The 229,461-nt window shown below is 64.4% G+C and carries 202 protein-coding genes, 2 tRNA genes, 10 pseudogenes and 2 riboswitches (2 of these 216 running past the window's edge); of the genes and pseudogenes, 92 read left to right on the top strand and 122 right to left on the bottom strand.

Features of this window, described 5'->3' with window-relative positions:
- Positions 1 to 1,517: the 5' portion of a type VI secretion system tip protein TssI/VgrG gene (gene tssI / locus E1742_RS04405; RefSeq protein WP_134383729.1), read on the bottom strand. It extends 1,018 nt beyond the left edge of the window; the window shows 1,517 of its 2,535 coding nt (coding positions 1–1,517); the start codon lies at positions 1,515 to 1,517; its stop codon lies off the left edge, out of view.
- Between the two features lie 192 nt (positions 1,518 to 1,709).
- Between tssI and E1742_RS04410 the strand changes: the two genes are divergently transcribed.
- Together E1742_RS04410 and E1742_RS04415 are read left to right on the top strand one after the other, a co-directional pair.
- On the top strand, positions 1,710 to 6,155 hold the full coding sequence (locus E1742_RS04410) for a DUF6861 domain-containing protein (RefSeq protein ID WP_134383730.1): 4,446 nt from the start codon (positions 1,710 to 1,712) through the stop codon (positions 6,153 to 6,155).
- Positions 6,152 to 6,502, top strand: coding sequence for a hypothetical protein (locus E1742_RS04415; protein ID WP_134383731.1), 351 nt, complete (start codon positions 6,152 to 6,154; stop codon positions 6,500 to 6,502). The genes E1742_RS04410 and E1742_RS04415 overlap by 4 nt, the downstream gene beginning before the upstream one ends.
- A 143-nt stretch (positions 6,503 to 6,645) precedes the next feature.
- Here E1742_RS04415 and E1742_RS27340 read toward each other — a convergent pair.
- A pseudogene (locus E1742_RS27340) lies at positions 6,646 to 8,078 on the bottom strand (GH92 family glycosyl hydrolase).
- A gap of 325 nt (positions 8,079 to 8,403) precedes the next feature.
- Positions 8,404 to 8,793, bottom strand: a pseudogene (locus tag E1742_RS27210) (hypothetical protein); the annotation flags it as partial.
- On the opposite strand from E1742_RS27210, the gene E1742_RS04425 reads away from it, so the two are divergent.
- Positions 8,792 to 9,145 (top strand): nuclear transport factor 2 family protein, encoded by a 354-nt coding sequence (locus E1742_RS04425; protein ID WP_134383732.1) that lies wholly within the window; start codon positions 8,792 to 8,794, stop codon positions 9,143 to 9,145. The pseudogene E1742_RS27210 and the gene E1742_RS04425 overlap by 2 nt on opposite strands.
- Positions 9,146 to 9,149: 4 nt before the next feature.
- On the opposite strand, the gene E1742_RS04430 is transcribed toward E1742_RS04425, so the two are convergent.
- From E1742_RS04430 to E1742_RS04440, 3 genes are read right to left on the bottom strand one after another with little or no spacing between them, the layout of a single operon-like run.
- Entirely contained in the window at positions 9,150 to 9,665 is a 516-nt protein-coding gene (locus tag E1742_RS04430; RefSeq protein ID WP_134383733.1) for an alpha/beta fold hydrolase, read from the bottom strand.
- Positions 9,641 to 9,985 carry an alpha/beta fold hydrolase gene (locus tag E1742_RS04435; protein WP_134383734.1) on the bottom strand — a complete coding sequence of 115 codons (345 nt, stop codon included), beginning with the start codon at positions 9,983 to 9,985 and terminating at the stop codon, positions 9,641 to 9,643. Before E1742_RS04435 ends, E1742_RS04430 begins: the two co-directional genes overlap by 25 nt.
- 43 nt (positions 9,986 to 10,028) lie before the next feature.
- The gene (locus E1742_RS04440; RefSeq protein WP_134383735.1) at positions 10,029 to 11,636 is read right to left on the bottom strand and encodes a GMC family oxidoreductase; all 1,608 of its coding nucleotides are present in this window, start codon (positions 11,634 to 11,636) and stop codon (positions 10,029 to 10,031) included.
- Between the two features lie 244 nt (positions 11,637 to 11,880).
- Here E1742_RS04440 and E1742_RS26615 point away from each other — a divergent pair, with 244 nt between their 5' ends.
- Positions 11,881 to 12,498, top strand: a complete 618-nt coding sequence (locus E1742_RS26615) for an RNA polymerase sigma factor (RefSeq protein ID WP_166793419.1) — start codon at positions 11,881 to 11,883, stop codon at positions 12,496 to 12,498.
- Here the strand turns inward: E1742_RS26615 and E1742_RS26620 are convergent.
- The 4 genes and pseudogenes from E1742_RS26620 to E1742_RS04460 form a co-directional block, all read right to left on the bottom strand.
- Positions 12,461 to 12,676 (bottom strand): type 2 periplasmic-binding domain-containing protein, encoded by a 216-nt coding sequence (locus E1742_RS26620; RefSeq protein WP_166793364.1) that lies wholly within the window; start codon positions 12,674 to 12,676, stop codon positions 12,461 to 12,463. The two genes, E1742_RS26615 and E1742_RS26620, sit on opposite strands and share 38 nt — an antisense overlap.
- A 68-nt stretch (positions 12,677 to 12,744) precedes the next feature.
- Positions 12,745 to 13,425: pseudogene (locus E1742_RS27345) on the bottom strand (LysR family transcriptional regulator); the annotation flags it as partial.
- Positions 13,426 to 13,490: 65 nt separating this feature from the next.
- The gene (locus tag E1742_RS04455) at positions 13,491 to 14,270 is read right to left on the bottom strand and encodes an SDR family oxidoreductase (protein WP_134383738.1); all 780 of its coding nucleotides are present in this window, start codon (positions 14,268 to 14,270) and stop codon (positions 13,491 to 13,493) included.
- Positions 14,267 to 14,593: a nuclear transport factor 2 family protein gene (locus tag E1742_RS04460; RefSeq protein WP_166793420.1), complete on the bottom strand. Its 327-nt coding sequence runs from the start codon at positions 14,591 to 14,593 to the stop codon at positions 14,267 to 14,269. Before E1742_RS04460 ends, E1742_RS04455 begins: the two co-directional genes overlap by 4 nt.
- Positions 14,594 to 14,689: 96 nt before the next feature.
- On the opposite strand from E1742_RS04460, the gene E1742_RS04465 reads away from it, so the two are divergent.
- On the top strand, positions 14,690 to 15,619 hold the full coding sequence (locus tag E1742_RS04465) for a LysR family transcriptional regulator (protein ID WP_229466518.1): 930 nt from the start codon (positions 14,690 to 14,692) through the stop codon (positions 15,617 to 15,619).
- Here the strand turns inward: E1742_RS04465 and E1742_RS04470 are convergent.
- Positions 15,616 to 16,389, bottom strand: coding sequence for an alpha/beta fold hydrolase (locus E1742_RS04470; RefSeq protein WP_134383740.1), 774 nt, complete (start codon positions 16,387 to 16,389; stop codon positions 15,616 to 15,618). The genes E1742_RS04465 and E1742_RS04470 overlap by 4 nt on opposite strands.
- A 160-nt stretch (positions 16,390 to 16,549) precedes the next feature.
- On the opposite strand from E1742_RS04470, the gene E1742_RS26630 reads away from it, so the two are divergent.
- The gene (locus E1742_RS26630; RefSeq protein WP_166793421.1) at positions 16,550 to 17,629 is read left to right on the top strand and encodes a GAF domain-containing protein; all 1,080 of its coding nucleotides are present in this window, start codon (positions 16,550 to 16,552) and stop codon (positions 17,627 to 17,629) included.
- A 224-nt stretch (positions 17,630 to 17,853) separates the two neighbouring features.
- Here the strand turns inward: E1742_RS26630 and proX are convergent, their stop codons facing one another.
- The 3 genes from proX to proV are packed head-to-tail and all read right to left on the bottom strand — an operon-like array spanning position 17,854 to position 21,260.
- Complete coding sequence (gene proX, locus E1742_RS04480) at positions 17,854 to 18,921, bottom strand: glycine betaine/L-proline ABC transporter substrate-binding protein ProX (protein WP_134383742.1); 1,068 nt, start codon at positions 18,919 to 18,921, stop codon at positions 17,854 to 17,856.
- 15 nt (positions 18,922 to 18,936) lie between these two features.
- Positions 18,937 to 20,028, bottom strand: coding sequence for a glycine betaine/L-proline ABC transporter permease ProW (gene proW, locus E1742_RS04485; RefSeq protein ID WP_134383743.1), 1,092 nt, complete (start codon positions 20,026 to 20,028; stop codon positions 18,937 to 18,939).
- Complete coding sequence (gene proV, locus E1742_RS04490; RefSeq protein ID WP_134383744.1) at positions 20,025 to 21,260, bottom strand: glycine betaine/L-proline ABC transporter ATP-binding protein ProV; 1,236 nt, start codon at positions 21,258 to 21,260, stop codon at positions 20,025 to 20,027. Before proV ends, proW begins: the two co-directional genes overlap by 4 nt.
- Between proV and E1742_RS26365 the strand changes: the two genes are divergently transcribed.
- The 8 genes from E1742_RS26365 (at position 21,253) to E1742_RS04530 (ending at position 27,155) form a co-directional block, all read left to right on the top strand.
- Positions 21,253 to 21,549, top strand: coding sequence for a hypothetical protein (locus E1742_RS26365; RefSeq protein ID WP_134383745.1), 297 nt, complete (start codon positions 21,253 to 21,255; stop codon positions 21,547 to 21,549). The genes proV and E1742_RS26365 overlap by 8 nt on opposite strands.
- Positions 21,550 to 21,923: 374 nt before the next feature.
- Positions 21,924 to 21,998, top strand: coding sequence for a pyrroloquinoline quinone precursor peptide PqqA (pqqA, locus tag E1742_RS04500; protein WP_134388015.1), 75 nt, complete (start codon positions 21,924 to 21,926; stop codon positions 21,996 to 21,998).
- A gap of 15 nt (positions 21,999 to 22,013) precedes the next feature.
- Complete coding sequence (gene pqqB, locus E1742_RS04505) at positions 22,014 to 22,937, top strand: pyrroloquinoline quinone biosynthesis protein PqqB (protein ID WP_134383746.1); 924 nt, start codon at positions 22,014 to 22,016, stop codon at positions 22,935 to 22,937.
- Complete coding sequence (gene pqqC, locus E1742_RS04510) at positions 22,934 to 23,647, top strand: pyrroloquinoline-quinone synthase PqqC (protein ID WP_134383747.1); 714 nt, start codon at positions 22,934 to 22,936, stop codon at positions 23,645 to 23,647. Before pqqB ends, pqqC begins: the two co-directional genes overlap by 4 nt.
- A complete protein-coding gene (gene pqqD, locus E1742_RS04515; protein WP_259772429.1) occupies positions 23,644 to 23,901 on the top strand; it encodes a pyrroloquinoline quinone biosynthesis peptide chaperone PqqD in 258 nt (85 codons plus the stop codon). Before pqqC ends, pqqD begins: the two co-directional genes overlap by 4 nt.
- 3 nt (positions 23,902 to 23,904) lie before the next feature.
- Complete coding sequence (pqqE, locus tag E1742_RS04520) at positions 23,905 to 25,020, top strand: pyrroloquinoline quinone biosynthesis protein PqqE (RefSeq protein ID WP_134383748.1); 1,116 nt, start codon at positions 23,905 to 23,907, stop codon at positions 25,018 to 25,020.
- A gap of 129 nt (positions 25,021 to 25,149) precedes the next feature.
- Positions 25,150 to 25,488, top strand: a complete 339-nt coding sequence (locus E1742_RS04525; RefSeq protein ID WP_134383749.1) for a DUF485 domain-containing protein — start codon at positions 25,150 to 25,152, stop codon at positions 25,486 to 25,488.
- Positions 25,488 to 27,155, top strand: coding sequence for a cation acetate symporter (locus tag E1742_RS04530; RefSeq protein ID WP_134388018.1), 1,668 nt, complete (start codon positions 25,488 to 25,490; stop codon positions 27,153 to 27,155). The genes E1742_RS04525 and E1742_RS04530 overlap by 1 nt, the downstream gene beginning before the upstream one ends.
- A 128-nt stretch (positions 27,156 to 27,283) precedes the next feature.
- On the opposite strand, the gene E1742_RS26635 is transcribed toward E1742_RS04530, so the two are convergent.
- Complete coding sequence (locus tag E1742_RS26635; RefSeq protein ID WP_229466520.1) at positions 27,284 to 28,036, bottom strand: PEP-CTERM sorting domain-containing protein; 753 nt, start codon at positions 28,034 to 28,036, stop codon at positions 27,284 to 27,286.
- A 376-nt stretch (positions 28,037 to 28,412) separates the two neighbouring features.
- On the opposite strand from E1742_RS26635, the gene E1742_RS04540 reads away from it, so the two are divergent.
- On the top strand, positions 28,413 to 29,504 hold the full coding sequence (locus tag E1742_RS04540; RefSeq protein WP_166793422.1) for a sensor histidine kinase: 1,092 nt from the start codon (positions 28,413 to 28,415) through the stop codon (positions 29,502 to 29,504).
- A 23-nt stretch (positions 29,505 to 29,527) separates the two neighbouring features.
- Here the strand turns inward: E1742_RS04540 and E1742_RS04545 are convergent, their stop codons facing one another.
- Positions 29,528 to 30,682 carry an epoxide hydrolase family protein gene (locus tag E1742_RS04545; protein WP_134383751.1) on the bottom strand — a complete coding sequence of 385 codons (1,155 nt, stop codon included), beginning with the start codon at positions 30,680 to 30,682 and terminating at the stop codon, positions 29,528 to 29,530.
- A 150-nt stretch (positions 30,683 to 30,832) separates the two neighbouring features.
- Between E1742_RS04545 and E1742_RS04550 the strand changes: the two genes are divergently transcribed.
- Positions 30,833 to 31,477, top strand: a complete 645-nt coding sequence (locus E1742_RS04550) for a TetR/AcrR family transcriptional regulator (protein ID WP_134383752.1) — start codon at positions 30,833 to 30,835, stop codon at positions 31,475 to 31,477.
- 63 nt (positions 31,478 to 31,540) lie between these two features.
- Here the strand turns inward: E1742_RS04550 and E1742_RS04555 are convergent, their stop codons facing one another.
- Positions 31,541 to 33,739 carry an OsmC domain/YcaO domain-containing protein gene (locus tag E1742_RS04555; protein ID WP_134383753.1) on the bottom strand — a complete coding sequence of 733 codons (2,199 nt, stop codon included), beginning with the start codon at positions 33,737 to 33,739 and terminating at the stop codon, positions 31,541 to 31,543.
- 128 nt (positions 33,740 to 33,867) lie between these two features.
- Complete coding sequence (locus E1742_RS04560) at positions 33,868 to 34,755, bottom strand: LysR family transcriptional regulator (RefSeq protein ID WP_134383754.1); 888 nt, start codon at positions 34,753 to 34,755, stop codon at positions 33,868 to 33,870.
- A gap of 111 nt (positions 34,756 to 34,866) precedes the next feature.
- Between E1742_RS04560 and E1742_RS04565 the strand changes: the two are divergent.
- Together E1742_RS04565 and E1742_RS04570 are read left to right on the top strand one after the other, a co-directional pair.
- Positions 34,867 to 35,731: pseudogene (locus E1742_RS04565) on the top strand (SDR family oxidoreductase).
- Between the two features lie 71 nt (positions 35,732 to 35,802).
- A pseudogene (locus E1742_RS04570) lies at positions 35,803 to 36,249 on the top strand (AtaL-like protein); the annotation flags it as partial.
- 36 nt (positions 36,250 to 36,285) lie between these two features.
- Here E1742_RS04570 and E1742_RS04575 read toward each other — a convergent pair.
- Complete coding sequence (locus E1742_RS04575; RefSeq protein WP_134383756.1) at positions 36,286 to 37,392, bottom strand: helix-turn-helix transcriptional regulator; 1,107 nt, start codon at positions 37,390 to 37,392, stop codon at positions 36,286 to 36,288.
- Between the two features lie 246 nt (positions 37,393 to 37,638).
- Between E1742_RS04575 and E1742_RS04580 the strand changes: the two genes are divergently transcribed.
- From E1742_RS04580 to E1742_RS04600, 5 genes are all read left to right on the top strand, one after another.
- Entirely contained in the window at positions 37,639 to 37,917 is a 279-nt protein-coding gene (locus tag E1742_RS04580) for a hypothetical protein (RefSeq protein ID WP_134383757.1), read from the top strand.
- Positions 37,918 to 37,926: 9 nt separating this feature from the next.
- Positions 37,927 to 39,216 carry a hypothetical protein gene (locus E1742_RS04585; RefSeq protein ID WP_134383758.1) on the top strand — a complete coding sequence of 430 codons (1,290 nt, stop codon included), beginning with the start codon at positions 37,927 to 37,929 and terminating at the stop codon, positions 39,214 to 39,216.
- A gap of 33 nt (positions 39,217 to 39,249) precedes the next feature.
- Positions 39,250 to 39,564, top strand: coding sequence for a hypothetical protein (locus tag E1742_RS04590; RefSeq protein ID WP_134383759.1), 315 nt, complete (start codon positions 39,250 to 39,252; stop codon positions 39,562 to 39,564).
- Positions 39,561 to 40,652, top strand: coding sequence for a radical SAM protein (locus E1742_RS04595; RefSeq protein ID WP_134383760.1), 1,092 nt, complete (start codon positions 39,561 to 39,563; stop codon positions 40,650 to 40,652). Before E1742_RS04590 ends, E1742_RS04595 begins: the two co-directional genes overlap by 4 nt.
- 334 nt (positions 40,653 to 40,986) lie before the next feature.
- Entirely contained in the window at positions 40,987 to 42,720 is a 1,734-nt protein-coding gene (locus E1742_RS04600; protein WP_166793423.1) for a hypothetical protein, read from the top strand.
- 186 nt (positions 42,721 to 42,906) lie between these two features.
- On the opposite strand, the gene E1742_RS04605 is transcribed toward E1742_RS04600, so the two are convergent.
- Positions 42,907 to 43,236 (bottom strand): hypothetical protein, encoded by a 330-nt coding sequence (locus E1742_RS04605; protein WP_134383762.1) that lies wholly within the window; start codon positions 43,234 to 43,236, stop codon positions 42,907 to 42,909.
- Positions 43,237 to 43,282: 46 nt separating this feature from the next.
- On the opposite strand from E1742_RS04605, the gene E1742_RS04610 reads away from it, so the two are divergent.
- A complete protein-coding gene (locus E1742_RS04610; RefSeq protein WP_134383763.1) occupies positions 43,283 to 43,690 on the top strand; it encodes an FAD-dependent oxidoreductase in 408 nt (135 codons plus the stop codon).
- Between the two features lie 86 nt (positions 43,691 to 43,776).
- Here E1742_RS04610 and E1742_RS27350 read toward each other — a convergent pair.
- Together E1742_RS27350 and E1742_RS04615 are read right to left on the bottom strand one after the other, a co-directional pair.
- Positions 43,777 to 44,093 (bottom strand): annotated as a pseudogene (locus E1742_RS27350) (hypothetical protein); the annotation flags it as partial.
- Between the two features lie 494 nt (positions 44,094 to 44,587).
- On the bottom strand, positions 44,588 to 45,256 hold the full coding sequence (locus E1742_RS04615; RefSeq protein WP_134383764.1) for a hypothetical protein: 669 nt from the start codon (positions 45,254 to 45,256) through the stop codon (positions 44,588 to 44,590).
- 376 nt (positions 45,257 to 45,632) lie between these two features.
- On the opposite strand from E1742_RS04615, the gene E1742_RS04620 reads away from it, so the two are divergent.
- The 7 genes and pseudogenes from E1742_RS04620 to E1742_RS04645 all read left to right on the top strand — a co-directional run bounded on the left by E1742_RS04620 (position 45,633) and on the right by E1742_RS04645 (position 52,381).
- Positions 45,633 to 46,199: an RNA polymerase sigma factor gene (locus E1742_RS04620; protein ID WP_134383765.1), complete on the top strand. Its 567-nt coding sequence runs from the start codon at positions 45,633 to 45,635 to the stop codon at positions 46,197 to 46,199.
- The gene (locus E1742_RS04625) at positions 46,192 to 47,133 is read left to right on the top strand and encodes a FecR family protein (protein WP_166793425.1); all 942 of its coding nucleotides are present in this window, start codon (positions 46,192 to 46,194) and stop codon (positions 47,131 to 47,133) included. Before E1742_RS04620 ends, E1742_RS04625 begins: the two co-directional genes overlap by 8 nt.
- A gap of 133 nt (positions 47,134 to 47,266) precedes the next feature.
- Positions 47,267 to 47,872: pseudogene (locus E1742_RS26640) on the top strand (hypothetical protein); the annotation flags it as partial.
- 45 nt (positions 47,873 to 47,917) lie between these two features.
- Positions 47,918 to 49,588, top strand: a complete 1,671-nt coding sequence (locus E1742_RS04630; protein ID WP_229466525.1) for a TonB-dependent receptor — start codon at positions 47,918 to 47,920, stop codon at positions 49,586 to 49,588.
- Between the two features lie 104 nt (positions 49,589 to 49,692).
- A complete protein-coding gene (locus E1742_RS04635; protein WP_229466527.1) occupies positions 49,693 to 50,883 on the top strand; it encodes an MBL fold metallo-hydrolase in 1,191 nt (396 codons plus the stop codon).
- A gap of 138 nt (positions 50,884 to 51,021) precedes the next feature.
- Complete coding sequence (locus tag E1742_RS04640; protein ID WP_134383769.1) at positions 51,022 to 51,324, top strand: ArsR/SmtB family transcription factor; 303 nt, start codon at positions 51,022 to 51,024, stop codon at positions 51,322 to 51,324.
- A gap of 61 nt (positions 51,325 to 51,385) precedes the next feature.
- Entirely contained in the window at positions 51,386 to 52,381 is a 996-nt protein-coding gene (locus tag E1742_RS04645; RefSeq protein ID WP_134383770.1) for a zinc-dependent alcohol dehydrogenase family protein, read from the top strand.
- A 264-nt stretch (positions 52,382 to 52,645) separates the two neighbouring features.
- On the opposite strand, the gene E1742_RS04655 is transcribed toward E1742_RS04645, so the two are convergent.
- Positions 52,646 to 54,451, bottom strand: a complete 1,806-nt coding sequence (locus tag E1742_RS04655) for an amidohydrolase (protein WP_206076732.1) — start codon at positions 54,449 to 54,451, stop codon at positions 52,646 to 52,648.
- 484 nt (positions 54,452 to 54,935) lie between these two features.
- On the opposite strand from E1742_RS04655, the gene E1742_RS04660 reads away from it, so the two are divergent.
- Positions 54,936 to 55,808: a helix-turn-helix domain-containing protein gene (locus E1742_RS04660; RefSeq protein ID WP_134383771.1), complete on the top strand. Its 873-nt coding sequence runs from the start codon at positions 54,936 to 54,938 to the stop codon at positions 55,806 to 55,808.
- 37 nt (positions 55,809 to 55,845) lie between these two features.
- Here the strand turns inward: E1742_RS04660 and E1742_RS04665 are convergent, their stop codons facing one another.
- The 3 genes from E1742_RS04665 to guaB all read right to left on the bottom strand — a co-directional run bounded on the left by E1742_RS04665 (position 55,846) and on the right by guaB (position 59,974).
- Positions 55,846 to 56,481 (bottom strand): hydrolase, encoded by a 636-nt coding sequence (locus E1742_RS04665; protein WP_134383772.1) that lies wholly within the window; start codon positions 56,479 to 56,481, stop codon positions 55,846 to 55,848.
- Between the two features lie 349 nt (positions 56,482 to 56,830).
- On the bottom strand, positions 56,831 to 58,441 hold the full coding sequence (gene guaA, locus E1742_RS04670) for a glutamine-hydrolyzing GMP synthase (RefSeq protein ID WP_134383773.1): 1,611 nt from the start codon (positions 58,439 to 58,441) through the stop codon (positions 56,831 to 56,833).
- A 72-nt stretch (positions 58,442 to 58,513) separates the two neighbouring features.
- The gene (gene guaB / locus E1742_RS04675) at positions 58,514 to 59,974 is read right to left on the bottom strand and encodes an IMP dehydrogenase (protein ID WP_134383774.1); all 1,461 of its coding nucleotides are present in this window, start codon (positions 59,972 to 59,974) and stop codon (positions 58,514 to 58,516) included.
- Positions 59,975 to 60,129: 155 nt separating this feature from the next.
- Here guaB and E1742_RS04680 point away from each other — a divergent pair, with 155 nt between their 5' ends.
- Positions 60,130 to 60,618, top strand: coding sequence for a DUF4124 domain-containing protein (locus E1742_RS04680; RefSeq protein ID WP_134383775.1), 489 nt, complete (start codon positions 60,130 to 60,132; stop codon positions 60,616 to 60,618).
- 101 nt (positions 60,619 to 60,719) lie between these two features.
- Complete coding sequence (locus tag E1742_RS04685) at positions 60,720 to 61,049, top strand: helix-turn-helix domain-containing protein (protein WP_134383776.1); 330 nt, start codon at positions 60,720 to 60,722, stop codon at positions 61,047 to 61,049.
- Here the strand turns inward: E1742_RS04685 and E1742_RS04690 are convergent.
- From E1742_RS04690 to E1742_RS04700, 3 genes are all read right to left on the bottom strand, one after another.
- Positions 61,024 to 61,668, bottom strand: coding sequence for a hypothetical protein (locus tag E1742_RS04690; RefSeq protein WP_134383777.1), 645 nt, complete (start codon positions 61,666 to 61,668; stop codon positions 61,024 to 61,026). The genes E1742_RS04685 and E1742_RS04690 overlap by 26 nt on opposite strands.
- Positions 61,669 to 61,797: 129 nt before the next feature.
- Positions 61,798 to 62,094: an RnfH family protein gene (locus tag E1742_RS04695; protein ID WP_134383778.1), complete on the bottom strand. Its 297-nt coding sequence runs from the start codon at positions 62,092 to 62,094 to the stop codon at positions 61,798 to 61,800.
- A gap of 3 nt (positions 62,095 to 62,097) precedes the next feature.
- Complete coding sequence (locus E1742_RS04700) at positions 62,098 to 62,529, bottom strand: type II toxin-antitoxin system RatA family toxin (protein WP_134383779.1); 432 nt, start codon at positions 62,527 to 62,529, stop codon at positions 62,098 to 62,100.
- Positions 62,530 to 62,674: 145 nt separating this feature from the next.
- Between E1742_RS04700 and smpB the strand changes: the two genes are divergently transcribed.
- The 6 genes and pseudogenes from smpB to E1742_RS27355 all read left to right on the top strand — a co-directional run.
- The gene (gene smpB / locus E1742_RS04705; RefSeq protein ID WP_134383780.1) at positions 62,675 to 63,124 is read left to right on the top strand and encodes an SsrA-binding protein SmpB; all 450 of its coding nucleotides are present in this window, start codon (positions 62,675 to 62,677) and stop codon (positions 63,122 to 63,124) included.
- 2 nt (positions 63,125 to 63,126) lie between these two features.
- The gene (locus E1742_RS04710) at positions 63,127 to 63,429 is read left to right on the top strand and encodes a hypothetical protein (RefSeq protein WP_134383781.1); all 303 of its coding nucleotides are present in this window, start codon (positions 63,127 to 63,129) and stop codon (positions 63,427 to 63,429) included.
- 112 nt (positions 63,430 to 63,541) lie between these two features.
- Positions 63,542 to 64,228, top strand: a complete 687-nt coding sequence (locus tag E1742_RS04715) for a hypothetical protein (protein WP_134383782.1) — start codon at positions 63,542 to 63,544, stop codon at positions 64,226 to 64,228.
- Positions 64,228 to 64,767 (top strand): FlgO family outer membrane protein, encoded by a 540-nt coding sequence (locus E1742_RS04720; RefSeq protein WP_134383783.1) that lies wholly within the window; start codon positions 64,228 to 64,230, stop codon positions 64,765 to 64,767. The genes E1742_RS04715 and E1742_RS04720 overlap by 1 nt, the downstream gene beginning before the upstream one ends.
- 53 nt (positions 64,768 to 64,820) lie before the next feature.
- Positions 64,821 to 65,396 carry a DUF1349 domain-containing protein gene (locus E1742_RS04725; protein ID WP_134383784.1) on the top strand — a complete coding sequence of 192 codons (576 nt, stop codon included), beginning with the start codon at positions 64,821 to 64,823 and terminating at the stop codon, positions 65,394 to 65,396.
- 500 nt (positions 65,397 to 65,896) lie between these two features.
- Positions 65,897 to 65,986 (top strand): annotated as a pseudogene (locus tag E1742_RS27355) (PEPxxWA-CTERM sorting domain-containing protein); the annotation flags it as partial.
- An 86-nt stretch (positions 65,987 to 66,072) separates the two neighbouring features.
- Here E1742_RS27355 and E1742_RS04735 read toward each other — a convergent pair.
- Complete coding sequence (locus E1742_RS04735) at positions 66,073 to 67,047, bottom strand: GlxA family transcriptional regulator (protein ID WP_134383785.1); 975 nt, start codon at positions 67,045 to 67,047, stop codon at positions 66,073 to 66,075.
- Positions 67,048 to 67,161: 114 nt separating this feature from the next.
- Between E1742_RS04735 and E1742_RS04740 the strand changes: the two genes are divergently transcribed.
- Entirely contained in the window at positions 67,162 to 68,052 is an 891-nt protein-coding gene (locus E1742_RS04740; RefSeq protein WP_134383786.1) for an MBL fold metallo-hydrolase, read from the top strand.
- A gap of 86 nt (positions 68,053 to 68,138) precedes the next feature.
- On the top strand, positions 68,139 to 68,687 hold the full coding sequence (locus E1742_RS04745; RefSeq protein WP_134383787.1) for a cysteine hydrolase family protein: 549 nt from the start codon (positions 68,139 to 68,141) through the stop codon (positions 68,685 to 68,687).
- Position 68,688: 1 nt separating this feature from the next.
- On the opposite strand, the gene E1742_RS04750 is transcribed toward E1742_RS04745, so the two are convergent.
- Together E1742_RS04750 and E1742_RS04755 are read right to left on the bottom strand one after the other, a co-directional pair.
- Positions 68,689 to 69,555, bottom strand: a complete 867-nt coding sequence (locus tag E1742_RS04750) for an NAD-dependent protein deacetylase (RefSeq protein ID WP_134383788.1) — start codon at positions 69,553 to 69,555, stop codon at positions 68,689 to 68,691.
- 81 nt (positions 69,556 to 69,636) lie between these two features.
- Positions 69,637 to 70,395 (bottom strand): SDR family NAD(P)-dependent oxidoreductase, encoded by a 759-nt coding sequence (locus E1742_RS04755; RefSeq protein ID WP_134383789.1) that lies wholly within the window; start codon positions 70,393 to 70,395, stop codon positions 69,637 to 69,639.
- A 140-nt stretch (positions 70,396 to 70,535) separates the two neighbouring features.
- On the opposite strand from E1742_RS04755, the gene E1742_RS04760 reads away from it, so the two are divergent.
- Positions 70,536 to 71,426, top strand: coding sequence for an AraC family transcriptional regulator (locus E1742_RS04760; protein ID WP_134383790.1), 891 nt, complete (start codon positions 70,536 to 70,538; stop codon positions 71,424 to 71,426).
- 23 nt (positions 71,427 to 71,449) lie between these two features.
- Here the strand turns inward: E1742_RS04760 and E1742_RS04765 are convergent, their stop codons facing one another.
- The 5 genes from E1742_RS04765 to ppsA form a co-directional block, all read right to left on the bottom strand.
- Positions 71,450 to 72,583, bottom strand: a complete 1,134-nt coding sequence (locus E1742_RS04765) for a hypothetical protein (protein ID WP_134383791.1) — start codon at positions 72,581 to 72,583, stop codon at positions 71,450 to 71,452.
- 10 nt (positions 72,584 to 72,593) lie between these two features.
- The gene (locus E1742_RS04770; protein ID WP_134383792.1) at positions 72,594 to 73,013 is read right to left on the bottom strand and encodes a DUF4259 domain-containing protein; all 420 of its coding nucleotides are present in this window, start codon (positions 73,011 to 73,013) and stop codon (positions 72,594 to 72,596) included.
- 18 nt (positions 73,014 to 73,031) lie between these two features.
- A complete protein-coding gene (locus E1742_RS04775; protein ID WP_134383793.1) occupies positions 73,032 to 73,982 on the bottom strand; it encodes an SPFH domain-containing protein in 951 nt (316 codons plus the stop codon).
- Between the two features lie 36 nt (positions 73,983 to 74,018).
- Complete coding sequence (locus tag E1742_RS04780) at positions 74,019 to 74,438, bottom strand: NfeD family protein (RefSeq protein ID WP_134383794.1); 420 nt, start codon at positions 74,436 to 74,438, stop codon at positions 74,019 to 74,021.
- A gap of 101 nt (positions 74,439 to 74,539) precedes the next feature.
- Complete coding sequence (ppsA, locus tag E1742_RS04785) at positions 74,540 to 76,975, bottom strand: phosphoenolpyruvate synthase (RefSeq protein ID WP_134383795.1); 2,436 nt, start codon at positions 76,973 to 76,975, stop codon at positions 74,540 to 74,542.
- Between the two features lie 312 nt (positions 76,976 to 77,287).
- On the opposite strand from ppsA, the gene ppsR reads away from it, so the two are divergent.
- Together ppsR and E1742_RS04795 are read left to right on the top strand one after the other, a co-directional pair.
- Positions 77,288 to 78,127 carry a posphoenolpyruvate synthetase regulatory kinase/phosphorylase PpsR gene (gene ppsR, locus E1742_RS04790; RefSeq protein WP_134383796.1) on the top strand — a complete coding sequence of 280 codons (840 nt, stop codon included), beginning with the start codon at positions 77,288 to 77,290 and terminating at the stop codon, positions 78,125 to 78,127.
- 112 nt (positions 78,128 to 78,239) lie between these two features.
- Positions 78,240 to 79,868 carry a M28 family peptidase gene (locus E1742_RS04795; protein ID WP_134383797.1) on the top strand — a complete coding sequence of 543 codons (1,629 nt, stop codon included), beginning with the start codon at positions 78,240 to 78,242 and terminating at the stop codon, positions 79,866 to 79,868.
- 77 nt (positions 79,869 to 79,945) lie between these two features.
- On the opposite strand, the gene E1742_RS04800 is transcribed toward E1742_RS04795, so the two are convergent.
- Complete coding sequence (locus E1742_RS04800; protein ID WP_134388022.1) at positions 79,946 to 80,956, bottom strand: SDR family oxidoreductase; 1,011 nt, start codon at positions 80,954 to 80,956, stop codon at positions 79,946 to 79,948.
- A 162-nt stretch (positions 80,957 to 81,118) separates the two neighbouring features.
- On the opposite strand from E1742_RS04800, the gene E1742_RS04805 reads away from it, so the two are divergent.
- Both E1742_RS04805 and E1742_RS04810 read left to right on the top strand, forming a co-directional pair.
- Positions 81,119 to 81,985 (top strand): RNA polymerase sigma-70 factor, encoded by an 867-nt coding sequence (locus tag E1742_RS04805; RefSeq protein ID WP_134383798.1) that lies wholly within the window; start codon positions 81,119 to 81,121, stop codon positions 81,983 to 81,985.
- Positions 81,986 to 82,096: 111 nt separating this feature from the next.
- A complete protein-coding gene (locus tag E1742_RS04810; protein WP_134383799.1) occupies positions 82,097 to 82,561 on the top strand; it encodes a carboxymuconolactone decarboxylase family protein in 465 nt (154 codons plus the stop codon).
- A gap of 4 nt (positions 82,562 to 82,565) precedes the next feature.
- Here the strand turns inward: E1742_RS04810 and E1742_RS04815 are convergent, their stop codons facing one another.
- The 18 genes from E1742_RS04815 to E1742_RS04900 form a co-directional block, all read right to left on the bottom strand.
- Positions 82,566 to 83,759 carry an EAL domain-containing response regulator gene (locus E1742_RS04815; protein ID WP_134383800.1) on the bottom strand — a complete coding sequence of 398 codons (1,194 nt, stop codon included), beginning with the start codon at positions 83,757 to 83,759 and terminating at the stop codon, positions 82,566 to 82,568.
- Positions 83,760 to 83,790: 31 nt separating this feature from the next.
- Positions 83,791 to 84,576, bottom strand: coding sequence for a TrmH family RNA methyltransferase (locus E1742_RS04820; RefSeq protein ID WP_134383801.1), 786 nt, complete (start codon positions 84,574 to 84,576; stop codon positions 83,791 to 83,793).
- A 13-nt stretch (positions 84,577 to 84,589) separates the two neighbouring features.
- Entirely contained in the window at positions 84,590 to 85,210 is a 621-nt protein-coding gene (rnhB, locus tag E1742_RS04825; RefSeq protein ID WP_134383802.1) for a ribonuclease HII, read from the bottom strand.
- Positions 85,207 to 86,370: a lipid-A-disaccharide synthase gene (lpxB, locus tag E1742_RS04830; RefSeq protein ID WP_229466532.1), complete on the bottom strand. Its 1,164-nt coding sequence runs from the start codon at positions 86,368 to 86,370 to the stop codon at positions 85,207 to 85,209. The genes rnhB and lpxB overlap by 4 nt, the downstream gene beginning before the upstream one ends.
- Positions 86,354 to 87,142, bottom strand: coding sequence for an acyl-ACP--UDP-N-acetylglucosamine O-acyltransferase (gene lpxA / locus E1742_RS04835; RefSeq protein ID WP_134383804.1), 789 nt, complete (start codon positions 87,140 to 87,142; stop codon positions 86,354 to 86,356). Before lpxA ends, lpxB begins: the two co-directional genes overlap by 17 nt.
- Before the next feature lie 16 nt (positions 87,143 to 87,158).
- Positions 87,159 to 87,626, bottom strand: a complete 468-nt coding sequence (gene fabZ / locus E1742_RS04840) for a 3-hydroxyacyl-ACP dehydratase FabZ (RefSeq protein ID WP_134383805.1) — start codon at positions 87,624 to 87,626, stop codon at positions 87,159 to 87,161.
- On the bottom strand, positions 87,623 to 88,690 hold the full coding sequence (gene lpxD, locus E1742_RS04845; RefSeq protein WP_134383806.1) for a UDP-3-O-(3-hydroxymyristoyl)glucosamine N-acyltransferase: 1,068 nt from the start codon (positions 88,688 to 88,690) through the stop codon (positions 87,623 to 87,625). The genes fabZ and lpxD overlap by 4 nt, the downstream gene beginning before the upstream one ends.
- Before the next feature lie 17 nt (positions 88,691 to 88,707).
- Entirely contained in the window at positions 88,708 to 89,229 is a 522-nt protein-coding gene (locus tag E1742_RS04850; RefSeq protein ID WP_371860204.1) for an OmpH/Skp family outer membrane protein, read from the bottom strand.
- Positions 89,230 to 89,267: 38 nt separating this feature from the next.
- On the bottom strand, positions 89,268 to 91,604 hold the full coding sequence (gene bamA, locus E1742_RS04855; protein ID WP_134383807.1) for an outer membrane protein assembly factor BamA: 2,337 nt from the start codon (positions 91,602 to 91,604) through the stop codon (positions 89,268 to 89,270).
- A gap of 101 nt (positions 91,605 to 91,705) precedes the next feature.
- A complete protein-coding gene (gene rseP / locus E1742_RS04860; protein ID WP_134383808.1) occupies positions 91,706 to 93,073 on the bottom strand; it encodes an RIP metalloprotease RseP in 1,368 nt (455 codons plus the stop codon).
- Between the two features lie 13 nt (positions 93,074 to 93,086).
- Positions 93,087 to 94,289 carry a 1-deoxy-D-xylulose-5-phosphate reductoisomerase gene (gene ispC, locus E1742_RS04865; protein WP_134383809.1) on the bottom strand — a complete coding sequence of 401 codons (1,203 nt, stop codon included), beginning with the start codon at positions 94,287 to 94,289 and terminating at the stop codon, positions 93,087 to 93,089.
- A 72-nt stretch (positions 94,290 to 94,361) separates the two neighbouring features.
- Positions 94,362 to 95,201 carry a phosphatidate cytidylyltransferase gene (locus E1742_RS04870; RefSeq protein ID WP_134383810.1) on the bottom strand — a complete coding sequence of 280 codons (840 nt, stop codon included), beginning with the start codon at positions 95,199 to 95,201 and terminating at the stop codon, positions 94,362 to 94,364.
- 12 nt (positions 95,202 to 95,213) lie between these two features.
- Complete coding sequence (uppS, locus tag E1742_RS04875) at positions 95,214 to 95,963, bottom strand: polyprenyl diphosphate synthase (protein ID WP_134383811.1); 750 nt, start codon at positions 95,961 to 95,963, stop codon at positions 95,214 to 95,216.
- A 184-nt stretch (positions 95,964 to 96,147) separates the two neighbouring features.
- Positions 96,148 to 96,708 (bottom strand): ribosome recycling factor, encoded by a 561-nt coding sequence (gene frr, locus E1742_RS04880; protein WP_134383812.1) that lies wholly within the window; start codon positions 96,706 to 96,708, stop codon positions 96,148 to 96,150.
- Positions 96,709 to 96,742: 34 nt separating this feature from the next.
- The gene (gene pyrH / locus E1742_RS04885; RefSeq protein ID WP_134383813.1) at positions 96,743 to 97,459 is read right to left on the bottom strand and encodes a UMP kinase; all 717 of its coding nucleotides are present in this window, start codon (positions 97,457 to 97,459) and stop codon (positions 96,743 to 96,745) included.
- A gap of 276 nt (positions 97,460 to 97,735) precedes the next feature.
- Positions 97,736 to 98,650 carry a translation elongation factor Ts gene (gene tsf, locus E1742_RS04890; RefSeq protein ID WP_134383814.1) on the bottom strand — a complete coding sequence of 305 codons (915 nt, stop codon included), beginning with the start codon at positions 98,648 to 98,650 and terminating at the stop codon, positions 97,736 to 97,738.
- Positions 98,651 to 98,832: 182 nt separating this feature from the next.
- Positions 98,833 to 99,585, bottom strand: a complete 753-nt coding sequence (gene rpsB / locus E1742_RS04895) for a 30S ribosomal protein S2 (protein WP_134383815.1) — start codon at positions 99,583 to 99,585, stop codon at positions 98,833 to 98,835.
- 556 nt (positions 99,586 to 100,141) lie between these two features.
- Positions 100,142 to 100,843, bottom strand: coding sequence for a DNA-binding protein (locus E1742_RS04900; RefSeq protein WP_134383816.1), 702 nt, complete (start codon positions 100,841 to 100,843; stop codon positions 100,142 to 100,144).
- Between the two features lie 203 nt (positions 100,844 to 101,046).
- Between E1742_RS04900 and E1742_RS04905 the strand changes: the two genes are divergently transcribed.
- The 8 genes from E1742_RS04905 (at position 101,047) to E1742_RS04940 (ending at position 109,773) form a co-directional block, all read left to right on the top strand.
- The gene (locus E1742_RS04905; protein WP_134383817.1) at positions 101,047 to 101,355 is read left to right on the top strand and encodes a hypothetical protein; all 309 of its coding nucleotides are present in this window, start codon (positions 101,047 to 101,049) and stop codon (positions 101,353 to 101,355) included.
- 438 nt (positions 101,356 to 101,793) lie between these two features.
- A complete protein-coding gene (locus E1742_RS04910) occupies positions 101,794 to 102,204 on the top strand; it encodes a ribbon-helix-helix domain-containing protein (protein ID WP_134383818.1) in 411 nt (136 codons plus the stop codon).
- 47 nt (positions 102,205 to 102,251) lie between these two features.
- Entirely contained in the window at positions 102,252 to 103,604 is a 1,353-nt protein-coding gene (locus E1742_RS04915) for an extracellular catalytic domain type 1 short-chain-length polyhydroxyalkanoate depolymerase (protein WP_229466534.1), read from the top strand.
- A 122-nt stretch (positions 103,605 to 103,726) separates the two neighbouring features.
- On the top strand, positions 103,727 to 104,443 hold the full coding sequence (locus tag E1742_RS04920) for an MHFG family PEP-CTERM protein (RefSeq protein ID WP_134383819.1): 717 nt from the start codon (positions 103,727 to 103,729) through the stop codon (positions 104,441 to 104,443).
- Between the two features lie 133 nt (positions 104,444 to 104,576).
- Positions 104,577 to 105,395 (top strand): type I methionyl aminopeptidase, encoded by an 819-nt coding sequence (gene map, locus E1742_RS04925; RefSeq protein ID WP_134383820.1) that lies wholly within the window; start codon positions 104,577 to 104,579, stop codon positions 105,393 to 105,395.
- 4 nt (positions 105,396 to 105,399) lie between these two features.
- Positions 105,400 to 108,003, top strand: coding sequence for a [protein-PII] uridylyltransferase (locus tag E1742_RS04930; protein WP_134383821.1), 2,604 nt, complete (start codon positions 105,400 to 105,402; stop codon positions 108,001 to 108,003).
- On the top strand, positions 108,003 to 108,752 hold the full coding sequence (locus E1742_RS04935; RefSeq protein ID WP_189569022.1) for a pseudouridine synthase: 750 nt from the start codon (positions 108,003 to 108,005) through the stop codon (positions 108,750 to 108,752). Before E1742_RS04930 ends, E1742_RS04935 begins: the two co-directional genes overlap by 1 nt.
- Positions 108,753 to 108,966: 214 nt before the next feature.
- Positions 108,967 to 109,773 carry a flagellar brake protein gene (locus E1742_RS04940; RefSeq protein ID WP_134383822.1) on the top strand — a complete coding sequence of 269 codons (807 nt, stop codon included), beginning with the start codon at positions 108,967 to 108,969 and terminating at the stop codon, positions 109,771 to 109,773.
- Positions 109,774 to 109,905: 132 nt separating this feature from the next.
- Here the strand turns inward: E1742_RS04940 and E1742_RS04945 are convergent, their stop codons facing one another.
- The 7 genes from E1742_RS04945 to E1742_RS04975 all read right to left on the bottom strand — a co-directional run bounded on the left by E1742_RS04945 (position 109,906) and on the right by E1742_RS04975 (position 121,686).
- Positions 109,906 to 111,897: an OPT family oligopeptide transporter gene (locus E1742_RS04945; protein WP_134383823.1), complete on the bottom strand. Its 1,992-nt coding sequence runs from the start codon at positions 111,895 to 111,897 to the stop codon at positions 109,906 to 109,908.
- Between the two features lie 347 nt (positions 111,898 to 112,244).
- Positions 112,245 to 112,781, bottom strand: coding sequence for a peptide deformylase (gene def, locus E1742_RS04950; protein ID WP_134383824.1), 537 nt, complete (start codon positions 112,779 to 112,781; stop codon positions 112,245 to 112,247).
- On the bottom strand, positions 112,778 to 113,668 hold the full coding sequence (gene galU / locus E1742_RS04955; protein WP_134383825.1) for a UTP--glucose-1-phosphate uridylyltransferase GalU: 891 nt from the start codon (positions 113,666 to 113,668) through the stop codon (positions 112,778 to 112,780). Before galU ends, def begins: the two co-directional genes overlap by 4 nt.
- A 10-nt stretch (positions 113,669 to 113,678) precedes the next feature.
- The gene (gene ligA, locus E1742_RS04960; protein WP_134383826.1) at positions 113,679 to 116,012 is read right to left on the bottom strand and encodes an NAD-dependent DNA ligase LigA; all 2,334 of its coding nucleotides are present in this window, start codon (positions 116,010 to 116,012) and stop codon (positions 113,679 to 113,681) included.
- 12 nt (positions 116,013 to 116,024) lie between these two features.
- Entirely contained in the window at positions 116,025 to 117,356 is a 1,332-nt protein-coding gene (locus E1742_RS04965; RefSeq protein ID WP_134383827.1) for a cell division protein ZipA C-terminal FtsZ-binding domain-containing protein, read from the bottom strand.
- Positions 117,353 to 120,880: a chromosome segregation protein SMC gene (gene smc / locus E1742_RS04970; protein WP_134383828.1), complete on the bottom strand. Its 3,528-nt coding sequence runs from the start codon at positions 120,878 to 120,880 to the stop codon at positions 117,353 to 117,355. Before smc ends, E1742_RS04965 begins: the two co-directional genes overlap by 4 nt.
- 107 nt (positions 120,881 to 120,987) lie before the next feature.
- Positions 120,988 to 121,686: a phosphatase PAP2 family protein gene (locus E1742_RS04975; RefSeq protein WP_134383829.1), complete on the bottom strand. Its 699-nt coding sequence runs from the start codon at positions 121,684 to 121,686 to the stop codon at positions 120,988 to 120,990.
- 437 nt (positions 121,687 to 122,123) lie between these two features.
- Between E1742_RS04975 and E1742_RS04980 the strand changes: the two genes are divergently transcribed.
- Positions 122,124 to 122,318 (top strand): hypothetical protein, encoded by a 195-nt coding sequence (locus E1742_RS04980; RefSeq protein ID WP_134383830.1) that lies wholly within the window; start codon positions 122,124 to 122,126, stop codon positions 122,316 to 122,318.
- A gap of 97 nt (positions 122,319 to 122,415) precedes the next feature.
- On the opposite strand, the gene E1742_RS04985 is transcribed toward E1742_RS04980, so the two are convergent.
- Positions 122,416 to 122,976: an ATP-dependent Clp protease proteolytic subunit gene (locus E1742_RS04985; RefSeq protein ID WP_134383831.1), complete on the bottom strand. Its 561-nt coding sequence runs from the start codon at positions 122,974 to 122,976 to the stop codon at positions 122,416 to 122,418.
- 200 nt (positions 122,977 to 123,176) lie between these two features.
- A riboswitch (glycine riboswitch) is annotated at positions 123,177 to 123,261 on the top strand.
- Positions 123,262 to 123,284: 23 nt separating this feature from the next.
- A riboswitch (glycine riboswitch) is annotated at positions 123,285 to 123,382 on the top strand.
- Between the two features lie 84 nt (positions 123,383 to 123,466).
- On the opposite strand from E1742_RS04985, the gene gcvT reads away from it, so the two are divergent.
- The 3 genes from gcvT (at position 123,467) to gcvP (ending at position 127,961) form a co-directional block, all read left to right on the top strand.
- Complete coding sequence (gene gcvT, locus E1742_RS04990; RefSeq protein ID WP_134383832.1) at positions 123,467 to 124,585, top strand: glycine cleavage system aminomethyltransferase GcvT; 1,119 nt, start codon at positions 123,467 to 123,469, stop codon at positions 124,583 to 124,585.
- A gap of 48 nt (positions 124,586 to 124,633) precedes the next feature.
- Positions 124,634 to 125,017, top strand: a complete 384-nt coding sequence (gcvH, locus tag E1742_RS04995; RefSeq protein ID WP_134383833.1) for a glycine cleavage system protein GcvH — start codon at positions 124,634 to 124,636, stop codon at positions 125,015 to 125,017.
- 61 nt (positions 125,018 to 125,078) lie between these two features.
- The gene (gene gcvP, locus E1742_RS05000) at positions 125,079 to 127,961 is read left to right on the top strand and encodes an aminomethyl-transferring glycine dehydrogenase (RefSeq protein ID WP_134383834.1); all 2,883 of its coding nucleotides are present in this window, start codon (positions 125,079 to 125,081) and stop codon (positions 127,959 to 127,961) included.
- Positions 127,962 to 127,991: 30 nt separating this feature from the next.
- Here gcvP and E1742_RS05005 read toward each other — a convergent pair whose 3' ends face one another.
- Positions 127,992 to 129,014 (bottom strand): hypothetical protein, encoded by a 1,023-nt coding sequence (locus tag E1742_RS05005; RefSeq protein ID WP_134383835.1) that lies wholly within the window; start codon positions 129,012 to 129,014, stop codon positions 127,992 to 127,994.
- Positions 129,011 to 129,745: a hypothetical protein gene (locus E1742_RS05010; RefSeq protein WP_134383836.1), complete on the bottom strand. Its 735-nt coding sequence runs from the start codon at positions 129,743 to 129,745 to the stop codon at positions 129,011 to 129,013. The genes E1742_RS05005 and E1742_RS05010 overlap by 4 nt, the downstream gene beginning before the upstream one ends.
- 137 nt (positions 129,746 to 129,882) lie before the next feature.
- Here E1742_RS05010 and E1742_RS05015 point away from each other — a divergent pair, with 137 nt between their 5' ends.
- The 6 genes from E1742_RS05015 (at position 129,883) to E1742_RS26105 (ending at position 137,480) form a co-directional block, all read left to right on the top strand.
- Positions 129,883 to 133,122, top strand: a complete 3,240-nt coding sequence (locus E1742_RS05015) for an nSTAND1 domain-containing NTPase (protein ID WP_134383837.1) — start codon at positions 129,883 to 129,885, stop codon at positions 133,120 to 133,122.
- A gap of 120 nt (positions 133,123 to 133,242) precedes the next feature.
- A complete protein-coding gene (locus E1742_RS05020; protein ID WP_134383838.1) occupies positions 133,243 to 133,611 on the top strand; it encodes a hypothetical protein in 369 nt (122 codons plus the stop codon).
- Positions 133,612 to 133,799: 188 nt separating this feature from the next.
- The gene (locus E1742_RS05025; protein ID WP_166793426.1) at positions 133,800 to 134,807 is read left to right on the top strand and encodes an HlyD family secretion protein; all 1,008 of its coding nucleotides are present in this window, start codon (positions 133,800 to 133,802) and stop codon (positions 134,805 to 134,807) included.
- Complete coding sequence (locus tag E1742_RS26100) at positions 134,750 to 135,055, top strand: secretion protein HlyD (RefSeq protein ID WP_166793427.1); 306 nt, start codon at positions 134,750 to 134,752, stop codon at positions 135,053 to 135,055. The genes E1742_RS05025 and E1742_RS26100 overlap by 58 nt, the downstream gene beginning before the upstream one ends.
- 20 nt (positions 135,056 to 135,075) lie before the next feature.
- Entirely contained in the window at positions 135,076 to 137,211 is a 2,136-nt protein-coding gene (locus E1742_RS05035; RefSeq protein WP_134383841.1) for a peptidase domain-containing ABC transporter, read from the top strand.
- Positions 137,212 to 137,318: 107 nt separating this feature from the next.
- Positions 137,319 to 137,480, top strand: a complete 162-nt coding sequence (locus E1742_RS26105; protein ID WP_166793428.1) for a hypothetical protein — start codon at positions 137,319 to 137,321, stop codon at positions 137,478 to 137,480.
- A 2,297-nt stretch (positions 137,481 to 139,777) separates the two neighbouring features.
- On the opposite strand, the pseudogene E1742_RS05040 reads toward E1742_RS26105, so the two are convergent.
- Positions 139,778 to 140,679 (bottom strand): annotated as a pseudogene (locus E1742_RS05040) (IS481 family transposase).
- A 564-nt stretch (positions 140,680 to 141,243) separates the two neighbouring features.
- On the opposite strand from E1742_RS05040, the gene E1742_RS05045 reads away from it, so the two are divergent.
- Positions 141,244 to 141,567, top strand: a complete 324-nt coding sequence (locus E1742_RS05045) for a hypothetical protein (protein WP_134383842.1) — start codon at positions 141,244 to 141,246, stop codon at positions 141,565 to 141,567.
- Between the two features lie 54 nt (positions 141,568 to 141,621).
- Positions 141,622 to 142,014 carry a cupin domain-containing protein gene (locus E1742_RS05050; RefSeq protein WP_134383843.1) on the top strand — a complete coding sequence of 131 codons (393 nt, stop codon included), beginning with the start codon at positions 141,622 to 141,624 and terminating at the stop codon, positions 142,012 to 142,014.
- Between the two features lie 15 nt (positions 142,015 to 142,029).
- Here the strand turns inward: E1742_RS05050 and E1742_RS05055 are convergent, their stop codons facing one another.
- Genes E1742_RS05055 through E1742_RS05065 form a run of 3 tightly spaced genes read right to left on the bottom strand, consistent with a single transcriptional unit; the run spans position 142,030 to position 144,726 of the window.
- Positions 142,030 to 143,427 (bottom strand): hypothetical protein, encoded by a 1,398-nt coding sequence (locus E1742_RS05055; protein WP_134383844.1) that lies wholly within the window; start codon positions 143,425 to 143,427, stop codon positions 142,030 to 142,032.
- Between the two features lie 31 nt (positions 143,428 to 143,458).
- Positions 143,459 to 144,334 carry an ABC transporter ATP-binding protein gene (locus tag E1742_RS05060; RefSeq protein WP_134383845.1) on the bottom strand — a complete coding sequence of 292 codons (876 nt, stop codon included), beginning with the start codon at positions 144,332 to 144,334 and terminating at the stop codon, positions 143,459 to 143,461.
- Positions 144,331 to 144,726 carry a GntR family transcriptional regulator gene (locus E1742_RS05065; protein ID WP_134383846.1) on the bottom strand — a complete coding sequence of 132 codons (396 nt, stop codon included), beginning with the start codon at positions 144,724 to 144,726 and terminating at the stop codon, positions 144,331 to 144,333. Before E1742_RS05065 ends, E1742_RS05060 begins: the two co-directional genes overlap by 4 nt.
- A gap of 139 nt (positions 144,727 to 144,865) precedes the next feature.
- Here E1742_RS05065 and E1742_RS05070 point away from each other — a divergent pair, with 139 nt between their 5' ends.
- Positions 144,866 to 146,149 carry a glycosyltransferase gene (locus E1742_RS05070; protein WP_134383847.1) on the top strand — a complete coding sequence of 428 codons (1,284 nt, stop codon included), beginning with the start codon at positions 144,866 to 144,868 and terminating at the stop codon, positions 146,147 to 146,149.
- Between the two features lie 21 nt (positions 146,150 to 146,170).
- On the opposite strand, the gene E1742_RS05075 is transcribed toward E1742_RS05070, so the two are convergent.
- From E1742_RS05075 to E1742_RS05120, 10 genes are all read right to left on the bottom strand, one after another.
- On the bottom strand, positions 146,171 to 147,832 hold the full coding sequence (locus E1742_RS05075) for a peptide chain release factor 3 (protein ID WP_134383848.1): 1,662 nt from the start codon (positions 147,830 to 147,832) through the stop codon (positions 146,171 to 146,173).
- A 172-nt stretch (positions 147,833 to 148,004) separates the two neighbouring features.
- Positions 148,005 to 152,705 carry a pilus assembly protein gene (locus tag E1742_RS05080; protein ID WP_134383849.1) on the bottom strand — a complete coding sequence of 1,567 codons (4,701 nt, stop codon included), beginning with the start codon at positions 152,703 to 152,705 and terminating at the stop codon, positions 148,005 to 148,007.
- Positions 152,706 to 152,727: 22 nt separating this feature from the next.
- The gene (locus tag E1742_RS05085) at positions 152,728 to 153,309 is read right to left on the bottom strand and encodes a pilus assembly PilX family protein (RefSeq protein WP_229466536.1); all 582 of its coding nucleotides are present in this window, start codon (positions 153,307 to 153,309) and stop codon (positions 152,728 to 152,730) included.
- Positions 153,306 to 154,451 carry a PilW family protein gene (locus E1742_RS05090; RefSeq protein WP_134383850.1) on the bottom strand — a complete coding sequence of 382 codons (1,146 nt, stop codon included), beginning with the start codon at positions 154,449 to 154,451 and terminating at the stop codon, positions 153,306 to 153,308. Before E1742_RS05090 ends, E1742_RS05085 begins: the two co-directional genes overlap by 4 nt.
- Positions 154,441 to 154,863, bottom strand: coding sequence for a type IV pilus modification PilV family protein (locus E1742_RS05095; protein ID WP_134383851.1), 423 nt, complete (start codon positions 154,861 to 154,863; stop codon positions 154,441 to 154,443). The genes E1742_RS05090 and E1742_RS05095 overlap by 11 nt, the downstream gene beginning before the upstream one ends.
- Entirely contained in the window at positions 154,851 to 155,480 is a 630-nt protein-coding gene (locus E1742_RS05100; RefSeq protein ID WP_134383852.1) for a GspH/FimT family pseudopilin, read from the bottom strand. Before E1742_RS05100 ends, E1742_RS05095 begins: the two co-directional genes overlap by 13 nt.
- Positions 155,468 to 155,911, bottom strand: a complete 444-nt coding sequence (locus E1742_RS05105) for a type IV pilin protein (protein WP_134383853.1) — start codon at positions 155,909 to 155,911, stop codon at positions 155,468 to 155,470. The genes E1742_RS05100 and E1742_RS05105 overlap by 13 nt, the downstream gene beginning before the upstream one ends.
- A gap of 144 nt (positions 155,912 to 156,055) precedes the next feature.
- Complete coding sequence (locus tag E1742_RS05110) at positions 156,056 to 157,162, bottom strand: alpha/beta fold hydrolase (protein ID WP_134383854.1); 1,107 nt, start codon at positions 157,160 to 157,162, stop codon at positions 156,056 to 156,058.
- The gene (locus E1742_RS05115) at positions 157,159 to 158,511 is read right to left on the bottom strand and encodes a sensor histidine kinase (RefSeq protein ID WP_134383855.1); all 1,353 of its coding nucleotides are present in this window, start codon (positions 158,509 to 158,511) and stop codon (positions 157,159 to 157,161) included. Before E1742_RS05115 ends, E1742_RS05110 begins: the two co-directional genes overlap by 4 nt.
- On the bottom strand, positions 158,504 to 159,178 hold the full coding sequence (locus E1742_RS05120) for a response regulator transcription factor (protein WP_134383856.1): 675 nt from the start codon (positions 159,176 to 159,178) through the stop codon (positions 158,504 to 158,506). Before E1742_RS05120 ends, E1742_RS05115 begins: the two co-directional genes overlap by 8 nt.
- A gap of 146 nt (positions 159,179 to 159,324) precedes the next feature.
- On the opposite strand from E1742_RS05120, the gene E1742_RS05125 reads away from it, so the two are divergent.
- Positions 159,325 to 161,280: a methyl-accepting chemotaxis protein gene (locus E1742_RS05125; RefSeq protein WP_134383857.1), complete on the top strand. Its 1,956-nt coding sequence runs from the start codon at positions 159,325 to 159,327 to the stop codon at positions 161,278 to 161,280.
- Between the two features lie 504 nt (positions 161,281 to 161,784).
- Entirely contained in the window at positions 161,785 to 162,594 is an 810-nt protein-coding gene (locus tag E1742_RS05130; RefSeq protein ID WP_134383858.1) for a Crp/Fnr family transcriptional regulator, read from the top strand.
- On the opposite strand, the gene E1742_RS05135 is transcribed toward E1742_RS05130, so the two are convergent.
- The 12 genes from E1742_RS05135 to E1742_RS05190 all read right to left on the bottom strand — a co-directional run bounded on the left by E1742_RS05135 (position 162,491) and on the right by E1742_RS05190 (position 173,816).
- Positions 162,491 to 164,011: a CHASE3 domain-containing protein gene (locus tag E1742_RS05135; protein ID WP_134383859.1), complete on the bottom strand. Its 1,521-nt coding sequence runs from the start codon at positions 164,009 to 164,011 to the stop codon at positions 162,491 to 162,493. The genes E1742_RS05130 and E1742_RS05135 overlap by 104 nt on opposite strands.
- Positions 164,012 to 164,333: 322 nt before the next feature.
- Positions 164,334 to 164,966: a response regulator gene (locus E1742_RS05140; protein WP_134383860.1), complete on the bottom strand. Its 633-nt coding sequence runs from the start codon at positions 164,964 to 164,966 to the stop codon at positions 164,334 to 164,336.
- A gap of 305 nt (positions 164,967 to 165,271) precedes the next feature.
- Complete coding sequence (locus tag E1742_RS05145; RefSeq protein WP_134383861.1) at positions 165,272 to 165,664, bottom strand: MerR family transcriptional regulator; 393 nt, start codon at positions 165,662 to 165,664, stop codon at positions 165,272 to 165,274.
- A gap of 12 nt (positions 165,665 to 165,676) precedes the next feature.
- A complete protein-coding gene (locus E1742_RS05150) occupies positions 165,677 to 166,024 on the bottom strand; it encodes an integration host factor subunit alpha (protein ID WP_107144599.1) in 348 nt (115 codons plus the stop codon).
- 266 nt (positions 166,025 to 166,290) lie between these two features.
- A complete protein-coding gene (gene pheT, locus E1742_RS05155) occupies positions 166,291 to 168,717 on the bottom strand; it encodes a phenylalanine--tRNA ligase subunit beta (protein WP_134383862.1) in 2,427 nt (808 codons plus the stop codon).
- A gap of 21 nt (positions 168,718 to 168,738) precedes the next feature.
- On the bottom strand, positions 168,739 to 169,755 hold the full coding sequence (gene pheS, locus E1742_RS05160; protein WP_134383863.1) for a phenylalanine--tRNA ligase subunit alpha: 1,017 nt from the start codon (positions 169,753 to 169,755) through the stop codon (positions 168,739 to 168,741).
- Positions 169,756 to 169,862: 107 nt separating this feature from the next.
- Complete coding sequence (gene rplT, locus E1742_RS05165; RefSeq protein WP_134383864.1) at positions 169,863 to 170,222, bottom strand: 50S ribosomal protein L20; 360 nt, start codon at positions 170,220 to 170,222, stop codon at positions 169,863 to 169,865.
- Between the two features lie 25 nt (positions 170,223 to 170,247).
- Positions 170,248 to 170,445 (bottom strand): 50S ribosomal protein L35, encoded by a 198-nt coding sequence (gene rpmI, locus E1742_RS05170; protein ID WP_057262756.1) that lies wholly within the window; start codon positions 170,443 to 170,445, stop codon positions 170,248 to 170,250.
- 395 nt (positions 170,446 to 170,840) lie between these two features.
- Entirely contained in the window at positions 170,841 to 171,362 is a 522-nt protein-coding gene (gene infC, locus E1742_RS05175; protein ID WP_134383865.1) for a translation initiation factor IF-3, read from the bottom strand.
- Between the two features lie 64 nt (positions 171,363 to 171,426).
- On the bottom strand, positions 171,427 to 173,334 hold the full coding sequence (thrS, locus tag E1742_RS05180; RefSeq protein ID WP_134388031.1) for a threonine--tRNA ligase: 1,908 nt from the start codon (positions 173,332 to 173,334) through the stop codon (positions 171,427 to 171,429).
- A 238-nt stretch (positions 173,335 to 173,572) separates the two neighbouring features.
- Positions 173,573 to 173,649: transfer RNA gene (locus tag E1742_RS05185), tRNA-Val, on the bottom strand.
- Positions 173,650 to 173,739: 90 nt separating this feature from the next.
- Positions 173,740 to 173,816 (bottom strand) — tRNA-Val (locus E1742_RS05190).
- Between the two features lie 112 nt (positions 173,817 to 173,928).
- Between E1742_RS05190 and E1742_RS05195 the strand changes: the two genes are divergently transcribed.
- The gene (locus E1742_RS05195; RefSeq protein WP_166793429.1) at positions 173,929 to 174,393 is read left to right on the top strand and encodes a cache domain-containing protein; all 465 of its coding nucleotides are present in this window, start codon (positions 173,929 to 173,931) and stop codon (positions 174,391 to 174,393) included.
- Between the two features lie 18 nt (positions 174,394 to 174,411).
- Positions 174,412 to 175,329, top strand: a complete 918-nt coding sequence (locus tag E1742_RS05200; RefSeq protein ID WP_134383867.1) for a cation diffusion facilitator family transporter — start codon at positions 174,412 to 174,414, stop codon at positions 175,327 to 175,329.
- Between the two features lie 11 nt (positions 175,330 to 175,340).
- Here E1742_RS05200 and E1742_RS05205 read toward each other — a convergent pair whose 3' ends face one another.
- Entirely contained in the window at positions 175,341 to 178,349 is a 3,009-nt protein-coding gene (locus E1742_RS05205) for a patatin-like phospholipase domain-containing protein (protein ID WP_134383868.1), read from the bottom strand.
- A 499-nt stretch (positions 178,350 to 178,848) separates the two neighbouring features.
- Between E1742_RS05205 and E1742_RS05210 the strand changes: the two genes are divergently transcribed.
- Positions 178,849 to 179,367: an ester cyclase gene (locus E1742_RS05210; protein WP_166793430.1), complete on the top strand. Its 519-nt coding sequence runs from the start codon at positions 178,849 to 178,851 to the stop codon at positions 179,365 to 179,367.
- 191 nt (positions 179,368 to 179,558) lie between these two features.
- On the top strand, positions 179,559 to 180,215 hold the full coding sequence (locus tag E1742_RS05215; protein ID WP_134388033.1) for a hydrolase: 657 nt from the start codon (positions 179,559 to 179,561) through the stop codon (positions 180,213 to 180,215).
- Between the two features lie 265 nt (positions 180,216 to 180,480).
- Here E1742_RS05215 and E1742_RS05220 read toward each other — a convergent pair whose 3' ends face one another.
- The 7 genes from E1742_RS05220 to E1742_RS05250 all read right to left on the bottom strand — a co-directional run bounded on the left by E1742_RS05220 (position 180,481) and on the right by E1742_RS05250 (position 187,300).
- Positions 180,481 to 181,047, bottom strand: a complete 567-nt coding sequence (locus E1742_RS05220) for an FxDxF family PEP-CTERM protein (protein WP_229466540.1) — start codon at positions 181,045 to 181,047, stop codon at positions 180,481 to 180,483.
- 11 nt (positions 181,048 to 181,058) lie between these two features.
- Complete coding sequence (locus tag E1742_RS05225; RefSeq protein ID WP_134383870.1) at positions 181,059 to 181,637, bottom strand: PEP-CTERM sorting domain-containing protein; 579 nt, start codon at positions 181,635 to 181,637, stop codon at positions 181,059 to 181,061.
- Between the two features lie 602 nt (positions 181,638 to 182,239).
- Positions 182,240 to 182,839 carry a hypothetical protein gene (locus E1742_RS05230; protein WP_166793431.1) on the bottom strand — a complete coding sequence of 200 codons (600 nt, stop codon included), beginning with the start codon at positions 182,837 to 182,839 and terminating at the stop codon, positions 182,240 to 182,242.
- Between the two features lie 146 nt (positions 182,840 to 182,985).
- On the bottom strand, positions 182,986 to 183,498 hold the full coding sequence (locus E1742_RS05235; RefSeq protein WP_134383872.1) for a GNAT family N-acetyltransferase: 513 nt from the start codon (positions 183,496 to 183,498) through the stop codon (positions 182,986 to 182,988).
- 180 nt (positions 183,499 to 183,678) lie between these two features.
- The gene (locus E1742_RS05240) at positions 183,679 to 185,925 is read right to left on the bottom strand and encodes a RelA/SpoT family protein (RefSeq protein ID WP_134383873.1); all 2,247 of its coding nucleotides are present in this window, start codon (positions 185,923 to 185,925) and stop codon (positions 183,679 to 183,681) included.
- Between the two features lie 125 nt (positions 185,926 to 186,050).
- Entirely contained in the window at positions 186,051 to 186,404 is a 354-nt protein-coding gene (locus tag E1742_RS05245; RefSeq protein WP_371860207.1) for a RidA family protein, read from the bottom strand.
- Between the two features lie 14 nt (positions 186,405 to 186,418).
- On the bottom strand, positions 186,419 to 187,300 hold the full coding sequence (locus E1742_RS05250; protein WP_134383874.1) for an alpha/beta fold hydrolase: 882 nt from the start codon (positions 187,298 to 187,300) through the stop codon (positions 186,419 to 186,421).
- 133 nt (positions 187,301 to 187,433) lie between these two features.
- On the opposite strand from E1742_RS05250, the gene E1742_RS05255 reads away from it, so the two are divergent.
- The 5 genes from E1742_RS05255 to E1742_RS05275 all read left to right on the top strand — a co-directional run bounded on the left by E1742_RS05255 (position 187,434) and on the right by E1742_RS05275 (position 194,023).
- Complete coding sequence (locus E1742_RS05255) at positions 187,434 to 188,249, top strand: 3-hydroxybutyrate dehydrogenase (protein ID WP_134383875.1); 816 nt, start codon at positions 187,434 to 187,436, stop codon at positions 188,247 to 188,249.
- Between the two features lie 82 nt (positions 188,250 to 188,331).
- A complete protein-coding gene (locus tag E1742_RS05260) occupies positions 188,332 to 189,426 on the top strand; it encodes a calcium:cation antiporter (protein ID WP_134383876.1) in 1,095 nt (364 codons plus the stop codon).
- Positions 189,427 to 189,525: 99 nt separating this feature from the next.
- Positions 189,526 to 191,799, top strand: coding sequence for a TonB-dependent receptor (locus E1742_RS05265; RefSeq protein ID WP_134383877.1), 2,274 nt, complete (start codon positions 189,526 to 189,528; stop codon positions 191,797 to 191,799).
- Between the two features lie 437 nt (positions 191,800 to 192,236).
- Positions 192,237 to 192,644: a hypothetical protein gene (locus tag E1742_RS26110; protein ID WP_166793432.1), complete on the top strand. Its 408-nt coding sequence runs from the start codon at positions 192,237 to 192,239 to the stop codon at positions 192,642 to 192,644.
- A 59-nt stretch (positions 192,645 to 192,703) separates the two neighbouring features.
- Positions 192,704 to 194,023, top strand: coding sequence for a dicarboxylate/amino acid:cation symporter (locus E1742_RS05275; protein ID WP_134383878.1), 1,320 nt, complete (start codon positions 192,704 to 192,706; stop codon positions 194,021 to 194,023).
- A gap of 95 nt (positions 194,024 to 194,118) precedes the next feature.
- On the opposite strand, the gene E1742_RS05280 is transcribed toward E1742_RS05275, so the two are convergent.
- From E1742_RS05280 to E1742_RS05320, 9 genes and pseudogenes are all read right to left on the bottom strand, one after another.
- Positions 194,119 to 194,385, bottom strand: a complete 267-nt coding sequence (locus tag E1742_RS05280; protein ID WP_134383879.1) for a PAAR domain-containing protein — start codon at positions 194,383 to 194,385, stop codon at positions 194,119 to 194,121.
- A complete protein-coding gene (locus E1742_RS05285; RefSeq protein WP_134383880.1) occupies positions 194,386 to 196,425 on the bottom strand; it encodes a T6SS phospholipase effector Tle1-like catalytic domain-containing protein in 2,040 nt (679 codons plus the stop codon).
- A gap of 1 nt (position 196,426) precedes the next feature.
- Positions 196,427 to 196,927, bottom strand: coding sequence for a hypothetical protein (locus E1742_RS05290; protein ID WP_134383881.1), 501 nt, complete (start codon positions 196,925 to 196,927; stop codon positions 196,427 to 196,429).
- A 412-nt stretch (positions 196,928 to 197,339) separates the two neighbouring features.
- Positions 197,340 to 198,257, bottom strand: a complete 918-nt coding sequence (locus E1742_RS05295; RefSeq protein WP_166793433.1) for a DUF4123 domain-containing protein — start codon at positions 198,255 to 198,257, stop codon at positions 197,340 to 197,342.
- Positions 198,254 to 200,788, bottom strand: a complete 2,535-nt coding sequence (locus tag E1742_RS05300) for a type VI secretion system Vgr family protein (protein ID WP_134383883.1) — start codon at positions 200,786 to 200,788, stop codon at positions 198,254 to 198,256. Before E1742_RS05300 ends, E1742_RS05295 begins: the two co-directional genes overlap by 4 nt.
- Positions 200,789 to 201,091: 303 nt before the next feature.
- Positions 201,092 to 201,391, bottom strand: a pseudogene (locus E1742_RS05305) (CoA-transferase); the annotation flags it as partial.
- A 12-nt stretch (positions 201,392 to 201,403) separates the two neighbouring features.
- Complete coding sequence (locus E1742_RS05310; protein ID WP_134383884.1) at positions 201,404 to 201,784, bottom strand: hypothetical protein; 381 nt, start codon at positions 201,782 to 201,784, stop codon at positions 201,404 to 201,406.
- A gap of 267 nt (positions 201,785 to 202,051) precedes the next feature.
- Positions 202,052 to 202,702 carry a CoA transferase subunit B gene (locus E1742_RS05315; protein ID WP_134383885.1) on the bottom strand — a complete coding sequence of 217 codons (651 nt, stop codon included), beginning with the start codon at positions 202,700 to 202,702 and terminating at the stop codon, positions 202,052 to 202,054.
- 10 nt (positions 202,703 to 202,712) lie between these two features.
- Positions 202,713 to 203,411 (bottom strand): CoA transferase subunit A, encoded by a 699-nt coding sequence (locus E1742_RS05320; RefSeq protein ID WP_134383886.1) that lies wholly within the window; start codon positions 203,409 to 203,411, stop codon positions 202,713 to 202,715.
- Positions 203,412 to 203,626: 215 nt separating this feature from the next.
- On the opposite strand from E1742_RS05320, the gene E1742_RS05325 reads away from it, so the two are divergent.
- A complete protein-coding gene (locus E1742_RS05325) occupies positions 203,627 to 204,187 on the top strand; it encodes a LuxR C-terminal-related transcriptional regulator (protein ID WP_134383887.1) in 561 nt (186 codons plus the stop codon).
- 112 nt (positions 204,188 to 204,299) lie between these two features.
- Here E1742_RS05325 and E1742_RS05330 read toward each other — a convergent pair whose 3' ends face one another.
- Positions 204,300 to 204,692 carry a RidA family protein gene (locus tag E1742_RS05330; protein WP_134383888.1) on the bottom strand — a complete coding sequence of 131 codons (393 nt, stop codon included), beginning with the start codon at positions 204,690 to 204,692 and terminating at the stop codon, positions 204,300 to 204,302.
- 98 nt (positions 204,693 to 204,790) lie between these two features.
- On the opposite strand from E1742_RS05330, the gene E1742_RS05335 reads away from it, so the two are divergent.
- Positions 204,791 to 205,723 carry a LysR family transcriptional regulator gene (locus E1742_RS05335; protein ID WP_134383889.1) on the top strand — a complete coding sequence of 311 codons (933 nt, stop codon included), beginning with the start codon at positions 204,791 to 204,793 and terminating at the stop codon, positions 205,721 to 205,723.
- A 19-nt stretch (positions 205,724 to 205,742) separates the two neighbouring features.
- Here the strand turns inward: E1742_RS05335 and E1742_RS05340 are convergent, their stop codons facing one another.
- From E1742_RS05340 to E1742_RS05355, 4 genes are read right to left on the bottom strand one after another with little or no spacing between them, the layout of a single operon-like run.
- On the bottom strand, positions 205,743 to 206,453 hold the full coding sequence (locus tag E1742_RS05340; protein ID WP_166793434.1) for a class I SAM-dependent methyltransferase: 711 nt from the start codon (positions 206,451 to 206,453) through the stop codon (positions 205,743 to 205,745).
- Between the two features lie 38 nt (positions 206,454 to 206,491).
- Complete coding sequence (locus tag E1742_RS05345) at positions 206,492 to 207,304, bottom strand: phytanoyl-CoA dioxygenase family protein (RefSeq protein ID WP_134383891.1); 813 nt, start codon at positions 207,302 to 207,304, stop codon at positions 206,492 to 206,494.
- 7 nt (positions 207,305 to 207,311) lie between these two features.
- Positions 207,312 to 207,980 carry a class I SAM-dependent methyltransferase gene (locus E1742_RS05350; RefSeq protein ID WP_259772430.1) on the bottom strand — a complete coding sequence of 223 codons (669 nt, stop codon included), beginning with the start codon at positions 207,978 to 207,980 and terminating at the stop codon, positions 207,312 to 207,314.
- Positions 207,981 to 207,991: 11 nt separating this feature from the next.
- A complete protein-coding gene (locus E1742_RS05355) occupies positions 207,992 to 208,768 on the bottom strand; it encodes an SDR family oxidoreductase (protein WP_134383893.1) in 777 nt (258 codons plus the stop codon).
- Positions 208,769 to 208,987: 219 nt separating this feature from the next.
- Between E1742_RS05355 and E1742_RS05360 the strand changes: the two genes are divergently transcribed.
- Together E1742_RS05360 and E1742_RS05365 are read left to right on the top strand one after the other, a co-directional pair.
- Entirely contained in the window at positions 208,988 to 210,616 is a 1,629-nt protein-coding gene (locus tag E1742_RS05360; protein WP_134388038.1) for an electron transfer flavoprotein-ubiquinone oxidoreductase, read from the top strand.
- A gap of 149 nt (positions 210,617 to 210,765) precedes the next feature.
- Positions 210,766 to 213,366, top strand: coding sequence for a tetratricopeptide repeat protein (locus E1742_RS05365; protein WP_134383894.1), 2,601 nt, complete (start codon positions 210,766 to 210,768; stop codon positions 213,364 to 213,366).
- A gap of 33 nt (positions 213,367 to 213,399) precedes the next feature.
- Here the strand turns inward: E1742_RS05365 and E1742_RS05370 are convergent, their stop codons facing one another.
- The 6 genes from E1742_RS05370 to E1742_RS05395 are packed head-to-tail and all read right to left on the bottom strand — an operon-like array spanning position 213,400 to position 218,162.
- Positions 213,400 to 214,413 (bottom strand): aromatic ring-hydroxylating oxygenase subunit alpha, encoded by a 1,014-nt coding sequence (locus E1742_RS05370; RefSeq protein ID WP_134383895.1) that lies wholly within the window; start codon positions 214,411 to 214,413, stop codon positions 213,400 to 213,402.
- A 5-nt stretch (positions 214,414 to 214,418) separates the two neighbouring features.
- Entirely contained in the window at positions 214,419 to 215,048 is a 630-nt protein-coding gene (locus E1742_RS05375) for an acetyltransferase (protein ID WP_134383896.1), read from the bottom strand.
- Positions 215,048 to 215,815 (bottom strand): SDR family NAD(P)-dependent oxidoreductase, encoded by a 768-nt coding sequence (locus tag E1742_RS05380; protein ID WP_134383897.1) that lies wholly within the window; start codon positions 215,813 to 215,815, stop codon positions 215,048 to 215,050. The genes E1742_RS05375 and E1742_RS05380 overlap by 1 nt, the downstream gene beginning before the upstream one ends.
- Positions 215,808 to 216,887 (bottom strand): ketoacyl-ACP synthase III, encoded by a 1,080-nt coding sequence (locus tag E1742_RS05385; protein ID WP_134383898.1) that lies wholly within the window; start codon positions 216,885 to 216,887, stop codon positions 215,808 to 215,810. The genes E1742_RS05380 and E1742_RS05385 overlap by 8 nt, the downstream gene beginning before the upstream one ends.
- A 2-nt stretch (positions 216,888 to 216,889) precedes the next feature.
- Positions 216,890 to 217,111 (bottom strand): acyl carrier protein, encoded by a 222-nt coding sequence (locus E1742_RS05390; protein ID WP_134383899.1) that lies wholly within the window; start codon positions 217,109 to 217,111, stop codon positions 216,890 to 216,892.
- A 13-nt stretch (positions 217,112 to 217,124) separates the two neighbouring features.
- Positions 217,125 to 218,162, bottom strand: a complete 1,038-nt coding sequence (locus E1742_RS05395) for a ketoacyl-ACP synthase III (protein WP_134383900.1) — start codon at positions 218,160 to 218,162, stop codon at positions 217,125 to 217,127.
- Between the two features lie 539 nt (positions 218,163 to 218,701).
- On the opposite strand from E1742_RS05395, the gene E1742_RS05400 reads away from it, so the two are divergent.
- The 8 genes from E1742_RS05400 (at position 218,702) to E1742_RS05435 (ending at position 227,776) form a co-directional block, all read left to right on the top strand.
- Entirely contained in the window at positions 218,702 to 219,823 is a 1,122-nt protein-coding gene (locus E1742_RS05400; RefSeq protein WP_134383901.1) for a DegT/DnrJ/EryC1/StrS family aminotransferase, read from the top strand.
- Positions 219,824 to 219,874: 51 nt separating this feature from the next.
- A complete protein-coding gene (locus E1742_RS05405) occupies positions 219,875 to 222,706 on the top strand; it encodes an O-linked N-acetylglucosamine transferase family protein (RefSeq protein ID WP_166793435.1) in 2,832 nt (943 codons plus the stop codon).
- 127 nt (positions 222,707 to 222,833) lie between these two features.
- On the top strand, positions 222,834 to 223,691 hold the full coding sequence (locus tag E1742_RS05410; protein ID WP_134383903.1) for a flagellin N-terminal helical domain-containing protein: 858 nt from the start codon (positions 222,834 to 222,836) through the stop codon (positions 223,689 to 223,691).
- A gap of 186 nt (positions 223,692 to 223,877) precedes the next feature.
- Entirely contained in the window at positions 223,878 to 224,729 is an 852-nt protein-coding gene (locus E1742_RS05415; protein ID WP_134383904.1) for a flagellin N-terminal helical domain-containing protein, read from the top strand.
- Between the two features lie 193 nt (positions 224,730 to 224,922).
- Positions 224,923 to 225,774, top strand: coding sequence for a flagellin N-terminal helical domain-containing protein (locus E1742_RS05420; protein ID WP_134383905.1), 852 nt, complete (start codon positions 224,923 to 224,925; stop codon positions 225,772 to 225,774).
- Positions 225,775 to 225,866: 92 nt separating this feature from the next.
- On the top strand, positions 225,867 to 226,823 hold the full coding sequence (locus E1742_RS05425) for a hypothetical protein (protein ID WP_134383906.1): 957 nt from the start codon (positions 225,867 to 225,869) through the stop codon (positions 226,821 to 226,823).
- Positions 226,816 to 227,253, top strand: coding sequence for an acyl-CoA thioesterase (locus tag E1742_RS05430; protein WP_134383907.1), 438 nt, complete (start codon positions 226,816 to 226,818; stop codon positions 227,251 to 227,253). Before E1742_RS05425 ends, E1742_RS05430 begins: the two co-directional genes overlap by 8 nt.
- Positions 227,254 to 227,476: 223 nt before the next feature.
- Positions 227,477 to 227,776, top strand: coding sequence for a hypothetical protein (locus tag E1742_RS05435; protein WP_134383908.1), 300 nt, complete (start codon positions 227,477 to 227,479; stop codon positions 227,774 to 227,776).
- A gap of 261 nt (positions 227,777 to 228,037) precedes the next feature.
- On the opposite strand, the gene E1742_RS05440 is transcribed toward E1742_RS05435, so the two are convergent.
- On the bottom strand, positions 228,038 to 228,442 hold the full coding sequence (locus E1742_RS05440; protein WP_134383909.1) for a GFA family protein: 405 nt from the start codon (positions 228,440 to 228,442) through the stop codon (positions 228,038 to 228,040).
- A gap of 89 nt (positions 228,443 to 228,531) precedes the next feature.
- Complete coding sequence (locus E1742_RS05445) at positions 228,532 to 228,771, bottom strand: hypothetical protein (protein WP_134383910.1); 240 nt, start codon at positions 228,769 to 228,771, stop codon at positions 228,532 to 228,534.
- Between the two features lie 269 nt (positions 228,772 to 229,040).
- Between E1742_RS05445 and E1742_RS05450 the strand changes: the two genes are divergently transcribed.
- Positions 229,041 to 229,461, top strand: the 5' end (the start) of a protein-coding gene (locus E1742_RS05450; RefSeq protein WP_134383911.1) for an oxidoreductase. It continues 638 nt past the right edge of the window; the window shows 421 of its 1,059 coding nt (coding positions 1–421); it begins with the start codon at positions 229,041 to 229,043; its stop codon lies off the right edge, out of view.

Consider the following 229,461-nt stretch of genomic DNA (forward strand, 5'->3'; position numbering starts at 1 on the left):
AAGTCGTTGTCGCCGTCGCCGGCCGGGTCGAACCAGTGGTGGTCGAGCAGCTTGAAGGTATGGCCGGCAATGAGGCCGCGGCAATCCGACGCGCCCGTGAACACCTTGGCCTGCCATTCCAGCACTTCCAGCCGCTGGCGCGCTTCCCGTGTGCCGTCGTCCTTGTCCTTGTACGAGAACGCGGGATTGCCGTCGTAGACTTCCATGGTCGGCATGTCGCCCTGCTGCGTCACCGTGGGCAGTTCCACGTATTGCAGCGTATTCGGGGATTTGAAGTCGAAGGTGTTCAGGGCAACCTTGGTCGGCTGCAGATTGCGCTCGGCGGCCAGGGCCGTCACGCTGTCGCGGTCGTGCCAGCGGTTGCCGCCGTTGAATTCCACTTCCGCATGGTGCTGCTGCGGCGGGCAGAATACGCTGGAGCGCGAATCGTCGCTGATGACCATGACGTGGCCGTTCGGCTTGTGCTCGAAATAATAGAACAGGCCGTATTTTTCCATCAGCCGGCTGACGAAATGTTCGTCCGTCTCGTCATACTGCACGATATAGGTTTCGGGACGATAGGTCTGGCCCGTGCGGAACTCGTAATTGGCCAGGCCGTTATAATCGCCCTTGAACAGCGTGTCGATCACTTCCAGCACGCTCTGGTCCTGGAAGATGCGCGAATTGACGCGCTGCTTCAGGTAGCTGAACCAGGGCACGATCTGCGCGTGATAGAACGCGAAGCCGCCGTCGGCATGGCTGAAGCCGAAGGAATGCACATAACCGTTGATGAAATGATCGCCGCCGTCGGCCAGCTGCACGGCCACGCTGACGTTCTTGCCCATCAGGTCTTTCAGGTCGATGGCGGCATTTTCCGAAATCAGGCTGAGGTTGAAGACGAACTGTTCGGACAGCCCGGAGGTACCGTTCAGCGATTCGATCAGCAGCGCCTTTTCGCCCGTCAGCGGCGAAAAGAAGCGCAGCAGGCGCGTGCCGTCGTTGAACCGGGCCAGCGCGCCCGCCACTGCCGCTTCCTCGTCGCCCTGCACGGACGGGTCGATGGCCGCGGGCACGTATTGCGGGTCGGCCGCGGCGAAATCGCTGACGGCCTGTCCTGCCAGCGGATGCTCGGCAATGACGAGTTTTTCCAAGGCCGGTGCGGCGGCTTCTGCAACGGCGGATGCCGTCGGCGTCTCCTTGATCAACGCGGCGGCCTGGCCGGCCTGGCCCGCCACGTTCCCGCCCTGCTGCGCCAGCGACTGCAGCTGGGATGCAACCTGAAGCGCCTGTCCCAGCTGGGGATTGGCCTGCCCCGCCAGGCCCCTCAGGCCGGTCGCCAGGGCAGCGGCGCCCGATCCGGCCTGCAGCGTCGCCGCCGCGTCCAGCGCGGTGCCGGCAAGCCCGAGCGCCTTCGCGTCGACGCCGGCCAACCCGGCCGCGCTGCCGGCAAGCTTGCCGGCAGCCGACAGGCTGAAGGGCTTGGCGTCAGCGGGAAGCTGGTCCGGTCGCGCCGGACTATCGATCTGATCTGAAGACATAAGACGACTCCTGCTGGGCGCATCGGAGGCCGGGTTAGAGGACGCCGCGCCTGGGCGCGTGGGAACGGCTGGCTCAAACGCGCAATCTTAGGTTTTTGATAAATTGTGTTTATACTATCAGAAATCCAGGCCCGGCTGACATGGCTTTAATCTGCCGCCGGCGCCGCAGCCCCTTCACTGCCCGCAGCACAAATGCCCGATTCCTCCAGCAACTGGACCGATTTGACGCAAGCGCTGCGCAGCATGCAGCGCAACTACGAACGGGGCGGCGCCCAGACCCGGCTTGACATCGAGCGGCGCGTGCAGCGCTGGTCCAACCGTGCCGGCGACGCGCTGATGGACGTCGCCCAGGCGGGCGCGAACGCCAGCGGCGTGCCGTCGATGATGGCTGTGGGCATGGCACTGGAAGGCTCGGAGGCGCAGTTCCGCAAGCTGCTCAAGACGCAGCTCGAAGGCATCGACGTCTCGATGGTGGTCGACCTGCTGTTCGGCATCGCCAGGGAGATCGCCCTGTACCTGGGCGGTGGCGCGGTGCTGGGCGCTGCCGCGGGGGGCGTCATCGGGGCGTTTGCCGGCGGCGTCGGTGCGATTCCCGGCGCGGCCATCGGCGCGCAGGCCGGCGCGGCCGTCGGTGGCGAAATCCTCGCCTGGATGGGCCTGGGCATGCTGGTCATGGACGTCAGCAAGACCGTTCCCGACATGTGCCGGGAATTCGGCCACGGTTTTGCCACGGCCTGGTCGGCCGGGCTGTTGCCGGGGAACGCGCACGGGGCGCGCAAGGCGCTGATGGAGGACGCGACCCAGTCGTTCGCGCACGGCGAATTCCTGCTCGTCAAGGCGGTGCTGACGGCGCTGGTGCTGTACCTGTCGCGCGGCCAGGCGAAAACGCTGATCCAGAATCTGTCGAAAAGCAAGCTGGGCCCGAGGTTCGGCGAATGGGTGCGACAGAACGAAGGCGCGCTGCGCCGTCACCCGAACCTGCAGCCGAAGACGGCCAGCGCGCAAGGCGCCGTCGAAGGCGGCGCCGCCAAGCCCGCCGCCCGGCCGGCACCCGACAAAACGCCGGAACCGTCCCGTCCGGCCACGCAAGGCGAAGCGAAGCGTCCGGCGCCCTGCGAGCTGGTGGGCCACCCCGTCAATCCGAACACGGGCAGCAAGATCCTCATGGGCGAGCTCGACCTGGACTTCGCGCTGCCGGCACCGCTGCCGCTCGTCTGGCAACGGACCTACAGCTCGGCCCTGCGGCAGACGGGCTGGCTGGGCCAAGGCTGGGCCTTGCCCATCAGCGACACGCTGCGGATCGGCGCGGACGAAGTCGTCATCGAGGATGTGTTCGAGCGCGCCGTCACGTTCTCGCTGCCGCGCGTTAGCGAAGCCATCTATTCGCCGTCCGAGCAGATCACGCTGGAGCGCACGGGCGACACCACGTTTGAGCTGATCGACAGCAATGCCCTGCGTACCCAGTTTGCCGTCCTGTACGGCGGCGATACGGCCCGCCTGGTCGGCTGGCGGGACCGCAACAACAACCACATCCGCATCGAGTACGACGCGCGGCAATTGCCGGTCCGCATCGAGGACAGTGCCGGCCACAGCCTTGCGCTGGAATTTGATAACGTGCACGGCGGCGTGCGTCTGCTGGGCGTGGCGCTGCTGTCGGAGGGTGCTGCCGAAACGCTGGTGCGCTACGAATACGACGCCATCGGCGACCTGCGCCGCGTGCGCAACCGCGCTGGCGACGTTGTGCGTCAGTTTGCCTACAGCCACCACATCATGGTCGAACATGGCCAGCCCGACGGCCTGATCTCTCGCTACGAATACGACGTCGAGAGTCCCGACGGCAAGGTGCTGCGCAACTGGACCAATATCGGCCAAGTGTGGACCTTCGCGTATCAGCCGAAGGAAACGGTCGTCACCGACGGGCTCGGCCGGATACAACGCTACCGCTTCGATGCCAAGGGCCGCCTGATCGAACACATCGACGCCAGCGGTGGCGTCACCACGCACCAGCTCGACGCCAACGGCAACCTGCTGGCGCTGACGGACCCGGCCGGCCGCCAGGTGCGCTACCGCTACGACGAGCGCAGCCGCATCATTCGCATCGAGCGGGGCGGCCATGGGACGGGCATCGTCTACGACGCCCGCTTCGACAAGCCGGCCTTTATCACGGACGCGCTCGGCGCGAGGACAACCCTGCGCTACGACGCGCTGGGCAATCTCACCAGCGTGACGAACCCGCTGGGCCAGCGCACCGCGTACCAGTACGACGACCGCGGCCTGCCGGTCCAGGCGACGGACGCGCGCGGCGGTGTCAAGAAGCTCGACTACAACCGCGCCGGCCAGCTGATCGCCTACACGGACTGCTCGGGCAGCACCAGCAGCTTCAGCTACGACCCGCAAGGCCGCCTCGTCCGCGCCGTCGATGCCAACGGCAACGCCAGCACGTACGCCTACGACGCACTCGGCCGTCTGGCATCGGTCACGCACGCGGACGGCGCCACCGAACGCTACGAATACGACAGCCTCGGCCGACTGATCGCCCACGTCGACCCGGCCGGTCACCGCACCGCCTACGAACTCGACCGCGACGGCAAGCCTTTACGGCGCATCGACGCGCGCGGCGGCGTACTGGAATACCGCTACGACGAAGCCCGCCGCATCGCCGAGCTGATCAACGAAAACGGCGACGCCCACCGCTTTGTCTACGACGCCCTCGACCGCCTGGCCGAGGAGACCACGTTCGATGCGCGCCTGACGCGTTACAGCTACGACGGCAGCGGCCTGCTGGTCGGCAAGGAAGAACTGGGCTGCGCGCCGCGCGACGAGACGACGCCGATTGCGACGACGTACGTGCGCGACCCGCTGGGCCAGCTGACGGAGAAGGTGATCTCGCGCGTGACGGGCCTGGCGCAAGCCCAGCAACTGAGACTGCGGTTCGCCTATGACGCGCTGGGCCGGCTGACGCAGGCCATCAACGCCGACGCCACCGTCAGCCTGGGCTATGACGCGCTGGGGCAGCTGATCACGGAGGCGACGGAAGCGTCCGGCACGACATCGCTGCTGCGCCACGCTTACGACGAGCTGGGCAACCGGGTGCAGACGACGTTGCCGGATGGCCGCGTGCTCAATTCGCTCTTCTACGGCTCGGGCCACCTGCACCAGATCAACCTCGACGGAGACCTTGTCACCGACATCGAACGTGACATGACGCACCGGATGGTCAGCCGCACGCAAGGCGCACTGGTCAGCCAGTTCCAGTACGATCCCGTCGGCCGGCTGCTGTCGCAAACGGCGGGCCAAGGCGCCGAGACCATCATCGCGCGCAAGTACGAATACGACGCGATCGGCAACCTGATCTCCATCGACGACCGTCGCAACGGTGTCACGCACTACAGCTACGACCCGATCGGGCGCATCCTGTCGGCCGTGCAACCCGACCTGACCGAACGCTTCGCATTCGACCCGGCGCACAACTTGCTGGACACCACAGTCGGCTCAGGCGGACGTGTGGAAGGCAACCGCGTCCGCGTCTACGAGGACAAGCGCTACGACTACGATGCGCATGGCAACGTCAGCGAAAAGCTGGTCGGCAAGCATACCCGGATGCGCTTCGAGTGGAATCCCGCGCATCAGCTGGTGAAAAGCATCGTTGCGCGCAATTCTTCCGACACTGCGCAGACGACCCGCTATGTCTACGATCCGTTTGGCCGTCGTATCGCCAAGCGCGATGCGTTCGGCACTACTCGCTTCGTCTGGGACGGCAACCGACTGCTGTGTGAGCAGCGCGCAAGTCATTGCCGGACCTACGTTTACGGCGAAGACGCATTTGTGCCGCTGGCACGAATCGATTCCGTCAACAGTAGCGATGGCACTTCGCTGGCGGAAGTTCGGCATCTGCACACGGACCACCTCGGCACGCCGCGCGAGCTGACGGACTCGGATGGACGGGTGGTTTGGGCTGCGCAGTATCGGGCTTGGGGTAACGTACTTCGGGTCGTGGATGAAGAAGTGGCAACGACGCCTGCGGCAGTGGATGCACAGCTTCTCGACGATGCGCAGCCGATTCGCTTCCAGGGACAATACTTCGACAACGAAACTGGGTTGCACTACACCCGGTTCCGCTACTACGATCCCGACATTGGGCGGTTTGCCTCAAACGATCCGATAGGACTGGTGGGTGGAACAAACACATATAGCTACGCGTATAATCCGGCCGCCTGGGTAGACCCTCTTGGGCTAACTCCGTGTCCACCGACTGGATCTGCTGCCAGCATCGACAGAACCAGCGAGGTGGCCGAGATTTTCAGCCCGACCAATGCCAGAAGCGGACCGCAAATCGGCAATAGGTCCCTTGTAGAGTTGCCCAACACAGGTAACGCGAAGATGTACGCCGGGGTCACCGCAGACGAAGTGAAAGCGTATTTCCGTGAACTTTCAGGCATGGACCTACCGGCCGGGCGACAAATTGCTGGAAAAGGAACCTTGTATACCGTCCGAACCCCTTATGGAAACATGAATTTAAGAGATTTCTCTTCTTCGTCTGCGACTACTGGGCCAGCATGGACGATTGACATCCCAAAAGCGATTACTGGCACCACCTACAACCCCGAGATGAAGTTCCTGATAGGACGCAAACCATGATCATCTCGAATATCGATAAAATTTATAACGATGCGTTCGGACTGTGGATATCCGGCCTATTTAGTGCAATTGAAGGAAATAATCCTGGTTTAGCGTTCGACGACCAAAAGGATGCGTTCTTTGAGATCTTGAGGCGCTGGCTCGCTGAGGGGAAAGTGAAGTTTTGCAAGCCCAGCGACCCGCTGGGCGAGGTATGGCATGCTTCCGCGGAAGAGATTATCAGCTTCCTGCAAGCAGGTTGGCCTCCGCATGTTAAGGACGAGCACGATATCGACCTCAACAACTATTTTTACGATCTGCCCGCGCTCCTCTGGGTCGGCCCAGATGGAAAGATATCTAGCTCATAGCGACAGCGGTGAAGCTCGCCCAGATTGAGCACGGCCCGGTTGACGAATGGCCGCCCGGTGATAGCCTCTTGACAAGTCGTGCGACCGCAGCGACTGGAGCGCTACGCCCGCCATCGCAGGGATAATGCCGGTGGCCGAACTCGTCAATACCCCGTCAACGAATAAGGCCGAGCCCCCATCGCCCTGCCCCACTCCCCCTTCGGCGCCGCCTGCATGCTAAACACGCGCTCCCCACCCGCCATGATTTCCTCGTGCCGGATAAATGACCGCTCCAGAGGCTGGCCCTTCAGCGTCACCTTGCCGACATAGCCGTTCACTTCTGAGAGATTCTCGGCGCGGATCGTGAACGTTTTTCCATCGGCGACCTTCAGAACAGCCCGATCGACGAACGGCCGCCCGATAACGTACTCGTTGCTGCCCGGGGCGACCGGGTAGAAGCCCAGTGCCGTAAAGGCGAGCCAGGCGGACATCTGTCCCAGGTCGTCGTTGCCGGCCAGGCCGTCCGGCCTGGCGGAGTATTGGCTGGCGACGATCTGCGCCAGCCGCGCCTGGGTTTTCGATGGGGCGCCCGCGTAGTTGTACAGGTAGGCGACGTGGTGCGACGGTTCGTTGCCGTGGGCGTAGTGGCCGATCAGGCCCGAGATGTCTTCCATGTGGGCGTAGACGTCGTCGTCGACCTTGGCGTCGAACACCTGGTCGATCTTTGCGACGAGGCCCGAGTCGCCGCCCAGCATCGCGATCAGGCCCGCGTTGTCGTGCGGCATACACCATGAGTACTGCCAGGCGCTGCCTTCCGTGTAGTCGCTGCCGAAGTTCGACTGCACGGGATTGAATGGCGTGCGGAATTCGCCCGTCGATTTGCGGGCGCGCACGAAACCTGTCTTCTTGTCGAAGACGTTGCGCCAGTTCTGCGCGCGCTGGAAATACCGCGCGGCGACGTCGCGCTTGCCCATCTTTTCCGCCATCCGCGCGATCGCCAGTCGTCGAACGCGTATTCGACGGTTTTCGACGCCGCTTCCGGTTCCAGGTCGATCGGCACGTAGCCCAGCTTCATATAATGTTCCAGGCCGCCGTACGGGCCATATTCGGCGCTGGCCGTCATCGCCGCCGGCGCCTGCTCCGGGTCGAAGCCTTTGATGCCTTTCATGTAGGCGTCCGAGATGACGGGTACCGCGTGGTAGCCCATCATGCACCACGTTTCCAGACCATGGAACTGCCAGACTGGCAGGATGCCGTGCGGGCTGTGCTGGCGCGAGGCGATCAGCGAGCGGATGAAGTCGCCATTGCGTTCCTCCGCTGCCGTCAGGGTCAGCAGCGGATGCAGCGCCCGGTAGGTGTCCCACAGCGAAAACGTGGAGTGAAAGCGGTAACAGTCCGCCTTGTGGACGGCATTGTCCGGGCCGCGGTAGCTGCCGTCGCGGTCCATGAACAGCGACGGCGTCAGCATCGCATGGTACAGGCTCGTGTAGACCATCGTGCGCATCGGTTCGGGCGCGTCGATGGCCACCGTCGAGAGCGCGTCGTTCCAAGCGTTGCCGGCCTGCCGGCGCTCCGCGTCGAAGTCCCAGCCGGGCATTTCTTCCAGGTTGGCGATGGCATTGTCCTCGCTGACAGGCGACAGCGCCACCTTTACCAGCAGCGTGCCATCGGCGGGCACGCCGGAGTCCAGCGCCGCAACCAGCGCCTTGCCCTCGACGAGTACCTTGTGCGCGGGCGTCTTGCCCGGCGGAGCAAAACCCTTGTACTCGACGCCTTCCTCGCGGTTGACGAGCTGGCGGGCCACGATCGGCTGCGCGAAGCGGACGGCGAAGTACAGCTGGCGCCCCGGCGTCCAGCCGCGTTTCGGGCATGCCGGTGACGGTGTACGCGTCGCGCACGCGCAGGCGCGACCACAGGTTCTTGCTGGTGTAGTCGTAGATGCTCTGGCGCAGATCCAGGATCACCTGGGCGTGCACGTCCTTCGCATACCGGTAGCGGTGCAGCCCCACGCGCTCGCTGGCAGTCAGTTCCACGTTCACGTCGTGGTCCTTCAGCCGGACGGCGTAGTAGCCCGGTTCGGCCTGTTCGTCGTCGTGCGAGAAACGCGAGCGGTAGCCGGAGAACGGACGCTCCGGGTAGCCAGGCTCCAGCTTGGTCTCGCCGCTGTACGGCATCAGGAGCACATCGCCCAGGTCCGAGTGGCCGCTGCCGGAAAATGCGTGTGCGAGAAGCCGAGGATCGACGTGTCGTCGTAGCGGTAACCGGCGGCCTACGCATTCACACAAGCGAACAGACCAACATGGAGCAGCCATGTCCGACACCAACAAGGCAATCCTGCAGGCGGCAAACGCGGCCGTCACCGCGGGCGACAACGAAACGTTCCTGTCCCACTGCGCCGACGATATCGAATGGTCTACCGTGGGCGGCGAGACGCTGCACGGCAAGGACGCCGTGCGCCAGTGGATGGCCACGGAATACACGACGCCGCCGGCGTTCAGCGTGCACGCGCTGCTGGCCGACGGCGACCATGTCATCGCCCTGGGCGACATCACCGCCAACGACGCCGCCGGCAAGCCTATCCCGCACGCCTATTGCGACGTTTGGCGCTTTCGCGACGGCAAGATGGTCGAGCTCAGGGCGTTCGTGATTCCCGTCGGCGGCTGACCGCTCAGTCCTTCAGGAAGCGCAGCAGCGCCGCATTGAACCCGGCCGGGTCCTGCCAGGGCGCGAAATGACTGACGTCGCGCAGCACGACCAGCCGGGCGCCGGGTATCGTGGCGGCCGCATAGCGGAAGTGACGCATCGTGATGAACTCGTCGTGGTCCGCCGCGGCGACGGCGATGCGCGGGCCGTGGATCGCCGCAAGTTGCGCATCGCTGTAGTCCGGTTCACGCGCCTGCATGGCATCCACTGCTTCGCTCAGCTGCGCGAAGCCTTGCGGATCGGGCGCCACGGACTCGTAGTCGGCCAGCAGGCGCGGGCCGATCGCCTCCAGGACGGGTGAGGCGACCGGCGCTTCCAGATAGCGCCGGTTGACGTTGATGCCGAAGGCGAACAGCCGGCTGACGCGGGCCGGCTGCTGCCGGGCCACCTCCAGGCCGACGATGGCACCGTCGCTCCAGCCGGCCAGGGCCGCATGGCGCAGCCGCAGCCGGTCCATCACGGCCAGGACGTCCTGCGCCATCCGCCCGTACGACAGCGCTTCCGCCCCAGGGTACTGCGGCCGTGCCCGCGGCTGTCGATCAGGATCACGCGGTGCCGGGCGGCCAGCGCCGGTACCTGGTGGGCCCACGTCAGGCTGCTGGCGCGGCCGCCGTGCAGCAGGATCACGGGCGTGCCCGTGCCGGCGGTGCCGTACCAGATGCCGGCGTCGCCGCTCCGGACGACTCCCTGCTGCGCCAGCGCGGGCAACGCCGGCACATCCGGCAGCGTTTCGTAGCGCGGCACTTCCGCGCTGGCGGTGCCGGACAGCGCCGCGGCCATTAACGTCACGATAAATTTCATGAGTCCTTCCTTTCCTGGGGATGACGAAGAGGCGAAGCTGCCCTCAGATGTGGTACTTCGCCTTGAGGATGTCCGCGGCGCGCTCGCCGATAACGACGCACGGCGCCATCGTATTGCCCGTCGTGATGCGGGGCATGATCGACGAGTCGGCGATGCGCAGGTTCCTGACGCCATACACTTCCAGGTCGCCATTGACCACCGACATGGTATCGCGCCCCATCTTGGCCGTGCAGGACTGGTGCCAGTACGTGACGGCGCCGTTGCGCAGGTAGCGCTGCATGTCCTCCAGCCCCAGGTTGCCCGGCATGCTCTCGTGCGTGACGAGGTGGCGGAATGCGCTGGCGTTGCCCAGCTCGCGGCACATCCGCACGCTCGCCAGCGCCGACGCCATGTCGTCCGGGTGCGACAGCGTGTTGGCGCGGATGATCATCGCATCGTCGGCATCGGGGCCGGACAGCAGCAGGCGGCCGCGGCTCTTCGGATGCGCCAGGCCGGCGAACATCGTCCAGCCATGCGCCGGCACGCCGCGCGCCGCGTTCTCGGCGCTGGGCACGGGGAATTCGACCTGGCAGTGCAGCATGTCCGGCGCGTCCAGCGTCGGGTTGCTCTTCCAGTACAGCGTCGCTTCCGACCCGCCGTTGCCCACCTGCTGCGGTTCGCGGTACTCCCAGATGCAGCCGAACGACACATGATCCTGGTGATTCCTGCCGACGCCGGCCAGGTGCTGGCGGACCTTGATGCCGTGCCGTGCCAGCTCGTCTTCCGGGCCGATCCCCGACTGCATCAGCACCTTGGGCGTGTTGACGGCGCCCAGCGACAGCACCACCTCGCGCGCGGCATGGAACCGCACCGGCTGCCCGTCGAGAATGACGTCGACACCCGCCACCCGGTTGCCGTCGAACGTCAGTTTCGACACCAGCGCGCCCGTGATGACCGTCAGGTTGGGCTGGGCCATGCGCGGATACGTGTAGGACCGGAACACCGACAGCCGCTTGCCGTCGCGGATGCGCAGGTCGTTGATGGCTGCGCCACCGTCTCCTTCCATCATGGCGCCGTTCGGGCTGTCGAACGTGGGCACGCCCAGCGAACGGGCGGCTTCCAGCATGGCGGTTGCCGTCGGTTGCGGATCGCGGGCCGGCGCCACGTAGACAGGACCGCCCTCGCCCCGGCGTGCCGGGTCGGCCGGGCCGTGCCAGTCTTCGACGCGGCGGTAGATGTCCAGCACGGAGGCATAGTTCCACGCATCGTCGCCCGCCTCGGCGGCAAAGTAGTCCCAGTCGCTGCGGTGGCCGCGGGCCCACACCATGACGTTGATGCTGGACCCGCCGCCCAGCACCTTCCCCATGTTCATCGGGATCGACCGGCCGTTGAGGAATTCGTTCGGCTCGGCCATGAAGCCCCAGTCGCGCTCCGTGCCCAGGTTGTGCGGCCACAGCGCCGGCTCGGTGACGCTGGCCGCCTCGTCGCTGCCGCCGGCTTCGAGCAGCAGCACCCGCACTTCGGGATGTTCGGCCAGCCTGGCCGCGACCACGGAGCCGGCGGAACCGGCACCGCAAACAATGAAGTCAAACTCGGTCTGGCGGCACCGGGCCGCCTGGTTGGCCTGGACGGCCTGCGCGAATGCGCGTTCGTCGGAAATCGTGATGGTCATGCTGTACTCGTCGTGTTGGATTCAAGTTGGGATGGACGCCTGCGACGCTGCCGCGACGTGCTGTTGCATGGGATGCACCGCCATGAAGTTGCCGATTATATCGATTTGATCGTTTCTGCCGATTCGCATTCGATATGGCCAGCGATCGGCCCCGTCGATGGTGGCCCGTGACCACGCGGCGTCGATGGCTCGCCATACGCAGAATCGATTGGTCTGGTCCGGCGGATTGCCGCACGATCCGTCCATGAGCTCCCCCTCCCCACGACATCGCCATCTGGCAAACCTGATCGTCGCCGCCCACGCCGACCATGCGGCGTTCAAGGCACTGCACGCACTGACCCGCGAATACCTGTACCACGTCGCCCTGACGTTGCTGCGCTCGCCCAGCCTGGCGGAGGAAGCGCTGCAGGAGGCTTACCTGAGCATCTGGCTGCACGCCGGTTCATTCCGCCCGGGCGTCGGCAGCCCGATGACGTGGCTGATCGCCATTGTCCGGAACCGGGCGCTGAGCATGCTGCGCAGCCATGCCTGCGACCCGATCATTGCATCGCCGGAGGCAGCGCTAGCGGAAGCCAACGCGGAGGTGGATGCGAGCGCCGACGCCACCGGGCTGGCACAGCTGGAAGGGGCGCTGATGCGGCTGGCGCCGCCGCACCGCCAGACCATCGCGCTGGCCTTCGGGCGCGACATGACGCATGCGGAGATGGCGCAACACCTGGGAGTGCCGCTGGGGACGGCAAAGAGCTGGCTGCGGCGCGGCCTTGAACGGCTGCGCACGTGCCTCGAGGAGGCGGGGACGCCGCATCGCCCGGGCAGCGCGTCCGTCAGGCCAGGCCGGGGGCCAATCCTCTGTCCGCCATGACGGCCTGCACCTGGGAGCGCAACCACTGCAGGCCCGGGTCGTCGTCGCCCGCCGCGTGCCAGGCCATGCACATCGAGTACGTGAGGAACGGGAAGGCCAGCTCGACGATGTCGACGCCGGGCGGCATCGACGGCCCCAGGAAGGCCGGGACAGCGCAGACCAGGTCGCTCGCCGCCACGATCGCCCCACGGCCGTGAAATCCTGCACGGCCACCACGGTATGGCGCGTATGGCCCAGCCGGTACAGTTGCTCGTCCATGGCGCCGTGCAGGCTGCCGTCGCGCGCAACGTTAACGTGGTCGAGCATGCGGTAATCGTCCAGGGTCATCGGTGCCCTGCCCCGGGCGTGCCCGGCGCGCTGCACGAGCACGTATGGCGCCGTGACCAGCTCGCAGCTCATCAGGCCTGGTGGCAGCAGGCACGCCGCGCTGAAGCAGAGATCGACCTCGCCGCGTTCCAGCCGGCTCGCCAGGTCGGGTTCGTCCGGACTGGCCAGCCTCAGCTGCAATTGCCGGTTGCCTTGCGCCTGCAGCCGCCCCGCCAGGCCGGGCAGCACGACGGCCGTGGCCGTATTATTGGCGGCCAGCGTGAAGATGCGCGCCGCCCGTGCCGGGTCGAAGTCGTCCGTGGCGGGGCGCACGGCCGTCGTCAGCGCCAGCAGTGCCGGCTGCAGCCGGCGATGCAGCTTCAAGGCGAACGGCGATGGCGCCAGGCCGCGTCCGCTCTCGGCGGGCACCAGCAACGGGTCGCCGAACAGCAGCCGCAGGCGCGACAGCTGCGCCGAGAGCGCCGGCTGGCTCAAGTGCAGGCGCATGGCCGCCCGCGTGACGTTGCACTCCTCCAGCAGCACGTTCAGCGAGATCAGCAATGGCAGGTCCGCGCCGCGCAGCGGTGCCGACGAGCGGGGAACAATGGGAAGCTTTGTCATGGGTCCATCCGTTGAGTAGTCGAGACAGCGGCCACGCCAAGCGCGGCGGGCCGCTGCATCGGTGGTCAGACCGTCGGGATCGTTCCGCCGTCGATCACCAGTTCCGCGCCATGCACGGACACGGCCAGTGGTGACAGGAGGAATGCTACCAGTTCGGCAACTTCCTGTGGCCTTCCTGGCCGCCCGATGGGGATGCCGCCGAGCGACGCCATCAGGTCGTTGCGCGCCTCGGCCACGCTCATTTGCCGATGCGCCGCCATCCTTTCGATCAGGCCCTGCGCGGCTGTCGTCTCGATAAAGCCGGGCGCCACGCTGTTGACGCGGATGCCGCGCGGACCGAACTCGTTGGCCAGCGACTTGCTGTAATTGCTGAGCGCCGCCTTGGCCGCGGCATAGGCAACCGTGGCGTCGTACAGCGGCAGCCGGCGCTGGATCGACGTGATGTGCACGATGCTGCCGGCGCCACGCGCCAGCATGGCCGGCAGGAAGGCGCGGTCCAGCCGCACGGCCGCCAGCAGATTCGACTGGAGGGCGTCGTCCCACAGTTCGTCCGTCAGCGCCAGCGCGCCGCCGCCCGGTGCCGACGAACCGCCGACGTTATTGACGAGGAAGTCCAGATGGCCCAGTTCGCGCCCGACGATGTCGGCAACATGGCGCGCGCCGGCAGCGGTGCCGATGTCCGCCTGCAGGTAGCGCACACCCTCGATGGGCTCCGTCGGGGCGTTACGCGCCGTGGTGATGACCGTGGCGCCGCGCTGTGCCAGGGTGCGCACGATCGCCTCGCCCATGCCCTTGGTGCCGCCCGTGACCAGCGCGTGCTTGCCGGTGAAGGAATAGTCGCTCATGCAGCGATCTCCAGTGCGCCGATGCCGCCCGGCTCCAGCACGAACGCGAACGCCATCGCCGTCGGACTGCCGGGGAAGTTGCCATGCACGGTAGCGTGCAGGCGGTAGCGGCCGTCGGCCTGCGTGGCGCTGCGCGGTTCGATGGTGAACCGGTAGCGCTGCGCCACCTCGCGCGCCCATGCCGCGATCGCGGCGGTGCCGCGGTGCACGGCGCCTTCGTCGCGCACGGTGCCGTCGGGGGTAAAGCTCGCGGCAATCGCCGCCGTGTCCTGGTGGTTGGCCGCGTCCACATAGGCCGCGACCTGGCTGGGTAAGTCAATCATGGAGTTCTCCTGTTGAAAGTGTGGCGCCAGTGTACGGTCGGGCGGCATGGCGAAAAAGCCGTCAAAGCGCTATGCTCCATGAACCACAAGTTCAAAATGACCGACATGAGCTCCCTCGAACTGATCCGCCTCTTTCTTGCCGTTGCTGAACACCGCAGTTTCACGCACGCGGCGCGGCGCCTGAACGTCAGCCCGACGGCCGTCAGCAAGGGGGTGCGTGCGCTGGAGGGAAAGCATGGGGTGACGCTGTTTACCCGCAATACGCGCAGCGTTGCGCTGACGGATGCGGGGACGAACCTGCTGGCGGTCCTGAAGCCCGCCGTCGGCCAGATCGACGAGGCGTTTGACGAACTGGCGCGGTTCCAGCAGCGGCCCTCGGGGCACTTGCGCATCACGGCGCCGCGCGCCTTCGGCTACCTGCTGGCGCGGCATCTGGTGCCGCGCATGCGCACGGCCTGTCCGGACATCACCTTCGACCTGTCCCTCGACGACGGCCTGGTGGACCTGGTGGGCGCCGGCTACGATGCGGGCGTGCGGCTGGGCCAGTCGGTGGCGCAGGACATGGTGGCGATGCGCCTCAGCCGGCCGCTGTCGTGGTCGATCGTGGCGGCACCCGACTATTTCGCGCGGCACGGCACGCCGCAGGTGCCGCGCGACCTGCTGCGGCATGCCACGATCCGTTACCGTTTCTCCACGTCCGGCGTGCTGCCACCGTGGCGCTTCACGGACAGCGACGGCGAACTGCTGCTCGATACGGACGCCGCCGTGTGCGCCAACGACACGGGGATGATCGCCGAGCTGGCCCGCAAGGGGCTGGGCATCGCGTGGCTGCCCGATATCGAGATCGAGGAAGACATCCGGCAAGGCCGCCTGGTGCGCGCGCTGACGCGCCACGTGCCCGGGACGTCCGGCCTCTACCTGTACTTCCCCATGCGCAGCCAGAACCAGCCGAAGATGCGGGCCCTGATCGGCCAGGCGATGCAGCTGGCCGAAGAAGGCTTGCTCGACGTTGGCCGGCCCGTCTAGCTGCCCTGCCGCGTTGCCGCCACCGCGTCCAGGATCACCTTGGCGACGTCCGCCGGGCGCGACTGCTGGGGCACGTGGCTGGCGGCCAGCTCCGTCGTCCTGGCGCCGATCTTTTTCGCCATGGCGCGCTGCAGGCCGGGGTCGATCATCCGGTCCCGGTTGCTGACGATGAACCACGATGCCCGCGTCTTCCACGCGGCGACCGTCACCTTGTCGGCAAACGCCTTGGACTGGATCGGTCCTTGCGTTGCCGTCATGACGGCGGCCTGCACGGCAGGCACGTCCTGCGCGAAGTCTTCGCGCATGGCCGCTTCTGGCAGCGTCAGGTAGCCCTCCCGGTCCGCCACGAACCGCTTGCTGCCGGGCGCGGCCGGATACCCTTCGCCCGTTTCGGCGGTGGACTTGCCGGCCTCGGGCGCGAAGGCGGCCACGTAGACGAGGCTGCCCACCTTGTCGTGCTGGCCGGCCTCGGTGATGACCGTGCCGCCCCACGAGTGACCGACCAGCACGACCTTGCCGGGCTGGCTGTCGATGGCGCGGCGGGTCGCCGCCACGTCGTCGGCCAGCGATGTCAGCGGATTTTGCACGGCGGTCACCTTGACGCCCTTCGCCTGCAGCAGCGGGATCACCCTGGCCCAGTCAGACCCGTCGGCAAAGGCGCCATGCACGATGACGACCGATGGGCCGGCATCGGCGGCATGGGCATGGGCGCCGAGGGTGGCGAAGACTGCGGCGGCGGCCAGCGCGCGCAAACGGGTATGGACGTTCATGATGACTCATGTCAGGTGATTGGTATGGTTGGCATGGCGGGCGCCGTGCGATCGCTTCGCCCGCATCCCATATACGCGCCGGCTGGCAAATCGGATGCAGTGAGGAATGCGGTGCGCGCGCCGCCGCCGGGGCCGGCAGGCGTCGGCTATACTGCCGCCCATGAACAGCCCCATCATCACCACGGCCCAGGCAGCGAAGATCCTGGGCGTCTCGGCGCGCACGGCGCAACTGTGGATCGAAAGCGGTGTCATTCCTTCGTGGAAGACGCCGGGCGGCCACCGGCGCATGTATGAGACGGACGTGCTGGCGACGCTGGAGCGGGGCAGCGATGCCCGGGCTGTCGCCTGGCGTGTGCTGGTGCTGGCGCCGGCGGACGACCACGCACGGTGGACGGGCGCATTGGCGACGCTGGACGTGGCGCAGATCGACTGTGTCGACGACCCCGTTGCGGCCGCCGTCGGCCTGGGCGGCGGTGCGTACGACATGCTGCTGGTACAGAGCGACGGGCCGGACGAGTCGCTGCCGCGCTTCCTGACGGCGCTGCGGGCCATCCCATCGTTGAGCCGGCTGAAGATCGCGATCGCCAGCCGCCCGTCCGTGCAAGCGCCGGCGGACCTGCCATTCACGATGGTCGGCCTGGACGGTGGGCCGGAGGCCGCCGTGGCGGAGCTGGCGCGGCAATTGCCGCTGAAACCGCTGCCGGCTCCGGCGTTGCCGATCCAGCTGCGCGATGCCTCGTTCCCCGTCGGACCCGACGAAGCGCGCCGGCTGGCCGCCGTGCGCCGCGCCGGCATTCTCGACAGCGCCCCGGAACAGGTGTTCGACAACCTGGCCCAGCTGGCGGCGCTGAGCCTGTCGATGCCGTACGCGCTGATCACGGTGCTGAGCGAGGACCGGCAGTGGTTCAAGACGCGCATCGGCCTGGACCTGCGCGAGACGCCGCGCAGCTGGGCATTCTGCAACCACACGATCCTGCAGCCGGGCGTGCAGGAGTTTTCCGGCATGGACGCCGACCCGCGCTTTGCCGACAATCCGGCCGTCGCGGGCGCGCCGCACTTCCGGTACTACGCCGGCGCGCCCGTCACGGACGACCGCGGCTTCGCGCTCGGCTCACTGTGCGTCATCGATACGAAGCCGCGCAAGCTCAGCGCTGCCGAGGTGCAGATCCTTGGGCAGCTGGCGCGGCAGGTCTCGGCGGAAATCGTCCGGACGATCCGCTCCGCCGGGCCACGCAGATAACGAGCGCACATCCCGGCGGGGGGCAAGCCTGTCATCGAACCCAGACCGTCTACCGGGGATGGTCTGCGTGGAACGACACGCGGGCGGTGTCGTCGACTGAAAATGTGGTGCCTGTCACCGGTTTTGACGTGCCTTAAAATGTGGTGCCTGTCACCGGTTTTGACGTGCCTTCGGTTATCGGGCCTGCTTCGCGGGCCCTCTTCCAGGCGTTACCTGCTGTTGCCTCAACTACCCTCTTTTGCCGGCGCCCGCGCTGCCGCCAGCGCCTGCGCAATCCAGCCATCGAACAACGCCTGGTGATACCGGATCCAGCCGGCCGTGTGCCGCGCGATATCGGCCTGCGTGTTTTCGCCCTTGCGCATGCGCTCGTTCTGCGCGTTGATGTCGGCAATCGGCAGGCGCATCACTTCGAACAGCCGGACGGCCGCCGGGTTCTTCTCGGCCCAGGCGCGGTTGACGACGATGCGTGTCGTATTGACGGAAAAGCCGTAGTCGCTGCCGTCGTCCAGGCGGGTGCTGGCGCCCTGCGGATTGGCCGAAAACGGCGCCTGCAGCCAGACGACGTCCTTGCCTGGCACCAGCACGCCGCTGACCCAGTACGGCGTCCACGTGTAGTACAGGATCGGCTCGCCCCGCCGGTAGCGGCCGATGGTGTCGGCGATCAGCGCGGAATAGCTGCCCTGCACGTGCGCGACCGTCGGCCGCAGCTTGTAGGCGTCCAGATGATGCTCGATCATCGCTTCGCAGCCCCAGCCCGGATTGCAGCCGGTCAGGTCGGCCTTGCCGTCGCCGTCATGGTCGAACAGTTTCGCGATCGCCGGGTCGCGCAGCTGGTCGATATTGGTGATGCGGTACTTCTCGGCGCTCGCCTTGTCGATCATGTAGCCCTGCGCGGCCGGACCGGCGTACTGGCCCGTGCGCAGCAGTTTCGCGTCGCCGCCCGCGTTATCGTAATAATCCCGGTGCAGCGGGTCCCAGTGCACGGCCAGGTACGTCGCATCGCCGTTGGCGATGGCGATGTGCGCCGTCGGATAATCCACTTCCCTGATCGGCTGTGGCTCATAGCCCAGCTTTTCCAGCGCCCGGTCCACCAGCATTGTCTGGAAGGTCTCTTCGCCGATCGGGCTTTGCAGCGCCTGGACCTTGATGCCCTTGCCGGGCAGGCCGGCGTCCGGCGTCTGCGCCAGCGCCAGACCCGTGGTCAGCGTGAGCGCGGCCAGCGCCAGCGCCGACAGCCACTGGAACCTGCGCTGCTTCCTGCGTGTTACTTCGAAATGTTTGACGTGCTGCATAACGATCCTTTCTTCTTATTGTGCGGCTGCGGGCGCGGTGTGGCCGGCCGGGCCGGAGGCCGTGGAAGCACCGCGCACCAGGCGCACGATGAAACCGGCCGGGCCGGTCTGGTACCAGTGACGCACGCCGCGACTCGGCTGGCCCAGCGACTGGGTCACGCGGTCCAGCGTGATGGCCAGCACGACGATGCCCAGACCGCCGACGGTAGCCAGCCCCATGTCCAGGCGGCCGATCCCGCGCAATACCATCTGGCCCAGGCCGCCGACGGCGATCATCGACGCGATCACCACCATCGACAGCGACAGCATCAGCGACTGGTTGATGCCCGCCATGATGGACGGCATGGCCAGCGGGAGCTGCACGCGCGTCAGCAGCTGCCAGGGCGACGCACCGTAGGCGCGCGCCGCTTCGATCAGGTCGGGGCGCACCTGGCGAATGCCCAGAGTGGTCAGGCGCACCAGCGGCGGCAGGGCAAAGACGATGGTGACGATGACGCCCGGCGCATTGCCGATACCGAACAGCATCACCACCGGCACCAGATACACGAAGGCGGGCGTCGTCTGCATGGCGTCCAGGAGCGGGCGCAGGATGTTCTGCGCGCGGTCGCTGCTGGCCAGGAAGATCCCCAGCGGCAGGCCGATCGCCAGGCAGAACGCGAGCGACGTCAGCACCAGCGACAGCGTGACCATCGCCTCGGGCCAGACACCCAGCAGCGCGACTACCAGCAGTGCCGCCACGGTACCGACGGCCAGCGCGCGGCTGGTGAACTGCCATGCCAGCAGGCCGACGATGGCGATCACCACGGGCGCCGGGGCGGCCAGCAGCACGTCGCCGGCACCCGTCAGGGTCGCGTCGATCGGTGCGCGCACGGCCTGGAAGAACGGCCGGCAGTGCGCGACCACCCAGCCCAGGCCGTCGTTGATCCAGGCTTGCAGCGGCAGCGAACCGTGGAACAGCTGTGATAACGCGCTCGCGTGTTCTTGTGTCGCCGCGGGCGGGCCGGCGTCCAGCCACGAAGTATCGGTCGGAGGGGTGGGCAGCCATGGATTGACCGGTGCGGCAGCCTGCGTGCCCTGCTCCAGCGAGGTGACGGTATCGGTGTTCATGCTTGTCCTTTCTGAGTCTGTGGTTCCGCTATGGCGGGCGTGTCGCGGTCGAGGAATTTCAGCAGGGTGGTCTTGCTGATCGCGCCGCGGAAGTCGCCGTCGCTGGCCACCACGGGGACGGCGTACGGGAGCTGTGCCACCTGGCCGACCAGGCCGGCGACGGGTTCGTCCGCGGCGATGGTCTGCACGTCCGGCAGGAATGCATGCGCCAGCCCCAGCGGCCCCGTGTGGCCGTCCAGCGCGCTGCGCAGCGAATCGGCCGAGACCACGCCGAGGAAGCGGCGCCGCGGATTGACGACATAGGCATACGCCCGGTCCTGCTCTTCAAGCATCGACAGCGCGGCGCGTGCACCGCGCGCCGGCGATTCGGACACGATGATCTGGCTCTTGCGCGCGATATCGCCGGCCTTGAAGACGGCCGCCGCATCGACGCCGCGCACGAAGCTGCGCACGTAATCGTTGGCGGGCCGGCGCAGGATTTCCTCCGGCGTGCCCACCTGCACCACGTGGCCGTCCTTCATGATGGCGACGCGGTCGCCGATGCGCATGGCTTCGTCCAGGTCGTGCGAAATGAAGACGATGGTGCGGCGCCTGACCTGCTGCAGGCGCAGCAGCTCCGACTGCATCTCCGTGCGCATGATGGGGTCGAGCGCGGAAAACGCCTCGTCCATCAGCAGGATCGACGGATCGCAGGCCAGCGCGCGCGCCAGGCCGACCCGCTGCTGCATGCCGCCGGACAGCTCGTCCGGATAGCTGGCGGCATAGCCGGCAAGGCCGACCTGTTCCAGCGCCTGCCGGGCCAACGCGTGGCGCTCGGACTTCGGCATGCCCGCCAGCTCCATGCCGAACGCGGTGTTGTCGAGCACCGTCAGTTGCGGCAGCAGCGCGAACGACTGGAACACCATGCTGATGTCCTTGCGGCGCAAGGCGCGCAGCTGCGCGTCCGGCAGCGTGTTGATGTCGGCGCCGTCGATCAGGATGCGGCCGGCGGTCGGCTCGATCAGGCGGTTCAGCATGCGCACCAGCGTGGACTTGCCGGAACCGGACAGGCCCATGATGACGAAGATCTCGCCTGCCTCGATGGTAAAACTGGCGTCGAATACGCCGATCGTGCAGCCGGTGGCGGCCAGGATGTCCTGCTTGCCTGCGCCCTGGCGTACCAGCGCCAGGGCCTCGTCGGGCTGATCGCCGAACACTTTGAAGACATGGTCGATGAGGATTTGTTTGGCCACGTTGTGGTTCTCCTTCGATTTCGCGTTGAGTGAAACCCGACGGCCACAGGCCGTGACGGGAATCGGCAAACCCCGGGGCGTCGACAAGCACTCGGCGATAACGCTGGCGCGCTGGCGCACGCTCGCGACGGACAGGGGCGAGACACGGGTGTCCGACCAGGCCGATGCCTGTATGCCGGGGTGTCAGGTGCGTGCCGGAAGAAGCTGGGGTTCAGGACTTCCGGCCACGCGGGTGCGCTGCAATGGCAGCGGCACCTGGCTGTTTGACGAAAACGTCAAACGGTATTGAGTAAGGGCGCATGGCCCGATTGCGACGTTCCCCGTACTGCAGGGAACCGGCAAGGATGCCGTCAAATCTGTTGTAAATGTGTATCAATTGTAACGCAACAGGGGCCGCGCGTCCAGTCCCTTCATTAATGAAATATGCGCGAAACGTTAGTTGATGCACATAGACGGTGAATTGATGCAACGTGACAGAAGTTGCGCGCGCCGGCACCCGCGGTCACGCACTGATCGATTCCGCAACAGTCGCTGTGTCAAAACGGGACAGGTGTGTCACGCCAGCGGCCTTGCACCCGCATAGCCACTCGATGGCACGCTTGCTGCTACTGCATCCTCGACTGCACATCCGCAGCAATCTTGACCACCCCTAGGAGAGCGACCATGACCTGGACCACACCGCAATTCACCGACCTGCGCTTCGGTTTTGAAATCACGCTGTACATCGCCAACCGCTAGCGCAGGCAGTCGCCCGTGAGGATCATCGTTCTGGGATCGGCTGCGGGCGGCGGCTTCCCCCAGTGGAACTGCAATTGCCGCAACTGCCGTGGTGTGCGCAGCGGGACGGTTGCCGCCACGCCGCGCACGCAGTCGTCGATTGCCGTCTCGTCCAATGACACGGACTGGCTGCTGATCAATGCCTCGCCCGACATCCTGGCGCAGATCCGCGCCACGCCGGCGCTGCAACCGGCGCGGGCAACGCGTGATTCCGGCATCGCCGCCGTGATGCTGATGGATGCGCAGGTCGACCACGTCACGGGCCTGCTGATGCTGCGGGAGGGAAAACCGCTGCCGCTGTACTGCACGGCGCCCGTGTGGAACGATCTCAACACGGACCTGCCGCTGGCGCCCGTGCTGTCGCATTATTGCGGCCTGCGCTGGCATCGGCTGGACACCGTCGGCGACGGCCCGGCCATGCATCCGGTGCACGTGCCGGGCATGGATGGGGTGCGCTTCACGCCGCTGGCGCTCTCGAGCAAGCCGCCGCCCTACTCGCCGCACCGGGCGCATCCGCAGGTGGGCGACAACATCGGCCTGCTGATCGAAAACCTGGCGAGCGGCCGGTCGCTGTTTTACGCGCCGGGGCTGGGCGCCGTCGAGCCGCAAGTGGATGCGGCGATGCGCCAGGCCGACTGCGTGCTGGTGGACGGCACGTTCTGGCGCGAGGACGAAATGATCCGCCACGGCTTTTCCCACAAGAGCGCGGCCGACATGGGCCACCTGCCGCAGTCGGGCGAAGGCGGCATGATTGCCGTGCTGGACCGGCTGGAATGCCGCAAGGTCCTTATTCACATCAACAATACCAACCCGATCCTGGACGACGACTCGGAACAGCGCGCGATCCTGGCGCGCCACGGCATCGAAGTCGCCTTCGACGGCATGGAGATCGCCCTATGACAGACAACCCGGCCTGGAGCCGCGGCGAATTCGAAGCGCAGCTGCGCGCCCGCGGCGCGGGCTATCACGTCCATCATCCGTTCAACGTGCGGATGAACGACGGCCTGCTGCGCCCGGGGCAGATCCGCGCCTGGGTCGCCAACCGCTTCTACTACCAGGTGAACATTCCGCGCAAGGACGCCGCCATCCTGGCGAACTGCCCCGACCGTGCAACGCGGCGCAAATGGGTGCGGCGCATCCTCGACCATGACGGCAATGGGGAGGACAACGCAGGCGGTATCGAGGCATGGCTGAGGCTGGGCGCGGCCGTAGGGCTCGATGCGGACGCGTTATGGTCGCAGCAAGACGTCGTGCCCGGCGTGCGGTTTGCCGTCGATGCCTACGTCAATTTTGCCCGCCAGGCACCGTGGCAGGAAGCGGTCTGCTCGTCGCTGACGGAAATGTTCGCGCCGCAAATCCACAAGGACCGCCTGGCCAACTGGCCCGTGCACTACGGCTGGATCGACCCGGACGGCCTGCAGTACTTCCGCAGCCGCATCCGCCTGGCCGAGCGCGACGTCGAGCACGGCCTGCAGGTCACGCTCGACCACTTCACGACGCGGGCGGCGCAGGAACGGGCCCTCGACATCCTGCAGTTCAAGCTCGACATCCTGTGGGCGATGCTCGACGCCATCGAAAAAGCCTGCCCCGACAGCGAGGTGCCGCAGTGATTCCCGACAAACCCCATCTTTCGCGCCGCTTCCGCATGCAATGGGAAGAAGCGCAAGGCAACTACGTACTGCTGTACCCGGAGGGCATGGTCAAGCTCAATGGCAGTGCGGCCGAAATCCTGAAGCGCTGCGACGGCGAGCACAGCGTGCCGGCCATCGTCGACGAACTGGAAGCCGCGTTCGATACGGGCGGTCTTGCGGCGGACGTGGACGGATTCCTGCGCGCCGCGAGCGAGCGCGGCTGGCTGGACTGACGCATGAGCGCACCACCCATTGCCGCACCGCTGTGGCTGCTGGCGGAACTGACTTACCGCTGCCCGCTGCACTGCGCCTTCTGCTACAACCCGGTCGATTACGCGCACCACCGGACCGAACTTTCGACCGCGCAGTGGGTCGACGTGATGCGCCAGGCGCGCCGGCTCGGCGCGGCCCAGCTGGGGTTTTCCGGCGGCGAACCGTTGCTGCGCGACGACCTGGAAGAGCTGATCGGCGAAGGACGCCGGCTGGGCTTCTACACGAACCTGATCACCTCCGGCATCGGGCTGACGGAGCCGCGGATCGCCCGGATGAAGGAACTGGGACTGGACCACATCCAGCTGTCGTTCCAGGACTCCACGCGCGAGATGAACGATTTCCTGTCGAGCACCAAAACGTTCGACCTGAAGTCGCGCGTGGCGCGCCTGATCAAGCAATACGACTACCCGATGGTGCTGAACGTGGTGCTGCATCGCTACAACCTCGACCACGTGGACCGCATTATCGACATGGCGCTGGCGATGGGCGTCGAGTACCTGGAACTGGCCAACACGCAGTATTACGGCTGGGGCATGGTGAACCGTGCGCAATTGATACCGACCCGCGAGCAGTTGCAGCGCGCCGAAGCGGTCGTCAACGAATACCGCGCCCGCATCGGCAGCCGGGTGCGCATCCTGTTTGTCGTGCCCGACTATTTCGAGGAACGGCCCAAGGCGTGCATGAACGGCTGGGGCTCCGTCTTTCTCGGTATTTCGCCGGACGGCACCGCCCTGCCCTGCCATGCCGCGCGCACGCTGCCGGGCGTCGCCTTTCCCAATGTACGCGACTACAGCGTCGAGGAGATCTGGTACGCGAGCGGCGCCTTCAACCGCTACCGGGGCGACGCCTGGATGAAGTCGCCTTGCAGCACGTGCCCGGAAAAGCATCGGGATTTCGGCGGATGCCGCTGCCAGGCGTATGCGCTGACGGGCGACGCGGCAAACGCCGATCCCGTCTGTGCGCATTCGCCGCAGCATGCCGCCGTGCAGGCCATTGTCATGGACTCGCCATTCCGGTCGACGGGCCAGCCGATTATCTTCCGCACCGATGCCAATTCGCGCCGCCTCGTACCCGGCTGACTTCCTGCGGCCAACCCGCCTTTGTCTCCACACCGTAAGCACGCGGTAAGAAATGTTGCGTAGGGTGTTAATCTGGCAGCTTGCAACACAGGAGCTGGCCCTACAAAAAATTACCCGGAGACAAGCATTATGGAACAAGACCTCGTTCATTTGGTCAAGAACGACCCCAATTACCAGAAGCTGGTGAAGACCCGCTCGCGTTACGGCTGGATGCTCGCCTGGTCCGTCATGGTCGTCTACTACGGCTTCACGGCGCTGAACGCGTTCGGCAAGGAATTTATGGCCGGCAAGATCGGCGACGGCGTCATGTCGCGCGGCGTGCCGCTCGGCCTGTTCGTGATTTTCTTCACTGTCGCCGTCACAGGGATCTACGTGCGCCGTGCCAACCGCGAATTCGACGCGCTCACGGACGCCATCCACAAGAACGCCGCCGCCCATGCAAAACAGCCGGAAGAGGTGAAGGCATGATGGCCCGCACCGCCCTGCGCGGCGCCGCTGCCGCCCTTGTCGCCTTGGCCGCCACCGGCACCGCTCTGGCCGCGCCCGACCTGGGCCAGTCCACCAAGCAGGCCACCAACTGGACGGCGATCGCCATGTTTGCCGCGTTCGTGCTGCTGACGCTGTTCATCACCAAATGGGCCGCCAAGCGCACCCGTTCGGCATCGGACTTCTACACGGCCGGCGGCGGCATCACCGGCTTCCAGAACGGTCTTGCCATTGCCGGCGACTTCATGTCGGCCGCATCGTTCCTGGGCATTTCGGCGGCCGTGTTCGTCAGCGGTTTCGACGGCCTGATCTACGCGATCGGCTTCCTCGTCGGCTGGCCCGTGCTGACATTCCTGATGGCCGAGCGCCTGCGTAATCTGGGCCGCTTCACGTTTGCCGACGTGGCCGCCTACCGTTTCGCCCAAAAACCGGTGCGCCTGTTTGCCGCATCCGGCACGCTGGTTGTCGTGCTGTTCTACCTGATCGCGCAGATGGTCGGCGCGGGCCAGCTGATCAAGCTGCTGTTTGGCCTGGACTACTGGATCGCCGTCGTGCTGGTCGGCCTGCTGATGATGGTGTACGTGCTGTTCGGCGGCATGACCGCCACCACGTGGGTGCAGATCATCAAGGCCGTGATGCTGCTGGGCGCGACGACCTACATGGCGTTTGCCGTGCTGGCCCTGTACAACTTCAGCCCGTCCGCACTGTTTGCCGAGGCCGTCAACGTGCACGCCAAGGGCGACGCGATCATGGGCCCGGGCGGCTTCATCAAGGACCCGATCTCCGGCATCTCGTTCGGCATGGCGCTGATGTTCGGCACCGCCGGCCTGCCGCACATCCTGATGCGCTTCTTCACGGTCCCGAGCGCCAAGGAAGCGCGTAAATCCGTGCTGTGGGCCACCACGTGGATCGGCTATTTCTACGTGCTGGTGTTCATCATCGGCTTCGGCGCCATCGTGCTGGTCGGCACCAACGCCGGCTTCAAGGACGCCGCCGGCAAGCTGCTGGGCGGCGACAATATGGCGGCGGTGCACCTGGCGAAAGCCGTCGGCGGCGACGTCTTCCTGGGCTTTATCTCGGCCGTGGCGTTTGCCACGATCCTGGCGGTAGTCGCCGGCCTGACCTTGTCCGGCGCCTCGGCCGTGTCGCACGACCTGTACGCCACCGTCATCAAGAAAGGCAAGCCGGCACCGGGCAGCGAGCTGCGCGTGTCGAAATTCACGACCATCGTGCTGGGCGTCATCGCCGTTCTGCTGGGCATCGTGTTCGAGAAGCAGAACGTCGCGTTCATGGTGTCGCTGGCGTTCGCGATTGCCGCATCGGCCAACTTCCCCGTGCTGTTCATGTCCGTCCTGTGGAGCAAGTGCACCACGCGCGGCGCCACCGTCGGCGGTTTCCTGGGCCTCATCACGGCCGTCACCTTGACGGTGTTGTCGAAATCGGTCTGGGTCGACGTGTTCCACAACGCCTCGGCCATCTTCCCGTACACGTCCCCTGCCCTGTTCTCGATGACCGTTGGCTTTGTCGGCATCTGGCTGTTCTCGGTGACGGATTCCAGCAAGCGCGCTGCCATCGACAAGGCGGGCTTTGAGGCGCAGGAAGTGCGTTCGGAGACAGGGATTGGCGCGGCTGGGGCGAGCGCGCACTAAGCGCCACTGACTCAATCGTCCACGTAGTGGGAAGCCGGGATCGCAGCCGCGATCCCGGCTTTCTTTACGGCTGACAAGTTCGTGCCTTCCGGTCGAGAGGGTGCCTCCGCTGCTGACGGAGGGCGACCTCAGTTCACGGCGGCACCTTTGCGGCGGCGCGCAACGTAACCCAGGATGCCAAGGCCGCCGATCAGCATGCCATATGTGGCCGGCTCGGGCACTGCGGATACATGCAGGGTCAACACGACGTCGTCGGCTCGAATACTGGCCAGTGCGGTCCCGAAATTGTAGCCCCAGCCGCCGTCCGGGTGGTAAAGCCAGACCTCCTCTGCCTGTGCTCGGAGACTCGCGTACGAGGTGATGAAGAGGCCGAAGGTGTTCTCCACGGTGTCCGAGTATTGCGTCCCGAAGGCGTGCGAGCCGTTCAAGTTGAACACTCTTCCCCCACGGACCTCGGTGTCTGTATCCCCGTGCTGGACCCACATGGACATGGACGTCAAGGTGGAGGCGTCGCCTGGGGCCACGCTAATCTCGCCCGGCCAGTTCTGCCAGCCGTTCTGAGAAGTGAGTTCAACCGTTCCAACGTACGTGCCGCGCAGCGTCATCGAAGTGACGCGATAGCCTTCTGCTATCGACCCGATGAAACTCGCGTCCCGGTCAAACTGGTCGCTACCCCTCGTCACGGTGGCGCCGACGATGATGTTCTCGAACCCGATTCGTACAATCCCGTCCTCATCCGAAAGCAGGTTCATACTCATCCACTGATCGTGGAATTGGCCAAATTCGAGACTGAAACCTTCCGTGTCGATCCGTGTAGCAGCTTGCGTCGTCATCGAGGTGAATGTGGCGGCAGCCAGTAATGCAGCAGCGAGAGCTTTCATGGTGTGCTCCTGATTCGTTAGCGTTCGGTTGGGTATTGCGGCAACATCGGGTGACGCCGTGGCCACTTCGCACGAATCGTCCCAAGATGCCCCTTCACGTTACGCCGCTCGCATCATGGAAGCAACGACACGGTTGCAGTCCAGTCGCATTTGCGGCGCCGGGCCAGAGGTCTTACGAGAACCGCGTGTAACGAACGGCGTGTTGGTTTTGCCAGATGGCGGCCCGAGGTCCGGCCGCTGCGGAGCCAGTGCCGCAGAGCCAGGTCACGCAGCGTCGTGCCCCGGGGTTGTAGTCGACGTCGCCAAGGCAGACGCACCTCTGGCCAAAAGCCCGGTATCCTGTCAGCCGGAACTTCTACTTTCATGCGCCCCGAACATGGCTGAATCCTGCACCGATCTGCACCAACGCCTCATGCTGCTGCGCGACACGGTCTTTGCGTCGTGGCTGGCGGCCGTGCGGGAACAGGTACGCTTCGCGCACGAACTGCCTGCGCCCTTGCTGCTCGATACCTTGCCAATTTTTTACGAACATCTCTGTTCCGTCGCATCGGGGGAAACGTTCAATTATCGCCAGTCGACCTTGGCGTCGGAACACGGCGGCGAACGCGCGCGGCTGACGAGATACGACGTCGAAACGGTCGCCCATGAGATTCAGCTGTTCAGAAGTGTCCTGTTCTCGGCATGGGGGAACGCCGGCTTTGCACTCTCGCGCGACCAGTCGGCCAGACTTAACTCCCTGATCGATGAGGCGATTCGCGAATCGATCACGGGCTTCATATTATGCAAAGCTGCCGCGCGGGAGCAGTTCAGCGCCGCCGCCGTCCATGATATCCGGGGCCGGCTTTCCGATGTATCGATGGCCGTCGATCACATCCGTGAAGCGCAGCAAACGGACACTGCGCACCGGCTCGCGGCGCTCGCGTCCCAGCATCTCGAGCGCATCGGTTCGATGCTGTCGGAGATGCTGGACATGTCGATGCTGTCTCCTCCCGCGGATGACACGATCGAGCTGCAGGCGCTGGATTTACGCGAAGTGCTTGTGGACGTGGTCCGCGCCTCCACGGCAGCGCCCAGAACCGAAGTGATCGCGATCCCTGTGCAGGGATTCTGGCATCGCGATTCGATATCGAAGGCGATCGAAAACCTGCTGTCGAATGCGGTCGAGTACAGCGACCCGGGAACGCCCGTCACCGCAACCTTGCGCAGCTACGGCGGCCGCGTGGCACTGTCCATCACGAACGAAGGGCCGCCCATTCCACCGGACCGCATCGAAGCGATCTTTCAGCTCTACAAGCGAACCGCCATGAAGGGCGAAGGCGGCTGGGAAATCGGACTTCCGTTCGTGCGCAGCGTCGCCGAGCAGCATGCGGGAAGCATCGCCGTGGAATGCCGGCACGGCTATACGACCTTCATACTCGACACGCCCGTCGATCCGCGACCGATTCTCACGGCGCGGATGCGCAGATAGCGGCCGTCGTCGTCGGCGCCAACTCAGCGCATGGCGCGCACCGTCGCGCGAACCTCATCGACAAACACCGCTGGCTGCTCCATCGCGGCAAAGTGGCCGCCGCGCGCCGGCTCGTTGAAGTGGACCAGGTTGGCAAAGCGCCGCTCGGCCCAGCGTTTCGACAGGCGCATCTGCTCGCCGGGGAACATGCTGATGCCGGCCGGCGTCGGCATCGGCGTTGCCGGCGCCCCGCCTCGCTGCATCGACTGCATCGTCTCCCAGTAAAGCCGCGCCGAACTGGCGCCGGTGTTGGGCAGCCAGTACAGCATGATGTCGTCGATGATGTGATCGAGTGGGAAGACGCTTTCAACGTCGCCGCCGCTGTCGGAGACGTCCTGGAACAGCGCATAGATCCACGCAGCCAGTCCGACAGGCGAATCTGCCAGGCTGAAGCCGATCGACTGGGGCCGCGTGCCCTGCACTTTGAAATACCCGGAGAATTGCTGGTCATAGCGCTGCGCATCGTCGAGCATCTTCTGTTCGTGCGGCGTGGCCTCGGCACGTTCCTGCTCGGTCGGCTGGAACATCACCATGTTCAGGTGAATGCCCACCAGCCCCGGCGGCGCCTTGTAGCCAAGCGTTGCCGTGACCGCGCCGCCCCAGTCGCCGCCCTGGGCGGCCCATTGGTCATAGCCAAGACGCTGCATCAGGACGATCCACGCGTCGGCGATACGGTCGATGGTCCAGCCGGTGGCCGTCGGCTTGCCGGAGAAACCGAAGCCCGGCAGGGACGGGATCACGAGGTGGAATGCATCCTTCGCCTCCCCGCCATGCGCGGCGGGGTCGGTCAGCGGCTTGACCACGTCGCGAAATTCCAGCACGGAGCCGGGCCAGCCGTGCGTCATCAAGAGCGGCATTGCATCCGGCTCGGGCGATCGGATGTGCAGGAAATGGATGTCCAGGCCATCGATTTCCGTACGGTACTGGCCGAAATCGTTCAACATGGCTTCACAGCGGCGCCAGTCGTAGCCATCTTGCCAGCGATCGACCAGGGCACGCAACCTGGCCTGCTGCGGGCCCTGGCTGGTGTCGGACACGGTTTCGGCATCGGGCCAGCGCGTGCGCGCAAGGCGGCTGCGCAAGTCGGCAAGATCGCTCTCGGGTACGGCAAGGTGGAACGGGTGAATCGTGGTGGACATGGACTTCCTTGGTTGTGCTACGCTGCCGACCGGCATGGCGCCGGGATGGATTGAACTGTGAGGCGAACTGAACTGCACTAAATTGAACTGGCGAGTCTAGTTTAACGATAAGTTATCATTTGTGTAAAGCGATTTGACAAGGGCAGCGGCATGACAGCGGAAGTGGCGGCAAAACGTGGACGTGGCGGACGGCCGCCGGCCGATCGGGCCGGCGATGTCGAGGCCCGCCTGCTCGCGGCGGCGACACGTTTGTTCCTCGAGCGAGGCTACGACGGGACCACCTGCGATCAGGTGGCGCTGGACGCCGGCGCGGGCAAGGCCAGCATTTATGCGCGCTACGCCAACAAGGGTGCGTTGTTCACTGCCGTGATCGACAATATGCTGGGGCGTCCGCCCGGGCAGAGCGAGGTTGCGACCGAAACGCCGCTGCGCGAGCGCCTGCAGACGGTCGGGATGAGTGTGCTGGCCGATGCGCTGCATCCGGATGCGCTGGCCTTGCTGCGGCTGGTGGTGAGCGAGATGCCGCGCTTTGCCGGCACGGGCGTGCATGCCGAGCAGTTATTCTGGCAGGCAGGTGTGCAGCGGGTGGCGGGGGCGATTGCGGTGCGTGAGCCGGACCACGCCACCCAGGCGGTCGAACCTGCTCAGCAGTTTATCGAGCTGGTGCTAATGGCGCCGCTGATGCGTGCGCTGTTGGGCGAGCCGGTGGCGCCGCTCATCGAGTCCGCGCCGGGTCGTATCGATGGGGCCATTGCTGCGCTGGAGGCCGCCGGGGCACTGGCGAACTGGACGTAACCGACGCCCTGCGATGCGGTGTGCCGCTCGTCGTTGACCGCGGCACCACCGGCTTAAGGCTGCTTAGCGGTTGGCGAAAGCCGCGCGCGCCTTGTGCAGCTTGCGATAGCTGTCCAGCAAACGCTGATGTCGGTCCAGCCCTTCCAGACCCATGCCGACCGGCGTCAGCCCATGGAAGCGCACGCTGCCGTCGATCGCGCCCAGCGCCGCATCCATGCGCGCGTTACCGAACATACGGCGGAAGTTGGCGACGTAGTCGTCGATCTCCAGGTCGTCGTCCAGCTCCACTTCCAGCACCACGTTCAGCGCCTGGTAGAACAGGCGACGTTCGACGGTATTGTCGTTGTACTGCAGGAAGGCGCCGACCAGGTCGTGCGCGTCCTCGAAGCGTTTCAGCGCCAGGTTGATCAGCAGCCGCAGTTCCAGCACCGTCAGCTGGCCCCACTCCGTGTTCTCGTCGAACTCGATGCCGATCAAGGTGGCGATGTCGGAATACTCGTCCAGCTCGTTGTTTTCAAGGCGGTCGAGCAGCGCTTCCAGCTGCGCGTCGTCCAGGCGGTGCAGGTTCAGGATGTCTTCCCGGAACAGCAGCGACTTGTTGGTGTTGTCCCAGACCAGATCCTCGACCGGGTAGACCTCGGAATAACCCGGCACCAGGATGCGGCAGGCCACCGCGCCCAGCTCGTTGTATTCGGCGATATACACTTCCTTGCCCGCGTCGGCCAGCAGGCCCAGCAACGCGGCGGCTTCCTCGGCGTTGGCGTTCTCGCCTTCGCTGGTGAAATCCCACTCGACAAAGTCGTAATCGGACTTCGCGCTGAAGAAGCGCCACGACACGACGCCGCTGGAATCGATGAAGTGCTCGACGAAGTTGTACGGCTCCGTCACGGCCGCGCTGGCAAACGTGGGCGGCGGCAGGTCGTTCAGGCCTTCGAAGCTGCGGCCCTGCAACAGTTCCGTCAGGCTGCGCTCGAGCGCCACCTCGAAGCTCGGGTGCGCGCCGAACGACGCGAACACGCCGCCCGTGCGCGGGTTCATCAACGTCACGCACATCACCGGATACTGCCCGCCCAGCGACGCATCCTTGACGAGCACGGGGAAGCCCTGCTCTTCCAGCGCCTGGATACCAGCCAGGATGCCGGGATACTTCGCCAGCACTTCCTGCGGCACGTCCGGCAACGCCAGCTCGCCTTCGATGATCTCGCGCTTGACCGCCCGCTCGAAAATCTCGGACAGGCACTGCACCTGCGCTTCCGCCAGCGTATTCCCGGCGCTCATGCCATTGCTGGCGTACAGATTCTCGACGAGGTTCGACGGGAAATACACCGTCGCACCATCGGACTGGCGTACGAACGGCAGCGAGCAGATGCCCCGCGCCACGTTGCCGGAGTTGGTATCGATCAGGTGCGACGCACGCAGCTCGTCTTCCGGGTCATAAATCGACAGAGTGTATTCATCGAGGATCTCCTCCGGCAGCGCATCCTTGCGCCGCGGCTTGAACCAGCGCTCGTTCGGGTAATGCACGAACGGCGCGTTGGCGATGTCCTCGCCCCAATAGGCGCCGGCATAGAAGTGGTTAGCGCTGAGGCGCTCGATGTACTCTCCCAGCGCCGAGGCCAGCGCGCTCTCTTTCGTCGCGCCCTTGCCGTTGGTGAAGCACATCGGCGAATGCGCGTCGCGGATATGCAGCGACCACACGTTCGGCACGATATTGCGCCACGACGCGATCTCGATCTTGATGCCGAGCCCCGCCAGCAGCGCCGACATATTGGCGATGGTCTGCTCCAGCGGCAGGTCCTTGCCCGGAATGTAGGTCGCGGTATCGCCGCCCGGCTTCACCGTCAGCAGCGCCTGCGCATCGGCGTCCAGGTTCTCGACTTCCTCGATCACGAACTCCGGCCCCTGCTGCACGACCTTCTTGACGGTGCAGCGGTCGATCGAGCGCAGGATGCCCTGGCGGTCCTTGTCGGAGATGTCCGCCGGCAGCTCGACCTGGATCTTGAACGTCTGCTGGTAGCGGTTTTCCGGATCGACGATATTGTTCTGCGACAGCCGGATGTTCTCCGTCGGGATATTGCGCGTGTCGCAGTACAGCTTGACGAAGTAAGCGGCGCACAAGGCCGACGACGCCAGGAAGTAGTCGAATGGCCCGGGCGCCGAGCCGTCGCCCTTGTAGCGGATCGGCTGGTCGGCGATCACCGTGAAGTCGTCGAACTTCGCTTCGAGGCGAAGCTTGTCGAGAAAATTGACCTTGATTTCCATGATGGATTCCAGAAAACGCAAAAAGAGGCTGCTGGCCGGCGCAGTAAAAACAGAAAGCCCCGCCGTGGCAGGGCTCGACACATGGGCGGCAGCGAATCCCGGATTATACGCACTTGGCGACCGCCATTTCACGTGGCGCTCATGCAGGCCGCCAGTTCGTCCGTCGTGCCATTGGGAAACACCGTCTTCAGCAGGTCCAGAAACGCCGCCACGCGCGGGCTCAGCAGCCGGCGCGACGGGTACAGCGCCGAGATGGCGATTTCCGCCGCGTCCAGCTCACCCCACTGCAGCAGGCGCCCGGCAGCCACCTCGCGGCTGACGAGCGACACGGGCAGGCACGCGGCGCCCACGCCGGCCACCACGGCGTCGCGCACCATCACCAGCGACGACAAGCGCAGCCGCGGTTCGATGGCGATGCGCGCGCCGTCCTGCAGCGTCCAGGCCGCGGCACCGCCGCCATCAGCGCGGAGGACGGCGGCAGCCGGTTCGTCGCCCAGCGGCCGCGCGATGCCCGGGTGGGCCACGACCGCCAACCGGTCGCGCAGGATGATGCGTCCGACCAGCGTCGCATCCGGGTCGGGATTGACCCGGATGGCCAGGTCGTAGCCTTCCTCGACCATGTCCACGGCGCGGTCCTCGGTGGTGATTTCCAGCCGGACGTGGGGGTAGGCCAGCGCGAAGCGGGCGGCCAGTTTTCCCAGCGCCATCTGCGCGAACAGCAGCGGCGCGCTGATGCGCAGCCGGCCGCTGACCGCGCTGGCGCCGGACTTCAGGGCCGTCACCGTCTCGTCGATCTCCAGCAGCAGCGGTGCCATGCGCGCATGGAAGACCTCGCCCTCCTGCGTCAGCTTCAGCGTGCGCGCGCCCCGCTCCAGCAGCCGTACGCCCAGCGCCGCTTCCAGTTCCAGCACGCGGCGCGACAAGGTCGCTTTCGGCCGGCCGCTGGCACGCGTGGCGCGGCCGAAGCCGCCATGGCGGGCCACCAGGTTGAAGTCGGCCAGCGCGAGCAAGTCCAAGTGTATTACCTGTGAGACGGAGCGCCCAATTCTACAGGCTATCGGAACGTTCGTGGGACGCCTACCATGCAAAGCGCCAACCGACACTTTTCACCTGCCAGGAGCCACAACATGACCATCCTCGTTACCGGTGCCACGGGCACCGTCGGCCGCAACGTCGTCGCCCAGCTCGTCCAGCGCGGCGCCAGCGTGCGCGCCCTCGTCCGGACTCTCGCCATGGCTAACCTGCCGGCCGGCGTGCACGCCGTGCAGGGCGACCTGCTGGACGTCGACGCGCTGCGCGTGGCATTCGACGGCGTCTCGACGCTGTTCCTCCTCAACGCCGTCGTGCCCGACGAAGTGACGCAGGCGCTGCTGGCCCTGAACCTCGCCCGCGACGCCGGCGTGTGGCGGGTCGTGTATCTGTCCGTGCTGCACGCCGACCGCTACGTCAATGTGCCCCACTTCGCCGGCAAGTTCGCCGTCGAACGGATGATCGAGCAGATGGGCTTTTCGGCCTCGATCCTGCGTCCGGCCTACTTCATGGACAACGACCTGGCGGTCAGGGACACGGTGCAAGCCTACGGCGTATATCCGATGCCGATCGGCGCGTGGCGTGGCGATGATGGACGCACGCGACATCGGCGAGATCGCGGCCGTCGAGCTGCTGCGCCGCGACGCCGCCGGCGCCGACCTGCCGGTCGAGCACCTCGACCTGGCCGGCCCGGACCCGCTGACGGGCAACGACGCGGCCGCCATCTGGACGGAGGCGCTGCGCCGCCCGATCGCCTACGGCGGCGACGACACGGCCGCATTCGAACGGAACCTGCGCCACGCCATGCCGGCCTGGATGGCCTACGACATGCGGCTGATGGCCGAACGCTTCCAGGGCGACGGCATGGTCGCGGGGCCGGGCGCCGCGGGCCGCCTGGTCGCCCTGCTGGGCCGACCGCTGCGCAGCTGCCGCGCATTTGTCGCCGACGCCGTTGCCGCCTGAGCTTTGCCGACCTTCACCGATTTGCCCCATCAAGGAGACCCGTCATGATCCATTCGACCGCAACCGTTGCCGTCAATCCGCAAGGCGCAGTGCCGCTGACCCGCGCCGAGGCCTGGCAAGGCCTGGTGCTGAAAGCACGCTACGCCCGCCTGTTCCTGCCGCCGGGCCTGTGCACCCGCTGCGACGTGGTGGCAGAAAGCGCCACGCACAACGTGCGCGAGGCCACCATCGGCGGCAACGCCATCCGCGAGCTCATCGCTTTCGAGCCGGCAGCGAAAGTGTCGTTCTTCCAGGCCGGCGGCCCGCGCGAGGGCGTGATCGTCAACGAACTGTTCGAGGATGCCGGCGGCGCACTGCAGCTGCGCTTCTACTGCTACACGGGCCTGCGCGGCAAGGCGCCGGGCGGACCCGAGGAACAGGCGGAGCAGACCTGGATGGACAGCGACCAGGGGTATCGGACGGCGCTGCTGTCGACGTTGCAGCGTACGCGGGCGCTGCTGGCGGAGGGCAGCCTGTGATGCCGGCCGCGCCGCGCCAGCGGCGGCCCGAAGGACTCACGTCCGCCTGACCTCCGCGCCCCCGTCCACGGGCGTGCAGATCGAGCCGGCGCCGATCAGCAGGCGGACCAGGTCGGCCTGCCGGTCCGTGCCGGTCTTCTGGAAGACCGACCTGATCTGGCTCTTCGCCGTGTTGATCGACAGCCCCGCCTCCGTGGCGATCTGTGCCAGCGTCGCGCTGCGGCTGCCGACCATCACGGCAAGACGCGCCTCGGCCGGCGTCAGGTCGAACATGCGCTGCAGGCATTCCGCGGACACCGGTACACAGCGCCCGGGATTGGTCAGCACCAGTAATGCGTCGGCCCGCGCGAACAGGTCGTGGGCCGCGCCGGCGAGCGGCAGCACATGCAGCACGCGGATCGGGCCCGGTCTGGCCCGGATGGGAATCGAGCAGCCGGAAAAGTCCTTGGCGCGCAGCCGCGCCAGCGCACCGGCGAACTGCTGCTGGGCCCGCCGATGCTGCAGGCACAACGCGCGGCCGATTTCGCGGAACGTCGTCCCCAGCTCATCCTGGAAGCGCAGATTGGCCGTGACCATCGCTCCCCTCGCATCGATCACGCATGCCGCCGCGCCGATCGCCTGCAACGCTTGCACGTGTCCATGCATCGTCTGCAAGCGAAACTGGTCCGCCAGCTGGATGGCCCGTGCCAGGTGAGGACGCAGCGCATCGAGCGCCGGCACCGCGGCCCGCGCCGCATCGTAGTCGCAAAACCCTTCCACCGACAGCATGATGTCCTCGCCGGCGAGACCGGGTACGTACGTGCCGGCGGCGGCGGCAAAGCCACGCGGGCGCATGAACTGCTCGCACACGGGATCGTGCAGCAATTCCTGCTCCGACATTACGTCCAGTTCGGTCACGAAGCCGGGACGCCCCAGCGCACGCACCCTGGCCGGGCGCTCGTTCCGGCCCATCCATTCGCCGCTCAGGAACTCTTCCATGAAATCGGCCGCCGCGCCACCGCCGCGCCAGCAGGTGCCGTCGGCCGCCAGCGTGAACAGCAGCGCGCCCCTGGAGTGGAAACGCTCCCCTACCTCCTCGAGCAAGGACGGCCATTTCTCGGCAATGATGGCCGCTTCGTAGATTTGCTGGATCAGGCTTTCCATGGTGTCCCCCGTCGCGCCACAGATTGGACAGTATTCCACGATTTCACCCGTTCGGGTGTTGTTTGCCGCGCCTGCGAAAGGTCTCATGACACGTAGGCAGTGACCAGTCCTTGCTGCCGGCGCCGACAGCGTTTCGGTCGCGCGCAGCGCCGCGCGAATGTGGCCCGGGATGAACGGACGCGTTCGCGGTGGTGACCAACCTCTACATGCCGTCACAAACGGCCCTGACTACCAGGGAGATGAACCATGCCAAGACCAAGCAAACTGGACACCGTCGTAAGCATCGTCGACCAAGCATTGACGGATGCGGGCTACCCACGTCCGAAACGCGGGGAGGACACGCCGATGCGCAAGGTACTGTCCGATGAACTCGACAAGCTGGCGATCATCCTGATGGCCATCAGCAAACGCCTGCGCGACAACAAGCCGTCGTACACGTTCCCCGTCGATTACGCATTTTGCGAAAAAGCGCTGGAATACGACGAGATCGATCTCAGCGCCGCCGTGGCAGCGCGCACGAGCTAGGGGGCCGCCATGACGCTTCGAGACCGCACCGTGTCGCGCCATGCGATGCTGGGGTGCGCCACCCTGGCCCTGGCCGTCCTGCCGCCGGCCCTGGCCGGCGACGGCTTTTACGACCGCAAGAAGCTGTGTACAGCTGCGGGCTACGTGGACAAGGAGGCGCTGGCGAAGCGGCTGGTGGAGCATGACCGCATCGGCTCGACCTTCCGCAATGCGGTGCCGCCGGCCGCCGCGGCCACGAATGCCGGCCTGCTCGCCGCGCTGATCCGCATGGGAGACTCGCCATGCGACACCATCGGCACATGCAGCGAGGAAGAGCGGCTCGACTCGGATGGGTTGATGGCGCGGCTGGTGACCTTGTTCGCGTATCCGCCAGCGGAATTTACCCTCGCGAAGGGCGTGACGAAGGAGAATTTCTTTGCAACGCCCAACGATGTGAATCCGCTGCTGTGCGTGGCAACACCAGCACAGAACGCGGCCGGCGGCAAGGCGAGCTGGCTGGCGGCCCTGCGCGTGCGCGGCCATCCGGACGATCTCGTCATCTCGCAGCAGGAAGCGGAATTCAAGGCTGCCAAGCCGGCCGTCTTCAGCGTCGATCGCGATGAGCTTGCCGATACCCGCACCATCAGCAGCAACGCGTATCTGGGCATCCTGGGGCAGGAGCGGCGTGAGGACATGACGAAGACCGCATGGCTCGGCTACCTCGGCATGGCGCGCAGCAGCACGCGCGTGGACGGCACGGAAGATCCGGACCGGAAACTCAACCAGCTGCATGCCGGCATCATCTTCGACCGTCACCATGCGGGGCGCTATCGCCTGGCGCTTCGGCCCACCTATTTTCACGATCGGGTGGATGGCACGCGCGTCGCAGCGGTGGATGCGGTCTATACGCCGTACTGGCCGCTGACGGACAACAAGCTGAGAGCCAGCACGAACCTGCTCATCAACTTTCCCGCGTTCGCCATCAGGCCGGTCGTGAAGGCAAAGCTGCATGCGGGCCATTTCACGAACCGCTCGCGCGATCCCGACATCGCCGCCTACCAGGAAAACTATCTGCGCGCTGGTGGCGTGCTGGGAGCCGACCTTTTCGCCGCCAACCTCCCGGTCGAATATCACTTCAGCTATACGGGCCTGGCGAGACTGCGCGGCCCGTCCAGCATCCACCACGTCACGCATGCGCTGGGTCTCAGCCTGGACCCGAACGACTACACCAGCCTCGTACTGGACTATTCGCGCGGCACCAACGAGGAAACGCTGCTGCGCGAGAAACGCTGGAAACTGACGTTTGCGTTCCGCTATTAACCGCACCGACCACACTACCGACAGGAGAACGCCATGGCATCATCCGACGAAAAAGAACTGCTCCGGGCGGCGCTCAGCACCCGCTTTGCGCTGCCCGACGATACGCTGACGAAGGTCATCGACCAGCTCGGCAGCCTGCACCTCGACAACGTCACGCTGGCCGATCTCACGCCTGCGGCCAGCACCACGTCGAAGGCGCTGGTCGCACAGTACGATGTGCCGCCAGAGCGGCTGGCGGAGATCATCGCACTGGCGGGCAAGCTGCATGACCTCAAGGACATCACGATCTTCCCGCAGGGGATCGTCGCGCCACGCAACTGGCGCGTCAACATCGGCATGCGGACATGATGGACGGTTCCGCCAGGGGTCCGGGCCCCGTCGGCGAGCCGACGCTGCACTTGCACCCTTTGCGCCGCTGCAACCTGGCGTGTGCCCACTGCTATGCGTCGAGTTCGCCGCACGCGACGGACCGGCTGGAACCGCGCGCGGCGCTGCAGGCGATCCGCCAGGCTGCGCGATGGGGTTACCGCCGACTGGCCATCTCGGGCGGAGAGCCGCTGCTGTACCCATGGTTGGGCGAACTGGTCGACATGTCGGCCGGGCTCGGCATGCGCAGCGCGATCGTGACGAATGGCCTGCTGGCGGGCCGCGGCGACAAACTGGCCGTCCTGAAGCGCTGCGACACCGTCGCGGTCAGTATCGACGGACTGGCGGCCGCGCACGACGCATTGCGCGGCCGGCCGCGAGCGCTGGCGGGCGTACTGGCGGCACTCGACTCGATGGTCGATGCCGGCATCCACGTCAGCGTCGTGTGCGGCGTCAGCCGGCTCAATGCCAGCGAAATCGAGGAGATCGCTGGCATTGCAAGCAGCCACGGCGCCAGCGCGCTGCAATTGCATGTGGTGTCTCCGTCCGGACGCGCACGCGACAGCATGCTGTCGCACCTGCTCGGCGAGCGGGGCATGCAGGAGCTTTACCTGGTCGCGCGGGTGCTCGCTGGCCTGTACAGGGAGAGCATGCACGTCAGTGTCGATCTCGTGCACCGTGACGTCGTCGCGGCATTGCCCGGCCTCCTCTACGGCATGCCGGTCTCACATGCGGCGCAACGCGCGCCTGCCGAAGTGCTGGGTGTCCTGGTCGTGGAGCCCGACGGCAACGTCAATCCCGTCTGTTTTGGCTTTGGCGCGGCGTATGGACTGGGACACTTGGGCAGCGCGGGACTGGCGCCGCTGTGGACACCATGGGTCGCCGGCCGGTATGAACGCCTGACCGCGCTGGGCGGGCAATTGTGGGAGCGGGCCCGGCGGCGCGAAGGCGCGTCGCTGCTCAATCCCAGCGACGTGCTCGGCCAGGCATCGCAGGGCCCGCCCGTATCGCAGGCAGCCGTCCGGCTGGCGAGGCCCTCGTGCGTGACGGCCGCGGACGGCGCGTACTAGCTGCGCCACCGGACGACTTGCCGTCCAGGTCGCCCTGCGACGGCTGCCCGGCCGGCGCTCGGGTCCAGCCGCTGCGGCCGCACGGCTGGACGTGCCGTCGCGCTGTCGACAGTCTTGACAGTTCTTGGATGAAAGCCACCTTAACTGGTTGATTCACTGCAAATCACCACCGCGGCACGATTTTCGCTTGAGCTTCCACGTCCGCCCGGGGCGCGTGGCGGCACCAGACCGGCCCCACCGATGCCGATGTCGGGCGGGTCGGCCGCCCTGGCTTCGCCGGGTCGATCGAGCGGAACGTCGTGCGGCTTGCACGCGTGTTCTTATGGAGACGAATATGACCAACGCAACGGGTAGCAGCTATTTACGGTATGCAGGCGTGTTACTACTCATCGCCCTGTCGCTCGGCATAGCGCGGCTGATCGGGGGCGTGCCGGACCTCTCCGGCCCCGACAAGTGGATCAGTCCTGCCAGCTCATTGTGCCTGCCAGCGGCGGAGATTCCAGCTAACACCCTGGTCACGCTGGACACGGCACCGCTGGCCACGCCCGCGCCCGCAGGGGCCGCCGGCCGGGGCGCACCTGCGTTCATGCTGGACGTGGTCGCCAGCGCCGATACCGCGCTGCAGTTCAAGTCCTTGAACGGTACGACGGACAACGCGCAGGTGGCCATCGGTGGCAACGCGCTGCGCGTGACAGGTACGACGGCTGGCCTGCAGTTCAGGGCCAGGGGCGGCGACCCGCGCCTGCTCGTCGTTCACGCGGGCAAACAGTACACCTTGCAGCGCGCCGCCACCTTCACGGCGCCGCCCGATGCCGCGTACGACATCCGGATCGCCGCTGGCGTCATGGCGCAGTACAAGGACGGCAAGTACCTCGTGGCGCCAGGCACCGTGTTGGCAAGCGTCGCGCTCGATGCGTCCATGGCGTTCACGACCACCCAGCCGCTGTCGACGCAACGTTTCGTTCCCTACCTGCCCGCCACGCTGGTCGGCAGCCAGGCAACAGGTAAATCGGGTTTGACGACGTTCTCGTTTGCGGCCAGCCAGTGGAGCGCGCCGCCTGACGCGACCAGGGACGGATTCGTGGCCTGCGCGCTCTCGGCCAACAACGTGTGGCGGCGCCTTCCCGCCAGCACCGGATCGGACGGTGCGGCCACGGTCACACTCGAGCGCGACAAGGTGCCCGAGCATGCACTGCATCACGACGTGGAACTCATCCTGCTAGGGGCGGATGGCACACCGTTGGGGCGCGGCGGCATCCGTCTCTATCATCGCCTGTTCGCAGCCGCGATTTCCGTCGTGCTGACATTGGCGTTCCTCTGGCTGATCACGCGTGCCCGCGCCCAGCAGCGCGGCAGCACGGACGGGGATGGCATGCTGACCGGCCTGATCATCGGCGCGGACGGCGAGGCCAGCCTGTCGCTGTTCCAGATCTTCTTCTGGACCGTGCTGACGGTATGGGCATGCTTCTACGTCTTCGTCGTGGCGGGCGACCTGATCAAGCTCACGGAAGACATCATGGGATTGCTGGGTATCGCGGGTGCCGGTTCCGTACTGGCGCGCTGGGCAGCCGTGACCGCCACGCCGGCAGCCCCCTCCCCGGCCGGCGCGACGACATCGCCCTTCTGGTCGATGCTCGATACCAAAGGCCGCTTCGACCTGCTGAAACTGCAGCTGTTCGTCTTCACGCTCCTGATCGGATTGTTCGTCATCTGCAGGATTGCCGACACGGCGGCGTTCCCCGATCTCGACGACAACACGCTGCTCCTGCTCGGCGTCAGCCAGAGCGTCTACATCTTCGGCAAGTTCGCCGCCAATTCCGACAGCCCCCGCCATACCGACCTGCTGGCGGCAAGAACCGAACTCGACCTGCTCGAAGCGGGCAAGTCTAGGCAAACCGCGAAAAAGACGGAACTGGAAACCCAGGCGGCGGCCGAGGCGGACGCGCAGAAGAAGCAGCTGCTGGCGGACCGGATCGCAGCGGTGGATAGAGCGCTGGCCGATCTCGACACCCGGCTCCTGGCGGCACGGGAGCGCTACAACACGCTGCTGGACGGGGCCAGGGTCTAGGGCCGGGCGGCCGGGCGTGCGGTGGCGACTGCCGCTGTGCGCCTGCCGCCGCTGGCTGGCGGGCCGGGCGGTTGCGCGCCCCGAAGGCGTGCACGCGGTTCGTTTCGCGATTGCCCGCCGCGGCGCTCTGCTGGTTGTCCCCTATCCATTCATGTGGCCGACGCCCTGCAGCTCGCCGGGCGCAGCTTACCGCCGCGGCGCCGGTGCGGCGCGCGGCTGGCCGACGACGTACAGCGTGGCACCCTCCTTCGACACGACGTAACGGATTTCGCACACTTCCGGCACCCGGCCGAACGACCTGCCGTTGACGTACACCGTGCGATCGCGCAGTTCCACCTTGTCGCGATCCACCACGGCGATGCCGACGCGACCCGTGATTGTCGCGACGTAACGCCCGCCGCTGGGGCCGGCGGCGGCTGTGCTGCTGTCGCCGTTCCCCGTCGTCGGTCGGGTGGGCTGGGCGTCGGCGGGCGCGCAGCAGCTGGCACACGCTAGCATCAGGAAGAGAGTTCGCATCGTTTCGAGGAGTGTGAGTTGTCGCGGCATGGGCGCATTCTAGCGCGTGCCGACCGCCGCAAAATGCGCAGAAGATCACACGCCTGGCGCGGGGTGGTCACCGGCGCTGCCGGCCTTTATTCTGGAAAGCGAGACCTTGCCCGTGCTTCGCCCGATCTACGCACTGCCGGTGGGCTTGCGCTGGCACCGGGTGCCTGGCGTTACCCTGGTCGGCGACGCGGCCCATCTGATGTCGCCCTTCGCGGGCGAGGGAGCGAACCTGGCGATGGTGGACGGTGCCTCGCTTGCCCGGGCGATCCTTGAACATCCTGGCGAGGTCGATGCTGCGCTGGACACCTACGAACGGGCGCTGTTCCCGCACAGCGCCAAAATAGCCGCGGCTTCTGCGCGCAATCTGGAGAGGTTCTTCGGGGAGGCGCCCTGGAGCGTTGTTTGCCTCTTCGGCCGGGCGTGAAGCATGATTTTTGTCGGCACCTAACGCGCGTTCTAGTTGCCCTTAGCGCCCATGGTCCGGACCGGCGCGCGTACCTCATCCTAAGCGGCCAGCAGCGCCGACATACTGGCGATAAACTGCTCCAGCTCCAAGTGCTTCCGGGGAAGTATGGCGCCGCTTCAGTGCCGGGCTTGAGCGTCAGCAGCGCCTGCGCATCGGCCTCCAGGTTCTGGACCTCTTCAATGACGAACTCGGCCCTGCGGCACGAACGGCTTGACGGTGCCGCGGTCGATCGAGCGCAGGCCGAACGGCGCAGGTGCTAAGCCGTCGCCCAAGTGGCGAATCTGCTCGTTGGCGATCACGGTTAAGTTGTCGAACTTCACCTTGAGACGGAGCCTGTGGAGCAATTGACTTTGATTTCTATGTGGGGTTCCCAGAAATACGCGTAATAAATGCCGGAGGCCGCCGGGTGGTCGAGCAGAAATTTATATAGCAACTGTCGTTTGCCCGGGTCGCTCAGGATTGAAGCGATGGCTGGCGAAATAGTGTTGTCGCTTTCGTGCCATTCTTTAACGCTCTGAGTGATATTCATTAAGCCTGTAGAGCATATAGTCATAGGTTGTCCATCGGTACCGAATTCTGAGTAGGCCCCTATTCTCATGCTGGTAAGCAGTGAGCGCAGTAAGGCTAGCGTCGCAATGAGGTCAGGGTTTTTGAAGTCCGTTGTAATGATGGTCATGCTACGGAGTGTGAAGTACGGTTATTCCCAGACGGATCAGCGCCGGTCTCATGAAATTGCATGCCAAAGGGTTTGAAAGTACCGATTCGCATAAAGGACTAGTATGCCCCCCAGCCTCTCGTAGGGCACTAAGCCACGTAGACCTATCGATAACCGATCTCGGGTCGCTTTGTTTATCGCTATTTCGAAGCGGTCGGCAGTCCCTCGGCCCACCGGCGCGCGGATGCATCCAGCGCCCGCCGGCGCTCCGCGGCCACCAGCGGAATCAGACGCGCCCGCGCCGTGCGGGCCGAGGCACAACCGGCAGCGCGGTCGCGCCGCTCGAACTTGCGCTTGAGGACGCAATCGTATTCGTACACCGCCGCCGCGTCCTCGTAAGCCCCTTCCAGGTACTGGGGCAGATCGGCGGCATAGCGCAGCACCAGTTCCGCCGCAGCACCCTTGTGCCCAACGCCGAACGCACCAGCCTGGTGACCGTACTTTGCCGCCTGGTTCAGGGCCCGCCACGCCGCCGGATGCTTACGGATGTTCGGGATCCCCGGCGGCAGGTGCGTTTCCGACGTGCCATCTGCGGAGCTGACTATCATGCCCCAGTCATCGTCGCCGGTGATGACCTCCTGGTGGCAGGCCAACCGGTTGCTGGCTTCGATCGCGCGCAGGCGGATCGCTTCGCGATCGCCCGCTTCGGCACTCTTCTGGTTGTCCCTCGCCCATCCCTTGTAGGCGGCGTTGTGCTTCTTGCCGATCAGGACGTCGCAGTCGCTCAGGTCCAGGTCGGCCGCTTGTGCGCTGACGCAGCACAGCGCTGCGAGCATCAGGGAATACGGCAAGTGGCGCGTGGTTTTCATCGTGTGTTCTTCTTTATGGTTAAGACAGCCGGCATTTGACCCACGCCGTGCCGCCAGCGTCCCGCGGCCGGGCAAGGTAGACCCTGACCTAAGCCGACCGGACACAGCTCGGTCGTGGGGGCTTGTCGTAGGGGTGCCGTTTGCACGGTGCAGGGCGGCCTGCTGTACATCCACCGACACCGCGGCAGGAGGCACTGCGAGAAGCGGGGCTTATCGAAGCATTCCGACCGACAGCGCGAAACACGGTGTCCGATGCGAGGACCGGGGCTCCATCGTCATGACCGGGTCACATTCTTACGGCAAACTTCCAGCCCACGTCTTTTTTTCCCACACCGATACCGGATTTCTCTCCCCGATCCGTCGAACCCTGTAACACATGCCCACCGATCTGGACGACTGGTTCATCCGCGAAGTGCTTCCCGTGGAGCCCTTCCTGATGCGCTACCTGCGCAGCAACTGGCGCGATGCCGGCGACTGGCCGGATATGCGCCAGGAGGTGTACGCACGCGTGTACGAGGCGGCGCGCAATCGGTTGCCCGAGCAGCCGGGGGCCTTTGTCATGGCAACGGCGCGCAACCTGCTGATCGACCGGGCCCGCAGGAATATGGTTGTACCGATGGACTCATTCGCGCAGATCGACGACATGGGCGCCGACGAGCTGACGCCTGAACGGCACGCAAGCGGACGGATGGAACTGGGCGTGCTGGTCGAGGCGCTCGACGCCCTGCCGCCGCGCTGTCGCGAAGTGGTGGTCATGCGCAAGGTGGATGGCCTGTCGCAGCGCGAAGTCGCGGCGCGGATGGGCATTGCGGAAGACACGGTGGAAAAGCAGATTGCCAAGGGCATGAGGGCCCTGGCCGATGCACTGTTCGCGCGCGGCATCGGCCAGGGCATCGTCAAGCTGGAACGCAAGCTGCGCAGGAAAGGCACGCAAGATGAATGAAACGAGGAATGACGCGCAGATCATCGAGGAGGAAGCCGCGCGATGGCTGGCGTGCCAGGATGCCGGCACCTTGACCGGCGCGATGCAGGAACAATTCGACACCTGGCTGGAAGCCGACACGCGACACCGCGTCGCCTGGCTGCGCCTGCGCGCAGCATGGACGCAGGCCGACTCCCTCTTACGCCGGGAGGCCGCCAACGGCGCGCAATCGGCGGCACTGCCGCGCTTTTCCCAATGGCGCATTGCGGCGGGCGTGCTGCTCGCCATTGCGCTGGGCGCACAGCTGATGTGGATGTCCGGCGGTACCGGCCCGCAGCAATACGCCACCCGCATCGGCGAGAACCGTGTTGTGGCCCTGGCGGACGGCTCGCGCATCATGCTCAATACGGACAGCCGGTTGCGCGCGGCGCCAGATGCGGCACGCAAGGTCTGGCTTGACCGGGGCGAAGCCTACTTCGACATCGCGCACGACCCTGCCCATCCGTTCATTGTCGAGGCGGGCGACAGCCGCGTGACGGTACTGGGGACGCGCTTCACGGTGCGCCGCACCGGCGCCGGCGTGCGCGTGCTCGTCGCCGAGGGGCGGGTCAGGGTGACGGAAAGCGGCGCGGCCGTCACCCTGACCCGCAATGAGGAAGCGGTGGCGCTGGGCGGGCGGATCGCCCGCGCCACCCGTACCGAAGCGCAGACGGGCCAGCGCCTGGCCTGGCGCGAAGGCCGCATCGTCTTCGACCAGACCCGCCTGGCGGATGCGGCTGCCGAGTTCAACCGCTATAACGAACGCCGCATCGTGGTGGCCGATCCGGATATCGCCGGTATTCGCATCGGCGGCAGCTTCTCCCCGGCCAATGTGGACGGCTTCGCGCGTCTGCTCGAACAAGGGTTTGGACTGACCGCGCGGCGCGACGGCAACGACATCCTGATCTCCAGATGATTTTCTTTTGCGGGCGGCATACCGGATTTTGCGCGTCCTGTCGTCTTACAGGGCAGCAGCACGACAACGCGCCGCAAGGCCCCTGACCCGCAAGGAAAAACATGATGACGTATCCAAGACTGCTCGGCGCACTATGCGCAACCCTGTTCTGCGGCGCGCTGCACGCCCAAACGCAAACGCTCGACATACCGGCGGGCGACCTGAAGGCGGCGCTGGACCGCTATGCAGCGCAGACCGGCGTGCAGCTGCTGTATCGGCCGGACGATGTGCACGGCCAAAGCAGTCCCGGCGCGCGCGGCGAAATGGATGCCGAGGCTGCACTGCGGGCACTGCTGGCAGATACGGAGCTGACGGTACGCAAGGATGGCAGCAACGCGGTACTGATCTTTCGCGAAGCGGCCGCCGGCGCCACTGCCCCTGCCGCCGAAACGGAACTGACCTCCGTGATGGTGACGGCCCAGAAGCGCACGCAATCGGCGCAAGCCGTGCCGATTGCCATGACGGCGATGTCCGCCAAGACACTGGACGTGCATCGCGTGCAGGGACTGCAGGATGTGGCCCGCCTGACCCGGGCCTGCTGGTATCGGCCTTCAGTCAGGCCAACCCCACGATCGCCATCCGCGGCATCAGCAACACATTCTCGCAGATCGGCGTCAACAAGCCGGTCGGCATCTTCGTCGACGACGTCTTCATTCCCCGCAACAGCGCGGCCAGCTTCGAACTGTTCGACCTGGAATCCATCGCCGTCCTCAAGGGACCCCAGGGCACGCTGTTCGGCCGCAATGTGACAGGCGGCGCGATCGTCATCAACACACGTCAGCCCGACCCGGACGGCTTCTCGGCCGAGGCCGAACTGAGCGCCGGCAATCACGGCGAAAAGCAGGTCAGGGGAATCGTCAACGTGCAGCTCGGCGACGTCACGGCGCTCAAGCTGTCGACCTCGTTGCGCCAGCGTGACGGACTCGGCCGCGATCGCCTGACCGGACGCGAACAGGACGATATCGACAGCCAGAATTTCCGTGCCCAGATCATGACGCGCATCGCGCCGCAGCTGACGGCAACGCTGAGTGCCGACTACAGCGACGACCGTAACGGTGGCCGCACGCTGTCGTCCGACACGCTGGGCGATGACGGTGACACCCGCACGTCCGAGCTCGGCGTCGAGCAGCGCTATGCGCGCATCATCTCGGGTGCGTCCGCCAAGCTCGTCTGGCGCTTGCCCGCTGGCGAAGTTACCTCCGTCACGGCCTACCGCAAATCGCAGTCGGGAGAGGATTATTCGGGTGTGGGCGCCAGCTACACGCTGCTGACGGCAGGCAGCCAGAGCATTACCCGCGACGCCGACCAGATCGGCACCTTCTCGCAGGAGTTGCGCTACGCCAGTCCAAAATGGGCGTCCGGCGACTTCGTGGCCGGCCTGTACTATGCGAACGAAAACGGCGATCGGCAACTGGCGACGCGCGGGCTGGCCGCGCGCACTGGCGCGCTCACAGGTTCCACGCTGGCCGAGCAATCGGTAGCCAGCCGCAGCGTGGCCATTTTCGCCGACGGCGTACTGCACCTGCCGGCCGGGTTCGACATGACGCTGGGTGCGCGCTATACACGGGATCGCAAGGAGGCCAGCCTGCTGCGCACCGACCTGCTTCGCAGCGCGAACACGTTCGCCGTGAACGGCCTGTCGGAAGAATGGAGCGAGCTGACGCCTCGCGCCGTGCTGGGCTGGACACCCCGGCCAAACCTGCTGGCTTACCTGAGCGTGGCACGCGGTTTCACCAGCGGCGGATTCAATGCCGATGCGTCCAGCGTCGCTGCGTTCCGCAAGCCGTTCGACCCGGAGACCGTCAACAACTTCGAACTGGGCATGAAGTCGCAGTGGCTGCAGAACCGCCTGCGCATCAACGCTTCGCTGTTTCGCATGAAGTACAGCGACAAGCAGGAACTGGTCAACAACACGCTGACGGGCATCCTGTCGATCGTCAACGCCGGGAAGGCAACGGTCGACGGCAGCGAACTGGAAGTGGCGTGGAAGGCGGCCAGCTGGCTCGACCTGTCGGCCAACGCGGCCTGGCTGGATGGGCGCTACGACAGCTTCGTCGTCGGTACCGTCAACAACAGCGGCAACCCGCTGTCGAATTCGCCGCGCCGCCAGGCCGGCGTGGCCGCCAGCGTCACCTACCCCGTCTCGTTCGGCTACCTGGTGGGCGCGGCCAGCTATGCCTGGAAGGACAGCTACAACACGGGGGCAGCCAACGACCCGAACCTGCAGCTGCCCGCGTATGGCCTGGCCAACCTGTCGGCCGGCGTGGAGTCACTCGACCGCCGCTGGCGCCTGCTGGCGTGGGTGAAGAACGTGGGCGATACCGAATACCTGCTGACCCGTTCCACGCAGGTGGTGCGCGCCCGCTATGTGGGCGAGCCGCGCACCTTTGGCGTGAGCCTGAAGGCGAGCTTCTGATGGCCGCGCCGAACAGGGGTCGGCGCCTGCTCTTGGCTGCCCTCCCTGCCCTTCTTTTGCCAGTGCGCCTGACGGCAGCGAACCTTGTAGTTGCGCCGGACAGGGTGGGCCATGCACTGGCTCCGTGGCAGCCGGGCTGGCTCGACATCCACCACATCGCGACCGGCCGTGGCAATTCCACCTTCGTGCTGCTGCCCGACGGCACCAGCCTCCTCATCGACGCGGGTGCCTCGCTGAACGCGCTCGACGTATCGGTGGCGCCCCGCCCGGACGGCAGCCGCCGCCCGGGCGAATGGATTGCCCGCTACGCGCGCCGTCAGCTTGCGGTTGCGCGGCTGGACGAAGTGCTGGACTACTTGCTGGCAACCCACCTGCATCCCGATCACACGGGCGACGTCGCGCCCGACGCTCCACGGTCCGCGCTAGGCGCCTACAGGCTGGGCGGCGTCACGGACGTGGCCGAAGCGCTGCCGGTTCGTACGCTGGTCGATCGCGGTTATCCTGACTATGCCTATCCCGCATCGATCGCTGCGCCGTTCGCGGACAATTACCGGGCCTTTGTCGCAGCGCGGCGCGAGGCCGGGCTAACCGTCGAACGCTTCCGCGTCGGGAGCGCGCTGCAGATCGCCGGGCGTGGCCACCGACCTGCGCCCCGCGCGTTCGACGTGCGCAACGTGGCGGCCAATGGCGAAGTGTGGACGGGCCGCGACGATGCCACGCGCAAGCTCTTCCCCGACCTGGCATCGATCCCGCGCGCCGACTGGCCCAACGAAAACCAGTGTTCGGCGGCGATCCGCATCGGCTACGGTCCGTTCAGCTATTTCACGGCGGGCGACCTGACCAGCTACACAATGGACGGCGCCCTCCCCTGGCACGATGTGCTGGGACCCGCAGCGCAAGCCGCCGGTCCCGCTACCGTGGCAACGGCCGATCATCACGGCATGTTCGACGGCTTGAACGCGGGCATCGTTCGCACGCTGCGCCCGCGCGCCTGGGTGATTCCGTCATGGCACATTGCCCACCCGGACATGCTGCAACTCGAGCGCATGTTCAGCGAGCGCCTCTACCCCGGACCGCGCGACGTGTTCGCCACCACCGTCATGCGCGAAAACCTGCTCGCCAACGGCCGCCTGACGAAACGCCTGCGCAGCCATGACGGACACGTCATCGTGCGCGTCATGCCAGGTGGGGAAAGGTTCTACGTCGTCGTTACCGACAACGGCAACGAGAGCGATACTGTCAAGTCATTGACCGGTGTGATGCATACAGCCTCTGCCGCCACGCCGGACACCTGATCGGGGCAAGCTTGCGGGGTACGCGTACCGGCTATCGCGCGACGCGCTGTAGAGGCGGTTTCCCTGAGCAGCAGACCTCCGTTCGACAGAGACTGCTCGCTGGCTTGACATATCGCGAAATCTCGATATACTTCGCGCATGGACTTACTCGAAATATTCAAGGCCCTCTCGAACCGTACCCGTCTCGACATCCTGAGACGATTGAAGGATCCCGTGAACAGCTTCCCCCCGCAGGATGAAGGGGACGTTCATACGGTCGGCGTCTGCGTGAGCAGTATCCAGGAGGGAGTTGGATTGTCGCAGTCGACAGTCTCTGACTATCTTGCAACTCTGCAAAGAGCTGGCTTGATCGAAGTACGACGCATCGGTCAGTGGACCTACTACAAGCGTAACGAAGAAGCCATCAATGCCCTGGCCGAACGCATCGGCAAAGACCTGTAATTTTTTTGCTTGAACACATCTGCAGTTCCCGATATCCCTTTTTAACGAAATGAGGACGACAATGAAAGCGATGACACTTACCCGTTTTGGTGGCCCGGACGCCTTCGAACTTCGCGACGTGCCCAAGCCGACTCCTGGAGCAGGACAGGTTCTCGTCCGGGTCCACGCCACTTCCATCAATCCGCTGGATTACCAGGTACGCCGGGGCGACTACCGTGACCATGTGCCGCTTCCGGCGATTACCGGACACGATGTTTCGGGAGTGGTCGAGGAAGTCGGCGCCGGCGTGAAGGCATTTGTCCCGGGCGACGAGGTCTGGTACACGCCGCAGATTTTCGATGGCCCGGGAAGCTATGCGGAGTATCACGTCGCCGCGGAAAATATCATCGGGAAGAAGCCTGCCTCGCTCAGCCATGTGGAAGCCGCAAGCCTGACCCTGGTCGGAGGCACGGCATGGGAAGCGTTGGTCGTGCGCGCCGAGCTTCGCGTCGGGGAAAGCATCCTGGTGCATGGCGGCGCGGGCGGGGTGGGCCATGTGGCGATCCAGGTTGCCAAGGCGATCGGTGCGCGGGTCTTCACGACCGCACGCGCCGAGCAAGCCGACTTCGTCCGCAGCCTTGGCGCCGATGTCGTGATCGACTATGCGAATGAAGGTTACGTCGACGTCGTCATGCGTGAAACAGCGGGCCGGGGCGTCGACGTGGTCTTCGACACGATCGGCGGCGACACCCTTTCCCGCACGCCTGACGAACTTGCCCAGCTCGGCCGGGTGGTTTCCATTGTCGATACCCCACAGCCGCAAAACCTCCTCCAGGCCTGGGGCAAGAATGCGAGTTATCACTTCGTGTTCACCCGGCAGAATCGCGGCAAGCTCGACGAACTGAGCGCCCTGGTGGAACGTGGTCAGCTGCGCCCTCACGTCGGCGCTGTGTATTCGTTGGCCGACATTCCAAGCGCGCATGCCCGCCTTGAAAGCCGCGATAACGGCTTGCGTGGAAAAGTCGCCATCGAGGTGGTCCCGGCAGCGGATTCGAACACTCCGCTGGTTAGGTCATGAGCACTGTCAACGGAGCACATCATGATTTATGAAATTGCTTCGCTACCGGTCAAACCCGATCGGATTGATCCCTTCAAACGCGCGTTCCACGAGGTCGCTCATCTATTGTCGCGCGCGAAGGCATGCCTTGCCATCCTTCCTACAGCGCACCACTGGCGTTGAGCGCTGAAGTCGCCGTCGGATCGCAATGGCCGGAACTGCCCGATTGCGGCACCGGCCGCCAGCAGAAATGGAAGGCCGAGCCATGCCGCACGCATGCCCACCTCAGCGGGCCTGGTAATAGCCGCCGAAGTGCCTGATCGGCGACCAGGCCGGCAGCACATCGGGCAATGCCGGTGCCAGGGACTGGTAATCCTGCGCGCCATACACCACCCGGCCATCCATGACGGTCAGCACCGAGGACACCGACGCAATCTGGGATTCCGGGACCGTGAAGTAGTCCCGGTCCAGCAGCGCGAAATCGGCGAGCTGGCCGGGCGCGATCATGCCCATCTCGGTTTCGGTGTTCATGAACCATGCCGCTTTGCGGGTGAACAGCCCCAACGCTTCGGCCCGCGACAGACGGTTGTCCCTGGCCAGCACTTCGCTTCCGGAGACCGCCTTCCCGGACACCATCCAGCTGATCCCGACCCACGGATTGTACGAGGCTGCCCGGAAGCCATCCGTCGTCATGGCCAGGGGTATGCCGCTGTCGACCAGCTGTCGCAGGCGTGGGGTCAGCAATGCCTTGTCGCGGCCGTGGGTCTTGATGAAGCCGTCGCCATGGAAGGCCATCTTGGTGTCCAGGGCGATTCCGCCGCCCAGTGCCTTGACCCTGGCGATATTTGCGGGACTGATGGTCTCGGCATGTTCGAGGCTCCAGCGCAAACCGTCCAGCGGCGTCTTCTGATTCAGCTTTTCGAGCGCATCGAGGAACGGCGTGATGTTCTCGTTGTAGGTGATGTGCAGGCGGAACGGGATGCGCCGCTGGACCAGTTTGGCGACGTCGCGCTCCACCAGCTGCCGCATCATCTCCGGTTCAATGATGACCGCCGGACGGTCGAAATTTTCGTGATCGTGCACGTCGCCCGCCAGCACTTCACCGGTGCCACGGTAGACATGGCCATGCGCCAGGTGTGGGTGCAGGTTGTGCCCGGGAGCGATTGGCGCCGTCCTGGTGATCGCGGTGATCTCCGCGTCCACCATGTTGCCGGTGCCGTCTCCAAACTGGATGTCGACGAAGGGCATGCGGATGTTAAGCCGGTTGTCGCGTGCGACGACGTCCACGGTGCGCTGGCCCTTGGGATACTCGCGAAAGCCGGTGCCCGCGTCGATGGCCGAGGTGATCCCGAAGCGGTTCAGGCTGTGGATTGTATGGATCAGCGAACTGACTTCCTCATCGAAGCTGAGCTGGGGAACCATGGTTTCCATGACGATGAACATGAAGGTGAAGCCGTGCACTACGCCCGTGTACCTGCCCTGGGCATCCTTTTCCAGCTCGGTACCCGGAAACTTTGGGAACGCGTCGGTGCCTACGCCAAAGGCATCCATCGCCTGCTGATTCATGAAGCCGCGGTTATAGGCGTACTGCACGATCATCGGACGATTGGGGACGGCCTTGCGGAGTTCCTCCATGGTGGGAAAGCGCTGCTCCTCGAACTGGTAGGGAGACCAGCCGCCGATCACCTTGACCCAGTGACCTTCCGGCGTGCGTTTGGCCTGCTCCCTCAGCATTGCGAGGGCACGGCGTAACGTCGGCACACCGTCCCATCGAAGTGTGTAGTTGAATCCTCCTTCATTGAGCACGTGGGTGTGCGCGTCGATGATGCCGGGGATGAGCCGCCGACCGCGGGAATCGATCACGCGGGTCCTGGTGCCTTTCAAACCCAACACCTCCGCATCCGTGCCTACCGAGAAGATGCGGCCATTCCTGACCGCCAGGGCGGACGCTGCGGGTTGTGCCGCGTTGCCGGTGAATATCCTGGCGTTGTGAACGATCAGGTCTGCGCCTGACGCCTCTTGCGCGGCTTGTGCATGGGTATCGCTTGCGACACTCATCACGATGAATCCGATCAGTAATAGTAGTTTCACTGCCATTCCCCATTGATGGATTGAAAAGAACAACGCGCAGTACCGGTTATTCGTCGGCGAGCGTGACTTCGCAGCGATGTGCGTTGATGGAAACAATGCTACTGACTCGGTACAGCCCAGTCACTGATCGATCCTGCTGGTGACAGCACGATTTGCTCATCCAAATGACGTCACAGCAAAATTGATCTGTCCAGCGCGGGAATAGACATTGCTGCGCTTGCACGAGGTGGCTATCGTCCTGGTACCAATGTTTTTTGTTATTGATGCGATAAAATGAAGGAGCACGATGTGGACTGCAACTCTCACTTCCGGGCGATATGGCGCATCGCGATTGGCAACCGGCACAAGGCCGCGGAATTCAGGAAACGGCATGCAGGACCATTAAATCGCGCGCCGTGCGGGCATGGGTGAACCCTCTGCGAGCCCGCATCACTTCGTGAGTGCGACGCGCCTCAACCACCACCATCAACTCCCAATATTTCTCATGGCAAACCATATTGCACTTCCGGAGAATCTGCTCGATGTGGCCAGCGTTGGCCGCACCTGGAATGGCGTCGACGTCGAGATCACCGAGTTTTTCGGCTCGGGCCGGGTGCTGCACAAACTGGCGCACGCTGACCAGACGCGGCTGGGCATGATGCTGGATGAAGTCGGCGAAGGCCGCAGCGAGCCGCGGCTGCGCAGCAATACGCCCTGCCCGGTAGACTACAAACCACGCCAGATGCACTACACACCTGCGGGGATGGAGCTGTGGGGGTACAGCGAACACATCCGCTACGCCCGTGACATCAATCTGTGCTTCGATATCGACGCGCTTGGCGAGCGCTGCGACATCGAAGGGTGGCGCGGCCTCGCCGACACCCCAAGGCTGCGATTCAACGACGATGGCATCTTCGCACTGATCAACTTGCTGGTGGACGCGGTACAAGATCCGGATCCCTCCGCGCAGCTGTACGGCGATGCGCTCGTGACCGCAATCGCGATCCGGCTCTACCGGGGCAGTCAATCCCCCGTCAAGGGTCCGACCAGGCTGTCGCCATTGCAGTTGAATGATGCGCTGGGCTTCCTCGAAGCGAACCTGCCTTCGAAGGTCGACCTGGCAACGCTGGCGAAACTCGCCGGTCTGTCTCAATCCCACTACCACCGGGCTTTCAAGGCCTCTACCGGCCTGGCGCCCTACGCATGGCAGCTGCAGGCGCGCATCGAGCGCTCAAAGGCACTGTTGCTCGACACCTCAGGTTCGCTCGAGGACGTGGCTGAAGCGACCGGTTTCGCGGATGCCGTCCACTTCGGCCGGACCTTTCGCAAACTGACGGGCGCGACACCGGCAGCCTGGCGCAGGGACCGCTTCAACTAGGCAAGGGCGAGGTGTACGCCCTCCCCGATGTTCAGGCCTAGCCCGCCGATTGCAGCAGCTGAATTTCCCAGGCCAGCGCGACCCCGCTTGCGCCACCGTGCTCCAGCACCACGGCCGATAGCTCGGTGGCCGATTCCACACGCGCCCAGTCGCGCTGCCACTCGGAGATCACCGCCATCCAGGTCATCGGAACGGCACCAGCCTGCACCATCCGGCGCACCGCCATGTCATGTGCTTCGGACGACACGCCGCCCGACGCATCGGTCACGATGTACACGTCGTAGCCTTCGCCCAGCGCCTGGATCGCCGGCATGGCCAGGCAGATCTCGGTCCACAGCGCCGCCAGGATAAGCTGTTTGCGGCCGCTCTCTTTCACCAGGTCGGTGACGTTGGGGTCCTGCCAGGTATTGATGAACGTGCGATTGATCGGCTTCTGGTCGGGGAATACCTCTTGCAGCCCCTTGATCAGATTGCCGCCGCGCTCTTCGATGACCGTCGTAAGAATGGTCGGGACGTTGAAAACCTTCGCGGCCTTGGCCAGGCCGACAACGTTATTGACAATCATGGTTGGTTCGTGACTGTGCAGGTTGGCAAACTGGTAGGGCTGGTGGTCGATGAGCACGACAATGCTGTCTTCGGGACGAAGCAGTGCGGGGAGACCGTTTTTGTGCATGGGAAGCTCCTTCATGGATGTGGCGTTGGGACACCGTGTGGGAAGAAGCGGAACAGGCGGCAAGCGCCAACTGTCCGTCTCCAGAAGATGGTGCCATGTCAGGCCGTGGGTGACACTGTCCTGCCTTGCGCAGGACAGTCTGAATTGATCATCCAGCGTGGCACGCGCGTTTCCGTTGCTGTGTATCGGGCACCTTTAGCGGTCCTTGCGCCTTCTAGCCGGCTTTCGTGCGTGCAGAATGGCGCTTAGAGCCGAATTGTCAGCCGAAGCATAAAAAAAAGCCCCTGAAAAATCAGGGGCTTAATCTTGCTGAACTGCCTGTGAATGGTTGAGCGTTCAGGCTAGCTCATCATTCCCACTCGATCGTCGCCGGCGGCTTCCCGGAAATATCATAAACAACGCGATTCAACCCACGAACCTCGTTAATGATGCGGTTAGAAACCTTACCCAACAACTCATGCGGCAGATGCGCCCAATGCGCCGTCATGAAATCCTGCGTTTGCACGGCGCGCAGCGCGACGACGTAGTCGTACGTGCGGCCATCACCCATCACGCCCACCGATTTCACCGGCAGGAACACGGCAAACGCCTGCGACGTGGCTTCGTACCAGTTGGTCGGCACGCTGTCCTGGTCGAAGCCCGGCACGACCGTGGCGACATACGGCGTGTTGCGCAGTTCTTCGATGAAGATCGCGTCCGCGCGGCGCAGCAGGTCGGCATACTCTTTCTTCACTTCGCCGAGGATGCGCACGCCCAGGCCCGGGCCCGGGAACGGGTGGCGGTAGACCATGTCGTGCGGCAGGCCGAGGGCGACGCCCAGTTTGCGCACTTCGTCCTTGAACAGTTCGCGCAGCGGTTCCAGCAGCTGCAGCTTCATGTCTTCCGGCAGGCCGCCCACGTTGTGGTGGCTCTTGATCGTCTGGCCCTTCTTGCCCTTGCCGGCCGATTCAATGACGTCCGGGTAGATCGTGCCTTGCGCCAGCCATTTCGCGTTGGTCAGCTTGCTTGATTCGGCGTTGAACACCTCGACGAATTCGGCACCGATGATCTTGCGCTTCGCTTCGGGGTCCGTGACGCCGGCCAGCTTGCCCATGAACTGGTCGACGGCGTCCACGCGGATCACCTTGACGCCCAGGTTCTTGGCGAACATGTCCATCACCATCTTGCCCTCGTCCAGGCGCAGCAGGCCGTGGTCGACGAAGACGCACGTCAGCTGGTCGCCGATGGCGCGGTGGATCAGCGCAGCCGCGACCGACGAATCGACGCCGCCGGACAGGCCCAGGATGACTTCGTCCGTGCCGACCTGCGCGCGGATCTTCTCGACGGCCTCGCTGATGTAGTCCGGCATGTTCCAGTCGGACTTGCAGCCGCAGATCTCATGCACGAAGCGGCCCAGCATGGCCTTGCCCTGCACCGTGTGCGTCACTTCCGGGTGCCATTGCACGCCGTAGAAATGGCGCTCGTCGTCGCCCATGCCGGCGATCGGGCAGCTTGGCGTGCTCGCCATCAGCTTGAAGCCTGGCGGCATGTCCAGCACCTTGTCGCCGTGGCTCATCCACACTTTCAGCATGCCGTGGCCTTCGCTGGTGACGAAGTCGTTGATGCCGTTCAGCAGCGCCGTGTGGTTGTGCGCGCGCACTTCGGCGTAGCCGAATTCGCGCACGTGGCCATTCTCGACCTTGCCGCCCAGCTGCGCGGCCATCGTCTGCATGCCGTAGCAGATGCCCAGCACGGGCACGCCCAGCTCGAACACGGCCTGCGGTGCGCGTGGCGAATCGCCTTCCAGCGTCGAATTGTGGCTGCCGGACAGGATGACGCCGGCGGCGCCGTAGTTGCGGACGAATTCGTCGGACACGTCGTACGGATACACTTCCGAGAACACGCCGGCATCGCGCACGCGGCGCGCGATCAGCTGGGTTACCTGGGAGCCGAAATCGAGGATGAGGATTTTAGAGTGCATTGAATGGACTGTAGTAACTGGGAAACCGGGATATGTAAAAACGCCGGCGCGCGGCCGGCGTTCGAGGACAGCTTATTCCGAACGGTAGTTCGGCGCTTCCTTGGTGATCTGCACGTCGTGCACGTGCGATTCGCGCATGCCCGCCGACGTGATTTCGACGAATTCCGCTTTTTCGCGCAGCTCGTCGATCGTGGCGCAACCGCAGTAGCCCATCGACTGGCGCACGCCGCCGACCAGCTGGAAGATGATCGCCAGCACGGAGCCTTTATAGGCCACGCGGCCTTCGATGCCTTCGGGGACGAACTTGTCCGCCTTGGCCGAGGCTTCCTGGAAGTAGCGGTCGGCCGAGCCTTCGGCCATCGCGCCCAGCGAACCCATGCCGCGATACGACTTGTACGAACGGCCCTGGTACAGGATCACTTCGCCCGGGGCTTCCTCGGTACCGGCAAACATCGAACCCATCATGACGGTCGATGCGCCGGCCGCCAGGGCCTTCGAGATGTCGCCGGAGAAGCGGATGCCGCCGTCGGCGATGCACGGCACGCCCGTGCCTTCCAGTGCCTGCGCCACGTTCGAGATCGCGGTGATCTGTGGCACGCCGACACCGGCGACGATGCGCGTGGTGCAGATCGAGCCGGGACCGATGCCGACCTTGACCGCGTCCGCGCCGTACTCCACCAGCGCCTTGGCGGCGGCCGCCGTGGCGATATTGCCGCCGATGACGTCCACGTGCGGGTATTTCGTCTTGATGTATTTCACGCGGTCGAGGATGCCCTGCGAGTGGCCGTGCGCCGTGTCGACGACCAGCACGTCCACGCCGGCCTGCACCAGGAGGTCGATGCGCTCTTCATCCTTGGCGCCGACGCCCACTGCCGCACCGACCAGCAGCTTGCCGTGCTGGTCTTTCGAGGCGTTCGGGTGTTCCGTCGACTTCTGGATATCCTTGACGGTGATCAGGCCGCGCAGTTCGAACGCTTCGTTGACGACAATCACGCGCTCCAGACGGTGCTTGTTCATCAGGCGCTTCGCTTCGGTCGTATCGGCGTCCTCGTTGACCGTTACCAGCTTTTCGCGCGGGGTCATCTTGGCGCGCACTTCAGCGTCCAGTTCCTGCTCGAAACGCAGGTCGCGGTTGGTGATGATGCCGACGACTTCCTTGCCTTCGACAACCGGGAAGCCGCTGATGCCATACTGCTCCGTCAGCTTGATGACGTCGCGGATCTTCATGTCCGGCGGGATCGTGATCGGGTCGCGCAGCACGCCCGCTTCGAAACGCTTGACCTTGGCCACCTCGCGGGCCTGGTCGGTCGGACGCAGGTTCTTGTGGATGATGCCGATGCCACCCTCCTGCGCCATGGCGATCGCCAGACGCGCTTCCGTCACCGTATCCATCGCGGCCGACAGCAGCGGGATATTCAGGGTGATGTTGCGGGTCAGCTTCGTGCGGAGGGACGTGTTGGCAGGCAGAACGTTCGAGTACGCTGGAACGAGGAGCACGTCATCGAACGTGAGTGCTTTTTGGAGTAGACGCATAGTACATTTCCTATCGGCGCAAAAGTGAATTATACAGAAGTTCACCTCGCTCGTCATTGCAGGCCGGCAAAACGGCCGCTTTTTTCGCGTGTTCGGTTGACTTTAGCGGGTAATCGGGGTGAAATCGACGGAAGATTCTGCAAGGAAAGAACCACATGAAGACCAGGCTGACATTGGGGCAGGCGCTCGTTGCCACTGCCATGCTGGGCGCTTGCGGCGTCGTTCACGCCCAGTGGGCATGGAAGGATGCCAACGGACGACCGGTCTATTCCGACCAGCCCCCGCCAACGTCCGTGCCCGCCACGCGGATCTTCAAGGCGCCGCGCGGACAGATGCCGGACGTCCGACCGCAGCCCGAGCCCACTGCATCGAAAGCACCGCCGACGCTCGCCGAGCGCAATGCGGCATACGAGCAGCGCCGTGCCAGCGCTGCCGAACAGGCCGCGAAACAGGCCGACGAAGCCAAGGCCACGAGGGCTCGCGCCGCCAGCTGCGAGAGCGCCCGCAGCAACCAGCACGCACTGGACGGCGGCGCCCGCATCGCCCGCTTCAACGCCCAGGGCGAACGGGAGTTCCTGACGGACGCACAGCGCGCCGAGGCGTCAAAACGCAACGCCGCGCTGGTGGCCGAGCATTGCCGCTAGCTCGCACGTTTGATGTGGCGCAAAGCCCGCGGCGAAGGGAATGGCTGACTCAGCAATATAAGTCAGACTGGCCGAAACCCTATAATCTCCCGCGAGCGACCATGAATGCATTCTCCGACGTCCAGATCATCAACGGCCCCAACGGCGAGCCTGTCTACGTCGTTATCCCTTACGAAACGTATATGCAGACGCAGTCGTGCCACAGCGGCCACGTGCCGCACCAGGTGATCGGCTCTATCGCCGAGAAGGGCTGGACGGCCGCACGGGCCTGGCGCGAGTACCTGGGGCTGACCCAGCAGGAGGTGGCGGAACGGATCGGCATCAGCCAGCCCGCCTATGCGCAGCAGGAGGCAGGACTGCGGCCCCGGAAGGCCACGCGCGAGAAGATCGCGGCGGCCATGGGGATCAAGTCGGGGATGCTGGATCTGTAGCGTCGGGCCGGGGAGCTTCCAGCTTCATCTGGTGTTCGACCAGCGTGCGGACGATGGTGCCGGGCATCGCGCATTCTTGCGTTGCAAGTGAGCGCAACTCATCCGATGCAATGCCGCTCAATGCCGCGGTCCGCAACGACGCAGCCTCCTCGGGGCGGCCCAGCCCGTCCAGAATGGCGCCGGCCAGACGCACGTCAGCCATGAATGCAGAAAGCTCCGCCCCCAGCCGCGGTGCCGTCCAGGGTGCCGGCAGCAACGGTTCGCCCTCCGCCAGCTCGTTCAGCTGATTCAGTCTCGCCAGAGGTTGCGGCATGTACTGTCCGGCCAGCTCGAAGTCCCCGGCCGCGACGATTGCCGGCAACGCAAGGAACGCCTCGCGTTGTGCCTCCTCGGGCCGGACGGCGCTCAGCCGCAGGAACAGGTCGTAAGTCGCACGCGGCTGCTCCAACGCCTCATCCAGCCGGACGATAAACATGAACCGGGAGCGCGGCCAGTGCGCCGTTTGCGCGCCGAAGATGCAATCGCCGGCCAGCAGGCGGCGCGCCTGGTCGTCGCGCGCCGAAGCCAGCGCCGTGCGTGCCGGGACGTACTCTTCGGCAAGCTGGCTCCACTCGAACATGGTGATGAACTCCCGGCCGGGCTCCCTGGGCATCCCTGTCGACCTGCGCGTACGAGCGCAGCAGGATTTCGAGCGCATCCGCGTGGCGCCCCTCCTGCCGCGCCGAGACGGCCAGTGCGATCTCGTCAGTCATGATTCACCGGCGCTGTCCTTCTTCGCGCGCCGGCGCCGCGCATTCTTCGGGTCAACAATCAGCGGGCGGTAGATTTCCACGCGGTCGCGTGCCTGCAGCACGGTATCGAGCGTCTTTTTCTTGCCGTAGATCCCGACGGGCATCGTGACGAGGTTGATCTCGGGCGCGTCCTGCAACATGCCGGACTGCTCGATGGCCTGGCCGATCGTCGTGCCCGCATCCACTTCCATGGCGCGCAGCAGTGGATTCGGGCCGCTGGCGTAGCACAGCGAGATCTTGATGCGTTCGGCCATGGATCAGCCGTACACCGTCTCGGCCCGCTTGGTAAACGAGTCGACCATGCTGTTGGCGATCATGCCGAAGACGGGGCCGACGACCTGCTCCAGCAGGCGGCTGGAGAATTCGTACTGCAGGTCCAGTTCCACCTTGCAGGCGTCCTCGCGCAGCTCCTTGAACGTCCAGACACCGGTCAACGTCTTGAACGGCCCGTCGACGAGGCTCATGTTGATGGCCGTGGGCGGCGTGTTGGTGTTGGCCGTCGTGAAGCTCTGGCGCACGCCGTGGAAATTGATGCCCACGCTGGCGACAACCCGGTTGTCGCCTCGCTCGCGCACCTCGACCCCGCCACACCAGGGCAGGAATTTGGGATAATCCTCGACCCGGTCGACCAGATCGAACATCTGCCTGGCGCTGTATCCCAGCAAAACTGACTTGTGCACTACTGCCATTCTTTAACCGTTTGCTATCATGTTGAAAAAAGCGAGTGGTTTCAGAAAGCCTGCACAAATTTTGCGCAAGATTTTTGAAACAGCCTCCCGCGCCGTTGCGCGATAACCGTAGTTTAACCGACCCGCGCCCAAGACCACATTACTCATGACTATTGCCGACAACCGCAAAGCCTTCCACGACTACTTCATCGAAGACCGCTTCGAAGCGGGCATCGTGCTCGAAGGGTGGGAAGTCAAGGCGATCCGCGATGCGCGCGTCCAGATCAAGGAAGCCTACGTTACGATCCGCGATAACGAACTCTACCTGTTTGGCGCGCACGTCAGCGCACTGCCGACCGCCTCCACCCACATCCACCCGGAAGCCGTGCGCACCCGCAAGCTGCTGCTGCACCGCAAGGAGATCGACAAGCTGATCGGCAAAGTCGAGCGCTCCGGCTACACGCTCGTGCCGCTGAACCTGCACTACAAGGGCGGCCGCGTCAAATGCGAGATCGGCCTGGCCAAGGGCAAGAAGCAGCACGACAAGCGGGCCACCGAGAAGGATCGCGACGCCAATCGCGAGGTGCAGGCGGCGATGAAGCAGAATCGGCGGTGATTATGAGACCCTACGACGATAATCGGATACCAGACGCCAATCGTCTGGCCTGGTACAGCCTGGCGATCGGCCTGCTGAGCTTTGGTGTCGCTCTGCTGATCCTGAATGAGACATTCGGCGGCTGCGGCTGGCGCGTTGGCAACTGTATTGGCGACGTCAAGTGGACGTTGGGAATCGGCGGCGTGATCGGCACCCTGACGGGGCTGCGCTCTTTCGTCAGTTCGCCATGGCAGCGATGGCTCAGTTGCGTGGCGCTATTGGTCAGCGGCCTCGCTGTTGCGGCAGCCTGCGCCCTGAATATGTAAGGCTCATAACCGCCTGACAACCCGTCGCATGCGAACCACGCGACGGCCGCATTCGATTTCCACAGGGAAACACCCATGCTACACTGACGGCTGACCATCACCGGCTGTTCCCATGTTCGCCAAAGTCCCCCATATCGCTCTCGCGGCCAGTCTTGCCGCCACCCTTGCCGGCTGCGTCGTGCCGTATTCGCCGACACCCGTTGCCACCAACTTCCCCACGTCGCGCCAGGAAAAGCTGCAGGCGGCGGCGCACTGGACGACGGTTGCCGATCACATCGAGCAACGCGTCGTGACGGACATGAAGAAGCATCCGAACCGGCCGTTCTACATCGCCGAGGACAAGGATGCGTCGCCGTTCCAGAAGGCCGTCACCACGCAATTGGTGACGTCGCTCGTCAAGGACGGCTACGTTGTCGCGCGCACGCCAACGGGTGCATGGAAGCTGGAACTGGATATCCAGGCCGTCACATTCACGCGAAACCGCCCCCAGTACCGCTATTCCGGCGCCGCCACGGCGCTGGCGAACGGCGTCTGGGTGCTGTCCGACATCAATCCGACCATCGGGGCGATCGGCGTGGCGGGTGCCGCCGACGCCTTCCACTGGTTCCACAGCCAGTTCGCGCCCGGCGCGACGCCGAAGACGGAGCTGATCGTCACGCTGTCGGCCGGCGACCAGTACCGCTATTACGCGCGCTCCACGGCGGCGTATTATGTGGCCGACACGGACCGTGCGTTGTACGGCATCAAGGAAGAGGACACGCAATTGACCAAAGTGTTCAAAGTGCAGGGAGGCCGCTGATGCGCGCGTTCGCTCCCCTGCTCGTTGCTGGCCTGCTGGCCGGCTGCGCCGCCACGCCCGCGAAGGACGAACCGAACTATGCGACGGTCGCATCGAACGGGTTCGTCTCCGCCAACTATACCGCAGCCGACAAGCTGCTGATGCAGCTGAGCGGCAAGCTGGCCGCCGACAAGCCCCTGATCATGGCCACCGTCGTCAATATCGACGCACTGGACCAGACGTCGACCCTGGGTCGCCTCGTTTCCGAACAGATTTCCACCCGGATGGCGCAAGGCGGCCTCAAGATGCTGGAAATGAAGCTGCGCAACAATGTCTACCTGAAGCGCAACCAGGGCGAACTGATGCTGACGCGCGAAATCGGCGAAGTGGCGCAGACCCACAACGCGCAGGCGGTCGTCGTCGGCTCCTATGCCGAGACCAGCGATATGGTCTTCATCAACATCAAGGTGGTCCAGCCGCAAAGCAATTTCGTACTGGCCGGGCATGACTACGTGCTGGCCAAGGAAGGCATCGTGCGGTCAATGCTGCTGTCGCGCTGACAATCAGGATATAGTGGCGTTTTCGACAACCGCATCGATAACGACGGCGCCACATGTTCTCCCACTGCACCTGGCTCAACGAGCCTGCTGACTACACCGTCAACGCCGACAGCCTGCGCGTCGTCACCGACAACGCCACCGACTTCTGGCGCATCACCAGCTACGGCTTCATCCGCGACAGCGGCCACGTGTTCGGCCGCTCCGTCGAAGGCGACTTCACGGCGCAGGTGCGCGTGCAGGGCGACTTCCGCGAGCTGTACGACCAGGCCGGCCTGATGGTGCGCATCGACGAGCGCCAGTGGATCAAGGCCGGCGTCGAGTTTTCCGATGGCGCGCTGATGCTCAGTACCGTGCTGACGGCGGAGCACTCCGACTGGGCCACCGCCAGCGCGCCGCCGCTGCCGGACGGCTTCTGGCTGCGCGTGACGGTCGCCAGCGGCGCCATACGCGTGCAGTATTCCGCCGACGGCAAGGTGTGGCCGCTGCTGCGGCTGGCGCCCTTCCCGGCCGCCGGGCGCTATTTTGTCGGTCCCATGTGCTGCACGCCGGAGCGGGCCGGGCTGACCGTTGTGTTCAGCGAGTTTACCGTCGGTCCCGCGCTGCCGAAAGACCTGCACGATCTCACCTGACGCCGGCGGCGAAACCGCCGCGATGCTTCGCTGGGGCCGCGTTGCGTCGTCCCGGCTTTTCTTCGCCGACGAGGTTGCTTCGTACATGCCAGCAGCCTACCGTGGAAGAGCACCCACGACGGTTCGTGAACGCGGCATCGGGCGTTACCAGTGTTGCGGCAGCATACGCTGGGCCCAGGCTGACGAATCAGGAGCCCACAATGAAAGCTCTCGCTGCTGCGCTGGTGGCCGCCGTCGCGCTCACCTCCATCACGGCCCACGCCGCAAACCGGATTGACACGCAAGGCTCCAGCTTTGCGTTTGCCTAAGATCGGGAACCGCCTCTGGGCATGACCTTGCTGTCGGACGAAGCCGGGACCGACCTCCCTGTCTTCTCAAGCGCGGCAACATCAGCCCGAAGGCAGGAAATCTTCTTGAATTGGCCTGACGGCAACCAAGGTTGGTTTCAGAGTGCCCTGGCATCCATTCACGCTTCGGATGTGGTTCTGACCTTCCAGGCAGCGGCGGTGCCGGAACCAGCCACGTATGGGATGTTGCTCGGCGGCCAGGGCATGCTGGGCTTCGCGGCGCGTCGCCGAAGGGCACGGTGACCAGCTGACGTTGCGGTCCATAACGACCTGCGCCGACAGCTTGCGGTTGCTGGTCAAACCGTGCGGAGTTAAGCGCAACCACAGCTTTATCGCTGCTCGGCGCCCGCTTTCTCCCCGAACGTGCGCCGCCAGTCCCTGGGGCTGACGTGGAAGCGCTTCTTGAAATGCTGGCGCAGTGCCAGCGGGGTCTGGAAGCCCGTCAGTTCGGAGATCCTTTCGACGGGAATGGCGGTCGTTTCCAGCAGCTCCCGCGTCTGCTGCAGGCGCTCGTTGACCAGCCAGTCGCCCAGCGTCATGCCCGTCGCCTTGTGGAAGTGGCGGGTAAAGGTGCGTCGGCTGGTCGCGGCGCGGGCTGCCAGGTCGTCGATGCTGTGCTGCGTGGCGAGATTCTCGCGCAGGTAGTCGAGCAGTCGATTCACCTGCGAATCTTCGGTGGAAGCAGCCACGGGCTGCTCGATGAATTGCGCCTGGCCGCCCTCGCGATGCGGCGGAATAACCATCGTGCGCGCCACCTTGTTGGCGATCTTCGGCCCGCACCATTCGCGCACGAGGTAAAGGCAGCAGTCGAGGCCCGCCCCCGTGCCTGCCGACGTGATCAGCCGCTCCTCGTCGACGTACAGCGCGTTCATGTCGAGCTTCACGCGGGGGAACCGCACGCTGAAATCGGCCTCGGCCATCCAGTGCGTCGACGCCCGCCGGCCGTCCAGCAAGCCGGCATACGCGAGCACATACGCGCCGTAGCACAGGCCGACGACATACGCGCCTCTGGCATGGGCACGTGCCAGCGCGGCAACCAGTGCGGCATCGGGACGTACGTTCAGGTCGTGCCACCCCGGCACCACCACGATGTCCGCGATGTCGACCAGTTCCAGGCCGCCGTCCGGCTGCACTGTCATCGCGCGCTCCGCCGCCAGTGGCCGGGCGTCCGACGAGACGATGCGCAGCTCGAACAGGCGCCCTTCCGGCAACTGCGCACTGAACATCATGTACGGCACGGAGAAGTGAAAGGGGCTGAAATCGGGGTAGACGATCAGGGCGACAATGGGCAAACGTGCGGTCATGGGGAAGAATTTCGTCTGGTGGCCCGAAAACATCGGTAATTGGCATGCGGGTCAATATTAGCGCCGACGGCCTGCCGCCACAATAGCGCTATCGACACCTCAACGGAGCAGCACATGCAACGACAGACAGCCCTGGCCCTTCTCTTTTCCCTGACCCTTGGCGCGGCAAGCGTCCCGGCCCTCGCGGCCCCCGCAACCGGACCGGCGGCAGCGAAGCAGCCGGTCCAGGTCCAGCAGATCCGCAACGCGACGGCGCGGATCGGCTATGCGGGAAAGACCTTCCTGGTGGATCCGTTCCTGGCAAAAAAAGGCACTTACCCGGGCTTTCCAGGCACCTTCAACAGCCAGCTGCGCAATCCGCTTGTCGAATTGCCGATGCCGGCACAGGACGTGCTGCGCGGCGTGGACGCGGTGATCGTGACCCATACCCACCTCGACCACTGGGACGGCGGCGACCAGCAGTTCGTGCCGAAAGCCATCCCGCTGTTCGTGCAGGACGAAGCCGACGCCGCGCTGATACGCGGCCAGGGTTACACGAACGTCCGGATCCTTGGCGAGGACACGCAGTTTGAAGGCGTGCAGCTGACGAAGGTCAAAGGCCAGCACGGTACGGATGCGATGTACCGCGTCGCGCCCCTGGCCGAGAAGCTCGGCAAGGCAATGGGCATCGTGTTCCGAGCCCCGGGCGTAAAAACCGTCTATGTCGTGGGCGACACCGTCTGGCAAGGCGGCGTGGACCAGACGCTGGCGAAGTTCAGGCCCGACGTGATCATCCTGAACGCGGGCGACGCGCGCATGGTCGGTTTCACGGGCTCCATCATCATGGGCAAGGACGACGTGCTGCACGCGGTGCAGAGCATGCCGAATGCGACGATCATCGCCACGCATATGGATGCCATCAACCACATGACGCTGAGCCGCAAACAATTGCGCGAACACCTCAGGCAGCACGGCATCCAGGATCGCGTACGCATTCCGGCAGACGGCGAGATCGTCAAGTTCTGAACGTTACAGGGTCGCTCACGCGGCCCCCTCCCTGGCAAGGCGCGGCACGCGCCGTTGCAACCACCGTTTCATCGAAAGGACATCCCATGAACAAACGCGCCGTTGTCGTCGTCGACCTGCAAAACGAGTACCTGCCCGGCGGCAAGCTGCCGCTGGAAGGCATCCACCACGCCCTTGACAATGCTGCCCGCGTCATCGCAGACGCCAGGACCAAAGGCGATCTGGTGATCAATGTGCGCCACGAAGCCGCCGCAGCCGATGCGCCATTCTTCACACCAGGCACGGACGACGTGCATATCCACGACACCGTGGCACCGGCCGAAGGTGAGCCCGTCATCGTCAAGAACTTCCCGAATTCGTTCCGCGATACCAACCTGAAGGCGTTGCTGGACCAGCACGGCGTCGAAGAAGTGACCGTCGTGGGCGCCATGAGCCATATGTGCATCGACGCCACCACCCGCGCCGCCGCGGACCTCGGCTACAAGACGAAGGTCGTGCACGATGCCTGCGCCACGCGCGACCTCGAGTTCAACGGCGTCACCGTTCCCGCGCTGCAGGTGCACAGTGCGCTGATGTCCGCGCTGGCGTTCGGCTATGCCGACGTGGTCGGCACGGACGAGTACCTGGCCGGCTGAATCAGGCGACTTCGGCGCCGTCGAGCATGCGGGCCACCTGCGGCAGCACCTGCTGCGCCGGCAGCGCCAGCTTCAGGCCGATCAGGTCGTCCGCACGGGTGCGGCCCACGTTGACGGCCGCGATAGCCTTGCCCGCCGCGGCGGCCAGCCTGGCGAAGCGGAAGCCGGAAAACACCATCAGCGACGAGCCGACGACGAGCAGCGCGTCCGCTTCGTCCATCCAGCCCAGCGCAAGCTCGGTACGGTCGCGCGGCACGTTGTCGCCAAAGAAGACGACGTCAGGCTGCAGCATGCCGCCGCAGACCTCGCAGTCCGGCACGACAAAGTGTTCCAGCGACTCCGGCTCAAGCTGCGCATCGCCGTCCGGCAGCGGCTGCGCCAGGACGTCGGCCAGCGCCGGGTTGTCGCGCAGCAGGCGCACCTGCAGCTCGGCACGCGACTGCCTGCGCGCGCAAGCCAGGCAGCGCACCGTATGGATATTGCCGTGCAGTTCGATCAGGCTGTTCGTACCCGCGCGTTGATGCAGGCCGTCGACGTTCTGCGTGATGACGCGGCCGATGCGGCCTGCGTGTTCCAGCCGCGCCAGTGCGAGGTGCCCGTCGTTCGGCTCGGCCTCCGCCAGCACGGGCCAGCCTACCATGCTGCGCGCCCAGTAGCGGCGGCGCAATGCATCGGAGCGGCGGAACTCCGGGCCTTCCGTCGGCGGACGGCCGCGCCGGATGCCTTCGGCGTCGCGGTAGCCGGGAATGCCGGAAGCGGTGGACAGGCCGGCGCCCGTCAGGACAAGCACGCGGCGGTGCGTATCGAGGAAGTCGGCCAGGCTTTCAAGGGTGTGCTCCGGCGTGGCGGCAGGCGTCGTGGAAGTCATGGGCGAATGCTAGCACCAACCACGGTTTGGTGCGTAGCGGCGCCGGGTCACGAACCAGGCGCCGCCCGTCGTGCCCGGGCATCAGATGCCCTGCCCTCCGGATACCTCGATCCGCTGCGCCGTCACCCAGCGGTTGTCGGGCGCCAGCAGGCTGGCGACCATGGGCCCGATATCGTCGGGCACGCCGACCCGGCCCAATGCCGTCATGCCGGCGAACAGCCGGTTCAGGTCGGGGTTGTCGCGTACGGCGCCGCCGCCAAAATCGGTCTCGATGGCGCCGGGCGCCACCGTGTTCACGGCAATGCCGCGCGCGCCCAGTTCCTTGGCGAAGTAGCGCGTCAGCACCTCGACGGCGCCCTTGACCGCGGCATAGGCCGCATAGCCGGGGAACGCAACGCGGGTCAGGCCGGAGGACAGGTTGACGATCCGGCCGCCATCGGCCATCAGCGGCAGCAATGCCTGGGTCAGGAAATACACCCCTTTGAAGTGCACGTCGACAAGGCGGTCGAACTGCGCTTCGCCCGTCTCGCCCAGCAACGCATAGTCGCCATGGCCGGCATTGTTGACCAGGTGGTCGATGTGGTCGCGTTGCCAGTGTTCCCTCAACGCTTCGCGCAGCTGCGTGGCGAAGGGCTCGAACGTGGTCGTGTCGCCAACATCGAGCTGGAACGCCAGCGCCTTGCGGCCCAGTGACTCGATCTCGGCGACGACCGATTGCGCCGCCTCTGCCTCGCCGCGGTAGGTAATGATGATGTCGCCGCCGCGGCGAGCGATGGCCAGCGCGGTGTTGCGGCCGAGGCCGCGGCTGGCGCCGGTGATGAGGGAAATGGTGGTGTGCATGACGATGCTCCTTGAACGTGTTGTCGGGAGCTCATATGTTGCGGTCAGGCGACCCGCGCCGGTTGCCGGAAATTCGCCAGGTCTTGCTCGATCCTCCAGTGCCCGCTGCGCCCACGGCGCCGACGGTGTACTCTGTTGCCATGAATACGCTACTCGATGCCGTGCGACAGTACACCGAGGCGCACGCCGGCAAGGACGGCGTGGCCGCCACGTCCGTTCCCGGACTGACGACGGTGCGCGCCTGCGCCCCCAGCGGCTTGATCCACGGTATCCAGCGGCCACTGGTCTGTCTGGTCCTGCAAGGCAGTAAAGAGGTCACGTTCGGCACGCAAAGCCTGGATTTCCATGCCGGCGATTCGCTGCTGATCACTGCCGATGTGCCGACCGTCAGCCAGGTCACCCGCGCCAGCCGGGCCGAACCCTATCTGGCGCTGGTGCTGGAACTGGACCCGGCCATCATCGCGGAGCTGGCGGCACGCATCGCGGACGATGCCGAAGAATCGGGACTGCCAGTCCGCTCGGAACGCACGGACGACGACATCGCCGCCGTGGCGCTGAGGCTGGTACGTTTGCTCGATCGTCCAGCGGCCGTTCCCGTCCTGCACGAGCACCTGCTGCGCGAGCTGCATTACTGGCTGCTGGCGGGCCGGCACGGGGTCGCGCTGCGGCGGCTGGGTGCCGTCGACAGCCGCTACCGGCGGGTGGCGCGGGCGGTGGCACTCCTGCGCGCCCAGTTCTCGAAGCCGGTACCGGTCGCGAACCTGGCCGAGGCCGCCGGCATGAGCGTATCGTCGCTGCACGAGCACTTTCGCGCGGCGACGTCGCTGTCGCCGCTGCAGTTTCAGAAGCAATTGAGATTGATCGAGGCACGGCGCCTGATGGTGGCGGAAGGCGCCAGCGCCAGCAGTGCGGCGTTTGCGGTGGGTTACGAGAGCGTGCCCCAGTTTACGCGGGAGTACAGCCGGCTGTTCGGCCAGCCGCCCGTGCGGGCTACCCAGGCAGTGCGCGAACGTGCACTGACGGCGATGTAGCCGGGCCGTCCCGCGTTGCGCCGTCAGCGCTCGACTGGCCGGAAGCGCAATGTATTGATCAGCGTATTGGTCGTGTCGACATCGGCCAGCGTTTCGGCCGACACCCGCAGCAGGCTGCGTTCGCGCACGCGGATCAGCTCATCGATCAGCACCTGCCGCGGCAGCGCGGCGCGGGCGATCGCTGCCGGCTGGATGCCGTCGTAGCTGCCATAGCCGGCGTTCAGCGTCGCGAGTGCCTGACGCGCGCCCGCTTCGTCCAGCCCGCGGACCTGCGCCGGTGTGCCGTCGGGCTGCTCGGACAGCTGGCTGGCGAGCGTCTCGAAGGACACGCGGTTCAGCTGGCCGGCCGTCTGGCGGTAGAACTCCAGCGCCTTGCCCTGCAGGCCACGCGGATCGAAGGCGCGCAGCGCATCGCGGCCCTGTAGCCCCCCGGCGCGCAGCAGGAACGTGGCGGCGCGGGCAAAGGTGTCGCTGTCGGCCGTGTTCAGCAGCGCGGCCACGGCCGGCACGCTGTCCGGCGAACCCACCCACATCAGCACTTCCAGTACGCGGTTGACGACGGCGGAATCGCCCAGCAGAGCGCGCAGGTGGCGCTCTGCCGCGCTGCCGTACTGGCCATACAGGTAGATGCAGACGGACGTCTCGTCCAGCGTGGTGCCCTGCTGCGGCAGCAGGACCGTGACCTGCCCGCGCAGGAAAACCTTGTCCATCAGCGGCAGCAGGCGCGCATCGCGCTCACGCGCCATCGCATGCACGAAGCGGAACAGCTGGCCGCCCTGCGATTTCGGTACGGCGCCATCCGGATCGATGCGCAGCAGCGCCTGCAGCGCCAGCGGCGTGTCCGCCGGCTCGCCCAAGGCCCGCAGGAAGTAGCCCACGTCCAGCAGCATCAGCTGGCTGGGCTTCGGCCTTTTCAGCTCCAGCGCCAGCTCGCGCCGCAGCACGGGCAGCGCCTCAAGCCTGTGGTTGCCGAACCAGCGCCAGGCCGCATCGAGCTCGCCGCGCTGGCCGATGCCTTGCTGCGCATCGGTGGCCGTCGGCAGCGCGCGCATCTGCGCCAGCCGGGCAAGCGTCTCTTCCGCCACGGGCGCGGCCGCGGCCAACCCGTGCACGCACAGGGCGAACGCCAGCGCCGTCAATCTCTTCGTTACCGCCATCGTCATCCCGTCAGCCTTGCAGGCGCGCCTTCTGCGCCTCGACGCCGGCCCGCCACTGTTCATAATGTTCGCTGTCCTGCCACAGCTCGCGCAGTTCCGATCGCTCCGACAGGATCATGTCCAGCGCCCGCCCCGCCTTCTCGAACAGGTCCGTGCGCAGGCGGAAGCGGCCCTTGATGGCGCCGACCCAGTCGTCCACGTGCCGGGTGTCCTCATCGGAGACGCCGCCGCGCTCGTACAACCGCAACAGCGCCTCCACGGCGGCGATGCCCTCGGCGCCGTAGGGCGCCTCCAGCACCTCCGCGCCCGCCGCCGACAGCACGTTGTCCAGCGTGTTCTCGATGAAGTACAGGTCGTTCGATTCCTGCAGATCCTCCGCCCAGTCCTGCGCGAAGTCGTTGCCGTATGGGCCGATGTCCCAGGTTGCCACTCTTCTCTCCCGCCGTTCCTATGTATTCGGGCGCACCAGCGTGCGCTCCGGCTGCTGTGTCTTGACGACCTGCATGGCGGTCGCAATCAGGCTGCTCATGTCGCCCAGGTTGGCTGGTACGATCAGCGTATTGTTGGTCTTGGCCAGCCGGCCGAACGCGTCGACATACTGCTCCGCCACCCGCAGATTAACCGCTTCCACGCCGCCGGGTTGTTCGATTGCCGCACCCACCTGGCGCAGCGCGCCTGCCGTCGCTTCCGCAATCGCCGTGATCGCGGCGGCCTCGCCCTGCGCGCGGTTGATCGCGGCCTGCATCTCGCCTTCCGAACGGGCGATGGACGCCTCCCGTTCGCCCGTGGCGATATTGATCTGTTCCTGCTTGCGCCCTTCCGACGCGGCGATCAGCGCGCGCTTGCCCCGCTCGGCCGTGATCTGCGCCTGCATTGCATGCAGGATGTCCGCCGGCGGCGTCAGGTCCTTGATCTCGTAGCGCAGCACCTTGACGCCCCAGTTGGCAGCCGACTCGTCGATGGCGTTCACGACTGCCGTGTTGATATGGTCCCGTTCCTCGAACGTCTTGTCCAGCTCCATGCGGCCGATCACGGAGCGCAGCGTCGTCTGCGCCAGTTGCGTGATCGCGGCCACGTAGTTGGACGAGCCGTACGACGCGCGCATCGCATCGGTCACCTGGAAGTACAGGATGCCGTCCACCTGCAGCTGGGTGTTGTCCTTGGTGATGCAGACCTGCGACGGCACGTCCAGCGGGATCTCCTTCAGGATGTGCTTGTAGGCGATGCGGTCGATGAACGGCACGACGATGTTCAGGCCCGGTCCCAGGGTCGCGTGGTATTTGCCGAGACGCTCGACAACCCAGGCATGCTGCTGCGGCACCACGTTGATCGTCTTGAAGACGAAGACCAGCGCGACGATCAGGATGACCAGCGTGACGCTGCCGAATGTAATGTCCATTTCAGTTTTCCCCTTGTTTTTGTTCAGCCGCCGAAATCAGCCTGCCACAATCAGCGTGCTGCCGCGCACTTCGCGGATGGTGAACATGCCGCCGCGGGCCTCGGCGCCTGGCGCCAGCTCGACGTCCCACAGCGCGCCGCGGTACATCACTCGCGCCGCGCCGTCGACCCAGTGCGTCACCTGCACCGTCTGGCCGATATCGAGATTGATGTTGGGGTCGCGCTGCGCGTCGGCGCCGGCGGTCTTGCCATAGCGGCTGCGCCGCAGCAGCACGGTGGCGACGATGCCGACGATGGCCGCGGCCAGCATCTGCCCCGGCAGGTCCACGCGCAAGAATGCCATGAGTGCACCGGCCAGCGCGCCGATCGCCACCATCAGCAGGTAAAACGTCCCGCTGAACAGCTCCAGCGCCACCAGCACGCCGGCGGCGACAAGCCACATGATCCAGTCAGCCATGTTCCTTCTCTCCTGAAAGTGAAAAACCCCCGCGGCCCGAAGGGCGGCGAGGGTAACAATAAAGTAAAACTTTACAGTTGTGTAGTGAATTTATGTGGCGGCTATTTCTGCAGCGCGGCCAGCTTCTGCCACGTGTCGATCACCGAGTCCGGATTGAGCGACATCGACTCGATGCCCTGCTCCATCAGCCATTCGGCCAGGTCGGGGTGGTCCGACGGGCCCTGGCCGCAGATGCCGATGTATTTGCCTTGTTTTCTGCAGGCCGAAATCGCCATCGACAGCAGCGCCTTGACGGCCGGATCGCGCTCGTCGAAGTCGGCCGCCAGCAGCTCCATGCCGGAGTCGCGGTCCAGGCCCAGGGTCAGCTGGGTCAGATCGTTCGAACCGATCGAGAAGCCGTCGAAGTATTCGAGGAACTGGTCGGCCAGCACGGCGTTCGACGGGATCTCGCACATCATGATGAGGCGCAGGCCGTTCTCGCCGCGCTTCAGGCCATTCTTCGCCAGCAGCTCGACGACCTTCTGCGCCTGGCCGATGGTGCGCACGAACGGCACCATGATCTCGACGTTGGTCAGGCCCATTTCTTCGCGTACCCGTTTCATCGCCACGCATTCCATGTTGAACGACTCGGCAAAGTCGGCCGCCAGGTAGCGTGCAGCGCCGCGGAAACCCAGCATCGGGTTTTCCTCGTCCGGCTCGTAGCGCGAGCCGCCGATCAGCTTCTTGTACTCGTTCGACTTGAAGTCGGACAGGCGCACGATGACGGGCTTCGGCCAGAACGCGGCCGCGATCGTGGCGATGCCTTCGGCCAGCTTGTCGATGTAGAACGCCTTCGGCGAAGCATGGCCGCGCGCCACCGATTCCACGGCCTTCTTCAGGTCCGGGTCGATGTTCGGGTATTCCAGGATCGCCTTCGGGTGCACGCCGATGTTGTTGTTGATGATGAACTCCAGGCGCGCCAGGCCGACGCCGGCGTTCGGCACCTGCTGGAAGTCGAAGGCCAGCTGCGGGTTGCCCACGTTGAGCATGATCTTCGTCGGCAGCTTCGGCAGCTCGCCGCGCGCCACTTCCGACACTTCCGTTTCCAAGAGGCCGTCGTAGATCTTGCCTTCGTCGCCTTCGGCGCAGGAGACCGTGACGAACGTGCCGTCCTTGAGCACATCGGTCGCGTCGCCGCAGCCGACGACGGCCGGCACGCCCAGCTCGCGGGCGATGATGGCCGCGTGGCAGGTGCGCCCGCCGCGGTTGGTGACGATGGCCGAGGCACGCTTCATGACCGGTTCCCAGTTCGGGTCCGTCATGTCCGCCACCAGCACATCGCCCGGCTGCACGCGTTCCATTTCGGACGGATCGCGGATGACGCGCACGGGACCGGCGCCGATCTTCTGGCCGATCGCGCGGCCCGAGGCCAGCACGGTGCCGGTGGACTTCAGGCGGAAGCGCTGCTGCGCATCCGTCGGCTTCTGCTGCGACTTCACCGTCTCGGGACGCGCCTGCAGGATGAACAGCTTGCCGTCACGGCCGTCCTTGCCCCACTCGATGTCCATCGGACGGCCGTAGTGGTTCTCGATGATGACGGCGTATTTCGCCAGCTCGACCACTTCCGCATCCGTCAGCGAGTAACGATTGCGCAATTCGATCGGCACGTCCACCGTCTTCACGGAACGCCCGGCTTTCGCTTCGTTCGTGAATTCCATCTTGATCAGCTTCGAGCCGATGTTGCGGCGGATGACGGGCGACTTGCCCTGTTCCAGCATCGGCTTGTGGACGTAGAACTCGTCCGGATTGACCGCACCCTGCACCACCGTCTCGCCCAGGCCGTAGCTGGACGTGATGAACACGACGTCCTTGAAGCCGGACTCGGTGTCGAGCGTAAACATGACGCCGGCGGCGCCCACGTCCGAGCGCACCATGCGCTGCACGCCGGCCGACAGCGCCACTTCGGCGTGCGTGAAGCCCTTGTGCACGCGGTAGGAGATGGCGCGGTCGTTGTACAGCGATGCGAACACGTGCTTCATCGCGTCCAGCACGTTGTCGATGCCGACGACGTTCAGGAACGTCTCCTGCTGGCCGGCGAACGACGCGTCCGGAAGGTCTTCCGCGGTCGCGGAGGAGCGCACGGCAAACGACATCTCGGCATCCGAATCGGCCACCAGGCGTTCGTAGAAGTTGCGGATTTCCTGTTCCAGGCGTGGCTGGAACGGCGTCTCGACGATCCACTGGCGGATCTCTGCACCGGCCTGCGCCAGCGAGCGGACGTCGTCGATATCGAGGTTGGCCAGGCGGTCGGCGATGCGTTCGGCCAGCGGCTTGCCGCCGTCGATGCTGTGGGAAAGGAAATCGCGGAACGCCTGCGCGGTCGTGGCGAAGCCTGTCGGTACGCGCACGCCGGCACCGGCCAGCTGGCTGATCATCTCGCCCAGCGACGCGTTCTTGCCGCCGACGGACTCGACGTCCGTCATGCGCAGGTCTTCGAACGCGGCGACATACACCGTATCCCCCGCCAGACCCGGCTCCTTCAGTACTGCGTTAGACATGTTGGTCATCATGACACCCTTACACTAGATAGAAAGCTGTGCGGGGTGCCGGCCATCGCGCTTGCAACGTCAGTACCCCAGGACGTCCGCGAGCTGCCGCACCGTTACCGCCGGCGTGCACCGCCGCTGTCGGGACAGCGCGCGCATCTGCCGGCTTCGTGCCGCGGTCCCCTCGCGGGTATCCGGTATTCTTGATTCAGGCGTGCCGGCTCTCTGTTGTTATTCTTGGCGCCGTGCATCACAATCGAACTGTTGCCGGCCATTTTACAGCCTGCGGACAAAATTGACGATTCACAATCAAAAGACACTTTCATGACCACTGAGCAACGCCCGGCGGCGGCCCGCACCGTCTTCTTCGTTTCCGACGGCACCGGCATCACCGCCGAAACCTTCGGCCACTCCGTGCTGACGCAGTTCGAGCTGCGCTTCCGCCAGATCCGCCTGCCGTTCATCGACACCGTCGACAAGGCGCGCGACGCGGCCCGCAAGATCAACGAGATGGCGGCCGCGGACGGCCAGCGCCCCATCATCTTCAGCACGCTGGTGCAGGCGGAGCTGTCCACCATCATCCGTCAATGCAACGGCATGCACATGGATCTGTTTCAGACGTTCGTCGCGCCGCTGGAACAGGAACTGGGCGTGAAATCGACGCACACGATCGGCCGCTCGCACAATATCGTCGACAGCGAGGAATACAAAAGCCGGATCGAGGCCATCAACTTCTCGCTGGCGCACGACGACGGCCAGTCGCACAAGAACCTGGCCGATGCGGACGTGATCCTGGTCGGCGTGTCGCGTTCGGGCAAGACGCCGACGTCGCTGTACCTGGCCATGCAATACGGCATCAAGGCGGCCAACTATCCGCTGATTCCGGACGACTTCGAGCGCGGCAAGCTGCCGTCCGCCCTGTACGACTACAAGGCCAAGATTTTCGGCCTGACGATCACGCCCGAGCGCCTGACGGAAATCCGCAACGAGCGCCGCGCCGGCAGCAAGTACGCGTCGATCGAGAACTGCCGCTATGAAGTCAACGAGGCGGAGAAGATGATGAAGCGCGAGGGCATCCGCTGGCTGTCGTCCACCACCAAGTCGATCGAGGAGATTTCCACGACCATCCTGCAGGAGATCAAGCCGAACCGGCGGGAGTACTAAGGCAATATCGGTGCGTCACTGCCCGGGGATGAGGCGAGGCGCGGAGTTACCGGGACAGGCTGCGCATCATCGGGTAAGATTTCCATCTCTGCAATTACCTGGAACGCCGTCCATGCCATCTCCGAACCGCCTGCGTGCCGTCACCGCCGCTGCCATCCTGTCCAGTACCTCCGCCCTCGCCCAGAACGCCCCCACCATTTCCGAAAACGCGCTGCGCGGCCACCTCGCCTTCCTGGCGGACGACTTGCTGGAAGGCCGCGGCACGGGCCAGCGCGGCGGCGACCTGGCGGTGCGCTACCTGGAGACGCAGGCGCAGGTCATCGGCCTGAAGCCGATGCCGACGGGCGGCTATCGCCAGTCCGTCAGGTTCGAGGGCAGCAAGCTGATGCCCGACAGCGCCGTCACGTTCCGCGCGGGGAACTCGCGCATCATGCCGGTGCCGGGCAAGGATATCGTGTTCGGCACCGGCAGCGGCAAGGCCAGCCTGTCGTTCGATGCGCCGCTGCTGTTCGTGGGCTACGGCGTCAAGGCGGACGAGGAAAACTGGGACGACTACAAGGGCGTCGACGTCAAGGGCAAGATCCTCGTCATGATGGTCAACGACCCGCAGCCCACGGCCGAAGAGCCCAACCGGTTTGCCGGCAAGGCCTACACGTACTACGGCCGCTGGCTGTACAAGTTCGAGGAAGCGGCACGGCGCGGCGCCGCCGGCGCCCTGCTGATCCACACGACACCGTCCGCCTCGTATCCATGGAGCGTGCCGGCCAACGGCTTCTCGCACGAGCGCTTCCACCTGAAGGGGCCCGGCAATCCGATCGAAGGCTGGCTGCACGAGGATATGGCGCGCGAGCTGTTCCTGACTGCGGGCTTCGACCTCGACGTGCTGCGCGCGCAGGCCGAGCGGCGCGACTTCAGGCCCGTCGACCTGAAGGTCGCCACGCACGTGGAACTGCGTTCGACGATCCGCCAGGTGGAACAGTTCAACGTGGTGGGCATCGTGCCGGGCACGGACCCGAAACTGAAGGCACAGGCCGTCGTCTACTCGGCGCACTGGGACCATATGGGAATCGACGAAGGTGTCAACGACGGCCGCGACCATATCTACAACGGCGCCATCGACAACGCCTCCGGCACGGCTGCCCTGCTGGCGATGGCGGCCGAAGCGGTCAAGCGCCCCGCCAGGCGCACGCAGGTGTTCCTGTGGCCGGCGGCCGAGGAGCAAGGCCTGCTGGGCGCCGCCGCCTACGTCGCCAACCCGGTCATTCCGCTGGCGCAGACGGCTGCCGACCTGAACCTGGACAGCATGAACTTCGCCGGCCGCACGAAGGACATCGGCGTGGCCGGCGCCGAGCGCAGCAGCCTGTATGAAACCTCGGCGCTGGTGGCGAAGAAGATGGGCCTGAAGCTGGCGCCATCGATCCCCGACCTGTCCGGCGCCTACTTCCGGGCCGACCATTTTGTCTTTGCCAAGGCCGGCGTCCCCGCATTCAACGTGGGCTCGGCCGTGTTCTCGGGCGATGGCCACTTCGAGTTCGAGCACCATCACGACGCGTCCAGCGCGAAGATGATCGGCTTCAAGCAGGACTATCACCAGGTGACGGACGAGTACCGCGCCGACTGGGACCTGTCCGGCATGGTGCAGCAGGCGCAGTTCACGCTGAACCTGGGCTATGCGGTGGCGAACGGCGCGACGATGCCGACATGGAAGAAGGGGGAGGCGTTTGGGCGGGTGAAGCGGTAAGCATGGGCAGGGGCGCCGGCGCGGGGCTGCGCCCCGAAGATGGTGCCCCTCCCCGACGTTGGATTAATTCCCGCGGGTCACGGGTTGCCGCTGCCGCCCGATGCGCCGTACACCTGGCCCGTCGTATAGCTCGAGCTGTCTTCGGCCAGGATCACGTAGACACCCGCGATCTCGGCGGGCTGGCCGGCACGCTTCATCGGCGTGTCGGCACCGAATTTCTCCAGCGCGTCCGGCTTCTGGCCACCCGTCACCTGCAACGGCGTCCAGTACGGCCCCGGCGCCACCGCGTTGACGCGGATACCCTTGCTGGCCACCTGCTTGGCCAGCGACTTCGTGAACGCGACCTGGGCGGCCTTTGTCTGCGCGTAGTCGAGCAGGTTTTCCGACGGGTCGTAAGCCTGCACCGAGGACGTGACGATGATGGCGCTACCGGGCTTCATCAGTGACACGGCCGCCTTGCAGATCCAGAAGTTGGCGTACAGATTGGTTTTCATCGTCCAGTCGAACTGCGCCGTCGTCATGTCCAGGATCGAATCGACGGCCTGCTGGCGCGCGGCATTGCTGACGAGGATGTCGAGTCCACCCAGCTGGCGGGCCGCGTCGTCGACCAGTTTCTTGCAGAACGCCTCGTCGCGGATATCGCCCGGCAGCAGCACGGCCTTGCGACCGGCGGCGCGGATCAGTTCCGCGACGTCGCGCGCATCGGATTCCTCGGCCGGCAGGTAGCTCAGCGCAACGTCCGCCCCCTCGCGGGCATACGCGATGGCTGCGGCGCGGCCGATGCCGGAGTCGCCGCCGGTAATCAGCGCCTTGCGCCCGTTCAGGCGGCCGCTGCCCTGGTAGCTGGTTTCACCGTGGTCGGGACGCGGCGTCATTTTCGACGCCAGGCCCGGCCAGGGCTGTTGCTGCTTGGGGAACGGTGGCTTCGGGTAGTTCGGCACCGGCTTGCGGGCGCCGCTGCTAGCGCTACCTTGCTGGGCCAGCGCACCACCCGCGGCGGTTGCTGCCGTGCCTGCGGCAAGTCCGGTGGCGACAGCACCGACAAAGCGGCGGCGCGATGGCACGATATTCTCGTCCTGGTCTTTCATATCCATGGATGCACTCCTTGATGTGGTTGATTGTTGGTATGCTGCTGGTCGAGTAACTGTAGTCAAGAACGCAACAGCCTGCCAACACCTTTGCCTCAGGAAAGCTGTCACAACGCCGCCGGCTGCCTCGTCTAAGCCGCATCGACCACTTTCACGACCGCCATGACCGACGACACCTTCAACGCGCTGCGCCCCCGCCTGTTTGCCATCGCCTACCGCATGCTGGGCACTCGTGCCGACGCGGAGGACGTCGTGCAGGATGCCTGGCTGCGCTGGCACGGCAGCGACCGGGACGCCATCCAGTCCGCCGAAGCCTGGCTGGTGACGACCACGACACGCCTGGCCATCGACCGGCTCCGCTCGCGCCAGACGGAGCGCGAGGCATACGTTGGCTGGTGGCTGCCCGAGCCGCTGGTGGAACTGGACGAGCACACGCCGGAGCGTGCCGTGGAACTGGCCAGCGACGTCTCCGTGGCGATGCTGTGGGTGCTGGAGCGTCTGGCGCCGGAGGAGCGCGCGGCGTTCCTGATGCGCCAGGTGTTCGACCAGGACTACGCCGACCTCGCCGCCACGCTGGGCAAGAGCGAAGCGGCCTGTCGCCAGCTGGTGCATCGGGCGCAGGAGCGCGTGCGGCAGGAGCGCCCGCGCTTCGTCGTCTCGCGCGACACCCACCGCGACGTGCTGACGGGCTTCATGCAGGCCGCCGCCAGCGGCGACCGCGCGGCAATGAAGACCTTCCTGGCCGGCGACGTGCAGTTCGTGTCCGACGGCGGCGGCAAGGTGCCGTCGTTCGGCCGCATCCTGCGCGGCGCGGCCCGCATCGCGGGGCTGTACTGGTGGGTGCTGGACCAGTTCCCCGGCGCCGTCACGTATCGCCTCGTGCGCATCAATGGCGAGCCGGGGCTGCTGCGCTACGTGAACGGGGCGATCGAGTCGGCGCAGTCGTTCATTGTCGATGACGGCAAGATCGTGGCGGTGTATGTGGTGCGTAATCCGGACAAGCTGGCCAACGTTGCCGCGCTGGCGTGAAGTGTTCGCGCGAAGTTTGTCCGTCCCCTGTCACAAGCGCCGCGCCCTCGCCGTCTAAAGGTCATGGCAGGCGCATGGTGCGCCCGCCGCCTTCACGACAAGAGGACCATCATGACGCAAGCATCCCGTATGAATTTCTACCACTACGCTCCGCAAGCCTTCAAGGCGATGCTGAACCTGTCGAACGCCGTCAAGGAAGGCGCCATCGGCGCGCAACTGGCCGAGCTGGTATTCCTGCGCGTGTCGCAGATCAATGGCTGCGGCGTGTGCATCGACATGCACTGGCGCGCGCTCGTCAAGGGTGGCGCCGATCCGCGCCACCTGAACACGCTGCCGGCATGGCGCGAATCGCCATTCTTCAGCGACCGCGAACGCGCCGCGCTGAACTGGGTCGAAGCCGTCAACGCGATCCCGCATCGGGAGCCGTCTGACGCCGATTTCGCACAGCTGCAGGAGCACTTCACGGAAAACGAGATCGCGGAGCTGGGCTATGCCGTGAGCGTCATCCGCGGCTGGAACATGTTCAATGTCAGCCTGCGCAATCCGATTCCGGTGACGCCGCCGCCGGGCATGTAGTCCCCTAGAAAAACTGCCGCCAGTCCGCCAGCCACGCCGGCACGGCATCGACGGCCATCGGGCTGGCGATGTAATAGCCCTGCGCGTAGGTGCAGCCCAGCCCCTGCAGGAAATCCCAGTCCTCTTTCGTTTCCACGCCGACGGCGCAGGAATGCCGGTCCAGGCTGCGCGCCAGCCCCAGGTACGATTTCAGCACCGTGCCGATGGCGCGCTTCCTCGATGCGCCGTCGACGAAACTGCGGTCGATCTTCAGTTCCGAGAACGGAATGCTGGCCAGCAGCTGCAGGTTCGACCTGCCGGTGCCGTAGTCGTCGATGGCGAGACCGAAGCCCATCATGCGCAGCCGCAGCAGGCGCTCCAGGAAGTGCGGGTCGGTGGACAGCACGGAGGACTCGGTGATCTCGAACGTGATGTAGCCAGGCAGGATGCGGTGCCGTTCCACGCAGGCCGTGATCTGCCCGATGAACTGGCTGTGCGCGAGGGTGGTGGGATCGACGTTGACGGAAAACGAGATCGGGATACCCTGGTCGTGCAGCGTGCGGCAGGCGGCAACCGACTTCTCGATCATGCTCCAGTCGAGAAAATCGATGCGCCCGTTCGTCGCCAGGACGGGAACGAACGCCGATGGCCCCAGCACGCCGTGCTGCGGGTGGCGCCAGCGCGCGAACATTTCCAGGCCCTTGACCTGGCCCGTCTCCAGTTCGATCTTGGGCTGGAAGAACGGATCGAACTCGCGCGCCTGCAGGCCGCGGCCCACTTCGGCAAACGTAAACTCCGGATGCGCGGCTGTCGCGGCCGGAGCGCCCGGCGGCGTATAGTGACCGATCAGCTTTTCCAGCCGGCCCACGGTGGCCGGTTTCGCGGTCGTGCCCAGCACGTCCACGCCATAGGCCAGTGCCATCGTCTCGACGGAAAACAGGATGTCGCCGCTCTGCGCGCCGACGACGATCAAGCCCGCGCGGCAGCCCGCTTCGGCCAGCCGGCGGATCAGCTCCAGGCCATCCATCCCCGGCAGTGCCAGGTCGATGACGGCAATGTCGATGGGGGGCGCCGCGCCATTGACCGCCAGCAGCGCCGCGTGGCCGTCCGGGACGGTGTGGATGTGCTGTGCGCCAAGGCTGCGCAGCAACCCAGCCAGCAGCTCGCGCTGCACGGCTTGCGCTTCGGCGACGAGAAACTGCAGTGTTCCGATCTCCATCCGCGCTCCCGGGCCGTTGATGTTGGACTGCTCAGTCCAGATTCTGCCTGACCTGCTCGAAAAAGCAAACCGCCGCACAGGCGGCGACGTTGAGCGACTCCACTTCGCCCAGGTGCGGGATGACGACCTGGTGGCGTGCAAGGCCCAGCAGCTCGTCCGAGACGCCCTGCCCTTCGTGGCCGAACACCCACGCGACGGGCCGTTTCAGGTCGACGTCGTACAGCCGCTGGCGCGCATAGCCGCTAGTTGCCAGCGTGGCGATCGGCGCATCCGCCAGCAGCGGCGCCAGGTCCACATTCTCGAAGATGTCCAGCACGAAGTGGGCGCCCATCGCGGCGCGCAGCACCTTGGGCGACCAGCAGAACGCCGTACCGGGGCTGCAATAGACTTCGCCGATACCGGCGGCTGCGGCGCTGCGCAGGATCGAGCCGACATTGCCCGGGTCCTGCACGTTATCGAGCAGCACGGCGTTGACCGACAGCGCAGCGGGCGTAGCCCGTTGCGGCGTCTCGACGAGGAACATGATGCCGACGCCGTGTTCGACCTGGCTCAGTGCCGCGTACAGCGCATCGGGAAAGCACAGCACGTGCGCATGTTCGCCTTCCAGGCGCGCGACGATGGCGGCGACTTCGCCGTTCTGCATCGCGCCTTCGCTGACGATGCATTGCTCCGGATGACCGCGCAGCTGCAGCCACGTCTCGCACAGGTGCACGCCGTCGAGCAGCGTGCGGCCGGCCTTGCGGCGCGCCTGCGAGCTGGTGGCCAGGTGCTTCAGGTCCTTGTATTGCGCGTTGTCGCGCGAGGTGATGATTTTCAAAGTCTGCTTTTCTTCAGAACGCCAGCTCGATCAGCTCGCGCACGGGCGCGAACGAGCGGCGGTGCACGGGCGAGACGCCATGGGTCTTCAGCGCCGCCAGGTGCTGCGCCGTGCCGTAGCCCTTGTGCTGGTCGAAGCCGTACTGGGGATATTTCCTGTGGAGCTTGCGCAACGCGTCATCGCGCGCCGTCTTCGCCAGGATCGACGCGGCGGAGATCGACTCGATCTTGTCGTCGCCATCGATAATGGCGATCGTCTGGATCCGCATCACGGGGCACTTGTTCCCGTCGATCAGGGCCAGCGTGGGGATCGTCTCGAGCGCATGCACGGCCCGTTTCATCGCCAGCAAGGAGGCCTGCAGGATATTGAGCTTGTCGATTTCCGCCTCGGACGCCTTGGCGATGGCCCAGGCGATGCAGTCGCGCTTGATGAGCGGCGCCAGCTCCTCGCGGCGCGCCTCCGTCAGCTTCTTGGAATCGCGCAGGCCGTCGATGGGCCGCTCGCGGTGCAGGATGACGGCGGCCGCGTACACGGGGCCTGCCAGCGGGCCGCGCCCGGCTTCATCCACGCCGCAGATGACTTCATCGAGGGAGTACGGCAAGTCGTCGAACAGGCCAGTCTGCATGGTATTCATCGGTTTGCGATCACTTTCATCACGGCCGCGGCACTTTCCTCCGCGCTGTTGCGCAGCAGGCTGTGGTGCATGTCGGTAAAGCGCTGTACCAGCTGCAGCCGGTGCGGCACATCCGTCAGCTGCTGCCACATCGCGTCCGCCAGCGCCTGCGGGCTGGCGTGGTGCTGCAACAGCTCGGGCACAAGGAACTCCCGCGCCAGGATATTGGGCAGGCCGATCCACGGCTGGTAACCCATATGGCGCATGATCTCCCACGATGCACGCATCATTTTATACGCAATGACCATCGGCTTCTTGAACAGCGCCACTTCCAGCGACGCCGTGCCGGATGCGACCAGCACCGCGTCGGCGGCGCAGATGGCGGCGTGGCTCTGCCCGTCCAGCAGCTGCAGCGGCACGTCCTGCAGTCCGGCACCTGCGACCAGCTCGCGGAAATACGCCTTCTGCCTGTCGCCCGCCATCGGCACGAGGACGCGCAGCGAGCGGTCGCGCGCCTGCAGCAGCTTCACCGCCTCGACGAACGCTACCGTGTTGTACTTCAGTTCCCCCATGCGGCTGCCCGGCATCATCGTGACGACGTTGGCATCCTCGGGCACGCCCAGCGTACGCCGGGCGGCGGCCGTATCGGGCGCCAGCGGAATCACTTCCGCCAGCGGATGGCCGACATAGGTGACGGGCACGCCGGCCTTTTCGTAGATCGGCGCTTCGAACGGGAACACCACCAGCATGTGCGACACGGAGCGGACGATCTTCTTGATGCGCCCGCCCCGCCAGGCCCAGATCTGCGGGCCGATGTAGTGCATCGTGGGGATGCCGGCATCCCTCAGCTGCGCTTCCAGCCCCAGATTGAAGCCCGGGTAGTCGGCGCCGATGAAGACGGCCGGCCGCTCGGCGATCAGGCGGTCGCGCAGCGTGTTCTGGATGCGTTTCAGTTCGCGGTAGCGGGGAATGACTTCGAACAGCCCGCGCACCGTCATCGTTTCGATGGGCCAGTGCGACTCGAAGCCTTGCGCGATCATCTGCGGCCCGCCGATGCCGTGAAAACGGGCATGCGGCAGGTGCGTGCGCAGGCCGGAGAGCAGGCGGCTTGCAAGCATGTCTCCGGACGGCTCGCCGGCGACAACGGCAATCGATGGGGCAGAATCAGCGGACGATGCCACGGCTGGCCGTATCGAGGAACGTGCGGAATGCGCGCAGGTGTTCGGCCGCATCGGGGGTGCCGTTCTCCTGCTCCTGCAGGGCGGCCTTGGCTTCTTCCAGCGTCAGGCCCGAGCGGTACAGCGTCTTGTACGCGGCGCGCAGGGCGTTGATCTGCTCGCGCGTGAAGCCGCGCCGTTTCAGGCCTTCGATATTGATGCCGTGCGCCTGCGCCGGATTGCCGTTCAGGAGGACGAACGGCGGCACGTCCTGCGTCAGGCTGGTGCTCATGCCGACGAACGCGTGCGCGCCGATCTTGCAGAACTGGTGCACGTTGGCGTAGCCGCTCATGATGACCCAGTCGCCGATCTCCACGTGCCCCGCCATCTGCGCGTTGTTCGAGAAGATCGTGTTGTTGCCGACCACGCAGTCGTGCGCCAGGTGGACGTAGGCCGAGATCCAGTTGTCGTTGCCCAGTTTCGTCACGCCCTTGTCCTGCACCGTACCCAGGTTGAACGTGCAGAACTCGCGCACCGTGTTGCGGTCGCCCACTTCCAGCCGGGTCGGTTCGCCGTTCCACTTCTTGTCCTGCGGCGGTGCGCCGATGGACGAGAACTGGAAGAACTTGTTGTCGCAGCCGATCGTCGTGTGGCCTTCGATGACGACGTGCGGGCCGACCCAGGTACGGTCGCCGATGACGACGTCCGGACCCACGATCGAATAGGCGCCGATCTCCACGCCCTCGCCCAGCTGCGCCTTCGGATCGACGATCGCGGTTGGATGGATGGTAGCCATGGTGTCTCCCGGCGCTTTAAGCTTCGGCCGTGTTACGGATGGTGCACATCAGCTCACCCTCGAGCGCGAGCTGGCCGTCGACGGTGCCCACGGCCTTGTACTTCCAGATACCGCGCGCCACGCGCAGGATCTCGACGTCCATCCTGAGCTGGTCACCCGGCACGACGGGACGCTTGAAGCGGGCATTGTCGATGCCGACGAAGTAGACCACCGAGTTCTCGTCCGGTTTCACGTTCATCGTCAGGAACGACAGGATCGCGGCGGTCTGCGCCAGCGCTTCGATCATCAGCACGCCCGGCATGACCGGCTTGTGCGGGAAGTGACCGTTGAAGAATTCCTCGTTGGCGGTCACGTTCTTGATGGCGGTGATCGTCTTGTGCGCTTCCCAGGTCAGCACCCGGTCCACCAGCAGCATCGGGTAGCGGTGCGGCAGCAGTTCCTTGATCTGGTTGATGTCAAGCGTCTTGTTTTCTGCAGTGGTCATGATTGCTCGTGTTTCTCGTTTTGTATTGTTATGGTTTTGATGGTCTTTTCCAGGGCCCGGATCTTCTCGCGCATCGTGGACAGGTTGCGCACGATGGCGGCCGACTTCTCCCAGTCGGCGTTTTTCGCCAGCGGATAGAAGCCCGTGTACTGGCCCGGCTCGAGGATGGAGCGGGACACCATGCTGCCCGACGACACGTGTACCTTGTCGACGATCGTCAGGTGCCCCAGCACCATCGCGGCGCCGCCGAACGTGCAGTACTTGCCGATTTTCGCGCTGCCCGCCACGCCGACGCAGCCGGCCATGGCCGTGTGCGCGCCGATATGGCAGTTGTGGCCGATCTGGATCTGGTTGTCCAGCTTGACGCCGTCCTCGATGATCGTGTCGGCCAGTGCGCCGCGGTCGATCGTGGTGGAGGCGCCGATATCGACATCGTCGCCGATGACGACGCGGCCCGTCTGCGGAATGCGCACGTAGACGCCGCCCTCGTTGGCAAAGCCGAAACCGTCCGTGCCGATGACGGCGCCGGAATGGACGATGCCGCGCGCGCCGATGACGCAGCGCGCGTGGAACGTCACGTTGGCGAAGAAGTGCGTATTCTCGCCGATGACGGCCGCGCGGCCGACATAGCAGCCGGCGTCGATGCGCACGCCGGGCTTGATTACGGCATCGGCCTCCACCGTCACGTTGGCGCCGATATGCGCCGTCGGGTCGATGCTGGCACTCGGGTCCACCACGGCGCTCGGATGGATGCCGGGCGCCGGCACATACGCGGTCAGCGACTCGAACCACTGGGCCGCATGCGCAAAATACGCGTACGGGTTGGGCGTGACGATGCGCGCGCCCGTGTAGGTCTGGGCGACCAGCGCGTCGTCGTTGGGGGATACGATCAGCGCAGCGGCGCGGCTTTGCCCGGCCTGTGCGCGAAACTTGCTATTGGTGAGAAAGCTGATATGTGAAACGCCGGCGTCCGTCAATGGCGCGATCCCGGACACTTGCGTGTTCGGGTCGCCGATCAACTGCCCGCCCAAACGCTCGACCAGTTCTCCTAGTCGAAGGCCCATCGGGTGATCCAATCTGATTATTTATCCTTGTCCAGCTCGTCCAGCACCTTCTTGGTGATGTCGATGCGGGGGCTGGCCCAGACGGCATCCTGCAGCACGATGTCGTAGCCTTCCGTTTCGGCCAGCTTCTTGATGATCCGCGTCGCCCGTTCGGCGATGGCGGCGCGCTCCTCGTTGCTGCGCTGGTTGACGTCCTCGCGGAACTCGCGCTGGCGGCGCTGGAACTCCTTGTCCAGCTCCACCACCTCGCGCTGGCGCTTGCCGCGGTCAAGCTCGTTCAACGACGGCAGATCCTTCTCCAGCTTGTCGGAAGCATCCTTCAGGCGCTGCGCCAGGTCCTTGACGGCCTGCTCGCGCTTGGAAAACTCTTCCTGCAGTTTTTTCGTGGCCAGCATGGCCAGCTTCGATTCATTGTAGATGCGCTCGGGGCTCAGCCACGCAATGCGGGAGGACTGCGCTTGCGCGGGCGCCAGCATGAGGCAACCCAGCGCCGATGCGGCAACGAACGTGCCCAGCTTCGCGGATGCAGTCTTCAACATGATTCTCCTATAACTTGTGCCGTCACGCCTGCGGCTCTTCAGAAGCCGGTACCCATCTGGAACTGGAAGCGTTCCAGGCGATCGCCTGGCTTGGCGTTCAGGGGCTTAGCATAACTCAACTTCAGCGGACCCACGGGGGAAATCCAGCTGATGCCCAGGCCCGTCGAGAAGCGCAGCTCGGACAGGCGCATCTTCTGGCCTTCCTGGTAAACCTGGCCGCCGTCGAGGAAGCCGAACCAGCGCAGGCTGCGGTCCTTGCCCTGGCCCGGGAACGGCATCTGCAGTTCCGCATTGCCGATCAGGCGCGAGGCGCCGCCCAGGGCATCGAAGTTGACCGGGTCGACATAGCCCAGCGACGAGCTGTAATAGCCGCGCACCGAGCCGATACCGCCGGCGTAGAAGTTCTTGAAGACGGGGTAAGGCTTGCTGCCGATGCCGTGGCCGTAATCGAACTCGCCTTTCAGGGCCAGCGTCATCGACTGCGTCAGCGGACGATACCACTGGTGTTCGTAGACGGCGCGGTAATACTTCGTGTCGCCGATCAGGTCGATCTCGAGGTTGGCGCGCTGGTAGCGGCCCACCGTCGGCGTGACGGCGCTGTCGCGGCTGTCGCGGCCCCACGCCACCGTCAGCGGCACCGAGTTGGACGAGACGGAACCTTCGCCGCTTTCCGGGCCGCCCAGGTCGCGCACGTATTTCTTGAAGTAGCTCGGGCTGGTCGGGTCGGTTTCGATATTGGCGTGTTCCAGGCCGATGCCGAAGAACACCGTGTCGACTTCCGAGAACGGCACACCCCAGCTGACGCGGCCACCGGTCTGCTTGATGGAATACGCGCCGATATTGACCGCCGGCGGGCGGAACGTACGCAGGTAAATCTCATAGCTCTGCGACACGCCATCGTCCGTGAAGTATGGATTCGTTTCGGAGAACGCGATCGTGCGGCTGTATTTACTGGTATTCAGGTCGATGCCGACGGTATTGCCCGAACCGGCGAAGTTGGCCTGCTGGATCGAGGCGTTCAGGCTGAATTTCTCGGCCTGAGAGAACGCGCCACCGATCTGGAACGAACCGGTCGGCTTCTCGACCACCGTCAGGTTGACGTCCACCTGGTCCGACGTGCCCTGCGCTTCCGGCGTGTCGATCGTCACGTCCTTGAAGTAGCCCAGGCGGTCGACGCGGTCGCGCGAGAGCTTGATCTTGTTGGCGTCGTACCAGCTCGATTCGAACTGGCGGAACTCGCGGCGAATGACTTCATCGCGCGTGGTCGTGTTGCCGGCGATGTTCATGCGGCGCACGTAGGCGCGCTTGCCCGGGTCGATCATGAACGTGAACGCCACTTCGCGCTTTTCGCGGTTCACTTCCGGATTGGCGTTGACGTTGGCAAAGGCGTAGCCGAAGTTGCCCAGGCGGTCCGTGATCAGCTTGTTCGTGGCCGTCAGGCGCGCGCCCGAGTATGTCGCACCCGGTTTGAGCAGCACCAGCGAGCGCAGCTCGTCCTCGCGGCCGAACATCTCGCCTTCGAACTTGATGTCCGAGACGGTGTACTTCTCGCCTTCGGTGATGTTGATGGTGAGGTAGATGTCCTTCTTGTCCGGCGTGATCGAGACCTGCGTCGAATCGACGTTCATCTCGATGTAGCCGCGGTCCAGGTAGAACGATTTCAGCGACTCGATGTCGCCCGTCAGCTTCGTCTTCGAATACTGGTCGGCCTTCGTGTACCAGCTGAACCAGGTGCTCGTGTTCAGCGACAGCTCCTTGCGCAGCTCCTTGTCGGAGAAGACCTTGTTGCCGACGATGTTGATCTGCTTGATGCGGGCGATCTCGCCTTCGTCCACGCCGAAGTTGATGCCGACGCGGTTGCGCTCCATCGGCGTGACGGTCGTCGTGATCTTCACGCCGTACAGGCCGCGCGACAGATACTGGCGCTTCAGTTCCTGTTCGGCGCGGTCGACGGTCGCCTTGTCGAAGGTCTTCGCTTCGCCGACGCCGATGTCCTTCAGCGCCTTGACCAGCATGTCCTTCTCGAATTCATGGGTGCCGGTGAAGTCCACCTTGGCGATCGCGGGACGTTCCTCGACGATCACCACCAGCACGTTGCCGTCCGCCTCCAGGCGCACGTCCTTGAAGATGCCCGTCGCGTACAGGGCCTTGATCGCGGCGACGCTCTTGTCGTCGCTGAAGGTCTCGCCCACGCGCACGGGCAGATAGCTGAACACGGTGCCCGCTTCGGTACGCTGGATGCCTTCGACACGGATGTCCTTGACGACAAAGGGGGCGATGGCGAAAGCGCTGCCGGAGCAGAAGGCCAGTACGGCGGCACCGATCAGGCTGCGGCGAAAGGAAGGCAAGGCAAAGCGATCAGAATTGAATTTCATTGGCAAATATAATGGTACGAAAAGCCGTTTCGCGATAAGCGCTGCTTGCGCCCATTCCGAACCAGCTTCTCTGACACGAGACTGCACGCGCGGCGGACGGTTCACATCAACCGCGCAACATCGTTGAACACAGCGAGCGCCATCAAGGTCACCAGCAACCCCACGCCCAGACGCTGTGCAATCTCCCCAAAACGCTCCGATACGGGGCGCCCAGTCAAAACTTCCAGCGAATAATACAGCAAATGGCCACCATCCAGAACGGGAATCGGTAGCAAATTCATTACTCCAAGGCTAATGCTGACGACCGCCATGAAGGTCAGGTAGCTCGCCAGGCCGATGCGCGAACTCTGTCCCGCGTAGTCGGCGATCGTGATCGGTCCCGTCACGTTCTTCCACGAGACGTCGCCTGTCAGCATCCGGCCGATCATGCGCACCGTCAGCACGCTGGTGTCCCACACCTTGCGCACCGCCTTCGTCGTGGCGCGCACAGGGCCGTCGGTGACGACGATCATATCCGGGCGTCCCAGCAGCTCCACCTTGATCTTACCGACTGTTACAGGTGCCTTGCCCCCCTTGACGTTGTCCCCTTCGGGCGTGACGGGCAGGCGCAGCGGGCGTCCGTCGCGCAGTACGTCCAGCACGATCTCGCGGCCGGGCGCCGCCCGGACCGCGCCGGTGAACGCGCCGATGTCCTGCACCGGAACGCCGTCCATGGCAACGATCGTATCGCCCGTGCGCAGGCCGGCGCGCGCGCCGGCACCGCGCGGATCGACCTTGCCCAGCACGGGCGGCGGCAGTGCGATCGACAGGCCCAGTGCCGTCGTCACGTCGCCATCCAGATCGAGTTTCGTCAGCGCCTCGGCCGGCAGCGTGAACGTGAAGCGCCCGCGCCCGGGGCGCTGCACTTCGATGCGCGCCCCCTGCCCGTCCTTCGCATCCACGGCGGCGCGGATCACCTGCCAGCGCAGGTCGGACCAGCCGGCGACGGCATTGCCGTTGATGGCGACGACGGTATCGTCACGCTTGAAGCCCGCCAGTTGCGCCGCCGTGCCCTGCGCGGGCTGCGCCAGGCGGCTGGCCGGTTCCTCGATGCCGTGCATGTACAGGCCCGCGTACAGCAGGATCGCCAGCAGGAAGTTGGCCAGCGGGCCCGCAGCGACGATAGCGATGCGCTTCCAGACGCTCTGGCGCGTGAACTCGCGGCGCAGGTCCGCTTCGGGCAGGCTCGCCACGTCCTGATCACGCGCATCCAGCATCTTGACATAGCCGCCCAGCGGCAGCGCGGAGATGGCCCACTCCGTTTGATCGGGGCCGAAGCGGCGCGACCAGACGATGCGGCCCATGCCGACGGAGAAGCGCAGCACCTTGACGCCGCACCAGCGCGCGACGAGGTAGTGCCCCAGCTCGTGGATGACGATGAGCGTGCCCAGCGCAACGACGAACGCGACGAGGGTCTGCAGCAGGTTCATGATCCGTGCCGGCTTATGCGGCGCCGGCCACCGCCAGCGGCGGCAGTGTCGCGATGACGCGGTGCGCGCAGGCGCGGGCCAGCGCGTCCTGCGCCATCACCGCCTCGATCGACGACGCGGCGCCGTGGGGCAGCTCGTCCATCACGGCGGCGATGACGCGGTCGATCTGGCGGAAGCCGATGCGCTCGTCGAGGAACGCCTGCACGGCCACTTCGTTGGCCGCGTTGAGCAGCGCGGGCGCGGTGCCACCGGCACGCAGCGCGTCGAACGCCAGCGCCAGGCACGGGAAGCGCGCGAAGTCCGGCTTCTCGAACTGCAGCGTGCCGACCTGGGTCAGGTCCAGCTGTGCCACGCCGGAAGGGATGCGCTCCGGGTAGGCCAGCGCGTGGGCGATGGGCGTGCGCATGTCCGGGTTGCCCAGTTCGGCCAGCACGGAGCCGTCGTTGTACGACACCATCGAGTGGATCACCGACTGCGGGTGGATGACGACTTCGATGCGGTCGGCCGGGGCGCCGAACAGCCAGTGCGCCTCGATCACTTCCAGGCCCTTGTTCATCATCGTGGCGGAGTCCACCGAGATCTTGCGGCCCATGACCCATTTCGGGTGCTTGCACGCTTCGTCCGGCGTTACCGCATCGAGCGATTCGACGGCGCGTTTCAGGAACGGCCCGCCGGATGCGGTCAGCAGGATCTTCGTCACGCCGGCGGCATCGGGCACGCGCCGGTAGCTCGTCGGCAGGCACTGGAAGATGGCATTGTGTTCGCTGTCGATCGGCAGCAGGGTGGCGCCGCTTTCCTGCACCGCGTCCATGAACAGCTGGCCGGACATAACCAGCGCTTCCTTGTTGGCCAGCAGGACCTTCTTGCCCGCCTGGGCGGCGGCCAGCGTGGGCGCCAGGCCGGCCGCGCCGACGATGGCGGCCATCACACTGTCCACTTCCGGTGCGGAAGCAATCGCGCACAGCGCCGCCTCACCCCACTCCACCTGCGTGTCGACGTTCATCGCGCGCAGCAGCGCGGCCAGCTGGTCGGCCGCGGCGGCGCTGCCGACGACGGCGCGCGCCGGCCGGAACTGCTGGCACTGTGCGGCCAGTTCCTGCACGCGGCCATGCGCGGACAGCGCGTGGACGGAATAACGGTCGGGATGGCGGGCGATGACGTCCAGCGTGGAGACGCCGATCGAACCGGTGGCGCCGAGAATGGTGATACGTTGCATGTTGTTTCCTCTGCTGAGGCCACATCCTGCCGCGGCCCCGATGCGCCGCCCCGCCGGGGCGGCGTTGTTCTGTTACAGCCAGCCGCCGATTAGCGCCACGATGGGCAGCACGGGCACCAAGGCGTCCACGCGATCGAGCACGCCGCCGTGGCCGGGCAGCAGGCTGCTGCTGTCCTTGAAGCCGGCGCGGCGCTTGAGCTGGGATTCAAACAGGTCGCCCACGACCGAGGCGATCACGATGACGGTCAGCGCGGCCAGGGCAGTGCCCCACCCCAGTTGCGCCTGCATGCGCACGGCGAAGGTGTCCTGCAGCAGCGGCACGCCTGGGGCGGCCAGGATCGTCACGGCAGACAATACCAGCACGGCGATCCAGCCGCCAATGGCGCCTTCCCACGATTTGCCCGGCGAGATCGACGGCGCCAGCTTGCGCTTGCCGAACGCCTTGCCGGAAAAATAGGCGCCGATGTCGGCCACCCAGACAATCGCCATGCTTGACAGCAGGTAGACGGCCGAACGCCCGAGCAGCACGAGGATGGCGACAAAGCAGGACACCAGCGTGACGGCGTACACCATGCTGAGCAGCGTATTGCCGAAGCCCTCCAGAGGCGGCAGGCCGAGTTTGAGCGACGGCAGGAAGCGCAGCAGCCAGATGGCCGCGGCCAGCGCGCACCAGAAGCGCGCCTGCGCTAGGCCGTCATGGACGTAAAAGGTGTAGGCAAACGCCGCCGTCCAGACCAGGGCGATGCCGATGGCGACCGGGCCGCGGTATTTGAACAGGCGGAAGGCTTCCCATACGGTGGCGCCAAAGGCCAGCGCCACCAGCGCCTGGATGGCGATCTGCGAGCCGGAGAACAGCACGGCCAGCAGCACGACGAGCAGGACGACGGCGGTAATGATCCGGGTTTTCAGCATTGTCTGTCGATGTTATTTGGACTTGGCCAGTTGTTCGCCGGTGCGGCCGAAACGGCGTTCCCGGTGCTGATACGACGCGATGGCCTCGTCCAGCTTCTCGCTGGTGAAATCGGGCCAGTACGTGTCGGTGAAGTACAGCTCGGTATACGCGAGCTGCCACAACAGGAAGTTCGAGATGCGCTCCTCGCCGCCCGTGCGGATGAACAGGTCCGGCTCGGGCGCGTACGCCATCGCCAGGTGCGGCGCCAGCTGCTCTTCGGAAAAGTCGGTCGCGCCCGGGTGGGCCGCCACCATCTTGCCGACGGCCTGCATGATATCCCAGCGGCCGCCATAGTTGGCGCACACGGTGACGGTCAGGCGGGTGTTGTTGGCGGTCTTGCGCTCGGCATTGGCGATCATCTCGCGCAATTTGGCGTCGAAGCGGGACAGGTCGCCCACGACCTTCAGGCGGATATTATTGGCGTGCATCTTCGCCACTTCGCGCTCCAGCGCCGTGACGAACAGGCGCATCAGCAGCGACACTTCCTCTTCCGGGCGGCGCCAGTTCTCCGAACTGAACGCGAACACCGTCAGGTACTCGATGCCGCGCAGCGCGCAGGCCTCGACCACGGTGCGCACCGCTTCAACGCCCTTGACGTGACCGGCGACCCGGGGCAGGAAGCGCCGGGTTGCCCAGCGGCCGTTACCGTCCATGATGATCGCCACATGGCGCGGTACTTTCGGCACTTCCGGCACCGCCGTCGTCGAACTCGAATATTTCATGTAAACGCTTCAGACCAAAAGCTGAACTTTATTATAAAAATGAGCAAAAAACCCGGGACAGTCCCCTGTTTCTGGAAAATATTTCCAAAAAACAGGTGAAAGGGACCCCGAAAACGGCTCGCGGCGCTGGCCACGACCCGTTTCGCGGGGCCCCTCGGTCAGACGCGGCAGGACCGCGGCGGCGTTACACCGTCAGCACTTCCTTTTCCTTCTCGGCGACGATCTTGTCGATATCGACGATGGCCTTGTCGGTCAGCTTCTGCACTTCGTCCGAACCGCGGCGCTCGTCGTCTTCCGAGATCGCCTTGTCCTTGACCAGGCGCTTCAGCTGCTCGTTGGCGTCGCGGCGGATGTTACGAACGGCGATCTTCGCGTCTTCCGCTTCGCTCTTGCACAGCTTGACCATTTCCTTGCGGCGCTCTTCCGTCAGGGCGGGCGTCGGCACGCGGATCTGTTCGCCCTGCGACGACGGGTTCAGGCCCAGGTCGGCCTCGCGAATCGCCTTCTCGATGGCGGCGGCCATCTTCTTCTCGAACGGCTGCACGCCGATCGTGCGGGCATCGACAAGCGTCAGGCTTGCCACCTGGTTGATTGGCGTCGGGTTGCCGTAGTAATCGACCATGACGTGGTCCAGGATGCCCGTGTGCGCGCGGCCCGTACGGACCTTGGCCAGGTCGGCCTTCAGCGTTTCCAGGGACTTGGCCATCTTGTCCTGGGCATTCTTCTTGATGTCGGCTGTGGACATGTATTTTTCTCCTGTAGCTTTTGAGTCTGTAACGTTAAACGTGGACCAGCGTGCCTTCGTCCTCACCCATGATAACGCGCATCATCGCGCCGGGCTTGGTGATCGAGAACACCTTGATCGGCAGCTTCTGGTCGCGGCACAGCGCGAACGCGGTGGCGTCCATCACCTGCAGGTGCTTGGCAATGGCTTCGTCGAAGCTGATGGTGCTGTACAGCGTGGCGTCCGGGTCCTTCTTCGGATCGGCGCTGTACACGCCGTCCACCTTGGTGGCCTTCAGCACGATCTCGGCCGACACTTCCGAGCCGCGCAGCGCGGCGGCCGTGTCGGTCGTGAAGAACGGGTTGCCGGTGCCCGCGGCGAAGATGACGACCTTGCCTTCTTCCAGGTACTGCAGCGCTTTCGGACGCACGTACGGCTCGACGACCTGCTCGATGCCGATCGCCGACATCACGCGGGCGGTCACGCCCACGTGGCGCATCGCGTCGGCCAGCGCCAGCGCGTTCATGACGGTGGCCAGCATGCCCATATAGTCGGCCGTGGCGCGGTCCATGCCCTGGGCGCCTGGCGCCACACCGCGGAAGATGTTGCCACCGCCGATGACGACCGCCAGTTCCACGCCCAGTTTCGCGACCTCGGCCACGTCGGCCACCATGCGCTCGATCGTGCCGCGGTTGATGCCGTATGGGTCATCGCCCATCAGGGCCTCGCCGGACAGTTTGAGGAGGACGCGCTTGTAGGCTGGTTTTGACATGAGCTGGGGCTCCTATAAAAATGAATTCGGTGGCGGCCGCGCACCCTGCCAGGGGTTCTCGCGGCAGCCGATAACGCTCCGGCGGCAATCATAGCGGAAAGCCGTTCCCCGCCGGGGGATTTCAGCCATCGACGTCGCGCTGGCTGTGCGGTGTTGAAATCAATCGGAGGTGGGGTCTGTCCCCGCACAGGGACTGACCCCGGCTTTTAGCGTAATGCCACGACACCCTGATAACAACGACCTTAAAAAAACGGGCCTCGCGGCCCGTTTTTCGAATTACGCTCCCTTGGAAGCAGCCATCTGGGCTGCCACTTCGGCGGCGAAATCGTCGACTTTCTTTTCAATGCCTTCGCCCACCACGTACATGGTGAAGCCCTTGACGGACGCGTTGGCGGCCTTCAGCATCTGCTCGACCGACTGCTTGTCGTTCTTGACGAACGTCTGGTTCAGCAGCGATACCTCTTTCAGGTACTTCTGCACGGAACCTTCCAGGCGCTTCGCCACGATGTCGGCGGACTGGGCCGGCTTGCCGGCAGCGGCAGCCTGGGCTGCATCTTCGTCGGCCTTGGCCTGGGCAACCGAGCGCTCTTTCTCGATCATTTCGGCAGGCACCTGGTCAGCGGACAGTGCCACCGGCTTCATTGCCGCGATGTGCATTGCCACGTCCTTGCCCACTTGCTCGTCGGCGCCTTCGAAGTCGACGATGACGCCGATACGGGTGCCGTGCAGGTAGGAAGCCAGCTTGCCGGTCGTCTCAAAACGCTGGAAGCGACGGATCGACATGTTTTCGCCGATCTTGCCGACCAGGGCGGAGCGCACTTCGTCCAGCGTCTGGCCGGATTCGGTTGGCAGCGCCAGCAGGGCAGCCACGTCGGCCGGGTTCTTTTCGGCGGCCAGGCGGGCAGCCGTGTTGGCCAGGGCCAGGAAGTCGTCGTTCTTGGCGACGAAGTCGGTTTCGGAGTTGACTTCCACCAGGGCGCCTACATTGCCCGAGATGAATGCCGCGACGACGCCTTCGGCGGTCACGCGAGCCGATGCCTTGGCAGCCTTGCCGCCCAGTTTGACGCGCAGAATCTCTTCCGCCTTGTCCATGTCGCCAGCCGCTTCGGTCAGGGCCTTCTTGCATTCCATCATCGGTGCGTCGGTCTTGGCGCGCAGTTCGCCAACCATTGCTGCAGTAATCGCTGCCATGTTTTTCTCCTGTTATTCGGTGGGTATTCGGTGGGTATTCGGTGAATATTCGTTGCTCTACCGGTGGCGGCACCTCGCGGCGGCCTGCTCTGCCGGTATTTCGTTAAAAAAAAGGGGAGCTTGAAGAGCCACCCCTTTTCAAAGCTTTCATCCGCCAGGCTTGCGCGCGGCGGAACCAGACATTAAGCCTGCTCGTTCACTTCCACGAATTCGTCGCCCGATGCCGTCTTGATCTGTTCCAGGACGTCAGCGGAGGCGTTTGCGCGGCCTTCCAGGATCGCGTCTGCCACGCCGCGGGCGTACAGGGTGATCGCTTTGGAGGAGTCGTCGTTACCAGGGATGATGTAATCCACGCCGGCTGGCGAGTGGTTGGTGTCGACCACGCCGATGACCGGGATACCCAGCTTCTTGGCTTCGGTGATCGCGCCCTTGTGGTAGCCAACGTCGACGACGAAGATTGCGTCAGGCACACCGCCCATTTCCTTGATACCGCCGATGGACTTCTGCAGCTTTTCCATTTCGCGCGAGAACAGCAGTGCGTCCTTCTTGGTCAGCTTCTCGACGGAACCATCTTCCACCGAAGCTTCCATGTCTTTCAGGCGCTTGATCGAAGTCTTGATGGTCTTGAAGTTGGTCAGCATGCCGCCCAGCCAACGCTGGTCGACGTAAGGAACACCTGCGCGCTGGGCTTCAGCGGCGATGATGTCGCGCGCCTGGCGCTTGGTGCCCACCATCAGGATCGTGCCACGGTTTGCGGACAGTTGGCGCACGGTCTTCATCGCCTCCTGGTACATTTCCATGGTTTTTTCGAGGTTGATGATGTGAATCTTGTTGCGGTGGCCGAAGATGAACGGCGCCATCTTTGGGTTCCAGAAACGGGTTTGGTGACCGAAATGGACGCCGGCTTCCAGCATTTCACGCATCGTTACAGACATTTTTAACTCCAGGGTTGGGTCTGGAATCCACTCAGTCACCCTTGCGGGCACCCTTGTTGAGAGGATTCGGGTTTATTAAAGTGTGGTTTTTACAACTTTGCCAGACGTGGGGTCGGGCAACCCGAGATTATAGCCGTTTATGCTTCGCGGGACAAGCCTGCCGTGGCCGGGCACGGCGGCGGAGGATGATTTCCGTTACCGTACGCGATTTTGACATCTGGTCCATAATCGGTCACCGATACGGAGGAACCCATGAGTAAAAGCCAGGACGCCAAGAAAAGCACGAAGAAGGAACCCGCCAAGACCATGAAGGAAAAGAAGGCGGACAAGAAGGTGAAAAAGGAAGAGAAGAAACGCCAGCAGTAAAGCTGCACCGGCAATCAGCCTTCGCGGCCGGGGGCGTGCCGCCGCGCCAGGGCTTCATTTGTCGCCCATGCCGCCCAGCCGGTCTGCTTAGCAGTGGATCGGCTTGCAGCCGCCCTCCCCCTGCCGGAAAATCTCCGTGGCACGCAAGTTGCACGGCACCCGCTCCGCCTACCCTCCCAAAAATACCGACTCAGGTCTTGGCGCGGCCGCGCGTGGCATCCACCTCGGCACGCAACGTGGCGCGCTCGGCCTTGATGGTGTCGAGCTGCTGGCGCAGCTGCTTGATTTCGGACGCGAACTCGTCGCGCGCCGTGACCGCACCGACCAGTTCCATTTCAGCGGCCAGGCGGGCGTCGGAGTCCGCGGCCGAGGCCGTGACGTTGCGCTCCAGCTGCTGGCGCAGGTCGTTGATCTGGCGATCCTTGCCGTCAATGGCGAGCTGATCCTTCGCCTTGCTGACGAGCGCTTCCGTGGCCACCCGGCGGGCGTCGCGCAATTCGACCGTCAATTGTTCGATCTGCTCGGCCTGCTCGGCATTGACGGCCTGCGCCTGGTCGCGCTCGCTTTCGGCCTGCTCGCCCGAGCGCAGCAGCTCGTCCAGGTCGGCCTGGGCGCGGGCCAGCGCGTCACGCGGGCCGGCACCGGATTCTTCCGCATAGCGCCGCGCCCAATCCGTCAGCGCCGCGGCGACGGCTTCAGGAATGTCGGCCGCCGGCGGCGTGGGCATCGGCTCCTCGGCGGCACGCCAGGCCGTCAGGTGGCGCAGCACGCCGGTGGCGGACGCGTCGCCGAGGATTTCGCGCACGGCTTCGATGGTGACAGGCCGGCCCTCCTCCCTCAGGCGGCCGGCCGCTTCAGCGACTTGTTCGTAAGTGGGTACGACGTCTGGCATTGATTCTTCCTTTTGCTTTTGTGGTCGAGTTTTTCTGTAGCGCAACTGTACAGCGTCGGGCGGGCGCCCGGCAAGGCGCTGCCACGCATGGCGGGCGGCATCGCGTCGTTCGATAGCTTATCCTGACTATCACCCGTGCTGGCGTACCGTATGACATTGACATCGGACTTTTACTTCGGACTTTCACATCTCCAAGGATCATCATGGAATCGACCCAACTGGAACGACTCGAACAGGGACTGCGCGAAGTGCTGCGGCTGGTAGAGCGCGACGACCACCCGGCCGACACGCCGCTCCCGCCGGATCACCCAGCCGCACGCGCGGCAGACGCCTGTGAGCTGATGCGACCCGAACCGCTGACCCTGGCGACGCTGGCCGAATCCGCACGGCACAAGATCGATACGGTGCACGTGCTGCTGGCGCGCGCGCGCGAACATGAGAAGCTGCCGCCCGAGGCGCAGGCGGCGGCGGATGAGGGGTATCTGGTCGGCGAAGAAGACCTGAAGCGATAAACCGCCACGTCTGCACAGGCACGCTACACGCCTGAGGCAGGCGCCTCTGGGGTCTTTCGGCCCAGCAGATGCCCCTCCGTGGTAATCCGGTGTCGGTCACAGTCGCGCCGGCGCCAACTTCTTCATGCTGCAGCATTGTGGCACCAGTCACCGGAGGCTCGGCAGCCAGCGGCGCCGGTTTGGCGGGGGTTGGCTCCTGCCGCCTGGCAGCGCTCTCGGGACCGGTCTCTTCCCGACGCCCCTTCTTCCGCCATCCGTCTCGGTCGACCCCTCACGACATCTTTTCAATACAACGTCTGGCGCGCTGCCGTCCTCGACGATGGTGCCGATCGTTCCCAGGTCCTGAATATATTTACGCCGAGTGCCCTTGCAATCGCCGCCCGGGGTATCATTTACCATCCAACGGGATGGTACCCGGATGGCAAACCAAGGAAAAACATGACCGCAGAAGTCAAAACCCGGGCAATCGACTCGGAGAAAATCACGATCAACCTGTTCCCGGTCGACCTGGGACAGATCGACCTGCTGGTCCAACAGGGTTTTTACGCCAACCGGACGGACCTGATCCGCACGGCGATCCGCAACCAGTTGCAGCTTCACGCGGACGTGGTGCGCCAGACCGTGGCGCGCGACCAGCTCATCCTGGGTGTCCAGCACTATTCGCGGGCCGACCTGGAAGCGCTCCAGGCTGCCGGGGAAACGCTGAACATCCGGGTGCTGGGCCTGGCGACGATCGCCGCCGACGTGCCGCCCGAGCTGGCGGCTGCCACCATCAACTCTCTTGCCGTCCTGGGTGCGCTGCACGCCAGCCCGGCTGTCAAGGCCGCCCTGAAGGGGCGGATCACTTAGTCGACAACCCGTCGGTCGCCTCGAAGCGCCGGCACGAAAGGTCACTCATGAAATACGATTCCGCACTGATGGCGCGCCTGCAGGCCGCAACGCAGCAGATCCTCAAGAACGGCCCGGCTGCCTCCGCGGCCGCGATGCAGCAGGCATTCGGTGGCACAGCGCCAACGACGCCTCACGCCGACGACGCGCCGGCACAGGCTGACGCGGCCCATCTGAAAGACCTGAACGCCGCGCCGGAGTATGCCCGCAAGGCTGCCAAGGCATTCGGCGCAGGCCGCGCGCGCGTCCGGCCGGCGACAGGCGAGGATGCCGCGACCGCACAGGCGCCCGAGGCGCCGGCGGCAGACCTGACCAGCTTCCTGGCCGGACTCGGCGTGAAACTGCCCGACGGCATCCAGCTGCCGCGCGGCGTCGGTCTGGGCGATGGATTTAAACTGCCGGAAGGTTTCAAACTGCCCGAGGGCATCGAACTGCCGGAAGGCCTTGCCCCCATGCGCAAACGCCCTGTCGCCCCGCCACCCCTGCCGCCTGGCGCCACGTTCGACAGCGCCAGCTTCACGAACCATGGCGGCACGCGCGCCTATAAACTGTACGTGCCAAGCACTTACGTCCAGGGCACACCCGTGCCGCTGGTCGTCATGCTGCACGGCTGCACGCAGGACCCGGACGACTTCGCGGCCGGCACGAAAATGAACCAGATCGCCGAGGAGACGGGCTGCCTGGTGCTGTACCCGACACAATCGCAGAAGGACAACCAGTCGAAATGCTGGAACTGGTTCTCGCAGAACGACCAGCAGTACGAACGGGGCGAACCGGCCATCATCGCCGGCATGACGCGCCATGTCATGAAGCAATACACAGTCGACCCTGCGCGAGTCAGCATTGCCGGGCTGTCGGCGGGCGGCGCCATGGCCGTCATCGTGGGCGCCCTGTATCCCGAACTGTTCCAGGCTGTCGGGGTCCATTCGGGCCTGCCATTCGGCGCCGCGCAGGATCTGCCGGCCGCGCTGCAGGCGATGAAGCAGGGAGCGCCCGGCCGCCGGGGCCATGGCCGCAAGCCGGTACCACGCCCGCTGATCGTGTTCCATGGCGACAAGGACCATACCGTCCATGCTGTCAACGCCGAGCAGGTGCTTGCCGACGCGCTTGCGCCGCATGGTGCCGGCAAGCCCGTCAGCGAACAGGGCAAGGCGCCCGGCGGACGCCGCTATACGCGCACCGTACACCAAGCAGCGAACGGCACTGTGGTGGCCGAACACTGGTCGCTGCATGGCGGCGGCCACGCGTGGGCCGGGGGGAGCCCTGCAGGCAGCTATACGGACTGCAAGGGGCCGGATGCCAGCCGCGAAATGATGCGGTTTTTCGAGGCGGCGGCTGCGTCAGCGGCCCAACCGGCCTGATTTTGTCGGCGGCAGGCAACACATCGGGGCGACAATGCGTCATAATGTGCGAAATACCAAGTTGCAAGTTTAGTTCCAGAATTATTATGTGAACTACTGTAAATTTTCGATTACGTCGCACCATGCCCCTTATCGCCGCCGCCCTCGCCACCACATTGTCCGTCAGCGCTGTCTGTTCCTGGAACCGTCCCGGTGTCGATCCGTACCGGGGCGACCCCGCTGCCGCGGTCGAGCACTACCAGGACATTCCGGCGGCCCAGCGCAAGATCCTGCGCGACAAGCTCGCCGCCGGTCAGCCGGACGACAAGGTGGCCATCGGCCGCGACGCCGTGACGGGCGCCTGGCAGTACGAGGCGGCGATCCGCGACATGCACTTCGGCAAGCGCCGCATGTGCGGCAGCGTGGACCGCAGCAAGTGGTCCGCGACACGCAGCGAACCGGCCGCCGTGTACTGCGCCGACCAGCATTGCATCATCGTGCCGAAAATCTGCGGCAACGTCAGCCGCATTACGCGCCTGACGCCGGCCGAGCCCGCGCGTCCCGAGCAGGTTTCCAACCCACCCGAAACGCAGGAGCCGGAGCGCCATCCGCTCGACTGGGCGACCGGCACCGAACTGGGCCTGCTCGACAGCCCCGACCGCGAAGACGAGGACGAGGACGAAGAAACGCGGCTGTTGCGCGAGTTTTCGTTCCAGAACAACGCGGCCCAATGGGCCTGGACCGGCGACGATCCGGTGCAAGCCGTTCCCGAGGCGTCGACGTGGGCGATGATGCTGGCCGGCATCGGTATCGTCGGCGCCTGGGGCCGCCGCAGCGCGCGCCGCACCGCGCGCACCTGACGTCCCTTGCTGCGATCGCCATATCGCACATTTATTGCCTTTGATCAACCCCGGCCGCTCAGGCCGGATCGGTGTGCCTCGTTTATAATCGCGTCTTGCATGGGCATTCGCCCCAACACCGAATTCGAACAATATGGCCATTATCATCAAGACCCCCGAAGACATCGAAGGCCTGCGCATTGCCGGCCGCCTGGGCGCCGAAGTCCTCGATTACATCACCCCGTTCGTCAAGGCCGGCGTCACGACCGGCGAGCTCGATCGCCTGTGCCACGAATACATGACGAACGTGCAGGGCACGATTCCCGCGCCGCTGAACTACGCGCCGCCCGGCTACACGCCGTATCCGAAGGCGATCTGCACATCCGTCAACGACGTCATCTGCCACGGCATCCCAGGCGACAAGGTGCTCAAGAACGGCGATGTGGTCAACCTGGACATCACCATCATCACCAAGGACGGCTACCACGGCGACAACAGCCGCATGTTCTATATCGGCGAGCCGTCGATCCTGGCCAGGCGCCTGACGGAAGTGACGTATGAGTGCATGTGGCTCGGCATCGCGCAGGTGCGTCCGGGCGGCCACTTCGGCGATATCGGATATGCGATCCAGCAGCACGCGGAAAAGGCCGGCTACAGCGTCGTGCGCGAGTTCTGCGGCCACGGCATCGGCAAGGGCTTCCACGAGGAGCCGCAGGTGCTCCACTACGGCAAACCCGGTACCGGCGAGGAGTTCAAGCCCGGCATGATCTTCACCGTCGAGCCGATGATCAACGCGGGCCGGCGCGATATCCGCGAGATGAACGACGGCTGGACCATCAAGACGAAGGACCGCAGCCTGTCGGCCCAGTGGGAACACATGGTGCTGGTGACGGAAACGGGCTACGAGGTGCTGACGGTGTCCGCCGGCACGCCGGCCCCGCCGGCCTTCGTCAACGCGGCCAAGGCTGCGTGATCCGATGAACGGCCAGGTCCAGCTCCAGGCATGCGGCCAGCCGCGCGACGAGTTGCGCAACCAGCTCAAGGCACGACTGAAGTCGGACCGCCAGGTCGTCGTCAAGACGTTCAACCAGGACGGCAAGCCGGAAAAGCTGCTGCGCGGCCTGCGCCAGAGCGTGGACGCGGTGCTGACGCAGGCCTGGAACGAAGCCGGCCTGCCGCCCGAGGCGGCGCTGGTGGGCGTGGGCGGCTATGGCCGCGGCGAGCTGTTCCCCTATTCCGACGTGGACGTACTGATCCTGCTGCAGCGCCCTCCCAACGAGGAAACCCGCCGCCGGCTGGAGGAATTCGTCCAGATGCTGTGGGACCTGGGGCTGGAAATCGGCAGCAGCATCCGCACCGTCGACGAATGCCTGATCGAGTCGAAAGCCGACATCACCGTGCAAACCAGCCTGCTGGAAGCACGCCTGGTGGCCGGCAACGAAGCGCTGTTCGACCTGCTGGAAGTGGCGTATGCCGGCGCGATGGACGCGCAGGCATTCTTCCAGGCCAAGACGGCCGAGATGCGCCAGCGTCACGCCAAGTATGAAGACACGGCGTTCTCGCTCGAACCCAATTGCAAGGAAAGCCCGGGCGGCCTGCGCGACCTGCAGGTGATCCTGTGGGTCGCCAAGGCGGCCGGGCTGGCCAACTCGTGGCGCACGCTGGCCACGCGCGGCCTGATCACGCAGACGGAAGCGCGCCAGCTGATGGAAAAGGAGCGCGCCTTCAAGGACATCCGCGTGCGCCTGCACCTGCATGCCGGCCGGCGCGAGGACCGCCTCGTGTTCGACGTGCAGACAGCCGTGGCGGAAAGCCTTGGCCTGCAGACGACCGGCAGCGGCATCCACATGCGCCGCGCCAGCGAATACCTGATGCAGCGCTACTACTGGGCCGCCAAGACGGTCACGCAGCTCAACACCATCCTGCTGCAGAACATCGAAGCGCGCCTGTTCGAGCGGTGCGGCGAGCCGCAACCGATCAACGAGCGCTTCAACGAGGTCAACGGCTTCATCGACATCAGCGCGGACGACGTATTCGAAAAGACGCCGTCGGCGATGCTGGAGATCTTCGTGCTGATGACGGAACGCCCGGCCCTCAAGGGCATCACGGCGCGCGCCACCCGCGCGCTGTGGCACGAGCGCTTCAAGATCGACGGGCGCTTCCGCGCCGATCCCGTCAACCGCGCCTACTTCCTGCGCATCCTGCAGGCGCCCGTCGGCATCATCCACGCGCTGCGCCGGATGAACGACCTGTCGATCCTGGGCCGCTACCTGCCGAACTTCCGCAAGATCGTCGGCCAGATGCAGCACGACCTGTTCCACGTCTACACGGTGGACCAGCACATCCTGATGGTGGTGCGTAATATGCGCCGCTTCACGATGGCGGAGCATGCCCACGAATACCCGTTCTGCAGCCAGCTGATGGCGAACTACCCGCAGCACTGGCTGCTGTACGTGGCCGCGCTGTTCCACGACATCGCCAAGGGCCGCGGCGGCGACCATTCGAAGCTGGGCGTGGCCGACGTGGTGCAGTTCTGCCAGGAGCACGGCCTGTCCGGCCACGAGACGGAGCTGGTGGCGTTCCTCGTCGAGCAGCATCTCCTGATGTCGCACGTGGCGCAGAAGCAGGACCTGTCCGACCCGGACGTCATCGCGGCCTTCGCGAAAACCGTCAAGGACGAACGCCACCTGACCGGCCTTTACCTGCTGACGGTGGCCGACATCCGCGGCACCAGCCCGAAGGTGTGGAACGCGTGGAAGGCCAAGCTGCTGGAAGACCTGTACAAGATGACGCTGCGCGTGCTGGGCGGCGAGCCGCCGTCGGCCGACCGTGAACTGAAGAACCGCCAGCAGGAGGCACTGGCGACGTTGCGTCTCTATGGCCTGCCGCCGGACGCGCACGAGGCGCTGTGGCGGCAGCTGGACATGGCGTACTTCCTGCGCCACGACTCGTCCGACATCGCCTGGCAGACGCGCGCGCTGTACGACCGCCTGAACAGCGCGAAGCCCGTCGTCAAATGCCGCCTGGCGCCCATCGGCGAGGGACTGCAGGTCGCCGTCTACGTGCGCGACCAGCCCGACCTGTTCGCGCGCATCTGCGGCTACTTCGACCGCAAGAACTTCTCGATCCTGGATGCGAAGATCCACACGACACGGCACGGCTACGCGCTCGACACGTTCCTCGTGACGGAACAGAGCTTCGCCAAGAGCTACCGCGACATCATCAGCCTGATCGAGCACGAGCTGTGCGACCTGCTGACGACGGCGGCGCCGCTGCAGCCGCCGACGCGCGGCCGCCTGTCGCGGCTGTCGCGCACCTTCCCCATCCAGCCGACCGTGGACCTGCGGCCGGACGAACGGGGCCAGTATTACCTGTTGTCCGTGGCGGCCAACGACCGCACGGGCCTGCTGTACTCGATCGCCAACGTGCTGACCAGATACCGGGTCAACCTGCACACGGCGAAAATCATGACGCTGGGCGAGCGCGTGGAGGACGTCTTCATCGTCGACGGCCCCACGCTGAACAACGCGCGCACCCAGCTGCAACTCGAAACCGATTTATTGGAAGCTTTGAAAGTCTGATGTCTGAAGAATTACTACGCCTGTCCAAGCGCATGTCCGAACTGGGCCTGTGCTCCCGCCGCGAGGCCGACGAATGGATTGCCAAGGGCTGGGTGCGGGTCGACGGCCAGGTCGTCTCCGAGCTGGGCACGAAGGTCTACCCGAGCCAGAAGGTGACGGTGGAACGGCAGGCGGCCGCCGAGCAGTCGAAACGCGTGACCATCCTGATCAACAAGCCGATGGGCTATGTGTCGGGCCAGGCCGAGGATGGCTACACGCCGGCGGTGGCGCTGATCAAACCGGAAAACCGCTGGGCCGAAGACAAGTCGCCGGAGAACTTCCACCCGACGCAACTGCGCAGCCTGGTGCCCGCGGGCCGCCTGGACATCGACTCGGTCGGTCTGCTGGTGCTGACGCAGGACGGGCGCATCGCCAAACAGCTGATCGGCGAGGACACCGACATCGACAAGGAATACCTGGTGCGGGTGCAGTACACTAAACCGGGCACGCTGCCGGACGCGGACCTCAAGAAGCTGTGCTTCGGTCTGTGGATGGACGGCAAGCCTCTCCTGCCGGCAAAGGTGCGCTGGCAGAACGACGACCAGCTCAGCTTTACGCTGCGCGAAGGGAAGAAGCGCCAGATCCGCCGCATGTGCGACATGGTAGGCCTGAAAGTTCTGGGACTGAAGCGGGTACGCATCGGCAAGGTGAAGCTGGGCGAGCTGCCGACGGGCCAGTGGCGCTACTTGTTACCTGAAGAAATATTCTAGTCCTAAATACAACAACTGTTTCTCCTGATTCACAAAACCCTGTTATCCTTGCACGTCACAACCGAACATGAATGCACCGTCGAAACAGCGTCGCGAACGCGCCAAGTGGCTCAACACCATGGCCGTGCGCACGTTCAGCGCCCAGCGCCGGCCGAAATGGACAGCCGCGCAGGTGTTTCGCGGTGCTTTCACGCGCAACAGCATAGGGGATGCAATGAGCAATCTGGCCATAGCCAGCCACGACGTCCAAAACCTCGACGTCGCGGCACCGTTCCAGCCAAATCCGCACCGCAAGGGGCCGCCGCGCCCGGCCGATGCGCCCGAACGTATCGCGCTCACGGCGCCGTCGCATGAGATTACGGACGTGGACCAGATCGGCGATTCGCTGCAATGGCTGGCCGACCGGGGCGAGTGCGTGTCGATCTACCCGGCCGGCGCAGCCGAGCCGCTGCTGGCGCGCATCCTGTGGGTGCACCCGGAAGAGCCGCGCTTCATGATCGACCTGAACGAGGGCGGCGTCATGCCCATGGGTCGCTGCACCTTTGTCGGCATGCTGCAATCGGCGCGCTTCCAGTTCGAGCTGTCCGCCGACTGGCAACCCGAACCGGGTCACCCCACGTTCGTGCCGGCCCAATTTCCCCAGCGCGCGCTGGTGCTGAACCGGCGCTCCACGACGCGCCTGGAAATTCCGCTGGCCGGCACGTTCAGCGCATCGTTCGTCCTGTTCGGCACCCCTTACGAGCTGCAGCTGTACGATGTTTCCGCCGGCGGCGTCGGCATGCGCTGCTCGCCGCGCGAGGCGACGGGCCTGCACATCGGCCGCAAGCTGCAGCGCGTCCGACTGGAACTGGGCCAGGACACGGTCGTCATCTGCGACCTGGAGATTCGCCTGTCGCGCCGCTTCCGCTCCTTCCTGCTGGGCGAGCAGCTCCAGATCGGCTGCCAGTTCATCGACCTGCCACCACAGATGCAGAAGGAGATCGACCGGGTCCTGCAGCGGATGAGCGTGGCGCGGCGCTGAGCGCGACTGCGCGCAGCACGCAGGACAACCGCTTCGATCCGGCGGCGTTCAGGCAAGGATCGACGAACACCCAAAAAAAACAGCGCCCATCGGGCGCTGTTTTACTTTCCGCCGGCATTGCCGGCCCAACGCTTAGGCCTCGATCTTGCGGGCCGAGTTGGCGGCCCAGCGATACAGCCAGCCCAGGATCGCGCCGGCAAACACCAGCGACACCAGCATGCCGATCGACTCCGGCAGCCCGATGCCGATGTCCAGCGGGTCGCTCGTGCCCGAGACGACGATCAGGCCCGCCAGCGCCACATTGAACAGGCTTTCGCCGACGATGAAGCCGGACATCACCAGCACGCCCACACGCGACGCGGCCTCGCCATACGTCTTGCTGCGCATGGCCTTCTCGAAGTAGTAGCCGGCGACAGCACCGACGACGACGGGCGCCGTGACGGCCGACGGCAGGTAGACGGCTAAGCCTACCCCCAGCGGCGGCAGGCTGTATTTGCCGTTGCTGCCGCGCTTGAGCAGGAAATCGAAGGCGACCAGCCCGAGGCCGATGACGGCGCCCCAGCCGATCAGGTGCCACGGCAGGTCGCCGCCGATGACACCGCGCGCCAGCGTGGAAATCAGCGTGGCCTGCGGCGCGGCCAGCGGCTGGTCCGAAATCGCGTTCTGGTTCGGCGCGCCCGCAAAGCCATAAGCATGGTTCAGCAGGTCCAGCACTTGCGGCACGACACAGGAACCGGCGAACACGCCGATGATCAGCGCGACCTGCTGCTTCCATGGCGTGGCGCCGACCAGCTGGCCCGTCTTCAGATCCTGCAGGTTGTCGTTACCGATGACGGCAACGGCCAGCACGACCGTCGTCACGAACAGCGCGAAGGCGATCAGCGCATGCGCGGTATCCGGACCCATGACCTGGCGGCCCACGACGCCGACCGACGTGGCGGCACCGAGAATCGTCAGGATGGCGATGCCGGAAACGGGCGAATTCGAGGAGCCGATCAGGCCGGCCATGTAGCCGCACACCGCGGCGGCCAGGATGCCGGCCACCAGGATGTAGCCGATGCCGACCGCGACCAGCGGTGTCGAGAGGGAAGCGAGCACGCCGCCTTCCAGGAACGTGGCCAGCAGCCAGCCGGCAGGCACCATCGCCAGCAAGGTGACCAGGCCGACGATGAAGATCGGCATGTCGCGCTCTTCACGGGGCACCGCGGCACCGCCGTGCTTGGCCGCGCGGGCCGCATCCAGCGCCGACTTCAGCCCGCCGAACACCGGCTTGGCCAGCGTTGCCAGGGTGACGATGGCGGCGGCACCGATCGTGCCGGCGCCCATCATGCGCACCTGGGTGCTCCAGACGCCCAGCGCGTGGTCGGCGACGGAGGCGCCGGCGGCCATCGGCGTCATGGCCGTCAGCACGGGCACCAGGATGCCCCAGGCAATGATCAGGCCCGCCAGCATCGCGATGCCGACCGTGATGCCCATCAGGTGGCCCGCGCCGATCAGCGCCAGCGACGTCGACGCCCCCAGGCCGGTAGCGCCGCCGGCACCGCCGAAGCGGAAGTAGTAGCTGACTTCATGGGCGCCGACCTTGATGGCCGCCAGCAGCGCGAAGAACGCCGACGCCAGCGTGCCGAGGACGACGGCCTTCAGGCCCGCCTTGCCTTCCTGGGCACCGGCGCGCGACGCCGTGCCGACCTTCAGCACTTCCGCGGCGGCGACACCTTCCGGATACGGCAGGCTCGATTGCGACACCAGCGCGCGGCGCAGCGGCACGGTGTACATGACACCCAGCACGCCGCCGATGGCGCAGGCACCGAACGTGGGCCAGAACGGAATCTCGGCCCACCAGCCGATCATCAGGAGACCTGGCAGCACGAAGATGACGGAAGCGAGCGTGCCGGCTGCCGACGCGATGGTCTGGACGATATTGTTTTCCTGGATCGTCGCGTCCTTGAAAGCGGACAGCAGCGCCATCGAAATGACGGCGGCCGGAATCGACGTGGCAAACGTCAGGCCGACTTTCAACCCAAGGTAGACCTGGGCGGCAGTGAAGACAAGGGTGATCAGGATGCCGAGGACGATCCCTCGTATGCTGAATTCCAGTGGATTGGACGATGAGGGTTGGTTCATCCTGAGAGCTCCCGGTAGCCTGGATTGATAATCCTGGAATTGTTATTGGGTAGGTAATGCTGGCCGGGATATTACGACAGATTCGTGACAACGCCAATCTCTGTTGCTGGGCAGAGGCGATTTGACGTGTTCCGCACGCCGCGTCAGCGCGCGGCAGGGGCAGCGACGCTGGCGTCCACGGCGCTCTGCCCGACCGGCTTCATCGTCCCGTGGCGGCGTGCTGCAGGCGTCGACGGCGCGGCGCCCGATCGCGCCCTGCACAGACATACAAAAGGTAGCGCAATCATCCGCGATGACGGCGCCGGCCGGGCGCGTAGCCCCGACAGCGGCCGCCGTTGCGTGGCCGCTCAGTCGTCGTCGTTCGGATCGAGCTCGGGGAACATCACCGACGTGAAGCCGAACTTTGAAAAATCGGTGATACGCATCGGATACAGGATGCCGTGCAGGTGATCGACCTCGTGTTGCACCACGCGTGCATGGAAGCCGGAGGCGTCGCGCACGATGCGGTTGCCATGCTGGTCGCAGCCTTCGTAATGCAGGTGCAGGTAACGCGGCACGCTGCCGCGCAGGCCGGGCACGGACAGGCAGCCTTCGAAGCCCTCCTCCATCGCTTCGCCGACGGGTGTCAGGACGGGATTGATCAGCACCGTCTCCGGCACCTGCGGCGCGTCCGGATAACGGGCATTGGACTTGAAGCCGAAGATGACGACCTGCAGGTTGACGCCGATCTGCGGGGCCGCCAGCCCGGCGCCGTTGGCCGCGTGCATCGTGTCGAACATGTCCGCGATCAGCGCATGGAGCGCCGGCGTATCGAAGTCGCGCACGGGGTCGGCCTGGCGCAGCAGCCGCGGGTCGCCCATTTTCAGGATTTCGCGCACCGTCATTTGCCGCCTCCGGCCTGCACGCCTGCCACGTAAGCGGCGAAGTCCGGCCCCGTTTCCGGGTGCTTCAGGCCCATCGCCACCATCGCTTTCAGGTAGCCCAGCTTGGATCCGCAGTCGTAGCGCTGGCCGTCATAGCGATACGCCAGCACGCGCTCGTGTTTGAGCAGCGCGGCGATGCCGTCGGTCAGCTGGATCTCGCCGCCGGCGCCCGTGCCCAGCTGCTCGAGGAACTCGAAGATGCGCGCCGACAGCACATAGCGCCCCACCACCGCCAGCGTGGACGGTGCCTTGTCCGGTGCCGGCTTCTCGACGATGCCCGCAGCCAGCTCCAGCCGGTCGCGGTAAGGGCTGGCGCTGACGATGCCGTACTGGCGCGTGTTCTCGCGCGGCACGTCCTGCACCGCCAGCAAACTGGCGCGCTCGAATTCATACTGCTGCGTCATCTGCGCCAGGACCGGCGCCACGCCGTCGGCCGTGTCCATGAAGTCGTCCGCCAGCAGCACGGCAAATGGCTCGTTGCCCACGATCGGGCGGGCGCACAGCACCGCATGGCCTAGCCCGAGCGGCGCCGGCTGGCGGATGTAGATGCAGTTGACGTTCTTTGGAATGACGTTGCGCACCACTTCCAGCAAGGCCTGCTTGTTGTGCGCTTCCAGTTCCGCTTCCAGCTCGAACGCCTTGTCGAAATGGTCCTCGATGGCGCGCTTGTTACGGCCCGTGATGAAGACCAGGTCCGTGATCCCGGCCGCCACCGCCTCCTCGACCGCATACTGGATCAGCGGCTTGTCGACGATGGGCAGCATCTCCTTCGGCTGCGCCTTGGTGGCGGGCAGGAACCGGCTGCCCAGGCCCGCCACGGGAAATACCGCTTTTCTGATCTGGTTCATGCGCCTGCCCTTATGTATTCAACAGCGCCAGCAACCCGGCTTCATCGAGAATGGCCACGCCCAGCTCCTCGGCCTTGGCCAGCTTGCTGCCCGCTTCCGCGCCGGCCACGACGTACGACGTCTTCTTCGACACGGAGCCGGACACCTTGCCGCCCGCCCCCTCGATCATCGCACCGGCGGCATCGCGGCTCAGGGTCGGCAAGGTCCCCGTCAACACGAACGTCTTGCCGGTCATTGCGCCCTCCGCGGCCGCCGCCTGCGGCACCTGCGCCAGCAGCTCGTTGCGCAGCGCGTCCAGCGCCAGCAGCGCCTGCCGGTTGGCCGGCACCGCCATCCATTCCTCCAGCGCCGCCGCCACCCCGGCCGGCAGGCCGTAGATGTCGAACGTGCGCCGGCTGGCCAGCGACTCGAACGTGGCGCCGCCCTCCACCAGCTGGCGCGCGCGCGGCTCCGTCAGTTTCGGGATGCCCAGCGCGGCCAGCAGGCTGACGGGTTCCAGTTTCTCGCGCAGCTGCGCTTTCGGCGGGTGCTCGCCCTGCGGCGTGACGCCGGTCGCCAGCAGCGCATCGATGGCCTGCTGGTTTTTCGGTTCGGCGAAGAAGTCGGCAATCGATTCCGCCACGGTGCCGCCGATATCGGGCAGCACGCGCAGCAGCGCGGCCGGGGCCCGGCGGATCAGCGCAAACTGCCCGAGCCAGTCGGCCAGCGTCTTGCCCGTGGATTCGCCCACGTGGCGGATGCCCAGCGCGAACAGCATGCGTTCCAGTGGTGGCTTCTTGCTCGCTTCGATCGCCTGCAGCAGGTTGTCGGCCCATTTGGTCGGCACCTTGCCCTGCTTGACCGTTTCCGGCGTCGTGCCGTCACGCTCGTCGGCCAGGCGCTTCATCTTGAGCAGGTCGTCCAGCGTCAGCTTGTACAGGTCGGCCACGCTGTGCACCAGGTTCGATTCGACCAGACTGTCGATGTAGCGGTCGCCCAGCCCTTCGATGTCCATCATGCGCCGGCCGGCAAAGTGGCGGATCGCCTCCTTGCGCTGCGCCGCGCACGTCAGCCCGCCGGAGCAGCGCGCCACGGCTTCGCCTTCCTCGCGCACGACGTGCGAGCCGCAGACGGGACACGTTTTCGGCAGCACGTAAGCGGCGGGTTCCGGCGTGGGGCGCTTGTCCAGCACGACGGCCAGCACTTCGGGAATCACATCGCCGGCGCGCCGCACGATGACGGTATCGCCCACGCGCACGTCCTTGCGGCGCACTTCATCCTCGTTGTGCAACGTGGCATTGGTAACGGTCACGCCGCCGACGAACACGGGCACGAGCCGCGCGACAGGCGTGATCGCCCCCGTGCGGCCCACCTGCACTTCGATGGCCTGCACCGTCGTCAGCGCTTCTTCTGCCGGGAATTTATGGGCCAGCGCAAAGCGCGGCGCGCGCGAGACGAAGCCCAGTGCGCGCTGGTCCTGCAGCCGGTTGGCCTTGTAGACGACGCCGTCGATCTCATACGGCATGCCGGGGCGGCCCGCGCCGATACCCCGGTAGAACGACAGCAGGCCGTCCTTGCCGCGCACGACGTCGCGTTCCTTCGCCACGGGCAGGCCCAGCGACTCGTACCAGTCCAGCAGTCCGGCATGCGTCTCCGGCATGTCCATGCCCACCAGTTCGCCGATGCCGTAGGCGAAGAAGCGCAGCTTGCGTTGCGCCGTGATGCGCGAGTCGAGCTGGCGCAGCGCTCCTGCCGCCGCGTTGCGAGGATTGACGAACTCCTTCTGCCCGGCGGCGCGCTGGCGCTCGTTCATGGCATTGAAGTCGGCCTTGAACATCAGCACTTCGCCGCGCACGTCCAGGATCGCCGGCAGGTCCTTGCCGTGCAGGCGTAGCGGGATCGTGCGCACCGTGCGGATATTGGCCGTGACGTCCTCGCCCGTGTAGCCGTCGCCGCGCGTGGCGGCCTGCACGAACACGCCGTTCTCGTAGCGCAGGTTGATCGCCAGGCCGTCGTATTTCGCCTCGGCGGCATACTCGACCTCCGGCGCATCGAGCCCCTCCCGCACGCGGCGGTCGAAGTTCTCGACGTCTTCTTCCGTAAAACCGTTATTCAGCGACAGCATCGGCACCGCATGGGTGACGGCGGCGAACTGGCCCAGCGGCGGCGCGCCAACGCGCCTTGTCGGCGAGTCAGGCGCCACCAGCTCGGGGTGCGCTTCTTCCAGCTGCTGCAGCTCGGTAAACAGCTTGTCGTATTCGGCGTCGGGAATCGTTGGCGCATCCAGCACGTGGTAGGCGTACAGGTGGCGGTTCAGTTCCGCGGTCAGCCATGCGGCCCGTTCGGCCGGTGCCTGTTTCGTCATGCGCGGCGCTCCTTAGTTGAACAGGCGCAGTGCGCGGGTCGAGCCGGCCGGAATGTCCGACGCGTCCATGTCGGCATAGAAGTCGTTCACCTGGCCGGCGATTTCGGCCAGCGCGGCATCGGTCAGCGGCTGGTTGTAGTCGTCGACGATGACGGCGTCGAGACGCTGCACCAGCGCCCTGGCGCAGGCAATCATGGCGCCGAAGCCGTCACGGGCCGGGGCCACGCAAGGCACGTCCAGCAGCAACGTCAGGCGCGGCGTGGTTTCCTCGGCCGGAGAAACGTTGGTCGACAGCGTGAACAGCTGGCCCCCTTCGCCATCGGGCATGACGAAACGGCCATCCGGACGCACGTCGAAGCCCTGCTTTTCCAGCGCGCCGATCAGCGTGGCGATTGCCCATGGCGCCCCGTTTGCCGCCAGGTTCACGCCCAGTTGCGCATCGTGGCTGGCGACGAAGCGGTGCAGGTTCTTCGCTTCGGCCATCACCTCGATCATGTCCGGCACGTGCGGTTCGGCGCCGATTTCATCGGCCATGCTGCGCAGGCGCGTGACCAGTTCCGAGTATTCCAGCTCGTTGAGCGCCGTGGTGCGGCTGGCCAGCTGGACACCGCCCTGCAGCTTCGTGTAGACGGTGCCGTGCTGGATCGGTTCCCAGTCGCCGCTGACGGCCAGGCCGATATAGTGCACCGGCTTGCTTCCGACCAGGCGCAGCTTGTGCAGTGCCGGCAGCAGCTTTTCGCCGCGCATCGGCGCGGCCAGCTCCAGCGGCAGCAGGCAGTCCACCAGCGGATCGACCAGGGCCGTGGCCAGCTCGGCGCGCGGCACGGCGGCATCGGCGGCGCGCACGGGCACCGGCGGGATCGGCTCCGGTGCGATCTCGGCCGGTTTGTCAGCCAGTGTCTCCGTCATTTGCGGCTCGCTGCGCACGGCAGGGTCGGCCGGCCGCGCACCGGGAACGTCGGCCACTGCGGGTTGCAGGTGCGGCGTGGCGGCAGGCGCGGACACGGGTTCGGCGAGCACCGGCTCGGCCAGTACGGGTTCCACGTCCGGCGCCAGCGTCGGCGCGACGGGTTCCTCGTGGGCAGGCGCGCCGTAGGCACCGGAGCCGCCGTCCACCATCGACACGTCGCCCAGCGTGAAGCTTGGCTCGCTGCGCGCGGCCAGGTCGCCGTCCGCGCCATAAGCCGGCTCCTCGCCTTTGCGCATCAGCACATCGTCATGTTCGGATGCGAACGCGCGCTCGACGCTTTTCTTGGCCTTGTGCTCCTGCCACTTGTTATAGACGAAAACGCCGGCGACGAACACGCCGGCCGCTGCGATCAAACTGGTCTGAAAATCTGTCATGCTGCTTGTGCCTCGGAAGCGAAATTGGCGGCGGCTTCCATATCCACCGCCACGATGCGCGATACGCCCTGCTCCTGCATCGTCACACCAATCAGTTGAGTGGCCATCTCCATCGCGATCTTGTTGTGCGAGATGAAGAGGAATTGGGTCTGGTCGGACATGCGTTTCACCATGCGGCAGAAACGCTCCGTGTTGGCGTCGTCCAGCGGTGCGTCGACTTCGTCGAGCAAGCAGAACGGCGCCGGGTTGAGGCGGAACATCGAGAACACGAGGGCCGTCGCCGTCAGCGCTTTTTCGCCGCCGGACAGCAGGTGGATCGTCGCATTCTTCTTGCCCGGCGGCTGGGCCATGACCTGCACGCCGGCGTTGAGGATCTCGTCGCCGGTCATGATCAGTTTTGCCTGGCCGCCGCCGAACAGGATCGGGAACAGCTCGGAAAAGTGGCCGTTGACCTTGTCGAACGTCTCCTGCAGCAGGTCGCGCGTTTCCTTGTCGATGCGCGCGATGGCATCCTCCAGCGTCGTGATCGCCTCCGTCAGGTCGGCATTCTGCGAGTCGAGGAAGTTCTTGCGCTCGGACGCAGTGGACAATTCGTCCAGCGCGGCCAGGTTGACCGCGCCGAGCGCCGCAATGGCGTTGGTCAGGCGCGTTACTTCGCCCTGCAGGTATTGCGCCTTCATGTCGGGATGCAGTTTCGACGCCAGCGCGGATTCATCGGCCTGCACTTCGGCCAGCTGCTGGGCAAACTGCTCCTGGTTCAGGCGCGCCGCCTGTTCCTTCAGTTGCAGCTCCATGATGCGATCGCGCTGCGGTTGCAGGCTGCGCTCGCCCTGGCCGCGCGCGTCCTCGGCGTGGCGCAGCTGCTGCGTGATCTGGTCCAGTTCATGACGCGCATCGGCCAGCGCGCGCTCCTGCTGCGAGCGGCGGTCCAGCAGTTCCTGCAGGCCCTCGTTGGCCGTCCCCGCCTCCAGCCCTTCCAGCTCCAGCCGGCCGGCTTGCAGGCTTTCCGTCACCTGCGCGGCCTGCGTGGTGGCGGTGGCGATGCTGCGGCGCAGTTCGTCGATGCGGTTGCGCGCCGACTTCTCCGCGAACTGCGCTTCCTGCGCGCGCCGTTCCAGTTCGCGCAGCGCCTCGCGTGCTTCCGCGAGCCGCTGCTCGTGCCGCAGGAAAGCGGTCTGGCCTTCCTCGTGCTCGCCCTGCAGGTTGGCCAGCTCCATGTCGAGCTGCTCGAATTTTTCCTCGGACTCCAGCTTGACCTGCATCTGCTCCGCTTCCTGCGCGGCGATTTCCGCCAGGTCGGCGTCGATCTGGGTGCTGCGCTGCCGGTAGCGCGACTCGACCTCGGAAAGTTTCACCACCTCGATCTGCAGCGCGTGCACGGCCGACGTCAGGCTCTGGATCTTCTGGCGCAGGTCGGCGACAAGCCGTCCGTGCGTCGCCACCGCCGCTTCCGCGCGCACGGCTCGCGAGCGCGCCTCCTCGGCCAGCAGCGCCTGGGCGCGCAGCTGCTTGCCCAGGTTGTCGATCTCGTGCTGGCGCCCCAGCATGCCTTCCTGCTCCGAGTCGGCCGCATGGAAACGCACGCTGGACTGGCCGATCACGTGGCCCTGGCGCGTCACAAAACAGCCGCCTGCCGGCAGCCTGCCGCGGTCGGCAAAGGCTTGCGCCGCATCCTCGGCGATGAAGACGTGGTACAGCCAGTCGGCCAGGACACCGCGCAGGCCCGGGTCGTTCAGCTGCAGCAGGTCGATGAAGGGACGCAAACCCGGGATGGCCGCATCGGGCACGGGCGCCGTCGTCACGGGCGCGAACAGGGCCAGCTTGGCGGGCGGCGCGTCGGCCAGGAAGTGCTTCGCCCAGTCGATGTTCGACACCTGCAGGGCCGACGTGCGTTCGCGCAGCACGGCTTCCATCGCCGTCTCCCAGCCCTCCTCGATCTGGAGCTTCTGCCACAGGCGCGGCAGCTCGTTCAGCTCGTGCTTCTGCAGCCATGGCACGACCTTGCCCTGCGTCTGCACGCGCTCCTGCAACTGGCGCAGCGCGTTCAGACGCGCTTCCAGCTGGGCGTTGGCGGCGGATTCGCGCTGCACGGCCGCCTGCGCCTCGCGCCGCTCTTCTTCCATGCGCGGCTGCTGTTCCAGGGCTTCGTCCAGCATCATGCGCTGCTCTTCCAGCGCCTGCTGCTTTTCCTCGAGCTGGTAACGCAGGTTTTCCAGGTGTGCCGAGTCGGGCGGGGCCAGGCCGTTCTTTTCCTGCTGCAGGCGCTCGCGCCGCGTGGCCAGGCTTGAGAGGATGTTCGACGCGTTGCGCTGGTGCGCCGACTCCAGCTCGAGCTGCTGCTGCGCCCCCATGATGCGGGCGCGCGATTCGGTGCTGCGCTCCTGCGCCGCGCGCCACTGGGCTTCCAGCATCGGCAGCGATTCCGCCTTCTGCTCGGCCATCATGCGCGACTCTTCCACCTTCGCCGCCAGCTCCTCCAGCTCGAACTCCGCCTCGTCGATCTGGCCGCCGTATTCGGCCGCCTGCTGCTGCCACTGGTCGCGCTGAGCCGTCAGCGTGGCGATCTGCTGCGCCAGCCGCGTGCGCGACTCGACGACGAACTTGATCTGCGCTTCCAGGCTGCCGATTTCCGCATTGGTCTGGTACAGCGCGCCCTGCGCCGTGTGCAGCCGGTCGCCGACGGCGAAGTGGGCCTGGCGCATCTGCTCCAGCGACAGCTCGACGCCGCGCAGCTTCGCCGTCTGTTCCTCCAGGTCGTTCTGCGCCTGCTCCATCTCGCGGAAATAGCGCACCTGTTCCGCCTGCGCCTCGTTCTTGCGCAGCAGCCAGAGCAGCTTCTGCTTCTCGTCCTGGTCGGCCTGCAGCTGGTGGAATTTCATGGCGACGGCCGCCTGCCCTTCCAGCCGCTCCAGGTTGTTGTTCAGTTCCCGCAGGATGTCCTCGACGCGCAGCAGGTTCTCGCGCGTGTCCTGCAGGCGGTTTTCCGTCTCGCGGCGGCGCTCCTTGTATTTGGAGACGCCGGCCGCCTCCTCGAGGAAGACGCGCAGCTCTTCCGGGCGCGATTCGATGATGCGGGCGATCATGCCCTGGCCGATGATGGCGTAGGCGCGCGGGCCGAGACCCGTGCCGAGGAAGATGTCCTGGATGTCGCGCCGGCGCACCGGCTGGCTGTTGATGTAGTAGGTCGACGTGCCATCGCGCGTCAGCGTGCGCTTGACGGCGATCTCCGCATACTGGCCCCACTGGCCGGAAGCCTTGCCGTCGTTGTTGTCGAAGACTAGTTCCACCGACGCCCGCCCGGCCGGCTTGCGGTGGGTGGAGCCGTTGAAGATAACGTCCTGCATCGACTCGCCGCGCAGTTCCGAGGCCTTCGATTCGCCCAGCACCCAGCGCACGGCATCGATGATGTTCGACTTGCCGCATCCGTTGGGACCAACGACGCCGACCAGCTGGCCCGGCACCTGGAAATTGGTGGGATCGACAAACGACTTAAATCCCGACAATTTGATGGAAGATAGACGCACTTTGTAATCTGTTCTTCGCCCGGCAAGGCACAGTTGGAAAGGTGGCTATCATACCATCGCGGGCCTGCAATCTGGACAAATTCGCATCTCAGGCGGATCGCCGGGAATCAGATTGCGAAGCGCGGCGCCACCACAGGCTGGCCCACTGTGTCGCGCGCAGGACGGCGCGCATCGTGCGAGGGCCGCGCCTTGTCCTGGCCCAGCTTCCAGGCACGCTCGATCGGTGCGGTTCGTCCGGACAGCTGCAACGCCAGCTGCTGCACCCAGCGCTCCGTGTGCACGGGCTCCGTGAACGGCATGACGAGCATGACGGGCATGCACAGCGCCAGCAGGACGCGGCCGACAGTGGCCGGATGCTCGCTGCGGGCCTGGAAGACGAAGCCGGCGGCCACGGCAAAACCGACGGCGCCGCCCAGCACGACTTCGGACATCGAATGCGCCAGCACAGGCAGTCGCGAGAAACTGATCAGCAGTGCCAGTACGGTGCCTGCACCCAGCGCGACACGGCGCGCGGGCGAGCCCATACGGCGGACCGCCAGGTAGAAGACGACCGGAAAGACGGCGCAGGCACGCATGGCGTGGCCGGACAGGCCGGCGAACTTCATTTCCGGGATGCCGATGCCCCAGCCGACATAGGCCACCTTGGTCGCTACCACCAATGCCATCCCGGCGCCGAACATCAGGCACCACGACAGCGATAGCCGCCACGAACGGCCGGCCAGCAGCCAGACCGCGATGGCGATGCCCAGCGGCCCTGTTACCGAAATGCTTCCCAGCGCCGACAGCGCGCTCCATCCACTCATCATTCCTCTTGCCTTTCGCTCCGCGACACCGCTCACCGGCGGCCCTATTCATTTTTCCCGAACGTTGCCGGTACTGCAGGATAGTGCGTTTACATTAAATGCCGATTAAACCCATCCACAGCCACGCTCCTGGAACTAATCCGCGATGTTGCATCTATTCTGGCATACCTTACCGTATGGCAACAGTACATTCTACCGTCCGCGCGTCTCAGCTCCGTCCCTCTGTTGACTCGGACGCTGATGAGGCGCCAAAGGCCGCAGAAGGCCTTGTCCTACATGCCAGGACGGTAAATTCCGATATTTTTGATCTGAGCAAAAACGCATGATTTCAGCACCGACATCTGCAACCGCACCTTGTGGCGCAATGTCGTTGCCGTCTGACCCGGCCCGATGCGGCTGCGGCGGGTGACTTTCTCCATCAACTGAAAAGGAACAGCAAAATGGCCTCGAATCAGAAAAGCGGTGGCAGCAAGCAGGGTTCATCCAGTGGCGGCAACAAGCAGTCCGGGGATCAGGGTTCGCGCTCCGGCGCCAGCTCGGGGGGAACGCAGGGCGGCACGCACGAGCAGCACGTGGAGGCCGGCCGCCAGAGCCACAAGAACGACGGCAAGAAGTCTTCGTCGAAAGGTAAATAAGGGAGCGTTGCCGAAGCAGGACCGGATCCCACAGCGCCGAGGGCCTGGACAGGAAAACCTGCCAGGCCCTCTTGCATGCGCAGTATCCAGGCGGCGCTCAGATATTGGTAACGCGCTTGCCCTTGGGCGGGCGGAAGTCGCGCACCTCGTCGATCAGGTTGACCTTGGCGGCATCGCGCGCGGTCAGGTGCAGGTCGGAATAGGCGTGCACGGCCCAGTGCTCGTCCGACAGGTTAACATTCTTGCGCAGGATCGATTCCGTGCGTGCGTCGTCGGCCTGCAGGCCCTCGACGATGATGCGCAACGCATCCGGCCGCGCCCCCGAAGGCGCGCTGGCGTGCGACTTGTGCACCATGAAGCGCGCTGTCTCGCTGGCATAGCGCTCCTGCCCGGCCAGGAACAGGATCACGGCAATGGACGCCACGGCGCCGCCGTTGTAGGTGACGACCCTGATCGGCAGGTTGCTCAGGTAATTGTGAAGGCAAAGCCCGTCGCTGACATAGCCACCGTTGGACTGGATCAGGATATGGGCGGTCTCGACGCCATCCTCCGTCATGTCGGCCACGGCATCGAACACGCGGTGCACCATATCGCTGTTGACGTCGCCCGACAACGTGAACCACGCCGCCCCATCCAGTTTTTGCTTGTCTTCGCTCATAGTTTTTATACCTCTCCAAATGGTGGGTTGCATTCTAGCGCAGGCGGTTTTTTTCGGACGCACGACCGGAAGCCGGCCGGAATGCAGTCGGAGCGGGCCGGTGCAGCGATTCCTCGACAGTTACACCGTCTGCCCGAACCCGTGAACCGCACCACAACCCCTGCCAGATTGACACCCCCTGCCAACTGACATATAGTCCCGATCCTTGATCGGGAGAGCGCAGCCATGCTGCCGCCGAAGGGGCACTACCCAAAAACTCTCAGGCAAAAGGACCGGTCAGGGGCGCAGCGCGGCGATTGTCGAGGCTGCGGTCAAACTCTGGAGAGCGGCTGCCGGGCAGCCCACCGAAGGGGCGTGCGGTCACTCTGGCCGCTATCTCTCAGGTACCGAGGACAGAGGGGTAACGAATCACCGTGGACAATGCTGTCGGCTTACGCTTTCGGCTTTTGTTTGCTTGTGCCGTTAACCCTATAACCGGTCCGAGGAAGTCATGACGCTCAAAGCAACTCCACTCAACAACGCCCACCGCGCCCTTGGCGCCCGCATGGTCGATTTCGGCGGCTGGGACATGCCCGTCAACTACGGTTCGCAGATCGAGGAACACCATGCCGTCCGAACGGACGTCGGCATGTTCGACGTGGCCCACATGTGCGTTGTCGACATCCGGGGCGCGGACGTGCGCGCCTTCCTGCGCCGCCTGCTGGCCAATAACGTCGACAAGCTGCAGGCGTCCGGCAAGGCCCTGTACTCGTGCATGCTCAATCCCGAAGGCGGCGTCATCGACGACCTGATCGTGTATTTCATTTCCGAAGACTGGTTCCGTCTCGTCGTCAACGCCGGTACGGCCGAGAAGGACGTGGCCTGGATGAACGCGCAGAACCACGCCTGGGGTACGAACCTGACGATCACGCAGCGCCGCGACGGCGCCGATGCCATGGCGCTGATTGCCGTGCAGGGTCCGAACGCCCGCGCGAAAGTATGGGTAGTGATCCCGCAGGCGAAAGACGCCACGCTTGACATGAAGCCGTTCAACGTGGCGCTGGTGCCGGGCACCGCATTTGGCGAGGCGATGATCGCGCGCACCGGCTATACGGGCGAGGACGGCTTTGAAATCGGCGTCGCCGCGACGCAGGCCGAAGCGCTGTGGAACGCGCTGGCCGCCGCAGGCGTCAAGCCGGCCGGCCTGGGCGCGCGCGATACGCTGCGCCTGGAAGCGGGCATGAACCTGTACGGCCAGGACATGGACGAATCGGTCAACCCGCTGGACGCGGGCCTGGCCTGGACCATCGACCTGGTCAGCGAGCGCGATTTCATCGGCAAGGCCGCGCTGCAGGCCAAGGGCCAGAACGCCCAGTTCGTGGGCCTGATCCTGCGCGAAAAAGGCGGCGTGCTGCGCGCGCACCAGAAAGTCATCGCCGCCAATGGCGATACCGGCGAGATCACGTCCGGCACGTTCAGCCCGACAATGCAGCAGGCCATCGCACTGGCGCGTGTGCCAACCGGTGTGCAGGTTGGCGATACCGTCCATGTCGAGATCCGCGACAAGAAGCTGGCGGCCACTGTCGTGAAGCTGCCTTTCGTCCGTAACGGTAAAATCCTCGCTGCGTAAGAGCTGTTTGCGCGGGCCATCAACAACAACACCCCTTTTGGAGCACACATGAGCAATATTCCTGCAGAGCTGAAGTACACCGAGTCCCACGAGTGGGTACGCCTGGAGTCCGACGGCACCGTCACGGTCGGCATCACCGAATTCGCGCAGGATGCGCTGGGCGACATCGTGTTCGTCGAACTGCCGAAGGTCGGCACCAGCTTCACCGCCGGCGACGATGCCGCCGTGGTGGAGTCGGTCAAGGCCGCCTCGGACATCTACTCGCCGCTGTCGGGCGACATCACCGAAGTGAACGAAGCCGTCGCCGGTGCGCCGGAATCGATCAACGCCAACGCGTACGACGCCTGGCTGTTCAAGCTGAAACCTGCCGACGTGTCGCAGCTGGACGGCCTGCTGGACGCAGCCGCCTACGGCAAGACCACCGCCGCCTAAATCTTCGCAGTACCGGGCCGGCGCCATGCCGGCCTTTCTTCTTTGGCCCAAGAGATCTCCCATGACCCGCACCAGCCTGACCCAACTCGAAGCCCGCGATGCGTTCATCGCCCGCCATATCGGCCCGGACACCGCCGAACAACAGTCGATGCTCGACACGCTGGGCTACGCCTCGCGCGCCGCGCTGATCGACGCCATCGTCCCGGCGCACATCCGCAACAAGAGCGCCCTGCCCCTCGGCCAGTTCTTCGAGCCGAAGCCGGAACAGGAAGCGCTGGCCGTGCTGAAGGGTCTGGCGAAGAAGAACCGGGTGCTGGCCTCCCTGATCGGCCAGGGTTACTACGGCACGTATACGCCCGGCGTCGTGCTGCGCAATATCTTTGAAAACCCGGCCTGGTACACGGCGTACACGCCATACCAGCCGGAGATCTCGCAGGGCCGCCTGGAGGCAATCCTGAACTTCCAGCAGGCCATCGCGGACCTGACGGGCATGGGCATCGCCAACGCTTCCATGCTGGACGAAGGCACGTCCGCGGCCGAAGCGATGACGCTCATCCTGCGCGTCGGCAAATCGAAATCGAAAGCCTTCTACGTCGCCAACGACGTGCTGCCGCAGACGCTGGAAGTGGTGCGCACGCGCGCCGAGCCGCTGGGCATCGAGGTGAAGACGTTCGATCCGGCCGAACTTGCCGGCGTGACGGACGCCTTCGGCGTGCTGCTGCAATACCCTGGCGTCGATGGCGCCGTGCGCGACTACCGCGCCGATGTCGAAAAGGTCAAGGCCAACGGCACGATGGTGGTCGTGGCGGCCGACCTGCTGGCGCTGACCCTCCTGAGCCCTCCGGGCGAATGGGGCGCGGACGTCGTCGTCGGCAACAGCCAGCGCTTTGGCGTGCCGCTCGGTTTCGGCGGCCCGCACGCCGGCTACATGGCCACGCGCGACGACTACAAGCGCTCGATGCCGGGCCGCCTCGTTGGCGTCACCGTCGACCAGCAGGGCAACACGGCCTACCGCCTGGCACTGCAGACGCGCGAACAGCACATCCGCCGCGAAAAAGCCACGTCCAACATCTGCACCGCGCAGGTGCTGCTGGCCGTGATCGCGTCGATGTACGCCGTCTACCACGGCCCGCAAGGCCTGAAGAATATCGCCCAACGCGTGCACCGCTATACGGGCGTGCTGGCCGGCTACCTGCGTACGCTGGGCTACACGCTGACCAGCGAGTCGTTCTTCGATACGCTGACGATCCGCACCGACCGCGCCGAAGCGCTGCATGCGGCCGCCGTCGCGAACGGCATCAACCTGCGCAAGATCGATGCGCAGCACGTGGGCGTGTCGCTGGACGAAACCACCGACCGCAACACGCTGGCCGCGCTGTGGAACGTGTTCGCGGAAGGCAAGGAAGCGCCGGACTTCGCCGCCGTCGAAGCCAGTGTCGAACAGGCCTTCCCTGAATCGCTGGCCCGTACCAGCGAGTACCTGACGCACCCCGTCTTCAACCGCTATCACAGCGAAACGGAAATGCTGCGCTATCTGCGCAGCCTGGCCGACAAGGACCTGGCGCTGGACCGCACGATGATCCCGCTGGGCTCCTGCACGATGAAGCTGAACGCCACCAGCGAAATGATCCCGGTGACGTGGCCCGAGTTCTCGAACATTCACCCATTTGCCCCGGACGACCAGACCGTCGGCTACCGCGAAATGATCGGCCAGCTGGAAGACATGCTGTGTGCGGTCACGGGTTATGCGGCCGTTTCGCTGCAGCCGAACGCCGGCTCGCAGGGCGAATATGCCGGCCTGCTGGTGATCCAGAAGTACCACCAGTCGCGCGGCGAAGGCCATCGCAACATCTGCCTGATCCCGTCGTCGGCGCACGGCACTAATCCGGCATCGGCATCGATGGTCAACATGCAGGTCGTGGTGACCGCCTGCGACGAGAATGGCAACGTCGACCTGGCCGACCTGAAGGCCAAGGCCGAGCAGCACAGCAAGAACCTGGCGTGCGTGATGGTCACGTACCCGTCCACGCACGGCGTGTTCGAGGAAGGCATCAAGGAACTGTGCGACATCGTGCATTCGCACGGCGGCCAGGTCTACATCGACGGCGCCAACATGAACGCGCTGGTCGGCGTGGCCGCGCCGGGTTCGTTCGGCGGCGACGTCTCGCACCTGAACCTGCACAAGACGTTCTGCATCCCGCACGGCGGCGGCGGCCCCGGCGTCGGTCCGATCGGCGTGGGCGCGCACCTGGCCGAGTTCCTGCCGAACCAGCGTTCCACGGGCTACGCCCGCAACGAGAACGGCATCGGCGCCGTCTCGGCCGCAGCCTTCGGCTCGGCCTCGATCCTGCCGATTTCGTGGATGTACATCGCCATGATGGGCGGCGAGGGCCTGACGGCCGCGACGGAAGTGGCGATCCTGAACGCCAACTACATCGCCCGTCGCCTGGCGCCGCACTACCCGGTGCTGTACTCCGGCCACGACGGCCTGGTCGCGCACGAGTGCATCTTGGACCTGCGTCCGCTGACGGATGCCACCGGCATCAGCAACGAGGACGTGGCCAAGCGCCTGATGGACTTCGGCTTCCACGCGCCGACGATGAGCTTCCCGGTGCCCGGCACCCTGATGATCGAGCCGACCGAGTCGGAATCGAAGGCGGAGCTGGATCGCTTCATCGATGCGATGATCGCCATCCGAGGCGAGATCGCCAAGGTGGAAAGCGGCGAGTTCGACAAGGCCAACAACCCGCTCAAGTTCGCGCCGCACACGGCCGAAGTGCTTACGTCCGACAACTGGGACCGCAAGTACAGCCGCGAAACGGCCGCCTACCCGCTGCCGTCGCTGCGCAAGAACAAGTACTGGCCGACCGTCGGCCGCGCCGACAACGTCTACGGCGACCGTAACCTGATGTGCGGCTGCGCACCGATCAGCGCTTACGAGTAATCTTCGCACCGCCCATGGCGCCGCCGCTATCTAGATAGTGGCGGCGCCATTTTCATTGGTGGGTAGCGAAATCGCCGTCTGTTCCAGCAGTGCGCCATGCACGTCGTGGCGCGACAGCGTCAGCGTGTCGCCGTGCAGGGTGGCCATGTGCAGGATACCGTCATCGGCCAGCATCGGCACCGCGCGCTGCGGCGTCAGCGGCGCCGGTGTCCGCCACGCGCCGCCCGCCGGGCGCGATACCAGCCATAACGCGTCGTCCCCATCCGCATAGATCAGATATTCGCCGGCCTCGCTGCGTGCGTTCCAGACCAGCCGCGCACCCGCGACGTCGGCCACCCGTTGCGGCACCGGGTTGTTGCCCCGGTAGACGACGATCGATGCGCCGGCCGCGAACACGTCCGGCACATTCGGCATGGAACCTGCCGCCAGCAGCACGCTGGCCGTGGCGGCGGGCAGGTGCGGGTAGGCCACGTCTACCTTCCAGCCGGCCGTATCGAACGACGTGAAACGCAGCGCACCCTCGCGCAGCGTCCAGGCGCCCGGCAGCCGGTAGCTGCCGACGGCGCATGCGCCATCGGGCAAGCGCAGCGGACGCAGGCCCTGTGCCGGCGTGGCCGCGTTGCCATACCACGTCGCCGTTGCGCCCTCCGCCGTCGCACCAACGAGCAACAGCGGCGGCGCGCCTTCCTGCAATGGCCCGAACGCGAGCCGGGTGACCTGCGCATCCGCCGGCAGTCCGGAGCACGGTGCCAGGCTCTCCGGCCAGCCGTCCGTCCGGGTGGAGGCAACGCCGGTGGCGACCAGTATCGTGCCGTCCACCAGCGCCAGAGCGACGGACAGCGTGCCGTCGACGGCCTGGCGGATGTCGGCCCGGGTGACGGGCCCGGGCAGGCCGATGGCTTTCCAGGCGCCTGCCCGCAGCAGCAACAGCCGGCCGGCCGCATCGATCACGAAGACCAGCGGCTGCCCTGACCCGTCGCGGACGACGAACAGCGGACGACCCGGCATGGCCTCCGGGTACAGCGTCATGTGGGCCATCAGCGCCTGCATCATTGCGGATCGACGTATAGCGCCGGCTCGATCGCGGCGGCGAGGCGGCTGACCAGGTAATCCTGCACGGCCGACAGGCTCGCGCTGCCGTGGTCCCACGCATGCGTCAGCCGCGGCAGGGGCAGCAGATGCGCCAGCGGGTCGGAAGCGATATAGCCACCCGACTTGCCTGCGTCGGCCACCGGGGCCGACTTGCGTGCGCGGCTGATCAGATTGACCCGGCCATTGGCGTCGGCGATCAGCTGCAGCTGCAATGCCCAATGCAGCGTCACCCGCGCCCAGCCCCGCCCCAGGTCCGCCTGGCGCCCCCGCCACAGGCGCTGGCTGACGGCATCGCGCTCGTAGCGCATCAGCGATCCATAGATGTCGACCGTAAGGCGCGGCACGCCCGCCATGTCCGGCTGCTCCGACACCGACACGCCGTATTGCACGTCCTGCTCGGACTCCCGCTCATGGGTGACGTCGCCCGGCTGTTGCCACTGAAGCAATACGTGATCGCCATACAGCCAGCCATTGGGCGTGCGCACGAAGCGCGCCCGCAGTCCACTGTTGCTGGCATAGACGCCGGACTTGTCGTTGATCGCACCGCGCCCGGTGGCAACCGCACCCGGCGGCAGGATCTGCGCGTAGTCCGGTGTCGCGTTGAGCCGGTCCTCCAGTGGATCGATCAGCAACGGCTTCAGGTAGCGTTGCGAAAATACTTCATTACTGGAAAAAGAATTTAATTCGGGCATTAATTTTCTTGGGGAAATGTTAAGATTGCTGTTCGTCAGTTGAGCCGCACAGTAACGGGGCTCGCGGGTGCGCGCCTTCCGGAAACCTTCCGGAAGAGCTAAGTTGTTGAATTCTCAGGGTTTATATTTCAAGGGGTATGGGCACGATGGATGGGCGCGGATTCCGCTTCGGCGACTGGCAGGTGGACGTGGGCGGCAATTCGCTCAGCCACGGCGACGCCAGCGCCACGCTGGAACCGCGCGCAATGGACGTGCTGCGCTACCTGTGCCGTCATCCGGGCGCCGTGATTCCGGCCGAGGAACTGCTGCAGACCTGCTGGGGCACGGCGGAGCTGGGCGACAATCCCGTCCACAAGGCCATCGCCCAATTGCGCCGTGCGCTGGGCGATTCCAGCACCGCACCGCGCTATATCGAGACGGTGCGCAAGCGCGGCTACCGCGCCATCGCCGCGGTCGTCGAGCTCGATGACGGGGCCGGCCAGTGGCAAGGCGGCTCGCCGTTCCGCGGGCTGGAAGCGTTCCAGGAAAGTCACGCGGCGATCTTCTTTGGCCGCGTGCAGGCGACCCACCGGCTGCGCGAAACGGTGCTCCGACAGGTCGCGGACGGCTGCCCGATGGCGCTTGTGCTGGGGCCTTCCGGCTCGGGCAAGACGTCGCTGGTGCGGGCCGGCCTGCTGCCGTCGCTGGTCTCCGATCCGGTCGCCCCGTCCTGTGTGCTGCATATGGACTGCGCCGACCTGGCGGGCAGCGACCTGTTTGGCGCACTGGCCGCCGTGCTGGTGGATGCCGAATGCGATGAGCACCGGCTGTTCGAAGGCAGCAGCGCCGACGCGCTGGGCCGGCGCCTGCGGGACGAGCCGGACGCGGTCGCCGCGACCCTTGGCACCGGCGCGTCAATCCGCATCGCGATCTTTGTCGACCGGCTGGAAGCGATCTTCCGCGCACCGGCAACGACGGACGCGGACCGCGCCCGCTTCGTGGGCCTGCTGCAAATCCTGGCCCGCGCCGGCACCCTCGTCATCCTCGCCTGCCGCAACGATTTTTATCCCGCGCTGATCGCGCTGCCGGAGCTGATGGCACTGAAAAGCCGCGGGGGTCACTTCGACATCGAACCGCCCGATGGCGCCGACATCGCGCAGATGGTGCGCCAGCCCGCGCGCGCCGCGCAACTGACCTTCGAGCACGACGCCGCCACGGGCGCCAGCCTGGACGACGTGCTGTGCGACGCCGCCCGCGCCAGCCCGGACGCGCTGCCGCTGCTGCAGTACTGCCTCGACGAACTGTATCGCCAGCGGAGCGACGACGGCACTTTGCGCTTCGACGTCTTCCGAAAGCTGGGCGGCATCGAAGGCGCGCTGGGCGTGCGCGCCGAACAGATCGTCGCCGCCTTGCCGGCGGCGCAGCAGGCCGCCCTGCCCCATGTGCTGTCGCTGCTGGTGAATATCGGCGAAGAACAGAACGCCGTCACGGCACGCCGTCCCGCATGGTCCGCGCTGACGCACGAAGCGCAACGTGAGCTGGTACGCGCATTGGTCGAAGCCCGCCTGTTCGTCAGCGAGCTGACGGGGGAAGTGCCGACCTTCGGCGTCGCCCACGAAGCCCTGCTGCGGCGCTGGCCGCGCGTCGTCGAGTGGGTCGAACGCCATCGCCAGTCGCTGCAGATCCGCACACGCGTCGCCGCGCAGGCCGAACGCTGGGCCGCCGCCGGCCGCCCGCGCGACCTGCTGCTGCCGGCGGGGATGCAAACCAACCAGGCGCGCGGGCTGCTGGAGATTGCCGACCTGGCGCTGTCGCAGCAGGAGAAGGATTACGTTGGCGCCTCGCTGCGGCGGGCGAAGCTGGGTTCACGTATCCGCATCGGCGTGATGTCCGTGATTGCGCTGCTGGCCGTGCTGGCCGGAGTGCTGGGCTTTACGGCGCGCTCGGCGCAGAAGGAAGCGGAGCAGCGGCGGGCGGATGCCGAGGGGTTGATGAGTTTTATGTTGGGGGATTTTGTCGATAAGCTGCGGCCGTTGGGGCGGTTGGATTTGCTGGATGACGTCAGTGCCAAGGCGCTGGGATATCTAACGCAATCTGAAGCGCATTTAGAAAATCGCGGTCGATTGGAACACAAGGCGAGAACGCTACAGTTAATTGGGGAACTCAGTATTTCTCGAAGCAAACCTGACAGTGCAAAAAAAGCGCTTCTGGAAGCGAAAGAGATTTTTGAAACGCTATTAGTGGCAACTCCGAACGACCGAAGCTTACTGAAGGCAATAGGAGAAAACGCCTTTTGGCAAGGCAAAATTAGTATGGACAGATCAGATTGGGCGGAGGCAACCTCTCATATGCGCCGATATCTCACTGTCGCAGAGAGAGTTGTGCAGTTAGCGCCTCAGGACCCCGATGCACAGCTAGAGCTTTCCTACGCGCTCAATAATCAGGGCACGGTGGCAATGCGGATCGCAAACTTTTCTGCAGCAACTTTGGCTTTCTCTAGGGCTATTGAGATAAAGAAAAAACTTCTTTTACAGCAACCTGATAGCGAAACGCTCAATATCGATTTATCGAACAGTCTATCTTGGCAAGCGAAGGCTAGTGCGGCGCTGGGTACCTTAGAAGAAGCTCGTCTGTTGTACATACAAGAGTACACCCTGCTACGTAAACTGTTGGATAGAAACCCGAACAACTCAGATTGGCGATCACGTTTAGCATCTTCGCTGTCGAACCGGGCAGACATCGAACAAGCGTTAGGATACGACACGGCAAGTCAGGCCCTTTTCAGTGAAAGTACACAGTTGTGGGAAGCGCTCGTTAGGAGTGACCCAACAAACGTGACGTGGAAAAAAAACCTAACAGTACTCCTTTACAGCAAGCTACAAAGCCACCCACAATCTGACGGCTCTTTGACAATATTAAATTGGCGATCACTACTTACTCGGATCGCTGAACTGAAGGCTGCTGAACCATCGAATCTGACGCTAATAAAACTTATGGTCAGCACACATTATGCCATGGCAGAGTATTATTTTGAGAGGCGGGACATTGCAGCAGCGAGAACCCAATTAGAAGCAGCGGCACAGGCCGTTTCTGGAACGCAAACGAAGGTGAAAAATGATCTTCGAATACTATCCAAACTTGCCCAAGCTCGGATATTGGATGCGGAGATCAGCCGCCTTGAGGGAAATTATTCTGAAACTTTGAGCAAGTGCGCTGATGCGAAGGGACTTCTCCTTCCTGTCCGGAACAAGATTTCTGATCTCTTTGTCCTGTCAGTGTACGTTAGAACATTCGCCTGCTCAGATAATCTGTCAGAGGTGACATTGGATGTTGAACACCTGAAAAGAATGAACTATCGCGAAACCCGCTACGAGAAGTACATGTCGCTTCACCATTAACGAAAGGTATGCTATGTCCAAGAACTATCCCATCACCCCCACGCAGTTCATCAACATCTTTGTTACAGCCATCCCAGAACCAGACCCTCAATCGGGGAGTTACGATATAAGACCACATTCATGCCGGATGTTGTGCGGGTTGTTTTACCGGACACCGTAATCAATTATCAGCTCGTTGCTCCGACCCCGGCAGGCGTCAAAATCGATACTGTGACGATCTTGCCGGACAATTCGCAGCTCAGCGCACCCTCTATTGGGCGAAGTGGTAGGATCGCGACCTTCAGTGATGCTAACACCACTTCAGAAACGCTGAACATTACGCTGCACTTCATCGATAATGTCGGTGTTACCTTTGCAGTCGACCCAGAAATTCGCAACGATCCAGAACCAACCTTTGAACGCTCAACTTATGTCGATGGCGCAACTGATTTGTGTTTGTCGGTAGACCCGGAAGAACCTAATAACCCAGAGCCGATAAAATTTGCATAGGGATCGCCATACGAAAGCGGTGGCGACAGTACGCGTAGCGGCAATGCATATAGCCCGTCACGCACTCGCATGGAAAAGTTAGTCTACGAGTCGCCTACCGCCATGCATCGCAGCAACACGCTATCGAACTACGAAGCACATATTTGAAGTTTCACCCGCGTGCATCGCCCTTTTCCGGAAAGCGCCCTTTGCAGTCTTTGTTTCGCCAACAGGCAGTCGATAACAAATATGTCCGTTTCCATGGCCCGATCGTGCTCGTGCATCACTGGTCCAATACGGCATTGGTACTTTTCCTGGCAACGATAATAGTCGTTAGTGCCTCTTTCGCATGCCTTTTCGGATTTACACGCAAGGAATCCGTTAGCGGCATCGTAATACCCGACAAGAGCCTGCTAAGCATCACCGCGCCGAAGGCAGGTTCCCTGTCGGGAGTTCTCGTCCGCGAAGGCCAGACAGTACGCGAAGGCGATGCACTCTACGTCATATCCAGCGAGCGCACGACAGCGCAAGGGCAGACACAAGCAACAATCAACGACTCAGTGCACCGCCAGATCGGCCGCCTGCAAGACGAACTTTCACGACACGAACGACAAGCTGGGGCGCAACTGCGCGAGTCCAAAGAACAGATCAAGAGCTTGCATGCGAGCCTCGAGCACCTTGATGCCGAACTGGCGGCACAGCGGCAGAAAGTACAACTGCTGCGTGACCTATCCGAGCGCATGACGGATTTGGCAAAAGAAGGCTCGATCTCTCGTAACACCGCTGCACTGCGCGCCGCTGATCTGCTCGAACAGCAGAGTCGCCTAGCCTCCCTGGAGGCACAGCGTCTTGCGCTGTTGCGCGACCTGTCGACCGCCCGTGTCCGCAGTGAAGAATTGCCCCTGCAGGCCGAACGCGAGACTTCGCAGTTGAAGCGCGACATCCTCGGAAAGGAGCAGCAAGCCTCCGAAGGCGAAGCGAGGCGAGAGGTTATCGTCCGCGCCCTGCAGTCCGGCCGTGTCGCCGGGCTTGTCGCGCGAACTGGTCAGCCGGTTGTAGCGGGCCAGTTCTTGTCGAACATCATCCCGAGGGCAGTGTGTTGGAAGCGGAGCTGTATGTCCCAACTCGCGCGGCCGGCTTTGTCCGCCCAGGGACCGACGTGCTGTTGCGCTACGACGCTTTCCCCTATCAAAAGTTCGGCCAGTTCAAGGGCGTAGTTCGGGAAGTGGCGTTGGCCGCGGTACTTACTAGCGAGCTGCGCGGGTTAGGGGGTGAGGCACAGGCCATATCCAACAAGTCGGAACCCGTGTATCTGATGCGGGTGCGGTTGGAACGACAGTCCGTCGCGACCTCGTCGGGCGAGCTTCCGATCAAGCCGGGCATGCAGCTGTCGGCCTCGCTGATCATGGAACATCGTACCCTTGCGGCCTGGGCATTCGGTTCGCTGCCCGCATTAGCAAAATAAACCTGCAAGAGAACGTACAGATGGAATCATTTGGCCTCGGCCGCAGAGTACCCGTCTTCATGCAAACCGAGGCGACAGAATGCGGACTGTGCAGCCTTGCGATGGTTGCGCATTACCACGGCTACCGCACCGACCTGGCATCGCTGCGGCTGCGCTTTTCGATCTCTCGCAAGGGCGCGACGCTTGAAAGCCTCATCCGCATTGCCGGCGCGTTGAAGCTCGAATCGCGGCCGCTGCGCCTCGAACCCGTCCACTTGCCACAGTTGCGCCTGCCATGCATCCTGCACTGGAACATGGACCATTTCGTGGTGCTGACCAAAGTTACGCGACGGGGTGTCGTCATCCACGATCCCGCGCTGGGCGTGCGCGCGTTCTCGATGGCGGAGTTCGGCAAATATTTTACGGGCGTCGCTCTTGAGCTGACTCCCGCCACCGATTTCGAACCTACGGTTCAGGGGCGCCGCTTTACCTTGCGCGGCTTGATGGGCAACGTAACCGGCCTGACGCAGGGTTTGGGACAAGTGCTCGCACTGGCATGTGCATTAGAACTGGTTGCCATATCGCTTCCCTTTTTCCTGCAGTGGGTTGTTGACCATGCGGTGCTATCCGCCGACCGGGACTTGCTCAACACCCTGGCCTTGGGATTCGGTTTGCTCATTCTGATTCAAGGTGCCATCGGGGCCGTGCGCGCTCTACTGCTGACGTCGTTAAGCACACGACTGAATTTTCAGTGGCTGGGCAATGTATTTGGCCACCTGGTGAAGCTCCCACTCGACTATTTTGAAAAGCGTCACATCGGCAATATCATGTCGAGCTTCAGCGCGGTCACTCTGGTTCAAAAAACGCTGACGGGCGGCTTTGTGCAGGTGGTCGTCGACGGCATCATGGTGATCGGAACTGCCGTCATGATGCTGCTGTACAGCCCAAGCCTGTTCGCCGTCGCAATGGGGGCGGTCATCTTATATGCTTTGATGCGATGGGCCTTATTCCACCGCCTGCGGGCTGCGACAGCAGAGCAAATCGTCCACGCAGCAAAACAGGCGACGCATTTTTATGAAACTGCGAGTGGCATCCAGAGTGTCAGATTGTTTGGCAAGGGCGAGCAACGTCGCGCCGGCTGGCTGCACATCCTGGCAGACCAGTTCAACGCGGACCTGCGTATCCAACATATCAATATCAGCTATGAGACAGCGCAAACGGTGCTGTTCGGTATCGAGCGCATCATCGTTATTTGGCTTGCGGCATTTGCAGTGCTGGACGGCCAGTTTACCGTCGGCATGTTGTTCGCCTTCCTGGCATACAAAGAACAGTTCTCGAAACGACTCGCCGGCGTGATCGACAAATACGTCGAGTTCAAAATGTTGCACCTGCACGGCGAACGCATTGCCGACATCGTGCTCTGCAGACCGGAAGCCGAAGGGCCGCATGAGCGGGACGAGACGGTAAGGCCAACCGCGCCGCCACGAATCGAGGTGCGCGGCGCAAGCTACCGCTACTCGCCAACGGAACCCTGCGTATTCGAGGACATCAATCTGGTGATCGAGCCTGGCGAATGCGTTGCCATCACAGGGGTGTCGGGCAGTGGCAAAACAAGCCTGCTAAAAGTCATCCTGGGCCTGCTCTCGCCGCACGATGGTGAAATCCGTATCGACAATAAGCCCTTGCACCGCGTCGGACTAACGGCATATCGCAGCATCATCGGCACCGTGATGCAGGAAGACCGGATGTTCTCGGGATCTATAGCGGAGAATATCTGTTTCTTCGATCCTTCGCCGGATTGGGACCGGATTCGCGAATCTGCCCGGATGGCAGCGATCGATACCGAAATCGACGCAATGCCCATGGGGTACAACACGCTGACGGGCGACAGCGGTATCGGCATCAGCGGTGGTCAGAGGCAGCGGATTCTACTTGCCCGCGCGCTGTACCGTCGTCCCCTCATTTTAGTGCTGGACGAGGCGACCAGCGAACTGGACGTCGGCAACGAGCAAACGGTCAATGCAGCAATCAAACGAATGGGATTGACGAGGATTATCGCAGCGCATCGCCCGGAAACTATCGCGATGGCCGACAGGGTACTTGCAATGCGGAAAGGCAGGCTGTATTCTGTAAACGAAGCACCGACGGCGGAATCTCCGCAGTTTTCAGCACGCTAGTCGCAAGCAATCGATGCTGACGAGCTCCGGGACTCAGTGCACTGATGATGCGATTTTCCAGAGTCATCCGTAACCGACATAGCAGGTTCTCGAAACCTACATTAAAAATGAACATCACAGAAAAAATCATGGGCTGGATTGTAAAAATTTACAAACCTTACACGCTTGACAGCGGTTCCGCTGCATCCAGAGTTATCGGCAACGATGAGCTGATACGAGTGGCGGGGGCACCAGAGGTAAAAAACGATCCGTCTGTAAATCCAACGTAAGCCGCGGACTTCCGTCCAGCCAGCGCGTTTGCAGTTATGAAAAGACCTTACAAAGTCTTTCCGCGTAACGCACTACGACTGACACTCAATCCGTTTGTTCATCATATGAATATGTCTATTTGCATGCGTCTTCACCACCTCTTACGCACACTATTTTCATTCCAAAAACAGCTCACCGCTTACAATCATAGGCTTAGGCTCCTCTCGATGACTGAAGCATCGACGGTCGCCGGCGCCCCGGAGCTGTCAAACGAACCGCAACCAAACTAGAGTAACAAAAACGGTAATACGGTCGCTAACGGAACGTGCTTAACCTAGGATGGCATGATGACCTGTGCACTATTGATAAAATTATGATTAGTACCCAACCGGAGTGCAAAGCCACTGGACATCAGCTACTCTCGAGATCAGAGCATTATCAGAGGTTAAAGCTACCTATAATTCGAAGACATGGAATCCTCAAAATGATCAACGGACCAACTCAGCAGGAGGTATCACCAATCGAGCCGGCCGATAGCTCTGTATCGTCATCAAAAGTCCAAGGCGCGCGTGCACTGATTCTAGGGGAGCTCTTAGCTTTGGCGGGTGCAGCTGAGATTGCGAACGATACAAAGCCCCAGTGAATGAGATTGGACGAGCTGAACTGCTTACCACTCTGCATAGCCGTAAAGTAAACAATGCCTGCCGAACCTTGGGATCCAGTGCATTGAAGATGCAATACAAAACCCAAACAGTGATTGCTACCTCTCAAAAATTTTTGACATAAGGGTCCTAAATGCTGAAAATATTAAAAGCCTTCTTCGAGACTCCGCCATTCTCATCGATTCCTCCACCACAAGAATCAGACTCACCTCGCCCACTGCGGCGCTATGAGACCTCAGCTGTCGTAGGCGCGCCAGAGGTCCAGAACGAGCCCGAGCCAGACTAGCCTCGTGAGCAACACTAGCTGTTGCGTGACCGCTTAACCGTACTCGCTCCACTTTTCTGTGACGCGAAAAAACGACCTCATGCGGCAGTGCCGCCACTGTTAGAGAGCTCAAATGAAAAAGACCACGAAGCCTGATTACCCATCAAATGGCTCGGCACGAGCGATAAACTCGCACCAGGAATGGGGCACCAACATCCCTCGTACACTATCACATGAGGAGTTAGTCACTGTAACTGGTGGTCCGGAGGTTACGAATGATCCTCAACCTGATCCGACTTAAGCCGCCCAGTTAGTCATCCCACATTCCGAGTAAACGCGAAAAATAGCAACCTTCATAAACAGATGAATATCCCAAACCTTATACTACAGACTCTACGAATCAGTTCAGAAATTGCGAAATTCCGAGTGCCCCCCTATAATAGAGTCGAGAAGGTCGTAGCGTTACCAGCGTCCAAAGCTGCGCGCGACCTGACTTCGAGAGAAGTGTTAGCTGTGGCTGGCGGGCCTGAGATTGCGAACGATCCACAGCCTCAATGAATGAGATTGGACGAGCTGGAGCGCCTCCACACTGCCTAGCATAATAGCTTAGCATCAAGAAGCTCATCAGCCATGTAACCATCGCAATCTGACCAGCAAAATGGGACCAATAAGGTCGGTCTTGGCCGCCTTGATCTGTGCAACAACGCGCGAAAACTGAGCGCCCACTCTCAAGCAATAACGCCACTTTGTTATCTTCGTCGTAGATATCCAATATCGTTGAAACCGTCACCACAGCGGCACGCGGATTCTCTACATATGGCCTACTTTTTTAGATCGAAGTGAACGATCTAGTCTATCTTACTTATTCCATACGCAATAACCGAACGAGAATCTATGATTAAGTCCACCAAAAAGTCAGGCCGTGCCGCTATGTTACTACGGCACATATATAGTTTATCCAAAAACGCTGCTGCTTCACCCCCCAGAAACACGCGCGAACTTACTTCAGAAGAGGTCTCAGCTGTGGCTGGATCGCCTGAGATTAAGAACGAACCGCCACCGACGTGAAGAGGATTCCGCGAGTTCGGCTGGATGTTCCCCACTTGGTTAACACGGTCGCTCTGTTGAACTTCGTCGATGTCGATGCGACGTACTGATTGCCTAATAAAGAGGGTTAGAATAAATGATAAATTTCAGAATCGGCACCCCCATGGGAACAGTCCCGCGCAGCGTCGACACTGTTGACGTATCTAATGAACCATACGTCATCACTCCAGAGGAAGCCGCCTCTGTTGCGGGAGCACCAGAGATAACTAACCAACCGCCACCGGACTAACCCGGCGACTGTGATTGCTATCGGATCAAGCGTTGAGGTACCTTTCAACGTGGCCTAGCTGTGCAGTTGCAAGAGGTTCTTTCGTTTAGTTGAGAGCCTGGACATTGGCGCCTCGCCGCCGATCCCTTGGTGTGGGCGGTGCCAGTTGTAGTGATGGATCCAATCGCGCAGCATGTCTGCGCGTTCTTTGGAGTCCTTGTAGACGAAACCGTATGCCCACTCGCGTAGCGCTGACTGGATGAAGCGCTCAGCCTTCCCATTGGTCTGGGGCCGATAGGGTCGAGTAAAGCGCTGCCTGATTTCCAGGCTTGTGCATACCTGATTAAAGCTCTTCGCGCGAAAAGCCGAGCCGTTGTCGGTCAGCAGCCGCTGAGGTGCGGCGCCCAGTGAGCAATAATACGCATGCGCGTTTTTCAAAAAGCGGCACGCACTTTCTTGTGATTCGTCGGATGCAGTTCGGTATAGGCAATCCGTGTGTGATCGTCCACTGCCACAAACAATACCTCCCATCCTGCACCACGACTGCGATCACGGCGGTTGCCCGTAGCGCGGTGCCCGGTCTTCTCGATACGGCCAAGTTTCTTCGTGTCGATATGGATCATGTCGCCTGGCCGCTCGTGTTCGTAGCGTTTTACCGGCTCTGTTGGTTCGAGATCGGACGGGCGCGCCACACCTGCACGAGTTAGTACACGACTCACCGTGGCCTTCGAGAGCGACAAATACTCGGCGATACGCGCCTGCGTCATCCGCTTCTTGCGTAGTTCGACGATCGTCAACGCCTTCTGGGGACTGATGGCCCGAGGGCTCACGTCCGGGCGCGATGACCGATCGGCTAAGCCAGGCTTACCTTCTGCTAAAAAGCGGCTAACCCACTTACGCACTGTCGGCGCACTCACGCCATGCAGCTGGGCGACTTGATGGGCAGGAAGGCGGCTTTTGATTACGTCTTCGACCATTTCGACTCGACGGATGAAGGTCAATCGGGCATTCTAATGAATGTTCATTCGGTTGGTTTCCTTGAGAACTGGGGGTTTGGCGATTTCCAGTTTCTCAAATCCAATCCGAATGAACCACAACAACCTATTGAAACACCACACCTAGCGGCACGGGGCTTGCGAAGTACACGGTAGTCGGGGCCATTTCCCACGGAGCTTTGCCCAGCTACCACTGCCTGTACGTCCGCAGGGAACTCCGAACAACTTGTTCGTTGCGCCGCCTGTGGGCGCGGGCCTGCTCCCTCGGGCGCAGGCCCGCCCGCAGGGCTATCAATGGTGCATTAGCTAGCGCGGGTCATCGCGAGCGGACGTGTGATAGCCTGACGCCCGAGGTGTGCACAGGCCGACGAAGGTCAAACATGTTGGCCTTCGACGAATTCGGCAGATCGGGGGGATGCTCACATTCGTCTAGCCGCGGGCCCTCGCAGATCCGCACTGTCCGCACGACATTTTAGCGATGAAATTCAAAGTTCCGAGAACCGCTCCAAACGGGTAAGATAAGGCCCGCAATCGCTTGCTACCCCTATGAAAACGACTACCAAAGCAGCCCTGATTTCGGCACTGTTTTTGCCTGGCCTTGGCCAACTGATCGTTCTAAAACGCCCAGCCCGGGCATTCATGTTCATTATCGCCGCCCTGCTCGCCCTGCTATACCTGCTCTCGACGGCCTTCACGGTCGCCAGCCAGATCGCCGACCAGATCACGGCTGGCACCCTCCCCCTCGACCCGCAACTGATCACCCAACAGATCGAAGCCACCAATACGGGCCCCGGCGGCAATATCGCCGCGGTGGTGCTGCTGGTGGCGTGGATCGGCAGTTTTCTCGACGCCCTGCTGCGCAAGCCCTGAACGCCGCGTAATACGGGGTACCATGGTGACAGAACGTCACCATGGGAGAAGAAGATGAGACAGCCGTCCTTGGCCCTCGCGGCCGTTTTCCTGTTCGTCTGCGGCAGCGCAAGTGCGCAGGCCGAGAGTCCCATCAAACGCACGATCATCACGCGCGGTGACGTCTCCGTGCCCGGTCGCGAGGCCGTCGTGGCGCAGGTGGAGATTGCGCCGGGCGCGCTGGCCGGGCGTCATACGCATCCTGGCGACGAGATCAGCTATTTTCTCGGTGGCGAAGGCGAGCTGCTGATCGACGGCCAGCCGCCGCGGCGGATGAAGGCCGGCGAGGCGTTCGTCATTCCGGCCGGCGTCGTGCACGCCGCCCGCAATCCCGGTACCGAGCCGGCGCGGCTGGTCGGCGTGTACATCGTCGAGAAGGGCCAGCCGCTCGCGTCTCCAGCAAAATAGCCGCCGGCGTAGTACTCAGTCGGTGGCGAGGCGCCCGGCCGGGAAGGCGACCGGCAGCGATTGCATGCGGCGCCAGCGGTAGTAGATGAGACCAATGGCAGCCAGCGCCAGGCAGCCGATCGGCAGCCAGGGCACGTGCGTGCGCCACAGTGTCATGCCGCCACTCAGCACTACTGTCAGGACGATGACGGCGACGATCGCCGCAACGCTTGTGACGTTCGGCAGCCGACGGATCGACGCGAAGTCGCGCACGACGAACGCCGCCAGCAGGAGTGCCAGTGCCGCCGTCACGCCGACGGAAGCTTGCGCCTGCACGCCAGGAATCATGATGGCGGCCACCAGCACCGCAGCCGCGGTCGAGGCCAGCCACAGGACGGCAAAGCGCCGCAGCAACGCGCTGCCGAACTGGCGATTGAAGTCGGCGGTCGCGGGTGCCGCGGGGCACAAGCGCAACAGCGCCTGTTCGGCACGAAAACGCTGCACCGCCGTCGTCACCGCATACACATGTGCGGCCAGTGGAAGGACCAGCATCAGCAGGCACAATTGCACAACCGAGCCCTGCCGGCCCATGTAGTCAAGCAGATTGCCGCCTGTCGCGAAGGCGAGTACGGTGATGGCGGCGATACCCAACAAGCTTGCGCCCGGGTGGACCGAGCCGCCCAACGCCATCAGCAGCGGGTCGGCCCGACCGTTGCGCCGCGGCGCGAGCGCAGTGCGTTCGCTCAGGCGGCGCAGATCGGCGAAGTACAGCCGATCCGTCCACGATGAGGAACGCCACAAGGTCAGCTCCTGGCCAGGCAAGCCCAGTCCCTCCCTGGCCGCTTTCACGCGGTCGACGAACTGGCGGTGCCACGCCATATGGCCGTCGCCACCGCGGGGAAACAGCAGCCGTGCCAGCGGCGGGGCCAGCATCAGCAGCATGAGCAGGCCAACAGAGCTGATCCCGGTCTCGCCCCACTCGGTGAAAAAGCTCCACACCGATGGCAATGGAACGAATCTGGTTGCGACGAGGATCGCCAACGGCGCCAGCGTGAGTATCGGCAGGCGCTGCAGTACCGCCATATACATCATCGTGGCGGCGGCGGCCAGCCACGCGTAGCCGATGTGGTTCAGGCCAATGCCGAAAACGATCCCGATCGCCAGGCTGCCCCCCAGCCACGCCAGCCCCACCACTGTAACGATGCGGCGGCGCTGGTGCGGCACCAGGCAAGCAAGCGCCGGCTCGTTCTGGCGTAAGGCGCTGTTCAGCAGCTGCAGCCACCATGCGATAACCAGCGTACCCAGGAACACGCCTGCGGCGACAACGCCCGCGCGCCAGTCGCGCATGCCGATGCCGAAGCCGCAAAAACTCAGCACGGCGCCCGCCAGCAGCGCCCACGTACCCCACGTGCCCTGCAGCCGCCACGCCAGCACGGGCTGGCGCAGGATGGCCCCCAGGGCCCGCTCATTTCGTCACCTCGACAAACAAGTCTTCCAGGCTCAGGGCATCGGCGCGCAATGCCGGTGCCGCGTCGAGCGCCGCCGCTTCTCCGTCCGACACCCGTGCCAGCACGCTGACCGTGCCATCCGCATGGTGCTCACGGCGGATCTCGCCCTGCAGGCGCAATGCGTCGACGGCGGCTGCCGTACCGGTCACGCGGCGCGCGCTTTCCAGCAGCTCGTCCAGGCCAGCCTGCAGGCCGATACGGCCATCGTGCAGGAAGGCGACATCCAGCGCGACCCGTTCCAGGTCCGACAGGATATGCGTGGAGAACACGACGGTCGTATCGTGCTCGATCACGGTGCCGATCAGTTCACGCAGGAAGTCGCGCCGTCCGACGGGATCGAGGCTTGCTACCGGCTCGTCCAGCACCAGCAGCTCCGGCTCGTGCGCCAGCGCGCGAATGATCGACAGGCGCTGCCTTTCGCCACCGGACAGCCGGCCGATCGGCTTGATCCTCGCCTCGCCTTGGAAACCCCAGCGCGTCAGCAGGCCATGCACGAGGGCGTCGTTCCAGCGCGGGTACAGCGCGCGGAAGTAGTCCAGCATCTGCACGGGCGTCAGCCATTCGAACAGCTCGGCCTTCTGCGGCACATAGCCGATGCGCGCCCGCGCATCCTCGGATAGCGCCGTTACCGGCTCGCCGAACAGCGTGGCGCTGCCGCCGTCCGTCTCGCGCAGCCCCAGCAGGCACTCCAGCAGCGTCGACTTGCCGGCACCGTTACGTCCCAGCAGCCCGACCACCTGCCCTTGGCGCAGTTGCCAGTCCAGGCCCCGCAGCACCGGCTGCCGGCCAAACGATTTTTGCAGGCCCTCGGCCTGTAGCACCACTGTAGTCATCGCGTCTCTTTCAGAACAAGTTTGAACAGTTTCAGGATTTCCTCGTCGTCCAGCTCCAGCTGGCGCGCCTCGACCGCGGCCCTTGCCAGCGTGGGCCGCAGCAGTTTTTCCCGCTCACCGCGGCTGGCGCCGCCGCGACGCGCCGCCACCTGCATGCCGAGACCGCGCTGGCGCGCCAGTACCCCTTCGGTTTCCAGCATGTTGTAGGCCTTGGAGACGGTCATCGGGTTGACGGCAAGCGTCTGCGCCACTTCTCGCACGGACGGCAACGTGTCCCCCGGCGCCAGCACGCCCGCCGCGACCATGCGCCGCACCTGTTCGATCAACTGGCGATAGATCGGTTCCGTGGAACCGGGCACGATGGAGAACATGGCGGCTGTGTGGTTGGTCATGGCGACTGCACGTATGGATTTACGTATACTGTATTAATTGCGTAATACAGTATACGCGCCACGACAGCTTGTCAATTTGCTTCTGCAATATCCGCTCAACCCGGCGATAATGGCGTCACAACAATCCCGGCAGGAACATATGAAGATAGGCATGCAGACATGGGGCAGCCACGGCGACGTCCGGCCGTTCCTGGCGCTGGCCGAGGGCTTGCAGGCCGCCGGCCACGACGTCACGCTCGTCATCACCACCATCGACATGGACGCTTATGCGCAAGTGGGTGCAGCGCGCGGCGTGAAGGTCGTGGCGGTGGGTGAGCCGATCATCCCCGCCGACGAGGCGGCGAAGATCCTGCGCACGATCTACGCGATCAAGGATCCGATGCGCCAGGTGGGTGCGCTGATGCGGCTGATGTTCGCGCCCGTCGAGGACGAAATGTTTGCCGCGTCGCGCCGGCTGTGCGAGGAAAGCGACCTGCTGATCGGCCACCATATCCTGCACCCGCTGCAGGTGGCGGCGGAGCATGCGGGCAAGCCGTACGTCAGCGTGTTCCTCTCGCATGTCAGCCTCCCCACCGAACATGCCCATCCGCTGGCGAAGCTCGGTCGCACAGGCAACCGCCTGCTGTGGTGGCTGACGCGCGTAATGCTGAACCGCGTCCTGCTGCACTATCCCAACCGGCTGCGACGCCAGCTGGGCATGCCGCCGGCGCGCGATCTGCTGGATGACGTCTGGCTGGCCACGCCACTGGCACTGGTCGGCGTCAGCCCGGCGATCTGCGAGCGCCGGCCGGACTGGCCCGCCTCCGTGCACGTCTGCGGCTTCCTCGACATGCCGAACGTGGAGGTGGAAGGCACCGTCCCGCCAGCGCTGGACGAGTTCCTGGCGGCCGGCGCGCCGCCTGTCTACATGACCCTGGGCAGCTGGATGCCGGAGGACCTGGCGGCCGAGAAGGAAACGCTGACGCTGTTCACGGCGGCGGCGCGGCTGGCGGGCTGCCGCGCCATCGTACAGAGCCCGTCCGCGCAGGCCTGCGGCTTTGCGTCGGACGAGAATACGTTGTTCGTAACGGCGGCACCGCACCACCTGATCTTCCCCCGCTGCGCCGCGATCGTGCACCACGGCGGCGCCGGCACCACGCAGTCGGCCACCTTGGCCGGCAAGCCGTCCATCGTGATCGCCCATCTGAACGAGCAGGAACACTGGGCGTCGGAATTGCGGCGGCTCGGGATTGCAGGGAAGGTGCTAAAACGGCGCAGCGTGACCGCTCGGATGTTGGCGGATCGGATCGCGCAGGCACTGGCGACGCCGGAGATGGCGGTCAAGGCTACGGCGGTTGGCGCTGCGATGCGCAAGGAGAACGGTGTGGCATTAGCCGTCAGGCTGATCGGAGCGCTGGAGACGGGCGCTTCCCAGCGTCGCTGAAAAGTGCCCGTTCGCGTCTGATTACGACAGCTTCGTCGCGTGCTCGCGCGTGGCGTGGAACGTCAGCTGCGGCCAGCGCTCCTGCGTCAGGCGCAGGTTGACGCCCGACGTGGCCAGATACGCCATATTGCCGGCGGCATCGTAGGCCACGTTGTGGCCCAGCGAGTTTTCAAAGTCCGCCAGGGCTTTTTTATCTTCCGACGACACCCAGCGCGCGCTGCTGATGCTGGTGCCTTCGAACACGGCGTCGACGCCGTATTCGTTCATCAGGCGGCTGGCAACGACTTCGAACTGCAGCACGCCGACGGCGCCCAGTACCAGTTCGCCGCCCTGCACGGGCTTGAAGACCTGCACGGCGCCCTCTTCGCCCAGCTGCTGCAGGCCCTTGTGCAACTGCTTGATCTTGAGCGGATTGCGGATGCGCACGGAGCGGAAGAAGTCCGGCGCGAAGTACGGGATGCCGGTGAACTGCAGCATCTCGCCTTCCGAGAAGCTGTCGCCGATCTGCATGTTGCCGTGGTTCGGCAGGCCGATGATGTCGCCCGCGTATGCCTCTTCCACCTGTTCGCGCGACGATGCCATGAACGTCACGACGGACGACACTTTTACTTCGCGGCCCAGGCGCAGGTGCTTGACCTTCATGCCGCGCTCGAAACGCCCGGAGCACACGCGCAGGAATGCGATGCGGTCGCGGTGCGCCGGGTCCATGTTCGCCTGGATCTTGAAGACGAAGCCGGAGAACGGCTGCTCGGTCGGCTCGACGGAGCGCACCGTGGCGTCGCGCTCGCGCGGCGGCGGCGCCCAGTCGACCAGCGCCGACAGGATCTCGCGCACGCCGAAGTTGTTGATGGCGGAGCCGAAGAACACGGGCGTCTGGATACCGGCCAAAAACTCGTCCAGGTCGAACGGATGCGAGGCGCCGTTTACCAGTTCCACCTCCATCCTCAGCTGGTCCATCTCCAGCGGGAACATCTCCTGCAGGCGCGGGTTGTCGATGCCCTTGATGACTTCGAACGACTGGTTGGCGCTTTCGACGCCGGCGCGGAACAGCAGCACCTCGTCGCGCAGCAGGTGGTACACGCCGCGGAAATTCTTGCCCATGCCGATCGGCCACGTGACGGGCGCGCACTGGATCTTCAGCACCGATTCCAGCTCGTCGAGCAGCTCCAGCGGGTCGCGCGTCTCGCGGTCCATCTTGTTCATGAACGTGACGATGGGCGTGTTGCGCATGCGGCAGACGTCCAGCAGCTTGATCGTCTGCGCCTCGACACCCTTGGCCGCGTCGATCACCATCAACGCCGAGTCGACGGCCGTCAGCACGCGATAGGTGTCTTCCGAAAAGTCCTGGTGGCCGGGGGTGTCGAGCAGGTTGATGATGTGGTCGCGGAAGTCGAACTGCATGACCGACGAGGCGACGGAAATGCCGCGCTGCTTTTCGATCTCCATCCAGTCGGACGTGGCGTGGCGGGCGCTCTTCCTGGCCTTGACGGTTCCGGCCATCTGGATCGCACCCGAGAACAGCAGCAGCTTTTCCGTCAGCGTGGTTTTACCGGCATCGGGGTGGGAGATGATGCCGAACGTGCGGCGGCGCTGCACTTCGCGCGCGATCAGCGCGGGTGCCTTGGCGCTGCCGGCGGCAGCTTCCTGGTGTTCTTGGCTGGTGACTTCGATTTCTTCGGACATGGTGGCGGCCACAAACGGCTCACGGGAAAACCGGAGATTTTACCGTTTTTTGCCCCGTGCCGGGCGGAATTCGGTGCCCGCCGCCCCGCTCAGCCGTTCCACGGGTTTGCAGGCGCATGGGACGGCGGCCACTGGGTCACTGCCACGGACGAACGAAATAATTGCCGGAAAATCAATCGCCCTTGACCCGGCGCCAACCGGCCCGGTGCGCCCCCACGGTGTCCAGCTCCTGCAACGGCCGCGTCAGCGTTTCGCCCTTTGCCGTTGTCGTGATCAGCTTCAGGTCGCCCTTCGGCAGGCGCACGATGATGAAACCCACCGCCGCCGACGTATTCGACAGCATGCTGCCGACGATCGTGCCGTTGACGCCCGTGCCGCGGCAGACGTCGACCGCATAGAAATTCGACGTGCCGCCCACGGAGCACGACGATTCCGACGTGGGCACGTTCGTCACGACGTTGCCCACGCCGCTGACGATCTTCGGGTCCAGGTTCATGCGTTCGCCCGCGTTGAGCTTCCAGTCGAAGTACCAGCCGCTGCTGCGGCTCAGGTCCACGTTGCCGCCGGCCAGCTCGATCTCGTCGATGGTCGTGACGGCATCGTCGCCCGTGCCTTCCGTTGAGACGCGCTGCGACAGCGTCTGCCGCACCATCGCCGCGCCGCGCAGGTCCAGATCGACGGCGCCGTCGTCGCGCAGCACGTACAGGCTTTGCACGTCCGTGCTGGCGATGTCGGGCAGATCCAGCAGCCGGCCCGTCCCGAACAGCACGACGCGCCGCGCTTCCTGCGTGCCGGTGCCGTCCGTTGCCGTTCTCGTGACGGCGCACAGGGTCACGTCGGGCCGCGCCGTGATGGGCTGGCGCACGCCGTCATTGGCGGCAATGCCGATGCGTTTGACGGAGGCGCCGGCCGTCAGGTCGAAGCGGAACAGGTTGCCCTGGTTGTCGCCGCCGTAGACGAACGTCGTCACCGGATCGGCCGCCGGGTCGTTCGTGATGGCCGTGATCCGGGCCAGGCCCGATGGCGTATCCGTGCTGCCGATGCCCGTGCCGACGCGGTTGACGACTTCGCCCGTCGCGGCATCCACGATGAACAGGTAACCGAGGCCGTCGCCGGTCGCCACGTTGTCGCTGCCGGGCACGTTGTTGTAGCCGGACGTGAGATACACTACCCAGCGCCCGCCGTGCATGCCGAACTGCGGCGCGCCGAACGTCAGGCCGATATTGTTCGCGTCAAGGCGGCTTTGCGGGCACAGGGCCGCATCGGCGCACAGCTCCCACAGCAGCTTCGGTTTCTGCCCGCCATGGCTGACACCATTCGCGTCAAGCCAGGCCGGCCCCGCGTCCGTCACATCGAGCGCATAGTAGCCGCGCCCGCCGCCGTTCAGGCCCGCGACCAGGATGGTGCGCCATTGGCCGTTGATCTGCACGTCCGCCAGTTCCGGCGAACCGTCCGTCGTGTACTGGTGGTTGCTGCCGTAGGTGGTGGACGCCAGCGCCGCCAGCTTCGGCATCGTGATGCGCGGCACATAGGCCCACAGTTCCCTGCCGCCGCCGGCGCCGTCCGCCGCATCGAAGGCATGCAGCATGCCGTCGTTGGCGGCGACGAAGACGGCTGGCGCCCTCCCCGCGTACGCGCCCTTGAACGCCTCGTAGCCGGCCAGCGTATAACCCTTGCGCGGATCGCGCATGTAGGCCGGCTTCGACGAAGCGATATCGCCCAGCACGACAGGTACCGTGACGCTTGCACTCGGATCGGCTTCGCGGCTGCTGCTGTAGGCGCGGAACACCACGTCATCCGCATGCTGCTGCTGCCCGCGCAGCCAGTTGACCAGTTCCGTGCCGCCGTTGACCAGCGCCCGGTTGGACGCATCGAGCAGCGTACACTGCGTCAGCAGCGCGCACTTGTTGGCGAACCAGCCCTTCTCCGTTGCACTCATGCCGGCAAAGTAGAACGGCTTCAGGTCCGTCGTCGTCCCGTCGCGCATCCAGATGGCGCGCCCGTCCGTCGTGGCGCCGGCCGTGCCGGTCGTGGCCACCTGCGGGCCCATCGCCGTGGCGGAAGTCCACACGGGCACCGTGTCGACAATGCCCGTGCCCGTGTCCACATTGCGCTTGGCCAGCACGCCGAACCACTTCACGGTGGTGAACGTGGACGAGAAGATGTCGTTGTCTTCCAGCGAAATGTTCGGGGTCGAGGTTGCCGCCGCCGCCGCGGCGCCCACGCTGATCTGCATCTTGTCGAGCGCCTCCTGCAGGCCCGCCACGACATCCTTCGGCTGGCTGGCGCTGAAGTACTTGCCATGGCCGGCAATGGCCGCGTGCCACAGGTCGTCCACCCGCTCCTGCACGGTGGAGAGCGTGCTGCCCGTCTGCGGATCCGGCCAGACGTACGGGCCGCCGCCGTTCCACGGGCAGCCGCTCATGACGCCGTTCTTCAGGTTGAAGAAGTCGCCGTTGACGGCCGGGGCACTGTCGTATTTCGGCTCGTAGTTCATCACCCCATCCACGCCCAGCCCCAGCGTGTACGTCGTCATGTGCAGGTGCGTGTTCTCGCCGGCGGCAGCCGGCACCAGGCCGGGCTTGAGCATGTTGGGTTCCAGGTCGGGCCGCAGCGACACGGTACCCGTGCTGGAACCGCCGTTGTACCAGTGCAGCGCCACGTCGGCAATCGACGGCAGCGACTGCGGTCGCGCATCGACGCAGGCATCCTTCTTCAGGCAGAAGCGCGCCACGCTTTCGCGGTTGTCGTTGTTCGTCACGTTGTCGGTCGAGTTGCCGTTCCAGTAGCCGTCCGTGGTCAGGATCAGGAAGTTCTGCTGGCACGGGTACTGCACCACCTGCTGGCCGTCGGCGTAGTTGTAGGGCGCCAGGTTGGCGTACATGCGCCCCACGTTGTCCATCGCCGTGCGGATCGGCGTGGCGCCGGAGGTCGTGGTGTTGTACAGCGTGGCATACCACGTGCTGCGCGCCGTGCCCGTGAAATCGGCTGGCTTCAGTTCGACCGCCGTGCCGGCGCCGGCCGACGACAGCCGCACATAGCCCACGCGGTAACTGCCGTTCAGGCGCGTGAAGGCGATGCCGACGGACGTCTTCATCATCTGCAGCCGCGTCTTGTAGTACGAATACCAGTTGGCGAAGTTGGTCATTTCCTCCGCGTAGGTGCACGCGCTGCCGGCGCAATCGGTGCGGCCGATGGCTTTCGGATAGGTCCGGCCGCTGGCGATGTCGACGCGGCTGAACGTGCTGGGGCCCGTGCCGCCGGCGGAGATGGCCTGCGTGGCCGTCGGGATGGTGTCCTCGTCGGGCACGCTGTCCGACGGCGTCATGCTCATCGAGCCGCGGTTGCTCAGGTTACCGACGGCAAGCGCCTTGACGGTCTGGACAGCTGCCGTATCGACGATGCAGACGGTGCCTGCCGTTGCCGCGGCCGTGCACGTGCGCGTCACGTTGCTGCCGCCGGCGTAGGCGCGCACCGTGCCGCCCGTGCCGATGCGGGCGATGATGGCGTTGGCGGCCGTCTGCGCGGACGTGTTGCCGTTGCCGTTGCCGATGGCGAGATTGGTGAACAGCGTGCTGCCGCCCAGCGCAAGGCTGGCAAGCACGGCCTGGCGGTTGTTCTGCGTGGTGCCCGCGATGCGCAGCAGCGCCGTCGGGTAATTGATGCGGGCGGTGCTTGCGTCCACGGCGATGCCCCAGCCGGCATAGGCATCGTTGTAGAACGGCTGACAGCTGGCGACGGCCTTGCCGCCCGTGCAGGTGGCCGGGATGACGGCCACCACGCTGTCGCTGGCGAGCGCGAGGCCGAAGACCGAACATGCCGGCACGTTGGCCACGCCGATGGGATTACGCACGCACGCCAGGTAGGTCGCGCCCGTGCCGGGATGGGACATGATGGACGACGCCAGCGCGCTGGCGAGGGTCTGCTGCTTGAGCGCCGTATTGGTGCCGTTCGGTGCCGACACGGCGCCGTGGGTGATCATCACGGCGCCGGCCGGATCCTGCACGGCCACCGAACGGATCGCCAGCGGTGTGCTGGCGAAACTGGAACCGATCGTGACCAGGCCATGCACGACGGTCGTGCCCAGCGCCTGCGAATAGCGCGGATACAGGAAGCTGCCGACCCGCTTGGCCTGGCAGTTGACCAGGTTGCGCGTATCGCACCAGCGCACCAATGCCGCGACCGGATAGCCGCTGGGCGCGGCGGCGCCCGGGTTGGTGGAAACGCAGGTCTTCATCGCCGCATCCGTGCAGTATTCCGCCACGCCGATCGTGTAGTAATACGGCGCCGTATTGATCGCCTCGGCCCTGGTGTAGCGGCTGTCCGGATAAGTGTAGGTAGCGCTGTTGACGCGGCAGTCGCCCGTGTTGTTCGGATCGCACCAGCGCAGGTCGGGGAAGCCCGTGGTGAGGTCGATGGAGGTATCGCCGCTGCCGTACAGGTTGGTGTTCTGCTTGCCGAAGCCGTCGCTGGCCACCGACGTCCAGTTGGCGGTGGCTGCCGCCGTCTGCTCCGCATAGTATGTGCCGTCCGCCTTGACCGGCGGCTGGTAGCGGATCTGCGGGTTGTAATACTGCTTGTTGAAATCGGGGCTCATGAACGGCGGATGCCCCACGTTGCAGGACGTGGCGCCTTCGGACAGGCGGCTGCGCGTGCGGCACAGGTTGTCGTTGACGTAGTCCGGCGTGTAGGTCTGCTCCATCGAGCCGGAATTATCGAACAACAGCATCAGGTTCGGCTTGACGGTGCCCGTGCCGCTGATGTTGAGCAGCGGCACCTGGGCGATCTGGGTCTGGGCGGCAAAGGCTGCCGGACCAGCGCACAGCGCCGTCACGACAAGCGTCAAAAGCCGGGAGAGGAAACTGGTTTTCATGTTTGCTACCTGTACGGGCCCGTCACGGCCCCATCATGATGACGGTCTGGTTCACGACATTGCCGCCGCGGGTGCCGAAAATGCGCGCCGTGACGACATAGTGCAACTGCGGTTTGTCCTGGTATGCCGGAGCGTCCGACGACAGGCTGTCGCCCACTTGCGTCGGCGCGCTGACGTTGCGGCGGGCCGAGGTCAGCGTACAGCTGTTGGCGGCATTGTAGGCACCTGTCGCGGTGCACAGGCGGTGGATGACGTATTCGATGCGCAGGTTCGTCACCGGCTCCGTGATCGTTGCCGCGCCGTCCCAGAACGCGGGCGTCCGTACCGTCCAGGCGGGATTGAGCGTCGCCACGTACCCGTTGGCCGCCTGATTTTGCGTCAGGAGGCCCTTGTCCACGCCGCTCAGCCAGTCGAACGCCGTGTGCAGCGCCAGGTCGGCCGATTTCGACAGCGCCGCCTCGTAGGCCAGGTTCGACGTCGTCAGCGTCGTCGACGTCGTCGAGCGCAGCAGGTAGATGCTGCTGACCAGCAGCACCGTCAGCATGATCAGCATGACGGGCAGCGCAATCCCTCGTTGCGGGCGTTGTGCGCGTTGCCGCATCATGGCCTCCACGCCGCGTTGCGGATCGGGACGGTCGTCTCGAACACCCGGTAGCGATGGCACTGCCACAGCGGGACGGTATCCAGGTTGACGGTGACGGGGCTGGCGGCGACGGTGGCGGGCGAACGGCTGCCGAACACCGTCAGCGGCGCCGGCGTGGCGCGGCACCCCTTCGTGACGGGGTCCGGCTTCTCCGGCATCCTGCTGCGGGCGATGACGGCCAGGCGTACGGCGGCCACCCGCTGGAAATCGCCGGCGCCGCCGGCCACGCCGTCGCCGTCGGCGTCGATCATCAACGCACTCCACGTGCCCACCTGCATGCCGGCGGCGGGATCGAAGGCGCTGCCGGCGCGGGTGTCGAAGCCGTACTGTCCCTTGATCGCGACGACGTTGTCGACCACCGCGGCCGGGCTGGCGGAGGCGCCGGCCAGGTCGGTGGCGCGCAGCATCAGGTTGCCGTCGCGGACCGACCAGGTATGCAGCGCCAGCGTCTGCAGCGGTCCCAGGTTGAAAACGCGCGCCTGGCCGGCGCCGTAGGCATTGCCCAGCGCGGTGCGGTTGAAGCGGAACGCGGCGCCGCTGTCGAAGTTCAGCATGTAGCCGGGCGGCGTGGCGGACAGCTGCGCCAGCGCGCACTTGCCGCCGGCCGGTTCCGGGACCATGACGACAACCGACCCCTGCAGGTAGCCGAACGGCTGGCTGGTGGCCACGTTGATGGAGTTGGCGCCCGCGTAGTTGTCGCGCAGGCGTTCCGAACCCGCGCCGCTCATGGCGCTGCCGGCCATCAGCGTGATGCGGTCCGATGCCGTGCCGCCGCTTTCGATGACGACTGGCGCCAGCGGTGTCGTCTGGACGCCGCCGCGCAGCACGACGGGCAGCTCGTAGCCTGCCGTGTCGGTCAGGATCGTATCGCAGCCCGACAGCAGCGGGTCGTTGAGCCCCCAGCCGGCCTGGCCCGCGTCGTTAGCGATCGAGAACATGGCCAGCATTCCGTTCTGCATCGAGTCGGAACCGCCGACGGCAGCGGCCTTGTTCTGCTCACTGGTGACGAACAGCCGCGTGGCGAAGACGATCGCCAGCATGCCGACCGTGACGCTGACCAGCAGCTCGACCAGCGAGAAGCCGTGCGCGCGGCTAGACGACATAGGCGGTCACCTGGTGCCGGTTGCCGTCGCCGCCCTGCTTGCGGCGCCATGCGATCGTGACGTCGACCCGCCAGCGCGTGCCCTGCCGGGCCACTGTCACGGTGGCCGTGGCGCCGGGAATCAGCGCGCGCGTCTCGGCCAGCCATGGCGCCAGCGCGGACCCGGCCTGCCCGTCCGCGGCCAGTGCGTAGCCGGCGATATTGGCCACGTCGTTGTTCATCATGCCGAGCAGCTTGTCGGCCTGGATGGTGGCCTCGGCGCGCTGGCCCGCATCGGCCAGCGCCGCATAGGAACGCGCCTGCAACCCGATCGCACCCAGCAGGCCGATGCCCAGCAGGATCACGGCGATCATGACTTCCAGCAGGGCCACGCCGCCCTGCCTTTGCAGACGGCGCGCGTTCATGGCGGACATGCCCGGCTGTCCGGCGCGGTGATCGCCGGATTGCATTTGGCGACGATGCCCGCCAGGGTGACGACCAGCGCCACCGGCTGAACGGCGTCGCGCAGGTCGCTTGACGGCGTCAGCTGCAGGCGCGCCAGGCGCCCGACGTCGGCAGTATCGACCCAGCCCAGCGCCGTGAAGTAGACGCCCGTGCTGCCCTGCGGCTGCACTGTCGGCACCAGCATGTCGGCGTTCGGCAGCGCCGAGGCGGCGCGGAAAATGGATCTATAAGGGGAGTCGGCGTTCGGATCGTTGGCCGCCGCTTGCGCGACGCCCGACCAGCTGCCGCTGTCGGCGCTGCACGGCATGCCCGGCACGGGGAAGCAGACGTCGACCTGCCAGTCCAGCTGGCCGTTGGCATTCGGGCTCAGCACGAGCCGGCTGGCGGCGTTGCGCGCGATTGCCTCGCGCCGCGCCATGGCCAGTCCTTCGGCGTAAAACTCGGCGGCGCCACGCGCCTTGTTCGACACGACCCACGTCGTCATGTTGGGGATGCCAACGGCCAGCAGCGCGCCCATGACGGCGATCGCCACCATCAGCTCCACCAGCGTGTAGCCGCCGGCCCGGTGGCCTGTCAGTGGATGCATTCGCCGCTCTTGCGATCCGTCCAGCAGCCGGCGTTTGCCGTCCAGCCGCCCGGGGCGGCCGTCGTGGCGCGGTTGCCGTTCTGGTCGATCGTGAAGACGAACCCCTGCACCGGGCCCTTGCCCGTGGCGCTAACGCGGTAGGAGGCGCCATCGGCCGCCGCCAGCGCGAAATCGAAGTTCTGGCTGGCGCGCGGAAAGCCGTTCAGGCCGTCGAGCCCGACGTAGGTGCGGTTGTTCGACCAGAACTGCTCGGCCGTCGGCTGCACGCTGCCCAGCATGGCAAACGCCTCGGCCAGGCGGCCGCGCGTGACGTGGTCGCGGTACATCGGCACGGCCACGGAAGACAGGATGGCAACAATCGCCACCGTCACCATCACTTCGACAAGGGTGAAGCCGCGCTGCAGGCGGGCAAATTTCGATGGGATGGTCATGCGCGTCCTCGGCGGTGGTGCAATGAGTATTGCCCACAGTCTACTATCCCGACCTGACGTTACCCTGAGGAAAGGCTGACTATTTCCTGACAGTGTGGTTTTGGCGCACCGGCGGCTCGCACGCCGATCGCACAGACGCGTACGTCACGGCGCCACGTCCCCCGCCTTCTCGGCAATCGGCCGCGCCTGCTGCAGCAGTGCGGCCAGCATCCTGCCCGGCTCCTCGTTGAACATCTCGTGCGCGGAGTTCTCGAACCAGACCAGCGCCTTGCGCGGCGCCTGCACCCTGGCAAACCACTCGGCCGCCACGCTGGCCGAGACGTTGTGATCGTGTCGGCCGTTGAGCAGGATGATGGGGCAATCGAAACGGGTATAGCCACTGAAGTCCAGCGCGACGGTTTCGGCCAGCAGGTGATTTTCCGAGAAGTCGTTCGCTTTCCAGATGGTGCGCAGGTCGGCATCGGTATATTCAGGTGCCAGGCGGGCGGCGGCGCTTTCGTGATCGGTATTGCGGCGCGCGTACACGGCGCCGCCATAGTAGCCCAGCCACTTGCGCTGGGCGTACAGGTCGCGCAGGACAACGGGACGGCCGGGGGCCGCATAGTCGCCCAGCGCCTCCAGTTCGCGCACGGCTTGCGCATTGTTGTCGCGCCGCGCCGCGTCCAGTGCAAAGCGCAGCCCGCGCCGCTCGCTTTCCGGCGAGTTCGTGATCTGGCCCGCGCCGATATAGGCGTGCAGCCAGTCCGGGTGCCGGCGCGCCAGCTCGATGCCCAGCGAACTGCCCCAGGAATGTCCCAGCACGAAGATGCGCTCCTTGCCGAACTCGCGGCGCAGCCAGGCCACCATCTCTTCGGCATCGGCAATCATGCGCGGGCGCGTCATCGTCAGCGCCACCGCCGCGGGGTCGTTGGCCGCATAGGTCTTGCCGGCGCCACGCTGGTCCCACTGGACGACGGTGAAAAAATCCTCCCACGGACGCTGGAAATACCAGCTGGTGGGCATCGCCACATAGCCTGGGCCGCCGTGAATCATCAGCAGCACGGGATTGCGCCGGTCCATGCCGCGCACGGAGATCCACTGGTCGATGCCGCCGATGCGCACGGCCTGCATACGTTCGATGCCCTGCGGCGTGACGATGCGGCGCATGTCAGCGACAATTTTTACCGCTTCGGCACGGCTTTCAGGCTTTTGCGCGGACGCGGGGACGAGGACGGTACACAAGGCGAGGATGCCGGCGAAACGCAGGATCATGACAGCTCCGGGACGGGTTGCGGATGGCTGAATCTGATGATAAAACAGGCGCCCTGCCCTCCCGCCGCCGTCTCGACAGTCACCCCGGCGCCGTGGGCGGCGGCGATATCGCGCACGATGGCCAGCCCCAGCCCCGTGCCGGCGCTGTGCTGGTCCAGGCGCACAAAGCGGCTGAACACGGCGGCGCGCAGCGCAGGCGGGATGCCGGGGCCGTTGTCCTCGACCGTCAGGACGGCCCCTGCGGCATCGGCGGCGCAGGCCACCGTCACGCGTCCGCCCGGCGGGGTATAGCGGATCGCGTTGTCGATCAGGTTGTCAGCCAGGTCGCGCAGCAGGAAGCGGTCGCCCTGCACCAGCGCCGGCGCCAGCTCGAAGCCCAGGTCGATGGCCTTGCGGGCGGCCTGTTCGACGAAATGCTGCACCGTTTCCCCCAGCAGCGCATCCAGCGCTACCGGCTCCATGCGCCGGCGTTCCGGCCCGGCCGGTTCGGCGCGCGCCAGCGCCAGCAGCTGATTCACCTGGCGGATCATGCGCTCCGTCGATGCGCGCATCATCGCCAGCGCACGGGCGCTGCCGGCATCCGTCTGGCGGCCATCGAGAACGTCCAGCTGGGCGTGCAGCCCGGCCAGCGGCGTGCGCAGCTGATGGGCCATATTGGCAAGGAAGTCCTGGCGCGCCCGCGTACCCTGCGCGGCCTGCTCCAGCAGCGCGTTCATCGCGCGCACGACCGGCTCCAGCTCGACCGGCACGTCGGCACTGTCGGTCGGCGCGAGGTCGTCCGCCGCCCGTGCACGCAGCGCGGCACGCAGCCGTCCCAACGGCCGCAGCCCGCGCGACACGGAATACCAGATCAGGCCCACCGACACGAGCGTCACCAGAGTTTCGAGCAGGATGAGTGCGCGCACGATGGCGGCCTGCGTCTGGCCGCGCTTGCGCAGCGTTTTCGCCACGCCGACGGTGGCGCCCTGCGCGGCGGCCACGAAGACCATGCGTACCGGCTCGCCGCGCACGGTGGCGTCAAATGCCATTCCCGGCGCCGCGGCAACGCGGGGAAAATCGGGATCGCCCGCCAGCAGACGCCCGGTGCTGTCGCGAACGGCCAGATAGACCGCATCCGTCTCGTCGCGGCGCAAAATCTGTTCCGCCTGTGGCGGCAGATCGACTTGCAGCGCCCCGCCGCTCCCCGTCACGCGTGCGGCCAGTGCACCCGCCATGTCCAGCAGGCCCTGGTCGAACGCCAGCCGCGCGAGCACCCAGGCCAGCACATACACCAGCGCGCCGCCGGCCAGGTTGACGATCAGGACGGGCCCGATCAACCAGCGCAGCAGGCGCACGCGCAGGCTACCCATCGGCTTCCAGCATGTAGCCGAAGCCGCGGATGGTGCGGATGGCGATGCCCGCTTCCACCGTTTTCTGGCGCACCCGCGACACATAGACCTCGACGGCGTTCGGCGTGACGTCGTCGCCCAGCGGCAGGATGGCGTCGATGATCTGCTGCTTCGACACGACACGCGACACGTGCAGCAGCAGGTATTCCAGCACCGCCCACTCGCGTGCGGACAGGTCGATGACGCGCTCGCCGACTTTGGCGCGGCGCGTGGCGTTGTCCAGGGTCAGCGCGCCCAGCGCCAGCACGGCAGTCCTGGGCGCGTGACGGCGCGCCAGCGCGCGCACCCGCGCCACCAGTTCGGGCGTGGCGAAAGGCTTGACCAGGTAATCGTCCGCACCCAGCTCCAGGCCCTTGACGCGGTCCTCGACGGCGTCGCGCGCCGTCAGCAGCAGCACGGGCACTGCACTGCCGCGCGCGCGCAGCCGGCGCACGATGTCGAAGCCGTCCATGCCCGGCAGGCCGATATCGAGCACCAGCACATCGAACGCATGGCCGGCGGCAAGCCGCGCATCGGCCGCGGCGCCGTCGCGCAACGTGTCCACGGCGATGGCGTGACTCGCCAGCAGGCGGGCGATGGCGTCCGCCAGGACGGGATCGTCTTCGACCAGGAGGACGCTGGTTGGCATGGGCTCGGTCCGGGCTGCGGGAGCGTTCATTATGCCCCAGCCGTATCGCCCCGGCTGCATCGGTGCTCCCGGCGCGTCGCGGTTTCATCGCCCTGTCATATTCGACATGCATTATTGCGCGTTGGAAACTAACCAGTGATACCCGCATGCGATTCCTCTTCCACCCCGCCGTCGCGCTGATGCAGCGCCTGTGCCTGCTGCCGAAATTTCTCGTCATCTCGCTTGTGTTCCTGCTGCCGCTGCTGCTGGCGACAGGTCTCCTGATGTCGGAGCTGCAGCGCTCCGTGGCTGCGACGGAGCGGGAGCGTACCGGCGTGGCGGGCGTGACCCGGCTGGTGGAGATCGCCCGGCTGGCGCAGCAGCGCCGCGCCCTGGAGCACCTCCGCCTGGCTGCCCATCAGCCGACGGACGCCGCCGCGCTGTCGCGCGAACTGGCGGAGCGCCTGGCCGAGCTGGAAAGCTGGCGACGCGGCCCCGGGTCGGCCGTGCTGGCCGACAGCGGCAAGCTGCCCGCCCAATGGTCCACACTGCGCGCCGACAACCCGGCACGCGACGCCCGCGCCAGCTTTACCCTGCACAGCGCGCTGATCGCCGAGGCGTCGCGCCTGATGGGGGACGTGGCCGACCGGTCCGGCCTGAGCCTGGACCCCGAGGTGCGCACGCACCATCTGGCCGAGCTGTTCCTGACGACGTTCCCCGACATTGCCGACAGCCTGTCGGTGCTTTCCGCGCGCGGCGGCGCCTACATCGACAGCGGGCTGCTGGAAGCCAACGAGGATGGCCTGCTGAACGCAACGGCGCTGCTGGCCCGGCATGCGCTGGAGCGCGTGCCCGACCAGGCACGCCGGCTGACCGCAACCAATCCCGCGCTGGAACCGGTGCTGGCGCCACGAATGGCGGCTGTGCCGGCGGCGCTGGCATTCCTGGACCGCAGCCGCAACGAGGTGACGAACGCAGTCGACCAGACATCCGGGCGCGAGTTCAACGCGGCCGGCAGCCGTGCCGTCGATGGCCTGTACGGCATCGTGCGCACGTCCGCCGTCGCGCTGGACGGTCTGCTGGCCAAGCGGGCCGCGCGCGACAGGTTGCGGCGGAACATCGTGCTGGGCGCCGTGCTGGCGGCGATCCTGGTGGCGGCGTGGCTGTATGCCGGGTTCTACCATTCGTTCGCCCGCGATATCGGCGCGTTGCACGGCGCCGTGCAGGCGGCTGCGGCGGGCGACCTGTCGGTGCGGATCTCGTCCCCCGCGCGTGACGAACTGGGCAGCCTGACGGATGCGTTTGCCAACACGATGGGCACGCTCAGCGCGCTGATGACGGACATCCGCCGTGGGGCCCGCCGCATCGACGGCGCGGCCGACGAGCTGGCCGCCGGCAATGCCGGCCTGTCGGCGCAGACGGACAGGCAGGCGCAGGTGCTGGGCGACACGGTGGCGTCGATGCGCGAGCTGGCCCAGTCCGTCAGCGACAATGCCGTCCACGTGCAGCATGGCGAGGCGCTGGCCCGCACAGCAGCCGACACGGCCATTCGCAGCGGCAGCGACGTGCTGGCCGTGGTGGACGTCGTCAAGGCAATGCGCACGGGCTCGGAACGGATTGCCGACATTATCGGCGTCATTGACGGCATCGCGTTCCAGACCAATATCCTGGCGCTGAACGCGGCGGTCGAGGCCGCGCGCGCCGGCGAACAGGGCCGCGGCTTTGCCGTCGTGGCGGCGGAGGTGCGCAGCCTGGCGCAACGCTCGGCTGCCGCGGCACTGGAAGTCAAGCACCTGATCGCAGCTTCCGTCACGCAGGTCGAGGCGGGCAGCGAGCTGGCGGACCAGGCAGGCAACACGATGGCGCAATTGCAGGACGCCGTGCGCCAGATGACAGCGGTGCTGGAGCGCATCGGTGCCGTCGAGGCGGCGCAGCGGACGGAAATTGCCGCGCTCAACGTGGCGCTGGACCGCATCGACCGGATGAACCGGCGCAATGCGGAGCTGACCGCGCAGGCGTCCAGCGGCGCCAGTCGGATACATGCTGAGTCGGCGCTGCTCAATGGTGCACTGGGCCGCTTCCGGCTGCGCCGCCAAGCCGCTGTCCAGCCCGCGTTATCCTGACGAGACGACTACACGCCCCACTGGGCACCGCCGCCCTTACTGTCGCGCTCACCGTTCAAGGCTGTGTAGGAATCTGCCTTGCCGGTGTTGCTCACCACTATGTTCGGTGGCTGACACGCGATCTGGTGCGCCGTTGCGCCATCCCGCTGCGACACCGGTGCAAGCCGGTGCCGATTCCACCGTTGGCAGGTCCAGCCGCAGTCTAATGCCCGTCCAGGCAGTGCGGCGCTCCTCGAAATGCCAACGGTGCGCCGCGGATTCAGACTCCATGATAAGCAATTCGCATTTTTGGTAGGACTAGGCTGACATGTTGTCATCTTGCCAGCCTACACCCCAGCGGAAGCCCGTCTTATGTTCGTAACCTACATAGAAAACTAAAGTACACCCTATGCAATCGGCAAAGCAGCGCGAGAACAGAAGCGCTCCCGGACTGTCCAAGCTTTACGAAGGTAGACACCCCCGGCCCCGACGAGCAAACCGTGTACCCAAGTCTGTGAGGATAAAATGAACAACATTCAACCTGGCGCTACCGAAAAAAACAATGTCTCCCGTTCGATGCCTGTCGGCTCGCGGGACTTCAAAGTGGCGTCCCGGCCCGTTGTCAGCTATAGCGGTACCCAACAGAACGAACTGCTTGCCGCGCTGCCCCGCCCGGTACTGGAATCCCTGTTCGAGCACCTGGAGCTCGTGCAGCTGCCGTTCGGCAAAGAACTCTTCGAATATGGCAGCAAGCTGGAAAATGTGTACTTCCCCACCACGGCCATCGTGTCGCTGCTGTACGTCATGGAAGACGGCGCCACGACGGAAATCGCCGTGGTCGGCCATGAAGGCGTCGTCGGCGTCTCCATGTTCCCGGGCGAACGCGCCATGTGCACCGCGGTCGTGCAGAGCGCCGGTTACGGCTATCGCCTGAAAGCGCAGGCGCTGCGCGACGTGTTCAACCAGGGCGGCGCACTGCCGCAACTGCTGATGCGCTACAACACGGCGCTGTTTGCCCAGATGGCGCAGAACGCCGTCGGCGGCCGCCACAGCTCGATCGAGCAGAAGCTGTGCCGCTGGCTGCTGGACCGCCTGGACCGCTCGCCAAGCAACGAGCTGAAGGTCACGCAGGAAATGATCTCGATCATGCTGGGCGTACGGCGCGAAAGCATCACGGCCGCCGCCGGCAAGCTGCAGGAAGACGGCCTGATCACCTACCGCCGCGGCAACATCACTGTGCTAGACCGTGCGGGTCTGGAACGCTATGCCGGAGAGTGCTATAAGGTGGCGAAGACGGAATATGATCGTCTGCTCGTTGACGTAGCAGGTTGCTGACCCCATCCGCGGCGCCCGCTGGCGCCGTCCCGCTCAGCGGAATGAACACTTCAATGCAGGTGCCCTTGTCGCCCCGGCCGCGCCGGATCGTCAGGGTGCCGCCCAACAGCAGCGCACGTTCGCGCATCCCCAGCAATCCATGCGACATCGGCTTGACGATCATGTCCGATGCGATACCGATGCCGTTGTCGATAATGCGCAGCACCAGCATGCCCTCTTCCGTCTGTTTCAACGTTACCGACACCCGTGTCGCGGCCGCATATTTGCGGATATTCGTCAGCGACTCCTGCACGATGCGGAACAGCGCGATCGACAGGCTGGCCTCGCCGTTGCGGGCGATGCTGTCGACCTCGGTGCCGATTTCCGTATCGCACGGCACTCCCGTCATGCGGGCGAAGTCGGCCGTATAGCTGTCGAGCGCGGCGCACAGGCCCAGGTTGTCCAGCAGGCTGGGACGCAGGTTTTCGATAATGCGGCGCTTGAGCTCCACCGTTTCCAGCAACGTCTGGCGCGCGCGCCGCAGCTGCGTTGCCAGTTCCGGCTCCGTCTGCCGCAGGCCATGCGTGACGGCGGCGATATCCATGCTGATCGATGTCAGGTGCGCACCCATCTCGTCATGCAGCTCGCGCGACAGGCGCGCCTTTTCCTCTTCCGAAATGCTGATCAGGTGGCGCGAGAGCACGGATAACTGCTCCGTGCGCTGCGCAACCATTTCCTCCAGGTTCTCATTCGATTGCTGCAAAGCGTGCTCGACGCTCGCCTGCGTGAAATAACTGCGCCGCACGATCTGGTAGAACACGACCAGCACGACAATGGCCAGCGCGTTGATGCCCATGCCCAGCATCAGTGCGTTCTGGTATTCCTGATAGAAGCGCGCGCTGCGCGTGGCCAGCGTTTCGTTCTGTTCCTGGATCATGATGACGGTCTGCAGGCGGATCTCGTCCATGCCGCTGCGGTCCTCGCCATAGCGGGAAATGGTGACGATCTCGTCCAGTCCGCCGTGGCGGTAGACCTCGATGGCCTGCCCCATCATGCTCAGCTTGCGGCGCACCAGCTGGTGCAGCTGGCTGAGGTTCTTCAGCTGGGCAGGATTGTCGGCCAGCAGCTGTTCCAGCAGTCGGAATTCGGCCTCCGTTTCGGCCGTCACGGCGCGGGTGGGACCCAGGTAGGTGTCGTCACCGGAGATGAAATAGCCGCGCATGCTGCTCTCGGCATCCTGCACGAGCACACCCAGGTATTGCAGGCGCTCGGCAACGCGGGAGCTCTGCAGCGTCTGCGCATTGGCGCTCTTGAGCGACTCGAGATTGTGGAACAGGCTCAGCCCATTTACGATCAAGAACAGTGCACACACGACGCACAGAAGAGTCTTGTAGAGAGGCAGCCGGTGCTTTGGCGCTGATAAAACGGTGAAGTACATCCTGAAGCATCCTTCGCTGACGCGCGGCGGCGGGGGCAGGCTATTATAGACTGCGACGCCAATTGGTGCCTCGTGGAAAGTTCATCGGACGCAGAAGTTGCGCACCAGAACAACAAAACGATGGGGAAGCCCGACGATAGGCGACGTTGCGTGTACGATCCAGCAACGTTCGTGGCGGAAAATGAAACAGCCGCGCTGCCATTGCGGAGCAAGGCAAGCACGGCTGTGAGAGAGTTCTGGCGGTCCGGGAAGACACGGACGTCACCCCGGCTGCTGCGACACGGCACGGGAGACCAGAAGCCCCGTGCCAGGCGCCCGAGCTTCAGTCCAACAGGTTGTTCTTCATTGCGTAGTATGTCAGGTCACTGTTCGATTGCAACCCCATTTTTTCCATGATACGCGTGCGGTAGGTACTCACGGTTTTAATGCTGAGCGACAGGGCCGTGCCGATGTCGGACACGGTTGCCCCGCGAGCGAGCCGCAGGAAGACCTGGAATTCACGGTCCGACAGCTCCGTATGCAAGGCCGTGTTCGGATCGCGGTCGAAGCTCTGGGCCAGCAGTTCGCCGACCTGGGAACTGACGTAGCGGCGCCCCTGGTACACGGTACGCACGGCCGTGATCAGCTCGTCCGCCTCGCATTCCTTGTTCAGGTAGCCGTTCGCGCCCATCTTGAACAGGTTCAGCGCGTACTGCTGCGCCGGGTAGCCCGACAGGATCAGCACGGGCAAATCCGGCTGGCCCTGCCGGATGGTGCGCAAGGTATCGATACCGCTCTGGTCGGGCATCGCGATATCGAGCAGCAGGACGTCGCAAATTTCGCGGCGTGCAATGTCGAGCGCTTCGCGCCCCGTGCTCCCTTCGGCCACGACGTTGAACTCGTCGGAGGACGAAAAAATCTGTTTGAACCCTGCTCTAACTATCTGATGATCGTCACAAATGGCAACGCGTATCATTGTTTTCCCTCGTATGTCCCTAGCTTGGGGAAGTAGTTCTGGAACGTTCGCCGCCCCGGATCAGCGTCTGCAATTTTCACTAGCAAAATTATAACGTTGATATTGTATCACCAAACATTTAACGTTCTTGCGCATTGTCGCGCTGACATGTTTTTAGCGGAAGACGCAAAAAAAAGACGTTGAGCGCCGCAAGACGCTGCCACGTCTCACTCGCGACGCACCGTCGGGGCCGGAAACCGCTGCGGCGCATGCCCATCGCGTTGTTGGACAAACATGTGGCGCCGCAAGCCGGTTTTTCAATACCCTTACTTCAACAGATTCAGAATGGCCTGCAATTCGTCGCGGATCATGTCGCGGTCCAGCGGCGGCATCGCATCGGTCTGAACTACTTCCTCATCATACTCTTCCTGCGCGACTGCGCCACGGCTGTCCAGCTTATTGCGTGCGCCGCTGATCGTGAAACCCTGTTCATACAGCAGTTCACGGATACGGCGGATCAGCAATACCTCATGGTGCTGGTAATAACGACGGTTGCCGCGCCGCTTGACCGGCTTGAGCTGGGTAAATTCCTGCTCCCAGTAACGCAGCACATGAGGCTTTACGCCGCATAGTTCGCTCACTTCGCCGATGGTGAAGTAGCGCTTCGCCGGGATCGGTGGCAAGCTCACCAGATCCGTCTTGCTGATGCGATCGTTCATGTACATCCTCTATCAGGCCGCGCGTGCCAGTGCGGCACTTTCTTCCACCATGGCCTTGAGCTTCTGGCTGGCGTGGAACGTGACGACGCGGCGGGCCGTGATCGGGATTTCCTCGCCGGTCTTCGGGTTGCGGCCGGGCCGCTGCGGCTTGTCGCGCAGCTGGAAATTGCCGAAACCGGACAGCTTGACGGCCTCGCCGCGCTCCAGCGCGTTGCGGATCTCGTCAAAGAACGTTTCGACCATGTCCTTCGCCTCACGCTTGTTCAGCCCGACTTGCTCGAACAATAGTTCGGCCAGCTCGGCCTTGGTCAAGGTGGGCAGGTCTTTTTCAGCTTCCTTGCGGACTTTGGCAACCTGCATGGCGCTGTGCAACTCGGCATCCAGCGCAGATTGCAATACCGCGGAATCGACGTCGTTGTTGTTAATTTTTGCCCCGCCTATAAAAAGAACATCGAGTCCGCCGAAGCGGACCCGAAGGTGAAGATTGATGACTGAAGAGTATCTGCGACGTTGCTTAGCTGACGCTTAGTTCACGCTCAGTTCACGCTCAGTTGAACACCCGGTAGACGCCCGGTTCGCCTGCCATGCCGCCGACAGCGCACTCGCTTGCGTACTCGCTTGCGGGCCTATTTGCGTACCTGCGCGCCCAGTTTTTGCACCGCTGCATCGGTCAGCGCGGCCATCAGCGCATCCACGATATCGTCCTGCAGGGTGTTTTGAGTATCTTGCAAGCTAAAGCGGAAAGCAAGCGATTTTTCGTCCGCCGCCACCCCGATGCCGCGATATTCATCAAACAAAACAATGGCTTGCACGATGCGCCCATGCTCGGCTGCAGCAGCGGCCGCGGCGAACGCGTCAAGCAGTTCCTGCGCCGGCACGTCCTGTTTGACGACCAGCGCCAGGTCGCGCGACGCGCCCGGGAACTTGGAGATTTCCGTGTACGACGGCACGTCGCGTTGCTGCAGCGCATCCGCATCGACCTCGAACAGCACGGGTGCCTTCGGCAGGTCGTATTTCTGCAGCCAGCGCGGGTGCAACTCGCCGACAAAGCCGATGACCTTGCCGTTCAACGTTACCGATGCGGCGCGGCCCGGATGCAGCGCCGGGTGCTCCAGCTTGGCAAAGCGCAGCTGGGCCGGCGCGAACAGCGCTTCCAGGTCGGCCTTGACGTCGAAGAAGTCGACGTCGCGGGTCGGCTGGCCCCACTGCTCGTCCGCGTGCGGGCCGTAGGCGATGGCCGCCACGCGCTGCGGCTGGCTGTAGCCGGCCACGGTCAACGGGCCGTCGGTCACGGCGGCGTCGCGATGATACACGGCGCCCACCTCGAACACGCGCACCCGTGGGGCTTTGCGGTTCAGGTTGTAGCGCACGTTGGCAACCAGGCTGCCGATCAGCGACGAACGCATCACGGACAGCTGGCTGGCGATCGGGTTCTGCAGGCGGATCGGGCTGTCGTTGCCGGCAAAGTCCAGTTCCCACTGCGCTTCCACGAAGCTCATGTTGACGACTTCCTGGTAGCCCAGGTCGGCCAGCTGGTGGCGCACGGCAAAGATCGAACGGGTATTTTCCGGGGCGATCCGCATCGTGTTCTCGGCCACCGGCGGGCGGGCCGGGATGTTCTCGAAGCCGTACACGCGCGCCACTTCCTCGATCAGGTCTTCCTCGATCTCGATGTCGAAACGGTAGCTCGGGCTCGTCACGGAGAAGACACCGTCCTCGACCGTGTGCGGCAGCGCCAGGCGGGTGAAGATGTCGGCCACAACGGCATCGGTCAACGGCACGCCGATGACCTTCTGCGCTCGGCTCGTGCGCATTTTCACGGGAGCGCGTTGCGGCACGTTGACGACGTGATCGTCCACGGGACCGATTTTCGTTTCCGCCGTGCCGCAGATCTCCAGGATCAGCGCGGTGATGCGTTCGATGTGCTCGACCGTCGTCGCGTAATCCACGCCCCGCTCGAAGCGGTGCGCAGCGTCCGTCGAGAAGTTGTACTTGCGCGCCCGGCCCTGGATGGCGCTTGGCCACCAGAAGGCCGCTTCCAGGTAGATGTTCGTCGTGTCCAGCGACACGGCGGTCGAGTCGCCGCCCATGATGCCGGCCAGCGATTCGATTTCCTTGTCGTCGGCGATCACGCCGACCCACTCGTCGACGGCAACGGTGTTACCGTTCAACAGCTTCAGCGATTCGCCGGCCTTGCCCCAGCGCACCTCCAGGCCGCCATGGATCCTGTCCAGGTCGAACACGTGCGACGGCCGCCCCAGTTCCAGCATGACGTAGTTCGAGATGTCGACCAGTGCCGACAGACTGCGCTGGCCGCTGCGCTCCAGGCGCTGCTTCATCCACTCCGGCGTGGCGGCCTTCGCGTTCAGGTTGCGGATGACGCGGCCGGAGAAGCGGCCGCACAGGTCCGGCGCGCTGATCTTGACGGGCAGTTTTTCGTCCGAGTTGACCGCAACTGGCGCCGATTGCGGCGCCTGCAGCGGCGTGCCCGTCAGTGCGGACACTTCGCGCGCCACACCCAGCACGGACAGGCAGTCCGCCTTGTTCGGCGTCAGCTTGATCGTAAACTTCAGGTCGTCCAGCGCGTAGTAATCGCGGAAGTCGGCGCCCACGGGCGCATCGTCCGGCAGCTCCAGCAGGCCGCCGTGGTCTTCCGACAGTTTCAGCTCGCGGGCGGAGCACAGCATGCCCTGCGACTCGACGCCGCGCAGCTTGCCGACTTTGATCAGGAACGGCTTGCCGTCCGCGCCGGGCGGCAGTTCCGCGCCGGCCTTGGCGCAGACGACCTTCAGGCCCGGACGCACGTTCGGCGCGCCGCAGACGATGTTGAGCAAGGTGCCCGTGCCGACGTCCACCTGGCACACGTTCAGGCGGTCCGCATCCGGGTGCTTGACCATCTCGCGCACGTGGCCCACGACAACGTTCGTGAACGGCGGCGCGACCGGTTCCACTTCTTCCACTTCCAGGCCGGACATCGTCAGCAAGTGAGACAGCTCGTCCGAACTCATCTTCGGATCGGCCATGGTACGGAGCCAGTTTTCGGAGAATTGCATAATCAGCCTTCGATATTATTCTTAGTTGAACTGCTTCAGGAAGCGCAGGTCGCCTTCGTAGAACAGGCGCAGGTCATTGACGCCATAGCGCAGCATCGTCAGGCGCTCGAGGCCGGAGCCGAACGCAAAGCCGATGTATTTTTCCGGGTCCAGCCCGAAATTGCGTACGACGTTCGGGTGCACCTGCCCCGAACCGGACACTTCCAGCCAGCGCCCCTTCAGCGGACCGGAGCCGAAGGCGATGTCGATCTCGGCGGAAGGTTCCGTGAACGGGAAATACGACGGACGGAAGCGCACATCCAGGTCGTCCGTCTCGAAGAATGCCTTGACGAAGTTCAGGTACACGCCCTTCAGGTCGGCAAAACTGATGTTCTCGGCGATCCACAGGCCTTCGACCTGGTGGAACATCGGGGAGTGCGTTGCATCGCTGTCGACGCGGTAGGTGCGGCCAGGCGCGATCACCTTGATCGGCGGCTGATGGCTGCGCGCGTAGCGCACCTGCATCGGGCTCGTGTGCGTGCGCAGCAGCAGAGGCTTGCCGGTACTGTCGTTGCCGTCGATGTAGAACGTGTCCTGCATCGAGCGGGCCGGGTGGTTTTCCGGACTGTTCAGCGCGGTGAAGTTGGTCCAGTCGGTTTCGATCTCGGGACCGGCCGCCACGTCGAAGCCGATCGAGCGGAAGATCGCTTCCACCCGTTCCCACGTGCGCATCACGGGGTGGATGCCGCCGGTGGCGCGGCCGCGGCCGGGCAAGGTGACGTCGATGGCTTCCGCATTCAGGCGCTGCTGCAGCTGGGCTTCGGCCAGCGCATCGCGGCGTGCCGTCAGCGCGGTTTCGATCTGCCCTTTGGCGGCGTTGATCAGCGCACCTTGCGCTTTCTTTTCCTCGGGCGCGAGCTTGCCGAGGCCCTTCATCAATTCGGTGATCCGGCCGGTCTTGCCAAGATAGATGGCCTTGGCGTTTTCAAGGGCGGCGGCGTCGGCGGCGGCGATAAAGTCAGCCTGGGCCGCAACGACGAGTTGTTCGAGGGAGTTCATCCGACTGTTTTCCTATGCTGGAAATTAAAAACGGGGCCCAGGTTGTTAGACCCTGCCCCGCTCTTCACGCCCCCTTGCGGTGGCGCGCAACATCGATCGCTGATGAATTAAGCAGCGATTTTTGCTTTCACGGCGTTGACAATCGCGGCAAACGCCGGCTTGTCCATCACAGCCATATCGGCCAGGACTTTACGGTCCAGTTCGATAGCGGCTTTCTTCAGGCCGTTCATGAAGACGCTGTAGGTCAGGCCGTGTTCACGCGAAGCCGCGTTGATACGGGTGATCCACAGTGCGCGGAAGACGCGCTTCTTGTTACGACGGTCGCGGTAGGCGTACTGGCCAGCGCGCATGACTGCCTGCTTGGCAATACGGTAAACCTTGCTGCGACGACCGCGGTAACCCTTGGCCTGGTTCAGTACTTTTTTATGACGGGCACGCGCAGTAACCCCACGTTTTACTCGAGGCATAGTAGCTCCTTAAATGAGTGTGAGATTAAGCGGACGGCATCATGCGCAGGACGCTCGTGACGTCGGACGCATTGATGTTACGGGTGCCACGCAGCTGACGCTTGTTTTTGGTGGTTTTCTTGGTCAGGATGTGACGCTTGAACGCCATACCCGATTTGACGGTACCACCTGGACGCACGCGAAAACGCTTCTTCGCGGAGCTTTTGGTTTTCATTTTTGGCATAACACATCTGCTCTTTCGAGCAGCTCCAAATGAACAGGATTGCAGGTGGCAACAACACGTTGCGCTTGGGTGCCTGCTTTCACTTGTTGATGCAGCGGCAGCGGGGCCACTACATGTTGCAGCTTGGCGCTGCAAATTCTTTTGCAACAGGCCCTGGGGCCGCAGCAGCCGGCAATTATAACTGATTTTTCGCAGCAATAGCTCGGAAAACCGCCGGCCAGCGACCGCGGTGCACAAAATGTCGAGGACAGGCACCTGTCACGCGCCGCTCGGCGCGAGACAGGTGCCTGTCCCCGACGGGATCCACGCCCCGAGACAACTGGGGGCAGGCGCCGGTTTCAACACGAACCCGGCGCCTGCCCCCTCCCGACGTTGACTGCAGCGCAGTCGACGACTTACTTCTTCTTTTTAGGGGCGATGACCATGATCATCTGCCTTCCTTCCATCTTCGGGAACTGCTCCACCTGGCCATGCTCCTCCAGGTCAGCCTTCAGACGCTCAAGCATCCGCATCCCGATGTCCTGGTGGGCCATTTCGCGGCCGCGGAAACGCAACGTGATCTTCGTCTTGTCGCCGTCTTCCAGGAAACGGATCAGGTTGCGCAACTTGATGTTGTAGTCGCCGTCGTCAGTGCCGGGACGGAATTTGACTTCCTTCACGGCGATGACTTTCTGCTTCAATTTAGCGTCGTGCGCCTTCTTCTGTTCCGAATACTTGAACTTCCCGTAGTCCATCAGACGGGCGACAGGAGGAACCGCTGTTGGAGCGATTTCCACCAGATCGACGTTCGCTTCCTCCGCCAGGCGGAAGGCTTCGGCCAGGCTAACGATGCCCAGGGGCTCATTATTGACACCGGACAGGCGCATTTCCGGTGCCGTGATTTCGCCATTGATGCGATGCGACTTGTCAGTAGCTATTGCAGTTTCCTTTAAGAAATTTGATGGTTTGTGGCCGGTTGCGGAAACCTTGCTGCGATTCCCGTCAGGCTTTGTTGGCGACGTCCTGCTGGAGTCGCTCGACCAGGGCGTCGATCGACATTACGCCGAGATCGACATTGCCCCGAGCACGCACAGCCACGGTATTGGCATCCCGCTCCTTGTCGCCAATCACCAGAATATATGGCAACTTTTGGACGGAATGTTCGCGTATTTTATACGTGATCTTCTCGTTGCGCAAATCAGCCGTGACGCGGAACCCCAGCTTGCGCAGCTTTGCCGCCAGATCGGTGGCGTACTCGGCCTGGCCTTCCGAGATATTCAGGATGGCAACCTGCACCGGCGCCAGCCACATCGGCAGCGCGCCAGCGTAGTTTTCGATCAGGATGCCGATGAAACGCTCCATCGAACCGACGATCGCGCGGTGCAGCATGACAGGCACCTTGCGGCTGTTGTCCTCGGCCACATACTCGGCGCCCAGGCGTTCGGGCATGAAGAAGTCGACCTGCATCGTGCCGACCTGCCATGGGCGGCCCAGCGAATCCTTCAGATGGTACTCGATCTTCGGACCGTAGAACGCGCCCTCGCCCGGCAGCTCCGTCCACGTCACGCCGCAGGCGCGCAGACCCTGGCGCAGCGCTTCTTCGGCGTTGTTCCAGACGTCGTCCGTGCCGATGCGGTTATCGGGACGCAGCGCCAGCTTCACTTCGATATTGGTGAAGTCGAAGTCCTCGTACACCTCCATCGCCTGGCGGTGGAAGGCGACCACTTCCGGCTCGATCTGCTCGTTGGTGCAGAAGATGTGGCCGTCGTCCTGCGTGAAACCGCGCACGCGCATGATGCCGTGCAGCGCGCCGGACGGCTCGTTGCGGTGGCACTGGCCGAATTCGCCGTAGCGCAGCGGCAGGTCGCGGTACGAGCGCATGCCGGAATTGAAGATCTGCACGTGGCCCGGGCAGTTCATCGGCTTCAGGGCATACGAACGGTTTTCCGACTCCGTCACGAACATGTTTTCGCGGTAGTTGTCCCAGTGACCCGTTTTGCCCCACAGGCTGGCATCGAGAATCTGCGGCGCCTTGACTTCCTGGTAGCCATTGTCCTGGTATTTCTTGCGCATGTACTGTTCGACCTGCTGCCAGATGGTCCAGCCTTTCGGGTGCCAGAACACCAGGCCCGGCGCCTCGTCCTGGAAGTGGAAGAAGTCCAGCTGCTTGCCCAGTTTGCGGTGGTCGCGCTTTTCCGCCTCCTCCAGCATGTGCAGGTACTGCTCCTGGTCTTCCTTCCTGGCCCAGGCCGTGCCGTAGACACGCTGCAGCATCTCGTTCTTCGAGTCGCCGCGCCAGTAGGCGCCGGCCAGCTTCATCAGCTTGAATACTTTCAGCTTACCCGTCGACGGCACGTGCGGGCCGCGGCACAGGTCGGTGAACTTCCCTTCGCTGTACAGCGACACGTCCTCGCCCGCAGGAATCGAGCCGATGATCTCGGCTTTATAGGCTTCGCCGATCGACTTGAAGTACGCCACCGCTTCGTCGCGCGGCATGACCTTGCGCGTGACCGGCTCGTCCTTCTTCGCCAGTTCGGCCATCTTCTTTTCGATGGCGACCAGGTCGTCCGGCGTGAACGGGCGCTTGTACGAGAAATCGTAGTAGAAGCCGTTTTCGATCGTCGGGCCGATCGTCACCTGCGCGTCCGGGAACAGCTCCTTGACGGCGTAGGCCAGCAGGTGGGCGGCGGAGTGGCGGATGACGTCCAGGCCTTCGGGGTCCTTGTCGGTCACGATGGCCACATCGGCATCCCGTTCGATCAGGAACGACGTGTCGACGACCTTGCCGTCGACCTTGCCGGCCAGGGCAGCCTTGGCCAGGCTGTTGCTGATATTCGATGCCACCTGCGCCACGGTGACGGGCGCGTCAAACTGGCGCACGGATCCATCGGGAAGTCGGACTGATACCATCATGATCTCCAATCGGCACGGGGCCGGATAACTGCTGCTGAAATAGGGAAATGCGGAAAAAGCGGACGAAAAAAAACGCGGACTAGCCGCGTTTTTCTTCAAATTGAAAAGCCAAAGAAAGCCGGTCGACTAGCGTCACTCACCAAACCCGGGGTCGTAGTTCGCGGTGTCATAACCGGTGTGCCTTTCTCGCTCTTACAAGATGAGAGCGCCGCATGATGCGACGCTTCAGGAATTCTGGTGGGCGGTGAGGAATTCGAATCCCCGACCCCTTGGATGTCGACCAAGTATTCTAACCAGCTGAACTAACCGCCCGGAGGCCCGGAGCAGCGATACTACGCGACTTGCGTCACACAACAACACTACCCCGAACTTTACTACTACTTTTACTACAACTGCATGTTCTGGTGGGCGGTGAGGAATTCGAATCCCCGACCCCTTGGATGTCGACCAAGTATTCTAACCAGCTGAACTAACCGCCCGATGCCCAGCATTATAGGGAGACGTCCGAGGAAAAACAAGGGCCAACCTGAAATACTTGTCAGGTGCTCACGGGACGGGCACCACGAAGCCCATGCTATATTCGTCGTCTCCATGAAACGAACTCTTCCTCCCCACGGCTTGCCGGCGCTGTTGCTTGCGGCCCTACTCCTCTGCGGCAGTGCCGCCGCCGAACCGGGCACGGCCGACGAGGCGCGCGCCATGGTCGACAAGGCCGCCATGCTGATGCGCGAGCTGGGCCCCGAGCGGGCGATGGCCGAGATCAGCAATCCCTTCGGCGCCTTCAACTACCGCGACCTGTACGTGACCGTCTACAGCCTGCGCGGACGCATCCTGGCCCACGGCACGCAGCCGCAACTGATCGGTCGCGATGCATGGAACTGGCGCGATGCCGACGATCATTACTATATTCGTGAGATCATCACGCGTGCGCAGCGGAACGAGACGGGTCCCGTACACTACACCCGCCTCCATCCGGGCACCCAGCAGCTGCGCGTGAAGGCAACGTGGTTCCGCCTGGTCGACCGCCACGTCATCGCCTGCGGCGCGTATAAATAAACCTTTTCAGCAGTAACCATGAACGCACCAAGCCATCTGCACGCCCATCTGAAGGGCGATGCCAAGTACCGCCACCAACGGCCCGACCGCAGCCTGTCGATCCTGGCCTGGGCGCTGGGGCTGACGTTGCTGTTTGCCGGCGTCGAAGTCGCCGCCGGCTTTGCCTCCAATTCTCTGGCGCTCATTTCCGACGCCGGGCACATGGTCACCGATGCCGCCTCGCTCGGACTGGCACTGTTTGCCCAGCTGATCGCACGCCGGCCGCCGTCGCCACGCTATTCGTTCGGCTTCGGCCGCGCCGAAGCGCTGGCCGCCTTCGTCAACGGACTGGTGATGCTGATGGTCGTCGGCTGGATCGTGTTCGAGGCCGTGCACCGCTTCGCGCAGCCGCAGGCGGTCGCCGGCGGCACCGTCTTCATCGTCGCCGCCATCGGCCTGTGCGTGAACATCGCGGTGGCGTGGGTGCTGTCGAAGGACCGCGACAGCTTGAACACGCGCGCCGCGCTGGTGCACGTGCTGGGCGACATGCTGGGGTCCGTGGCCGCGCTGATCGCCGGCGCCGTCATCTACTACACGGGCTGGATGCGGATCGACCCGCTGCTGTCGCTGGTCGTCTCGCTGCTGCTGCTCAAGTCCACCTACGGCATCCTGCGCGAGTCCGGCCACCACCTGATGGAAGGCGTCCCCGAACACATCGACTACATGCAGCTGGGCGCCGATCTGGAAGACGTGGACGGGGTCGTTTCCGTGCACGACCTGCACGTGTGGGACATGGCGCCGGGCGAGCCCGCGCTGATCGGGCACGTGGAAGTGAGCGAGCTGGAGCATTGGCCGCGCGTGCTGAAGGCGGTGCGCGCCATGCTGCTGGCAAAGCACGGGATCGACCACGTGACGTTGCAGGCGGAGGTGGCCGGGCGGCAGGGCCGCGCCGGCTGAGCACCACCCCGTCAGGCACCTTGCCGCGCTCCCAGAGCGTCGGCGAAGTCGGGCCGCAGCGCCACGATGCGGTCGATGTCGTCCGCGTCCAGCCCGGCCCCGAACGCGTTGTGCGCCAGGTGGCGTCCCAGCCGCCGATAGCTCTCGAACTGGTCTTCGCCGTAGAACTGGTCGCCCGTGGATTCATGCGGGAACGACGGATGCGTCGCGTGGTACTGCCACAGCGACGCGTCGCGCACGGCGTCCGTCAGCGACGCCTTGATGTAGACCAGCACGCCCTCTTCCGCGTCCACGCCGGGCCGCAGTGCCGGATAGAAGATCCGGCCCACGGCGCAGTGGGCCTTGCTCATGTCGCTGTCCGGGAGTGGCCGCAGCGGCGCCGTATCGAGGTCGATACGGGTATCGAAATCCACCTGCACGAGCCGCAGCAAGGTGCCCAGCGCGCCAAAGCGCCGCTCGGGGTCGCACTCCGCGTCGACGACGACAATGAGCTTGCAGCGCCGCCGTATCAGCTCGTATGCCCCCAGGTTGTCGAAGTGCCCGCCGTCGGAGATCATCAGGTATTTCGAGCGCTCGTCCGCCGTGCCGAACAGCTCCTTGACGAGGTACAGAAGACTGAACCACGGCCCCAGCGACGTATTCGAACGGCGCGGGTTGGCGCACCAGCGCCCCAGCCGGGCATTGAACATCGTCATCATGAACGCCACCGACGGTGCCGTATGAAATCCCTGGTTCGGGCTGGCCGCCGCCCCGGACGTGGCCATTGCCTCGCCCAGGCTCATGCCGCCGTTGTCGTAGCAGCCGTGCGCGCGAAACCCGATGGCGCCATTGCCGTTGATGGGCGAGCCGCTGCCGATGGCATACGGGGTGACCGTGAACGAGGCGCCGTGGCGCGTGTGCAGCGACAGGTCTTTCGAGCCGCCCAGGTTGACCGTGCAGTTAATCAGGTGCAGCGGCCCGCGCCGGCTGGCCAGGTCCGTCACCGGCAGGTCGTCGTCGTCGTCGAACTGGGTGAACTCCTGCGGGCTGCGACCGGTGCGTGAGGCGCCCAGGTAGCAGCGCACCAGCCGGCTGCGGTAGAACGCCTGCAGGCTGAATTCGTTGACGTCGATGCGCCAGCCCAGCACCAGCAACAGCAGCAGCACAGCGCCCAGCGCCAGCCGGACCACCGCGGGATCGGGCTTCGCCGTATTTTCCAGGAAGGCGCGCCAGCAGTCGTGCGGCTGGCACTGGGCCAGCTCCGCGGCACTTGCCAGCGTGCCGCCGCCCACCTTGACCAGCACGAAGTTGATGGCCATCGCGACGCCCAGCAGCAGGCCGACGATAAAGACGGTCGGCGCCACCTTGGCAACGACTTCCAGCCCGATCGACATGGCGGTCGGCTCGCGCGAACGGATTTTGCTATCGCCCTTGGTCGCGCCGGAGTTTGCGGCCAGCAGGCCGGCTACCGTGGTGCCGATCCATCCCATGACCGGCACGAACTTCTGCCAGGATTCGAGGTTCGCCAGCCACGGCACGAACGTGGGCCCGTAGATGGCGGACATCGCCACCACGTTCCAGCCGATGGCATAGATCCACAGCCAGGCGGCCAGGCGGCTCCACCACTCGCGCATGCCTTCCAGCGACGCGCGTCCCAGGATGCCGATCATCAAGGTCACCGTGGAGGCGAATGCCGACAGGACCAGCGGTGGCCCCCAGATGAAGGCGTGCCACGCGCCCGCCGTCGGGTGGAAGGTATTCATCAGCACGACAATGCCGGCAAAACTGGCGTGCAACAGCACGATGCACAGCACCGAACAGACGCCGATCAGAAAGAGGTTGAAGGCGAAGCGCGGCAGCCGCAGCCGCGTCTTGGTGCCGGCCCAGCGCTTGAACGAACAGCAAGCCAGGACCAGCACGGCGGCGAAGGCAAACGACAGCGGGAACGGCCAGAACCCGAGACCGGCGAGGAACACGTCGCCGAACGCCAGCGGCGGCGCCCGGTGCTTCAGCGCGGCGCTCCACAGGACGGCGGAGAACCCGACGCTGGTAAACAGCAGGGGCAGCACGACCAGCAGCTGCACCTTCCCCTGGCCGAAGTCGGGCCAGAAATTGACGGCGCTCTCCCTGCCCGCCAGCGTGTGCGCGCAGGCCACGCCGCCGACAAACGCCAGCGCGCCGCCCATGATCAGCATGGCGATGGGCACCGCAGGCGCGCCCAGCCGCACCACCGCTCCAGAGTGCACGCCCACCGGCAACGCCTTGGGAAACGGCTGGAAATCGAAAACCTGCCACAGGTACCACCCCAGCAGCGCGCAGCCGACGGTCAGCATGCCGCAAATGCCGAGGGCGACCTGCAATTGCTTGCGCTCGGCGCCCGCACTACCGGGCGGCGGCGGATGCGCCCTGCGCCGCTGGTGCAACTGGTTGGCGGCGATACACAGAACCGCGAAGACAAACAGGGCAACCGACGCCCAGCGCCAGCGCTCGTGCTCCGGCCAGCTCATGAACCAGTCCTTGGCCAGGTGCGGCAGCAGCAGGGCCACCACGATGCCGCAGACGACCGTCAGCTGCACCAGGAAGGCGTTGCGCGCCCAGACGGTCAGCATCGTCCACGTGTCGGCACTGAACATCCCCAGCCGGGGCGACAGATAGTTCGAATATTTGCTGAGGTAGGCGATCGACTTGTCCCAGCGCGCGACATTGTTCCGTTCCGCACCCAGCCAGCCCGGATGGCGATGGCAGTGCGCACTCAACCAGCCCATGATGTAGCCACCGCCGGACACCGAGGACAGGTAATCGAACCGCCCCAGCAGCTTCAGGTCGCGCAGCGCCTCCAGCACTCCCAGTCCCAGCGTGGCGCTGCGGATGCCGCCACCGGAAAACGCCAGGCCGGCGCTGGCGGCATCGGGCGGCACATTGGCCTGCCTGCGCCAGTCGTCGATGTGCTGCGACTCCGGGTCCTGCGCCCGGATCTCCTGCGCCGGCCCGGCGTCCGGCTTGCCGTCCAACCGCGCTTGCGGCTTCAGTACAGCGCTCATGGCCACCTCCCCGTGGATGCGTTCCACAGCGTAGTCCCATGGCGACGCCGGTGGTGTCACCAATTGTCACGGATTGTCACCTGTTGTTTTTCCGCTATCGCGCAGCAAGCGATGTGCTCGCGAACGCAACCCCAGCGTCGCCGCGATTGCCGATGCGTGGTCGCCCATCCGTTCCGCTATCTGTGATGGACGGCAGGATCGGCGTCGCGAGGTCAAGCCCTTACGCGGTGGCGAGCCTGGCGCCGACACCGCTGGCTCGCCGACCGCCTTTCTTTGACGGCGGTTTCCACTTACGTAGTTCTGGGCAAACTAAATCAACCATTCGGTATTTCAGGCCGGGGTTCTCTTCAAGATACTGGTGACATCAAGGCGGTGCAGCCGCCGATCGTGCCCAGGACATATGTGCACGGATGACGACTTGCGGGAATGCCTGGGCGGGTGCACGTACCGGCCTGCAACCTCGCTTTATTACGACAGTTCAATCCGGGAGGAGCCAGCCATGACCGCTGCGATCGATAGTTCAGACACCGACCCCGTGCGCATTCCCGGCGCCACCGGCAGCATCGCTGCGAATGAAAAACTCGCGCAATGCTGGTATCGGGCTTTCGACGAGGGAGATGCAGCCCTGCTTGAGGCCATCCTCGCCAGCGGGTGGGTCGACATACCGGCACCGCCAGGCACACCGCCCGGGGCAGCCGGAGCTGTCCGGACGATGAAGGCCCTGCGGGAAGCATTCCCTGATTTTCGCATTACGGTCAAGGACATACTCCACGACGGCAACAGGGTCGTTGTGCGTTCGGCGATGAGCGGGACCCAGTGCGGAACTTTCCTTGGAATGCAGGCCTCGGGGAAGACGCTCGAGATTCAGGCAATCGACATCCACGACATCCGCGCCGGGCGAATCTTCCGAACCTGGCACAGCGAAGACTGGATGAACGGCCTGCGTCAGCTGGGCTTTTTCACCGCGGAGCACGCAGCAACGAGAAACCCCGAGAAGTCTTCATCCCGCCCCGGATAGCCTGTCCTGACCCGCAGGTCTTGCACGCCTGAGCAACGCAATGGAAACCGTCCGAAATCGAGGACGCGGTCGCCACGCCCTCATTCCGGAACAGGGCGGCGCATCGGAATCACCATCATCGTCGACGCTGGCCTGCTTTCGTATCCGGCAGATCCGCCGATCGCAACCCTGACCACCCATTGGAGATATCCATGTCCCAGCAAGTCAATCCTAAAGCCGGCCTCGACGCACTGCTCACGCCCACCAACTGTGCACTGATTCTGATCGACCACCAGCCGTTCCAGTTTGCCGGCCTGCGCAGCCATGACTCCCAGACGGTTGTCAACAACGTCGTCGCACTGGCGAAATCGGCCAGGCTGTTCAATGTTCCGACGCTGCTGACCACGGTGGTGGAGGAACGGGGCGGTTATCTGGTGAAGGCGCTTCAAGACGTCTTCCCGGAGCAAAAGCCGATCAACCGTACCACCATCAATACCTGGGAAGACCCGAACGTGACGGGCTGGGTGAAGGAAACCGGCAGAAAGAAGATCGTCATTGCCGCGCTGTGGACCGAAATCTGCCTGGCAATGCCAACCATCCAGGCGCTGGGCGAAGGCTACGAGGTGTTCATCGTGACCGACGCGTCCGGCGGCGTTACCCTGGAAGCACATGAAATGGCGGTCCTGCGGATGGTCAATGCCGGTGCGGTACCGATCACCTGGACCGTTTTTGCATCCGAACTGCAGCGCGACTGGGCGCGCGAGGAAACAGTGCCGGCCCTGGCGCAGATGATGTTCGAGCACATGGGAAATGTCGGCACCAGTCTGGCTTGGGAACTGCAGTTGCTGGGGTCGGGCAAGCCGCGCTGAGCAGGCGTCTGCCGTGGCACGGTCGGCGTGCGCGATTCCCGGATCTCGCAGGCCGGGTGGCGTTGACCGCCTTACTGCTGCGCGGTCCGGCGCTCCAGGCGCGCAATGCAGGCCTTTGCTTTTCCGCGCCGCCCCGCCAGTGTGCGACGAATTGCCACGAGTCGCCAGCGGACTGGGATAGGGGGAAGCGCCTGGCACAGCCATCTTCGCCGCCACAGGCCTGCCGATACGCAAGCTGTGGCGGCGCCGGTGAAGAAGTCTCCGGTCACGAACGCTGCGCGGTGTCGCTGGCGCGGCGCCGCGCCAGCGCGCCGATAGCCGCCAAGCCGCCCAGCAGCATCAGTCCGGCCGAGGGTTCCGGCACGGCGCTGATACTGATGCCGCCCTGGCCGCCGGCCGTGATGCTGAACGCCCCCGCATCCTGGTCGAAGTAACCGGTCACAACATAGGTGTAGTGCTTGCCGGGCTCCAGGAACGTCTGCATGGCCGAGAAATTGTATCCATCGGTATCGAACGACATCAGGTTCTTGCGCGCGTGTTCCGGATCGAACGGGCCGGCGTAAAGGAACGTGACGCACCCGAAATCGCAGCTCGTCATGAGCGAATTCTCCCAGTTGAATTCGTTCGGGCCGGCGCTCGTCACGATGTCGAAGGCCCGGTAGGCCATGCCCGTCAGCCATGGATAAGGATCCTCGCCGACATCGCCCGGCCGGATGAACGTGGGACCGCCGGTAGTGTCGCCGGCTACCGTCACGATGGCAGCGGCGGCGTGCTGGACGAAACCGGCCGACAGCAACGCGGCGGCAATCATATTGCGGAGCATGTTTTTCATTGGTTCCCCCGTCAGTATGCGGTGTGGATGGATGCGGCGGGGCGGCGACGCGCGGCGACGCCGATGGCGCCGAGGCCGGCACCGAGCATCAGCCAGGCCGATGGTTCGGGCACGGGGTCGAGCGGCGCAATCTCGAACACGCCGTCGCCGGATACGGTCGTGCTGAAGAAGCCGTACGCAGTGGCGTCCTCACCCGTTACCAGGATCGTGTAGTGCCCCACTTCCAGCGGGCCGTGGAAATAGGCCGAGCTGTCGGAAGCTCCATAACCGTCGGCAAAGAGGAAGTTGGTGGTGGGGTTTGCCGCGTCGAAGGCGCCGGTGTAGATATACATCGAGCAATCGAAGGCGCACGTCGAGGCAAATGTGAGATTCGCGGCATCGGCCAGTACGTTGACGTCGAACGCGCGGTATGTGGTGTCGGGCAACGCCGGGTAGAACGGCCAGTTATAGGGCTCCTCGTTGATCCGGTCCCAGGTCGGCCCGCCGGTCGTGTCGCCGGTGACGGTGGTGATGGTGGCGCCGGCATGTTGCGCGAGGCCGGCCAGTAAAGCGGCGCCGAGCAGCACGCGGCGCAGGATGGGTGTTTGCATTGAGATGCTCCTGTCATGAAGTATGTGCCGATGGAACGCGGCGCAACGTGGCTGGCATGCGTGCCAGAACGAACAATGTCGATGATAGCGATATCAGAAATACCGGGAGTGCTCGGATTACTTGCGGCATATTGCATCGAACCGATGCATCACCGCGCCCTCCACCCGATGCCCTGAAACCCTGCGCCGGCAAGCTACGCTGAAGTTCTAGCGCATGAGACGATATTAGAACAAGAAACGCGGAAAACCTCACGAATGATAGCGCTATCAAATAATGCCTGATCGCTGCCATGCTTTTCGTGTGTTTTTTGTTACAACAGAGTGTGCGACGGGCGCTGACCCGGAGCCCTTCGTGGCACTTTGCATAATCGCCTGGCCTGCCATTCGGGTCGGCCGCCACTTCGAGCTGCACAGTTGGCCGTAATTGCAGGATGCGGTTCGTGTTGCCATCGTGCCTTCCGTGGGGCACGGGGTGATCCTGCACGTCGCTGCTGTTACTGGTACGACTGGTTGCGGCCCGAAGCGGACGTAATCCTGATACGAGCGCGTGTTAGCCGTCCGCAATTGATCTCGCGTGCGGTTGATCTGGTCGGCGATAGGTCTCAGTTGGTATGGTGGTAGTCGCTACGGCGAACATCGCAACCTGGCTCTTCGCTGGTTTTGTAGGAACCCCGGTCCTTGAAGTACAGTTGGTAATATTTTCCGTTTAATTTTACGAAGTGGAAGTCGCAGTGCGCCTCGATGGTGACGCCTTCGTGCTTGAATGACTGGAGCCGGGCTCGCCATGATTCAAAGGGTAGTTGGATGAGGTCCGTATGCAGTTCTTCCACCAATGTCTTATCCGGGTCGACTTCAATATTTCCCATCGGCCCGCCAGCTAGCATTCCGATCACATGCAGTTCATCGGCCGCATGCCGCAACAGATAGTCGCGGATTGCGCTATCCACGCCTCTCCTTGTAAGAGGGCTGGCCAAGTCCAGTTCATAGGTCTCATCGCCAATATTCACCCGGGTCAGCTTACCCTTAATCGGCAAGCCGTATGGCCGTTCGCCTTCGCGGTATTCGAAGCCATACTTCCTCAAAGCCGCACTCATCTCTTGCGGTGTAAAAGCGCTTGCACCACCCGCTACGGTCAGCAAAGCGAGGGCCGCCGCGGCTAACATCCCATAGCTGTGTAGCGTTTTAGGGGTCGGGGGCATCATTTCTCCTTGCGCCGGCACCGCCCGGCTGCGGGCGCCGCCTGGCTCGTTTCCCAATCTAGGCTGCGGTCGTCTGTCTGCATGCGCCCGCAGCACTCGACCTTCCGGTTCCGCCCTATTGCGGACGTTAAGCTTTGGCCAAAATGCCCTTACAACTCGCCCACTAGGGTCGCTGGACGCGTGTCGACCGAGAAGATCGGACCATGCCATTCTTCGTTCTTCACAATAGTTCGCTGATAGCTGGTGGGCCATGCCGTCTTTAGAAGCGATGTCCAAAAATCTTGCGCAACCCGATTTTCATGAATCACGCGCACTTCCCATCTGGCGGGGCACTGGGCCATGATCTCGCGCGCAGCCATTCTGCCCACGCCACGTCCCCGATACTTGCGGACCAAGAAGAACTCCATTATCGCGCAAGTCGACCCAGGGGTATGGACTTCATCGTTCGTTAGCGCAAATCCGGCCCACTTATCGTCTACCTTGATTACGTAAGCCGACCATGCTGGGTTAATCCAGAAGCAGTCCAGATCGTAGTAGCCATACTGGCCATGATCGTCAAGGTCCGTTCCGTCTAGCTCGGAAAAATCGTGCTGGTATAGCTCCATCAGGTTCCGCACGATCAGGCGTTCAGAGAGTTGGGCGCGTCTAACTTCGATCTTCATTTATGAGGTTTCTGACGATGTTTATCGAATTGGAATGCTGTCGAATCGAACGCAGTGGATGCGGGATGCCTATTGCGGTAGAAACGTGAAGTGGCCGACCTGGCCGGCAGCAGCCCGTCAAAACGACGCGCTGCACGGCATCGGCACCATCAAGTCATCCGACCGATATCGACACGCGTCTCACGCCCGCCGCGCCTCCAGCACACCCGTCACCTCCGAAATCGCCGACAACGCCTTCTGCAACTGCGCCGTCGCACCGATCTCCGCGGTAAAGGTCATGCGTGCCTGGCCCTTGGCGCTTTGCGTGTTGACGCCGATGACGTTGATCTTCTCGCGCGAGAAGATCTCGGAAATGTCGCGCAAGAGTCCCTGCCGGTCGCCGGCCAGCACGAACAGGTCGACCGGATACACCGTGTCGCCGCGCGTGCTGCCCCATTCCGTGACGATGACACGCTCCGGCGCCTTGGCGCGCATTTCGGCGAAGTTCTTGCAGCTCCGGCGGTGGATCGACACGCCCTTGCCGCGCGTGACGAAGCCGACGATCGGATCGGGCGGTGCCGGCTTGCAGCATCGGGCCAGCTGCGTCATCAGCCCTTCCGTCCCGACCACCAGCACGCCGGACTTGGCGCCCTGTTCCGTCGACGACGCCCGGCTCTTGTTCAGGACGACGGCATCCTCGGGCGGCGGCGGTGCTTCGCCGCCATCGTGCAGCGCCTGCTCCACGTGACGCAGGCTGAATTCCTCCTTGCCGACGGCCAGGAACAGGTCATCGACCTTGCCGAAGCCCAGCTTGTGCGCCAGCGCTTCCAGGTTGACGGCCGTCTTGCCCTCGCGCTGCAGGGACTTCTCCACCAGCGCGCGGCCGTGCGACAGCGTTTCCTGCATGTCGATCGCGTGGAACCAGGCGCGTACCTTGGCACGCGTGCGGTTCGCCACGGCGTAGCCGGGACTGAGCCAGTCGCGCGACGGACCCGCCGTACCGGGCGCGCCTTTGGCGGTAATGATCTCGCACGTCTGGCCGCTCCTCAACGGCGTATTCAGCGGCACCATGACACCATCGACACGCGCGCCGCGGCAGCGGTGGCCCACGTCGCTGTGCAGGTGGTAGGCGAAGTCGATCGGCGTGGCGCCGACAGGCAGCTCCAGCACGCGGGCCTGCGGCGTCAGCACGAAGATGCGGTCGTCCAGCGCGGCCGACTTGAGCTTCTCGACCCACTCGCGCTGCAGCTCCTCCTGGCCGACGACGGCATCGGCCACGTCGGTCTTCCACGCCAGCAGCTGGCGCAGCCAGGCGATCTTCTCGTCGTACTTCTGGCCCTGGAAGTTCGAGCCGCCTTCCTCCTTGTAGCGCCAGTGGGCCGCCACGCCGTATTCGGCGAAGCTGTGCATCTCCTGCGTGCGGATCTGCACCTCCAGCGGCCGGCCGTCGTCGGCCGTCACGACCGTGTGCAGCGACTGGTAGCCATTCGGTTTCGGACGCGAGATGTAGTCGTCGAATTCCTTCGGGATCGGCGTCCAGATATTGTGGACGACGCCCAGCACCGTGTAGCACGTCTTGACGTCGGCCACGATGACGCGGAACGCCCGCACGTCATACAGTTCGTTGAAGTCGAGCTCCTTGCCGCGCATCTTGTTCCAGATGCTGTAGATGTGTTTCGGCCGGCCGAACACTTCCGCCGTGATGCCGGCGTTGGCGAGCTCCGTCTGCAGCCGTTCGATCGACTGCGTGACGAAGCTCTCGCGCATCATGCGCTTCTCTTCCAGCATCTTGGCGATGCGCTTGTAGTTTTCCGGCTCGATGAAGCGGAACGACAGGTCTTCGAGCTCCCACTTGATCTGCCAGATGCCGAGGCGGTTCGCCAGCGGCGCATACAGGTCCAGCGTCTCGCGGCCATAGGCGCGCGTCATGTCGTTGAAGAGCTTGATGTCGGCGAAATAGCGCAAGGTGCTGCAGCACGACGCCAGGCGCACCAGCACGACGCGCATGTCGCTGGCCATCGCCAGCAGCATCTTGCGCAGCGTTTCCATCTGCGCCACGGCCTGCTGCGCCGCGTTCTTGCCGCGCGTGGCGGCGGGACTGTTCTGCGTCAGCTCGCGCAGGCGGATCAGCTGATGCACGCCGGTCACGAGGTCCGCCACTTCCTTGCCGAAGCGCGGCTCGATGGCGATGGCGTGGGCCGGATCGAGCAGGCACAGTTCGAACATCAGCCCGGCGATGCGCGTGGCCGCGTCGGTGTTGAGCAGCGCCAGCGTCGTGGCGACGCCGACGGCGAAATCGATGGCATTCTGGCCGCTCGTGGCGGTCTTGCCGACATAGGCGTCGCTGGCGAAATCGAATGCCGCGAGGACGCGCGCGCCATCTTCCGCGGACAAGCCCTGCACCAGCTGCTCGGACGTTGCGCTGTTCAGCGCCGCGATGGAAACCATATGGAACCTTGAACCTTGCTTCTTCAGATGCCGGCGAATCTACCCGAGCTCAGGTCGGGAAGGTACTGTAAATCCTGCGGACGGCACCGCCACCGGCGGCGGCACCGTCTGTTGCATGCCGCCGGTCAGCGCTGGGCGGCGACGACGACGATCTCGACCAGGCAAGCCGGATTGGCCAGCTTCGCTTCCACGGTGGCGCGCGGCGGCGTGTGACCCTGCGCGACCCAGGCATCCCACTCTTCGTTCATGGCCGGGAACAGCGCCATGTCGGCAATGTAGATCTGCGTCGACAGGATGCACGTCTTGTCGCTGCCGCTTTCCGCCAGCAGGCGGTCCACGTGGCCCAGCACTTCACGGGTCTGGCCGCGGATGTCCGCCGTGGTGTCCTCGGCGATCTGGCCGGCCAGGTACACGGTGTGATTGTGGATCGCCACTTCGGACAGGCGCTTGCCGACGTGCAGTCGTTTGATTTCCAACATAGTCTCTTCTTTCTTTACTGGTTCAACAAAAATTCTCTGACGAGCGCGATCTGGTCGTGCTGCATCAACATCGGCGCATGCCCGACGCCCGGGATCTCCACCAGCTGCGCGCGCGGACCGCGCCGCGTCATCTCCGCGGCGGTCTCGCGCGACAGCAGGTCGGACAGCTCGCCGCGTACGACCAGGGTCGGGCAGCGGATCGCATCGTAGGCCGCCCACAGCATCTTGCCGTTGGCCGCCACCGATTCCGGCGTCGCCGCGCGAAACGGCAGCGCCAGGCCCATATCGTAGTGGCGCACCCATTCGCCGCCGGCATCCTGGCGCAGCACGTCGCGCGCCATCTTGTCCCACTGCGCGTCCGTGTGGGGGCCGAACGGCTGCGACACCTCGCGCACGAAACGGGCGCCCTCCTCGAACGTGGGGAAGCGCAGGTCCTGGCCGATGTAGTCGCCGATGCGGTGCAGCGCCGCCGGATCGAGCGCGGGGCCGATATCGTTCAGCACGAGGCGCTCGATCGGACTGTCCGGCAGCGACGCCAGGCCCATGCCGATCAGGCCGCCCATCGACGTGCCGACCCAATCCACCTTCTGCCGCTCGCCGTTGGCGAGCACGCGCGCCAGCAGCGTCACCATGTCGCTGACGTATTGGGGCACCACGTACAGCTCGGGGTTGCGCAGCCGCCCCGAGCGGCCGCGTCCGACCACGTCGGGGCAGACCACGCGATAGCGGTCGGCCAGCGCGCGCGCCAGGTCGTCGAAATCGTCGGACACGCGCGTGACGCCGTGCACGCAGACGAGCACATTGGGATTGTCCGGCGCCCCCCATTCCTTGTACGCCATCCGGTGCAGACCGGCCGGCGAGATGCATTGCACTGATTTGACTGCTGGTCCATTCATCGCGCCGTCTCCTGCCAAGTATTGGTTTTTGCGCTACATTTTACCGTGCGCCGCATTTAAAATCCTCCGGAAGTGTAGCGCAGCGCATCGGGCAAGACCAAACCGACTCATTTACTTTACAAAAAGGATCACCATGAACAGCGTTTCAAACGGCAGTGCCGGCAGCACGCTGGCGGGCAGGACGGCCCTGGTTACCGGCTCCACGTCCGGCATCGGCCTGGGCATCGCGCGCGCACTGGCGGCGCAGGGCGCGAACATCGTCTTCAACGGCTTCGGCGACGCGCAGGCCATCGCCGCGCTGCAGGAAGACACGGCAAAGGCATTCGGCGTGCGCACCGTGCACCACAATGCGGACATGAGCAAACCGGCCGAGATCGAGGCGATGATGCGTTTTGCTGCCGAACAGTTCGGCGACGTGGACATCCTCGTCAACAACGCGGGCATCCAGTACGTCGCCAACGTCGACGAGTTCCCCGTGGAGAAGTGGGATGCGATCATCGCCATCAACCTGACGTCGGCCTTCCACACCAGCCGCCTGGCCCTGCCGGCGATGAAGCAGAAGAACTGGGGCCGCATCATCAACCTGGCGTCCGCCCACGGCCTGGTGGGATCAAGCGGCAAGTCCGCCTATGTCGCGGCCAAGCACGGCCTGGTGGGTCTGACCAAGGTGACGGCGCTGGAGACGGCCCGCACGGGCGTCACCGTCAACGCCATCTGCCCCGGCTTCGTTCTGACGCCGCTGGTGCAGAAGCAGGTCGACGACCGCGCCGCGAAGGAAGGTCTGACGAACGAGCAGGCCAAGCTCGCGCTGCTGTCGGAGAAGCAGCCGTCCGGCGACTTCGTCACGCCCGAGCAGCTGGGGGGCCTGGCCGTGTTCCTGTGCAGCGACGCGGCCAACGAGGTGCGCGGCGCGGCGTGGAACGTCGATGGGGGTTGGGTGGCGCAGTAAGCGTCGCGAAAAAACCCGCCAGCCGGGCGCTGGGCGGCGGCCATTAACGGTTACGATTGCATATTTACCATCGGACCCCGTCATGAAAATTGCCGCCGCCCTGCCCCCTTGGACCATTGCCGCCCCCGTCGTTGCCTGGCTTCTGCTGGCGGGCCAGAGCCTGGGACTGGGTGACGCGCTGGGCGGCGCGTACGTGCTGCTGCTGGCGGCGGGCCTGTTCGGCGGCGTCCTCGCCGCCGTCTTCCATGCCGAGGTGGTGGCGCACAAGATCGGCGAACCGTACGGCACGCTGGTGCTGGCGGTGGCCGTCACGTCGATCGAGGTGGCGCTGATCGTCTCGCTGATGATCGCCGGCGGCGCCGCCACCACGGGGCTGGCGCGCGACACCGTGTTTGCCGCCGTCATGCTGATCCTGAACGGCATGGTGGGCATCTGCCTGCTGGCCGGCGCGCGCCGCCACGGCGAGCAGACGTTCACCCAGACGGGCGTCTCCGCCTCGCTGGCGACCCTGTCGGCCATCGCCGTGCTGACGATGGTGCTGCCGAACTACACCACCACCGCGCCGGGCCCGTTCTACAGCAACAGCCAGCTGATCTTCATCGCCGTCGTCTCCCTGGTCCTGTATGGCACATTCGTGCTGGTGCAGACGGTGCGCCACCGCGACTACTTCCTGCCCGACGGCGCCAGCGCCGGCGAGGACGATCACGCGCCGGTGCCGCCGCTGCGCACCGTGATCTGGAGCGCCGGGCTGCTGCTGGCCTGCCTGGGGGCCGTCGTGCTGCTGGCGAAATCGCTGTCGCCGCCGCTGGAGGCGGCCGTGGCCGCGCTGGGCGCGCCCAAGGCGCTGGTCGGCATCATCATCGCCGCCGTCGTGCTGCTGCCGGAGGGGATCGCCGCCTGGCAGGCCGCACGCGCCAACCGGCTGCAAACGAGCCTGAACCTGGCGCTGGGCTCCGCGCTGGCCAGCATCGGTCTGACCATTCCCGCCGTTGCCGTCGTCTCCATCCTCAACGGCTGGACGCTGTCGCTGGGCATCGACGTCAAGTCGACCGTCCTGCTGCTGCTGTCCGTCATCGTCGCCACGCTCTCGCTGGGCAACGGCCGCACGACCATCATGCAGGGCACAGTGCACCTGGTGATCTTCGCCGTGTATATCTTCATCACGGTGGTGCCGTAACCGGCGGCGTCGTCCGCGCGTTCCGCGTAGCCAAGCGCATTCAAGTTCGTTTCCGGCCGGCCCCGGCTTGCCTGTACTCTTCCAAAAACAAGGACCTCGATGCACCAGCACCTCCATCGCGCCATCGCCGCACTGTCGGCGGGCGTCACCATCACGGCATTGGCCGAACCCGTTCCGGCAACGCCGGACGCCACCGGGATCATCGAACGGGTCGAAGTCACGGCGACCCGCACGGGCGCCGTCGACGTGCAGCACGTGCCGGCCGCGATCAGCGTCATCAAGCCCGAGGCGCTCATGAAGTACGGCCTGGGCAACCTGGCCGACATCGCCGACCTGGTGCCCGCGATGACGGTGCAGCAGCAGGGTGCGGGCGTCAACAACGTCACGATGCGCGGGCTGGTGGTGCGCGGCATCGTGCCGTCCGAAGTGCAGGATGCCTCGCTGGTGGCCGTGTACATCGACGAGATGCCCGTCACGCTCAAGTCCGCCAATCCGGATTTGAAGGTGCTGGACCTGGAACGGGTCGAAGTGCTGCAAGGGCCACAGGGCACGCTGTTCGGCGCGGGCGCGATGGCCGGCACGGTGCGGCAGATTACCCGCAAGCCGGAATTGAACGACCTCTTTGGCACCGTCGAGGCGGTCGGCTCGCACACGGGCGGCTTCGGCGGCACCAACCACAACCTGCGCGGCATGATCAACATTCCCGTCAACGACGACGTGCTGGCGTTGCGCGTGACCGGCTACACGGGCCAGGACTCGGGCTATATCCGCAACCACGTGAACGGCGCGACCACCAACGCCGTCTCCACCAACCAGGGCCGCATCGCCGCCCGCCTGCGCGCCTCGCGCGACCTGCTGGTCGACGCCAGCATCACGGCGTCGAACATCAAGGGCGGCATCAACGACGCCTATGCCGACCTGGCGCCGTTTACGACGATCGCGCTGCTGCCGCAAACGAGCAACGACAAGCTGCAGCTGTACAACCTGACGCTGAACGGCGACCTGGGACGCGCCAACCTGGTGTCGTCCACGTCGTACCTGCACCGCGACACGCTGTACGTGACGTCGGCCCAGTATCCCGCCACGGCGTTCATCTTCGGCGGCCAGCCGCCGCTGATGCGCTCGGCCTACCGGATTGGCAATGCCATCGAGGACTTCGCGCAGGAGCTGCGCCTGCAGTCGAAAGGCGATGGCCCGTTGAAGTGGACCGCCGGCGCGTTCTACGAACAGGGCAAGCGCGACACGCGCCAGGACCAGCCGACGGAAGGCTTCGACGCGCGCTACGCCGCCACGCGCAACTTCCCCGGCTACGATTCGGCCGTCCATGACCAGTCCTTCACGTCCGATAACTATTTTTCGGGCACGCAGAACACGAAATCGCGTCAGGTCGCGCTGTTTGCCGAAGCGACGTACACGCTGTGGGACCAGCTGGACCTGACGGCCGGCCTGCGCCTGTTCCGTGGCACGCAGGACTTCGACCTGAAGTTCACGGGGCTGTTCGGCAACCTCGTCACCGCAACGCCGGCCGTGCCGACGGGCCAGCCGGAAGTGTCCACCAGCAGCGCCACGTCGCACGGGACCAATCCCCGCGTCGCGGCCGCGTGGCGTGTCGATGCGGACCACACGCTGTACGCGTCCGCCGGCAAGGGCTTCCGCTACGGCGGCAACAACCAGCCCGTCCCGTTCAATTTCTGCGGCGTGCACGCGCCCACGACGTTCGCGCCGGACAGCCTGTGGAACTACGAGGTCGGCTCGAAGAATTCGCTGCTGAACCGGCGCTTGACCGTCAATGCCAGCGCCTACCTGATCGACTGGGACGACGTGCAGGTGTTCAACCGCCTGCCGTGCACCTACTACTTCACGCAGAACGCCGGCAAGATCCGCAGCAAGGGCATCGAGCTGGAGACGGCGTTCAAGCTGACGCGCCAGGCTTCCATCGGCGTCAATGCGTCGTACAACCACGCCAGCGCCCGTGACACGGTTATGACTGGCATCCCGGCGCAGAACATCCCGGCCGGCAGCCGCGTGCCGTACGCCCCGCGCTTTTCCGCCAGCGCCACCGCCAGCTACACGATCCCGCTGGCGGGGACGGACGAAATCGGCCTGGCGGCCAGCTACGCCTACCGCGGCGAGGCGTTCACCAACTTCGCGGCCACGCAGGGCAGCTATGCGCGCATCGAATCGTCCAACACGCTCAACGCCACCGTGACGTACCGCACCCGCGGCTACGAGGTCGGCCTGTTCGGCACCAACCTGACCAACGGCGCGCAGGTCAGCGACGTCACGCCGAACGGGATTGCCATCCAGCCGGGCAACCTGGTCTATCTCGTGCGTCCGCGCACCGTGGGGCTGCGCGTTACCGCGCGCTTCTGACGCCCGGGGCCGCCGCTTCCCGATCCGGGTACACGGATGCGGCACGGCGGCGGCAGGTGGCGGCCGAGCGCGAGCGGCCGGCGTGGCGGGCGAGTGGCCGACCTGGCTGCCGATCGTCGTCATCCACGGCGGCTGGCTGGCGACACTGGCCGGCTGGCGTCAGCTCGGCATGCCGCTGGCCACGATGCTGTCGCTCTGGTGGTGTGCGTGGTACATGTCGCTGCAGCACGAGCCGATACACGGCCATTCCACCCGCAAGCCCTCGCTGAACCGCCTGTTCGGCACGGCGCCGCTGGCCGTCTGGCATCCGTACCCGCTGTATCGCGACAGCCACCTGCGCCATGAACCTGCTGCGGCACGCCGTCGCGCCGCTGGCGCGGGACGGCCGCTTCTTCGGCGCAGTGCGCGTCTGAGGCAGCTACGCCTGCAGCGCGGCAATGGTGCGCTCGGGCGCGGCCGCCATCGCGGCCATCGATTGCGTCACGTGGGCCTGCCTGTGCGACGTCGATCCCGAAGCCGTGACGGGGCTGGCGGTGCGGGGCACCACGGCCTGCGCGCCCGGCCTGCCGCTGATTGCCGGCCGCTTCGCGCCGGACCGCTGCCCGGCACGCTTGCACCAGGCGTTGCTGGCGCCCGGCCCCGCGCTGCGGGCGGCCATGGCGCCGCTGCGCATTGCCGCGTTCCAGTACCGCGATGCGGCCGGGCATGCCGGCATCGACGGGCTGGAAGCCGAAGCACGCCGGCTGGGCTACCGTGCCGGCCTGACCCCGCTACGTATTTTCCGCATTGTGGTTATCCCTGATGGGGCTAACCACAATGCGGATAATCACAATGGTGATATCTGAGATCGTTCGGCATGATGGCCGCCAGAAAACTGGATTACCCGGGAAGACTGGAGCTCATCATGAAAAAACCGTTCTACAAAATACTGTATGTCCAGGTATTGTTCGCCATCGCGGTGGGCGTACTGCTGGGCATTTTCCTGCCGAAAGACGCCGTGGCGATGAAGCCGCTGGGCGACGGCTTCATCAAGCTGATCAAGATGATCATCGCGCCGGTGATCTTCTGTACCGTCGTCTCCGGCATTGCCGGCATGTCCGACATCAAGAAGATCGGCCGCGTCGGCGGCAAGGCCCTGCTGTACTTCGAGGTCGTCTCCACCTTCGCGCTGGTGATCGGCCTGTTCGTGGCCAACATCGTCAAGCCGGGCGCCGGCTTCAATGCCGACCCCGCCACCCTGGACACCAAGGCGATCGCCCAGTACACGGAAAAGGCGTCGCACCAGTCCACCCTCGATTTCGTGATGAACATCATCCCGAACACGGTGGTCGACGCGTTTGCCAAGGGCGACATCCTGCAGGTCCTCCTGATCTCGATCCTGTTCGGCTTCGCGCTGTCGGTCCTCGGTGAAAAAGGCCGTCCGGTCGCCAAGCTGATCGACGAAGCCGGCGCCGCCATCTTCGGCATGGTCAACATCATCATGAAGGTTGCCCCCATCGGCGCGTTCGGTGCAATGGCATTCACCATCGGCAAATACGGCATCGATTCGCTGCTGCCGCTGGCCAAGCTGATGGGTTCGTTCTACCTGACCTGCGGCCTGTTCGTCTTCATCGTGCTGGGCGCCATCGCCAAGTTTACGGGGTTCTCGATCGTACGCTTCATTGCCTATATCAAGGAAGAGCTGCTGATCGTGCTGGGCACGAGCTCGTCGGAAAGCGCCCTGCCTTCCCTGATGACCAAGCTGCAGCGCCTGGGCGCATCGAAACCGGTCGTCGGCCTGGTCGTACCGACCGGCTACTCGTTCAACCTGGACGGCACCAACATCTACATGACGATGGCCGCCCTGTTCGTCGCGCAGGCCACCAACACGGAGCTCACCCTGACGCAGGAACTGACGATCCTGGGAGTAGCGATGCTGACGTCGAAAGGCGCCTCCGGTATCACCGGCGCCGGTTTCATCACCCTGGCCGCCACCCTGGCCGTTGTCCCGACGATTCCCGTGGCCGGCATGGCGCTGATCCTGGGCATCGACCGCTTCATGAGCGAATGCCGCGCGCTGACGAACTTCGTCGGCAACGGTGTCGCCGCCCTGGTCGTGTCGAAGTGGGAAGGCGAGCTGGACATGGCAACACTGAAGCGCGAGCTGGCCCATCCGGGTGGCCCGCATGAGCCGCTGGAAGAAGTGGCGCATGGCGAGCCGGTGACGCTGGCGAAGCAGGCGTAAGCTGCTGGCGGTCGGATCGCACGCGAAAGGCGCTGGCTTCGGCCCGCGCCTTTTTTAGTTTTTCACATTCCTCTGCGAAGAACCTACTCCGCAAACTAACCTTGAGTAGCGTCCACGACGCTGGCGATCAACGCACAACCGCAAGCGGTTTTATGCCCGTGCAGTGCCACTCCGCGCCCGTCGACAATGAACACATGGCAGCCCTCGACGATAGGATTGGTACCATGGCCTGGTAGAGGACAGGAGACCATATCCCCCTTTCGCGCGATACCGATTCCCCGCAAAGTATGAGTCAGTGACGCACTGACGACTGTGCCGCCATGCGTCGTCTTGTCGCCAAGTCGAACAATTGCGCGTGCCATCTAGATACCGATCGCGGAACGCACGGAATGCCAGCCCTCTTCCACTGCCTGCATGCCGCTATCGGCGGCGCTACCGACACTCTTGACCGCGCTCGAGGCGCCGTCGTAGATCTGGCTGCCGACTTCGGTCACTTTTTTTTGCGTCGCATCGGTAATCTCACCGACTTTCTTCTGGGTGACATCAATCAGCTCGGAAGCCTTCTTGTGCGTAGCGTCGGCGGCGGCACTCGCCTGTTTTTTAGCTGTATCGATCGATGTGACAATCATCTGCTCACCTCTTCTCACCGTCGAGATCAGCACCTCCTTGCCGCTCTGGTAAACCTCCACCGTGTATTTGACACCAGCGCGGACTGTATCGACAGCGAATTTCTGGCCAACCTGATATGTATGGGTGGCAACCAACTTGCCCTCTTCCCAAGTCTCTACTACGACACCCTCGGCGCGATGATAAACTTTTATGATGCCATCCTTGACGGCCACGAGTGTATCGCCCATCCAATCCAGTCCGCGCGCCAGTACGTTCCGCGATGACTCAGCCATGCCACGGGCGGTAAAATAGCTGAAAGGTTCAATAGCGTTGATGAATCCGGCCTTCGAATCATGTACGTAATAACGTATGAAGTGAAGCACCGGTTCAGACGCAGTAGCCTGCCAGGCGTCAAGGCGCCACTGGGCCGGACGCACGAGAAACCCTAGTCGCCGCCCTTCAACGTTCAGCGCTCCGGGCGTATTGTCCTGGGCAGCGCTATTACCTGTCGACAGTCTGTCCTTATTCCACTCGAGCAAACGTGCAGCCTCAATCGCAATACCAGGGTGGCCGTGCGACTTGGTACCACCCGCGCCGTCATCTGCCTCGACAAGATCAGGCGTTTTTATCGCGCGCCGAGTCATCGTGCCCCACGATGCATACAGTGCTTTCATGTGCGCTGTCACGGCCGCTTCCACAGTCGCGCTGGCACCAATTCCACTCATATAACTTTTATAAGATCCCAGCGTTTCTGGTGAAATCTCAAACCGCGCACGAAAAATTACTTCACCGAGTTTTCTGATATCATCATAATCTACGAGCCGGACCCCGCATCTTACAGCTTCCCGCATCATATCGCGCATCGGGATGCGGGCGTAATTGTTTGAAATACCTTGATTGACGGGCTCATATCCTCCGCCCACATCGGAATGGGCACCGGGATATACGATTTCCGACCAATTCGGCGGTAGCTTGCCACCCTTGCGAATTAAGTCTACGGGAAAAGAGAACCGCAACTCGTGAGCAGCGACATAATGAACACACCGTTCGACGTCGACCGGCACGACCAGATTTTTCTCATCGAAAGGTAAGTCGACGTCTTTGCCAGGCGCACCAAAGGACGCGACAGTATCAAATAAGCCCATGAAGTTAAAACGTATGGGAACGCCATTGTACCGCAGTGTACCATCTGCGCCGCGCTTACTCTGCCGCACCATCTCGTTACTAAACGCCCGCGCTAGCGCCGCGCCTCGAGAGAAACCAAAAATCGACAAATTAATTACAGTAATAAGACCGTGCTCTTCCAAAGCCTGCGCGAGTCCTCTTATGTTCGCTGGCTTACCTTTTTCAATATAAGGTAATAAGGAAAGGTTCAATTTCGAAGCATTTTTTACCAAAATTGTACGCAGCCGATCATTGACCCTTACCTCGCCATCATCCAGACGACGTGTACCTCCCGACCCGAACCCGAGGCCTAGCTTACCATCTTGGACAGCCATCAATTTCTGATCCATCCAGTCGGTGGCGGTGCCATTAAAAGGAGTACCAACTCCAGAAATATAAATGGAATAATTAGACGTACCATCATTGGTAAGAAATTGGGTCGCGCGCCAAAGCCGAGCGGGATTACTCCAACTCATCAAAGGCTCATCTACGTCCTTATTATTGCCGGTACCATCAAAGAAGATACTTATATTGACAATGTCAGCACAACTCTGCTTCGCACCGGGCCTACTCGACGGCGTATCGCGATTGCAATTCTGAGCGGCGGCTAATTTATCAATTTTCTCCATCTCACTTCCTTGCTTCCATTATTTTTCTTCCTCTTGCGGTCCTCTCAGGAACGAATTCAGCAAACGTCACTTCGACAGTATCGTCAGGGTAAAGGTGGAGCCCTAGACTTTGCGTTCCCGTTGGAATCTGATCCGGCGTGATCACTAATGTGTTCTTCATATTGACGACCTCGCCATTCCGTGGAGTACCTGCGGGACCATCCAGCGTCCAATGGAGTGACTGGACTCCAAATGGAATTCGAACGCCTGCAATGGTGCTCGTACCGCCGTATTTGTTCATTACACCTAAGTCTGTACCATTAAATATTATGTCAGTAACCACGCGATCGATATATGAAAACATCTCGACATCCAATACGGTAAATTTATGCATGTTTTTTTCTCCCTGACTGCATGCCGTCACCGGAATCAATAACCCTAAGGCCAACAATTTTAGCGCTCTCCGCCGACGGCCGGCCTGGGCTTCAAAACCGATAGACGTCGCTCCCTCTTGCTCACCCATGTTCACTCCTAATCAACTCTTTTGTGCGCCGCAGACACAGACAAAGGTCCGATGGACGCTGAAATAACATTTATCTGCCAAGTGCCACTCGTAATTTTTCATCCGCGTAGATTCTGCCTCGATTTTCCTTTGCGTAGCGACCCGGTCAAAATTCGCACGAAAGGGACTCGAGAGTGCTGACGGAAACGATCTGGCCAAAGCCTGAGACACTTGGCCGAACTCTATTCTGTACAATAACTAGCTTACTCTTTATTCTCTCAACTAGCTCAATGGAAAGCCCTCGCATAAACGACTCGCACCCCAGCGCGACTGTTAAGCCCTAAACCGAATGTGTTTCCTGAAATTATGCCAGTGACGCCAAATAAGCCTATCCGCTATCGCATTAACGCCGCGCATGACCGTTTCCCCTTTGTTACGGAAATTTTTCCATCGCCGCATCAAAACTGATAACGCCGGCCCGAACCTGTTCAAGTAACTCAGAAATAAAAGGATCGGTCTTTATAGCTGTGCCATAAATCAGCGCCGCGCATATATAGTTTAGAATATCTCGCATACCATACAGCTTTAGCTTGCGCGCTTCGAGCAGATGCTGCTCGACCATCGCATAGTGCTCTGAAGTCGGGATATCGAGAAGAAGCAGGGGCTGGTTTTCCTTGAGCATGGACAGCAGCTGGTCTGGAACGCCTGCCTCCACGAGCATGTCAACCTGTATTTGGGTAAGCTTGAGCGGCAGATCGACCAGATGCGCTTCCTCAGCCTCGGCACTGTTTTTCGGCAGCACCTGCTGAGGGTTCCCGTTACGATCCCAGTACCACCACGCCGATATGCCTTGCATAAGCCGCGCGCGCTGGCGCTCCGTCAGCACAGGGACCGGCACGTGCAAGGTCTTATCAGCGGACTGTCCTGTCAGTGTGCCCAGCACGGCTGGGTCCCAGAAGGCAAAGATCATGTCGGTATCGTCAGGAAGCAGGATCTCGGTGAACGCTGCCAGATGATGCCACAACGCGTCAAAGGCCAACCGACTGACGATGAGTGTCAAGCTGGCCGGATGTGCGGCTCCGCCCTGAAGAATCGTTGGCCAGACGTCGCTGTCACCGGCAAGCGGAGAAAGTTCCAGCAAATGGGGTGCGTAATCTTCCAGGCCTGAAGCCAGCGCCGCTGGCAGCAGACACTTACTTTGCATTTTCAGGCCGTGTTTGTCGAACGTTTGCAGCAACGCCTGATCCTGTGCACTGTCCACGATGGCGTAGCACGTGAGATTCTGGTCATCAAAAGCACTCGCCAAGCTCGACGCGAATATTGCCTTCTCCATTTCAACGGTGTCCATCATTGTGCCCCTTTGTTGACAAACGCACCGCGCTGCTTGGCACGTTTTTTTAGACACTCCAGGCATACTTCTTTCGGAAGCGTCGGTAGGGGATAAGCCATGGTCTTCGGACCGGGCACCGAGAACTCCGAGTTATGACTGATCCGCCGGCCACCGGTCATGTCGGTAATTCCTGAGCCGTTTATCGTAATGGCCGAGCCGCCGGCTCCGATCACAATTTCCTTCTTGGCAAAAATTTCGATCCGATCTTCTGTTGACAGCAGCCGCAATACCTTCTCGGCAATGATGTCAATATCCCCGCTCTGGGCCTGGATCTCGACCTTGCCCTTCGCCGCAAAGAGCCTTATACCGGCGTTGTAAGCGAACAGGCTGATCTTTTCCTTTATGCTCGCAATGAGGCTTTTGCCGGCGGCTAGATTTGTGTCCGCCCCCGACGACATTGTCACCTGTTCGCCACTATGAAGATGAGTGCTCTTTGGTGTACTTACCCCAATCCCCGCGGGAGATGAGGCAAGCAGCACTGGTGCTCCAAACCGGTTGGCCTGCTCCTGCCCTGGGCCGTCATAAGTCGCCTGCGTGGCGTCAATGAATTCCTGCAGCGAGTCCTGTCCAGGCAGCGCTTCAGCACCGGATTTCTCTGCTACGTCAGAGAGATTTTTGGTCAGTTCCTTAGCTTCTTTCAGCTGGTCGCGCGCCTCCCGAACGTCCAACTGCGTCCCCTGTGGCCCTGGCCGTCCATATGTTCCGATGTACAGGCCTTGTTGCGCCGAAATGGCGCCATATGCGTCCGTATTAAGCGCAAATCCGGAACCGTAGAAGCCTGCACGGTTATTCCCCTGTTGTCCGACGAGGTAACCAAGGCTGAGCTGCGCATTCGTGTTGCTGCTGAACAGCTGCAAACGGCTCTGTTCAGAGGTGTCGTCCATAACCAGTTGGTTGTAACCTGCACCTTTATATTCCTTGGATTTATATCCGGACAGGCGCCCATCGCTATGCCAGTCCGGCATCTGCTCACCATTGTAGATGCGTCCAGTGATAACCGGTCGATCTGCATCTCCGTCAAGGTAGGTGATGAGCACTTCCTGACCAATGCGGGGAACATGAACGGCGCCCCATCCATCACCAGCATTCGGATAACTTACGCGCACCCAGCAAGACGCTTTTTCGTCCCCAGGGTTGAGGCGATCCCAGTGAAAACGCACCTTTACCCGATTCAGGTGATCAGTATATATTTCCTCTTCCGTCGGACCAACAACGGTTGCGGTCTGCGTAGACATCGCCGGCTTTGCGTGGCTGAACGGACTGCGATATTCGACAGTACGGCGTTGCACTTCAAAACGATTGAAGCAGTGCCCAGTGCGGCTGTTTGCTGCGTTCTCGTCCGCCGCCTCAGAGTCAGCCAGCCCAGCTTCCAGCTTGAATTTCGCCAGTTGACCTTTAAGGGTCCCCGAGAACTCCTTCCGTGCAATCGAAAGAGGCAGGTTGTTTTCGATCGACCATTCGATGTTCAACACTATGAACTGACGGGCTTCAACGCCCGCTTCGTCGTGAGCCGGGTGATCGGTAAGTGTGAACCACTTTCCAACCGACAAATTTCTGACACCCGATGTGCCAAAAAATCGTTTGGCACGCGACTCCCACTCCTGTACACGCAGGCGAGATTGGTCGGCACGATGCTCGGTATCGTAACCCGTGTAGGCGCCAGTGTATTCGTAGACTTCCAACTGCGATGGAATACTGCCGTGTTCCGGAAGAACTTGTGTGCTGGTCTCGGTATTGCTGCGCGGCGCCTTGTAGTCGAACGTTCGTGTCAAGAGCTGGCTATTCAATAGCTGCCGCGCCGATCCCCATTGAACAATTCTGTTGATCTCGTCTGTAGATGCGGCACCGTGAAACGCTATTTCTTCAGGCACAAGGGGTTTCAAGCTCACCACAGAATCCGTGACGATCCATTCATGGCCACTGCCATCCGATGCCTGCTCGATGTACGCGTACCACCCTTCGCTTTCCATCATTCGCATGACAAAATGCCAATCGGTTTCATACTGCGTGCAATAAGAACGTGGCCGCCCGGGCTGGCTCAGTTCAAACCGAAACCGGCCTTGGCATTGAGAGTGGCCAGCCAGCACGTCGGCGATAATCTCATCGGCGCTCTTATCTTGCCAGATCCGAGCATCCTTGCGGAACTTCAGAAAGTGCAGACAGCTTGAGAATCCAATCTGGTACGCGGTCAACTGTCCATCGCTGCCAAGCTTTTTTGCCGTGTGAACGAAGCCATGCACCGGCAGGTAGCTCGTATCGGGTTGGAGAATCCACAGCGTGACTTCCTGTGCAATTAACTCCTTGAGCTTAATATCCGGATCAAGCGCGAGAAGATCCACAGTGTAATCAAACCCCTCGCTCATGCGTTCGAAAGCATGGATACGCTGTGGCAGCAGGGCATCTGGACCAAGTGGCGTATCCAGCTTCAGCAGCCGTCGCTCCTGACCGATATTTCCGAAAATTTGGTCCCACACCTTGTTCACATTAGCCATCTGCCTTAACTCCCGTTCAACTCATCAACTTGTGCGTCAGGCTGGGAATTGTACTTCAGGAATTTAGGGGAGGTGATTTCGAACATTAGCAGTCGAGCGCTGGCGCACCGGTTGCCACCATTGAACGCTCCGGCTCTTGCAAGGGGCTCTGCGTTACGCCGGGACCGGAACAGTCGGAATGAAGCGTCACTATCATAAAGGTGGCAACCGGGCCGTCGCAGCCAGTCGCTCAACAAACCCACCCGAGAGGCCAATGAAAAAAAGGCACTGTCGCCAGTGCCTTTTAAGAAGATAGTTTTATTTTTAAACCGCCGAGATATCCAGCTCCACCCCAGTCGCGGCGGCGATCTGCTCGCGCGTCACGTCCGGCGCCAGCTCCTTGACCTTCAGCCCGCTCTCCGTCACCTCGATCACCCCCAGGTCGGTGATGATCAGGTCGACGACGCCGACACCCGTCAGCGGCAGGTCGCACTGCGGCAGGATCTTGTGCGATGTCGTGCCGTCCTTGGCGGTCGCCACGTGCTCCATCAGCACGACCACCTTCTTGACACCGGCAACCAAGTCCATTGCGCCGCCCATGCCTTTGACCATATTGCCGCGAATGAACGACCGCAGCTATTCCGGGTCTGGCGGACGTTGCGCTTTCGCGGCAGCTGTAATTTGCCTGCCACGATCGGTCCTTTCTGGAATGGACTCAGCGAAAGTGATTTCAATGGTGTCGTCCGGGTAAAGATGTATGCCCAGACATTGGGTGCCGGGAGGCACCCCCTCTCGCGTGATTTGCACAGCGTTCCTGACCTGGACGATCTCGCCATTCCGGGGCGTACCTTCGGGACCGTCAAGCGTCCAATGCAGCGACTGCACCCCGAATGGAACACGCACTCCTGTAATGGTGCCGGTGCCGCCAAATCTGTTCATCACGCCCAGGTCCGTCCCGTTAAAGATGATGTCCGTGACCACGCGGTCGATATAGGAAAACATCTCAACATCCAGCACCGTATATCCTTGCGTCTTCCTTTCGCCTCGACCGCAACCGGTGAGGGGAAACAACAACGCGACTCCGCATAACCCGAGGGCCCTGCGCCTTCCATCACCGGTCAAACTCATACTCCTGCTGTGTGCCTTGTGTTTGCGATCACTCATCATCGCAGATTCTGAAGTTCCCGGGTTCAGGTCCGACATTCGGACAATGTCCGAATGTCGGACCTGACCCCGTAGAAAAAAAAGCACGCCGCGGCGTGCCTTTGCTTGTCGCGGACGTTCTTACACCGCCGAGAAATCCAGCTCCACCCCGGTCGCGGCAGCGATCTGCTCGCGCGTCACACCCGGTGCCAGTTCGGTGACCTTCAGGCCGCTATCGGTCACTTCCATCACGCCCAGGTCCGTTATGATCGTATCAACGACGCCGACGCCCGTCAGCGGCAGGTCGCACTTCGGCAGGATCTTGTGCGAGGTGCTGCCGTCCTTGGCGGTGGCGACATGCTCCATCAGCACGACGACCTTCTTGACGCCGGCGACGAGGTCCATCGCACCGCCCATGCCCTTGACCATTTTGCCGGGGATCATCCAGTTGGCCAGGTCGCCCTTTTCCGACACCTGCATCGCGCCCAGGATCGCCAGGTTGATCTTGCCGCCGCGGATCATGCCGAACGAGTCGGCCGAGCTGAAATAGGCCGAGCCCGGCAGCGCCGTGACCGTCTGCTTGCCGGCGTTGATGAGGTCGGCGTCGACCTCATCTTCCGTGGGGAACGGGCCGATGCCCAGCAGGCCGTTTTCCGACTGCAGGAACACTTCGATGTCGTTCGGAACGTAGTTGGCCACCAGGGTGGGCAGGCCGATGCCGAGGTTGACGTAGAAGCCGTCCTCCAGCTCCCGCGCCGCGCGGGCGGCCATTTGATCACGAGTCCATGCCATGTCTGTCTCCTCAGTTCGAACGCACGGTGCGCTGTTCGATGCGTTTTTCCGGGTTGGCGTTGAGCACGATGCGGTGCACGAAAATGCCGGGGGTGTGCACTTCGTCCGGGTCGATCTCGCCGATTTCCACCAGCTGTTCGACCTCGACGATCGTGACCTTGCCGGAGGCGGCCACGTTCGGGTTGAAGTTGCGGGCAGTCTTGCGGTAGACGAGATTGCCGGCCTTGTCGGCTTTCCACGCTTTCACCAGCGCCACGTCGGCCACCAGGCTGCGTTCCATGACGTATTGCTCGCCATCGAACTCGCGGATTTCCTTGCCTTCGGCAACAATCGTGCCGACACCCGTCTTCGTGAAGAATGCGGGGATGCCGGCGCCGCCGGCGCGCAGCTTCTCGGCCAGCGTGCCTTGCGGCGTGAATTCCAGTTCCAGCTCGCCGGCCAGGTACTGGCGCGCGAACTCCTTGTTCTCGCCCACGTAGGACGCAATCATCTTCTTGATCTGGCGGGTCTGCAGCAATTGGCCCAGGCCGAAGTCGTCGACGCCGGCGTTATTGGAAATGGCCGTCAGTCCCTTGACGCCGGAATCGCGCAGCGCGCCGATCAGCGCTTCGGGGATGCCGCACAGGCCGAAGCCGCCGACGGCGATCGTCTGGCCGTCCTGCACGATGCCGGCCAGCGCCGCGTTCGCATCGGGATAGATTTTGTTCATTGGTGACCCCTCTATTTTTTGATAAGCTCCCCCGGTGCACGCGACCCAGCCCGGCGTGGCGCGCAAATGCATCGCCACGCCGCGCAGAGTATCCGCGAGCGTAACCAAGGCCCTGCTCTGTCGTACAGATGGCGTACCAGAATAGATTACACAATTGGAAAGTACAATACCGTAGAACTACCTGTAATCCCAGGTAACGAACGGATGGCTCAGCGATGAATGCACCTTACGAGATCGACTACGAAACCATCTTCCGCTTTGCCCCGGTCGGCATGTGCATCTCCGTCAACCGGGTAATCCAGTCGAGCAACGACGCGCTGACATCGATGTTCGGCTACCCGCACGGGGCACTGGACGGCGAATCGTTCCAGCGCCTGTACCCGACGGTGGACGAGTTCCTGCGCACGGGCCACCGCATCATCCCCATCATGAACACGCGCGGCCGCTACTCGGACGAGCGCATCATGCGCCGCGCCAACGGCGAGCTGTTCTGGTGCCACGTGACGGGCCGGGCGCTGGACCCGCAGGAACCGCTCGGCGCGGGTGTGTGGACGTTCGAAGACGTCAGCGAAAAGCGCCCCGTCTCGGCCGAGCTGACACCGCGCGAGCGGGAAATCGCCGCTTTCCTTGTCGAGGGCAAGACCAGCAAGGTGATCGCGCGCGAAACGGACCTGTCGCCGCGCACGGTGGAAATGCACCGCGCCAAGCTGATGCGCAAGTTCGGCGCGGCGACGTCAAGCGAGTTGGTGCATAAGCTGATGGGTGTGACGCGGTAGGTGCGGTATTGGCTGGCCATGGCGCGCATGCCAGCCGTGATTCGGTGGTATGAACATGCGAACCACCTGCACGACGGGGAGGTGCCTCCCGCTGCGAGTACTGGGCGGCAGGTCAGCCCGGCACCTTCGCCACCACCTTGATCTCGAACTGGAAGCCATACAGCCACGTGACGCCCACGGCCGTCACGTTCGGATACGGTGCCTCGCCCCAGAACTCCTGCGCCACGGCCCAGATGCGCTCGAACTGTTTTTCCGGGTCGACGATGAAGACGGTGACGTCCACCACATCGTCGAAGGTGCAGTCCGCCGCCGCCAGCACGGCGTTCAGGTTGGTAAAGGCGCGCCGCACCTGCGCTTCCAGCTCGGGCTCGGGCGAGCCGTCTTCGCGGCTGCCGACCTGGCCGGAGACGAACAGAAAGCCGTTCGAGCGTACGGCCGGCGAATAGCGGTTCTGTTCATACAGGGCCTGGCGGCCGGCCGGGAATACCACGTCGCGTTGGGTCATCTGAAGCTCCTTCTTGGTTGGAATATCGCCACTGTAGCGGTATGCATCTGTGCGATAAACAAGCACATACACTCATCACTGTTTGTATAATCCAAACAATGGACCGATTCGATGCGATGAAGGCGTTTGTCAGGGTGGTGGAAGCGGGCAGCTTCACGAAGGCGGCCGCCACCCTGCACATGAGCCGCACCAGCGTGACCCAGCTGATCCAGCAGCTGGAGGCGCGCCTGCGCGTACGCCTGCTGAACCGCACCACACGGCAGGTGGGCGTGACGCCCGACGGCGCGGCCTACTACGAGCGGGCGGTGCGGCTGCTGGCCGAGCTGGAGGATCTGGAATCGGGGCTGCCTGGCGCGGCCACGGTGCCGCAAGGCCAGTTGCGGGTGGACGTGCCGGCACCGCTGGCCACCATGGTCATCGTGCCGGCACTGCCCGCGTTCTACGCGCGTTACCCCGATATCGAACTGGAGCTGGGCGCCAGCGACCGCAAGGTGGACGTGATCGGCGAGAACGTCGACTGCGTCGTGCGTGGTGGCGAGCTGACCGACAATGCGTTGATGGCGCGCCGCGTCGCCGACCTGCGCCTTGCCGTGTATGCCGCGCCGGCCTATCTGGCCCATGCCGGCACGCCGGCGCATCCGGGCGAGCTGCGCGAGCCGCAGCACCGCATCGTCGCGTTCCGCTGGGGACGCACGGGCGGCAGCGCACCCTATGCCATGCGCCGGGGCGACGAGACGGCGCAGGTGACGGGCCGACTGGCGCTGCGGACGGACGACGGCAATGCGTACCTTGCCGCAGGCCTGGCGGGCCTGGGCGTGCTGTGGCTGCCCGACTACATGGCGCGCGGCCACGTGGGCACGGGCGCCCTCGTGCCCCTGTTCGACGACTGGCACGTCGAACCGATGCCGCTGTACATCGCCTATCCGGCCAACCGCCACGTCGGCCGCAAGGTGCGGGTCTTTATCGACTGGATGGTCGAGCTGATGGCCCAGGACGTGGATCGTCAGGGATCGAGGCCCGGGCCGCCCTGACGGTGGCAGCGGGCTGCGATCAGGCGTTGGGTGGCAGCACTTCCTTGCCGCGCAGATGGAACACGAGCATGGTGTTTTGCACGTGAAACAGCGGCGTTTCGTGGGCCAGCTCGTCGAGATATTGCGTCAGCTCGGGGAATTGCGGATTGCCGTAATCGTGCCAGATGACGCACGACGGCGCATCCGCCAGCATCCTGAAAGCATTCTCGGTGTCGCGTCGCACGTACGACAGCTCGTGGTTGGCATCGACGAAAATATAGTCGAAGCGCGCCGGCAGCGTGGCAACGTCCAGCGTCATCGAATCCTGCAGCAATTGCTTCACGAGGTCCGCGCGCGCGCATTGCAGGTATTTGCGCTGGAAGCCCAGGGCTTCCTGCGCCAGTTCCTTGTCCTTGCCCTGAAAGACCACCTCGCTCAGTTCCGGCAGATCCAGCGTGTAGATACGTGGACCCTGCGCGTCGCTGGCGGTGAGGTTTTCCAGCAGGAGCCTGGTCGTGTAACCCTTGTAGGTGCCGAATTCAAAAATATAGTCGGGTTCCACGAGGCGCAGCAGCTTGATCAGCAGAACCGACTCCAGCGTGCTCAGCGAACCGGCGCCCTGCGCGGGCGGCATGAAGAATTTGATTTCTTCCTGATCGGCAAAGTCGTCCGCAATTCCCAGCAGCTGATACGGCCGGATATGCACCATTTCGGTCCCCGGCGGCGCCGAACCTTGCGAATTTTTTTCCATGGATTTATCGAGAGTTGTGTTGACCATCAAAAAAAGCACTAGTCCGGTGACGGCTTGCGCAGTCCCAGTTCCGCTTCGTACTTCATGATCTTCAGTACGCGCGAGCTGGTGAAATAGCGGATGCAGTTGACGGGAGAATAGAAGAAATCGGTCTGCCAGGAACCGGACAATAATTCCTTGCCGGTCGGGTCGTCGGCCGGCTGCAGGATCATGTCGGCCAGGATGCGGTGCTCGCCATTCCTGTTCGGACCCGATTCATGCCACAGCGAGCTGTTCATGACGATAAAGTCGCCCGGCTGCAGTTCCGGCGTGACCTTCGGCCATTGGATGTCGAAACTGTCCGGATTGATCTCGCCCGCATCGCCCAGATAGCCCATCTTGTGCGAACCGGCATAAAAACTCATGCCGCCATTTTCCTCGTTGGCGACAGACAGGGGCACGAACACGCTGCATTTATTCAGTTTGCCGAGGTGATAGCAGCTGTCCTGGTGCAGGAACACCTTGCCGGGACTGAACGCATCCTTGATGACGAAACGGTGGTTGTACAGCGCGATATCGTTGCCGAAGATCTGGCGCACCGTGTCGAGGAAAACGGGCTCGCGGTACATCGTCGACAGCGGCTCCGGCAACGACTCCGTCAGCGAGACGGGGTTGGCGCGGTTGACGTCGCGGCCCTGGCTCAGCTGCTCGGCGTAGAACGCCTGCCACGCCGCCTGCCAGGCCTGCACGACGACGGGAGGGATCGCCCCCCGCATGATGAAGAATCCCGTTTCGGCGAACACATGCGGGTCGAAGGTGCCACCCGAGGCGGCCGGCAGGGCGGCATTGACGCGATCGATAACGCTTGCCATCGCAACCTCAGATATAGCGGAACGTCAGTTCGTCGTCGCGGGTGGCTTTCGCCTTGTTGCAGCGCGCCAGGACGTTGTAACGGATGGGAAACAGTTCCCGCCCCGGCGATTCCAGGTTGTCGATTTTCTCGATATCGAAATCGCGCAGCAGCGCATTCCAGCCATGCTCCGTGATACGCCAGCAGTCCGGGATCGGGCCGTGGATGCGCCAGTTCAGCGGTGCCGAAATCAGCAGGTAGCCGCCGTCCTTGAGGATGCGGCGGATTTCCTTCACGGCGTCGAAAGGATTGAGCGTATGCTCGATCACTTCCATGCAGACGACGCAGTCATAGGTGCTGTCCGCGATGAAGGCGTTATGTTTGGTGATATCGCCGACCAGCGTGGGCTTGTACGTATCGACAATGTCGAAGGTATCGACGTTGAAATTGGCGAAAGTTTCGCGCACCAGGTTACGTTCCTGCGGCCCCACCTCCAGCAATCTGCCGCCACCCGTCGACAGCTTTTGCGCGGTTTCCCGTACAAATGCGGCCAGATGATCGCGCGCCAGGGAAAAAGTATCGTTATCGAACTGCGAAGGAGTTGCCATGAAAGCCTCACTGTTATTCGTAAAAGTGCCCTGTTTCGGGCTGGCGCATCCGCACCCGTTGATTTTAGTCGCTACATTGCCGCAAAGCAATCCAACCCGAGTCAGGCGCCCGTCATGCCGCCGTCGGCGGACACCACGGCGCCATTGATGAAATGCGAATCATCGCCGGCCAGCAGCAACAACAGACCATCGAGGTCTTCCGGCTTGCCCGGGCGGCCATTCGGCAGCATTTCCACGAGCTTCCTGCCCTGCTCCGTGGCGAAATAATCCTCGTTGATCTCCGTGGCGATGAAACCCGGGCAGATGGCATTCGTATTCACGCCGTATTTGCCCCACTCCACCGCCATTGCTTTTGTCATATGAATGACGCCGGCCTTGCTGATGCAATACACGCCAATCTGCGGCATGACGCGCTGTCCGGCCACCGATGCGACATTGATGATGCGGTGCTGCTTCTTCGGATCGCCCTTGGCGCGCGCGATCATCCGCTTGGCTGTTTCCTGCGCAACGAAAAAGGCGCCGCGCAGGTTGGTGTCCATGATGAAGCTGTAGTCTTCCGGCGTGACGTCCACCAGGCGCTGTGTTGTCGAGACGCCCGAGTTGTTGACGAGGATGTCGATCGGTCCCGCTTCCGTTTCCGCGTGGGCAATGGCGGACTTGATGCTGGCGTAGTCCGTCACGTCCAGCGCCACCACGTGGGCGGCGCCGCCGTCCGCCTCGATTTCCGCGCGCAGCTCCTTCAGGCGCTCGGTGCGGCGCGACGCCAGCACCACCTGCGCGCCGGCGCCGGCCAGCACCTTGGCGAACCGGGCCCCCAGGCCGCTGGAAGCGCCCGTCACGAGCGCGATCTTGCCCTCAAAATTGACTTCGATACCCACGGCTACTCCTGTTCTGTTGTCGCGCGGTGCGTGCCGGTAGCTGGGGGCACCGCTTTGGCTCACATCTTACACAATTAGCAGTATTAGACGGGAACATCTAATACAATGCCGTTGCATTTGGGCGGAAAAAGAAGCACACTCGTGCTAATTTCCCCGTTCCACTTAAATATAACAATTCTTATGACAAATCTCGTTGAACAGTACGGTCCGCGCGAAGCGATGGAGTATGACGTCGTGATCGTCGGCGGCGGCCCGGCCGGCCTGTCGGCGGCCATTCGCATCAAGCAGCTGGCGCAGGAAAAAGGCCAGGAGATTTCCGTCGTCGTGCTGGAAAAAGGCGGCGAACTGGGCGCCCATATCCTGTCCGGCGCCGTGATGGACCCGCGCGCGCTGACGGAGCTGATGCCGAACTGGAAGGAGCTGGGCGCGCCGCTCAACACCGAGGTCACGGAAGACCGCGTGCTGTTCCTGACGGAGACGAAAGCGTACAAGACGCCGAACTTCATGGTGCCGAAGTGCCTGGAGAACCACGGCAACTACGTCATCTCGCTGGGCAACGTGACCCGCTGGCTGGGCCAGCAGGCCGAGAGCCTGGGTGTGGAGATCTTCCCCGGCTTCCCTGCCGCCGAGATCCTGTACAACGACGACGGCGCCGTCAAGGGCGTCGCCACCGGCAATATGGGCGTCAGGCGGGACGGCGAGCCGGGCCCCGACTTCCAGCTGGGCATGGAACTGCACGGCAAGTACACGCTGTTCGCGGAAGGCTCGCGCGGCCACCTGGGCAAGCAGCTGATGGCGAAATACGACCTGAACAAGGGCAAGGACCCGCAGGCGTACGGCATCGGCATCAAGGAACTGTGGGAAATCGATCCCGCGAAACACAAGCCGGGCCTGGTCATCCACACGTCCGGCTGGCCGCTGGCGCACGACACCTACGGCGGCTCGTTCCTGTACCACATGGAAAACAACCAGGTTGTCGTCGGCTATGTCGTCGGCCTGAACTACCAGAATCCCTACCTGTCGCCGTACGAGGAATTCCAGCGCTACAAGACACACCCGGAAATCCGCCAGTTCTTCGAGGGCGGCAAACGCATCTCGTACGGCGCCCGCGCCATCACGGCCGGCGGCCTGCAGTCGCTGCCGAAGCTGGTGTTCCCGGGCGGCGCGCTGATCGGCTGCGATGCCGGCTTCCTCAACATGAGCCGCATCAAGGGCAGCCACGCCGCCATCAAGTCCGGCATGCTGGCCGCCGAGGCGCTGGTTGCCGCGTTGGGCGAGGGTCGCCAGTTCGACGAGCTGGCGGCCTACCCGACCGCGTTCGAGCAGTCCTGGCTGCACGAAGAACTGCACGTGGCGCGCAACGTCAAGCAGTACCTGAACAAGGGCCTGATCTACGGCTCCATCATGACGGGCATCGACCAGATCGTGTTCCGCGGCAAGGCGCCCTGGACCCTGCACCACAGCGAGCCGGACCACGCCTGCCTGAAGCCGGCGGCAAACTACACGCCGATCGTCTACCCGAAGCCGGATGGCAAGCTGACGTTCGACAAGCTGTCGTCCGTGTTCATTTCGAACACGAACCACGCGGAAGACCAGCCCGTCCACCTGACGCTGAAGAACCCGTCGGTGCCGGTGGATGTCAACCTGGCCAAGTATGCCGGTCCGGAACAGCGCTACTGTCCGGCCGGCGTGTACGAGTACGTCAGGAACGACGACGGCGCCGAGCGCCTGCAGATCAACGCGCAGAACTGCGTGCACTGCAAGACGTGCGACATCAAGGACCCGACGCAGAACATCGTCTGGGTCACGCCGGAAGGCGGCGGCGGGCCGAACTACCCGAACATGTAGTGCATCGGCATCGGCCCCTGAGTGACCGCTCATTGGTGACCTTACTGGTGACTTTATCGGTGACTATAGGGGCCGATTCCCGTTCTGTTCTTCCGTTGCAAGCGGACCCGGGGCAAGTAGAATGAAGCATTGTCATTCGATCCGTCCCGATGAAAACTTCCTCCTCCTCAGCAGCACCCGCCTCCTCTCCCGAACTGCAAGCGGCCGCGGCTGCACTGGCGGCCGGCGACCATGACGCCGCCATCGCACAGCTGCGCCAGCTTGCCGACACGGCCGGGGCTGGGCCGGACGTGTGGCGCCTGCTGGGCGAGGCCGTCCAGGCCGGGGGCGGCGATCCGCTGCCGGCACTGCAGCGCTGGACGCAGGCCGATCCCGGCAATCCCGCCGCCCATGCGGTGCTGGGACAGGCGCTGCAGGACCGGGGCGACCTGGCCGCGGCCGGCGCGTGCTACCGGCAGGCACTGACGATCGACCCCTCCTGCCTCGATGCGCTGATTCAGCTGGGCAGTGTCGAACAGGGCATGGGCAATGCCGACGTGGCCGCCCAGTGCTACGAGCTGGCCCTGCAGGCCCGCCCTGCCCTGCACGACCTGTACCCGTCGCTGGCCTCGGCGCTGCACGCCGCGGGCCGCCATGAAGAGGCCACGGCCGCGTGGTCGAAAGCCATCCGCCTGCTGGGCGACGAGCCTGTCCTGCATTACGGCCGCTCCGAATCGCTGCGCGCCAGCGGCCGGCTGGGCGAAGCGCTGAACGCCAGCGAACGGGTGGTCAAGCTCGTTCCGGACGACCCGGCCGCGCTCGTCCAGCTGGCGTCGCTGCAGATGGCGACCCGCAATCTGCACGCCAGCGCCATGAACTATGGCCAGGCGCTGCTGCTGGATCCGGACAACCTGTCGGCCCACATCGACTTCGCCGTCGTGCTGCACGACCTCGGCCTGACCGGCGAAGCGATCGCGCACCTGCACGACGCGCTGCGCATCGACCCGCAGTCCTGGATGGCCGCAGGCAACCTGGGCGCCCTGCTCATCGAACAGGGCCGCCACACGGATGCGCTGGCCTGGCTGCGCCATGCCCTGGACCTGCGGCCCGATTATGCGACCGCGCTGAACAACATGGGCACGGCGCTGCAGGCGCTGGGCGACAACGCCGGCGCCGTGCACTACTTCCGCCAGTCCGTCGAGGCCGACAACGGCCATATCGATGCCTACCGCAACCTGTCGATCGTGCTGAGCCGGCTGGGCCAGCACCGCGAAGCGCTGGAATTCAGTGCCGTCGCCCTGTCGCTGGCCCCCGAAGACCCGGAACTGCTGCTCAACCTCGCCAATGCGCAGGGCGCGTTGGGCCAGCCGGCCCGCGCGATTCCCAACCTGCGCAAGGCCGCCCGGCTCAATCCCAGGGCGGCCAATATCCGCTCCAATCTGGCGCACTTCCTCAGCCAGGTGGGCCAGACCGACGAAGCGATCACGTTATGGCGCAAGGCGATCCAGCTGGAGCCAGGCTTCGCGGACGCCTATTCAAATCTGCTGTTCTGCCTGGCGCATGCGAATGTCGACCCAACCATCGCCCGCCAGGTCCGCGCCGGTTTTGCCGCGCAATTCGAGCGCCGCGCCGCGTGGGCCACGCCGCGCCAGCCGGATCCCGCCCGCCGCCTGAACGTTGGCTTCGTCTCCGGCGACTTCCATGAACACGCGGTGGCTGGCTTCATCGAGCCGGCACTGCGGGAACTGGCGCAGCGGCCCGCCCTGGCGCTCTTCGCGTATTACAACAACACGATCACCGACCGCAAGACGGCGGCGCTGCAGGCGCTGGTGCCGAACTGGCGCAACGTGCACAGCCTGTCGGACGACGCGCTGGACGAAACGATCCGGCGCGACGGCATCGACATCCTGATCGACCTGTCCGGCCATACGGGCTTCAACCGGCTGACGATGTTTGCCCGCAAGCCGGCCCCCTTGCAGGCCACGTGGATCGGCTACCCCGCTTCCACCGGCCTGCATGCGATCGACTACATCATCACCGACAAGACCGTCATCCCGCCGGACACCGCGGCGGAAGAGTTCACCGAGCACCCCGCCTACCTGCCCGCCTGCGTGACCTACGAACCCGATGCGCGCGCGCCCGAGGTCACCGCGCTGCCGGCGCTCGAGCGCGGGTTCGTCACGTTCGGCAGCTTCAACCGCGCCAACAAGATCGACCAGGCAACAGTGTCGGCCTGGGCCAGGGTGCTGCAGGCAGTGCCGGGCGCGCAGATGTTCGTGGCCGGCATCGACCGTACCGAAGAACAGGCCAGGATCGCCGAATGGTTTGCGCAGGCCGGCATCGATTCGCACCGGCTGCGCTGGGGCCAGCGTACCGGCATGCTCACCTACCTGGCACAGCACGGCGAGGTCGACATGTGCCTCGACACGCTGCCCTACAGCGGCGGCACCACCACGCTGAACGCTGCCTACATGGGTGTGCCGACGCTGACGGTGTGCGGCACGTCGATGGCCACCCGCTCCACCGCGGGGGCAATGGCGCACATGCAGCTCGAGCAGTGGATCACGCACGACGTGGACGACTTCGTCCGCCGCGGCACCGCGCTGGCGCAGGACACGGCCGCATTGGCGGCGCTGCGCGCGACGATGCGCCGGCGCTTCCTGCAGTCCGGCTTCGGCAATCCGGCGCTGTTCGGGGACAGTTTCGAGAGCGCGTTGCGCACCATGTGGCAGCGCTGCTGCGCCGGCCAGCCGCCGGGCGTTATCGGCTGAAAGATTGCCGGGTACGGACAATATCCGGCAGCGTCATCTCAGCACGTCGCGGCAGCTGGCGCGGAAATGCACGATCTTCGCTTCACTGGCCGACGGGAAGCGCAGCGGCTCGGTACTCCACGAGTCGCGCGGCATCGTCCGGCAGATGGCATGATCCTCGTCGAACACCTTGCGGTTGACCTGGGCGGTCGAGTCCAGGAACGTTCCGATAACGGCCTGTGCCGCCGGTGAGCTGGCTGGCGTGCTCAGCAGCCGGCTGGTGAAGCTGGTACGGTCCGGATCGGCGGGATGCGGCAGGAAGTGCTGCAGCGAGTACGAATAGCCGAACGTGGAGGAGAGCATCGTGAAGGGGTACAGGTAAATGCTCATATACCCTTCGTACTGGAAGTCGAGCTGGAAGAAGCGTTTCAGCGTCGCCAGCTTCTTGCGTACGGCGGCGTTGCCGACCGGGGCATACCAGACCGAGTTCTTGCCGTCGAAAACATTCTCGCCCGCCTCCAGCGCCAGCGTGCCCAGGGTGGACGGATGCACCATTGAAATGTGGTAAGGCTCGAGGGCGTTTTCCACGGCCAGCGGCCAGTAGCATTCGAAGTCGTAGCGGCTGAAGTCGTGGCGGCCCGCAATGTTGAACGAAATATTTTCCAGCAGCGTCGCCACCTTGCCCAGCTGCTCGTACAGCGGCTGCCGCGGCGCGATGCCGACGAACAGGAAGTCGCCGCACCAGTCCACGGGCAGCGTGCGCCACGTGGCCGTCTCGATGCCGCAGTTCACGAACGATTCGCGCTCTGGAATGATCAGGTGGCCCTTGCGGAACGTCCAGCCGTGATAGCCGCACGTGGCTGCCTGGTTGCCGTGATCGCCCTGGTAGATGCGGGCGCCGCGGTGCGGGCAGCGGTTGTCGAAGGCGACCAGTTCGCCATCGTCGTTGAACACGACCACTTCGCCGCCGGGCACGTCGAAACGCAGGAAGTCGCCCTGCACGGGCAGCTCGTTGCGATGGCACAGCAGCTGCCAGAAGCCCTCGAACAGCTGCCGGTCGAAGGACATGGGCATCACAGCTTTTTCGCCGGCATCGTAAACATCGTGGCATCCTCGGCCACGTTGCGCATGATGGTGGCACCGGCACCGATGCGGGCGCGGGCGCCCACCCTCACTTTCGGCAGCACCCTTGCGCCGGAGCCGAAGAAGCAGCCCTCGCCCACCTGCACATGGCCCGTCAGGTCGACGTGGCCGCTCAGCGTCGTGTACGCGCCCACGACCGCATCGTGGCCCACGCTCGACAGGGTGTTGACGGCAACGAAATCGCCCACGCGTGCGTCCGCCGACACCATCGAATGCGGGCACAGCACGACGCCTTCGCCCAGCACCGCCGTGCGCGCCACGACGGCGCTCGGGTGGACCAGCCGGGCGAAACGGGCGCCGCGGGCGCGCAGCTGTTCCACCACCGCACGCTTGCCGGCCGGGTCGCCGATGGCGATGACGAATGCGTCGCCCGTTTGCGGCACGTACGCGTCCGGCGTGCCCAGCCACGGCAGCGCATACGCGCTGCCGGCCAGGACGTCGGCATGCATGTCCAGGTAGCCCGCGAATGCCTGGCCGCCCTGCGCGGCGGCGTCCTCGGCCCAGTTGATCAGTTCGCGGCCGAAACCGCCCGCGCCCACCAGGATCAGACGGCTCCCCATCAGCGCACCATATAGCCGCCGTCGACAGCCATGACGCTGCCGGTGATCCAGCGGCTTGCGCCGCTGAGCAGGAAGACGGCCGCGTTCGCGACGTCGTCGGCAGCGCCGAAGCCCAGCAGGTGGCTGCGGGCATACTCGGCCGTGGCCGCTTCGCCGCTGCCGCGCGTCAGGCGCGCATGCATCGCGGTCTCCACGGCCCCGGCGGCAATCGCATTGACGCGGATGGCGCGGGCCGCCAGCTCGCAGGAGAGCGAGCGCACCAGCCCCTCGACGGCGGCCTTGGCGGCGGAATAGGCCGTCATGCCCACCTGGCCGGTAGCGCCCGCCACGGACGACATCAGCACGACCGAGCCGGCATCGACCATCGTGTTCTTCTGGCTGACGGCGCGCGCAATGCCGAAGCCGGCGTACAGGCTGCCGGCCAGCACGTTGTCGAGATCGGACTGGCGCGTCATCCGCGCCGGCTTGATCAGTTCGACGCCTGCACCATGGAACACGCCGGACAGCGGCCCGTGCGCCTCGACCAGGCCCTTGACCCAGTCCGTCACCGTGTCCGCATCGCGCAATGCCTGCGCGCTGACAACGTGGCCGGTACCAGGCAAGGCATCCTTCAGCCCGGCCAGCCGGCCCTCGTCGCGGCCGGATCCGATCACGCGGCCGCCGCAGGCGGCGATCAGCAGCGCCGTGGCGCGGCCGATGCCGGACGAGGCGCCCGTCACCAGGTAAGTCCCGCCCGCCAGGCAATCGTCGGCAAATACGTTAGTCATAATCGATCGTCTCCACGACACGCACCGGCCCCGTTTCCAGCGCCGCGGCGCCCCAGGAATAGCCGACGCCAAAACCGAACATGGCAAGCCGCCCGCCCCGCTCGCGCAACTGCTCGCGCAGCGACGTCGTCATCAGGAGCGGAATCGACGCCGAACTGGTATTGCCGTAGTCGCCGATATTGATGGGCACCCGGTCGGCCGGCAGCTTGCACTTCTTGACAAGGTGATTGAGCATGAAGCGATTGGCCTGATGGAACAGGAAGGCATCGTATTCCACGGCCGGCACGCCGCCCAGCGCCATCGTCCGCGCCACCAGCGGCGGAATGGCGCGCAACGTGAAGTTGAAGATTTCGCCGCCGTCCATGAACAGGCAGGCCGGATCGCGGTCCCGCAGGCGCGGATCGTCCGCCGGGGTGCGGCCGAACGCGCCTTCCGGCACGATCAGGTGACTGGCGCCGCGGCCGTCCGTGCCGAGCACGAAGCTGGCCCTTGGCGCGTCGGCGGACGCTTCCAGCGCCGTCACGGTGCCGGCATCGCCGAAGATCATCGCCGTGGCGCGGTCGGCCGGGTCGACCATGCGCGTCACGGTGTCGCCCACGGCCAGCAGCACACGGCGGGCGGCGCCGCTCTGGATCATCGTCATCCCCAGCCACAGGGCATACGGATAGCCCGAGCAGCCCAGGTTGATGTCGAAGGCGATGCACGACGTGGACAGGCCCAGCTCGGCCTGCAGCACGCAGGCGGTGGCAGGCAGCCGGAAGTCGGGGGTCTGCGTGACGAAGATCAGCGCGTCGATGCCGGCCGGGTCCCATGCCAGGTCCGCCAGCAGGCGCTGGCCGGCCACGCGGCACAGGTCGCGCGTGGTCGTGCCTGCGTCCACATGGCGGCGCCGGGTCACGCCGATCATCTTGACGACGTCGTGCACGGCCTGCTCGCCGAAGCGCTCGACGAAACCGGCATTGTCGACTTCGCGCGTGGGCACGCACGACACGACGCCGGCAATGCGCGCGCCGCCGGCGACGACCTCACGGCCGCACGCACCGTCACCAGACCCGACTTCAGCCACAGTCATGCTCAGCCCTTTTTGGATTCGATCAGCTGTTCGATATCGCCCACCGTATTGCACTCGCCCAGCGATTGCCCGTCAAGCAGCACGTTGAAGCAATCGTCGGCCAGCGCGATGGTGGACACCACGGCCAGCGAATCCCACGAGCACGTCTGCAGGTCGAGGGCGGGCGTCACTTTCCGCACATCGACTTCCAGAATCTCGGCCAATCCTTCGTAAAACTCCGTCATACCACTTCTCCACTCAAAAATTTACCAGGCATGCCGCCCAGGAATAGCCGACGCCGAAACCCACCAGCATCGTTGTCGTGCCGGCCGGCAGCCTGCCGGCGTTACGCAGTCCGATCAGCGCCAGCGGGATCGACGAGGACACGGTATTGCCCCAGTCCCGCACGCAGACCGGCAGTTTCTCTTCCGGCACCTTGAGCCGCTTGCGCAGCGCCTCCAGCATGAATTTGTTGGCCTGGTGCAGCACAAACAGGCCGATGTCGTCCTTCGTGCGGCCGGCCTTGTCCAGCAGCGCGTCGACCGCCTTCGGCACTTCGCGCAGCGAGAACGCCATCACTTCGGCGCCGTTCATGTACAGGTGCTCATCCGTCCGCACGTTGCCGGAGCCGTCCGTGCGTTCGACGGCGCTGTCCGCGTCGCCCGGGCGCCGGAAGCCGCCGGCCGGCACGATCAGGTTGCCGGCGCCGCTGCCGTCCGTGCCGAACACGAACGGTCCGATCGAAGGCGCGCCGTCGTCCGCCACGATGGCCGTCGCCGCCGCGCCGTCGCCGAACAGCGTGCGCACGCTCTTGTCCTGCGGGTGGATGTAGCGGGAATAGGTATCGGCGGTCAGCAGCAGGACGCAGCGCGCGGCGCCCGTCTCGACCAGCCCTTTTGCCACCGACAGGCCATAAACGAAGCCGGAGCATCCCAGGTTGATGTCGAACGCGCCGGCCGACGTGGCGATGCCGAGCCGGTGCTGCAGCACGCAGGCCGTGGTCGGCAGCACATAGTCGGGCGCCTGGGTGCACAGGATAATGAAATCGACGTGCGCCGGGGCGACCTGGCCTTGCGCGAACAGGTTGCGCGCGGCTTCGTATGCCAGGTCGCCGGCGGTCTGGCCGGGCGCGGCAACATGGCGCACCCCGATGCCCGTCTTGTCGAGAATTTTTTCGGCAGGCCAGTCAGGGTAGAGGGCGGCGAGCTCGTCGTTCGTCAGCACCTGCTCGGGCAGGTACGCGGCGAGATCGAGGATGCGGCTGCCGGGCCGGGAGGGAATGTGAAGTGCACTCATATCGTTACTGTTGTGCGCGCTGTGCGCCCGTAAATGCCGCTGTCTTCCCGGAGCAAACCCTGCGGGTGGCGGGAGTACGACCCCGTGTCATGCGCCGCTGCCGGCGCCGCTGTTCTATGCTCCATCCGACAGGTTCCCCGACCAGGCAGAACTTAGCAGAATTGCCCGCATGAGCGCGCGCGGTGGCATCAGCGTGACCCGTAATTCGTTCCCTACGGAAATTATACCGTATGGGAACGCAAAAATAGCGCGCAGCCGTACTGTCGCGTTGCATTGCGCCATCAATCCGATATTGATGCAATGCGTTCCCTTGCTTTGCCTCATGGAAACTGTACAATTGCCTCGGAAGAAGTTTTTCCACGAGATGAAGCCGCCGCCGCGCTTCATCGCGGCCGCGCCAGTGCGGCCAACTGGCGTCGTACCTGGTCGCGGGAGGCCATGAGGAGGATATGCCGCAGGCGGAAAGCAGCACAGCAGCAAGAGCTCCGTCCCGCAATGGAGATTGCCGTTTCCCTTAACCTGTACAGCCGCGATCCACCATGAAAAACGATCCCATCAGCAAGCCGGTCTACGTTACCCAGCCTGCGCTGCCTCCTCTCGAGGAATTCATCCCGTATCTGCAGCAGATCTGGGACAACAAGATGCTGACCAACGGCGGGCCGTTCCACCAGCAGCTGGAGACGGAACTGGCGCGCTACCTCGGTGTGCCGTACCTGTCCCTGTTTGCCAACGGCACGCTGGCGCTGATGACGGCCATGCAGTCGCTGCGCATTACGGGCGAAGTCATCACGACACCCTACTCGTTTGTCGCCACGGCCCACTCGATGCTGTGGAACGGCATCAAGCCTGTGTTTGTCGATATCGATCCCGACACGTTCAATATCGACCCGCGCCAGATCGAAGCTGCCATCACGCCGCAAACCACCGCCATCCTGCCGGTGCACTGCTACGGCCGCCCCTGCGACGTCGAGGGCATCGAGCGCATCGCCGCCAACTACGGCCTGAAGGTAATCTACGACGCGGCCCATGCGTTCGGCGTGCAGCATGAAGGCACCAGCGTGCTGAACCATGGCGACCTGTCGGTGCTGAGCTTCCACGCGACCAAGGTATTCAATACCTTCGAGGGCGGCGCCATCATCTGCAAGGATGCGCGCACCAAACGCCATATCGATTCGCTGAAGAACTTCGGCTTTGCCGATGAAGTGACGGTCGTCGCACCCGGCATCAACGGCAAGATGAGTGAAATCAACGCCGCGTTCGGCCTGCTGCAACTGCAGAAGATCGATGGCGTGCTGGGGCGCCGCGCCGAGGTGGATGCGCGCTACCGCGCCGCGCTGAGCGACGTGCGCGGTATCGTCTGCCCTGCCATTCCCGCCAGCACCCGGCCGAACTATTCGTATTTCCCCGTGCTGGTGCAGCCCGGCTATCCGCTCAGCCGCGACGAACTGTACGACAAGCTGCGCGCCTCGGGCATCTTTGCCCGGCGCTATTTCTATCCGTTGATCAGCGAATTCCCCATGTACCGGGGCATGCCGTCGGCCAAACGCGAGAACGTGCCGAACGCGATGAGCGTCTCGCTGCAGGTGCTGTGCCTGCCGATCTTCCCGGACCTGGACCCGGTCACGCAGGACGCCATCATCGCCCTCGTCCGCGATATCTGAAGCGCCCACCGTGCGGCCGCAATGCCGCTTTCCGACACCTCTATCGACGCCATGAGTTCCGACATTCCTTTTTCCGTTGACGATACGCTGGCAGTGGCCATCGCCCACCATCAGGCCCGCCGCCTCGACGACGCCGCCCAGGCCTACCGGGAGATCCTGGCGCAGCGGCCCTATCACGCGCTGGCCAACCACAATCTCGGCATGCTCGCCTGGCAACAGGAGCGGGCGGCCGAGGGGTTGCCTTTCCTGCGCCAGGCATGGTCGATCAATCCCGACGAAGGGCAGTTCTGGCTGTCGTATGGCGAAGGGCTGCTGCGCGCCGGACAGCCGGAACAAGCCCATGCGCTGTTGACCGATGCGCGCGTGCGCGGCCTCGACGGACCGGAACTGCGGGCGCTCGAGGCGCGCTGCGGCGCGGCCCTTGCCGAGCTGGCGGCCAGCCGCCCGGCCGCGGCGGAGACGGACGAAGTCGTACGCCTGTACGGTGCCGGCAACCATGCTGGCGCCGAGCAGGCGGTGCGGGCGCTGATCGAGCGCTTCCCGGAATCGGGCATGCTGTGGGGCATGCTGGGCACGATCCTGCAGGTGCAGGGCAAGCCCGCGCTGGCGGTATTGGAAGAGGCGGCCCGGCTGGCGCCGGACGACGCGGAAAACCTGGTCGGCCTCGGCAATGCACAACAGGATGCGCAACAGTTCGACGCGGCCATCGCCACCTACGAGCGCGCGCTGGCCCTGGCGCCGCAGCTGGCGGAAGCGCACTGCAACCTCGGCAGCGCCTACTCCGCCATCGGCGAGCTGGCGGCAGCCATCGACAGTTTCGACCAGGCAATCGGGCTGAACGGGGACTATCTGGTGGCTCACCTCAACCTGGGCAATTGCCAGGCTGCGCTGCGCCGCTTCGATGCGGCAGCCGACAGTTACCGGCGCGCGCTGGCACTGGCGCCTCACGACGTGGACATCGCCGGCAATCTGATCGACGTGCTGGCGGCTCTGGACCAGCACGACGAGGCGGCGAAGCTGTGCCGCGCCGTGCTGGACGTGGTACCGGACAGCGCGGCCGTGTGGCTGCGCCATGCGGACATCCAGCGTGCACTGGGCAATGCCGATGAGGCACAGGCCGGCTACCTGCGCGCCGAAGCGCTCGGCGGCGACGACCTGCCCCTGCTGCTGGCAATCGCCATCGGGCTGCAGCTGACACCCCGGCCGGACGACGCGACGCGGCTGTACGAAAGAGTGCTCGCGCTCGTGCCCGACCATGCGCTGGCGCATGGCAACCTCGGCGTGATTCTGGAAGACCGCCAGGATTTCGAGGCCGCGCACGAGCACTATCGCATCGCCATCGCTGCCGATCCGCAGTTCATCGATGCCCACCATAACCTCGGCATCTGCCTGCACCGGATGGGCCGCTCGGCAGAGGCGCTGGCGCAGTTTCATCACGTGCTGCAGCTGCAGCCGGACTATCAGCGCGCGCACATCAGCATTTCCGCCCAGCTGTCCGAACAGGGCCGGCTGCATGAAGCCATTGCCGCCTGCCGCGCGGGCCTCGCCGTATTGCCGGGCGACCTGGAACTCACGGGCAACCTGCTGTTCTGCCTGTCGCATGCGGACGACGTGTCGGCCGAGGAGATCGCGGAAGAACATTTCCGTTTCGGCGCACACTGCGCCGCGCTGGCCGGCCCCCTGCCGCCACACACCAACGAGCGCGCCCCCGAACGCGTCATCCGCCTTGGCTTCGTGTCGGGCGACTTCAACAATCACGCGCTGGCCAATTTCTTCATGCCGATCCTGGAGTTCCTGCATCGTTCGGCGCGCGTGCAACTGTTCGGCTACTACAACAAGGAAGCGCACGACGACGCGACGGACCGGATGCGCGCGCGCTTCCACGTCTGGCGCGACATCGCCGCGCTGCGCGACGACGCCGTGCTGTCGCTGATCCGGGCGGACGGCATCGACGTGCTGATCGACCTGTCCGGCCATACCAACCGCAACCGCCTGGCCGTGTTTGCGCACAAGCCCGCGCCGGTCCAGGCAACGTGGATGGGCTACCCCGGCACCACAGGCCTGGCGGCAATGGACTACATCCTGCACGACCGCCACACGCTGCTGCCCGAGATGGCGGGGCAGTTCTCCGAGCGCTTCGCCTACCTGCCCGCGTGCGCGCCGTTCCAGCCGCGCGCGGATTTGCCGGACGTCAATGCCCTGCCCGCCTATACCAATGGCTATATCACGTACGGCAGCTTCAACCGCATCAACAAGCTGCGCCGGCCCGTGATCGCCCTGTGGGCGCGCCTGTTGCGGGCCCAGCCGACGGCACGCCTGATGCTCGCCGGCATGCCGTCGAACGGCCAGTACCAGCACCTGATCGACTGGTTTGCAGAGGAAGGCATCGCGTTGTCGCGGCTGGAATTCAAGCCGCGCGCATCGCTGTGCGAATATTTCTATCTGCACCATAAGGTGGACGTCTGCCTCGATACCTTCCCCTACGCGGGCGGCACCACGACGATGCAGGCGCTGTGGATGGGTATCCCGCTTCTGACATTGGCGGGCGACACGCTGGCAGGACGCAGCGCGGCCGGCGTACTGTCGCAGCTGAACCTGAATGCGTTTGTCGCCCACAGCTTCGACGAGTTCGTCGAGCGGGGCCTGGCCGTGACGGCACGCCTCGAGCTGCTCAGCGACCTGCGCCAAAGCCTGCGTGCCCTGCTGAGCATTGCACCGATCAGCCGCCCGGACGTCATTGCCGCCGGCCTGGAAGGTGCGGTACGTCATATGTGGCACCGCTGGTGCGCCGGCCAGGCGCCGGAAAACTTTGAAATCGAATACGACCTGGTGCCGATGACGGAGCTGGAAGTGCACGCCCGCGACGCGGCAAGGAAATTCTAGAACGCATCTGCGGAAAAACCAAAAAATTTTTCCACACGGCACTTAATGGATGGGTTGAGCGGGTCGCCCTGTACTCTTGAGGGCATGAAGAGCATGCCCCGTGAAACCAATCACCGGAGTATTTCAAATGCTGAGCCTTCACACCAACGCCGCTGCACTGTCCGCCCAAAACGCACTGTCGCGCACCCAGAGCAACCTGTCCACGTCGATGACGCGCCTGTCGACCGGCTACCGCATCAACTCGTCGATGGACGACGCCGCCGGCCTGCAGATCGCTACCCGCCTGAAAGCCCAGACCAGCGGCCAGCAAGTCGCCATGACGAACACGCAGAACTCCAAGTCGCTGCTGCAAACGGCTGACGGCGCCTTCGACGAAGTCACCAACATGCTGGTGCGCATGAAGGATCTGGCCACGCAGGCAGCCGACGTGTCGTCGAACGCCGACGACAAGACCGCCATGCAGTCGGAATTCGACGCACTGGGCCAGGAACTGGGCAACATCCTGAAAAACACCACGTTCGGCGGCTCCACGCTGCTGGTCGGCGGCACGCTGGCTTCGTCGATGACGTTCCAGATCGGCGCCAGCTCCAGCGAAAAAATGACGATCAACCTGGGCACCGCAGTGAGCGCCCTGGTAACGGCCGTCAGTTCCGCCACGAGCAACTACGCTACGGCCACGACCGGCGCCGAGCTGACGGGTGCGGGCTCCGCCTCCACCGCGATCTCGAACCTGACGGACGCGATCAACAAGGTCGGCACCGTGCGTTCGTCGATCGGTGCAGCCGCCAACCGCCTGGACCACATCAACACCAACCTGGGCAACATCAGCTCGAACACCAAAGCCGCTACCGGCCGCATCATGGACGTCGACTTCGCAACGGAAAGCGCGAACATGACGTCGAACCAGATGCTGCTGCAGGCCGGCACCGCCATGCTGAAGCAGTCGAACAGCATGTCGTCGATGGTCATGTCCCTGCTGCAGTAATCGCTTTTCCGCTGCTTTGCTTCAGAAAGCCAACCTTCGGGTTGGCTTTTTTCGTTCGAGGCACGGGCGTCGCGCAAAAAACTCAAAATTTTTCCGTACAGCATTTAATGCGATCGAGGTATTGGCCGCCTTGTACTGATGAGGGCGTGACGAGCATGCCCATGAACCCACGCTGGAGTAATCATCATGCTGAGCCTGCACACCAACGCCGCCGCCCTGTCCGCCCAAAACGCCCTGTCGCGCACCCAAAGCAACCTGTCCACGTCGATGACGCGCCTGTCGACCGGCTACCGCATCAACTCGTCGATGGACGACGCCGCCGGCCTGCAGATCGCTACCCGCCTGAAAGCCCAGACCAGCGGCCAGCAGGTCGCCATGACGAACACGCAGAACTCCAAGTCGCTGCTGCAGACGGCTGACGGCGCCTTCGACGAAGTCACCAACATGCTGGTGCGCATGAAGGACCTGGCAACGCAGGCTGCCGACGCATCGTCGAACGCCGACGACAAGACCGCCATGCAGTCGGAATACGACGCACTCGGCCAGGAACTGGGCAACATCCTGAAAAACACCACGTTCGGCGGCTCCACGCTGCTGGTCGGCGGCACGCTGGCTTCGTCGATGACGTTCCAGATCGGCGCGAGCGCCGGCGAAAAAATGTCGATCAACCTGGGCACTGCCCTGAGCACGCTGGAATCGTCCGTGACGACCGCCACGTCGAACTACACGACCGCCGGCACGGGTACGGAGCTGACGTCGGCTGCCAACACCGCCATCTCGAACCTGACGGCCGCCATCAACAATGTCGGTACCGTGCGTTCGTCGATCGGTGCAGCCGCCAACCGTCTGGACCACATCAACACCAACCTGGGCAACATCAGCTCGAACACCAAGGCCGCTACCGGCCGTATCATGGACGTCGACTTCGCAACGGAAAGCGCGAACATGACGTCGAACCAGATGCTGCTGCAAGCCGGCACCGCCATGCTGAAGCAGTCGAACAGCATGTCGTCGATGGTCATGTCGCTGCTGCAGTAATTCCTGCGCCACGACGCCAGCGGAAAGCCAGCCTTCGGGCTGGCTTTTTTCATTTCCCGGCGCTTGTCGCCGTTCCGGCAAAATAGCCAAAAATTTTCCACACGGCATTTAATAAGGCGTCCAGGGGTGTCGCCTTGTACTGATGAGGGCATGAAAAGCATGCCCCGTGAAACCAATCACCGGAGTATTTCAAATGCTGAGCCTTCACACCAACGCCGCTGCCCTGTCCGCCCAAAACGCACTGTCGCGCACCCAAAGCAACCTGTCCACGTCGATGACCCGCCTGTCGACCGGCTACCGCATCAACTCGTCGATGGACGACGCCGCCGGCCTGCAGATCGCGACCCGCCTGAAAGCCCAGACCAGCGGCCAGCAGGTCGCCATGACGAACACGCAGAACTCCAAGTCGCTGCTGCAAACGGCTGACGGCGCCTTCGACGAAGTCACCAACATGCTGGTGCGCATGAAGGACCTGGCAACGCAGGCAGCCGACGTGTCGTCGAACGCCGACGACAAGACCGCCATGCAGTCGGAATACGACGCACTGGGCCAGGAACTGGGCAACATCCTGAAGAACACCACGTTCGGCGGCTCCACGCTGCTGGTCGGCGGCACGCTGGCTTCGTCGATGACGTTCCAGATCGGCGCGAGCGCCGGCGAAAAAATGTCGATCAACCTGGGCACCGCCCTGACCACGCTGGTGTCGTCCGTGACGACCGCCACGTCGAACTACACGACCGCCGGCACGGGTACGGAACTGACGTCGGCTGCCAACACCGCCATCTCGAACCTGACGACCGCCATCAACAACGTCGGCACCGTGCGTTCGTCGATCGGTGCAGCCGCCAACCGTCTGGACCACATCAACACCAACCTGGGCAACATCAGCTCGAACACCAAAGCCGCTACCGGCCGTATCATGGACGTCGACTTCGCAACGGAAAGCGCGAACATGACGTCGAACCAGATGCTGCTGCAGGCCGGCACCGCCATGCTGAAGCAGTCGAACAGCATGTCGTCGATGGTCATGTCCCTGCTGCAGTAATCGCTTTTCCGCGGGCCACCGGGCCCGCCAGCAGAACGAGCCAACCGCACCCCGGTTGGCTTTTTTTTATTCACACATGGTAAGCTGTTTGCATGGCAATAGACCGACTCGCACCACCCCTGGCGGTGCTGAACATTCCCGACCGCGTCGCCCGCGACCAGCCCGGCCGCAACAATGTGCCGGTCGCGCCGCAGCCCCAGGGCGATGCGGATGGCGCCACGTTCGTGCCAGGCGCCGGCACGCCTGCCGCCGTCGGCGCGCTGCTCGAAGCGGGCGATGGCAGCCCGCTTCTCCAGGCCGCGCCCGGCGCGCTGGCGGGCAAGGCCGCACTCGATGCGCTGCTGAGCGAGCCCGCCATGCAGCCGAACCAGCTGTTCATGTCGCGCCAGGTCGTGTGGCAGCCGCCCGACCCGTCCGCGCTGGCGGCATCCTGGATGGTCATGGTGCGCAACTACGCCGAACAGCGCGCCGCGCTGCTGCAGCAGACCGAGGGCCGTCACCTGCCCGCCGGCCTGTTCCTGTCCGAGCAGGCGCCCGCCGTGCTGCGCGAGGGCCGCGTGCCGCCCCACCTGGTGGCCGAAACGGATGCATGGCGCTTTGCCGTCTATGCCTGGGGCAGCGAAAAACTGGTGCTGCGCGTGGTGGTGCGCGACGACGATGACAATGAGCCGCGCGCGCCGGCACGCGGACCCCGCATTGCGCTGCGCCTCGAAGTCTTCCTCCCCGACCTGGGCAAGGTGGTGGTACAGATGGAACCGATGGCCCACGGCGTACTGCTGGAAATCGGCGCGGCGCAGAACGCGGCCATGCAGCACATGCGCACGCTGTTGCCGAAGATTGCCGCGCTGGCGAACCGCTGCGGCGTGACCATCGTGCGGGCCCGCCTGATGCGCGAACTGGGCCCCGTCAGCGCCAACCAGCCGACCAGCCGCCAGGTCGGCGGATTGACGCCCGCGGTATTCCATACGATGGCGGAAGTGGCCGTGCTGCTGTCGCAGCCGCTGCCGCCGGACGAACTGTTCCTCCAGGAGAAACCCGAACATGCGTGATGCCAGCCGCGGCGACTTCCCTCATTTCCTGACGATCGCCACCCGTTGGGCGGACAACGACGCCTACCGGCACGTCAACAACGTCGTCTACTACAGCTGGTTCGACACGGCCGTCAACGAATTCCTGATCCGGCGCGGCGTGCTGGACATCGAGCGCGACGAAGCCGTCGGCCTGGTCGTCGACACGGGCTGCTCGTACTTCAGTTCCGTCACGTTCCCGGACGTCGTCCACGTCGGCCTGCGCGTGGCCAAGCTGGGCAATTCCAGCGTGCGCTACGAACTGGCGATCTTCCGCAACGACGACGGCAAGCCCGCGGCGGCCGGCCATTTCGTGCACGTCTACGTGGATCGGGCCAGCAACCGCCCGGTGCCGGTGCCGGAACACGTGCGCAGTCTGCTGGCGACGATCTCGGCGGGCAATCCGCAATGATGCGCACGCTTGTCGCGGCCGCCGTTCTGGCCACGACGCTGCCGGCCAGCGCATGCTTGATATACAACAACTATCGGGCGTTCGCGCCGGACGTGCCCGATACCTTCGACTGGGACGACGCCCCGCTCAATCCGCTGCTGACCGCGCCACAGGTGCGCGTAGTCAAGATCAAGCGCGCCCCCGCGAGCCAGCCGACTATGTGGGCCGGGTCATGCGCTGCACGATGGGCCAGGCCCACCTTCAGGTGCGCTGGCCGGCAACAGGCGGGCCGCCGCTGAAGGACGTGGGCTTTCGCTTCCGCAAGCTGCAGGACGGCGCAATCTTTTTCGACGCGGCGCCGCAGCAGGGCACGATCCGGCGCAATACGATGGAGTACGAATTTTTCATCTTCGAATCCGCCCAGGAGGCGGCGGAAAAACTGGACATGGAGATCGAGGTCTACGCCGTCAATGCCGATCGCGAGCGCGGGATGGGCACGCGGCTGCGCATTCACGCGCCGCCCGCGCCGGTCGATAAGCGCTGACGGCAGCGCCGAACCGACAGCGAGAGGCAGCTCCCGTCATTCATGGTGTGCCTACCTGGCCTGACCCGGCCCGGCGAAGTGCGGACGTGCGAGAGCTGTGACATCAAGGACGTGACGTCAGCTGTAGCGTGCACCCGGGTCATGCGATTATCGTGCGGTTCGAATTGGCCCGCTGCTGGGAAAGTCGGGACGAGCATCCGTCTTCTTTGCTCTTCCGGACCGTTCGCGACGATCATAGGCAGCCCCGCCAGGGGGCTTGGCTCACTCGGGATCGCGCTCGAACGCCACGGTCCCGGACGGCAGCTGCACCCACGGATGGCGGCGGCAGTCGTACACCGAGATCTGCGGCGGCGGGAAGGCGGGATCGGCGAAGGCGCCAACGGCCACGAACACTTCGTCGTCCACGTCGTCTTCCGTATGAAAGACGGTCGTGCCGCACACCGGGCAGAAATGGTAAACGAAGCCACAGCCGGCATCGCCGGTGCGCACGTAGACCGTGGACCGGCCGCTCACCGTATAGGGAAGAGGAAATCCGGCCACGGGCGCGAACACGCTGCCGGTGCGCCGCTGGCACGCCAGGCAATGGCAGATGCCGACACCGTTGGGCTCGGCCGCCACTTCGATTTGCAGCTGGCCGCAGCTGCAGGATGCGGTTCTTGTCGCCATGGTGTCCTCCGCTGCGTGGGCGGCCCGAAATCGCCAGCCGATCTGCCGCTGTCGGGGCGTCCGTCCTCTAGTTCAACTCACATTATCCGTTACCAGCGACCTTCCGGATCGGTGCGGCGTTCAGGCGGATCGCCCTCCTCGAAACCCGCCACGAACAGCATGAGCAGGTCGCCGGACACTTTCTCGTGTCCCGCTTCCAGCAAATCGTTCGCGATCTTCGTCAGCTCGACCGGGCTGGCCTTGCCATCCATGTTATCGACCGCATGTCTTGTAACCTTGCCTAATTGAAACGCTAACTCGGCAATGACAGTTTTTTCCGTGGCACTCATTCACACTCTTTCATCTTGGGGCGCGGTGGTCCGCACTAAAGGCTGTGGCGGCCGAAGCAGGCCACGCGCGCAGCATAGCAGGTTGCCGTTGAGAGAGCCCACGCGTGATGAAAGCGTGGCAAACGGGTCAGCCCCACCGATCCGGTGAGAACCAGAAGTAATCCGGCGCCACCGAACGCCCAGCGCGGGCAGCATCGCAATGCGCTGCCTTGCTCGAATGCGCGCCGATCGCTTACTATGCGTAAGCGATATCACTTAAGGGATAAACGATGCAGCAATATTCAGTTGGATTGATCGGTTATGGCCTGGGCGGCTCGACCTTTCATGCGCCCATCATTGACGCCGTTCCCGGGCTGAGGCTCGCCCGGATTGCCAGCCGCAGCGCGAAGCCGGAGACGCGGGATCGGTATCCCGGCGTGCAGCTGGACGAAACGCCGCAAGCGATGCTGGACGACCCGTCCATCGCATTGATCGTCGTGTGTACGCCCAATGCCAGCCACTACGCGCTGGCGAAAGCGGCGCTGATGGCGGGCAAGCACGTGGTGGTGGACAAGCCGTTTGTGCTGTCGTCCGCGGAAGGGCAGGAACTGGTCGCGTTGGCAAGGCAACAAGGGGTGCGGCTCAGCGTGTACCAGAACCGCCGCTGGGACGGGGATTTCCTGACGCTGCGCCGTACGCTGGAAGTGGGCG

The organism is Pseudoduganella plicata (assembly GCF_004421005.1).
In the GTDB taxonomy this organism is placed as follows: Bacteria; Pseudomonadota; Gammaproteobacteria; order Burkholderiales; family Burkholderiaceae_D; genus Rugamonas; species Rugamonas plicata.

Bases quoted from the DNA above. Each gene is read 5' to 3' on its own strand.
- E1742_RS05140 (WP_134383860.1), bottom strand. From the start codon at position 164,966: ATGATACGCGTTGCCATTTGTGACGATCATCAGATAGTTAGAGCAGGG.
- E1742_RS05265 (WP_134383877.1), top strand. From the start codon at position 189,526: ATGCACCAGCACCTCCATCGCGCCATCGCCGCACTGTCGGCGGGCGTC.
- E1742_RS05420 (WP_134383905.1), top strand. From the start codon at position 224,923: ATGCTGAGCCTTCACACCAACGCCGCTGCCCTGTCCGCCCAAAACGCA.
- E1742_RS04435 (WP_134383734.1), bottom strand. From the start codon at position 9,985: ATGAAATTTATCGTGACGTTAATGGCCGCGGCGCTGTCCGGCACCGCC.
- E1742_RS04725 (WP_134383784.1), top strand. From the start codon at position 64,821: ATGTTCTCCCACTGCACCTGGCTCAACGAGCCTGCTGACTACACCGTC.
- rpmI (WP_057262756.1), bottom strand. From the start codon at position 170,445: ATGCCAAAAATGAAAACCAAAAGCTCCGCGAAGAAGCGTTTTCGCGTG.
- E1742_RS05070 (WP_134383847.1), top strand. From the start codon at position 144,866: ATGAAGATAGGCATGCAGACATGGGGCAGCCACGGCGACGTCCGGCCG.
- E1742_RS05005 (WP_134383835.1), bottom strand. From the start codon at position 129,014: ATGATGCAGGCGCTGATGGCCCACATGACGCTGTACCCGGAGGCCATG.
- frr (WP_134383812.1), bottom strand. From the start codon at position 96,708: ATGTCCACAGCCGACATCAAGAAGAATGCCCAGGACAAGATGGCCAAG.
- E1742_RS04910 (WP_134383818.1), top strand. From the start codon at position 101,794: ATGACCGCAGAAGTCAAAACCCGGGCAATCGACTCGGAGAAAATCACG.
- E1742_RS04985 (WP_134383831.1), bottom strand. From the start codon at position 122,976: ATGAGCGAAGACAAGCAAAAACTGGATGGGGCGGCGTGGTTCACGTTG.
- E1742_RS04940 (WP_134383822.1), top strand. From the start codon at position 108,967: ATGAGCAATCTGGCCATAGCCAGCCACGACGTCCAAAACCTCGACGTC.
- E1742_RS05285 (WP_134383880.1), bottom strand. From the start codon at position 196,425: ATGGAGAAAATTGATAAATTAGCCGCCGCTCAGAATTGCAATCGCGAT.
- E1742_RS04815 (WP_134383800.1), bottom strand. From the start codon at position 83,759: ATGGAGATCGGAACACTGCAGTTTCTCGTCGCCGAAGCGCAAGCCGTG.
- E1742_RS04585 (WP_134383758.1), top strand. From the start codon at position 37,927: ATGACGCTTCGAGACCGCACCGTGTCGCGCCATGCGATGCTGGGGTGC.
- E1742_RS04765 (WP_134383791.1), bottom strand. From the start codon at position 72,583: ATGGCGGTAACGAAGAGATTGACGGCGCTGGCGTTCGCCCTGTGCGTG.
- E1742_RS05050 (WP_134383843.1), top strand. From the start codon at position 141,622: ATGAGACAGCCGTCCTTGGCCCTCGCGGCCGTTTTCCTGTTCGTCTGC.
- lpxA (WP_134383804.1), bottom strand. From the start codon at position 87,142: ATGGCTACCATCCATCCAACCGCGATCGTCGATCCGAAGGCGCAGCTG.
- E1742_RS05255 (WP_134383875.1), top strand. From the start codon at position 187,434: ATGAACAGCGTTTCAAACGGCAGTGCCGGCAGCACGCTGGCGGGCAGG.
- E1742_RS05045 (WP_134383842.1), top strand. From the start codon at position 141,244: ATGAAAACGACTACCAAAGCAGCCCTGATTTCGGCACTGTTTTTGCCT.
- E1742_RS05195 (WP_166793429.1), top strand. From the start codon at position 173,929: ATGAAACGAACTCTTCCTCCCCACGGCTTGCCGGCGCTGTTGCTTGCG.
- E1742_RS04850 (WP_371860204.1), bottom strand. From the start codon at position 89,229: ATGTTGAAGACTGCATCCGCGAAGCTGGGCACGTTCGTTGCCGCATCG.
- E1742_RS05060 (WP_134383845.1), bottom strand. From the start codon at position 144,334: ATGACTACAGTGGTGCTACAGGCCGAGGGCCTGCAAAAATCGTTTGGC.
- E1742_RS04540 (WP_166793422.1), top strand. From the start codon at position 28,413: ATGGCTGAATCCTGCACCGATCTGCACCAACGCCTCATGCTGCTGCGC.
- E1742_RS04645 (WP_134383770.1), top strand. From the start codon at position 51,386: ATGAAAGCGATGACACTTACCCGTTTTGGTGGCCCGGACGCCTTCGAA.
- E1742_RS04900 (WP_134383816.1), bottom strand. From the start codon at position 100,843: ATGCCAGACGTCGTACCCACTTACGAACAAGTCGCTGAAGCGGCCGGC.
- E1742_RS04965 (WP_134383827.1), bottom strand. From the start codon at position 117,356: ATGACAGATTTTCAGACCAGTTTGATCGCAGCGGCCGGCGTGTTCGTC.
- E1742_RS05230 (WP_166793431.1), bottom strand. From the start codon at position 182,839: ATGATGCCCCCGACCCCTAAAACGCTACACAGCTATGGGATGTTAGCC.
- E1742_RS05405 (WP_166793435.1), top strand. From the start codon at position 219,875: ATGAGTTCCGACATTCCTTTTTCCGTTGACGATACGCTGGCAGTGGCC.
- rseP (WP_134383808.1), bottom strand. From the start codon at position 93,073: ATGAACCTGCTGCAGACCCTCGTCGCGTTCGTCGTTGCGCTGGGCACG.
- E1742_RS04685 (WP_134383776.1), top strand. From the start codon at position 60,720: ATGAATGCATTCTCCGACGTCCAGATCATCAACGGCCCCAACGGCGAG.
- E1742_RS04700 (WP_134383779.1), bottom strand. From the start codon at position 62,529: ATGGCAGTAGTGCACAAGTCAGTTTTGCTGGGATACAGCGCCAGGCAG.
- E1742_RS04470 (WP_134383740.1), bottom strand. From the start codon at position 16,389: ATGAACGTCCATACCCGTTTGCGCGCGCTGGCCGCCGCCGCAGTCTTC.
- E1742_RS05290 (WP_134383881.1), bottom strand. From the start codon at position 196,927: ATGGGTGAGCAAGAGGGAGCGACGTCTATCGGTTTTGAAGCCCAGGCC.
- E1742_RS05215 (WP_134388033.1), top strand. From the start codon at position 179,559: ATGTCCCAGCAAGTCAATCCTAAAGCCGGCCTCGACGCACTGCTCACG.
- E1742_RS05360 (WP_134388038.1), top strand. From the start codon at position 208,988: ATGGAGTATGACGTCGTGATCGTCGGCGGCGGCCCGGCCGGCCTGTCG.
- E1742_RS04550 (WP_134383752.1), top strand. From the start codon at position 30,833: ATGACAGCGGAAGTGGCGGCAAAACGTGGACGTGGCGGACGGCCGCCG.
- E1742_RS05115 (WP_134383855.1), bottom strand. From the start codon at position 158,511: ATGGGTAGCCTGCGCGTGCGCCTGCTGCGCTGGTTGATCGGGCCCGTC.
- E1742_RS04690 (WP_134383777.1), bottom strand. From the start codon at position 61,668: ATGTTCGAGTGGAGCCAGCTTGCCGAAGAGTACGTCCCGGCACGCACG.
- E1742_RS04735 (WP_134383785.1), bottom strand. From the start codon at position 67,047: ATGACCGCACGTTTGCCCATTGTCGCCCTGATCGTCTACCCCGATTTC.
- E1742_RS04695 (WP_134383778.1), bottom strand. From the start codon at position 62,094: ATGGCCGAACGCATCAAGATCTCGCTGTGCTACGCCAGCGGCCCGAAT.
- E1742_RS04460 (WP_166793420.1), bottom strand. From the start codon at position 14,593: ATGATTGACTTACCCAGCCAGGTCGCGGCCTATGTGGACGCGGCCAAC.
- E1742_RS05400 (WP_134383901.1), top strand. From the start codon at position 218,702: ATGAAAAACGATCCCATCAGCAAGCCGGTCTACGTTACCCAGCCTGCG.
- gcvP (WP_134383834.1), top strand. From the start codon at position 125,079: ATGACCCGCACCAGCCTGACCCAACTCGAAGCCCGCGATGCGTTCATC.
- E1742_RS04545 (WP_134383751.1), bottom strand. From the start codon at position 30,682: ATGTCCACCACGATTCACCCGTTCCACCTTGCCGTACCCGAGAGCGAT.
- E1742_RS04665 (WP_134383772.1), bottom strand. From the start codon at position 56,481: ATGCACAAAAACGGTCTCCCCGCACTGCTTCGTCCCGAAGACAGCATT.
- E1742_RS05235 (WP_134383872.1), bottom strand. From the start codon at position 183,498: ATGAAGATCGAAGTTAGACGCGCCCAACTCTCTGAACGCCTGATCGTG.
- E1742_RS04935 (WP_189569022.1), top strand. From the start codon at position 108,003: ATGTCTGAAGAATTACTACGCCTGTCCAAGCGCATGTCCGAACTGGGC.
- E1742_RS05130 (WP_134383858.1), top strand. From the start codon at position 161,785: ATGAACAACATTCAACCTGGCGCTACCGAAAAAAACAATGTCTCCCGT.
- E1742_RS05250 (WP_134383874.1), bottom strand. From the start codon at position 187,300: ATGAATGGACCAGCAGTCAAATCAGTGCAATGCATCTCGCCGGCCGGT.
- ispC (WP_134383809.1), bottom strand. From the start codon at position 94,289: ATGCAACGTATCACCATTCTCGGCGCCACCGGTTCGATCGGCGTCTCC.
- E1742_RS05135 (WP_134383859.1), bottom strand. From the start codon at position 164,011: ATGTACTTCACCGTTTTATCAGCGCCAAAGCACCGGCTGCCTCTCTAC.
- E1742_RS04425 (WP_134383732.1), top strand. From the start codon at position 8,792: ATGTCCGACACCAACAAGGCAATCCTGCAGGCGGCAAACGCGGCCGTC.
- E1742_RS05205 (WP_134383868.1), bottom strand. From the start codon at position 178,349: ATGAGCGCTGTACTGAAGCCGCAAGCGCGGTTGGACGGCAAGCCGGAC.
- E1742_RS05110 (WP_134383854.1), bottom strand. From the start codon at position 157,162: ATGATCCTGCGTTTCGCCGGCATCCTCGCCTTGTGTACCGTCCTCGTC.
- E1742_RS04600 (WP_166793423.1), top strand. From the start codon at position 40,987: ATGACCAACGCAACGGGTAGCAGCTATTTACGGTATGCAGGCGTGTTA.
- E1742_RS05375 (WP_134383896.1), bottom strand. From the start codon at position 215,048: ATGGGGAGCCGTCTGATCCTGGTGGGCGCGGGCGGTTTCGGCCGCGAA.
- E1742_RS05330 (WP_134383888.1), bottom strand. From the start codon at position 204,692: ATGACCCAACGCGACGTGGTATTCCCGGCCGGCCGCCAGGCCCTGTAT.
- E1742_RS26105 (WP_166793428.1), top strand. From the start codon at position 137,319: ATGAACATCACAGAAAAAATCATGGGCTGGATTGTAAAAATTTACAAA.
- E1742_RS26110 (WP_166793432.1), top strand. From the start codon at position 192,237: ATGGTGCGCTCGGGCGCGGCCGCCATCGCGGCCATCGATTGCGTCACG.
- E1742_RS05125 (WP_134383857.1), top strand. From the start codon at position 159,325: ATGCGATTCCTCTTCCACCCCGCCGTCGCGCTGATGCAGCGCCTGTGC.
- E1742_RS05260 (WP_134383876.1), top strand. From the start codon at position 188,332: ATGAAAATTGCCGCCGCCCTGCCCCCTTGGACCATTGCCGCCCCCGTC.
- E1742_RS05240 (WP_134383873.1), bottom strand. From the start codon at position 185,925: ATGGTTTCCATCGCGGCGCTGAACAGCGCAACGTCCGAGCAGCTGGTG.
- E1742_RS05245 (WP_371860207.1), bottom strand. From the start codon at position 186,404: ATGTTGGAAATCAAACGACTGCACGTCGGCAAGCGCCTGTCCGAAGTG.
- E1742_RS05065 (WP_134383846.1), bottom strand. From the start codon at position 144,726: ATGACCAACCACACAGCCGCCATGTTCTCCATCGTGCCCGGTTCCACG.
- E1742_RS04410 (WP_134383730.1), top strand. From the start codon at position 1,710: ATGCCCGATTCCTCCAGCAACTGGACCGATTTGACGCAAGCGCTGCGC.
- rnhB (WP_134383802.1), bottom strand. From the start codon at position 85,210: ATGAATACCATGCAGACTGGCCTGTTCGACGACTTGCCGTACTCCCTC.
- map (WP_134383820.1), top strand. From the start codon at position 104,577: ATGGCCATTATCATCAAGACCCCCGAAGACATCGAAGGCCTGCGCATT.
- E1742_RS04525 (WP_134383749.1), top strand. From the start codon at position 25,150: ATGGAACAAGACCTCGTTCATTTGGTCAAGAACGACCCCAATTACCAG.
- E1742_RS04440 (WP_134383735.1), bottom strand. From the start codon at position 11,636: ATGACCATCACGATTTCCGACGAACGCGCATTCGCGCAGGCCGTCCAG.
- proW (WP_134383743.1), bottom strand. From the start codon at position 20,028: ATGAACACCGATACCGTCACCTCGCTGGAGCAGGGCACGCAGGCTGCC.
- E1742_RS04780 (WP_134383794.1), bottom strand. From the start codon at position 74,438: ATGGCTGACTGGATCATGTGGCTTGTCGCCGCCGGCGTGCTGGTGGCG.
- E1742_RS04715 (WP_134383782.1), top strand. From the start codon at position 63,542: ATGTTCGCCAAAGTCCCCCATATCGCTCTCGCGGCCAGTCTTGCCGCC.
- E1742_RS05440 (WP_134383909.1), bottom strand. From the start codon at position 228,442: ATGGCGACAAGAACCGCATCCTGCAGCTGCGGCCAGCTGCAAATCGAA.
- pqqE (WP_134383748.1), top strand. From the start codon at position 23,905: ATGAGCGCACCACCCATTGCCGCACCGCTGTGGCTGCTGGCGGAACTG.
- E1742_RS05300 (WP_134383883.1), bottom strand. From the start codon at position 200,788: ATGGCTAATGTGAACAAGGTGTGGGACCAAATTTTCGGAAATATCGGT.
- E1742_RS04870 (WP_134383810.1), bottom strand. From the start codon at position 95,201: ATGCTGAAAACCCGGATCATTACCGCCGTCGTCCTGCTCGTCGTGCTG.
- pyrH (WP_134383813.1), bottom strand. From the start codon at position 97,459: ATGTCAAAACCAGCCTACAAGCGCGTCCTCCTCAAACTGTCCGGCGAG.
- E1742_RS05020 (WP_134383838.1), top strand. From the start codon at position 133,243: ATGCCGGATGTTGTGCGGGTTGTTTTACCGGACACCGTAATCAATTAT.
- ligA (WP_134383826.1), bottom strand. From the start codon at position 116,012: ATGACGAAACAGGCACCGGCCGAACGGGCCGCATGGCTGACCGCGGAA.
- E1742_RS05410 (WP_134383903.1), top strand. From the start codon at position 222,834: ATGCTGAGCCTTCACACCAACGCCGCTGCACTGTCCGCCCAAAACGCA.
- E1742_RS05280 (WP_134383879.1), bottom strand. From the start codon at position 194,385: ATGGCACGCGCAATTGTTCGACTTGGCGACAAGACGACGCATGGCGGC.
- E1742_RS04595 (WP_134383760.1), top strand. From the start codon at position 39,561: ATGATGGACGGTTCCGCCAGGGGTCCGGGCCCCGTCGGCGAGCCGACG.
- E1742_RS04930 (WP_134383821.1), top strand. From the start codon at position 105,400: ATGAACGGCCAGGTCCAGCTCCAGGCATGCGGCCAGCCGCGCGACGAG.
- E1742_RS04755 (WP_134383789.1), bottom strand. From the start codon at position 70,395: ATGCACACCACCATTTCCCTCATCACCGGCGCCAGCCGCGGCCTCGGC.
- ppsA (WP_134383795.1), bottom strand. From the start codon at position 76,975: ATGTCTAACGCAGTACTGAAGGAGCCGGGTCTGGCGGGGGATACGGTG.
- E1742_RS05210 (WP_166793430.1), top strand. From the start codon at position 178,849: ATGACCGCTGCGATCGATAGTTCAGACACCGACCCCGTGCGCATTCCC.
- E1742_RS05315 (WP_134383885.1), bottom strand. From the start codon at position 202,702: ATGGCATGGACTCGTGATCAAATGGCCGCCCGCGCGGCGCGGGAGCTG.
- E1742_RS04575 (WP_134383756.1), bottom strand. From the start codon at position 37,392: ATGGAAAGCCTGATCCAGCAAATCTACGAAGCGGCCATCATTGCCGAG.
- E1742_RS04465 (WP_229466518.1), top strand. From the start codon at position 14,690: ATGACCGACATGAGCTCCCTCGAACTGATCCGCCTCTTTCTTGCCGTT.
- E1742_RS05105 (WP_134383853.1), bottom strand. From the start codon at position 155,911: ATGACCATCCCATCGAAATTTGCCCGCCTGCAGCGCGGCTTCACCCTT.
- E1742_RS04740 (WP_134383786.1), top strand. From the start codon at position 67,162: ATGCAACGACAGACAGCCCTGGCCCTTCTCTTTTCCCTGACCCTTGGC.
- E1742_RS04605 (WP_134383762.1), bottom strand. From the start codon at position 43,236: ATGCGAACTCTCTTCCTGATGCTAGCGTGTGCCAGCTGCTGCGCGCCC.
- E1742_RS04640 (WP_134383769.1), top strand. From the start codon at position 51,022: ATGGACTTACTCGAAATATTCAAGGCCCTCTCGAACCGTACCCGTCTC.
- E1742_RS05430 (WP_134383907.1), top strand. From the start codon at position 226,816: ATGCGTGATGCCAGCCGCGGCGACTTCCCTCATTTCCTGACGATCGCC.
- E1742_RS26615 (WP_166793419.1), top strand. From the start codon at position 11,881: ATGAGCTCCCCCTCCCCACGACATCGCCATCTGGCAAACCTGATCGTC.
- tsf (WP_134383814.1), bottom strand. From the start codon at position 98,650: ATGGCAGCGATTACTGCAGCAATGGTTGGCGAACTGCGCGCCAAGACC.
- E1742_RS04805 (WP_134383798.1), top strand. From the start codon at position 81,119: ATGACCGACGACACCTTCAACGCGCTGCGCCCCCGCCTGTTTGCCATC.
- E1742_RS05395 (WP_134383900.1), bottom strand. From the start codon at position 218,162: ATGAGTGCACTTCACATTCCCTCCCGGCCCGGCAGCCGCATCCTCGAT.
- E1742_RS04750 (WP_134383788.1), bottom strand. From the start codon at position 69,555: ATGACTTCCACGACGCCTGCCGCCACGCCGGAGCACACCCTTGAAAGC.
- gcvT (WP_134383832.1), top strand. From the start codon at position 123,467: ATGACGCTCAAAGCAACTCCACTCAACAACGCCCACCGCGCCCTTGGC.
- E1742_RS05435 (WP_134383908.1), top strand. From the start codon at position 227,477: ATGGGCCAGGCCCACCTTCAGGTGCGCTGGCCGGCAACAGGCGGGCCG.
- E1742_RS05335 (WP_134383889.1), top strand. From the start codon at position 204,791: ATGGACCGATTCGATGCGATGAAGGCGTTTGTCAGGGTGGTGGAAGCG.
- E1742_RS05220 (WP_229466540.1), bottom strand. From the start codon at position 181,047: ATGAAAAACATGCTCCGCAATATGATTGCCGCCGCGTTGCTGTCGGCC.
- thrS (WP_134388031.1), bottom strand. From the start codon at position 173,334: ATGGTATCAGTCCGACTTCCCGATGGATCCGTGCGCCAGTTTGACGCG.
- E1742_RS05385 (WP_134383898.1), bottom strand. From the start codon at position 216,887: ATGACTGTGGCTGAAGTCGGGTCTGGTGACGGTGCGTGCGGCCGTGAG.
- E1742_RS05120 (WP_134383856.1), bottom strand. From the start codon at position 159,178: ATGCCAACCAGCGTCCTCCTGGTCGAAGACGATCCCGTCCTGGCGGAC.
- guaB (WP_134383774.1), bottom strand. From the start codon at position 59,974: ATGCGTCTACTCCAAAAAGCACTCACGTTCGATGACGTGCTCCTCGTT.
- E1742_RS05100 (WP_134383852.1), bottom strand. From the start codon at position 155,480: ATGCATCCACTGACAGGCCACCGGGCCGGCGGCTACACGCTGGTGGAG.
- guaA (WP_134383773.1), bottom strand. From the start codon at position 58,441: ATGCACTCTAAAATCCTCATCCTCGATTTCGGCTCCCAGGTAACCCAG.
- E1742_RS04775 (WP_134383793.1), bottom strand. From the start codon at position 73,982: ATGGACATTACATTCGGCAGCGTCACGCTGGTCATCCTGATCGTCGCG.
- E1742_RS04945 (WP_134383823.1), bottom strand. From the start codon at position 111,897: ATGAACCAACCCTCATCGTCCAATCCACTGGAATTCAGCATACGAGGG.
- def (WP_134383824.1), bottom strand. From the start codon at position 112,781: ATGACGGTGCGCGAAATCCTGAAAATGGGCGACCCGCGGCTGCTGCGC.
- E1742_RS04915 (WP_229466534.1), top strand. From the start codon at position 102,252: ATGAAATACGATTCCGCACTGATGGCGCGCCTGCAGGCCGCAACGCAG.
- E1742_RS05340 (WP_166793434.1), bottom strand. From the start codon at position 206,453: ATGGAAAAAAATTCGCAAGGTTCGGCGCCGCCGGGGACCGAAATGGTG.
- E1742_RS04795 (WP_134383797.1), top strand. From the start codon at position 78,240: ATGCCATCTCCGAACCGCCTGCGTGCCGTCACCGCCGCTGCCATCCTG.
- E1742_RS05095 (WP_134383851.1), bottom strand. From the start codon at position 154,863: ATGTCCGCCATGAACGCGCGCCGTCTGCAAAGGCAGGGCGGCGTGGCC.
- smpB (WP_134383780.1), top strand. From the start codon at position 62,675: ATGACTATTGCCGACAACCGCAAAGCCTTCCACGACTACTTCATCGAA.
- rpsB (WP_134383815.1), bottom strand. From the start codon at position 99,585: ATGTCTGTAACGATGCGTGAAATGCTGGAAGCCGGCGTCCATTTCGGT.
- E1742_RS04555 (WP_134383753.1), bottom strand. From the start codon at position 33,739: ATGGAAATCAAGGTCAATTTTCTCGACAAGCTTCGCCTCGAAGCGAAG.
- E1742_RS04430 (WP_134383733.1), bottom strand. From the start codon at position 9,665: ATGGCGCAGGACGTCCTGGCCGTGATGGACCGGCTGCGGCTGCGCCAT.
- E1742_RS04760 (WP_134383790.1), top strand. From the start codon at position 70,536: ATGAATACGCTACTCGATGCCGTGCGACAGTACACCGAGGCGCACGCC.
- E1742_RS05390 (WP_134383899.1), bottom strand. From the start codon at position 217,111: ATGACGGAGTTTTACGAAGGATTGGCCGAGATTCTGGAAGTCGATGTG.
- lpxD (WP_134383806.1), bottom strand. From the start codon at position 88,690: ATGGGCCTTCGACTAGGAGAACTGGTCGAGCGTTTGGGCGGGCAGTTG.
- E1742_RS04745 (WP_134383787.1), top strand. From the start codon at position 68,139: ATGAACAAACGCGCCGTTGTCGTCGTCGACCTGCAAAACGAGTACCTG.
- ppsR (WP_134383796.1), top strand. From the start codon at position 77,288: ATGACCACTGAGCAACGCCCGGCGGCGGCCCGCACCGTCTTCTTCGTT.
- E1742_RS04590 (WP_134383759.1), top strand. From the start codon at position 39,250: ATGGCATCATCCGACGAAAAAGAACTGCTCCGGGCGGCGCTCAGCACC.
- E1742_RS04720 (WP_134383783.1), top strand. From the start codon at position 64,228: ATGCGCGCGTTCGCTCCCCTGCTCGTTGCTGGCCTGCTGGCCGGCTGC.
- E1742_RS04905 (WP_134383817.1), top strand. From the start codon at position 101,047: ATGGAATCGACCCAACTGGAACGACTCGAACAGGGACTGCGCGAAGTG.
- E1742_RS05380 (WP_134383897.1), bottom strand. From the start codon at position 215,815: ATGACTAACGTATTTGCCGACGATTGCCTGGCGGGCGGGACTTACCTG.
- E1742_RS05425 (WP_134383906.1), top strand. From the start codon at position 225,867: ATGGCAATAGACCGACTCGCACCACCCCTGGCGGTGCTGAACATTCCC.
- E1742_RS04415 (WP_134383731.1), top strand. From the start codon at position 6,152: ATGATCATCTCGAATATCGATAAAATTTATAACGATGCGTTCGGACTG.
- E1742_RS05445 (WP_134383910.1), bottom strand. From the start codon at position 228,771: ATGAGTGCCACGGAAAAAACTGTCATTGCCGAGTTAGCGTTTCAATTA.
- E1742_RS04615 (WP_134383764.1), bottom strand. From the start codon at position 45,256: ATGAAAACCACGCGCCACTTGCCGTATTCCCTGATGCTCGCAGCGCTG.
- pheT (WP_134383862.1), bottom strand. From the start codon at position 168,717: ATGCAATTCTCCGAAAACTGGCTCCGTACCATGGCCGATCCGAAGATG.
- E1742_RS04810 (WP_134383799.1), top strand. From the start codon at position 82,097: ATGACGCAAGCATCCCGTATGAATTTCTACCACTACGCTCCGCAAGCC.
- E1742_RS05370 (WP_134383895.1), bottom strand. From the start codon at position 214,413: ATGTCCTTCGACCGGCAGCTGTTCGAGGGCTTCTGGCAGCTGCTGTGC.
- E1742_RS05015 (WP_134383837.1), top strand. From the start codon at position 129,883: ATGGGCACGATGGATGGGCGCGGATTCCGCTTCGGCGACTGGCAGGTG.
- E1742_RS05080 (WP_134383849.1), bottom strand. From the start codon at position 152,705: ATGAAAACCAGTTTCCTCTCCCGGCTTTTGACGCTTGTCGTGACGGCG.
- proX (WP_134383742.1), bottom strand. From the start codon at position 18,921: ATGCAGCACGTCAAACATTTCGAAGTAACACGCAGGAAGCAGCGCAGG.
- E1742_RS04625 (WP_166793425.1), top strand. From the start codon at position 46,192: ATGAATGAAACGAGGAATGACGCGCAGATCATCGAGGAGGAAGCCGCG.
- bamA (WP_134383807.1), bottom strand. From the start codon at position 91,604: ATGAAATTCAATTCTGATCGCTTTGCCTTGCCTTCCTTTCGCCGCAGC.
- E1742_RS05145 (WP_134383861.1), bottom strand. From the start codon at position 165,664: ATGAACGATCGCATCAGCAAGACGGATCTGGTGAGCTTGCCACCGATC.
- E1742_RS04980 (WP_134383830.1), top strand. From the start codon at position 122,124: ATGGCCTCGAATCAGAAAAGCGGTGGCAGCAAGCAGGGTTCATCCAGT.
- E1742_RS04530 (WP_134388018.1), top strand. From the start codon at position 25,488: ATGGCCCGCACCGCCCTGCGCGGCGCCGCTGCCGCCCTTGTCGCCTTG.
- E1742_RS04455 (WP_134383738.1), bottom strand. From the start codon at position 14,270: ATGAGCGACTATTCCTTCACCGGCAAGCACGCGCTGGTCACGGGCGGC.
- E1742_RS04620 (WP_134383765.1), top strand. From the start codon at position 45,633: ATGCCCACCGATCTGGACGACTGGTTCATCCGCGAAGTGCTTCCCGTG.
- E1742_RS05415 (WP_134383904.1), top strand. From the start codon at position 223,878: ATGCTGAGCCTGCACACCAACGCCGCCGCCCTGTCCGCCCAAAACGCC.
- E1742_RS04975 (WP_134383829.1), bottom strand. From the start codon at position 121,686: ATGATGAGTGGATGGAGCGCGCTGTCGGCGCTGGGAAGCATTTCGGTA.
- gcvH (WP_134383833.1), top strand. From the start codon at position 124,634: ATGAGCAATATTCCTGCAGAGCTGAAGTACACCGAGTCCCACGAGTGG.
- galU (WP_134383825.1), bottom strand. From the start codon at position 113,668: ATGAACCAGATCAGAAAAGCGGTATTTCCCGTGGCGGGCCTGGGCAGC.
- E1742_RS05085 (WP_229466536.1), bottom strand. From the start codon at position 153,309: ATGATGCGGCAACGCGCACAACGCCCGCAACGAGGGATTGCGCTGCCC.
- E1742_RS05090 (WP_134383850.1), bottom strand. From the start codon at position 154,451: ATGTCGTCTAGCCGCGCGCACGGCTTCTCGCTGGTCGAGCTGCTGGTC.
- E1742_RS04680 (WP_134383775.1), top strand. From the start codon at position 60,130: ATGAAGACCAGGCTGACATTGGGGCAGGCGCTCGTTGCCACTGCCATG.
- E1742_RS04580 (WP_134383757.1), top strand. From the start codon at position 37,639: ATGCCAAGACCAAGCAAACTGGACACCGTCGTAAGCATCGTCGACCAA.
- E1742_RS04710 (WP_134383781.1), top strand. From the start codon at position 63,127: ATGAGACCCTACGACGATAATCGGATACCAGACGCCAATCGTCTGGCC.
- E1742_RS05325 (WP_134383887.1), top strand. From the start codon at position 203,627: ATGAATGCACCTTACGAGATCGACTACGAAACCATCTTCCGCTTTGCC.
- E1742_RS26635 (WP_229466520.1), bottom strand. From the start codon at position 28,036: ATGAAAGCTCTCGCTGCTGCATTACTGGCTGCCGCCACATTCACCTCG.
- E1742_RS05295 (WP_166793433.1), bottom strand. From the start codon at position 198,257: ATGATGGACACCGTTGAAATGGAGAAGGCAATATTCGCGTCGAGCTTG.
- E1742_RS04920 (WP_134383819.1), top strand. From the start codon at position 103,727: ATGCCCCTTATCGCCGCCGCCCTCGCCACCACATTGTCCGTCAGCGCT.
- E1742_RS05225 (WP_134383870.1), bottom strand. From the start codon at position 181,637: ATGCAAACACCCATCCTGCGCCGCGTGCTGCTCGGCGCCGCTTTACTG.
- E1742_RS05345 (WP_134383891.1), bottom strand. From the start codon at position 207,304: ATGGCAAGCGTTATCGATCGCGTCAATGCCGCCCTGCCGGCCGCCTCG.
- fabZ (WP_134383805.1), bottom strand. From the start codon at position 87,626: ATGACCACTGCAGAAAACAAGACGCTTGACATCAACCAGATCAAGGAA.
- E1742_RS05010 (WP_134383836.1), bottom strand. From the start codon at position 129,745: ATGCCCGAATTAAATTCTTTTTCCAGTAATGAAGTATTTTCGCAACGC.
- pqqC (WP_134383747.1), top strand. From the start codon at position 22,934: ATGACAGACAACCCGGCCTGGAGCCGCGGCGAATTCGAAGCGCAGCTG.
- E1742_RS05035 (WP_134383841.1), top strand. From the start codon at position 135,076: ATGGAATCATTTGGCCTCGGCCGCAGAGTACCCGTCTTCATGCAAACC.
- pheS (WP_134383863.1), bottom strand. From the start codon at position 169,755: ATGAACTCCCTCGAACAACTCGTCGTTGCGGCCCAGGCTGACTTTATC.
- E1742_RS04800 (WP_134388022.1), bottom strand. From the start codon at position 80,956: ATGAAAGACCAGGACGAGAATATCGTGCCATCGCGCCGCCGCTTTGTC.
- E1742_RS05200 (WP_134383867.1), top strand. From the start codon at position 174,412: ATGAACGCACCAAGCCATCTGCACGCCCATCTGAAGGGCGATGCCAAG.
- E1742_RS05075 (WP_134383848.1), bottom strand. From the start codon at position 147,832: ATGTCCGAAGAAATCGAAGTCACCAGCCAAGAACACCAGGAAGCTGCC.
- E1742_RS05365 (WP_134383894.1), top strand. From the start codon at position 210,766: ATGAAAACTTCCTCCTCCTCAGCAGCACCCGCCTCCTCTCCCGAACTG.
- uppS (WP_134383811.1), bottom strand. From the start codon at position 95,963: ATGAAATATTCGAGTTCGACGACGGCGGTGCCGGAAGTGCCGAAAGTA.
- E1742_RS04660 (WP_134383771.1), top strand. From the start codon at position 54,936: ATGGCAAACCATATTGCACTTCCGGAGAATCTGCTCGATGTGGCCAGC.
- E1742_RS26630 (WP_166793421.1), top strand. From the start codon at position 16,550: ATGAACAGCCCCATCATCACCACGGCCCAGGCAGCGAAGATCCTGGGC.
- E1742_RS05150 (WP_107144599.1), bottom strand. From the start codon at position 166,024: ATGCAGGTTGCCAAAGTCCGCAAGGAAGCTGAAAAAGACCTGCCCACC.
- E1742_RS05320 (WP_134383886.1), bottom strand. From the start codon at position 203,411: ATGAACAAAATCTATCCCGATGCGAACGCGGCGCTGGCCGGCATCGTG.
- rplT (WP_134383864.1), bottom strand. From the start codon at position 170,222: ATGCCTCGAGTAAAACGTGGGGTTACTGCGCGTGCCCGTCATAAAAAA.
- E1742_RS05275 (WP_134383878.1), top strand. From the start codon at position 192,704: ATGAAAAAACCGTTCTACAAAATACTGTATGTCCAGGTATTGTTCGCC.